This window comes from Micromonospora sp. CPCC 205539 (genome assembly GCF_036906815.1).
GTDB lineage: Bacteria > Actinomycetota > Actinomycetes > Mycobacteriales > Micromonosporaceae > Micromonospora.
In genome coordinates this window covers 56295-268302 of record NZ_JBAKHW010000008.1, presented here as the reverse complement: position 1 = coordinate 268302, position 212008 = coordinate 56295, and the positions used below count along the sequence as shown (strand labels likewise).

Genomic DNA, 212008 nt, shown 5'->3' with positions numbered 1-212008 from the left:
CCCTCGCCCGCGCCCGCGCCCGCGCCCGCGCCCTCGCCCGCGCCCGCGCCCGCGCCCTCGCCCTCGCCCGCGCCCCCGCCCTCGCCCTCGCTTCCGCCCTCGCCCTCGCCCTCGCCGATCTAGGGAATATCGTCGCGGATCGAGATCCACTAGTCGCGATATCCCCTAGATCAACGGGGCGGGCGGGCGGGAGCGGCGCGCGGGCGGGCGGGAGCGGCGTGCGGGGCGGGGCGGGGCGGTAGCGGGGAGGGGAGGGGAGGGAGGGGGGTGGGGTTAGGCGATGATGGTGTCGAGGGCGATCTCGACCATCTGGCTGAAGGTCTGCTCACGCTCCTCCGACGTGGTCTTCTCGCCGGTCTTGATGTGGTCGCTGACGGTCAGCACGGTCAGCGCCCGAGCCTTGAACCGGGCGGCGATCGTGTAGAGCGCCGCCGACTCCATCTCCACCGCGAGCACGCCGTAGTCGGCCAGGGTGTCGTAGAGGTCCGGACGGTCGGTGTAGAAGGCGTCCGCCGCCAGGATCGGCCCGACGTGCATCGCGATGCCGCGCCGCTCGGCCACCTCGACCGAGGTACGCAGCAGCCCGAAATCGGCCACCGGCGCGTAGTCGATCAAGCCGTCGAAGCGCATCCGGTTCATGTTCGAGTCGGTGGACGACCCGATCGCGGCCACCACGTCGCGCAGTTGGAGGTCCGTGCTCAGGGCACCACACGATCCGACCCGAATCAGCGTCTTCACGCCGTACTCGTTGATCAGCTCGTGGGCGTAGATGGAGGCCGACGGCATGCCCATGCCGGAGCCCTGGACAGAGACGTCGACCCCGTTCCAGCGGCCGGTGAAGCCCAGCATGCCCCGGACCGTCGAGTAGCAGGTGGCGCCCTCGAGGTAGGTCTCCGCGATCCACTTGGCCCGCAGCGGGTCGCCCGGCATCAGGACCCGCTCGGCGATCTCGCCCGGCTTCGCGCCGATGTGCGTACTCATGGCAAAGATCCTGCCAGGCCGCTCCCGGCGATACCGGTTCGGCGTCGGAACCCGGGGTCCTGTAGCCTCTTCGGCGGTGGCGTGTCCGAGTGGCCTAAGGAGCACGCCTCGAAAGCGTGTGAGGGTTTACGCCCTCCGCGGGTTCAAATCCCGCCGCCACCGCCAGTGCGATGCGAGAACGCCCGGTCGATCCGCGAGGATCGGCCGGGCGTTCCGTCTTGTGGTCTCGGCCGACGCGCTCAGTCACAGGTACGCGTGGCGGTGGTCGCGGCCACAGCCCTTTACTTCCGTAGTCCGCTGCTAGGCGAGAGGCGTCGAGCACTTGACGGCGTCTACGGCGTGGCGGTGAGATCGGTGTCCGTCGTACCGACCGTGTGCACCGTGCTCGCGTTGGCGCCCAAAGTTGAGCATGGTGCCCGGGGTTTCAAGTGCTGCCGCCGCCCGAGCAGTGCCTTGTGTGCCCCTGCCGCGGAATCACGAAGAAGCCGGATTCGGCTTCAATGACTCACCTGGCGGGCAGTCGTTGAAGAACGGAGCCCAAACTCCGCTGGATCCCAATGAATTGCCCTGTACGGTGGTTCGAAGTTCCACAACGAGGCCGTACTGCTCGCTCGGCGTAACCGTTGCAGGTCAGTCGACGCTTCATTTCGTCGGTCAACTGGAATTCCATCTGGATCTTGTCGCCGGGTTGCATCGGCTGAGGTCTCAGGCATTCCGCTTCGGGGCACCTTGGGTTGGGGCTGGATTGAAAATCCTCCAAGGTGGTGCCTGTCGAAACTCCGACCATCTCGACCTGCCCTGGCGCCCTGCCCGTGTTTACGACATCAACCCGGACGAAGACGCTCGATGAGGATAGTGAGTCCACTGAGATCCGCGTGTTGCTGTCAACCAGGCTTGACCTGCCGCTGTCGTTCGCACGGAGGAATACCTGCGTCTTCTTGATTTCGATGACGTTGCCGCTCTTCTCGAACTGCTTACGGCTTTCGTCTAACTGTTCGCGCTGGGTTGTGATCTCTGTCTTCTGTGTCTGCAGGCTGCTCCAGCCGATCAGGGAGGTTGTGACAAGGCCGATAATGCTGAGAATGGCGGCAATAGCGCTCGAATAGAGCGTCCACCGCTCGAACCTGGTCAATCCTCTCCCCCTCAAGTCGGGCGTGAACTGTCTAATCCGCCTGCCCGGCGCCTGGAGCAGGGGAAGAGCTTAACGGAATATCACGATCTCCCACTTGTCCGGTATCCGTCCGAAGCCCCGGGCGCTTGGGCCCGCAGGCCATCCGCCCTCCGGACAGCGCTGAGCGTTCATTGTTCGAGCAGGTCGGCGATGCCATCGAGGAGCCGTTGCAGGCCGAACTCGAACAGACTCTCGACGTTGAGGTCGACCGGTGACCGGGTGAGCCGGGCCAGGTGGGGGAACTCACCGGCCGTGAGCAGCGCGGCCAGCACGTCGGCCTGGGCCTGCATCCACTCGTCGTCGGTGAGGCCGGTGTCCTGTTCCGCTTCGGCCTCCCGCTCCAGGCTGATCGCGGTGCCCCGGACATGGTTCGCCAGGGTCGCCACCAGGTGGAGCTGGGCGTGTTGGTCGAGGCCGTGCCCGGCGAGCGCGCGCAGGGCCCATTCGGTGTGCGCGACCGCATGCGGTGCCATCAGTGGGCGGGTCAGCGAGATCACCTGGGCCAGCCAGGGATGTCGGCGGTAGATCGACCACTGGATCCGGCAGAGCAGCTCAAGCTGGGCCCGCCATCCGGGCGGGAACGCGTGCGGCAGCCGATGGGCGGCGAAGGCAGCGTCCGCCATCAGCAGCAGGACCTGCTCCTTGCCGCGAACCTGCCGGTAGAGCGACATGGTCGGCACGTCCAGCTCGGTCGCGATGCGCCGCATGCTCAACGCCGCCAGCCCCTCGGTGTCGGCGATCTCGGTGGCGGTGCGCACCACCTGGTCGCGGGTGACTCCCCGACCGGAGCCCCGCCTCGCCGCGACCCGCGCGCCCCGGTCGGCCGGCGTCGGCTCGGGGCCGCTGACCACCATGCCGACGCCGGGCACCGCCCGCACCACGTTCTCCTGCCGGAGCGCGGTGAGGGCCCGGCTCGCGGTGGCCATGGCGACCCCCCACTCCCGGACGATCTGCCGGGTCGACGGCACCCGGTCGCCGGGGCCCAACTCGCCGGTCGCGATGCGCCGCCGCAGCTCCTCGACGATGCGCAGGTACGGCGGCGTTGATTCCACCCGCCGACCGTAGCGCACTAGAGCACCCTGGCCGGTTGGTTGCCGTGTCGACATGCTCACCACAGTGCGGTGCGTACGCCGTACCGACTTCGACAAAGGGGGAGATCATGCCTGGCATCCGGTGGTTGGCCGTGGTGGGTGTTGTCGCGTTGCTCGCGCCGACGGTGGCGAGTGGCCCGGCGGTCGCGACGGCCGGAGGGCGGAGCGTGGCCGTGGTCCGGACCGATCAGGGCGCGGTGCGCGGCACCGTCGCGGCGGATCACCGGTCGTTCCAGGGCATCCCGTACGCGCGTCCGCCGCTGGGCGCGCTGCGCTGGGCGCCCCCGCAGCCGGGCCCGCTCTGGAGCGGCGTACGAGGTGCGACCCGCCCGGGCGATGCCTGTGCCCAGCTCAAAGGGCTACCGATGGACGAGCCCTCGGCCTCCGAGGACTGCCTCTACCTCAACGTCACCACGCCACGTACCTCGGCGCGGACCCCTCGCCCGGTGCTGGTGTGGCTGCACGGCGGCGACTTCCGGTTCGGCAGTGGGGACACCTACGGCGGGCAGCGGCTGGCGGCCGGCGGTGACGTCATCGTCGTCACGGTGAACTACCGGCTCGGGGCGCTCGGCTTCCTGGCGCATCCGGCGTTGGCCAGCGAGGGTCGGACCGTCGGCAACTATGGTCTCCAGGACCAGCAGGCGGCGCTGCGCTGGGTACGGCGCAACGCGACGGCCTTCGGCGGGGACCCGGGCAACGTCACCCTGTTCGGTCAGTCGGCCGGGGCCACCAGCGTCTGTGCGCACCTGGCGGCGCCGGCCTCTGCCGGCCTGTTCCACCGGGCGATCATGCAGAGCAACTCCTGTGCCAACCCCGTCCAGACGCGGGACGGCGCGACCGAGGCGGCCGAGGAGTTCGCGCGACGGGTCGGCTGCACCGATCCGGACACGGTGGCCGCCTGCCTGCGGGGGCGTGACCCCGTCCGGCTCGTCACGACGGCCGGTTATCCAGGGGCGGGTGTCGACCTCGGCCCGGTCGTCGACGGGCGCACGCTGCCGGTGGACCCGGCCGCCGCGCTGGCCACCGGGCGGCTGCACCCGGTGCCGGTGTTGACCGGGATGAACCGCAACGAGTCCGCGGCCCTGGTGTGGGGCATCGAACGCAGCGGATTGAACTGCCCGAAGCCACCGGAGCCGGAGCAGCGGCCCGAGTCGTGCCCGCTCACCGACGAGCAGTACCGCGACCAGGTCCGGGCGATCTTCGGCGACCGGTCGGAGGAGGTGCTGGCCCGCTACCCGCGCGACGACGCGCACGTCGCCAGCGAGACGTTGGCCGCCGTGCTGACCGACCACGACTACGCCGAACCGTTCTACTCCGCCGCGCTGCAACTCGCCCGTCGCGTGCCGACCTACGCCTACGAGTTCGCCGACGAGGACGCGCCGTTCTTCACCGAGGGGCCCGAGGCGAGCTTCCCGACCGGCGCGTACCACTGCGCGGAACTGCCCTACCTGTTCACCGTCGACTATGCCGAGGCGCTCACGCCGACCCAGCGGCGGCTCTCCGACGAGATGGTCCGGATCTGGAGCGATTTCGCCCGGGCGGGCCGGGTGGACTGGCCGCGGCTGCGCGGCGGCAACCCGTACGTGCGGGTGCTGGCGGGTGGCGGTGCGTCCGGCACGACGAATTTCGCGGCGGCGCACTCGTACGACTTCTGGCGCTCGTCGCGCGGCTGACGCGGTCGCTGGCTTGGCGGTCGAGCGGACCGGTCCACCCGGACCGGTCCGCTCAGCCGGGCGTCCGCGTGCCCGGGTCGCGCTCGGTGGTCGCTCGTGGCCCGGGGAGCTGCGCCCGGTCGGCGAAGTGGTCGAGCAGTTCCCGGTGCACGAAGATGTAGCCGTCGCCGACCTGGCGCAGGAGCAGGCACTGCACGGCGTACGCGAGGAACGGCAGCAGCGGGTAGGGGAGCACCTGCTGCCGGGCCAGTCGGCGGCGGACCAGCCATTGGTCGAGCATCGGCGCGAGTGCCGTCAGGGTCAGCATCAGCAGCGCCGAGCCGAGACCGACCAGTGCCCCGAAGCGGATGCCCTCGGCCTCGCCTGTCCGCCACACGACGGCTGGCCCGCCGAAAATGGCGGTGACCGCGCCGAGCGGCACCGCCCAGCGCAGGGCGTGGGTCAGTTGTTGGCGCAGCATCGGGCTGGGCAGCTCGCGCCGGCCGGCACCGAGTGCGCGTGGCCGCAGGTACGGGTGCAGATGGGCGTTGTCCACGAACGCGAACGCCACGAGGGAGGCCAGGAAGAAGCCGGCTCCATAGCCGACACCGTCGCCCCAGGCCATGCCCGGAACGGCCAGACCGACGGCGGTGCCGACGACCGTGGAGATCGCCCCGATGCCGAACACGACGCGAGGTTCATCGGCGAGAACGGCCACCAGATTCAGGACCCAACCTCCCGCCCAGCCGTAGCGACTCTGCCGCTGCTGACTCTCCGCGGCGGCGGCGAGAAACCAGAGGCGGCTGTCCTGGCCGGCATAGAGGAGTTGGGTCACTACCACCAGACCGCCGGCGGTGACCAGGCCCGCCGGGCCAGCGAGCCACCAGCCGGCCACGCCGAGGACCAGGCCCAGGCCCAGGCCGAGCAGTACGGTCAACTGAGCGACTCGTGCCGCCGTGGGGCGCACGGCGTTCCGGGGCGACCAGCCCTCGGTTATCAGGTCGAGCACGAACACCGACTGCTGCCGCCCGCGCAGCTGACTGGCGAGGGTCCGCAGCCACGCGGAGGTCTGCGCAGGTGAGTAGCGCGGGTGTGGCCGTCGCCGCAGCATCACATCGACGTACCGGGCGAAAAGCCGGGTGCGGCCCGAACCCGTATCGGCCGCGTCCGGTGGTGCATCGGAGCCGTCCGCGTACGCGAGGGCCATGATGCTGAGCAGCAGCGGCGAGTCCGCCAGCTCCCACAGGCCCGGATCGGCGGCGAGCGCGGCGCGCAGCCCGGCCAGCTCGGTCCGCTCGACGTACCGCTCGATCCGGGCCCGGTCCAGCGGCTGGATGGTCACCGTGCCGTAGACGGGCAGTTCGGTGCCGAGTTGCTCATACTCGGCGAGGCGGCAGCAGACGGCCAGCGGGGTGAGGGGCTGGCTGGCGTGGAAGTCGGCGATCGCCTGGACGCAGGCGTCCCGGGTCTCCTCGGCGACCTCGTCCAGACCGTCGAGCAGCGGGAGGAGATCGCCGGCGGCCACCCACGCCGCGCCCTGCTCGGGCGGGATGCCGTACCGCTCGCCGAGCTGTTCGGCCAGCCAGCGGGCCAGCGGCAGCCGGCGGGTCGGCCACGAGGACAGGTTCAGCACCACCGGGATCGGGGCGTCCGGGTCGGATTCGGCCCGGTCGATCAGGTCGCGAGCGAGTTCCAGCAGGGTGGTGGTCTTGCCGGCACCGGGTGCGCCGAGGATCACCACCGCCCGGTCGAGGCGGTCGAAGAGCGCGCTCATCGTCGTCCGCTCGTCGAGGGTGGCGGCGAACCCGTCCCGGTGGGTGGCCTGCAACGCCCACGGGTGGCGACGGTCGTCGGCGGTGGCCGCGATGCCCAGCTCGATCCGTGCCTCCTCGTGCAGGGACCGGTCCAGCACGCTGGTGACCCAGTAGCGGCGGACCCGTTCCAGCAGCACCCGCCGGGCCCGCGCCGCAGCGGCGGCGCCGATCTGCGGTCGCTCGCGGGTCCGGGTGACCTCCACCGCGACCAGCGCCAGGATGAGCAGGACGAGCAAGGGCCAGGCCAGCCAGAGGTACGGTGACCAGCGCTCGGGCAGCGCCCCGGTGGCGACGTTCGTGGCGACGCCGAGCAGCGCCACACAGATCACCGACAGGACGACGGTGCTCACCCGATGCATGCGTCGTCTCTACCGTCCGAACGGGACACACACAAGCAGGCGTACGGCCCGCGTACCCGTTCAGCAGGGGCCGGCGCCCTCGTCGAAGAGGCGGCGGGCCCAGTCGGCGTACCCCGCGATGGTCTTTCGGACGGTGTGCCCGTCGTGCAGGAAGAGATATCCGCGGTCGCCGTTGCGGGCAAGTAACCCGTCCAGCCGATAGGTCCCCTGCGGAGCCCGTAATCGGGTCACCGACGAGTAGTGCGACCAGACCTCGTCGACGGGTGAGCCCGCCGTGATGCCCTCCGGTGTCCGCATCGGGTCGGCGACCCAGAGCAGCACCAACTTGTCCTCGACGAAGACCGGGCTGACCGTGTCCAGGCCGGCGAGCACCGGCCCGCAGGCATCCAGGTCGGTCCGCAGGATGCCCCGGCGGGTCAGCTCGTCCTCGGTGTCGCCGAACTCGATGTTGCGCAGGCCGTTCAGGTCAATGATCTCCACGCTGCCGGCGGGCCGACTGCCCGGGAGTGGCCCGGTTGGCGGCGCACCGCTGCCGGCAATCGAGGCAGCCGTCAGCAGCGTGGCAATAAACGCGAATTGTCGCAATTTCATGGAATCCCCCAGTCCCCAACGCGACCAGGGCAATCAGGTTGCTGCCATCCGGCGAACTATCTGTTCTCCCATTCCTCGACGAGCTCGTCCCAGTAGTCCGCGCTGAGTCGCCGCCGCCCGTGTGCCAGCCAGCCGTCGGTGTTCCGCTCCAGGTGCAACCCCAACTCGGCGAACGGGTCGATCCACGTCCCCGGCTCCACGCCGAGCCGGACCAGCGCCGTGTTGATCGGCCACTGCTCGCGCGGCGGGTCCAAAACGTCGTCGAACCGGGGACCCCAGGACAGCGCGCCACCCAGCCACACCGCCGCCGACTGGCAGCCGGCGCCGCCGAGGAACTCGGCCTCCAGGTACGCCACCGGCCCCGACTGCGACCAGCGGGCGAGCACCTCGACCAGTGCCGGCGACAACACCAGGGCGAACGGGTGCTCGGGACTCCGGTCGTCGACCGCGAAATCCGGCAGCGACCCGGTCAGCTCCACCACCAACTGCGGGGTCAGCGGCAGCAGCGCGAAGTCCTGGCGCAGCTCGCCCAGGACCGCGTGATCCAGCTCCGCGGTCTGCTCGCGGAGCAACTCCGCGTCCGCGACCACCGCACTGAGCTGGTAACCCATCAACCCCTCCGCCGTCCACAGCCTGTGGATAGAACATGTGTACGACGGGGGTCCGGGCAGGTCCGGCCGTCGATCCCCGGACCGTACCCGCCGCGCCCACTTCGCCTCAGATCGGCCAGTCCGAGGATGATCGACACGAGATCGCCGCTCCCGCGATCTTGCACTTGCGGTCGCTGATTCAGGTGATATGCCCGACTTGTCGGGGCAGGAAATGCAAGATCGCGGGAGATCAGGGGCTGTGGTGGCCTGCCGGGTCAGCGGCGTGCGGGGATTTTGGTGACGGACGGCCTGCCAGGCTTCCGGCGCGAAGATGAGGGCCGGCCCGGTCGGGTCCTTGGAGTCCCGTACGCCGACCACGCCGGGCGGGTTGTCGGCCACCTCGACACAGGCGCCGCCGTTGCCGTCCGCGCGGTTGACCGACGCCTACCAGCAGTGTTCCCGCCCGTTGTACGGTCCTGAGCCATGGCCGATCAACTGCGCGTTCCCGGTGTGCCGTTTCCGCTCGTGCCCTCGACCGCAGCGCTCTGGCGGGTCGACGAGGCGTCAGTGACGGTGTCGGCGGGGCCGCGCACTGACATCTTCATCGACCCGGCCAACGGCCCAGCCGAGGTGGACGAGACGAAGGCAACCCTCGACGCCCCGACGCTGCTCGGCGATCTGCCGGAGGGCGACTTCCAGTTCAGCGCCCGGGTATCGGTGGACTTCGCCGCGACCTTCGACGCCGGGGTGCTCCTGGTCTGGCTCGACGAGCGGCGCTGGGCGAAGCTGTGCTTCGAGTTCTCGCCCGAGGGCGAGCCCATGATCGTGTCCGTCGTCTGCCGGGGTGTCGCCGACGACGCGAACGCCTTCGTCGTCGCCGCCCGGACGGTGTGGCTGCGAGTCTCGCGGATCGACCGGGCCTACGCGTACCACGCCTCGCTCGACGGCACGACCTGGCAGTTGATCCGCGTGTTCAACCTCGACGCCGACACGTCGCGCGACCGGATCGGCTTCTCGGGGCAGTCTCCGACGGGCGACGGGTGCAGCGCGACCTTCGACGAGTTCAGCTTCCGGCCCGACCGCCTCGCAGATCTTCGTGACGGCTCCTGACGGCGCACCGAATACGAATCAGGGCCGGTCCCCAGTGGGGCCGGCCCTGTCGTTTGTGCTGCTCAGGAGAGCGGAGGATACGAGATTCGAACTCGTGAGGGTGTAAACCCAACACGCTTTCCAAGCGTGCGCCCTAGGCCTCTAGGCGAATCCTCCGCGAGCCAGGATACAGGCCCCCGTCGGCCGGGCTACCCCACCACCCCCTGAAGATCGACGGGCGGTCGGGTAGGCTGGGCGGCACCTCCCGTGCGGCGGTATCTCGTGAACCTCCCCAGGGCCGGAAGGCAGCAAGGATAAGCGAGCTCTGCCGGGTGCACGGGAGGCCTTTTCGTCTGTGGGCGCGGCCAGGCCGGTTGATCCACTCGGCATCGGTGATGTCGGGGCATCCCGGGCACAGGGGCACCGCGACTTCCGGGAAATCGAGTCGATCAAGCAGGGCATGCCGGTCCGGCCGGCGGGGTGGGTGGTCACCCGAGGCGGACCGGCGCAGAATGGCTCGGTCGAGAGGAGGCGGGACGAGTGACGCTGGCGCTCTACCGCAAGTACCGGCCGCGTACCTTCGCCGAGGTCATCGGGCAGGAGCACGTCACCGAACCGCTGTCGCAGGCGCTGCGCAGCGGGCGGCTCAACCACGCGTACCTCTTCTCCGGCCCTCGCGGCTGCGGCAAGACCACCAGCGCCCGGATCATGGCCCGCTCGCTCAACTGTGAGCAGGGCCCCACCCCCGAGCCGTGCGGCAAGTGTGACTCCTGCCGCTCGCTGGCCACCGACGGTGCTGGCTCGATCGACGTGATCGAGATCGACGCGGCCAGCCACGGCGGTGTCGACGACGCCCGCGAGCTGCGCGAGCGTGCCTTCTTCGCGCCGGCGAGCAGCCGCTTCAAGATCTACATCATCGACGAGGCGCACATGGTCTCGACCCAGGGCTTCAACGCCCTGCTCAAGCTGGTCGAGGAGCCCCCGGAGTACGTCAAGTTCATCTTCGCCACCACCGAACCGGAGAAGGTCCTCGGCACGATCCGGTCGCGGACCCACCACTACCCGTTCCGGCTGTTTCCGCCGAAGGTCGTCCGCCCGTACCTGGAGCAGCTCACCCAGGCCGAGGGCGTCGTCGTCGAGCCGGCGGTCTTTCCGCTGGTGGTCCGCGCCGGCGGCGGCAGCATGCGGGACAGCCTCTCCGTGCTCGACCAGCTCATCGCCGGCGCCGGCGCGGAGGGGGTCAGCTACGCCCGGGCCGTCGCGCTGCTCGGGGTCACCGACTCCGCGCTGATCGACGAGATGTGCGACGCGCTGGCCGCCGGTGACGGCGCGGCCGCGTACGCCACCGTCGACCGGGTCGCCGAGGCCGGGCACGACATGCGCCGGTTCGCCTCCGACCTGCTGGAGCGGCTCCGCGACCTGATCGTCATGCAGCAGGTGCCGGACGCCGCCACGAAGGGCCTCATCGACGCCCCGGCCGACCAGATCGAGCGGATGGAAGCCCAGGCTTCGCAGCTCGGCTCGGCCACGCTGTCCCGCTGCGCCGACATCGTGCACAACGGGCTTGTCGAGATGCGCGGCACCACCGCGCCCCGCCTGCTGCTGGAGCTGATCTGCGCCCGCATGCTGCTGCCCGGCGCGGACGACTCCACCGGCGGCCTCCTCCAGCGCCTGGAGCGGATGGAACGTCGGCTCACCCTGGCCGGCACCGACGCGCCGCCGGCCGCCGCCGGCTCCGCGCCCGCCAACCACCCAGGGGTACGCCCACAGCCCGGCACTCCGGGTCCGGCTGCCGGCACAAACCCGACCCCCGCCGGTGCCCCGACTTCCGCGCCTCCGTGGACGGACGCCTCGACGGCTACCCCGAGCGCACCGGCCCAGGTCGCCGCAGCGCCGAACGCCTCGAATGCTGCCGCCTCGAACGGCTCCGCCTCGGCCGCCGACACGCCGATCCCGGCGTCACCCGGTGCGTCGACGGCCGCTGGGACAACGTCCACCGATCGGGCCGTAGCCTCGCCGGCCGGCACCGATGCGGCCGCGGGGTCACCGGCACCGCGCCGTGTGGTGCCGCCATCGGCGGTACTCCCCGACCCGGCGACCCCGGAGCCGCCCCGTCCCGGTGCCGCGCCGGCCGCGCTGGACGCGGTCGCGGTCCGTCGGGTCTGGCCCGACGTGGTCGGCAAGGTCAACCGGACCAACAAGCGGATCGCCGCCCTCATGCGCGACGCGGTCGTGCGCGAACTGGACGGCGACATGCTGGTGCTGACGGTGAAGTCCACCGTGCTGGCCAAGATGATGTCCGACCACGCTGCGGTACTCACCGACGCGCTCTACGAGGAGTTGGGCGGGCGTTGGCAGATCCGCTGCGAGGTGGCCGGCGAGCGGGGCGGCGCAGCGCTGTCCGGCCCGCCGCGTTCGCAGCTTCCCGCGCCAGCCCGATCGGCCACGCCGACGGACGCCCCGCCCACCCCGCCGAACACCACCGCCCCAAGCGGCGGGCCAGGTGCCCGCGAGGGTCTGTCCGGTGGGTCGGGTGCCTTCGAGGACTCGCACGGCGGGCCGGGCGGCCGCGAGGGTCTGTCCGGCGGCGGGCCGGGTGCCCGCGAGGGCGCGGCGGGCGGTCCGGGTGCTCGCGAGGGCTTGGCCGGCGGGCCGTCCGGTGCGCATGGCGGTTCCGGTGCTGCCGCTGACGCGCAGGTCGGCGGGGACGGGTCCGGCGGTCGGGGTGCCCGTCAACCCGGCGGCGGGCAGCCGGCCAGGTCGGCAGCGGCCGACGACGAGGACGACTGGCCGGAGGCGGCCCGCCCCGGCGGCAGCGCCCCGGCCACCGAGGCGACCGATGACGAGGACTGGCCGGTGGCCGCCCGCCCGGGTGGCGCCTCGGCCGCACACGACGATCGGGCCCTCGACAGCACGCCGGGCGGCCCCGGACCCGCCCCGAGCGGCACGAACGGCTCCGGCGCGAACGGCTCCAGCGCGAGCAGCACCGGCGCGAACGGCTCCGGCACACACGGCTCCGGCGCGAGCAGCACCGGCGCGAACGGCTCCGGCACGAGCAGCACCGGCGCGAACGGCGGCGGCTCGGGTGCTTCAGCCGGCGGCGGCAAGCCGAATGCGCGGGCGGCCAACCCGGCACCTGCGGCCCGGCAGCCGGCCTCGGCCGGTGGCGCACCGGTGAGCAGCGCCATCGCCGCAGCCCGAGCGGCGGCGGCGGGGCGCGGTGCGCGTACCGGATCGGCGGCCCGGCCCACCGCGGACGCCGAATGGGCCGGCGAGCCGCCCTACGACCCGGACTTCGACGGACCGCTGCGCGGCGGCCGGCCGGGTGGTGCGGCGGCGCCGGCGGCCGCGCCGAACTTCGAGGGGTTCGATCCTGGTGACGAGCCGCTGGACGAGGTCATCGACGAGAAGACCGCGCGGGAGTCGAGCGAGGAGCAGGCGGTACGGCTGCTCCGTGAGACGTTCGGAGCCGAGAAGATCAACGAGGTCGACGCCCGCTAGCTCGGTCCTGTCGATCATGGACTAGTGGTGGGTGACAAAGCGCCCGCTCACCGCCCAGGCGGGCACCACAACTCCATGATCGACGAGGGCTGCGGGGTCAGCCTGCCGAGGTTTCGGCCGGGGCGCGGCGATGGCGGGTCTCGGCGAGCAGGACGCCGAGGCAGCAGGCCCAGATCGGGAAGGGCAGCATGGCGACCCGTTCCATCCCGCCCACCCCGATCCCCATGCCCTGCTGCGCGAAGAAGAGCGCCGTCCCGGCCAGCGCGGTCAGGCCGGCGGCGAGGGTGAGTCGTCGCCACCGGCCGAGCAGGGTGGCGTCCGGCGCGAAGCCGGCGATGAGCAGGCCGAGGTTGCCCAGCCCCATGATCAGGAACGCCCCGAGGACGTGCAGGTTCTCGTCGACGTCGGCGGGGTAGACGGCTGCCAGGGCGTACCCGCACGTGGCCAGCAGCAGTAACGTCTGGGCCGACCGCACCACCCCGCCGCGACCCAGGAGCCGCCAGGTCAGCAGCAGTCCCACGGCGAGCAGCACGGCGGTGGCGAGCATCGCACTGTTCATCAGCGAGTGCCAGGGCGAGCAGACGTAGCGGGGCCTGGTGGTGTCCCAGATTCCGCAGTGGACGTTGCCCAGGTCGCTGATGTTGTGCGCGGCCCAGCTGTAGGACGGGTGGCGCCAGCCGAGGCCGGTGACCAGGCTGGCGACCAGAAAGAGCGGTACGGCCGTGACCCAGCAGAGCGCGCCGATCCGGCCGGTGCGGTTCAGGTTCATACCGACGAGCAGACCAATTCGGCGACCCTCGGCGCACTACCCGCAGGTGGCCTGTTCGGGGTGGTGGTAGCCGTACCAACGGGGTGGACGGTGTTTTCCGGCGCTGTCAGGATGTGCGCCGTGAAGATCACCTCAACTGTGGAGGGAACCGCCGACGCCAAGCGGTTCGGCCGTGACCACGCTAAGGCGGCGGTGCTGGCGATCGCCGGCCTGTCCCTGCTGATCACGGCGCGGTCGATGCCGTGGGTGGCGGTGCAGCGCGGTGAGTTTGCCGTGGATCGGATGTTCGGCCGGGCTCCCTCGACCGAGGTGCGGACGTACGTGCTCACCGACCTGGCGGGTTACTGGCAACCGCTGTACGTCGGGTGGGCGTTGCTGGTGGGTTTGGTGGTAGCGGTCTGGGTGCGCCCGTCGTGGCGGTTCGGGCTGGGGCTGGCCGCGATGCTGCTCGGCGTGGTGCTGGGAGTCGGCACGCTCCTCCCGGCCACGGCCGCCATCGACGTCAGCGGCTTCCCGTTGAAGGACGGTCCCAGCACGGACCTCCTCGGCGGCGTGTGGTCTGCCCTCTTCGGTGTGGTGCTGCTCGTGCGCGCCGTCACGGCCCTACCGGAGCCGTCGACTCCCGCCGCGCCGGAGGCCACACCCGTCGTACCCGTCGATGAACCCGTCGCGACGGACCTGCCGGCCGCGGCGGACTCGACCCCGTTCGTCTGGCAGGGCTCGCGCCGGAACGACCGACCGGCGGCCCCCTGGTGGCGGCGGCCTGGGCCGATCGTCGGCCTGGTGGCGGGTCTCGCCACGGCAGCCGTCCTCGTCACGGTGATCTGGCACGCGACCCGCCCGGCCCCGGTCGACCAGCACGCCGGCCTCGGCGCGCTGGTGGTGGTGGCCCCGGCCGGCTCGACGCCCGTCGCGCCGGCCGCGGTCGACGATCAGGTCGACCTGGGCCGGATTCTGCCGCTCACCCGTGAGCGGACCTTCCTGCTCGCCGAGCAGACGAGCGGCGGCGTGCTGCACGTTGCCGGATCGGCCTGGACCCGTCCGGACGGTGCCTCGGTGTCGATCACCCTGCTCAGGTTCAGCTCGGTGGAGTCGGCCGACCAGTTCCGGCGGACCTACGCCGATCTTGAGCGGGCAACGCCGGGCGAGGCGACTCAGTTCGCCGACGTGCCGGGGGCGACGATCTTCGTCGCTGCCGAGCAGACCGGCGTCTGGGCTCTCGCGGGCCGGGACGCGGTCGTCATGGTCGTCAGCGCGGTCGGCGGCTCGTCGAACACCGTGCCCGTCGTCGAGTCGCTGGTACGCGAGCAGTACGGCCGGCTGTGAGCCGCTCCGTCCCCGGTTCCCCACGAGGAGCACGGAAGGTCCGGTGTGGGCGCAGCACCGGGCGGGGCAGGGTCGGTCCCAGCGGTTAGGCTGGTCGGCGGCCGAGCTGACGAGAGTGCGAGAAGGAGCCATCCGTGCGCCCAGGTGGACAGCCGAACATGCAGCAGATGCTGAAGCAGGCGCAGAAGATGCAGCAGCAGATCGCCGCCGCCCAGGCCGAGCTGGCCGAGGCCGAGCTGACCGGCACCGCCGGTGGTGGCCTGGTCACCGCGACCGTCTCCGGCTCGGGTGAGCTCAAGGCGATCAAGATCGACCCGAAGGCCGTCGACCCGGAGGACGTGGAGACGCTGGAGGACCTGGTCGTCGCGGCTGTGCACAACGCCGCCGAGGCGGCGCGGGAGTTGACCGAGCGCAAGATGGGCCCGGTCGCCGGCGGCATGGGCGGCCTCGGCCTGCCCGGTTTCTGAGCGACAGATGTATGAAGGTGCCATCCAGGATCTGATCGACGAGCTGGGTCGGCTGCCGGGCGTGGGCCCGAAGAGTGCCCAGCGGATCGCCTTCCACGTCCTGTCGGCGGATCCGGCCGACGTCAACCGGCTGGCCGGCGCGCTACGCAAGGTCAAGGAGCTGGTCCGGTTCTGCACCACCTGCTACAACGTGGCCGAATCCGAGCAGTGCCGGATCTGCCGCGATCCGCGTCGTACCGACGAGGTGCTGTGTGTGGTGGAGGAACCCAAGGACGTGGTGGCCGTCGAGCGGACCGGTGAGTTCCGCGGCCGGTACCACGTGCTCGGCGGAGCGATCAATCCGCTGGAGGGGATCGGTCCGGACAATCTGCGCATTCGGGAGCTGATGACCCGACTGAGCAGCGGCGCGGTGCGAGAGCTGATCCTGGCCACCGACCCGAACACCGAGGGTGAGGCGACGGCGACCTACCTGGCGCTGATGGTGAAGCCGATGGGCATCGCGGTCACCCGACTGGCCAGTGGGCTGCCGGTCGGCGGCGACCTCGAGTACGCCGATGAGATCACCCTCGGCCGAGCCTTCGAAGGGCGTCGAGCCGTCTGAGTCGTACCTCCGGGGGTGGTGCCGTCGACGACGGGGCCACCCCCGGCTTGGTGCCCGGCCTCGCGCGGGCCGTGGGCCCTACCGAGCCGACGTGCCGCAGCATCGCAGCAGCCCGGCGGGCGGCTCGGCGGCCACTGGATCGATGTGTCGCCTCGTGCATCCGGCGTGCGGTCGACTGTCAGACCCCCGCGCTAGGTGTCGGCTTGATAGCGATTGGCTGACGCCCGTTCCGCTTCTGTGTGACGTGCCATAGCCTCCGGCACACGGACCGAGCCACAACTCGGCGTGGTCATGCGCATGACAGAGGTGAGAGATGCAGGTGAGAAGGCTCAAAACGGCTGTGGCCCTCGCGGCCGTTGCCGCTCTGGCGGTCGGCGCGGCCGGCTGCGCGGAGAGCGAGCGCGACGGCGACAGTGGCGAGGCCAAGACTGGCGGCACCTTCATCTTCGCGGGTGCCGGTGACCCGAAGAACTTCGATCCGATCTTCAATGATGACGGAGAGTCGTTCCGGCCGGTCCGGCAGATGTTCGACACCCTGGTGAGTCACAAGCCAGGCACCGCGGAGTTGCAGGGCGGCCTGGCCGAAACCTGGGAGCACGACCCCGAGGGCAAGGTCTGGACCTTCAAGCTCCGGCAGGGCGTGAAGTTCCACGACGGTACGCCCTTCAACGCCGCTGCGGTCTGCTTCAACTTCGACCGCTGGTACAACATGAAGGGCGCTGCCGCCCAGTCCCAGATGATCTACTACATGGACGTCTTCGGGGGCTTCGCCAAGAACGAGAACCCGGACGCCGGCAAGCCGATCTACAACAAGTGCGAGGCGAAGGACGACGGCACCGCCATCGTCACGCTCAACCAGTACAAGGGCGCCTTCCCGGGTGCCTTCGCGCTGACCTCGCTCTCGATCGCGAGCCCGGAGGCGCTGAAGAAGTTCGACGCCGACACGGTGAAGCAGAACGGCGACTCGTTCGAGTACAGCGCCTTCGCCACCACCAACCCGGTGGGTACCGGCCCGTTCACCTTCGGTGGCTGGGACAAGGCCAAGAACGAGATCACCCTGAACCGGAACGCGGACTACTTTGGCGAGAAGGCCAAGGTGGACAAGATGATCATCAAGATCATCAAGGACGAGAGCACCCGCAAGCAGGAGCTCAAGGCCGGCACCGTCCAGGGCATCGACTTCCCGGCTCCGGCCGACCGCAAGGCGCTCGAGGGTGAGGGCTTCCAGGTCATCAACCGGCCGGCGTTCAACATCCTCTACCTGGGTCTCAACCAGAAGAACCCGAAGCTGAAGGACCTGCGGGTGCGGCAGGCGATCGCCTACGCGCTCAACCGTCAGCAGCTGGTGCAGACCAAGGGCCCGGGTGGCGCCAAGGTCGCGGACCAGTTCATGCCGGACACCGTGCTCGGCTACGCCCCGGACGTGCAGAAGTACGAGTACAACCCGGAGAAGGCCAAGCAGCTGCTGAAGGACGCCGGCGCCGAGGGTCTGACGCTGAACTTCTACTACCCGCCGGACGTCTCCCGGCCGTACATGCCGAACCCGCAGGAGATCTTCACCGTCCTCGCCAACGACCTGCAGGCCGTCGGCATCAAGGTCAACGGTGTGCCTCGCCCGTGGAACGGTGGCTTCAAGGACGACGTGCAGCAGTTCGGCAAGCACGACCTGCACATCCTCGGCTGGACGGGTGACTACAACGACCCGGGCAACTTCGTCGGCACGTTCTTCGGTCGCGGCAAGGTCGAGTTCGGCGACCAGTCGATGACGGAGATGTTCGACGCCATCGCGAAGGCCGACGGCACCGTCGACGACGCCGGCAAGAAGGCGGCCTGGGAGCAGGTCAACCGGGACATCGCCGCCAAGTGGCTGCCGGCCGTGCCGGTCTGGCACGCCCCGCCGGCCATCGTCGTCACCAAGGATGTCAAGGGTCTGGTGGCCAGCCCGTTGACCGACGAGCGGTTCAACACGGTCAGCGTCACCAAGTGACGTCAATCGGCTGATGCCGTAGGCGGAAATCGGTCCGGGTCCGGGGCTCCTCCCGGCCCGGGCCGATTCCGCGATTATCGAGAGTTTGGTGTGTGAGAGATGTTGCGAGTCATAGTCCGCCGCCTACTGCAGTTGGTGGTGACCCTGATAGCGCTGTCGGCGCTGATCTTCATCTGGCTGCGGAACCTGCCCGGCGGCCCGGTCGAGGCGCTGCTCGGTGAGCGGGCCACGCCCGAGCGCCGCGCTCTGCTGATCAAGGCGCTCGGCTACGACCAACCAATCCTGGTGCAGTACGGCAAGTTCATGCAGCGGGTGGTGACCGGAGACTTCGGCAACTCGATCCGGTCCGGTGACCCGGTCACCGAGGTCCTCAGCCGCGCCTTCCCGGCCACCATCGAGCTGGCTGTCGCCGCGATGATCATCGCGGTCGGCCTCGGGGTGCCGCTGGGCTACCTCGCCGCCCGCTGGCGTGGGCGATCCCTGGACAACCTCACCATCGCCGGCACCCTGCTTGGCATCTCGATCCCGATCTTCTTCCTGGGCTACCTGCTCAAGGATTTCTTCACCCAGAACATCCACTGGTTCCCGCCGTCGGGACGGCTCACCACCGGTCTGGACAACACCGACGTCACCGGGTTCTTCGTGCTCGACGGCCTGCTCACCCGAGAGTTCGACGCCAGCGCCGACGCGTTGTGGCACCTGATCCTGCCGGCGATCACGCTGGCCACGATCCCGCTGGCGGTGATCGTGCGGATCACCCGGGCCAGTGTGCTCGACGTGCTCAACGAGGACTACGTGCGGACCGCCGAGGCGAAGGGCCTGCGGAACCGCACCATCCGGGGCCGGCACATCCTGCGTAACGCGCTGCTGCCGGTGGTCACCACCATCGGCCTGCAGACCGGCGCGCTGCTCTCCGGCGCGGTGCTGACCGAGAAGGTCTACAACTGGGGCGGCATCGGCACGCTGATCACCGACTCGATCAGCGGCGGCCGGGACTATCCGGTGCTCCAGGCGATCATCCTGCTCGCCGCCCTGGTCTTCGTGGTGGTCAACCTGCTGGTCGACCTCTCCTACGCCTTCATCGACCCGAGGGTGCGTGTGCGATGAGTGACCCGATCACCCAGGCCGGCACGCCGGCTCCCCGCAGTGGGGACGACAAGCCACGCCCCGGCATGAGCGAGCGCAGCATCGGCCTGCTCGGCGACCGTAAGAAGGCTCGCCTGGACGAGCTGTCCCGGGCCAGCGCCTCGGACCGGGGCGGCGTCAGCCTCGTCCGGGACGCCGTACGCCGCCTTCGGCGCAACCCGGTCGCCATCGTCGGGGCCAGCATCGTGGGGCTGTTCATCCTGGTGGCGATCTTCGCCCCGCTGATCGCCCCGCACGACCCGGTGCAGCGGTTCGACGAGCTGACGAAGAATCTCACCGTCGACACCATCCCGGGTGCCAGTGGCGAGTTTCCGTTCGGCTCCGACCCGCTCGGCCGGGACTTCCTGTCCCGGATGATCTACGGCGCCCGGCAGACGCTCTTCGTCGGCGTCCTCGCGACCCTCATCGGCCTCGCCCTCGGCGTGCTGATCGGCGCGATCGCCGGTGCCTTCGGCGGCTGGGTCGACGTGGTCCTGATGCGACTCACCGACGTCATGTTGGCCCTGCCCAGCCTGCTGCTCGCGATCACCCTGGTCGCGATGGCCAGCCGGTCGAGCCAGTGGACGGTCATCTTCGCGGTGGCCATCGTGAACGTGCCGATCTTCGCCCGCCTGCTGCGCGGCTCGATGCTGGCCCAGCGGGAGAGCGACCACGTGCTCGCCGCCCGCGCGCTCGGCGTCAAGCAGCGCAACATCGTGCTGCGGCACATGCTGCCCAACTCGCTGACCGCGGTGATCGTCCAGGCCACCCTGACCTTCGCGGTCGCCATCCTGGACGCCGCGGCGCTCTCCTTCCTGGGCCTCGGCGACCCGGACATCAACCGGGCCGAGTGGGGCCTGATGCTCGGCGTGGACGGTCAGCGCTACTTCGAGGTCCGCCCGGAGCTGGCCTACTACCCGGCGCTCGCGATCATCGTGGTCGCGCTCGGCTTCACCCTGCTGGGTGAGGCCATGCGCGAGGCGATCGACCCGAAGAACCGGCGGTGACGGCGGTGCTCGCGACCAGCACGGCCGGCTCCTGCCGGCGAGAGGATGTGACCCGATGAGCCTGCTCGACGTCCGAGACCTGAGCGTCGTGTTCCAACGACGCGGCGAGCGGCCCTTCACGGCCGTGGACAAGGTCAGCTTCACGGTGGAGCCGGGGCAGACCGTCGGCCTGGTCGGTGAGTCCGGCTGCGGCAAGAGCGTGACGAGCCTGGCCATCATGGGCCTGCTGCCCAAGCGGGGCAACAAGGTCGGCGGGGAGGTGCTCTTCGAGGGCACCGACCTGCTCAAGCTGCGGCCGGACGACATGCGGGACCGGCGTGGCCGGGAGATCGGCATGATCTTCCAGGACCCGCTCTCCTCGCTGAACCCGGTCATCCCGATCGGCATCCAGGTCGCCGAGGTGCTGGAGCGGCACCAGGGCCGCGACCGCAGGCAGGCGCTGCGGGAGGCCCGCGAGCTGCTCGACGCGGTCGGCATCCCCGACCCGGAGCGGCGGCTCAAGGAATACCCGCACCAGATCTCCGGCGGTATGCGTCAGCGCGCCCTGATCGCCATCGCGTTGGCCTGCAAGCCCCGGCTGCTGATCGCCGACGAGCCGACCACCGCGCTCGACGTGACCATCCAGGCGCAGATCCTCACGCTGCTCAAGCAACTGGTCGACGAGACCGGCACCGCGCTGATCATGATCACGCACGACCTGGGTGTGGTGGCCGGCCTCTGCGACACGGTCAACGTGCTCTACGGCGGCAAGGTCGTGGAGCGGGCCCGGCGGCACGATCTGTTCGCGCACGCCCGGCACCCGTACACGCACGGGCTGCTCAGCTCGGTGCCTCGGCTCGACTCGCCGCGCGGCGAGCGGCTGCACGCGATCCGTGGGTCGGTCTCGGACAACATCCCGTGGACCGAGGGATGCGCGTTCGCGCCGCGCTGCGACCACGTCGTGGACGCCTGCCTCGAGGGCGCTCCGCCGCTCGAGCACACCGCCACCGGCGGCGACCTCCGCTGCAACAACCCCGTCTCCGAGGAGGTGGCGGTCCCGTGACCGAAGAGACCAAGCCCCTGATCGAACTGCGCGACGTCAAGGTCCACTTCCCGATCAAGAGCGGCCTGCTCTTCGACCGCACCGTCGGGTACGTCTACGCGGTGGACGGCGTCTCGCTGAGCATCCAGGCGGGCGAGACGTACGGCCTGGTCGGCGAGTCGGGCTGCGGCAAGTCGACGCTGGGCCGGGGCCTGCTGCGGCTGGTCGAGCCGACCGACGGCGAGATCATCTTCGACGGCACCGACGTCCGCGCGCTCAAGGGCGAGTCGATGCGGCACGCCCGGCGCCGGATGCAGATGATCTTCCAGGACCCGCTGTCCAGCCTCGACCCCCGCCAGTCGGTGGAGTCGTTGCTGGTGGAGGGGCTCAAGGCGCACGGGCTGGCCGGCGACAAGGTCGAGACCAACCGAAAGCTTCGCGAGACGCTCGAAGCGGTCGGCCTGCCCGCCTCGGCGCTGAGCAAGTACCCGCACGAGTTCTCCGGCGGGCAGCGCCAGCGGATCGGCATCGCTCGGGCCCTGGTGCTCAACCCGGATCTGATCGTCGCCGACGAGCCGGTCTCCGCGCTGGACGTGTCGATTCAGGCCCAGGTGCTGAATCTGCTCGAGGACCTCCAGAACGAGCGCGGTCTGACGTACCTGATCATCGCGCACGACCTGGCGGTGGTCCGGCACATCGCCGACACGGTGGGCGTGATGTACCTGGGTGGGCTGGTGGAGGAGGCGTCGAGCGACGACCTGTACCGCGAGCCGATGCACCCGTACACCCGGGCGTTGATGTCCGCGGTGCCGGTGCCCGACCCGCTGGTGGAGGACCGCCGCGAGCGGATCCTGCTCGCCGGTGACCTGCCGTCGCCGACCAACCCGCCGTCGGGCTGCCGGTTCCACACCCGGTGCCCGTGGGCGCAGCCGACCCGCTGCGCCGACGAGCGGCCGGCGCTGCGCGACGTGGTCGGCGGGCACCGGGTGGCCTGCCACTTCGCCGAGGACATCACCGCTGGCAAGATCCGGCCCCACGAGGTCGAGGCGGAGTTGGTGCGCCCGGCCGACAGCACCGGCCCGGTCGACCCGCCGGGTGAGCTGATTCCGACGCCGTAACGCAGCGAGGGGCCGCCCGGCATCGGGCGGCCCCTCGGCGGTGCTTCGTCAGACTCAGCCCTCGGGGCGGTGCAGCAGCCCCACCGCGATGCCGTGCACCGCGGCCAGGCCGGCCGCGTCGGCCAGCGGCGCGGAGCCACCGGTCACCGCATACCACTCGTCGGCGTCCTTGTACTGCACGCTCAGGGTGACCCGGCCGTCGGCGTAGCTGGTGCGCAGCGTCAGCTCACCGGTCACCACGCCCACCTCGTCGGTCATCACGCCGCCCGGCCCCGGAACGATGTCGGCCGTCCGGCTCTGTGCGCCACCGGCGCCGTTCGAATCCGCGACCATGCCGGCCCCGGGTACGGCGGCCGGGCTCTCGGCCTTACCGTCGGCGGTCATGCCGGCGGTGGCGGCGCCGGTGCCTGTGGCGGGTTCCTCGCTCATCAGCAGCCCTCCAACATGTCGGTGAGGGCGGCCTTCTCGGCAGGCGTGATCGTCAGCCGCCAGTGGTGCTTGACCGTCACCCAGTGCTGAGCGTACTGGCACCAGTACGACCGGTTCGCTGGCTTCCACTGGGACGGGTCCTGATCACCCTTTGCCCGGTTGGAGGTCGCCGAAACCGCGAAGAGCTGCGGCCGGGTGGTGTCGTTGGCGAAGTCGCCACGCTTTGCGTCGTCCCACTCGTCGGCACCGGAGCGCCACGCGTTGGCCAACGGCACCATGTGATCGATGTCCACCTCGGAGGGATCGTTGGCTACGCGCCCGTCGTACACGCTCTCCCAGCGACCACCGACCACGTTGCAGCCGGAGAGCTTCACGTCCTTACCGTCGCGCTGCAGGATGCTGTCCCGCACGTCGCAGTTCTTGCCGGTGTTCCGCCAGTGCGGAAAATGCTCCCGGCTGTAGCCCTTCATCGAGCCGGCGGTGGCGACGGTGAGCTGGCCGAGCTGCTGCACGGCGTTGCCGCTGCCGTTGCCACCGCCGCTCGGTGGTGCCGCGCCCGGCTCGTCCGGAGGGACACAACCAGCTACGCCGAGCGTCAGCGCCGCGGCGAGCGCGGCCACTGCCGCGCGCGATCCTGATCTGGTACGCACAGACGACACCTCTTCAGCTTGCGGGCTCCCGGGCGATTGCGCACGGTACCCGGGCATGGTTTCGGCGTTTCGTGGCGTCTCCCACATGATGCAAGGCAGATTGGTGGAATGACAGCACCCGCACCGGCGCCCGCGCTGCGGATGGGCACCGCCGCCGGCCGTGGGACGCTACTCGCCGCGGTGCTCGCCTCCGGCATGGTCTTTCTGGACAGCACGGTCGTCAACGTGGCCCTGCCGAAGCTCGGCGAGGATCTCGGCGCGAACGTGGCCGATCTGCAATGGACCGTCAACGGTTACCTGCTGATGCTCGCGGCGTTCGTGTTGCTGGGCGGCGCGCTCGGGGACCGCTTCGGGCGGCGAAAGATCTTCCTGATCGGGGTGGTCTGGTTCACCGTCGCCTCGGTGCTGTGCGGGGTTTCCCAGGGCACCGGCTGGCTGATCGCGGCCCGGTTCCTCCAGGGTGCCGGCGGCGCGCTGCTCACTCCGGGGTCGCTGTCGGTGCTCCAGGCCAGTTTCCATCCGGACGACCGCGGCCGGGCGATCGGCGCCTGGGCCGGGCTGTCCGGGGTGTCCACCGCGTTGGGTCCGTTCATCGGTGGCTGGCTGATCGACGCGTTGTCCTGGCGGTGGATCTTCTTCCTCAACCTGCCGCTGGCCGTGCTGGTGCTGCTGGCCGCCCTGCGGTGGGTGCCGGAGAGCCGTGACGAGAACGCCTCCCGCACCGAACGGCCGAGCCGCACCCGCCGCCGGTTCGACGTGGCCGGTGCGCTGCTCGGCGCGCTCGCGCTGGCCGGCGTCACGTACGCCCTGATCGACGCACCGGTTCGGGGCTTCGGCTCGGTGCCGGTGCTGGTCGCGGCACTGCTCGGGGTGCTGGCCGCGGTGGCCTTCGTGCTGCTGGAGCGGCGGCGCGGCGACGCGGCGATGCTGCCCACCGGCCTGTTCGGCAGCCGGCTCTTCTCGGTGCTGAACATCTTCACCGTGGTGGTGTACGCGGCGCTCGGCGGCTTCACGTTCTTCTTCGCCGTCTACCTGCAAAACGTGGTCGAATGGTCGGCCTTCCGCACCGGGATCGCGCTGCTGCCGATGACGGTGCTGCTGCTGATCGGTTCGGCGCGGGCCGGTGCGTTGTCGGCACGGATCGGCCCGCGCCTGCCGCTGACCATCGGGCCGGTGGTGGCCGCTGCCGGCCTTCTCCTGCTGCGCGGCGTCGGACCGGGCGCGTCCTACTGGACCGACGTGCTGCCCGGCGTGCTGCTCTTCGGTCTGGGGCTGACCCTGGTGGTGGCGCCGCTGACCGCGTCGGTGCTGGCCGCGGTGGAGGACCGGTTCTCCGGGGTGGCCAGCGGTTTCAACAACGCCGCGTCCCGGGCCGGCGGCCTGCTCGCGGTGGCCGCACTGCCGCTGCTCGTCGGCCTGTCCGGCGAAGGGTACGCGCAGAAGGACGAGCTGACGGACGCGTTCCGCGGCTCGATGGTCTGGTGCGCCGGGTTGCTGTTGGCCGGCGCGGTGCTGGCCCTCGTCCTGGTTCACCGGCCACCCCGGTCGGCTCCGCCGTCGCAGCCCTGCCACTCGATGCCCGCCGCCACACCTCCGGCGCAGCCCAGGTGAGGGGGCGGGTCATCGCCCGAGCCCTCGGGGGCGCATTGCGCCGCGAGCGGTATACCTCAGAGTCATCTTCATGCCTCTGAGGTATACCGCTCACCATGGTGCGCGGGGCGCCAGGCGACGGTCCTAGCCGGCGCTGCGAGCCCGGTTGACGGCGCTGGTGACCGCCTTGATCGAGGCGGTGACGATGTTGGCGTCGGTGCCGACGCCCCAGACCGTCCGGCCGTCCACCTCGCACTCCACGTACGCGGCCGCCTGCGCGTCCCCACCGGAGGAGAGCGCGTGCTCGTGGTAGTCGAGCACCCGCACGCCCACCCCGACCGACTGCAGCGCGTTGACGTACGCGTCGATCGGGCCGTTGCCGACCGCGGTCAGCGACCGCCGCTCGCCGGCCACACCGACCTGGGCCTCGATCTCGACCTTGCCCTCGGCGGTGCCGATCGTGTAGCCCGCCAGCCGGACCGCCGGGTCGGGCTGGTGGTCGAGCAGGTAGTGCGTCGCGAAGATCTCCCACATGGCGGCCGGGTCGACCTCGCCACCATCGTGGTCGGTGACCTGCTGGACCACCCCGGAGAACTCGATCTGGAGCCGGCGGGGCAGGTCCAGTTGGTGCTCGCTCTTCATGATGTACGCGATGCCGCCCTTGCCGGACTGCGAGTTGACCCGGATGACCGCCTCGTAGGTGCGGCCCAGGTCCTTCGGGTCGATCGGCAGGTAGGGGACCGCCCAGGTGTGCTCGGCCAGCGGTACGCCGGCCGCCGCCGCGTCGACGGCGAGGGCGTCGAAGCCCTTCTTGATGGCGTCCTGGTGCGAGCCGGAGAAGGCCGTGTAGACGAGGTCGCCGGCGTACGGGTGGCGTTCGTGCACGGGGAGCTGGTTGCAGTACTCGACGGCCCGCCGGACCTCGTCGATGTTCGAGAAGTCGATCATCGGGTCGATGCCCTGGGAGAAGAGGTTGAGCCCCAGCGTCACCAGGTCCACGTTGCCGGTGCGCTCGCCGTTGCCGAAGAGGCAGCCCTCGATCCGGTCGGCGCCGGCGAGCAGGCCCAGCTCGGCGGCGGCCACGCCGGTGCCCCGGTCGTTGTGCGGGTGCAGGCTCAGCACCAGGCTGTCCCGGCGCGGCAGGTGCCGGTGCATCCACTCGATGGAGTCGGCGTAGACGTTGGGCGTCGCCATCTCGACGGTGGCCGGCAGGTTGATGATCAGCTTCCGGTCCGGCGTCGGGTTGATCACCTCGATCACCGCGGCGCAGACCTCCACGGCGTACTCCAGCTCGGTGCCGGTGTACGACTCCGGCGAGTACTCGTAGTGGATCTCGGTGTCCGGGGTGTGGATCTCGGCGTACTTCTGGCAGAGCCGCGCGCCGGACGTGGCGATGTCGGTGATGCCGTCCCGATCCAGGCCGAAGACCACCCGACGCTGGAGGGTGGAGGTCGAGTTGTAGAAGTGCACGATCGCCCGCTTGGCCCCGCGCAGCGACTCGAACGTCCGGTCGATCAGGTGCTCGCGGCACTGGGTGAGCACCTGGATGGTCACGTCGTCCGGGATCATGTCCTGTTCGATGAGCTGCCGGACGAAGTCGAAGTCGGTCTGGCTGGCCGCCGGGAAGCCGACCTCGATCTCCTTGTAGCCCATCTGGACCAGCAGCAGGAACATCCGTCGCTTGCGCTCGGGCGACATCGGGTCGATCAGCGCCTGGTTGCCGTCGCGGAGATCCACCGCGCACCAGCGCGGGGCGGCGTCGACGTGCCGGGTGGGCCAGGCGCGGTCGGGCAGGTCGACTCGGAACTGCTCCCGATACGGCTGGTAGCGGTGGTACGGCATCCGGCTGGGGCGTTGCCGGGCGATCGGATCAGTCTCAGCGTCGGTGACAGGTTGAGCCATCTCGGAGTGCTCCCTGGAACATGTGGCGTCAGCAGATCGGAAGGTGTCGGCGAGAGGCCGGGCGACGATGCGCGGCGATGCCGATGGAAAGCTCAGATGTGCTGGACGGCGCGATGCAACTCCGCGACGAGGTGCCGGCCGGTCAGGCCTCGTCGCGGCGGCTAAGGAGAAGAAGCGCCCGCCACATGACCACGTCACCCTACGTGATGGAAGGGGAGGTGGGAAGGCAGGTCCGGACTATGGGACCGGTGTCATGGCCTGCTCCGGGTCGTCGGCAGCCAGCCGCGGAGTCCGTCCGGCCCAGGCCACCGCGGGTACGATCGCCAGCCCGACCAGCGTGAAGATCGCTGCTGCCGGTAACCAACCCCAGCCGCCGGTGGTCACCCCCAGTGCGGTCAACCCCGCCGGGGCGATCAGGTACTGCACCTGCGTGCCGAGCCGGAACGCCCCGACGTACGCGCCGCGCTGGGCCGCCGGCGGCAGGGCCGCGGTGAGCCCCCAGGTGCCCGCCGACTCGATCAGCTCGGCCACGATCAGCAGCGTCGCGGCGGCCACCAGCACCACCACGGTGAGCAGGCCCCGGGTGACCCCGGAGATCGGCAGGACCAGGCAGAACAGGGCGATCAGCAGGGCGCCCCGGCGGGAGGCCCGGGCCGCGCCCGGCGCGGTGTCGGCGCCCCGGCTGGCGCGCACCTGAAGCAGCACGATCAGGACCGTGTTGAGCAGGACCAGCCCGGCGATCACCGCCTTCGGGGCGTCGGTGTGGGTGAGGATCCAGAGCGGCATCACCGTCAGGTAGAGCGTCTGGTGGGCAGTGAGCAGCCCGGAGAGCATGGACACCACCATGAACGGGCGGTCCCGTAGCACGGCGAGCCGGCTCATCGGCTCCGCCGACCGGGCCGCCTGGGCCAGCCGGGGCAGTCGCCGCACGAAGAGGGCCGTCACCAGGAAGACCGCCGCGATGAACCAGACCATCCCCCGGTACGCCGCGATCGTGTCCACCGCCAGCACCAAGCCGCTGATCACCGCACCCAGCCCGAACCCGACGTTCAGCAACGAACGTTGGTACGCCATCGCCGTGACCCGTTCGGCCGGGGGCAGCGCGTTGATCGAGTAGACCTGGCGGGCCACGCCGGTCGATGCGTCGACGGCGGCCAACGCCACCACCACGGCGAGGAACCCGGCGAAGCCGCCCACGAGCGGGTAGCTCGCGAAGAGCGCCGCGTCCAGCACCAGCCCGACCACCCAGACCCGCTGTGGTCCGTACCGGTCGGTGAGCCCGCCCAGCGGCACCGTACCCAGCAGTGACACCCCTGCCGCGATGGACAGCCCCAGCCCCACCTGGGCCGGGCTGAGCCCCAGCGCCCGGGTGAAGAAAACGGCGCTGCCGGCGTGGAACAGGCCGCTGCCGATGGCGTAGACCATGGCCTGCACGGCCAACGCGCGGGTCAGCCCGGCCGGCGGTACGACGTTTCGGACGACGGTGCGGATGGTTTCTCTGGCCCCCATGGCCGGGAAGTGAACCGTGCCCCCATGGCCTCGGTCGAGTCTTTTAGGCTGGATCGAATCCTGGGCCGGGGGTGGACGTGTCCGAGTTGCGGTTCAGTCTGGCCGACGTGGCGGGAGTGCGGCTCGCCGTGTCGCCGGCCAACGAGACGGTCATGAGCATGTGGGCACTGGCCAGCCCGGTCCGCTACCCGGTGCACCTGCCCTGGATCGACCGGGCCCGGGTGACTCTGCGTCGCCCCGAGGTAGCCGACCGGATCCGACCGCTGGTGGAGCTGACCCGGCCGCGTGGCTGGCTGCCCGACTTCCTCACCCCGGCGGCCCGCCCGAACGTGGAGATGGCCGAGCAACTCGACCAGATCGCGTCGACGCCGCCGGCCATGGTGGTCCAGGATCTGTTGGCGACCACCCCGAGCCGACCATTGAGCCCGTTCGGGCGGGCCCTGCTCACCGATCCCCGCGGGCTGCTGCCGCAGCTCGTCGACGCGGTGCGGGTCTGGTACGACGAGGCGATCGCCCCGGACTGGCCGCGGATGCGCGCGCTGCTCGACGCGGACGTCGCGTACCGTGCCGCTCAGCTCGCCGAGGGCGGTGCCGCCCGGCTGTTCGAGCAGCTCCACCCGAGCCTGCGCTGGCTCGGCGATCGGGTGGTCAGCGACGACCCGTTCGAGCGGGACTTCGACCTTCGCGGGCGCGGGCTGGCGCTGAATCCGGGCGTGTTCACCGACCGGCGGGTGCTGTGGAACCTGCTGGAGGATTCGCTGCCGGCCGGGGCGTACCCGGTCCGGGCCGTCGGAACGCTCTGGGAGGCGACCGCGCCGCCGCCCGGTGATCCGCTGGCGCGGGTGGTCGGTCCCGGGCGGGCCATGCTGCTCCACCTGCTCGACACGGCGACAACCACCACCGACCTCGCCCGACTCGCCGGGATGTCCGCCGGGAACGTCTCCCAGCACCTCTCCGCGCTGCATCACGCCGGGCTGGTCTCCCGTGTGCGGCAGGGCCGGCACGTCCTCTATCGCAACACCGATGCCGGGTCGGTCCTGCTCCGCGCCAGCCGTGGCGGGTGACCCGACGGGGCGGTCAGCGGAGCAGCAGGTCGGCGACCGGACGCCGGTGACGCAGCCCGGTCTCCCGTGCACACAGGTCGGCCGGGAGAGCGAACGGGTCCCCGAGCCGTCCGACGGCGGCGACCACCAGCGGGCGGACGCCGCAGGGCAGGTCGAGTTCGGCGGCGAGGCAGGCCCGGTCGAAGCCGGTGAGCTGGTGCACGTGCAGGCCCAGCGCGGTGGCCTGCACGGTCAGGTGCGCGATCGCCTGACCCAGGTCGTACGCGGCCCGCTCGGCATCGGCACCGGTGTGCGCGCCCACCACCAGGGTCGCGGCGTGCCGGATCCAGCCCTGGTCACCGACGGGGAGGCTGATGAGGATCCGCTTCCAGGTCTCGTCGTCCCGGTGACCGAGCGCGAACCGCCAGGGTTGCCCGTTCTCCGCCGACGGTGCCCAGCGCGCGGCCTCGAGTAGCGAAGCTGCCTCGTCCGGGGTCAGGCCGGCGCTCGGATCGAAGGCCCGGGGGCTCCAGCGGTAGGCGAGGAGCGGGGTGAGATCGGCCATACGCTGATCGTCCGGTATGGGCGATTCGGCCCCCGATTCGGGGATGCCAAATGTGGGCAAGAGCACCCGTAACGGGATGAAGATCAGGGCGTTCCGGTCGGGCTGTCGGTTGGCTCGGGTGTCGGCGGAGCCGCCGTGTCGAGGGGCTCCTGATCCACGACCACGGGACCGGCAAGCTGCACGGTTGCCGGCGCAGGGCCGGGCGGGGCGACCAGCTTCAGCGTCCCGGTCTGGGTCCGGACCCCGGTCGGAGTGCCGTCCCGGTCGTAGCAGTAGATCCCTACGTCCAGCGGGGCGTTGAGCGAGGCCGAGGTGGAGTCCACCGAGTAGCACGTGCCGGTGAGGCCCTGGGGCGGGTCGGCCGGCGAGACCGCGAGCGGCGCCCGGCGGTCGGTGAGCACGTCCAGCCAGTCGGTGAGCGGGTGCTGGACTCGGGGATCCACCCGGCGCGGCAGGGCGTCGTCGCGTTCGCCGAGGCGTACGCAGCGCGCCGGATCCGGGCGGTCGGCCGAGGGCAGGGCGCACTGGAACAGGCCATCAGCGTTGGCGGCCAGCGACACGTCGGCGGTGCCGCCCAGCGCGCCACCCGGCACGTCGACCCGCCAGCTGCCGTCGTTCGCGCTGGTGAACGAGATCGTGCGGTCCGGTTCGCCGCGCCGGCTGAACGCGTACTGCGCCACCAGATGGCGGTCCTGGGCGGCTGCGGCCAGCGCGGCCAGCTCGTCCCGGGCAGCGTCGACCTCGACCGGCCCCGGGTCCGCCGGTGGCGGGGGCGAGGGCCGCTCGCTGGTGCAGGCGGCCAGGAGCACCGGCAGGGCGAGGACGAGTGGCCCGAGCACGCGGCCGGCCGAGCGGATGAGGACGGGCACCGGCCCATTCTGGTGGGTACGGGCGGCGTGTGGCGACCGGTGCGTTCCCCGCTCGTCCGGCGTGTCGGGCCCGCGTACCCCGGGGGTGGCGGCACCGACGGCGGCCCGGCGGCGCCGGATGGTGGGATCACCCGACCCGGCCTCCCGTGCCGCCGGATACCCTCAAGGGGTCTGACACGCGCCGCCGGCCCCGGTTCCGGCGGCGTCGGCACGCTCAGGGTCGCTGGGAGGGAGTGCACCGTCGTGGCACTCGTGGTGCAGAAGTACGGCGGGTCCTCCGTCGCCAATGCCGAGCGGATCAAGCGGGTGGCCGAGCGCATCGTCGCCGCCCGCAAGGCCGGCGACGACGTGGTGGTGGTGGTCTCCGCGATGGGGGACACCACCGACGAGCTGCTCGACCTGGCCAACCAGGTCAGCCCGCTGCCGCCGGGCCGCGAGCTGGACATGCTGCTCACCGCCGGGGAGCGGATCTCCATGGCGCTGCTGGCCATGGCCATCCACAACCTGGGGTACGAAGCCCGCTCGTTCACCGGCTCGCAGGCCGGCGTGATAACCACTTCGGTGCACGGCCGCGCGCGGATCATCGATGTCACCCCGGGGCGCCTCAAGGGCGCGCTCGATGAGGGTTCGGTGGTCATCGTGGCCGGCTTCCAGGGCGTCTCGCAGGACACCAAGGACGTCACCACGCTGGGCCGCGGCGGCTCGGACACGACGGCCGTGGCGCTCGCCGCCGCGCTGCACGCCGATGTCTGCGAGATCTACACCGACGTCGACGGCATCTTCACGGCCGACCCGCGGATCGTGCCCAACGCCCGGCACATCCGGCACATCACCTACGAGGAGATGCTGGAGCTGGCCGCCTGCGGTGCGAAGGTGCTGCACCTGCGTAGCGTGGAATACGCCCGTCGGGCGGGGTTGCCGATCCACGTCCGTTCGTCATACTCGACCAACACCGGCACGATGGTCACCGGATCGATGGAGGACCTTCCCGTGGAGCAGGCACTGATCACCGGGGTCGCGCACGACCGCAGCGAAGCCAAGATCACGATCGTCGGGGTGCCCGACGAGCCGGGCGCCGCCGCGCGGATCTTCGACACCGTCGCCGGCGCCGAGATCAACATTGACATGATCGTGCAGAACGTCTCCACCGAGGGCACCGGCCGGACGGACATCTCGTTCACCCTGCCCAAGGCCGACGGCCCGACCGCCATGGCCGCGCTCAGCAAGATCCAGGAGCCGGTCAAGTTCAAGGGCCTGCTGTACGACGACCACGTCGGCAAGGTCTCGCTGATCGGCGCCGGCATGCGTTCACACCCCGGCGTGGCCGCCGGCTTCTTCGCCGCGCTCGGTGCGGCCGGGGTCAACATCGAGATGATCTCCACCTCCGAGATCCGGGTCTCCGTGGTCTGCCGCGACACCGACCTCGACGCGGCGGTCCGCGCCATCCACGACGCGTTCGAGTTGGGCGGCGACATCGAAGCCGTGGTCTACGCGGGGACGGGTAGGTAGCGCCGATGTCGGCGTTGCCCACCCTCGCCGTGGTCGGAGCGACCGGTGCCGTCGGCACCGTGATGTGTGAGCTGCTCACCGGGCGACGCAACGTCTGGGGCGAAATCCGGCTGCTCGCCTCCGAGCGTTCCGTCGGGCGGCGGGTGCGCTGCCGGGGCGAGGAACTCACCGTCCAGGGGCTGACCGCCGAGGCGTTCGACGGGGTCGACGTCGCGATGTTCGACGTGCCCGACGAGGTCGCCGCGGAGTGGGCACCCGTCGCCGTCGCCCGGGGCGCGATCGCCGTGGACAACTCCGGCGCTTTCCGGATGGACCGGGACGTCCCACTGGTGGTTCCGGAGATCAACCCGGAGCAGGTCCGCAACCGGCCGCGGGGCATCATCGCGAACGCCAACTGCACCACCCTCGCGATGATCGTCGCAGTCGCACCGCTGCACCGCGAGTACGGCCTGCGAGAGCTGGTGCTCGCCTCCTACCAGGCGGTCTCCGGCTCCGGCCGGGCCGGCGTCGACATCCTGCACGACCAGCTCACCAAGGTCGCCGGAGATCGAGGGCTGGGCTCCCGCACCGGCGACGTACGGCAGGCCGTCGGCGACGATCTGGGCCCGTTCCCGGCGCCGCTCGCGCTCAACGTGGTGCCGTGGGCCGGCTCGTCGGCCGACGGTGGCTGGTCGTCCGAGGAGATGAAGGTCCGCAACGAGTCGCGGAAGATCCTCGGCCTGCCCGACCTCAAGGTCTCCGCCACCTGTGTCCGGGTGCCGGTGGTGACCGGCCACTCGGTGGCCGTGCACGCGGTCTTCGCCACCGAGGTCGACGCCGAGGGCGCTCGTGAGGCGCTCCGCAACGCCCCCGGGGTGATCCTGGTCGACGATCCGGCGGCCGGGGAGTTCCCCATGCCGATCGACGCGGTCGGCACCGACCCGTCCTGGGTCGGCCGCATCCGCCGCGCCCTGGACGACCCGCGCGCCCTGGACTTCTTCGTGACCGGCGACAACCTCCGCAAGGGCGCAGCCCTCAACACCGCGCAGATCGCCGAGCTCCTGGCCAAAGACCTGACCAACTGACCCCGGCCCTCCCTCCCTCCCTCCCTCCCTCCCTCCCTCCCTCCCTCCCGCCTCTCTGAGCGCGTCGATCTAGGGAACTTTGTCGTGAGCTGATCTCCCAGCACAGCGATATGCCCTAGATCGACGCCGGGCGGTGGGGCGGGGCGACGCCGGGCGGCGGGGCGGGGCGACGCCGGGGGGCGGGGTGAGGCGGGGTGAGGGTGAGGCGGGGTGGGGTGGGGTGGATTTAGGCGGCGGCTAGGTGGACGCCGTCGCGGCCGTGGCGTTTCACCGCGTAGAGGGCCTGGTCGGCTCGGCGGAGGGTGCGATCGGGAGACTCGCCGGGTCGGGGCAGCGCCACGCCCACGCTGATCGTGCGACCCGTACGCCGGGCCGCCTCGGCCAGCCGCTCGGCGATCCGGACCGCCTCCTCCGGGCGGCTCACCTCGATCACCGCGACGAACTCGTCGCCACCGATCCGGTAGAGCTCGTCGCCGTGCCGCAACGCGCCCTCCAGCGCCCGGGCCAGCCCGACCAGCACCCGGTCACCGGCCTGGTGGCCGTACGTGTCGTTGACGGTCTTGAAGCCGTCGACGTCGATCGCCAGCAGGGCCGTACGCCCGGGGGTCGCCGCCGCGATCCGCTGCCCGAACGGCCCGGTGTGCCGCAACCCGGTCAGCGGGTCGGAGCTGGCCTGCTCCCTTAGCTGGTCCAGCGTGCGTAGCCGATCCAAGCTGGTCCAGGCCTGCCCGGCGAGCAACTCCATCAGGCTGACCATGGTCGGGTCCGGGCGCAGCAGCCGCTCGTCCGCGACCAGCAGCACCCCTCCGGCGTCCTGCGGCCCGACCGGAACGGCGACCAGCGTGCGCACGCCGGCCCGGGTCAGCGGCCGATAGTCCTCGGTCGGCGGGTGCCCCGTCTCGCCCAGCGTGTAACCGGCGCCGTACCGGTGCGCCCGGCGGACCATCCGCCCGAGCGCGGCCGCACCGGCCTCGGACAACTCGGCGCGGACCCGGGTCTCCAACTCGCCGAGGACCGGCGGCGGCGGTGCGAGCCGGGCGCCCTCCGGATCGGTGATCAGCAGGACGGCGGTGGAGAGGGTGGACACCTCACGGGCGGCGTGGACCGCCACGCCCAGCAACTCCCACTCGGTCGGCGCGGAGGTGAGCGAGGCGACGTGCCGCAGCAACTTCTCGCTGCGAGTCTCCGCTGGCGGGCCACCGAGCGCGACGATTCGCGCGCCGAGTCGAGCGGCCAGCCGCTGCGCGGTCTCCCGCCACGGGTCCAGGTCGACCGGCGCGCTCCACTGCAGGTCGAGCACACCGATCGCCCGGCCCGCCGGGTCCAGCACCGGCACGCACAGCTCCGCGGTCACATCGGGGCGGACCGGCAGGTAGTCGGGGTCGACGGTGACATCCGGGACGACGGCGGCGGTGCCGGTGGCGTACACCCGGCCGACGATCCCGGTCTTCGACGGCACGGTGGCGAAGACCTGCCAGGCGCCGGTCGCCGCGACGCAGCGCAGCCGGTCGTGGTCCTGAAGCAACACCGAGATGGTCGCCGGGGTGTAGCGGGACAGCGCGGTGACCGTCCACCGACAGGCCTCCGGCGCGGTCGACGCCATCGGCAGGCGGACGGTGACGTCACGGATGACTCGCTGATGATCCACTCGCACGTCGTTCCAGGTAGGGGAGGGGCCGGCCGGCGCCGCGCCGCGAGATCAAGCGTACTCACGGCAGCGGAGATCAGCTTGGTTCGTACACATGTGCCATCCACAGGCTGTGGACGCAGCCTGTGGGTAGAGGTTTCTCCGGCGCTAGCGTGGAGGTCCCGGCCCGGAGGAGTCGAGCCCATGCGGAGGTCCGCCGTGGTCGGCACCGAGAGAGAACTCGTCTGGTACGTCGCGTACGGCTCGAACATGCACGCCGCCCGTTTGGCGTGGTACATCGTTGGCGGCTGTCCGCCCGGCGGACGGCGGACGTACCCAGGCTGCCGGGACCGCCGTCCACCGAGCCGGTCGGTGCCGGTGTCGATGCCCGGCGGGATCTACTTCGCTGGCGAGTCCCGTGCCTGGACCGGTGGCATGGCGTTCTACGACCCTCACCTGCCGGGCCTCGCCGCAGCCCGGGCCTATCTGATCACCCTCGAGCAGTTCACCGACATCGCGGCGCAGGAGATGTACCGGCCACCGGGCGACACCGCCGACCTGATTCCGGCCACCGGGGAGGCGATCGCCACAGCCGTCGCCCACGGGCGGGCCACGCTCGGCCCGGGACGCTACGAGACGCTGGTCTGCCCGGGTCACCGCGCGGGCGTCCCGATGCTCACCTTCACCGCCCCGGAGCCGGCGTCCGCCGTGCGGTGTCGGCCACCGGCGCCGGTCTATCTCGGCATGATCGCCACGGGGCTGCGGGAGTCGCACGGTTGGCCAGCCGAGCGGATCGCCAGCTACCTGGCGCAGCGGCCCGGTGTCGTGGCCGGCTGGTCGCCCGCCTCGGTCGCGACCCTGGTCACCGAGGCGCTCGCCGCCGGCGGACCGGCGTAACCGGACTCCCGCCCGTGGGTCAGCCGAGGCAGGTACACGTTCCGCTGACGGGCCGACGCGTGCCGCCGGCCCGTGCGCGGGCCGGCGGCCGGACGCCGCCGCAGTCGTCAGCCGAGCAGGAACTCGCGCAGCGCGGGGGCGAGCGTCGCCGGCGGTACGTCGTGGTAGCCGCCCTCCAGGCTGACGTGCCGCCCGCCGGGAACCGCCTCGGCGGTGGCCCGACTGCCGTCACGCAGCCACTGCGGACTGCTGGTGCTGTCCACCGCGAGCGTCGGCGCGGTGATCGCCGCAAGCCGCTCGACCGGTAGCCGCCCACCTGCACTCACCAGTGCGTCGTACGGCAGGGTGTGCGCGATCGCGGTCAGCGAGCCCCACATCGGTTGTGCCCGCATCCCGGCGACCGCCTCGGCCGGCAGCCCCACCGAATCGGTCAGGAAGGTCTCCACCGCGCCGTCCCGGTCGTCAGCGGCGATCCGCTCGGTCAGCCGGGCCGTGATGTCCTCGCGGATGCCGACGTGCGAGCCAACCTGGAACGGCGGCTCGAACAGGACGAGCCCGGTCACCGGCAGGCCGTCGGCCGCGGCGAGAGCAGCGAGGATGGCACCGGAGGAGACCCCGTAGAGCGCTGCCGTGCCGCCGGCCGCCGCGATCAGGGCAGCCAGGTCCTCGATCTCCCGGCGGACCTCGTACGGCGTGGTGTCACCGCTGTCGCCCCGGCCCCGTCGGTCGTAGCCGAACACGCCGAAGTCCGACGCCAGCTCGGCACCGAGCGCCCGGGTCGTGTTGCGATCGTTGAACGCCCCGCCGACCAGGATGATCGGTGGCCCATCGCCGGACCGCTCGTACGCGATGGGTGTGCCATCCGCCGATCGCACCTGCTCCACCTTGGGAGTCGTTCCGCTCACCGTGTCGCCTCCGTCCGCGCTGCCGGTCCCGTCCTTGCTGGCTGTCCCGTCCTTTCTAGACCAGGGGACCGACCATTTCCGGCAGACCGCCGGCACCCGCAGCCTCCGTTCGCGCCGCCGCCCACATCGAGTGCGGCGCTGCGTGGCGTGGGCGCGTGGGTGGTCAGGCGTGGGTGGGTGCAGGCTCAGTAGAGGTCGTGTCGGGCGTGGTCCGGCCGTCCTGCTCGACGGTGAGTAGCCGGCGCAGTGAGAGCGCCACCAGCGAGGCGACCAGGCAGCCGCCGACCACCACCGCGACCCAGACCATGCCGTTCGCGGCACCGATCAGGGGGCCGGCGGTCACCGGGCCGATCACGCCACTGATGCCGAAGATCATCGAGCTCATGGCGTTGTAGCGACCGCGCAGTTCGTCGGTGGCCAGCGCGTTGGTCAGCGCCGGCATGACCGGCGACAGCATCGTCTCGCCGAAGCCGAAGATCGCCGAACAGGTCACCACGCAGAGGGCAGCCAGTACGGCGTTGTCGGTGCTGACGACGCCGGCAACGCCGAGGACCAGCCAGGCGGCGGCGAAGACCGCCCCGACCACGACGAGCGCGCCGGTACGGCTGCGCCCCTCGATCCGGCGGATCACCACAAGTTGGGCCAGCACGATCATCACGGTGTTGGCCGCGAGCGCCCAGGCCACCACCCGGGGGCCCACCTCGGCGACCCGCACGGCGTACGCGGCGAAGCCCACCTCGATCTGGGCGTACCCGCAGGTGGTGAGGATCAGACCGAAGATGACCAGCCGGCGGAACGGCCGGTCGCGGAGCACGGTCAGGTAGCCGCCGGTCGACCCCTTTTCGCCTCTCGCCAAGCTGCCGAGCCGGTGGCCGACGCCCGGCAGGGTGAGCAGAATCAGGGCCGGGATCACGTAGCTGACCGCGTCCAGCAGATAGATCGTCTGGAAGGTGCCAGGTCGGGCGGTGTCGACGATCGCGCCGGAGGTCATGCCGCCGATGCCGATACCGAGGTTGAGCAGGGCGAAGTTCAGCCCGAAGACGCGTTGCCGCTCACCGTCGTCGGTGAGCGAGGCGAGGATGGTGTTCTGCCCGGACCAGATCGCCGAACTGCCGATGGCAACCACGGTCATCACCAGCAGCGCCGAGCCGGTCGAGTGGACCAGCGACAGCGAGCCGGTGCCCACCGCCTCGATCAGCAGACAGGGCACCACCACCCGGCGGGCGCCGAACCGGTCGATCAGCGTCCCGCCCAGCGGCGACAGCGCCAGGGTGACCGCCCCGTACCAGCCGATCACCAGTCCTGCGTGGGTGTCGGTGAGTCCGCGTACGTCGGTCAGGTAGATGAACAGGAAAGGCAGGGTCAGACCCCGCCCGATCGCCGACAGCAGGGTGCCGACGAGGATCCGGCGGGCTTCTGGACGGCGGGGCAGGGCACGACGCAACATGTCCGCGATTCTGTTGTGTGGGGGTGACGTTTTGCGAACCGTTTACGGCGGCTCGCAGGCATCGCCGACCGGTCCGTGACCGAGGACACGTCATGGGCCGTCGAGGTCGGCTGGTGCGCGTAGGAGCTGTCGGTGTGCTCTGCCATGCTGGCTCGGTGAGCGTGACCTGGCGACACCTGCCCGCTTCGGCCCGCGAGATCGCCGGCGCCACCACCGACGCGGTCGAGGCCGCGAAGGCCCAGGACAGCGAGGCGTACGCGGTGGCGACCGCACGGCTCGCCACCGCCGACCGCTCGGGCCTTGTCCTCGGCGCGGTGGTGCGGCTGCTGCTCGAGGAGACCCACCCGGACGGGCTGGACGGCGACGACGTCCGGCAGGTGCTGGAGCAGTGCGTTCGCGCGGCGGCACCGTGGCGACCGGAGGTCGACCCGCACGTCGTGCTGGTCCTGCTGGCCGGCGCGCTCGGCGTGTACGACCCGGGCGAGGACGACTCGCCCCCCGACCCGGTCGCGATCGCCGCGCACGGGCCACTACTGGTGGCCGATCTGTTGGCGGCGTCGGCTCGGCCGGTCGAGGGCTACCTGAGCGCGGCGTTCGCCGAGATCGAGCGCACCGAACGGCAGGACTGACGGCTGCCCGAACGGCCGCTGCGCCATGGGGCTCTGTTCTTTAGCCGTTCGGTCTGGGGCCCGACCCAGTCGCCGCTGCCCACATTGGTGGCGGTCACGGTAACCTCCGCGAGTTTGTCTGATCGTTCGTCACGGGGGTAAATCGATGGTTATCCGAAGTTGGGCGCGGATCGCGCTCGTACCACTGATCGGGGGCGCGGCCCTGGTGGGCCCCGCTGCGCCCGCATCCGCGCAGGCCGTGCCTGCCCTAGCGCCGGCGGCGGCTGTCGTCGGTCCCGAGGTGTACGTCCGTTCGTCCCCGTGTGCATACCTCGGTGACGGCAGCGCCTCCAGCCCGTTCTGCACCATCTCCGAGGCTGTCGAAGTGGTCCGGCCTGGTCAGACCGTGCTGGTCGAGGCCGGTGACTACCGCGAGTCGGTGGTGATCAACCGCTCGGGGACGGAGAGCGCGCCGATCACTTTCCGGGCGACGAGTGGGCCGGCTTCCGGCGTCACCGAGGTCAAGGTGGGCAAGCAGCGCGGCGGCAACGGCACCGAGAGCGCATTCACCCTGACCGGCGTCCACGACGTAGTTCTCGAGGGCTTCCTGAGCTACGGCGAGGGCACGGCCGAGGCTGTCCTCGTCGAGGATTCCTCTCGGATCACTCTCGACCGGTTGGTCGCGGCGGAGTACGCCGCGCCCGCCGCCGTGCGGATCACCGGTGCCTCGCGGGATGTGACGGTCAGCCGAAGTGCCTTCCGGCCGAGTAGCGGCCTCGTGGTGGATCCGGGGGTGACCGGGGCGCTGGTGACCGCCAGTACGTTCACGCAGAGCGGGATCACGGTGCGCGACGCGCCGGGCACGAAGATCGTCGGAAACACGCTCCAGACCGACTGCACGCTGGCGATCGACGTCGTCGGCGACTCGCCCGGCGTGTCGATCCGGAACAACATCCTGGAGACCGCGACCGGTGCGCTCAGCGATGCCGAGGCGTGCGAGGTGCCGTCGGAGGCGACCGCGATCGCCGTGTCGGCGGGCAGCGTCGCGCAGACCGCAGCGGACTACAACCTGATCGAGCCGGCCAGCGGTGGTCCGCTCTACCGCTGGGGTGCCACCGAATACACCAGCCTGCCGGAGTTCGTCGCCGCGACCGGTCAGGGCGGTCACGACATCGCGGCGACGCCGTGGCTGCGGGCGGCGGCCAGCGCGCAGCGGCCGTACTACGAGATCGGCTGGAACTCGCCGGCCATCGACTCGGCCGACGCCACCGCCGAGGGTGTCTCCCGCACCGACCTGCTGGACAACCCGCACGCCGACCATCCAATGAGGACCAACACCGGCACGGGCACGGGCTACCACGATCGGGGCGCGGTCGAGGCGCAGGGTCCGGTGACGGTCAAGGAGGATCCGGTCCGGCGCAAGGTCGGCGGCACTCCGCTGGACGTGACCGTCGGTCTGTCGGTCACCACCGTCTGGACCACGGATGGCCCGGTGGGCAAGGTGTCGCGGATGTGGAGCGACGAGCGCCGCCGCCGGCTGGTGCCGATCGGGCCGGAGGATCACCGATTCCGTCGGGCCGGCACGGCCTGCGAGAGCCACTACGTCAGCTTCGACGACTTCCGGACGACCCACGGGTACTCCTCCGACACCTGCGCCGTGCTGGGTGCCGCCTACACGCCGCTGGCGCCGCTGCGGGTGCTGGACACCCGTAACGGAACCGGCATTACCGGCACCGCGCCGATCCGGGCCAACGGATCCGTCGGGGTGTCGATCCCGCAGCTCAACGGGGTGCCGGCCGCGGACATCAGCGCGGTCGTGGTGAACGTGACCGTCACTCAGCCGACCTCTGGCGGGTTCCTGCGGGTCTATCCGTCGGGCTCGCCGACCAACGTGTCGAGCGTCAACTTCGTCGCGGGCGAGACGGTGCCGAACCTGGTCACCGTGCCGATGTCCGACGCCGGCCTGAGCATCACCAACAATTCCAGCGGCACGGTGCACGTCGTCGTCGACCTGCAGGGTTACTACTCCGCCGACGGCTCCGGGTTCCGGTCCATCGCCCCACTGCGGGTGTTGGACAGTCGAGCCGCCGGCAGCACGGCGTTCGCCCCGAACACCGGACGGACGCTCGACCTGACCGGCAAGATCCCATCGGGTACGACGGCCGTCGTGCTCAACGTCACCGTGACCGCTCCGACGACCGGCGGGGTGCTCACCGTGCATCCGTACGGCACGGCGGTTCCGGTGGCGTCGAACCTGAACTTCGTCGCCGGGCAGACCATCCCCAACCTGGTGATGGTTCCGGTGGTGAACGGCAAGGTCTCCATTCAGAACGTCAGTTCCGGGCGTACCCACGTGGTGGCCGACCTTGGCGGATGGTTCGGCGGCGGGGCCACGGACGTCTTCGTGCCGCTCGACTCACGACGGATCCTCGACACCCGAGAGGGTGAAGGACGGCCGTTGGGGCCGCAGGAGTGGCACGAGGCCGTCGTTCAGTACATCGATCCCCGCCGTGGCGCGACCGGCCTGCAGCCGACGGCGCTGGTGGCGAACCTGACCGTCACCGCACCGACCACGGCCGGTGTTCTCACCGCCTACCCGAAGGATGCGGCCCTGCCGAGCGCCTCGAACGTCAACTACGTCGCCGGTGAGACCGCCTCCAACCACGCGATCGTGGGGGTCGGCACGGACAACAAGGTGTCGCTCTTCAACAACAGCTCGGGCCAGGCGCACGTGATCGTCGACGAAGCGGGGTACTTCATCGCCGGGTCCTGACCCGCGTGCCCCCGGAGCCGGCACCGTCAGACGGTGCCGGCTCCGGCCGTTCCCCCCGATGGTGTCCGGATCAGGCCGGCTCCGGTGCCCGCTCGGCCACCACCTCCAGGTACTCCGCCGGGATCCGTACCGTGCCGTCCGTGGCGCGGTTGTGGGTCCGCGCCAGCTCCACCAGGTCGGCGTGCAGCTCCGGCCGCCGCTCCTCGGGCAGCGCCTCGAACGCCTTCAGCGTCGGCCCGTAGTTGGCCCGGAAGAAGCCGGCGAACTCCTCGGGCGTGCTGAAGCGGAAGACGAACTCGCGTCGTACCGCCCGCAGTTCGCCCACGGACCCGCCGAGCAGCTCGCGGACCCGATCCTCGTCGCCCCACTGGACCGGCGGGCGCAGCCCCGCCGGCGGCGGCACGTGCCGCCCCACCGTGCGGAACAGCTCGCCGATGAACCCCTGCGGCGTCCACGACGCCAACGCCACCGTGCCACCGGGCCGGCAGACCCGCACCAACTCCGCCGCCGCCCGCTCCTGGTCCGGCGCGAACATCACGCCGACGACGGAGAGCACCGCGTCGAACGAGCCGTCCGCGTACGTGAGTCGCTCCGCGTCACCGGTCACGAAGTTGACCGGCAACCGCTCGGCCTCCGCTCGGGCGTTGCCGCGCTCGAGCAGTTCGGGTACATAGTCGACACCGGTCACCAGACAGCCGCAGCGGGCGGCGGCGATCGCGGCGTTGCCGGTGCCGGTCGCCACGTCGAGCACTCGGGCACCGGCCGACAGGTCGGCTGCCGCCACCAGCCATTCGGAGATCGGGTGGATGAGCGCGGCGACCGCGCCGTAGTCCCCGCTGGCCCAGGTCACCTGTTGGCGTGCCTTGACGGCGGTGAGATCGAGTGCGGTGGTCATGGTGGTCCCCTCTCGGACGGTTGCAACGCCATCGACGCTAGGTGACGTGCCAGCCGAGGGGATCGGCAGAAACACCTATATTGGCCGCACCAGGCGCGGGTTCACTCCTGGTACCAGGCGTCCGTCTCGTGGGGTGCCCGCTGCGCACCGACGGCGGCCACCGGCCCGGTGGCAACCACTCCACCGCTCGCGTCGAGCGCTTCCACGACGAGGCCCGTCGTGGGGCCGGGCACGGTCAGCGCCGCCCCGGAGCCGCTGACCGGGGCGTTGGCCACCGCCAGCCCGTCGCGCAGGACCCGTACCGAGGTGGCGGCGGCGGGCGTGACCACCAGCAGCGAGCGTCGGCTCGTGCTGCCGGTCGGATCGTCGTCGATGGGTACGGCGAGGAGGGCACCCGTATCCGTCGGGTCAGTCGCCACGTCGAAGGGCAGACCCGTGCTGACCAGAGTGTCGGGCCTCGGCTGGCCGTGATCGATCACCACCTGGCCCACCCAGCCCCCGCCCACCGCGGGGGCGGTCAGAACGGTGACCCGCGGGTTCCCCACGTTCGGCGGCGGCGACGTGGTCGTGACTCCGGTCGGAACGCCGGTGACGGGCCCGCCCCAGATCACGGAGGGCAGGGCCGTCAGTCGGTAGCCCCCCATCTGGGCCATCTCCCGCATCAGCTCCCGGGAACGCTGTTGCTCGGCGTGGCCGCGCATTCGAGCCGTCGCGGTGGCGAACTGGGCGTCGGTGATCGGCCCGGACGCCCGCGAGCCTGGCCCGGGAACGAGCTGGCGGGTCGCCGAACCACAGTCGACCCGCCACCACTCGGGCCGCTGGGTCAACGGGGTGCGTACGAGGTAGGAACCGGTCGGCTCCGGCGTCCACGTCTCGGGCGCCGGTGAGCTGAGGAAGACGCATTCGGCCGGTGCGATGGCCACGTGCACCTCCCTACCGGGACGGGTCGGGTCGTCGACGGCAATGGTCTCGTAGGGCTCCAGAGCGTCGCTCGTGCCCCGAACGGCGGCGGTGCTCGCCAGGTCCTTGGCAGTGGCACCCTCGTCGGCGACCAGCCACACGGCGGCGTTCGGCCAGCCGGTGCCCGGGTCGGGCTGTTCGCGGACGAACGCGGCGAGCGCGATCCGCTGGCCATCGATGTCGTCGGCGAAGAGCACCTTCACCTCACTCACCGGCACCGTCAGCCGGGGAAAATCCCCCCGCCGCTGGGCGGTCAGCAGATTGTGGGCGACGTCGCGGATATAACCGGTGTCCCGGGCGACGGCGCCGCGCGGTGGCGACTGGAGCAGCTTCTCCGACCAGGCGAGCACGTGGCTGAAGGACTCGGTCGAGTCGGCCGGCGGTGATGGCTCCGCGATTCCGCCCGGCCCGGCGATGGCGAAGGACGCGCCGGCCACGGAGACCACGGCGGCCAGGGCCAGCCCGCCGACCCGTCGCTGCTGGTTCCGCCGGTACCGGGCTCGGACCCTACCGTAGGGGTCCGGCTCTGGGGCCAGAGTCCTGGTCAGGTCGGCCAGGGCGCGGCTCAACTCCTCGTCGACCGTCATCGCGCTACCCCCGTTATCTCCGTCGTCCGCTTCATTGCTGCTGATGTCGGCGCCGGTGCTGACGGTGGTGCGTCTGGTGCCAGCGTCAGACGCAGGCGGGCCAGCCCTCTCGACGCGCGGCTCTTGACCGACCCGACGGAACAGCCCAGCGTGGCCGCCACCTCCGCCTCAGGCAGGTCGGCCACGTACCGCAGCACGATCACCGCCCGGGTACGGGGACTGAGCGTTCGCATCGCCGCGTACAGGGTGTGGCGCTCCGTCACCGCGTCCGCGCTGTCCCGAGTGGAGCGGTCCGGCAGGATCGCCGTCACCACCTCGCGGGCCCGGTGGCGACGCCAGACGCTGATGTTGTGGTTGACCATGACGCGCCGCAGGTAGGCCATCGGGTCGTCGACCCGCCTCCAGCGCCGCATCACCTTCACCAGCGCCGACTGCACCAGGTCCTCCGCATCCTGCGCGGACCCGGTCAGGTGGTAAGCCACGCGGAGGAGATCCATGTAGCGGGTGTCGACGAATTCTCGGAACTGCTCGTCGTCTGCTGCCATGTGCTCCCGCCTCGGTTGGTTACCCATCACGACTCTGGCGGGGGCGTAAAGGTTGAAGGCCTGCGGGAACTCCTGCGCGGCTGCCGGTCGGGGGCGGTCTGGGCGGAGCTGGAAAGCACGAGAGGGCACATCCATCGAGTGGATGTGCCCTCTGCCTCTGGTCGGGGTGGCCGGATTCGAACCGACGACCTCTTCGTCCCGAACGAAGCGCGCTACCAAGCTGCGCCACACCCCGAGGCGTGCCGACAAATAGTAGCCCACCCGTCCCGATGGTCAAACTCGGTATCCCCGGGGGCTGCGTACCCGGCCGGAGCAGCCAAGATCCGCGCAACTTCCGGTTGTGGTGGCCTCGGGGTCGACGTGAGGCCACTACATCCGCGAAGTTGCGCGGATCTTGATGGGCCGCGCGGTGATCATGCCGCTCAGCGGGGGATGAGCGTCAGGATGGTCGCCTCCGGAGGGCAGGCGAAGCGGACCGGGGCGGTCGGGTGGGTGCCGAGGCCGGCGGAGACGTGCAGCCAGGACTCCGAGCCCGGCCAGCGGTGCAGCCCGCGCGCCATCGAGCGGGGCAGCCCGCAGTTGGTCACCAGCGCGCCGACGCCCGGTACGCAGACCTGCCCGCCGTGCGTGTGCCCGGCCAGCAGCAGGCCGAAGCCGTCCGCGGCCATCTGGTCGAGCAGCCGCGGCTCGGGTGAGTGCGTCAGCGCGATGGACAGATCGGCCGAGGACGAGACCGGTCCGGCCACCGAACCGTAGTCGTCCCGTTCGATGTGGGGGTCGTCCACGCCGACCAGGTCGAGCTGCCGGCCGCCGGCCTTCAGCGTGGCTCGGGCGTTGTTGAGGTCCACCCAGCCGGCGCCGGTGAACACCTGGCGCAGCTCCTCGTAGGGCAGCGCGGCGCCCTCGGTGTACTCCCGGTCGGGCAGGAAGTAGGTGAACGGGTTCTTGAACACCGGCCCGGTGTAGTCGTTCGAGCCGAACACGAACGCGCCCGGAAAGTCCAGCAGCGGTTGCAGCGCCCGTAGCACGCCCGGCACTGCCCCGGGGTGCGCCATGTTGTCGCCGGTCACCACCACCAGGTCCGGGTCGAGGGCGGCCAGCGAGGCCACCCAGCGCTGCTTGCGCGCCTGGTCGGGCATCATGTGCAGGTCCGACAGGTGCAGTACGCGGAGCGGTTCAGCGTCCGCCGGGAGCATCGGCACGTCGTACCGTCGCAGGGTGAACATGTTGCGCTCGATGAGCGACGCGTACGCGAGGGTGGCGGCGCCGACAGCGGCGGTTCCAGCGGCAAGCCGGAATAGTGTGCGCTTTCGCATGGCGTTCAGGGTAGTTTGACCGACCATGAGCACGCTGAAGGACCGCCTCACCGCCGACATGCGTTCCGCGCTCAAGGCGCGCGACGAGCTGACCACCTCGACGCTGCGGATGGCTCTTGCCGCCGTCGGCACCGCCGAGGTCGCCGGCAAGGCCAAGCGTGACCTCTCCGACGACGAGGTGCTCGCGGTGCTGACCAAGGAGGCCAAGAAGCGTCGGGAGGCGGCGACCGCCTTCGCCGACGCCGGCCGCGCCGAGCAGGCCGCGAAGGAGACCGCCGAGGGTGAGGTGCTGGACCGCTACCTGCCCAAGCAGCTCTCCGACGCCGAGTTGACCGAGCTGGTTTCGGGGGCGCTCGCCGCGGGCGGCTTCACCGGCAAGGCCCAGATGGGCCCGGCGATGAAGGCGGCCCAGGCCGCGGTGGCCGGCCAGGCCGAGGGCGGCCGGGTCGCCGGTGAGGTACGCCGCCAGCTCGGCCTCTGACCAGCCGGATCACCGATCAGCGGCGCCAGCCGCCCGCAGTCCTGGCACACGCAACGGGCGGGCACCCGGAGAGGGTGCCCGCCCGTTCGTGCGTCCTACGGTCTCGGTTCAGCCGCCCTGGCGTCGGGCGGGCGGGGTGCCGCCGGGCGGGGCTGCCGCGCCGCCGCTGCTGATCTGGATGCTGACCACGCCGTTCTTGATGGTGCGGTCGTCCGGGCTGGTGCCCGCCACGTCGCCCGCCTTGCAGGACGAGGGGACCTTCGTCTCGGACACGATTACTTCGAAGCCGGCGTCCTTGAGTCGGGACTTCGCGCTGTCCACCGATTGGCACTTCACGTTGGGGATGCTGCGCTGGTCGCCCTTGGAGATCTTCTCGCCGGGCTCCTCGAACTGGATCCGGGGCTTGTTCTTCATGGCGTCCCGCAGTGTCTCCCACACCGGCGGGTTGATGCCGTCCTTCTCCTTGTGCTTCATCTTGACGTTGGTCTGCGGCCAGTCCGGGTCGGCCATGATGCCGGCCACCGCGTACTGCTTGGTCATCGCGACCAGGGCGGCGGTCTTCTCCGAGTCGGTGGTGCCGGACTTGCCGGCCACCGGCGCGTTGACGTCGCCCTTCACGTTGCCGGCCGTGCGGCTGCCGCCGCACTTGCTGGTGCTGGAGTTGTCACCGACCGGGCAGCGGGCGGCGTCCACGGCGGCCCGGGCCACGTCGGTGCTGAACCGCTTCTCACAGCGCGGGTTGGCGATGTCCAGCTTCTTGCCGTCGGGGTCGCGGATCTCCTGCACCGGGATCGGCTCGCAGTACTTGCCGTCCGCGGCGAGGGTGGCGTAGGCGTTGGCCAACTCCAGCGGGGTGGTCTGCGAGACGCCCAGCGTGAACGCGCCCCACTGGTGGGCCGATTCCTTGTTGGCGGCCAACTTGGCGTCGCCACTCGACCGGAACTGGATGCCGAGCCGCTTGGCGGCCTCGACCACGTTCTCCGCGCCGACCTGCTGCTCAAGCGGCACGAAGTAGGTGTTGACCGACTGCGCGAAGGCGGTCCACATGTTCTGCGGGCCGCCGGGCTTCTGGTTGGAGTTGGTCGGGCAGTAGAAGTGCGTCCCCTTGCAGGCCGCCGGGCTGCTGCTGTCGATGATGTATTCCGACTTGAACTGCGCCGGCGCGTTGATGGTGTAGCTGAGCGGGATGCCCTTCTCCAGGGCCGCCACGATGGTGAAGATCTTGAAGGTCGAGCCAGCCTGGTAGCCGGAGATGCCGTCGCCGCCGGTGAGTAGCGGGTTGACCGTCGCCGGGTAGTTACCCAGGATCTTCTTCTTGCTCTTCGCCGGATCGCTGTTCAGCTTGTTCGTCTTCTTGTCGTCGATCTTGAACTGCCGATTGACCGCGAGCGCCCGGACCCGGCCGCTGCCGGGCTCCACCACGGCGACCATGGCGGCTTCCTTGCTGTTCACGCTCTTGGCCTTGCGGACGGCCTTGTCCGCGCCCTGCTGGGCCTGGACGTCGAGCGAGGTGACCACGGTGTAGCCGCCGCTCTTTAGCCGCCGCTCCCGGTCGTAGGTGGTCGAGCCGAAGGTCTCCTGCTGCATCCACCAGCGGTAGAAGTAGTCGCAGAAGAAGCCCCAGCTGTTGGTGTTGGCGGCGACGCAGCCGTTGGGGGTGCGCTTGTCCTTGACGACCAGGTCGGTCGCCCTGGCCGCGTCGGCCTCCTGCTGGGTGATGGCCTTGATGTCGAGCATGTTCTGAATGACGTAGTTGCGTCGGTTCAGTGCGGGCAGGCGACCGGACGGGGTGGTCGGGTCGTTGGTGGTGGGCGCCTTCGGCATGCCGGCCAGCAGGGCTGCTTCCGCGATCGTGAGTTTGCTCGGCGGCTTGCCGAAGTAGACCTGGCTGGCGGCGTAGATGCCGTACGCGCCGTTGCCGAACGAGGCGAGGTTGAGGTACCGGACGAGGATCTCGTCCTTGGAGAACTCCTTGTCGACCTGGAGGGCCAGCCGCATCTCGCGGAGCTTGCGGGCGCTGGTGTCCTCGGTCGCCGCGACCACGTCGGCCGGGTGGGTGGCCGAGTAGGCGATGGCCAGCCGGACGTACTGCATGGTGAGCGTGGAGGCGCCCTGCCGGCCGGCTGCGTCGTTCTGGTTGTTGACGAACGCACGGGCGACACCGTTGATGTCGACGCCGTTGTGCTTGTAGAAGTCATGGTCTTCGGCCGCAATGATGGCCTTCACCATGTACGGCGAGATGTCGGCGAGCTTCACGTCGCGCCGGTTCTCGTCGTACATCGTCGCGAGCGGTGTCTTGCCGTCAGAGGCCAGCAGGTAACTGATCTGTGGCGCGCGCGCCACTGTCAGCTCCGTGGGCAGGTTGCCGAAGGTCTCGGCGCCGGCCTTGGCCGCCAAGCCCGACATCGCCACCGCGGGGAAGGCCGCCGCAGCGACCACCACGCCAGCCAACAGGCCACATACGAGTAGCGATGCGGCATTGGTCAGCACATTGTGGTCACGTTTCCGCATCCAGGTCACCTCGGCATGGTACGCGAGTAGGGAACGAGGGGCGCTGGGGCGTTGTTTCCCCATTTCCTGCGCGCGCTGCCCTCGTTGTGCTAAACGCACGACCCCCGGTGCGTGGTTGCGTGTGACCTGCCGTGAGTTTCCTCCGAGTGGTGGAGGTGGCGCAGCGTTTTCACGTACCTCGGCGGGGTAACCGGCGGTCGAGCGCCCGGGAAGCCGGGAGTGTCCGGAATGATGGATTTAGCCGACAACGTTGCGTAATCAGTCGACTACAGAGCATGATGGAGGCGGCGAAAGCGCCACACATGTCGTCCGTGCCGTCTTGGGGAAGGCGCGCCGGGCGATCGGGGGGAATTGCCGGCTGACGTGGAACGAGGTCGGTAGGTACTGCAAGGGGGGACGTGTACTCATGGGCATGATCACTGACTGGCCGTCGCTGGCGGCGTGTCAGAACGGGGACCCGGACGCGTTGTTCGTACAGGGCGCCGAACAGAACGTGGCGAAGCGGATCTGCCGGAGCTGCCCAGTTCGGTACGAGTGCCTGGCCGACGCGCTGGACAACCGGATCGAGTTCGGTGTGTGGGGTGGCATGACCGAACGCGAACGGCGGGCCCTGCTGCGTCGACACCCGCAGGTGACGAGCTGGCGCAAGATGTTCGAGGCCGCCATGAAGAAGAACAGCAAGGACAAGGCCGGCAAGGACAAGATCCTGGTCAACGCCGGCTGACGCCGGTCACGGCCGGCTGATCGCCGTGCCGATCGTTCGCAGCCCGTCGACGTCGTGCACGTCGGCGGGCTGCGCCGGCACCGACACCGCCGGCACCGCCGGAAACGCCTCGGTGAACCGCGCGGCCACCTGCTGCTCGCGTACCGCCTGACGAGCCAGCGCGGCGTGGGCCCGCAGCACATCGGCGGTGGCCTCATGCCCACCCAGCTCGGTCAGCCGCTCCGCGGCGGCCCGGCTCTGCTCGGCATCCAGCTCCGGCGCCGCCGGCTGGTGCACCCGGTTGAGGACCAGACCGGCCAGCGGCATCTTCTCGTCCCGCAGGCGGCCGGCGAAGTAGGCGGCCTCCCGGACCGCGTCCGGCTCCGGTGCCGCGACCAGCAGGAAGGCCGTCTCCCCTGCCTGGAGGATGCGGTACGTCTGCTCGGCCCGCTGCCGGAAGCCGCCGAACATCGAATCCAGTGCGGCCACGAAGCCGGACAGGTCGGTCAGCAGTTGAGCGCCGAGCACCTTCTGCACGACCTTCGAGAACATGCCGAACGAGGCCGTGACCAGGCTGAACATGCTCCGCCCGCCGCTGCGTGCGGGGGCCAGCAGCAGTCGCAGCATGCGGCCGTCGAGGAAGCGGGAGAGCCGCGCCGGGGCGTCCAGGAAATCCAGCGCCGAACGCGACGGCGGGGTGTCGACCACGATCAGGTCCCATTCGCCCCGGGCGTGCAGCTGGCCCAGCTTCTCCATCGCCATGTATTCCTGCGTGCCGGCGAAGGTCGAACTCATCGCCTGGTAGAAGGGGTTCGCGAAGATCTCCGCGGCCTTCGCCGGATCGGTGTGCTGGAGCACCACGTCGTCGAAGGTGCGCTTCATGTCGAGCATCATGGCGTGCAGCTCGCCGCCGCTGGACTCGACGTCGATCCCCTTGACCTGGCGAGGGGTGTTGTCCAGCTCGGTCAGGCCCAGCGACTGGGCCAGCCGGCGGGCCGGGTCGATGGTGAGCACCACCGTGCGTCGGCCGTGGTGCTCGGCGGCCCGCAGCGCCAGGGCCGCGGCCGTGGTCGTCTTGCCCACCCCGCCGGCACCGCAGCATACGACGATCCGCACGCCGGGGTCGGCGAGGATCTGGTCGACGTCCAGGTGCGGCGCCGCGTCTTCGGAAGGCACCAATCGAGCGTATCGGGCCGGGTGGGTCCGCGCCCCGTGCTGAGCTCAGGTGTGAGTCAATCCGCCCGGACGAGGGCCTGAGCCAGTGTCGCGAGCCCCACGCGGTCCACCCCGTCGGGCAGCAACGGCAGCTCGATCATCGGCAACCCCAACTCCACCAGGTCAGCTCGGAGCGAATCTTCCAACTCGCGCCGGACGAGCTGGTCACGCGCCTCGTCGTGCAGGCCGGCGACGGTCTCCCGGTCGGCCGGCAGCCCGGCGGCGACCAGGCCGCGCTTCAGCTCGGCCGCGGTGACCGCCCGGCCGGCGGGCAGCGGTGGCCGCGCGCCGTTGACGATCACCTTGCCCACCCCGAAGCCGAGCGTGGTCAGGTCGGCGATCGCGTCCACCGTCTCCTGTACCGGCATCTCCTCCAGGAGCGTGACCACGTGCACCGTGGTCATCGGGGAGCGCAGCAGCGCGGAGACCCCGTCGCTCTGGGTCTTGATCGGCCCGACCTTCGCCAGTCGGGCCGTCTCGGCCGTGACGTTGAGGAACCGGCCGATGCGCCCGGTCGGCGGGGCGTCGAGCACCACCGCGTCGTACGCGCGCCGCTGCCCCGAGGTGCGGGTGGTGGCTTCCTTCACCTTGCCGGTGAGCAGCACGTCGCGCAGGCCGGGCGCGATGGTGGTGGCGAAGTCGATGGCCCCGAGCTTGCGCAGCGCCCGGCCGGCCGCACCCAGCTTGTAGAACATGTCGAGGTACTCGAGCAGTGCCTCCTCGGCGTCCACCGCGAGCGCGCGCACCTCGCCACCGTCCGGCGCGCTGGTGAGGTGTCGCTCCTCGTACGGCAGCGGGTCGAGGCCGAAGAGCTGGGCGATGCCCTGCCGCCCCTCGACCTCCACCAGCAGGGTGCGCCGGCCGCCGGCGGCAAGCGCCAGGGCCAGCGCCGCCGCGACGCTCGTCTTGCCGGTGCCACCCTTGCCGGTCACCACGTGGAGACGGGCCGACCATCCGGTACCGGCCGGGTCGGGCGGCCGCTCAGCTGCTCGCACCCGTCGAGCCTATCCATGCCTGCGGGTCACGCGACCTCGCAGACCCACCAACCCGTCTTCTGCACCACCGTGAAGCGCAGGTCCTGGTCGGCCACCTTCTCGTCGGCGGTGGTCATGGTGACCCGGGTGGAGACGGTTGCCCGCTCGCCGGTCTGGTTGTCCACCTTCGGGGTGGTCCACTTGAAGCGCGGGTTCTGGTACGTGGCGGCGTACTTCTGCACCTCGGCCACCTTCGCGGCGATCTTCTTGTCGTCGCGGGAGGCAGCGCAGACGTGGTCGGCCGCCTTGCCGGCGTCGCGGTCCTTGTAGACCGCCGTGAGGAACTCGTCGACGGCGACTCCCGGCTCCTTGGCGCCCTGACCGGTCTCGGCGTCGCGCAGGGTCAGGAACGCCACCGCGCCGCCGCCCACGCAGAGCACCATGATCACGGCCAGCGCGATCGCCGCGATGAGCAGGCCGCGCTTCTTCTTCTTCGGCTCCTCGGCACCCTGGTAGGGCGGGTAGCCCGGCGGGGGCGGCGGGATCAGCGAGGGGTCCTGGTTGCCCGGCTCCGCCGGCGCTCCGGCGGCGCCCTCGGGCTGGCCGGCGACCTGAACGCCGCCTGGCTGGCCGGCGACCTGAGCGCCGCCCGGCTGGCCCGGAGAGGCCGGCTGGGCCGACTGTGGGGGAGAGACCGGCTGCGCGGGGCTGTTCGGCTGGGCCGGCTGCACGGGAACGGCCGGCTGACCTGGCTGCCCGGGGCTGTTCGGGGGAGCCGACCCCGCAGGGGAGGTTGGCTGGGTGAGCTCCGTGGCGACGGCCGGCTTGGTCGACTGCGCGGGGGCGGTCGGCGTGGCCGGAGGCGCTGGCCTGGCAGGTTCAGCGGGGAGGGCGAGCAGGCCGGGCCGCGCGGCGGGGGCCGACGAGCCGGGCTGGTCGGCGACGTCCGGAGCGCCGGGCTGGCCGGCGGGATCCGGGTGGGCTGCCGGAAGCGCGGGCGCGCCGGTCTTGTCGCCGTTGGGCGGTTGGGTCATCTCGTTCCCCCGGGGGTGCGGCGCTCGCCGCCACCCCTGGCGCCGAGCGTGATCGAGCGGGCGGCCGGGCGCTGCGCGACCGTCCGACCGGAAGGGTAGCGGTCCACCAACGCATCGGTGTCGCCCCTGGCGGCCCGGCGGAACCTTCCGTGAAACGCCGTCAGGTTTCATACCGTCGATCTGTCGCATATGTGACTTTAAGTGCCCAGACGTGCGCGTCCTGCTGGCGGGACTGCGTCCACGGACCTACCTTCGTCCCCGGTGCGGGGGGCGGAACGGATGAATGGGTCCGGGCCGGAAGCGTGATCCGACAGGTACGACCGGAGGAAGTGCATGCGCGACGCGGACAACATCCCTCGCACCCAGTTCCCGGCGAACGACCGGGCGCGCTGGCCCGGCCATCTCGGGACGGCCGACGGGCCACTCGGCAGCCTGCCGATCAACGAGCGGTCGTACCGTCGCGTGCCGGAGCCGACGGAGGTGGCCCGCGCGTTGAGTCGGCCCGCCGAGCGGATCCGGGACGACGAGGAGCCGGGCTTCGTCATCCACCTGCCGATCCGGGTGTCCGACCTGGCGGCGGCGACCGCGCTGGCCGGTCGGGTCGCGGTGTCCCTGGGCTTCCTGTCGGAGCTGGACGCCGGGGAGACCACGGTGTCCAACGCCGACGACCAGAACAACCGGCACCGGGTCTTCTGTGACCTGCTCCTGCCCGACCGGTCCCGCTGTCCCCAGCGGTACGAGCACGAGGGGTCCTGCGGTGAGCTGCCGGCCGCGCCGGAGCAGCGTCCCGCGCCTCGCCCGGCAAGCGGACCGTAGGCTGTGCGTCGAAGAAGTCCGCACCGAGAGGGAGCCTTCCAGCGATGCAGAAGTGGGAATACTCCACGGTCCCGCTGCTGGTCCACGCGACCAAGCAGATCCTCGACAACTGGGGCGAGGACGGGTGGGAGCTCGTCGCCGTGATCCCCGGCCCGAACCCGGACCAGTTGGTCGCGTACTTGAAGCGGCCCAAGGCGTGAGCAACGGACCGCACGCGAAACTCGCCGAGCTGGGGCTCGAACTCCCCGAGGTGGTGCCGCCGGTGGCCAGCTACGTGCCGGCCGTGCAGTCCGGGCAGCACGTGTACGTCTCCGGTCAGCTGCCGATCGCCGCAGGAAAGCTGCTGGCCACCGGCAAGGTCGGGGCTGGCGTCTCCGCCGAGCAGGCGAAGGACCTGGCCGAGCGGTGCGCGCTCAACGCGCTGGCCGCCGTCGACTCGCTGGTCGGCCTGGAGAACGTGATCAAGGTGGTCAAGGTGGTCGGTTTCGTGGCGTCCGCGCCCGGCTTCACCGGCCAGCCTGCCGTGATCAACGGTGCCTCCGACCTCTTCGGCACCGTCTTCGGCGAGGCCGGCCGCCACGCTCGCAGCGCTGTGGGCGTGGCCGAACTCCCGCTGGACGCCCCCGTCGAGATCGAGCTGATCGTCGAGGTCGCCTGACCCTCTCCACCCCCGCGATCTTGCACTTTCGGCCCGGACGAAAGCCTTGAACGGGCACGAACCAGGGGCGGCAACTGCAAGATCGCGGGGTGTGGTGAGCGGGGTCGTACGATCGCAGCCATGGGCGGGCATGTGACGGGCGCAGTGGCTGCGCTTGCCGACGAGCTGCCGGGTTGGGTTTCGCTGCTGCGCGCGCCGAACCCGGGTCCGATGACCCTCGACGGCACCAACACCTGGGTGCTCCGCGCCCCGGGGACGGAGCACGCCGTCGTGATCGACCCGGGGCCGGCGGACGAGGGGCACCTGAACCGGATAGCCGAGCACGGCCCGATCGGGCTGATCCTGATCACGCACGGCCACGCCGACCACACCGAGGGCTCCGCCCGACTGAGCGAGCTGCTCGGCGGGGTTCCGGTGCGCGCCGTCGACCCGGCCCACAGCATCAACGCCGCGCCGCTGGGCGCCCAGCCGGAGCCGCTGGACCTGCCCGGCCTCGTGGTGCGACCGGTCCCCACACCCGGGCACACCGCCGACTCGATCTGCCTGCACGTCTCCTACGGCGACGACCAGGTCGTGTTCACCGGTGACACCATCCTCGGCCGGGGCACCACCGTCGTGGCCCACCCCGACGGGCACCTCGGCGACTACCTGACCAGCCTGGGGTTGCTCTCCTCGTACCGTGGAATCCCGGCGCTGCCGGGGCACGGCCCGGCGCTGGCCGACTGCGCCGCCGCCGCCGACTTCTATCTCGCCCACCGCCGGGCCCGGCTCGACCAGGTCCGGGCGGCGGTCGCCGCCGGTGCCCACAGCCCCGCCGACGTGGTCGCGGTGGTCTACGCGGACGTGGACCGTTCGCTCTGGTGGGCAGCCGTTTGGTCGGTCCGTGCCCAACTGGAATACCTGGGTGTCGGATCCGGGGAATCCGAGCCGGGGGTCAGTGGGTTGGAGCACATGTGACCTGCCCGGTGTGTGGAACCGTCGCCGTTCCCGGCGCGCGGTTCTGCCACAACTGTGGCGCCGCGCTGCCGGCTGCCGCGTCGTTGCCGGCGGCCGAACGTCGGGTGGTCACCGTGCTCTTCGGCGACCTCTCCGACTTCACCTCCTGGTCTGAGGATCTCGACCCGGAACGGGTCGGTGCCGTCACCGATCGGGTGCTCGCCGCCCTCGCCGGCGCGGTGAAGACCTTCGGCGGGCACGTCGACAAGCTGACCGGCGACGGGATCATGGCGGTCTTCGGCGCACCGGTGGCACACGAGGACGACGCCGAGCGCGCCGTCCGGGCCGCCCTGTCGATGCAGCGGGCCGTCCGTCGGGTGCTCGACGACGAGCGGGGCGGCGGCGCGCCGCTCGGGCTACGAGTTGGGCTGAACACCGGCGACGTGATCGCGGGCATCCAGGCGGCCATCGAGTACACGGTCATCGGGGACACGGTCAACACCGCCGCGCGGTTCTCCGACGCCGCCGCGGTGGGCGCCGTCTACGCCGGCGCGCGCACCGCCGCCGCCACCCGGCACGTGGCCTCCTGGCGGGCGCTGCGTCCGCTGCGACTCAAGGGCAAACGCGAGCCGGTCGAGGCGTACGAGCTGCTGGGTCTGCTGGACGCGCCGGGCACCCGGTCGGGCCTCGGCGACGAGGCGCCCTACGTGGGCCGGGAGACCGAGATCGGCCGGGTCGCCGGCCGCCTCGCCGAGGTGATCGACCAGGGTGACCCGCGGGTGCTGCTGATGACCGCCGAGGCGGGCATCGGCAAGTCCCGGTTCGCCGCCGAGGTGGAACGCCTCGCCGCCGGGTACGACGTGGGCGCCGGCCGGTACGCCGCGCACACCGGCGCCCGGGTGCTCTCGGTGCGCTGCGCCGCGTTCGGCGAGCGGCGTCGGCTCGCGCCGCTGGCCGACCTGGTCCGTGCCGCGGTCGGCCTGCCCAGCGACGCGGCCACCGCGTTGACCCGGCCAGCGGTCGAGGAACGGCTGCGCCGGCTCGGCCAGCGGCTCGCCCGGGCCGGCGGTGCGGCGCCGCCGATCGCCACGGACCAGCTGCTCGCCCTGCTCGGCTACGCCGAACTTCCCGCACACGGTGGCGGCGACAACGGCGAGTGGGGCGGCGCGGGTGCACCGCCGGCGGATACCGACGTGGTGCCGAACGCGGTCGCCGACCTGCTCAGCGGGCTCGCCGCGGAGGCGCCGCTGGTGATCGTGGTGGACGACCTGCACGACGCCACGGCCGAGACGATCAGCGCCCTCGGCCTGGCCCTGTCCCGGCTCGCCGGTCCGGTGCTGGTGCTGCTGCTCGGCCGTCCCGAGCTGGTCCGTACCGCTGGCGCGCTGACCCGGGTCGCGGACGCCGAGGTGCACTCCCTGCCGCCGCTGCGCGGTGCCGATGCTGCCCGGCTGCTTACCAGCTACCTCGGCGGCGGCAAGTTGCCGTCGGCCGACGCCGACCGGCTGCTCGCCACCGCCCAGGGCAACCCGTTCTACCTGGCCGAGCTGGTCACCCTGCTGATCGAGCGCGGCGCTCTCACCGCAGTGGAGATCGGCTCGACCGCCGGCTGGCGGCTGGTGCCCGGCTCGCTGGGCAGCCGGCTGCTCTCCCGGGACCTCGCCGCCGTGCTCGCCGCCCGCATCGACGCGCTGCCGCCGGACGCCCGCTCGGTGCTGCGCGACGCCGCGGTGGTCGGTGACACGGTGCCGACCGGTGCGTTGGAGGCGTTGTGCGACCAGCGCGCCGGCCGGGATGGCCGGCCCGCGGCGGTGATCGCCGTCGAGCTCGACCGGGCCGTCGAGGAGTTGCTGCAACGCCGGATGCTGCACCGCACCCGTACTGGCTTCGCGTTCGCCACCCCGCTGATGCGGGAGGCCGCCTACGCCGGGGTGAGTAAGGCGGAGCTGGCCGAGCGGCACGCGGCGCTGGCCCGTTGGGCAGCGCCGGCGGGCGAGGCCGCGGCCGGCACGCCCGGCGGGTTCACCGACGAGGCCCGGGACGACTTCGTGGCGACACACGTCGAGCGGGCCGCCACGCTCGCCGACGCGGTGAAGCTGCGCCCGGACGCGTCGGCCCGGACGGTGGTCCCGCTCGGGATCGCCGCGCTCGGCCGGGCCGCACGCCGGTCGCTGTCGGCCGGTGAGCCGGCGCTGGCCGTGGAGTACGCCGAGCGCGCCGCCGAGCTGGCCCGCGACGGCGTGCCGGCGGCCGACCGGGTGGTGCACGCCCGAGCGTTGCTGCAGATCGGCCGGGTCGCCGACGCGCTCGCCTCGGCCGAGAAGATCGCTGCGAACGCCGGCGACGAGGTCACCCGGGTCAGCGCCCTGCTGCTCGCCGGTCAGGCCCAGCAGACCCTGGGCGACCAGGGCCGCGCGGTGGCTGCCTGGCAGGAGGCGTTGCAGGTGGCCACCGCCGGAGGGCTGCCCACGCAGCGCGCCTCGGCGATGCGTCGGCTCGGCATGGCCGACTTCGTTGGTGGGCGGCTGAGTCAGGCGAGCAGCCGGCTGGCCGCCGCGTACCAGGTCAGCCTCGGTGCGCAGGATCGACACGGGCAGGCCTGGTCGTTGCAGAACCTGGCTTGGGTGACCACCACCCGGGGCGACTTCGCCGGCACCGACGCGGTGCTCGGCCGGGCGGCCCGACTCTTCGCCGAGCTGAAGGACCCGTACGGGCGCGCCTGGTTGCGCGGCACGACCGCGTTCGCCCGGCTGCTCGCCGGCCGGCTGGGCGAGGCATGTCGGCTGGCGCAGGTCTTCCTGCCCTTCGGCGAGCGGGTCGGCGAGGCGTGGGCGGTGGGCACACTGCGCGCGGTGGCGGCGTACGCCACCGCCGAGTTGGGCGAGCTGGCCGAGGCGGACCGGGAGGCCCGCCGGGCGTACCGCGAGTTCGCCGCCGCCTCCGACGACTGGGGGCGCGGGTTCGCGCTGGTGGTCCGGGCCGTGGTGGCCCGCGGGCTGGGCGAGCCGGAGCACGCGGCCGACCTGCTCACCGACGCCCTGGGGTACGCCGAGCGGACCTCGCACCCGCTGCTCACCGGGATGGCCGGCACGCTGCGCGGCTTCGTGGCGCTGGACCTGGGCGACCGTGACACCGCCGAGCAGGTCGCCCGCGCGGTGCTGACCGCCGTCGAGCCGCACAACCCGCAGGCTCCGGCCCAGGTCGCGCCCCGGGTGCTGCTGGCCACCGCCCGACTGGCCGCTGGTGATCCGGCGACCGCGGTCGGGCTGCTCGCCCCGGTGGCCACCGCCGCCGCGAACGCGCCCTCGTTGCTCTTCTCCCGTCGTCAGACGATGGCCCAGTACGCGTCGGCGCTGCTCGCGCACGGTCAGCGGGAGCAGGCGCTGGACTGGGCCCGGCGGGCGGTCACCGCGCCGGCGGAGGACGTGCGCAGCCAGGTGATCGCGGCCAGCGTGCTGGCTGAGGCGCTGGCCGCCTGCGGTCGCCCGGAGGAGGCGTTGGCCAGCGCGGAGGAGGCGGTCCGCTTGGCGTACGCCACCGAGCAGCGCAGCGAACGCGCCGCCGCCGACGCCCTGCGCGCCCGGCTCGCCGTCGCTTAGGGACGGTCGCCGTCACCCAGCGAGGTCCCGGCGGAAGTGGATAAGGCTTTCTGGCGGTTCCGGGGATGTGAGGGTCGGGGCGAGCGGCTAGCGTGTCAACACCGTGCGAGTTGGTCCGCAGTGGTGACCGTCGCCGTGCCTGGGGAGGCTCGTCATGAAGCTGCCGCGTTCCGCCGCGGGTTGGACCATCGCGGTCTTTGGAGTGCTGGCGCTGGTGATGGGCGCGCTCGGGCTGCTCTGGCCGGAGGCGCAGCTGCGCATGCTGGGCATGGAGGTGCCGGCCACCCGTGCCGCCGGTGACCACACCGGCACATTCCTGCTGGCCTCCTCGATGGCGTCGTTCAACATGGGCGTCTACTACCTGCTCGCCACGGTCACCGAGTGGCGGTCGTTCTACCGGTTCACGGTGGTGTTCCGGCTGGTGACCTTCACCGTCTTCAGCATCGCCGTGCTGGCTGACATCGCCCCCGGCCAGTTCTTCGGGGTGGCCGCCTGGGAGGGCCTGGGCGCGTTGGCCACCGCCGTCGGTCTCCGTCTGGACGCGCGCAGGAGCGCACCGGCCGGCCCCGACGGCTCCGCCGCCGATGCCGACGCGACGTCGGCCGGCACCGACACGACGCCCGCTGTCACCGATGCGACGCCCGACGGTGCCGCTTCGGCGGACGCGGTGCGCTGAGCGACTGGCCGGGTTGGGTAGTTTCGAGCAGTGACCGACACTCCGACCGGCGGACTGCCGGTGCCGATCGTGCCCGGTCTGACCGATTTGCGGGTTTTTGCCCGAGGTGGTTACGCGACCGTCTACCAGGCCACCCAGATCTCGGTGGGGCGCGAGGTTGCGGTCAAGGTGGAAAATCGCACGCTGGACAGCGACCGCGATCAGGCCCGCTTCCTCCGCGAGGCCCGAGCGGCCGGCCGGATGTCCTCGCACCCGCATGTGGTGGATCTCTTCGACGTCGGGGTCACCGTCGACCAGCACCCCTACCTGATCATGGAACTCTGCGACGGGTCGTACGCCGAGCGGATGCGTACCTCGCCGCTGGGCCCGGTGGAGGCGCGCGACCTCGGCGTCAAGATCGCCGACGCGCTGGCCCACTCGCACGCGGCCGGGGTGCTGCACCGGGACGTGAAGCCCGCCAACATCCTCTACTCACACTTCAACACTGCGGTGCTGGCCGACTTCGGGCTGGCCGTGCTGGCCGAGGTCCGGGACGCCTCGGTCACCCTGGAGGTGCTCACCCCGGCGTACGCGCCGCCGGAGATGTTCAGTCACAGCCCGCCGTCGCCGGCCGTGGACGTGTACGCGCTGTGCGCCACCCTCTATGCGGTGATGCACGGCCGACCGCCACGTTGGCAGTCCGAGCGCAATCCCAGCCTGGTCACCGTGCTGGAGATGTTCAACCAGCCGCTTCCCAGCCTGCCCGGCGTCCCGGACGAGCTGATCGACGTGCTGCGCGCCGGCATGGCCAACGACCCGGCCGACCGACCCTCCGCCGTCGAACTGCACGATCTGCTCGCCAGCCTGCCGCTCGGCCCGACGTCGGCACCGGTCAGCGGCGCGCCGGTCAGCGGCGGCGCGAGCCACTTCGGCCCGTACGCCGCCACCCAGCCAGTGCCGCGTCCCTCAGCGGAGGACACTCACCCGACCGGCGCCGGTGGCCGGCGCTGGCGGCGGCGCTGGTTCCTCGGTGGCGCCGGGGTGCTCGCGCTCGCCGCCTCGGCCAGCGCCGGGGCCTGGATGGCCGACGGCGCACCGACGCCCCGCCCGACTCCCTCCGCCACCCACGTCGCCGCGCCGGCCACCGGGCTGCTGCCCGGCTGCACGACCGGCACCGGCACGCCGACCGCCCTGCCCGAGGGTGCCCGGTGCCTGCCCGAGCTGGAGTGCTTCGGCCCGGTGCGGATCCGCGGCATCCGCGCCGAGGCCGCCCGGGTCCCCTGCGCGGGGCCGCACACCTGGGAGACGTACGCCGAGGGGATCCTGCCGGTGCCGCTGGTCGGCGCCGGTTACGAGGACGTGGCCGCGGCCGTGCCGGTGCGACAGGTGTGCAGCCCCACCACGTTCCGATTGACCACCGGGATCATCGAGTCGACCGGGTGGCACCTGGAGGTGCTGCCGCCGGTGGACGGCAGCGTCGACCGGACCTACCGCTGCCTGGCCGGGAAGGGCGTGGACGCGCTCACCACGCCCACCCTCACCGGTCGCTGAACCCGTTCGACCCGCGCTTTCGGTCACGCACCGCACGCAACGCGTCCCGACTGTCCAGGGCGTCGAGGGTGTCCGCGTCGACCCCGTACGGCATCAGCGTCGGGGGTGCGGCGGAGCCCGGCCGGTCCGCCGGTTCTGGGTCGTCGCCCTGCCTGGCGGCGGACACGGCGACCCCGGCGACCGTTGCCAGCAGGACGCAGCACAGCGCCAGCGCCACGCCGAGGATGTCCTGACGACGCCAGACGACCAGCGCGACCAGCAGCGAAAGGGCTCCCAACGCCGCGACGACCGCTACCGTCCGCGCATCGGGCCTGGACAATGTACGCACCCCCCCAGCATGTCGTGACCGGGCCCGCTGTCAACCGCAGAGCCGCCCGACGCGCCGACCGGCGTCGATCGACGGGCCGGGCGGCCACGTCCACACGATGTGGACCGAAGCCGCTACTCTCGGTTTTCCCGCAGGCTGCTCCGTCAGCGAGGTCGCCCATGAACACACTCCGCACCCGGTCCCGCCTCCGCTCGGTCGGAACGACGCTCGCGGTCGCACTGACCCTGACCCTGGCCGCCGCCGCCGGCTGCGACAGTCGGAAGGAACCGGAACTGCCGTCCGTGCAGGAGAAGATGCGCGAGTCGCACATCTACGGCCAGTCGAAGCTACGCATCGGTGTCGCCACCAACGAGCCGCTGATGGGCGAGCTGCGCAACGGCCAACACGTCGGCTTCGACGTCGAGATCGGCCGGTACGTGGCCGCCTCGCTCGGCTACGAGGGAAGCCAGCGGCTGGAGTTCGTCTCGGTGTCCACCGAGGACCGCATCCCGGCTCTGCAGGGCGGCGTGGTCGACCTGGTGGTATCCAGCTTCTCGATCACCGAGGAGCGAAAGGCGCTGGTCAGCTTCGCCGGGCCGTACTTCGTCACCACCCAGGAGGTGATGGTGCCGACCCGACTCAAGGACAAGATCCGCACCATCGAGGACCTGCGCGATCCCAGCTACAAGGTCTGCACCAGCGGCGGCTCCACCACCGAGGCCGAGCTGGAGAAGCACCAGGTCAAGACGTTCGTGGTGAAGGACGTCGGGGACTGTGTCGACGGCATCCGGAAAGGCCGCTACGACGCGGTCAGCTCCGACGAGACGATCCTCGCTGGCTTCCTGGCCAGCTTCCCCAAGGAGTTCGAGATCGTGGACATGCCGTTCGGCACCAGCGAGCTGCTGGGCATCGGCGTGCCGATCGGCGATCCCGCGCTGCGCGACCTTGTCGCCTTCTTCCTCGAGAAGAGCTATCTGCAGGGCCGGAACGGGGAGGCCAGTCCCTGGCAGACCGCCTACAACCGGACCTTGGGACCGTGGCTGCCCGCGGAGAAGCGCCAACCGCAGCCGCTGGAGGTGCCGAATCTGGTCGACTTCGACGACAAGGCGCCGCGGCGGTGAGCACGGCGCCGACGGCCACCGGCGGCGCGAGCGCCGACGGCCCGGTCCCGCCGCCCCGGAAGTCCGTGCCCGACGGTCCGGTCGTCGTCGAGTGGCCGGCGGGCGTGCCGAAGGCGGAACCTGCCGAGCCGGTGGTCGTCCCCGTCGAGCCGGGGCGGGTGCGCTGGGACCCGGCGGAGCGGCGCGCCCGGGCCAGTCAGTCGTTCTGGACCGCGGTGGTGGGCGTGCCGGCGATCTTCTCCGTGCTCCGGCTCGGCGTCGAGGCTGGCGGCGAGTTGCAGACCACGCTGCTGCTGGTGGCCAACGTCGGGCCGGTCAACCTGCTCGCCGGCTTCCTGACCACCGCGGCGCGGCTGCTCTCCACCGGCCTGGTCGCCGTCTTCGCGCTCGGCGCGGTGCTGGCCGTCAGCGTGGACCGGATGCCGCCCGGCACCCGCCGACCGCTCTTCGCCCGCTGGGCCGACCTCACCCCGGCCTGGATCGTGGTGGCCAGCTACCTGCTCGCCCTGGTCACCTGGCCGCTGCTCTACCTGCCGCTGCTGTTGCCGGCGTTCGTGGCCGCGTTCCAGCTCCGCCCTCAGCGGCTGCACGAGTGGGTGGTGCCACGGATGCTGCTGATCGTCGCGCTGCTGGCCGGGTACGGCTGGCTGATGCTGCCCACGCTGCGGGACGCCGGCGAGCAGGGCGAGCTGCTGGTGCTGGCGCTCATCGTCGTACCGCCGGTGTTGGCTCTCTTCATCGCCGGCCCGCTGCCCGGCATGGTGATCCGGCCACTCGCGTCGATCACCGAGGTGGCGGTGCTGGCCACGTTGGTCTGGGCCGCGCTGCCGGTGATCAGCACCCCGGTGCTGCCCTTGACCGTCACCACCGTGGGCGTGCAGGACGGGCCCACCGAGGACGTACGGGGGCACGTGGTCGTCACCGACGACGTCAACATGGTGATCCTGCAGGAGCGGGGCGGGGTGCGGTACGTGCCCGTCGACCTGGTGCGCGCCCAGGTGCTCTGCCCCACCGAGGAAGAGCTGCCCCGGCACCGGCTGCGCATCCACGACTTCCACATCGAGGACTCGCTGCTGGAGGGGTTGGGCCGCCGGGTCCGACCCGTACACCGGATCGACGCCGCCTGCCGAGCCGTCGGCTGAGCGAGGGCCGGCGGGTTGATCGACGCGACTTCCTGGAAGACGGGGCATTGTGGTGGCCCGGATGCCCCGACTTCAAGGAAATCGGGTCGAAGCAGCGGTTTAGTACGACTTGTCCTGGCCCAGGACGTGTTGGGCGACGAAGTTGAGGATCATCTCCCGGCTGACCGGGGCGATCCGGCCGGCCCGGACGGCGCCGAGCAGGGTGGCCACGCCGTACTCCGTGGTCATGCCGGCACCGCCCAGCGCCTGGACCGCGGTGTCCACGGCGAGCGCGGCGGCCTCACCGGCGGCGTACTTGGCCATGTTGCCGGCCACCCCGGCCTCCAGGTCGCGGCCGGCGTCGTAGAGCGTGGCAGCCTTCTGGATCATCAGGCGGGCCAGCTCCACCTGCACCGCCGCGTGTGCCAGGGGATGCGACACCCCCTGGTGTGAGCCGATGGTGCGGCCACCCCAGACCTTGCGGGTGGCGGTGTACTCGCTGGCCCGCTCGATGGCGTACCGGCCGGTGCCGGCGCCCATCGCGGCGACCGTGATCCGCTCCGGGTTGAGCCCCGCGAAGAGCGCCGGCAGCCCGGCGTCCAGCGACTCGCCGACCAGGGCGTCGGCGGGCAGCCGGACGTCGTCCAGGTAGAGCAGGAACTGGTTCTCCGGGGAGACGATCTCCATGTCCAGCTTGGACCGGGTCAGGCCCGCCGCGTCGGTCGGCACGAGGAACAGCGCGGGCTTGAGCCTGCCGGTCGCCGCGTCCTCGGTGCGGGCCACCACCAGCACGTGATCCGCCTCGTCGACCCCGGAGATGTAGCACTTTCGGCCGGAGAGCAGCCAACCGTCACCGTCGCGGCGGGCCACCGTGCCGAGGCGGTGGAAGTTCGAGCCGGCCTCCGGCTCGGTGATCGCAAAAACGATCTTCTGCGAGCCGTCGGCGAGGCCGGGCAGGTGCTTCTTGCGCTGCTCCTCGGTGCCGTGCCGGGTCAGCACGGTGGCCACGATGGCGGGGGAGACCACCAGCAGCAGCAGCGGGCAGCCGGCCGCCGCCAACTCCTCGCAGACGATGGCCAGGTCGGTGATACCGCCGCCCCCGCCCCCGTACTCGGTGGGGATGTTGACCCCCAGATAGCCCAGCTGGCCGGCCTCGGCCCACAGCTCGGTGGTGTGTTCGCCGGCCTTCGCCTTCTCGACGAAGTAGCCGTGGCCGTACCGTCGGCCCAACGCCCGGACGGCATCGCGCAGCTGGTCCTGCTCGGGGGTGAGGTCGAAGGTCATCGGGGGTCCTCCTCGGATGTGACCACGGCCAGCACGGCACCGGTGCGCACCTGACCACCGGCCGGCACCGGCAGTTCCGCGACGACGCCGTCGGTCGGGGCGAGCACGGGATGTTCCAGCTTCATCGCTTCCAGGGTGAGCAGCGGGTCGCCGGCCGCGACCCGCTGACCGACCTGCACGTGCACCCGGGTCACCGCGCCGGGCAGCGGCGCGAGCAGCGACCCGGCGGCCAGCTCCGCCGTGGGCAACGGGAAACGGGGCAACTCGGCCAGGCTCGCGGCCCCGTCCGGGCCGTCCACGAAGACCGCCGACCCCACCCGGTGTACGCGGTACGCGCGCCGCACGCCGTCGACGTCGAGCACCACCCGGTCCGGGGTCGCCTCGACCAGCGCCACGGCCGGCGGCTCGGCTTCCGGCGCGGTGGCGCCGCCGGCCGCTGATGCCACCGCGTTCTCGGGCGTCGACACCGACCACTCGGCGAGCCCGCCCGTGCGGTCCAGTCGGTAGCGGACCTCGACCTCGCCGTCCGGCCCGGTGAAGCGGGTGACCTGCGGAAAGGCGGGCACGTTGCGCCAGCCCGACGGTAGGCCGGCGAGCACTCGGGATTCGGCGCGGCGTGCGGCGGCCGAGGCGAGCGCCGCCGCGAGCCCGACCAGCGGAAGCTGGTCGGCGGGGAGTAGCGGGGCGAAGACCTCCTCGTGCCGGTCCAGGAACCCGGTGTCGATCTCCACGGCGGCGAACGCGGGGCTGCGCAGCACCCGGACCAGCAGATCGCGGTTGGTCGCCACCCCGTGCAACTCGGCCCGGGCCAGCGCACCAGCGAGGGCGCGGGCCGCCTCGCCGCGGGTGGGTGCCACGGCGATCAGTTTGGCCAGCATGGAGTCGTAGTGGACGCCGACCACTGATCCGTCCACGACACCGGAGTCCAGCCGCAGGCCGACCCGCTGGAGGTTGCCGAACTCGCGGTCGACCCCGGGGACGGCGAACCGGTGCAGGACGCCGGTCGCCGGACGGAAGCCGTGGGCCGGCTCCTCGGCGCAGATCCGCACCTCGATCGCGTAGCCGCGGGTCGTCGGATACAGCGCTTGCTCCGGCAGCGCCTCGCCCTCGGCGACGAGCAGCTGCAGCCGCACCAGGTCCAGGCCGATGGTGGTCAGTTCGGTGACCGGGTGCTCGACCTGGAGCCGGGTGTTCATCTCCAGGAAGTAGATCGCCCCGTCGGGCGCCAGCAGAAACTCGACCGTCCCCGCGCCCACGTAGTCGACCGCCCGGCCGGCCGCCACCGCCGCCTCGTGCAGCCGCTCCCGCAGCCCCGGCGGAAGGTCCCCCGGCGCCTCTTCGACGATCTTCTGGTGTCGGCGCTGAATCGAGCACTCCCGCACACCGAGAGCGGCCACCGTGCCGTGGGTGTCGCCGAAGATCTGCACCTCGACGTGTCGGCCGCGCTCGACGTACCGCTCGATGAAGACCGTGCCGTCGCCGAACGCGGCGGCCGCCTCGCGGCGCGCCGAGGCGACGGCCTCGGTCAGTTCGGCGGCGTCTTGGACGATCCGCATCCCCCGGCCACCGCCGCCGGCCGACGCCTTGACCAGCACCGGGAAGTCGGTGATGCCCTCGGTGTCGGTCCAACTGGGCAGCATCGGCACGCCCGCCTCGACGAGCAGCGCCTTCGCCGCCAGCTTGTCGCCCATCGCGGCGATCACCTTGGCCGGCGGCCCGACCCAGGTCAGGCCCGCGTCGGTCACCGCCGCCGCAAACTCGGCGTTCTCGGCGAGGAAGCCGTAGCCCGGGTGGACGGCGTCCGCGCCGCTGCGGCGGGCCGCATCCAGGATCAGATCGACCCGCAGGTACGTCTCGGCCGGCGTGTCCCCGGGCAGCCGGACCGCCTGGTCGGCCTCGCCGACGAACGGCGCGTCGGCGTCCGCGTCCGAGTGCACGGCGACCGTCTCCACGCCCAGCGCCCGGCAGGTCGCGAAGATCCGGCGGGCGATCTCCCCCCGGTTGGCAACCAGCAGTCGGGTGATCACAGGTTTCAACCCCCTACATCCGGAAGACGCCGAACCCGTCGGCGCCCTTCACCGGTCCGTTGTGGATCGCCGACAGGCAGAGCCCGAGGACGGTTCGGGTGTCCCGGGGGTCGATCACCCCGTCGTCGTAGAGCCGGCCGGAGAGGAAGAGCGCGCCGGACTGCGACTCGATCTGCTGCTCGACCATCATCCGCATCGCCGCGTCGGACTCTTCGTCGTAGTCGCGACCCCGGGCGGCGGCGGCCTGTCGGGCCACGATGGAGAGCACCCCGGCGAGCTGCGCCGGACCCATCACCGCCGACTTGGCGTTCGGCCAGGTGAACAGGAACCTCGGCTCGTACGCGCGGCCGCACATGCCGTAGTTGCCGGCCCCGTAGGAGGCGCCCAGGTTCACCGTCAGGTGCGGCACCCTCGAGTTGGACACCGCGTTGATCATCAGTGCGCCGTGCTTGATGATGCCGCGCTGCTCGTACTCCGTGCCGACCATGTAACCGGTCGTGTTCTGCAGGAAGATCAGTGGTGTGTCGGCGGCGTTCGCGAGCTGGATGAACTGGGCCGCCTTCTGCGCCTCCTCGCTGAACAGCACCCCCCGGGCGTTGGCCAGTACGCCCACCGGGTAGCCGTGCAGCTCGCCCCAGCCGGTGACCAGCGCGCCGCCGTACGCCGGCTTGAACTCGTCGAAGTCGCTGCCGTCCAGGATGCGGGCCAGCACCTCACGCGGGTCGAACGGCACCTTGAGGTCCGCGCTGGCGATGCCGAGCAGCTCCTCCGGGTCGTGCTTCGGCGGCTGCGGGACGGGCGTCCGCGCCGCCGGGCCCTGCTTGCGCCAGTTCAGCCGGCGGACGCACTGCCGGGCCAGCCGGATGCCGTCGCGCTCGTCCTCGGCCAGGTGGTCGGCGAGCCCGGAAGTGCTCGCGTGCATCGCCGCGCCGCCCAGCGACTCGTCGTCGGTGACCTCGCCGGTGGCCATCTTCACCAGCGGCGGCCCGGCCAGGTAGACCTGTGACCGGTCCCTGATCATGATCACGTGGTCGGACATGCCGGGCACGTACGCGCCACCGGCCGTGGCATTACCGAAGACCACGCTGACCGTCGGGATGCCCGCCGCCGAGAGCCGGGTGAGGTCGCGGAACACCCGACCGCCCGGGATGAAGATCTCCGCCTGGGTGGGCAGGTCCGCCCCCGCCGACTCGACCAGGTTGACCATCGGCAGTCGGTTGGCCAGGGCGATCTCACCGGCCCGCCGGGTCTTCGCGAGCGACCACGGGTTGACGGCGCCGCCGCGTACCGTCGGGTCGTTCGCGATGATCAGGCACTCCACGCCCTCGACGACCCCGATGCCGGTGACCACGCTGGCCCCCACCGGGAAGTCCGTGCCGAACGCGGCCACCGACGAGAGCTCCAGGAACGGGCTGTCCGCGTCCAACAGCAGCTCGATCCGCTCCCGGGGGAGCAGTTTGCCGCGCGCGTGGTGCCGGCTCACGTACTTCTCGCCGCCGCCCGCGCGGGCCTGACCCAACGCGGCGTCCAACTCGGCGAGCCGGTCCAGCAGCGCCGCGCGGTTGGCCGCGTAGGCGGGTGCGGACGGGTCGACCGCGCTGCTCAACGTACTCACAGGCCCATGCCCTTCGCGATGATCTCGTTCATGATCTCGGTGGTGCCGCCGCCGATGCCGAGGATGCGGGCATCGCGGTAGTGCCGTTCCACCTCGGCGTCGCGCAGATAGCCGAAACCGCCGTGCAGCTGCAACGCCTGGTCCACGACGTGGTCGCAGGCGGCCACCGCGACGTTCTTGGCCATCGCCACCTCGGTCACCACCGGCTCCCCGGCCACCACCCGGCCGGCCACCTCGTGCACGTACGCCCGGGCCGCCTCGGCCCTGGTGTGCATCTCGGCCAGCCGGTGCCGGATCAGCTGCCGGCTGGCCAGCGGACGGCCGAAGGTCTCCCGGTCCCGGCACCAGCGCACGGCCAGCTCGACGCAGCGTTGCGCGGTGGCGTACGCCTGGGTGGCCAGCGAGAGCCGCTCAGCCGCGAAATGCTCCATGATCGCCAGGAAGCCGGTGTCCTCCGCGCCGATCCGGTTCGACACCGGCACCCGTACGTCCGCGAAGGAGAGCTCGGCGGTGTCCGAGCAGTGCCAGCCGAGCTTCTCCAGCCGGCGTCCGACGGTGAACCCGGGGAGCCCCTTGTCGATGACCAGCAGGGTGAGCGCGCCACTGCCCGGGAAGTCGGTGCAGACCGCCGTGGTGACGAAATCCGCTCGGTGCCCGCTGGTGATGTAGGTCTTCGACCCGTTCACCACGTAGTGGTCGCCGTCGCGGCGGGCGGAGGTGCGGATGCCGGCGACGTCCGAGCCGCCGTCCGGCTCGGTGATCGCCAGCGCGCCGATCATCGTGCCGGCCAGGGTGGGCCGGACGTACCGTTCGACCAGGTCACTCGCGGCCGTCGGCCCGCCACCGAGCCGGCCGCCCAGCGAGCCTCCGGTACGGGCACCGGCCGCGGCCACCATGTGCGGCAACGCGATGCCGTGTGTGAACAGCGCCGCGACCAAGCCGGACGAGCCACCGGACCGGATCAGCTCCTCGGTCACGATGATCGAGTCGAGCAGGTCACCGCCGCTGCCCCCGACCGACTCGGGGAAGCCGATGCCGAGGAGGCCGAGCTTCGCCGCGGTGGCGTGCAGTGCCCGGGGCACCTCACCGGCCCGTTCCCAGTCGTCCAGGTGCGGCAACACCTCGCGGGTCGCGAAGGCCCGGATCAGTTCGCGGAGCTGCCGCCGTTCGGGGGTGTCCACGATGCTCATGCCGCGTCCCCGGCTGGCCCGGTCGGCACGTCGACCGGTAGGTCGACGATCCGGGAGCGCAGCAGCTCACCGAGCGCCTTGGCCTGCGGGTCGAACCGGGTGGAGGCGGCCACCCCCGCCCCGAGCAGCCCCTCGATCACGAAGTTGACCGCGCGCAGGTTCGGCAGCTCGTGCCGTTGCACGGACAGCGGAGTGGTCTCCGGCAGCAGCTCGGCGAGCCGCCCGACGGTCAACCAGTCGCGCAGCCAGGCGTACCCGACATCGGAGCGTGCCCAGACGCCGAGGTTGGCGTCGCCGCCCTTGTCCCCGGAGCGCGCGCCGACCAGCTCACCGAGCGCCCCGCGCCGGGTCTGCTCGCTGACTGCCGGCGCGGCGGCCGCAGGCAGCGGCTCGGCCTCAGCCGTCGAAACGGCGCAGTCCGGTGCGGCGATCGGCACCCGCTCGCCAGAGGGCAGCACCGCGACGTGCGCCACCTCGTCCTGCGGCACCGCGTCGGCGGTGAAGACGCCGTACGGTGTGGCGTCGCCCGGCAGGGTGGTGAGCGTGCAGCCCGGGTACGAGGCCAACGCCAGCTCCACGGCGGCGGCCGAGAAGGCCCGCCCGGCCCGCGTCTTGTCGCTGTCGCGCAGGTGTACGTGCAGCAGGGCGCTGGCCGCCTCGGTGTCGACGGCGTCCCGGTGATCGGTGCGGGCCAGGACGAACTCCAGCCCGTCCTTGCCCACCGCCTCCTCGATCTGCCCACGGACCAGGGCAGCCTTCGCCTCGATGTCCAGGCCACAGAGGACGAAGGTCATCGAGTTGCGGAAGCCCCCGAGGTTGTTGACGCCCACCTTGAGCGTCGACGGGGGCGGGGTGCCCCGGACGCCGGAGACCCGGACCCGGTCCGGTCCGTCGGGACGCAGCGTCACGGTGTCCAGCCGGGTCACCACGTCCGGCCCCAGGTACGCGGGCCCGCCGACCTCGTAGAGCAGCTGAGCGGTGACCGTCTCGACGGTGACCGCGCCGCCGGTGCCGGGGTGCTTGGTAAGCACCGTCGAGCCGTCGGGATGCACCTCGGCGATCGGGAAGCCGGGCCGGTGCCCGCCGTCGGGAAGCTCGGTGAAGAAGCTGAAGTTGCCGCCGGTGACCTGCGCACCGCACTCGATCAGGTGTCCGGCGACCGTCGCCCCGGCCAGCGCGTCCAGGTCGTCGCGGCCCCATCCGTAACGGGCGATGGCCGGGCCGACCACCAGCGAGGCGTCGGTGACCCGCCCGGTGACCACCACGTCGGCCCCGCCGTCGAGGCAGGCGGCGATCCCGAAGGCGCCAAGGTAGGCGTTCGCGGTCAGTGCGTCGGGCCGCTGGAGCGCGTCGCCCTCGACGTACCCGACCCGGGCGGGGACGCCCAGCCGGCCGGCGAGCCGGTCGATGGCGGCGGCCAGGCCGGCCGGATTCAGACCGCCGGCGTTGGTCACGATCCGGACCCCCCGGTCGAGGGCCGTGCCGAGGCAGGTCTCCAACTGGCGCAGGAAGGTCTTCGCGTAGCCGAGGTCGGGGTCACGCAGCCGGTCCCGGCCGAGGATCAACATGGTCAGCTCGGCCAGGTAGTCGCCGGTCAGCACGTCCAGCTCGCCGCCGTCGAGCATCTCCCGCCAGGCGCTGAACCGGTCGCCGTAGAAGCCGGAGGCGTTACCGATCCGGATCATGCCCCCGCCCCGTCCTCGCCGACCGGCCCGCGGCCGATGCCCGGCGGGCCGGCGAACGCCTGCGCCACGTCGAGCCACTCGTCGGCGACCGGCCCGGTCGGCACGAGGGACAGGTCGGCCCGGTGCCGACGCTGGGTGACCAGCAGGCAGAAGTCCCGGGCCGGGCCGGTGAGCCGGTTCGCGGCGTCGGCCGGGCCCCAGGCCCAGGTGTCGCCGGCGGGCCCGGCCAGCTCGACCCGCACCGGCGCCGCCGGCACCGCACGGCCGTGGGCGGCGAAGCCGTGCCCGAGAGTACGGAAACCGAGGTGCGCGATGTGCCGGAGCCGGTCGGTGGCCGGCCGGGTGACGCCGAGCGTGTCGGCCACGTCCTCGCCGTGCGCCCAGGTCTCCATGATCCGAGCGGTCGCCATCGAGGTGGTCGACATCTGCGTGCCGTACCAGGGCAGCTTCTCACCTGCCGGCACGGTGGCCAGTGCGTCGACGAGCCCTGCCCGGCCGGCTCTCCAGCGGGCGAGCAGCTCGGGCGGCGGAGCAAGGAACTGGTCCGCGCCGACGTCGACCAGTCGGGTCACGTCCGGCGCGGCGGTCACCGTCGCGAAGAACGCCTCGGAATCGGTCGCGGCCAGCAGCGCCACGTGGTCGGTCCAGGCGAGGTGCGCGATCTGGTGCGCGATGCTCCAGCCCGGGGCAGGGGTCGCGCGCGCCCACTCCGTCGGCGGCAGGGGGCTCACCAGGGCGTCCAGCTGCGCGGACTCGTCGGCCAGATCCGCGAGCAGGTCCTTGAGGTCGACCATGGTGCCTCCGGTCAGGGCGTGAGGAGGGTGGCGAGCTGGCGTTTCCAGGTGGCGAGCAGTGCGGTACGGCGGGCTGAGTCGTCGCTGAGCAGGTTGGCCACCCCGAGGCCCCGGAGCAGGTCGAGGGTGGCCTGCACCGCTTCGCGGACGCCGGGGCGGCGCTCGTCGACACCGAGCAGGGCGACGGTGAGCCGGTGCATCTCCCGGCCGACGGTCGCCTCCAGCGGCACCAACGCGTCCCGTAGCTCCCGGTCGGTGCGGGCGGCGACCCAGAGCTCGAGTGCGGCGACGAAGAGCGGCCCGGTGAAGGCCGCACCCAGCAGGTCGACCACCCGGTCCAGCCGTTGCGGGCCGGCCGGCAGCGCCTCGGCCTCCGTACGTAACTCGCCGGCCCGGCGCTCGGCCAGGTGGGCCACGGCGGCCGTCACCAGCGCGGCCTTGGTGGGGTAGTGGTGCAGTTGAGCGCCGCGCGAGACGCCGGCCCGGGCCGCGACGACGGTCGTGGTGGTGCCGGACCAGCCGTGCTCGACCAGACAGTCGACGGTCGCCTCCAGCAGCCGGGCCTGGGTGGCACGGCTGCGCTCCTGTTGAGGGACGCGGGTCGATGCGGCGGACACGGGGACAGCCTGCGGTCTACGAAACAAACAGTCAAGCCTGACTTTTTTTTCTCGCGCGTCGCGACGGGCGGCGAGGGCGACGTCCCCGAGTCAGCGGCCGTCGCGGGGGGCGAAGACGGCGAGCGCCTCGGCGTCGCTGTACTGGGAGCGCACGTACTCGTCGGCCCAGGCCGCGGCGTCGGGGTAGGTGGACTCGGCTGCCACCCGGGCGCAGGCCGCGTCCACGTCGAAGTGCGTCCGGCGCAGCTGCACGCCGGGCCCGAGCAGTGCCCACCATGCGCCCGCGCCCCCGTACGGCATGCCGATGCTGCCGGGGTTCACCACCAGGCGGCGGTCGACCAGCCGGGCGAACGGCATGTGGGTGTGTCCGCAGACCACGGTCCCGATCTCGGCCGGGAGGCCGGCGAAGACCTCGGCCCAGCGCTCCATCCGGGAGTCGACGAGCACGACCTCCTCGTCGTCGCGGGGGGTGGCGTGGCAGAACAGCGTCGGGCCGAGGCCGTCGATCTCCAGGGTCACCGTCGGCGGCAGTGCGGCCAGCCGGGCGAGGTGGTCATCGCGGAGCTGCCCGGCGGCCCAGTTCGACACCTCGATCGACGCGGGGCGGCCGCTGCGGGCCTCGACCAACTCGCGATCCGCGTTGCCACCGACCCAGCAGACCCGGTCACCCAGGCCGGCGAGCACGTCCAGCACCTCGACCGGCTGCGGGCCGGCCGCGATGTCGCCGGTCAGCATGATCAGGTCGGCGGCGGCGACGTCCGGCTCGGCCAGCACGGCCTCCAGCGCGGGCAGGACCCCGTGGATGTCGGAGAGCACGGCAACTCGGTTCGGCATGGTCTCACCATGACGGCGGGCGCTGCGCCGAGTCCAGAAATTCTGCGCCGGGCAGACGCCAGCGCCGCTGGAAACAGCACCGGCCCGGACCGCCAACAGCGATCCGGGCCGGGAGGCTACGACAGCGGTGGTCAGACCCGCGCGCGGCGGGCCAGGCGCTCCGGGTCGAGGATGATGATGCTCTTGCCGTCCAGCCGCAGCCAGCCCCGCGAGGCGAAGTCGGCCAGCGCCTTGTTGACCGTCTCGCGGGAGGCGCCGACGAGCTGGGCGATCTCCTCCTGGGTGAGGTCATGGGTCACCCGCAGCACGCCGCCATCGCGGGTGCCGAAACGACCGGCCATCTGGAGCAGATTCTTGGCGACCCGACCCGGCACGTCCGTGAAGATCAGGTCGGCGAGCGAGTCGTTGGTCCGGCGCAGCCGCCGGGCGAGCACCCGGAGGAGCTGCTCGGCGATCTCCGGGCGGTTGTTCAGCCAGGGCCGGAGCGCCTGCTTGCGCAGTCGCACCAGTCGCGTGTCGGTCACCGCGGTGGCGGTTGCCGTACGCGGACCCGGGTCGAAGAGCGACAGCTCACCGACCATGTCCGATGGGCCCATCACCGCGATCAGGTTCTGCCGGCCGTCCGCTGCGCGGCGACCAACCTTGATCTTTCCGGACAGCAGGATATAGAGACTGTCGCCGGGCTCGCCTTCATTGAAGACGATCTCGCCCTTGCGGACCTCGATCGTCTCCATCTCCTTGGCGAGCGCCTCGGCAGCTTCCGGGTCGACACCCTGGAAGATCCCGCTGCGGGCCAGTACCTCGTCCATCGCGCACCTCCGGTTGCGCGTGCCGTCCGTCGGCCGGGGCCGCCGTCCGCTGATCCCCTCGCGCGTCGCCAAGTCTAGGCGCACATGAGCATGAATCAGAGGTCGCCCCTGGAATCTTGATCCGTGGGCGTAACCTGCCCGACGTGCTGAGCGAGCCGACCCTGACCAGCCGCGCCGAGTATGGGCGGGCCGCCCCGCTGCTCGTCTGGCGTTCCGAAGGGCCGCTACGAGCGATCAGCAGCGGTCCGCTCGGTGGTGGCATCGGGGTCCGGCGCTGGGTGCTGAACGCAACCGTGTCGATGTCGTACGACCGGGACGACCCGGCGGCGCACCTGGCTGCGCTCGCCGCCGACCTGGCCCTCGACGGGCCCGGCGTGGGCCTGCTGACCGGCGTCGACGTGGCCGAGGTCGTCGCCCGGACCGACACCGGCGTGCGAGCTTGGGCGACCGTCGGGCTCGGCACACCGGTGCCGGCCGCCGCCCCGGCCCCGGCCGTGCTCGCCCAGCCGGTCGGCACGGTCAACATCGTGGTGTACGTCCCCGCCCGGCTCGCCGACGCGGCGCTGGTCAACGCGGTGGCCACCGCGACCGAGGCGAAGACCCAGGCGATCATGGAGCTGGGGTTGGCAGCCACCGGCACCCCGACCGACGCGGTCACCGTCCTCTGCCCGGTGGACGGGTCGGAGGCCGCGTACGGCGGACCGCGCTCCACCTGGGGCGCTCCGCTGGCCCGGGCGGTGCACGCGGCGGTGCTCGCCGGCGGCGATCGGCCGGTCGTGCCCTGGTCGGACCAGGTGACCAGCTGAACATCGGACCGATCGGCCCTCGTCGGCGCGTTTTGGGCCCGGTAAGGTCGCGAACGATGCACGCTCCCGTCCCCTCCGCGCCCCGCCCGCCCCGCCGCGCCGCTCTCGGTGTCGGCGCGCTGCTGGCCGTCCTGCTCCTCGCCGCCTGTGGCCAGTCCGGGAGCGACCCGCTCTGGCGGCCCGGCGCGGGCGGCGGTGGCACCGGCGCGCCCGCGGCCACGGCCGGGCCGAAGGCCAGCGGCAGTCCCTCGGCCCCCGGCTCGGGTGGCGCCATCTCGCTCTCGGCCACCGGCGACATCATCATGGCCAACGCCCCGAGCCGGCTGCCCCCCGCAGGTGGCAAGGGCTTCTTCAACTCGGTCATCCCGGCGCTCAAGGCCGACCTGGTGATGGGCAACCTGGAAGAGCCGTTGACGGTGGACACCGGCACCGGCAAGTGCGGGGCCAACTCCACCCGCTGCTACCAGTTCCGGGCGCCACCGGAGTACGCCGCACACCTGCGCGACGCCGGCTTCGACGTGCTCAACCAGGCCAACAACCACGGCTACGACTACGGGCCGAAGGGCTACGCGAACACCCAGAAGGCGCTGGAGAAGTACGACCTGGAGCACACCGGTGCCCCGGACGAGATCACCGTGGTCGAGATCAAGGGCGTCAAGGTCGCGATCGCCGGGTTCTCGTCGTACGTCTGGTCCAACAGTCTGGTCGACATCGCCAAGGCGAAGACCGTGGTCGCCAAGGCGGCCACGATGGCCGACCTGGTCGTGGTGCAGGTGCACATGGGCGGCGAGGGTGTCACCCAGACCCGGGTCAAGCCGGGCACGGAGATCTTCCTCGGTGAGAACCGGGGCGATCCGATCAAGTTCTCGCACGCCATGATCGACGCGGGGGCCGACCTGATCGTCGGGCACGGGCCGCACGTGCTGCGCGGCATGGAGTTCTACAAGGGCCGGCTGATCGCGTACAGCCTGGGCAACTTCGCAGGCGGTGGCAACTCCCTGCAGAACGACGGCCGACTCGGCTGGGGTGGGGTGCTGAAGGTGTCGCTCCAGCCCGACGGCACCTGGGCCGGCGGCTCGTTCACCTCGACCTACATGAACGACGCTGGCAAGCCGACCCTGGACGCGAACGACCGGGGCCTGGGCCTGATCGGCGACCTGACCCGCAGCGACTTTCCCAAGGGCGGCGCCCGGTTCGACGGGCAGGGCAAGATCTCCCCGCCGGCCGGCGGCTGACCCGGGAAGGAACGTCCGGGGCGCGACGTAGGCTGACCGTCGTGACCAGTAGCCCTCCCGGTGCCAGCGAGACCGACCTCGGGCGCAAACGCCGTGCCCGCAAGATCGATCGGGTGCTCGCCGAGACACACCCCGACGCGCACTGTGAGCTGGATCATGGCTCTCCGCTGGAGCTGGCCGTCGCCACCATCCTCTCCGCGCAGTGCACCGACAAGAAGGTCAACGAGGTCACCCCGAAGCTCTTCGCCCGCTACCCGACCGCCGCCGCCTACGCGAGCGCGGACAGGGGCGAGATGGAGGAGCTGATCCGGCCCACCGGCTTCTTCCGCAACAAGACCGACTCGTTGCTCAAGCTGGGGCAGGCACTCCTCGACCGGTACGACGGCCAGGTCCCCGGCCGCCTCGTCGACCTGGTGACGTTGCCCGGGATCGGCCGCAAGACCGCCAACGTCATCCTCGGCAACGCCTTCGACGTCCCCGGCATCACCGTCGACACGCACTTCCAACGGCTGGTCCACCGGTGGCAGCTCACGACCGAGACCGACCCGGTCAAGATCGAGCACGCGATCGGCGCGCTGTACCCCAAGCGCGACTGGACCATGCTGTCGCACCGGATCATCTTCCACGGGCGCCGGGTCTGCCATGCCCGTAAGCCCGCCTGCGGCGCGTGCACGCTGGCCAGGCTCTGCCCCTCGTACGGCACCGGCCCGACCGACCCGACCGTCGCCGTGAAGCTGCTCAAGGGCCCCCGGGCGCGCGACCTCGCGGTGGCCGCCGGGGTCGACCCGGCGCTGGTGCCCGCCCAGGCGGTCGCCGCGGAGGTCCCGTGAACCGCCGCCTCGCCCTGCTGGTCCTGCCCCTGTTGCTGACCGTCGCCGGGTGCACCGGCTCCGGCAGCGCGAGTGACGGCTCCGCACCTCGTCCGACCGCCGCCGAGCGCCCCTCGCCGTTCCAGGACTGCGCCGCGCTGGGCACGGCCCCCACGGCCAGCCCGGTTGCCGCCCCACCCGCCACGGGCGGCGCGGCGCTGCCCGACCTGACCCTGGCCTGCTTCACCGGCGGTGCACCGATCGCGCTGCGGAGCGTGGCCGGGCCGGCGGTGATCAACGTTTGGGCATCCTGGTGCCCGCCGTGCCGCAAGGAGCTGCCCGCCTTCCAGCGGCTCAGTGAGCGGGCGGCCGGTCGACTCCAGGTCGTCGGTGTGAACAGCCGGGACAGCCGCGGCGGCGCCCAGTCCATCGGCGAGGACTTCGGGGTCCGGTTCCCGGTCCTGGTGGACCAGGGTGAGGCGCTGCAACGGGAGCTCAAGCGCAACGCCATCCCGATGACCATCTTCGTCGACGCGCAGGGTCGGGTCCGGCACGTCGACGCCACCGGTGCGCTGGACGATGCCCGGCTCGCCGAGCTGGTCCGCGTACACCTCGGTCTGGGGGTGCCGGTATGACCCGCCGCCCACCCGACTGGATCGAGCCGTTGCTGACGCGGCTGGGCACGGCCCGCGCCGAGGACTTCACCCGGCTCACCACCCCGGCCGAGGGTGGCCGGGAGAGCGCCGTGCTGGTGCTGCTCGGCGAGCAGCCCGGCGCCGGCCCCGACGTGCTCGTCCTGCAACGGGCCGCGACCCTGCGCAACCACGCCGGCCAGCCCGCCTTTCCGGGCGGCGCGGCCGACCCGGAGGACGCCGACGCCCGGGCGACCGCGCTGCGCGAGGCGAACGAGGAGGTCGACCTCGACCCGGCCAGCGTGACGGTGCTGGCCGAGCTGCCGAAGCTCTGGATCCCGGTCAGCGACTTCGTGGTCACGCCGGTGCTGGCCTGGTGGCACGATCCGCACCCGGTGCATCCCAGGGAGCCCGCCGAGGTGGCGCACGTGGCCCGGCTGCCGGTCAGCGAGCTGGTCGACCCGGCCAACCGGCTGCGGGTCCGCCATCCCAGTGGCTGGATCGGGCCGGCGTTCTCGGCGCGCGGCATGCTGGTCTGGGGCTTCACGGCGGGGGTGTTGGCCACCCTGCTCGAGATGGGCGGCTGGGCCCGCCCGTGGTCGCGCAGCCGGGTGGTCGAGCTGCCGCCGACCGGGTCCGCCCCGGCGCCCTCGGCCGGCACCGACGAGGCCGACGAGACCGCCCTGCGCTGACCGCCCGGTCACCTTCCGCAAGCGATGGTCATCTCGGGGGCGCGCTGCCCGTACGCTTGACCCGTGTCCGTCGTGGATCTCGTCCTGCTGCTGCTCATGCTCGTGTTCGCGATCAGCGGATACCGCCAGGGCTTCGTCATCGGAATCCTGTCGCTCTCGGGCTTCTTCCTGGGTCTGCTGCTGGGCCTCCAGCTCGGGCCGCTGTTCGCCCGGCAGTTCGCGGACGCCGGCGCGCGGGTGCTGATCTCACTGGTGGCGATCTTCGGGCTGGCCGTGGTCGGTCAGGCGTTGGCTGGCTGGCTCGGCTCGCACCTGCGCAAGACGATCACCAGTGACGTGGGCAAGCGGGTCGACGACGTCGGCGGGGCGTTCGTCTCGCTGTTCGCGGTGCTCCTGCTCGCCTGGCTGGTCGCCGTGCCGCTCGGCTCGTCCTCGGTGCCCTGGATCGCCGCCTCGGTACGCAACAGCGCGCTGATCACGGTGGTGAACCGGGTCCTGCCGGAGCAGGCCCACCAGCTCTCCACCGCGCTGGAGGACACCGTCAACACCAACGGTTTCCCGGACGTCTTCGGGAACCTCGCACCGACCCGGGCCCGGCAGGTCGACCCGCCCGATCCGGCGCTGGCCGGCTCTCAGGTGGTCGTCAACGGCAAGCGGTCGGTGGTCAAGGTGCTCGGCTCCGCGCCCAGCTGCTCGCGTCGGATCGAGGGGTCCGGCTTCGTCTACGCCGACGACCGGGTGATGACCAACGCGCACGTGGTGGCCGGTACCCGCTCGGTGTCGGTGGAGCTGGACGGAAAGCGGTACGACGGCGAGGTGGTGGTCTACGACCCGAACCGGGACCTGGCCGTGCTGCTCGTCCCCGGGCTGCCCGGGCCGTCGCTGCGGTTCGCGGCCGGCAACGCGGGCAGCGGCTCCGACGCCATCGTGCTCGGCTTCCCGCTGGACGGACCGTACAACGCGCAGTCGGCGCGTCTCCGCGACGTCGACCGGATCACCGGACCGGACATCTACTCCTCCGGCGACGTCACGCGGGAGATCTACACGATCCGGGCGCTGGTCCGCAGCGGCAACTCCGGCGGCCCGCTGGTCTCCGCCAACGGTCTGGTGCTCGGCGTCATCTTCGCGGCGGCGGCCGACGATCCGAACACCGGGTTCGCGGTGACCGCCGCCGAGGCCCGCCCGGTGGCACTGGCCGGCGCCGAACGCAACCGGGGCGTCGACACCGGCGAGTGCACCTGAGCGCGGTCAGCTCCTAGCCGTCGCGACGGGTCGGTCCACGGCGGGCAGCTTCGTCCGTCCCCACCGCAGACCTCGGTCGAGCACCGCTCGCGCCATGACCGCGACGCAGGTGCCACCGTTGATGAAGGACGCCACCACGTCGCTCGGGTGGTGCATCCCCCGGTACATGCGAGTCAGCGCCACGCCGAGCGGCACCATCAGCAGCAGCGTCCACCAGGCGACCTTTGCCCCGGTGCTGGACGCCCGCAGCGCCAGCAGCACGGCGATACCGACGTAGAGCGCGACAGCCGCCGAGGTGTGCCCGGACGGGAAGCTCGACGTGGGCGGCGAGACATCCATGTGCTCCACGGCCGGCCGCCGCCGGTCGATCGCCATCGTGGTCAGCAGGAACACCAGCGCCTGGGCGGTCACCGCCGCGCACAGGAACAGAGGCTCCCGCCAGCGCTTCAGCCAGAGCCGTAGCGCCAACGCCACCAGCACGGTGACCACGACGATCATCTGGGTGCTGGCCAGTGTGCTGAAGACCAACGAGACGTCGTTCCACCCGCTGGTGCGGTCGGCCGCGAGCTCCCTGTTCACCGCGTCCTCCACGGTGAACGGCCACGTCCGGGTGAGCACCCGGGTGACCAGCACCCCGAGCAGCACCATCACGCCGAGGAGGAGGGACACCGGCAGCAGCACCCGCCGGAGGATCTGGACCAGGGTGTCTGACATGCGCCGGCCAGTACCCCGTCGGCGCCGTCGTCACGCCTCAGGCCGCGTCCGGATGCCGCTCCACCTCGGGCGCGACACCGTCGCGGACCGGGCTCACCGGCCGGAGGCCGGTGTGCGCCCGCCAACTGGTGAACGCAGCCGTGGTCGCCGCGACCACCGCCACACCGAGCAGCCAGCCACCGAACACATCGCTGGTGAAATGCACGCCGAGCGCCACCCGGCTCAGTCCGGTCACCACGGCGACCAGCAGCGCGGCGACCCAGAGCGCGACCCGCCACACCCCGCGCCCGGCGTACGGCAGGAACACCAGCAGCAGCACCCCCGCGGCCAGGGTGGCGTTCAGGGCATGCCCGGAGGGGAACGAGAAGCCGGCGGCCCGGGCCACCGGGTCGAGCAGCTCCGGTCGGTCCCGGCCGACGAGCAGCTTGAGCAGCGGACCGGACAACCCACCCGCCGCCATGGTCGTGGCCACCCAGAGGGCCAGCCGGCGGGCGCCCCGGCGCAGCAGCCAGATCACCACGAGCAGGATGACCGCCCGCAGCGGCATCGGCGAGAAGACGTTGGTCCAGACCCGCATCAGCGCAACCCACGCCGGGTGGTCGAGCGCGTGACCGTGCAGCGCGTGGGTGACCCCCATGTCCAGCCGATGCAGCGGTGCCCAGGCCCCCAGCACCAGCAGCGCGAGCAGCGTGAACGGCACCAGCACCAGGAACACCGCCGTCGCGCCCAGGGTCAACCGGAGGCCCAGCGCGTGATCCGGGTCGAGGCGGCGTCGCCGCCAGGACGGGTGGTGGGTCGAGGTCACGGGCGTACTCATGCGATCGGTCGTACCCCGTCGGTGGTGTGGGCAGGCCTGCCGCGGCGGGTCGCGTTCAGCGGAGCCGCTGGCGGAACCGGCGCACCATCAGCGCCGCGCCGGTCACCAGGGCGACGAAGAGCGTCGCCCCGGTCCAGAGCCGCTCCGGCGCCGAGTCGTCCTGGACGCCCGCCGCCCGGGCCTTCCAATGGGTCTGCTGGCGCGGTGCGGTGAGACCGAGCGGGTCGCTGCCGGCGCCGGCCGCCGAATCGTCGTCGGCGGAACCGGGGGCCGACCCGAAGCCGGCCACCCCCGGCGAGGTCAGGTCGTCCAGCGGGTTGGCGGTCACCGGCGACACCTGCGCAGTCAGGGCGGCCACCGGGTCCACCGCTCCGTACCCGAAACGGTCGTCCCGCCCGGTCGGGCCGATGTCGCGGGCGGTGGTCAGCAGCCGGTTCACCACCTCGCCGGCGGACATCGACGGATAGCGGGACCGGACCAGCGCGGCGGTGGCCGCCACCAGCGGCGCGGCGAAGCTCGTGCCCTGCACCCGCCAGTACCCCGCCGGGGGGCGGGCACCGACCAGGCCGGTGGCGGGGGCACTGAGCACCGTCGCCCGGCCGGTGATCGACCCGGACCACAGATTGTCGCTGGTGCCCTCCAGGCCCGTGACCGCGACCACGCCCGGTTCGCGGGCCGGGTACCAGGGTTTGGAGTTGGTGGAGGTGGCCAGGTTGCCGGTGCACGCGACCACCACCACGTCCCGGGCGAACGCGTAGTCCAACGCCGCGGCCAGGGCCGGGCTGTCACCGCTGCCGCCCAGCGACAGGTTGATCACGCGGGCGCCGTGGTCGACCGCCCAGCGCACGCCCTGGGCCACGATCAGCGCGTCGTCGTAGCGGTTCTGGTCGTCGAGCACGCGTACCGGGAGGATCCGCGCGTCCGGTGCCAGGCCGACCACGCCCCGTTTGTCGTCGGCCCGCCCGGCGATGAGGCCGGCGACGGTGGTGCCGTGCCCCACCGGATCCGGGTTGCCGCTGCCGTCCGGGTCGACCAGGTCGACGCCCCGCAGCACCTGGCCGGCCAGATCGGGATGGGTGGCGTCCACTCCGGAGTCGACCACCGCGACGGTCACGCCCCGCCCGGTCGAGGTCTGCCAGGCGGTCTCGGCCCGCAACTCGTCGAGCTGCCACTGCTCGTCGCGGACCTGGTCGGTACGGGCCACGCTGTCGCCGGGGGCGAACGCCATCGGTGCGCCGGCGAGCTGCCCACCGGTGTCCGGCGTCGTCGTCGGGGCGGCGGGCGCGGTCGGGGCCACGACGGCGAGCACTGCCGCCACACCGAGCAGCGCCCGGCGGGGCACCCGTCGGGGTGCTGCCGGACAGCTGTGCCGAACCCCAGTCACATCCCCAGCCATTCATCCCAACGGAACCATGACGATCGGAGATTACCGGTTTCCCCGGCTGTCACGGGCAGAACCGAGCAGACGGGTCACGGTGGCGGCAGATGAGCGAGCTGCACGAGGCGTACGCCTTCACGACGAGTGACCAGTCGACCACGGCCTGGTGGTAGTGGGCTCGGTCGGACCTGCCCGACCAGTGCGCCCTCGTCCGGGCTGCCCGCCATCACGAGACCGGCGGTGGAGAGTTCCCGCAGGCGCTGGACGATCGGCTCGTACTGGGCCCGGCCCGCGCCGCCGGAGCGGCGGGCGAGCACCAGGTGCAGCCCGACGTCCCGGGCGTGCGGCAGATGGTCCTCCAGGGCCCGCAACGGGTTGGCCGGCCCGGCCGCCACCAGGTCGTAGTCGTCGACCAGCACGAACAGCTCCGGCCCCGTCCACCAGGACCGGTCGCGCAGTTGCTGTGGGGTGACCTCCGGGCCGGGTGCCCGCCGCTCCAGGTAACCCGCGGCCGACTCGACCAGGTCGGCGGTGTGCGCCGCGGCCGTGCCGTAACCGATCAGGTGCGGGGTCTCGATGGCGCCGAGCAGGCTGCGCCGGTAGTCGACCAGGATCAGCCGCGCCTGCTCGGGAGTGAACCGAGTGATGATCGACGTGGCCAGCGCCCGCAGGAAGGACGACTTGCCGCACTCCGCGTCCCCGAAGACCACGAAGTGGGGCTCGGTGGCGAAGTCGAGCAGCACCGGGCGCAGGTCCGCCTCGGCGATGCCGATCGGCAGGCACAGGGCGGTCGTCGAGGCGAGGTCCAGGTCGGCGTACGGCAGCACCGGCGGGAGCAGTCGGACCCGGGGCGCCCGGGGACCCGCCCAGCTGCCAGAGACCCGCTTGATCAGGTCGGCGGTGTCTCCGCCGGCGGCGGCGAGCTGCGGCAGCGCGGTGAGGAAGTGCAGGCTCTCCGCGGTCACGCCCCGCCCCGAGCGCTCCGGCACGTTGGCGGCTGCCCGCCGGGCCACCAGCGAGTCGGCCGGGTCACCGAGGCGCAGCTCCAGCCGGGAGCCGAACAGGTCTCGGATGGCCGGGCGGAAATCCAGCCAGCGCAGCGCCGTGGCGACCACGTGCAGCCCGTACGACAGGCCCCGGGTGGCCAGGTCGGTGACCAGCGGCTCCAGGTCGTCGTACTCGCCGCGCAGGGTGGTCCAGCCGTCGATCACCAGGAACACGTCGCCGAACGGGTCGGCGCCCGCCTGGCCCACCGCCCCCGCCACCCCCCGGCGCTGCCGGTACGCCGCCATCGACTCGACACCCAGCTCGGCGAAGCGGCGCTCCCGCTCGGCCAACAGGGTCGTCATCTCGCCGACGGTGCGTCGCACGGCGGTCGGGTCGGCGCGACCCGTCACCCCGCCCACGTGCGGCAGGTCGCGGAGCGCGGCCAGCCCACCGCCGCCGAAGTCGAGGCAGTAGACCTGCACCTCGGCCGGGGTGTGGGTGAGCGCCAGCGCGCAGATCAGCGTGCGCAGAGCGGTCGACTTGCCACTCTGTGGCGCGCCGACCACCGCGACGTGCCCGGCCGCACCGTCCAGCGCCAGCCAGAGCAGGTCCCGCCGCTGCTCCAGCGGCTTGTCCACCACGGCCACCGGCACCCCGAGCGCACCGTGCAACTCCGGGTTGCCGACGGTGAGCCCACGCGCCGGGTCCACCTCGACCGGGCCGAGCAACTCGTCCAGGGCCGGCGGCTGACCGAGCGGCGGCAGCCAGACCTGGTGCGCGGGCGGTCCCTGCCCGGCGAGCCGGTCCACCAACAGGTCGAGCAGGCTCTCCCGGCCGGCATCCTCCTCGGCCACGACGGGCACGGCCGGCGTGACCGGCTCGGGCACCGGCACGACGTGGGTGGTGAAGGTGAGCAGGCGGGCGCCATCACCGCCGGCGGCGCCCACCGTCCCGGCCCGGCGGCGGACCGCGCCGGAGACGTACGCGGCCTTGAACCGGGCCAGCGGGTCGGTGCCAGCGCGCAGATAACCGTGGCCCGGCGAGCGGGGCAGCTCGTGCGCGTCCGCCACCCCGAGCACGGTGCGGGACTCCAGTGCGGAGAAGGTACGCAGCCCGATCCGGTACGACAGGTGCGTGTCGAGCCCCCGCAGCCGCCCCTCTTCCAGGCGCTGGCTGGCGAGCAGCAGGTGCACGCCGAGCGACCGGCCCAGTCGGCCGATCTGCACGAACAGGTCGATGAAGTCGGGCTTGGCGGAGAGCAACTCGGAGAACTCGTCGCAGACCAGCAGCAGTGACGGCAACGGCGCCAGCGGGCTGCCGGCCGCCCGGGCCCGTTCGTAGTCGCGCACGCTCGCGAAGTTCCCAGCCCGTCGCAGCAGCTCCTGTCGGCGGACCAGTTCCCCGTTGATCGCGTCCACCATCCGGTCGACCAGCGGCAGCGCGTCGGCCAGGTTGGTGATCACGGCGGCGGTGTGCGGCAGCCGGTCGAACGACGCGAAGGTGGCGCCGCCCTTGAAGTCGACCAGCACGAAGTTGAGCTGCTCGGAGCTGTGCGTGGCGGCCAGCCCCAGCACCAGGGTGCGCAGCAGCTCGGATTTGCCGGAGCCGGTGGCGCCGATGAGCAGGCCGTGCGGGCCCATCCCATCCTGCGCGGACTCCTTGAGATCCAGCTCGATGGCCCCGCCGTCGGCACCCACCCCGATCGGCACCCGCAGCCGGTCCCGCGCCGAGCGGGGCGTCCAGCCCTGCTCGGCGGTGAAGCTCTCCGGGTCGCCGAGCCCGAGCAGCTCGGGCAGGCCCAGCTCGGCCTGGAGCGGAGCGTCCGCGCCGCGCGCCGCGCTGGCCAGCCGCAGCGGCGCCAGCCGCCGGGCCACCGCCTCGGCGTCGGCGACGTCGAGCTGGTCGGCGGTGCCCACCTCGGCGTGCCCCTCGATGGACCAGGAGTACAGCCGCCGGCCCCGCAGCTCCAGCAGCAGCGCGTACCGGTCGAGTAGGCGCGGCGGCGGAGTGTCCAGATCCAGGACGGTCACCGCGTCGATGCCGCCGTCGCCGGTCAGATCGGTGGCACCGGTCAGGTCACCGCCGTCCAGGATCACCACCACGTGTGGGCCGTCGGTGGCCGGACCGGTCGGGCTGAACCGGGACCTGCTGGCCAGCACGTCGGCCAAAAGCCGTTCCAGTTCGGCCGCGGAGCTCGTGACCAGCCGTACCGGGCCGAGTGCGTCCAACTGGCCGGGGTGGTGGGCGTGCGGAAGCCACTTCACCCACTCCCAGAAGGCCCGTCGTTCCGGCCCGGCGCAGACCGCGACGAGCAGTTCGTCGGGTGCGTGGAACACGGCCAGTTGGGTGAGCACGGCCCGGACCAGCGCCTGCGCCGCCGGGTCGCCCGTGGGCGGCCCGCCGCCGGCCGCAGCGGTGCCGCCGCCGGTCCGCCCGGCCGTCCGCACGTGCACCCGGGCGAAGCTGCGGAGCGACAGGGCCACCGGCAGGTCCGGCACGACGGAGTACGCGTCCAAGAAGCGGCGCAGCGCGCCGGCGGTCATCGGCTCCAACTCCTCCAGCGGCCGGGTGACCGGCGGAACGAGCGGAGTGGCCAGCGTCTGTGGCCCGACGGCGACCCGCACCACCGCGAAGTCCGGGTCGGCGGGACGCCGCTCCCAGACCCGGTGGCTGTCCACCGTCGACCACAGCCGGCCCGGGTCGGGGTGGCGGTAGTAGAGCCCGGCCCGCTGCTGCCCGGCGGTCTGCCGGACCCGGCGGCGCAGCGTGGCCAGGTGGCGCAGGTACTCCCGGCGCGCGGCCATCATCTCGGACTTCTTCGGGGTGCCCGAGGCGCTGCCCCAGGAGGTCACCAGCATCGCCAACGAGGACAGCCCGAACATCCCGCCCACCACGTACGAGTACGCGCCGCCGCCCCGGCCGAACATCATCGCCATCGCCACCGTGCCGCCGAGCATGGGCAGCAGCATGAGCATCTGCTGCCAGCGCCCACCGGTCACCGCGGGGATCTCCGGCGGTGCCTCGACCGGCAGCTCACCGGCCGGGATCTCCGGCGCCGGCCGGCGGGGCGGACGCTTGATGACGACGGTGGACACTCGGCCTCCTGACAGCGCTGGGTAACCCGAGCCTGGCTCATGGTAGGTAAAGTCCTGTCGTCCGCGCAGCCTCCGATCCTCCTCGATATGGAGATCAGTCGATGACAACCGGGCTGGCCCGCGTCACCATCAGCGCACCGCAACGACGGGTGGACGTCGCCCTGCCGGAGCAGGTGCCCCTCGCCGAGCTGCTGCCCGACGTCCTCCGGCACGCTGGTGTCGGGCTGGCCGACGACGGCGAACGGCACGGCGGTTGGGTGCTGCGGCGTACCGACGGCTCGCTGTTGGCGACCGCCCAGGCGCTGTTGCCGCAGGGGGTCCGCGACGGCGAGGTGCTGCACCTGGTGCCGGCCCGCGCGCACTGGCCCGAGCTGGAGTACGACGACGTGGTGGAGGCGATTGCGGACGGCGCCCGCCGTCGCGGCGGTGCCTGGTCACTGGCCGCCACTCGGGCGGCCGCCCTGACCGGTGCGGCGGTGCCGCTGGCCGTCGGGCTGGCCGCGCTGCTCGCCGCCGGTCCGGCCAACCGGGCCGGCTGGCCGGCGTCGGCCGTGGTGGCGCTGCTGCTCACCGTGGCCGGCACGGTCGCCTCCCGCGCCAACGGCGACGGCGTCGCGGGGGCGACGCTCGGCGGCTACGCCCTGCCGTACGCGTTCGCGGCCGGTGCCCTCGCGGTCGGCTCCGGGGACCCGGTCGGGCCGTTCGGGCCGGCCCGCTGGGTCGGTGCGGCCGAGCTGCTGGCCGGTTCGGTGGCGCTGCTGCTGGTCGCGCTGCTCGGGTTCCTCGGGGTGGCCAGCCGGCTGCGGGTTTTCGTGGCCGGCGTCACGGTCGGCCTGGTCGGTGCCGGGGCAGCGCTCGGCGGGCTGCTGCTGGCCCCGGCCGGCACGGCGGCGGTGCTGCTCAGCGCGTTGATCTTCGCCATCGGGGTCATCCCGCTGCTGGCGATCCGATTGGGAAAGCTGCCGTTGCCGCCGATCACCCTGCCGGCCGCCGCACCCGACGCCGAGCCGGCGCGGGTCCGGGACCTGCCAGACCGGGGCCGGGTGCATGCGGCGGTGACCCGCACCGAGGAGATGCTCACCGGGATGCTGCTCGGGCACGCCCTGCTGGCGGTGGCCGCGGCGGTGGTGCTCGGGGTGGCCGGTGGGACGGCCGGGCGGGTGCTGGTGGCGGTGGCCTCGGCCGTGCTGCTGCTGCGCTCGCGGCTGTTCGTGGCTCTGCGGCACCGGGTGCCGCCGGTGCTCGCCGGGCTGGCCGGCTTCGCGGTGCTCGGCGCGGTCCTGGTTGGCCGGGTCGACGACGTCGGGCGGCTGGCGCTGGTCCTCGGTGGGGCGGCGCTCGCCCTGCTGACCGTCGCGGCCGGCACCGGGTACGCCCGCCGGCCGGTCTCGCCCTACCTGGGCCGGATCGCGGACCTCACCGACACGGCCCTGGTGGTCGCCGTCGTGCCGGTCGCCTGCGCGGTGCTCGACCTGTACGACCGGGCCCGGGGGCTGCTCGGTTGAGCGGCTCCCGGGCCCGGTGCGTCAGTGTTCGTCAGTGGATGACGTCGCCGCGCGCCTCGGCGTCCCTGGCCCGCTGGTAGGAGGCGTGGATCTCGGCCTCCGCCTCGGTACGGCCGACCCAGGTCGCGCCCTCGACCGACTTGCCCGGCTCCAGATCCTTGTACACCTCGAAGAAGTGCTGGATCTCCAGCCGGTCGAACTCGCCGAGGTGGTGGATGTCGCGGAGGTGCTCCTGGCGGGGGTCCTCGTAGGGCACGCAGAGGACCTTGTCGTCGCCGCCCTTCTCGTCGGTCATCCGGAACATGCCGATGGTGCGGCAGCGGATCAGGCAGCCCGGGAAGGTCGGCTCGGGGACCAGCACCAGCGCGTCCAGCGGGTCGCCGTCCTCGCCCAGCGTGCCCTCGATGAACCCATAGTCGGCCGGGTACTGGGTGGACGTGAAGAGGGTGCGGTCCAACCGGATCCGGCCGGTCTTGTGGTCCACCTCGTACTTGTTCCGGTGACCCTTGGGGATCTCAACCGTCACGTCGAAATCCATCTGCACGCTCCCTCGTCTGCCCACGCTGGCTAACGGAACCACTGGCGCCCCTCCGGACAGGTGAATGCCCACCCGCCGACTCCGGCCGCCGCATAGTCTTCGGACCGAAGTAGTGTCACCCAAGCCGATTTTCGCTGGGGGAGGAGGGGGTCGTGGGGAGGGAAGATTCACACTACCGCCCGGACGGGGGCGACGGACGCGGTACCGGACGATCTGGCTCCGGCAGCGCCACTGGGCGGGTCCCGGTGCCCGAAGCCCAGTTCCCCCGGGCTCCCGAGCCGCCCACCCCGGCGGTCGCAGCGCCGGGGACGGTGCCCGAGCGTCCCCCGCCGCCGCCCTGGCGGCCGCCGGCCGCGTCAGCTTCCGGCAACCCGACCACCGGCCGTGACCCGGTCGGCGACGGCAACCGGCCGACGAGCGCAGCGCCGGGTGGGAACCCTGCTGCCCCGACCAGCCCCGCGTCGGGCGGCCCGGCCCCGACCGGCCCGGCCTCTGGTGGCCCGGCCTCTGGTGGCCCGGCCCCGACCCGCCCTGCCCCGGGCAGTTCGGCCCCCGGTGGCCCTGCCTCGACCAGCGCTGGACCCGGTAGCCCCGCCCCGACGAGTCCTGCCCCCGGTCGCCCGGCCTCGAGCAGCCCCGCTCCGACCGGCCGGGCTGCCGTCGGCCCTGCTTCGGCCGGCCGGGCCTCGGTGAGCCCTGCCTCGTCCGGCGTGGCCCCGGTGAGCCCGGCCTCGACTGGTCGGGCCCCGGCTGGTCCTGCCTCGTCCGGCGTGGCCCCGGTGAGCCCGGCCTCGGCCGGTCGGGCCCCGGCTGGTCCGGCCCCGAACGGCTCGGCCCCGAATGCCTCGGCTGGTCCGGGCCCGAGCGCCCCGGCCCCGAACGCCCCGGCTAGGCCAGCCCCGAACGGCTCGGCCCCGGTCAGCCCGGCCCCGAGTGGCCGGGCCTCGGTCGGCTCCGCTTCGACTGGTCGGGCCCCGGTCAGCCCGGCCTCGAACGCCACCGCCCCGGTTGGCCCTGCCCCGGGCGGCCGGCCCTCGGTCAGCCCTGCTCCGACGGGCCGGGCCCCGACGGCCCCGACTGGTCCCGCTCCGACTGGTTCCATCCCGGCCGGTCCCGCGCCGGGTGGCTCGGCTTCGGCTGGCCCGATTTCGACCCCGACCGCCCCGTCCGGACCGGCAGGGACCAGCTCGCTGCCGACCAGCCCGGCGTCCGGTGACGGGCCGACCGTCCGGATGCCGGTTGGCGTACCGCCGTTGGGGCCGCCGATCTCCGCACTGCCCGCGCCGTCCGGTGACGTGCCGGACCCGGCGTCCGCCGGCGACGGGCCGGCCCCCGCACCCGCAGCGTCACGCCGCCGCCGGTTGCCGCTGGTGCTGGCCGTGGTGCTATTCCTGGTGCTCGCCGGGGTCGGAGTGGTCGTGACCCGGCCAGGCCCGGTCGCCGGCTGGCTGGGCGAAGACGCCGAGCCCTCGCCGGCCGCCGCCGGCGTGACCCCGGAGCCCAACCCGTCCGAGGTGCTCGCCGGACCGGACTCGAACGCACCGCTGCCCACCCCCGAGGCGGTCCGCGCCGCGCTGGAGCCGCTGGTCGGGGTGCCCGCCCTGGGTAGTCGGGTGAACGTCTCGGTGGCCGACGTGACCACCGGGCAGACGCTGTACGCAAAGGGTGCGGACGACGGGACGGTGCCCGCCTCGGTGACCAAGCTGGCCACTGCGGTGACCGTGCTGGCCGCCCGAGGGCCCGGCTACCGGATCCCCACCCGGGCGGTGGCGGGGGCGCAGCCCGGCGAGGTGGTGATCATCGGTGGCGGCGACCCGACCCTCTCGGCCGGCAAGAAGGGCTACTACCCCGGCGCGGCGCGCCTCGACGACCTGGCCAACCAGGTGCGTACCGCGCTCGGCGGCACCGCCCCGACCAGCATCGTCGTCGACGGCTCGGTCTACTCGGGCCCGGTCTACGGCCCGGGCTGGGACGACGACATCCCCACCGGCGGGTACGGCGGTGCCGTTACCGCGCTGATGATCGACGGCGCACGCAAGGACCCGGGTGCGGCACACGGTGGCGCCCAGCGGGTCGCCGACCCGGACCTGACCGCCGGTCGGTCGTTCGCCCGTCTGCTGGGCGTGCCGACCAGCGCGGTCAAGCGCGGCACCGCCCCGACCCAGACCACCGGCGCCGGCGCCCCCGCGCCCGGCACCGAACTGGGCGTGGTGCAGTCCCCGCCGCTGATCCGGTTGGTCGACATCATGATCGGCGAGAGCGACAACCTGTTGGCCGAGGCGCTGGCCCGTCAGGTCGCGCTGGCCCGCAACCAGCCGGCCTCGTTCGATGGTGCCGCCGCCGCGATGGACGCGGAGGTCGCCACGCTGGGCCTGCCCGCCGACGAGATCACCCTCTCGGACGGCAGTGGGCTGTCCCGTCGGAACCGGATCAGCCCGTCACTGTTGACCGATCTGATCCGGTTGGCCGCAAGCCCCGACCATCCCGAGCTTGCCGGCACCTTCGGCGGTCTGCCGGTGGCAGGCTGGTCCGGCACCCTGGACGACCGCTACCGGGGTGCCGCCGGCACTGCCGCCGGGGCGGGCGCCGTGCGGGCCAAGACCGGCACGCTGACCAAGGTGCATTCCATCGCCGGCCTGGTCACCACGGCGGACGGGCGGCTGCTCACCTTCGCGGTCCTCACCGACAATGCACCACCCGACGGCATCGACGCCGCCCAGCCGGCATTGGATCGGATCGCCGCCGCGCTGGCCGCCTGCGGCTGCCACTGACCCCCGCCGGAGCTGGACGTTCCGGCCCGAGACGCAGCCACGGTCGGCGTCGATCGCTCGCGCGAGCCCGGGTCGGGGTGTCGCGGCGCGGGTACGGTGGGTCCATGGCGCAGTTCGTGGACTGGGATCTGGCCGCCGCCACCGCGGGGGCGTTGAGCAAGTCTGGCCCTCGGGTGTCGTACGCCGAGGCCACCGACGTGGTTGGCGACCTGCGCCGGCTGACCGAGGAGGCGGCCGGGCACGTGGCCGACTACACGGGGCTGCGGGCGCAGGTGGCGCACCCGCCGGTGCGGGTGGTCGACCGGCGGGACTGGGCCGCCGCCAACATCGCCGGGCTGCGCGAGGTGATCACTCCGTTGGTCAGCCGGCTCTCCGGCGACAAGCAGCCGGGGGCGTTGACCGAGGCCATCGGGTCCCGGCTGACCGGTGTGCAGGCCGGCACCGTCCTGGCGTACCTCTCCGGTCGGGTGCTCGGTCAGTACGAGGTTTTCTCCGGTGACCCGGGCCAACTGCTGCTGGTGGCGCCGAACATCGTCGAGGTGGAACGCAAGCTGGGCGCCGACCCGCGCGACTTCCGGCTCTGGGTCTGCCTGCACGAGGTCACCCACCGGACCCAGTTCACCGCCGTGCCGTGGATGCGGGCCTACTTCCTGGGCGAGGTGCAGGCGTTCGTGGACGCCTCGTCCAGCGGCGGCGAGCACCTGGTCGAGCGGCTGCGTCGCGGGGTGGCCACCCTGTCCGAGGCGGTCCGTGAGCCGGACAGCCGGGCCAGCGTGCTGGACATCGTGCAGACCCCGGCGCAGCGGGCTGTGCTGGACCGACTCACCGCGCTGATGACCCTGCTCGAGGGGCACGCCGAGTTCGTGATGGACGGCGTCGGCCCGCGGGTGATCCCGAGCGTGGAGAAGATCCGCGCGTCTTTCAACCGGCGCCGTGAGGCGGGGAACCCGCTGGAGAAGGCGATCCGCCGGCTGCTCGGGGTCGACGTCAAGATGCGTCAGTACGCCGAGGGGCGCAAGTTCGTGCACGGCGTGGTCGAGCGGGTCGGCATGGACGGGTTCAACTCGATCTTCAACTCGCCACTGACCCTGCCTCGGCTGTCGGAGTTGGGCGACCCGGACGCCTGGGTGGCCCGCGTGCACGGCCCCGCCGGCACCGTCCCGGCTGCCGGCTGACCGTCCGCCGGTGGCCGCGCTCGCCCCGCCGGTGGCCGCGATCCGGGTGGCGGTCCGCAGCGCGCTGACCGGGCTGCCGGCTGCCGGGCCGGTGCTGGTCGCCTGCTCCGGCGGCGCCGACTCGCTCGCACTGGCGGTGGCCACCGTGTTCGTGGCTCCCCGGCTCGGCCTGGCCACCGGCCTGGTGACTGTCGACCACGGCTTGCAGACCGGCTCTGCGGAGCGGGCCGAGGCGGTGGCGACCTGGGCCCGTGGTGCCGGGTTCCCGCTCGTGGAGGCCGTCCGGGTCGAGGTGGCCGGTCGCCCGGGCGGGCCGGAGGCGGCCGCTCGGGAGGCTCGCTACCAGGCGTTGAGCGAGGCGGCCCGGCAATACGGCGCGGTCGCGGTGCTCACCGGGCACACCCGCGACGACCAGGCGGAGACGGTGCTGCTCGCGCTCGCCCGAGGGGCCGGGCCGCGCGGACTGGCCGGCATGCCGGCCCGGCGGGGGTTGGGCGGGGTGCCTCTGCTGCGCCCACTGCTGGCGGTCGGTCGGGACCAGACCCGTGCCGCCTGCGCGGTGCTCGGGCTCACCCCGTGGGAGGACCCACACAACAGCGATCCGGCGTACGCCCGGTCCCGGGTGCGGGCCGACGCGCTGCCCGCGCTGGTGCGCGCTCTGGGCCCGGGGGTGCTGGACAACCTGGCTCGTACCGCCCGGTTGGTGGCGGCCGACAACGACGCCCTGGACGACCTGGCGGAGGCGGCGCTGGCGGCGGCCCGGCATCCCGAGGGCGGGCTCCGGGTGCCGGAACTGGCCGACCTGGCCCCTGCGGTACGCGGCCGGGTACTACACGCCTGGGCGCGTGAGTTGGGCGCTTCGCCGGGTGCGCTGTCGTACCGGCACGTCGCCGCGCTGGACGCCCTGGTCACCGCGTGGCACGGGCAGGGCCCCACCGACCTGCCCGGGGGGCCCAGGGTGCTCCGCCGCGCCGACCGGCTGGCACTCGCCCCCGGCTGCTGAAACGATCCCCGGTCGGCCTCAGCCGCTGTGCGCGCGGTCCCGGAACGTGGTCCGGTAGCCGTGCGGGGTGGCGCCGACCCGGCGGCTGAAGTGGTGCCGGAGCGCCGCCGCGTCGCTGAAGCCGGCCTGGTCGGCGACCGCCTCCACGCTCAGCGGCGTCTCCTCGAGCAGTCGCCGGGCGAGCAGCACCCGCTGGTTGGTGAGCCAGTCGTGCGGGGTGGTGCCGGTCTCGGCACGGAAACGGCGGGCGAAGGTGCGCGGCGCCATGTCGGCCCGGGCCGCCAACTCCTCCACGGTGATCGACCGGTCCAGGTGACCCATCAGCCATTCCAGCACCGGTTCCAGGGTGGGCGCCTCGGGGGCCTTCGGGATCGGCGCCTCGATGTACTGCGACTGGCCGCCGTCGCGGTGCGGCGGGACCACCATCCGTCGGGCCAGCCGGGTCGCGGTGGCCGAGCCGTGCTCCTGCCGGATCAGGTGCAGGCAGGCGTCGATGCCGGCGGCGGTGCCGGCGCTGGTGAGCAACCGGTCGTCCTGGACGTAGAGCGAGTTGCAGCGCACCCGGGCCCGCGGATGCCGGCGTTGCAGTTCGTCGACGTACCGCCAGTGGGTGGTGCACTCCCGGTCGTCGAGCAGCCCGGCCGCGCCGAGCAGGAATGCGCCGGAGCAGACGCTGAACAGGTACGCGCCCCGCTCGTCGGCTCGGCGCAGCGCGTCGAGCACCGGGCCGGGGACGGTGGTGCCCTGGTGGTGCGCGGGTACGGCCACCAGGTCGGCGTCCTCCACCGGCCCGAGGTCGGCGTGCGGGGTGAGGTGGAAGCCGGAGGAGGTGCGCACGGGGGCACCGTCCGGGCTGCACACCTGGAAGCGGTAGGCCGGGAAGCCGTCGGCCGTCCGGTCGGTGCCGAACACCTCGGCGAGTACGCCGAGCTCGAAGGGAGCTACCTGGTCGAGGGCGAGGACGGCGACGGAGCGAAGCATGTGACGAGGGTAACCCGATAGATGGCAGAAAATCGATGCCCAATGGCATCTCTGCCACTGTCCGGTCGGCGCGCGGGGTCGCAGACTGGTGTCAGTCCGGTGCGCACCGGCGGCGAAACCAACAGCAATCATGCGAAAGTGAGCGCCGCCATGGAGTTCCTGCTCTTCCTCTTCTTCCTCGTCCTGCTCGTCGCCGCTTCGGCGGCCGGCCTCACCAAGGACAGTCACGATTCGGCCGACTGGAAGCCGACCGACGACGGCCGCCGCTGGCGGTCGCGTACCAGCTGATGTGTTTTGGGTTTTTTGCGGTGAAAATCCCGGGCGGGACCGCGCCAAAAGGTGCGGCCCCGCCGACGGAAGCCATCTGACGTACGGCAGGCTAGGAGTCATGGCTGACGGCTCCTGGTACGACGCCGACATCGACCACGTGATCATCTCCGAGGCGCAGATCCGCGAGAAGACGGCGGAGCTGGCCAAGCAGGTCTCCGCCGACTACGCCCACGTGGACAACGGTCTCCTGCTGGTCTGCGTGCTCAAGGGCGCGGTGATGTTCATGGCGGACTTCGCCCGGGCGTTGGGCCGCAACGGCCCCCCGGCCGAACTCGACTTCATGGCCATCTCGTCCTACGGCCAGGGCACCACTTCCTCCGGGGTGGTGCGCATCCTCAAGGACCTGGACCGGGACATCGCCGGCCGGCACGTCGTGGTCGTCGAGGACATCGTCGACTCCGGGCTGACGCTCTCCTGGCTGCTGCGCTACCTGGAGTCCCGCTCGGCGGCGAGCGTCGAGGTGGTCGCGCTGTTCCGTAAGCCGGACGCGGTCAAGGTGCCGGTTCCGGTCAAGTATGTCGGCTTCGACATCCCGACCGAGTTCGTGGTCGGGTACGGCCTGGACTTCGGCGAGCGCTACCGGGAGCTCCCGTACGTCGGCGTGCTCAAGCCCGAGGTCTACGCCCGGTCCTGACGCCGGCCCGGGCCGGAGCGTCCACCGCCTCCGGTGGCGGTGAAGCCGACTCGCATCAACATCCATCAAGCCGACGTTCAGCGCGCTCTCAGCTGTTCCGGTTACCGTGTAGCCCGGTGGCGCGGAGGTAACTCCGCCCCGACCTCCTCGAGCGCTCGACCGGGCGTTCGAGTGGCCGGGCCGGACTCCCCGCCACGCCGGTCCCTACCCGGACCCGCCGTACGTTTCGGTGCGGGGCTGGCGGGCCTGCTCACGGTGCACGCCGTCGATGGCGGCGGTGTGCCGAGTGCGGGGCTCGCAAGCTCACTCCTCGCGTACACGGTGTACCGTCGAATGACCGCGGCGCGGCAGTTTCGCGCCTCGGGGTCGAGGCCGGCCCGCATGGCGGCTGCGACCGCCGCTCACCGCGGCCACACCATCAGACGGTCAGGACGTCGATCAGGAGGATGCGGGCGCTCCGGCGCTCGACAACAGTATGGAACGTACGCGTTTCTTCCGCCGACCGGTGGTCTGGATCATCCTGGTCATCCTCGGCGCCGTTGTGCTCAGTCAACTGTTCACCGGTGGTCCCAGCTACCACCGCGTGGACACTTCCGTTGCGCTCGACCAGCTCCACACGGTTGACATCAAGAAGGTCGTTTTCCAGGACAAGGAGCAGACGCTCCAACTGGACCTGGCAAACAAGACCAAGTTCGGCAAGACCACCACCGACAAGATCGAGGCCCAGTTCCCGTACGAGGTGGGCAGCCAGGTCTGGAACGAGGTGCTGGACGCCAAGGCGGCCAACCGGGTCAAGGGCCCGGCGGACGCCAAGGTCTCGTCGGACAGCATCTGGGTGAGCCTGCTGGTCAACCTGCTGCCGATCGCGCTGCTCGTGCTCCTGCTGCTGTTCTTCATGTCGCAGATGCAGGGTGGCGGCTCCCGGGTGCTCAACTTCGGCAAGTCCAAGGCGAAGATGATCACCAAGGACACCCCCAAGACGACCTTCGCGGACGTCGCGGGTGCCGAGGAGGCCGTCGAGGAGCTGTACGAGATCAAGGACTTCCTACAGAACCCGGCGAAGTACCAGGCTCTGGGCGCCAAGATCCCGAAGGGCGTGCTGCTGTTCGGCCCGCCCGGCACCGGCAAGACGCTGCTGGCCCGCGCGGTCGCCGGCGAGGCCGGGGTGCCGTTCTACTCGATCTCCGGCTCCGACTTCGTCGAGATGTTCGTCGGTGTCGGCGCCAGCCGGGTCCGTGACCTGTTCGAGCAGGCCAAGACGAACGCCCCGGCGATCGTCTTCGTCGACGAGATCGACGCCGTCGGCCGGCACCGTGGTGCGGGCATGGGCGGCGGTCACGACGAGCGGGAGCAGACGCTCAACCAGCTGCTCGTCGAGATGGACGGCTTCGACACCAAGGGCGGGGTCATCCTGATCGCGGCCACCAACCGGCCGGACATCCTCGACCCGGCGCTGCTGCGCCCGGGCCGGTTCGACCGGCAGATCCCGGTGGACGCCCCCGACATGGAGGGCCGCAAGGCCATCCTGCGGGTGCACGCCAAGGGCAAGCCGTTCACGCCCGACGTCGACCTCGACGCGGTGGCCCGGCGTACCCCGGGCTTCAGCGGCGCCGACCTGGCCAACGTCATCAACGAGTCGGCCCTGCTCACCGCCCGCAAGGAGCAGCGGGCGATCACCAACGACTCGCTGGAAGAGTCGATCGACCGGGTGATCGCCGGTCCGCAGCGACGGACCCGGGTGATGAGCGACCAGGAAAAGAAGATCACCGCGTACCACGAGGGTGGTCACGCGCTGGTCGCCTGGGCGCTGCCGCACGCCGCTCCGGTGCACAAGGTGACGATCCTGTCCCGTGGCCGCTCGCTGGGCCACACCCTGGTGCTGCCCACCGAGGACAAGTACACCCAGACCCGCGCCGAGATGATCGACACCCTGGCGTACGCGCTGGGTGGCCGGGCCGCCGAGGAGTTGGTCTTCCACGAGCCGACCACCGGCGCCGGCAACGACATCGAGAAGGCCACCCAGTTGGCCCGCGCGATGATCACGCAGTACGGCATGAGCTCCAAGCTCGGCGCGATCAAGTACGGCACCAGTGGGGATGAGCCGTTCCTCGGCCGCAACATGGGCCACGAGCGGGACTACTCGGACTCGGTGGCCGCCGAGATCGACGGCGAGATGCGGGCGCTGGTCGAGCTGGCGCACGACGAGGCCTGGGAGATCCTGGTGGAATACCGGGACGTCCTGGACAGCATCGTGCTCGAGCTGATGGAGAAGGAGACCCTCTCCACGGCCGACATGGCCCGGATCTGCGCCCGGGTGGTCAAGCGCCCGCCGCTGGCCCCGTACAACGGCTTCGGCAAGCGCCAGCCCTCCACCGAGCCGCCCGTGCTCACCCCTGCGGAGAAGGACAAGCTCAAGGCGCAGGCCCAGGCCGACGGCGCGCAGGCGTCGGTCGGCGGCGGCACGCCGTCCAACAACTCGGACGGCACGCACTGAGCAACGACCCGACGGCGACGACGAGCTGGACTACGTGGCCGCGCGGCTGATCAGCGGCAAGCTGACCGGCCGCCCCGTCGAGGACGCGGTCGACCTCGGCCGGATCGAGAAGGCCGTCCGCGAGATCCTGATCGCGGTCGGCGAGGACCCGGACCGCGACGGACTCCAGCAGACCCCGGCCCGGGTCGCCCGGGCGTACGCCGAACTCTTCGCCGGCCTGCGGGTCGACCCGGCCCAGGTGCTCAGCACCACCTTCGAGGCCAACCACGAAGAGCTGGTCATCGTCCGGGACATCGACGTGATGAGCCTGTGCGAGCATCACCTGCTGCCGTTCCGCGGCAGCGCCCACATCGGCTACATCCCCGGCCCGGACGGACGGATCACCGGCCTGTCCAAGCTGGCTCGGCTGGTCGAAGTCTTCGCCCGGCGACCGCAGGTGCAGGAGCGCCTCACCTCACAGGTCGCCGACCTGCTGATGAGCAAGCTCGCGCCACGCGGCGTCGTCGTCGTGCTCGAGTGCGAGCACATGTGCATGGCGATGCGCGGCATCCAGAAATCCGGTGCCAAGACGATCACGTCGGCGGTGCGCGGGACCCTCCAGCAGGACGCCAAGTCGCGGGCCGAGGCGATGGCGCTGATCATTCCTCGCTGACACCACCGGAACGTTCGAACAGCCGGCCGACCCCATCCCGGGACGGCCGGCTGATCCGTTTCCGGACCGGCCGGGTGCTCAGTCGCCGGGACCGCCGACGTCGGAAGGTCAGCCCGCCAGCAGGGCCAGCAACAGGCCCGCCGTGACCAGCACCGCCGGCACCAGGCAGACCAGCGCACCGAAGCGCACCGTGCGGTCCAGCCGTTCGCCGGGGTTGGCGCGGAACACCCGCCCGAGGCCGATCCAGCCGGCCACGAAGGCGACCGCCGGCATTGGCAGACCACAGATCAACGCCGCCACGCTGGCCGCGCCGACCCCGGTCGCCGCGTAGACGATGATTTGGATCAGTGGCACCAGCAGCGCCAACGGCCCGTACACCAGGAGATTGCGCAGCCGCGGCGGCCAGGTCGCCGGGCGGAGTCGGCCGCGCGCGGCCAGCGTCGCGTCCGCCGCCTCGGCCCGACTCCGGGCGTCCCGTAGCGCCGCCAGTACGGCCGCCGGCCCACCGGCCATCGATCGCGCCGCCTCGGTCAGCTCCGGCGGAGACGGCACCAGCGAGATCGCCGGTACGCCCAGCGCCCGCAGTCGCTCCTGCTGGCTCGCCAGCCCGGTGCGGACAACGGTCAGCTCCTCCCGGGCAGCCTCCGCCGACCGGGCCTGCTCGCCCGCGGCGGCCGCCGCGCCGCGGCGTACCCCATCGAGCTGGCGGGCTGCCGCGAGATACTCCGACCAGGCCGTGGTGGGCTCCACACCGGCCGGCGCGACGTCGTCGCCCGGCTCGGCGGCCCGCTGTCGGCCCGGCCCGGTCACCGTCGCGTTCGAATCCATCCCCACCCCCGCGCGCACCGTCGGATCACCCGGCCTCGTCGGCGAACGGCACCAGCACCGTGCCCCGCTCGTCCGGACCGTCCCAGAGCACCGCCCGGTCGGGGCGCGGCCGCCACTCCACCGGCCGGCCGAAGACCGCGGCGAGCTGAGCCGTCGGTACGTCCAGCACGACCACTGCGGCGAGCTTGTCCACCGAACCCTCCGGCTCGAGCAACGCGGCGAAGGACGGCACGGCACGCCACCAGCCCAGCAGATGCCGACCCGCCGGCGGCCCGTCCCGCAGCAGCGCGCGCAGCCGGTCCACCGGCAGCTCCCGTGGCCCCGGGCGGTCCAGCCCGAACACCACAAGGTATGTCGGCAGGTCGCTGTCCCCGTCCGCGAGCAGCGTCGGCAGGTCGACCATCGTGGCCGGGTGCCGAGCGGCCAGCTCGGCCGTCAGCGCCTCCGCCAGCGGCCGGGAACCCGGGTCGGGTGCGGCCACCAGGAACCGGGCGGTGCCCGGCGGGTGGTGGTTCGCGGTGCTCCGGGCCGCCGTCGCCAGCAGCCCGCCGGCCGCCGCGCCGGATCCGAGCACGGCGAGGTTGCGCCCCGCCGCCGGCCCCAGCGGCACGGCCACCGTCGAGCGGGTCACCCCCACCGCCCGGCCGAGCAGCGCGGCCGGCGCGTGCGCCTGCCCAGCCAGGGCCGCCCGGTGCCGTGGGTCATTGCCCAGCAGTGGCCGCGCGTACCCCGCGAACACCACCGGCGGCACCGAGCCGGCCGGCCGGGCCCCCCACAGCTCGTGTCGCAGCCGCTCCACCACCTCCGGGTGGTCCTGCGGGTCCGGATGGCGGATCAGCCGCTCATGACCGCGGGTCGCGCCACGGGGGCCGCCGAGCCCACCGGCGGTGTTCACCACCGCGCTGCCCACGGGCAGCCCGGCTGCCGAGTCGTTGGTCGGTTCCAAGACCGGGCCGCCGCCCGGCAACGCCACCCGCACCGGAAACTGCCCGAGAACCGAATCCCGGTGCCCGGCATCCGCCCGGCCGCTCAGCCCCAGCTCACCCGCGCCCGCAAGCACAAGGTGTACGCCGTACGCCCGGCCGGTGCGGGCCAACCCGTCCAACTGGGCCGCCATCTCACTGGCCAGCCGGTCCCGCTCCGCGAAGATCAACGGCAGATTGTCCAGTACGCAGACGATCCGAGGCAGCGGCCGATGCTGACGCAGCTCCGCGAAGCGTTGCCCACCGGCCCGCTCGCTCGCCTCCGCCCGGCTCCGCACCTCGGCCGTCAACTGGTCGAGCAGGTCCCGGACGTACTCCCGGTCGGCGGCCATCGCGGCAGCCCGTACCTGCGGTATCCAGGACCGGTCGCGCTCGGTCTGGAGGAACTCCACGAAGGACTCGCCGTCACCGAGGTCCACCAGGTAGAGCGTCAGGTCGTCCGGGCCGTACCGAGCGGCCAACCCGAGCAACGCAGTGGTCAGGAACGCCGCGCGGCCAGCGTCGGACCGGCCGCTGACCAGCCAGTGCGGGGTCAGCTCGGTGAAGCCCAGCGCCACCGCCCGCCCTCCGGCGTCACCGACCGTCGTGGTCAGCCCGTCCGCCGAATCCGACGCCCACAGCTGCTCGTCGGTCGTCGGCAGCAACTCCGCCAAGCCCAACCGCGAACCCGCCTCCACCTGCGCGGCGAGCCGCCGGCACACCGCGTCGACGAGATTCGCCGGCGGGTCCGCCTCGACGAAGACCGGCGAGTTCAGCCCACCCGGTGGATCCGAGCCCGGGCCGGCGAACGACGCACCCGGAGGAGCGCCGAGCAGCCCGTACGCGTTGCGCAGGACCAGTGGCGTGGCGTGTGGCAGTGGCGCGCGGGTCGCGTACGGGCCGGCGGGCGGCCACCCGGCCACCAGCAGGTGCAGCCCAGCGGTCGGCCCCTGCTCGGCCAACGCCTCGATCCGCGCCAGGTCGGTAGGCCCGGTCAGCTCCGGCAGCGCCGCGACCACCAGCAGCAGCGTCCGGTCGTGTCGGCGCCGGCCGCTCGCCCCGGGGGTGACCCACTGCTCCGCCTCGGTCAGCACCGCGCGCAGGCCCGCCACGTCCACGGCCGGAGGCGGCAGCAGGCCAGCGTCGGCCAGCGCTCCGAACGAGGTGAGCGCGGTGCCCGTGGCGTCCACCGCCCGAACCAGCAGGGCACCCGCCGGCGCCGCACCCAGCGCCCGCAGCAGCACAGCCCGGAGCAGACCCGCCACCCGCGGCTCCCGGGCATCGGTGTCCACACTCAGATGCCCGGCGCCGACCAGCGGCACCAACGCGGGGAAGCGGGCGTCGTCCAGTGGCGCTGCCGTACCAACCCGGATGAAGGGCGGCGGGCCGTCACCCGCAGGAGAATCCACGGCCAGCGAATCCAGGGCCGCACCGGCCCAACCCGGAGCCAGCCGCGCGGCGACCGCCCGCAGCCGATCAGCCAAGTCGTACTGGCGGCGCTGGTCAGCCGGAGCCGGGCGGGTCTCGTCGAGGATGCCGGCGGCAGCGGTCGCGACAGCTGCCGCCCGGCGGTGCAGGGCTGCGGCGCGGTTCGTGCGTCCCTTCGGACCGGCCACCGCGTCCACCCCCTCTGTCCGAGGTTGGTAACCCCTTCCGAGCAGAGACGGTACCCCCGCCGGGCGCACTCCTCCGGGAGGTGTTGCGGCGGTGCGCCGGTGTTGTCGGGGATCTCACCGGTGGGGAGGGGTCCGTCACGATCCGCTGGATCTGAGGCATTGGCTCCGGAGCGTCCAGCCGTTAACGTCAGGAGGTGGAATCAGTGCAGCCCCCCGCCGGTTCCCAGGTCTCTCGCGTACCGGCCCAGCGGGCACCATCCGAGCAGCTGCCGCACGCCCCGGCAGCTCCAGCGCCGCAGCAGCCGCGCCGCCGCCTGCGGACCGTGCTCACCGTGGTCGCCGGGGTGCTCGCACTGCTCTGCCTGGGCGGGGTCGCCGCCGCCTACGTGTGGTACGACCGCGCGTCCGCGCCGGACCGCAGCGCGCCAGACGTGGTGGTGGACAACTATCTGCGCGCGTTCCTGGTGGATCGCAACGACACGCGCGCCGACCTCTACACCTGCGCGGGCAGCGCTGACCTCCAAGCCGTGCGAGAGCTCCGTCGTGAAATGCAACAGCGTGAGTCGAACTTCGACGTGACCGTGCGGGTCAGTTGGGGCCCGTTGACCAGAACTTCGTTCCCTGACGGCGAAACTGTCGGCACGACACTGACGATTGCCGGATCTTCCGCTGGCGTTCCTAGGAGCAGTCGACGAGAGGACTGGACGTTTGACGTGGTCGAGGATGACGATGGTTGGCGGGTCTGCGGCGGCGCGCGAGCGAGCTGAGGTTTACTCAATCCATAGGAGATGAACGGGGACTTCCAAGGTGGTCGGCGACTGGCCCCGCCAGGCCCAGCGGTACCAATCCACCTCCGGCGTGATGCGGACGCAGATGTCCCCCTCGGCACCCGAATAGGTCTCGGTGACGGCCCGGAGGTCCCGGTGCTCCTGACCGCCCTCGACGTGCACGACTCGGCGTCCGGTGACCGAGTCCGCTTCGAACACCGGCGTGGGAGACGGATGAGCCGGACCGTCCAATGACACGAGCCGGATGCCAGCACCCCGGCTGGTCTCGGGTTCAATCCGGTCGCCGACCTTCTCCACCCAGACCCGCTCGACGGGCATCAGCGGCGCGAACACCTCTACTTGCTCGGCTTCGGCCCGGTACCACTCGTGCTCGGGGATCACCGGCACGTAGGTTCGAGCACCCTGCACCACCCGGTCATCAGCGCGCAGGTCGCTGCGCCAGCCCAGCCCCGGCAACCCGATCAGCACCCGTCGCCCCCGCAGCTCCACTCGCTCGGTGGCGGACACAATCGTCAGTGGCCGAGGCGGTCGGGGCGCCCAATCGGGTTGATCGGCGAACGGGTCCGGCAGGGGTTCGCTCATGCTCGCGGTGACCTCACGCCGGGCGGCGCAGCGGGGCACCCTGCCCACGCATGAACTGGTTCGGGTCGATTGCACCGCGACTGGAGCGGTCATTGCGCACGTGTACCTCGAAGTGCAGGTGTGGGCCCGAGGAATTGCCGCTGCTGCCGACCTGGCCAATCACTTGGCCGGCCGACACCATCTGGTCGGGCTTCACGCGAGGCTGAACCACCATGTGGCAGTACCGCGTGATGTAGCCGCCTGCATGCAACACATCGACGAACCAGCCACAGCCGCCCTTGCCGGGGTATCCATCCACGTTGCAGTCGAGCCGACCCCGGTTGTCCGGGTCGCAACGGGCAACCAGTACCCGGCCGGTTGCCGCCACCCGAATCTCGGTGCCTTTGGCGGCCCCGATGTCGACCCCGTTGTGGCTGGGGCGTTGAGCGGTCCGGAAGCCCGAGCCGACGCCGCCTGAGATCGGGGCGGTCCAGCCGGAGGCGGCGATCTGGCCGCGTTCGGCCGCGTCGCACACCGCAGTGCCGTTGATCTCGATGGTGCGAGCCGCACCGCCGGACAGCGCATTCACGATCCTGCTGGCTAACTCTTCGTGCTTGGCGTAAGCGTCCGGATAGGCGCTGATCTGGACCCGCTGCGCGACTGCGGTCAGCGGTCGACCTTGCCAACCCTGAACCTTAACGAGCTTCTCGTAGAACTTGCGGGCCGTGTACGCAGGGGTCATCCGCTCGGCGACGGTGCCCCACCCCGGCCGTTGCTGGAAGAGGCCGAGCGAGTCGTGGTCCGCGCCGACGCCCTCGTGTGGCAGGGCCAAGGAGGCCGATACGCCGCTGTTTGCCAGGTTGCGCAGGCCAGACTCCTGCATCGCCGTCGCCAGTGCGATCACCCAACCCCGTGAGGGCACACGCATGTCCTGGCCAACCTTGATGATGATCGCCGCGTTGCGGACCTGCGCGTCGCCGTACTCGGGGAACCGCGGCAGCTTTCCGGTTATGTTGACCGGACGCATTGGGCCGCAGTCCTCATTGGCCAAGGTCGCCCCGTCTTCCGCCTCGCCGCCGAGGCCGCTGAGGAAGAAGGCCGCCGTGCCGCCGGTACAGCAGAGCAGGAGCAGCATCCCGGTCACGATCGATGCGATCACGCCGACCCGTACCGGCCGGCGGCGTGCGGCCGCGCCGCTACCGTCGCTCATGGGCGCTCCCAGTCCAACACGTCGACGAGCCAACCACCGTCTGCGGCGATCAGCTCCAATCGGAGCCGGCCGCTGTCGAGAGGCAGCAGCACCTCCACGAACGTCTCGGTGCGTGACTGCACCTCAGGTGGCCCGGTCGCCTCCTTGGCGGGGACCCCGCCGGGATCGACGCCGGCGAGCTTCTCGGTCAGCGCCGGTGTGGAGAGCGGCCGTAGGCCGGCCTGCCACTGCGCAGCTGTCATTTCGGCGCTACCGAGCCAGGCGGTGGTGAACCGTTCGGCGGTCTGCTCGGGTGTGCGGTCGCCCGGCCGGGTCACCGGTGAGGGCGGGGCGTCGGTGGAGATCGCGCCGTCGTCACCGGCTGCGGGGTCGACGGTCGTGATCGGCTGGTTTGGCCGGTTACTCAACCCGTCAGCGGGGTTACCAGGGCCTGCGACGAGCCGAGCCGCGCCCAGCACCCCGAAGATGAGCACCGCGATCACCAACGCCACCCCCAGCCGGGACCGCAGCGCTCGGGTGACCAGGAACTCCAATGCTCGTCGCATCCGTCACCTCGCCTCTGAGCGCACCCGAGGTCCGGTGCGGTCCGGCGCCGGTTCGCGGGAGCCCGGACGGTAGACCACGAACGACGGCTTCTCGGCCGGCACGTCGGGCTCGGTCCAGGTGGCTGGCTGTTGGCGGCGAGGGCGGGGCGGGCTTGGACGGCCACGGCCGCCTGTCTCCTCGGCGGGTGCCTCGTCCGCGCGTTCCTTACCGTCCGGGCGTCCGGCACCGCTGCGCCGGCCGTCGACCGGAGCGGTCGGCGTCGGGGCCGGGTCCTCCAGCCGAGCCTCCGGGCGTAGCGTCGTTCGCTCGGCGACCGGTGACTGGCGGCGCCCACCCACCGGCTCCGCCGTGCCGCCGGGCTCGGCCACGTCCAGCCGTGCGGCAGTCCGCATGTCGCGAAAGAATCGGCGGTGCCAGGAACCAGCCGAGCTGACCGCCTCGCTGCTGTCCTTGCCGCCGAGTTGAGTGATCCGTCGGTACGGCCGGAGCAGCAGCCAGCCAACCACACCACAGAGCCAGACGAGCACCACTTGAAGCCAGCCCGGCAGGGTGGGTGTACTCATGATCAGATCTACCGCGAAGAGGTAGATCGCTGCGCCAGTGCCGAAAATAGCGATGTTGAACACCGCAGCGACGACCGCGTTGGCCAGTCGGCGCAGTCCGGCGCTGGCCGGTCGGAGCAGACCGATCGTGCCGAGGATTGGGGCTGCGATCACCGCCCATCGGAAGATCAAAAAGCCGAGCAGCACCAGCACTGAGGCAGTCAGATCGAACATCGCGAAGAGCACTGCCGCGAGCACCGCGATAAACCCTGAGCCGATTCGGTCCATGTCGCGGGTGCCCGTCAAAAACTCGTACGCCTCCGGGTCCTCTGTCTTGATCTGCTCTGCGACCGTCATCCACTGCTGCTGCTTGGCCTTGATCGTGGCATCCCGAGTAGCTGGGTTGGCACGCAGCTTCCCCGACTCCTCCCAGGAGAGCGCCTTCGCGTCGTAGAGGGCAGCACCGTACTTGTGGGCGGTCTCGCTGTCGGCTGAGCCAAGCACTCCACGTAGCCAATTGCGGTAGAGCATCGACTCGGTCGCAGTGTCGCTGGCCCGGACAGCTGGTGGTCGGTTGTCCTTGCAGGCCGCAGGATCCGGATCGTCGCACTGATCTGGCGGGGTGTCCCTGGAAGCCGGGCCTATGGCGTCGTGTACGACTCCAAGGGAGGTGATTAAGGTGCCGTCGGCGATGTTCGCCGATTTGACCGGCCAAGCGGCCAGCGCGGTGACCGCGACCATCACCAGCAAAGCCCAACCTGCGGTGGTCATGGCGTTGCTCATGTCCGACTGGCGGGACCGCCAGAGTAGGTAGAGCCCCACCACGCAGAGGGTGATGATGCCGAAGACGCTGAACACCTTTTGGTAGACGGCCTTGGTGGCCTTGTCGACCAACGGGTCGGCCCAGTCCCACATCGCGCGAGGGTCCCAGGCTCGCTCTCGTAGTGCGTTTGAAGCGCCCACGACGGCCGTCGCCATCATGAACTCTCCGTTGGCCACGGTTGTGGTGAACTTATAGTCCGGATGGAGGATGGTAGAGGCACAACCACCCTCCACGTTGTAGGTGTTAAAGCTGTAGCCGCCGTATCCGTAGTCGCTGTAGAGGCCCTTTGGCCCGGGTAACTTGGACGAGTCCGGGCGGGAGGCGAACCAGCCCGCCAGACCCGAATCTGGGGCTGACGGCACGGGCGGCTTCCGGCATTCGATTTCTGCCTGGCCGACCTGCTTCAGCTTTCCTACGCAGGCTCGGAAGTCGGCCTGCCACTCCTGGGTCGTGCAGAGGTCGGCGCGGGCCTGGGCGGCCGGCGGGGCGGTGGTCGCCGCTTCCGCGCCGATCAGCGGCCAGGTGATGGTGGCCCCGGCCAGTACGCCGAGGGCGAGCAGGAACGTTGTGATCCGTGCCCGGGCCCTCGCCATGTCACGCCTCCAGATCCGACAGGGGGATGCTCGGTAGCACTCCGGCCGCGGCGGCGATCGCGGCAGGCGTGGTGTCGAGGTGGTCCAGCAGGCCGTCGACGTACGAGACGTCGACCCGGACCTTCTGCACCCGGCCGTCGACGTCCCGCATCACGAACTCACGGAAGCCGAGCCGGGACGCCGAGCTGGTGTCGGCGGCGGAGAGCGAGGCCAGGGTGGCCTCGTACCCGTCGTTGACCGGCACCCGCAGCAGCCGTAGCGCCTCGGAGGCGATCTCGGCATCCTCGGCGATCCGGCCGACGAAGACGGTGGAGACGAGGTTCTGGACGTCCAGGCCGAGGATGTCGCGTGGATTCTGCGAGGCGACGAGCGCAGCCAGGTTCCACTTGCGGGAGTCGCGGGCGAGTCGGACCAGGAACGAGCGTCCGGATCGCCAGCCCTCCATGAAGTGCGCCTCGTCCAGGCCGACAAGTTTGCGGGAGGACATCGAACCGCCGTAGCAGCGGCGGACGGCGAGCCGGTGCGCGGTGTGCAGCATCGGCAGGGCGAGGGCCTCCTCGGCGGACCAGTACTCCCGTTCGATCTTGAGGTCGGGGAGTCGCAGCCCGGCCATGGTGATCACGGTGAGTGCCGCGTCCGCGCCGAGCAGCCCCTCCGGAGGTCGGCCGAAGAAGAGCATGGCCAGCGGCATCTCGGCGGTGTCCAGCAGGAGGTTGGCCAGTTCCTTGCCGGCGTCGTCGTCGAGCCGCCCGAGGCAGCTCACCACGTCGTCCAGGGTGGAGGTCTCCTCGGCGGGGACCTGGCGTACGGCGTGTCGGAACAGGGTGGCGGTGGACGCCTCCCTGGCCACCTGCGGCGGCACCAGCATCATGCAGATGTCCTGGACCAGCATCCGCCGCTCGGCGCGAGCGTTGGAGACCGCGATCTCGAACTCCCGGTCACCGGCGGCCCCGGCCCCGAACTCCGTGCGCAGCGGTGTGGGGATGAGCGAGTAGGGCGCCAGAGTGCCGTGCTCCGAACCGGTCAGGTTCAACACCCGGGAGTACGGTCGCAGCTCGGGCATGGCGCAGAGGCGGGCCAGTGGCCCGGACGGGTCGAGCAGGGTCACCTGGACGCCTCGGCGGGCAGCCAGGTAGCCCAGCGCGCCGAGCAGGGTCGACTTGCCACCACCTGGCTCGGCCACGAAGACCGCGAGCCCGGAGCGTTCCCGGACCTCCATGGGGAAGTGCAGGTCCAGGAAGACCGGACGACGGCAGGTGCCCGCGGTCCGGCCGATCAGGTCGCCCCGCCGGTCACCTACGTTGGATGCCGCCTGGGGGAGTGCCGCGGCGAGCAGCGGGACCGGCATCCGGCGTACGTAGCCGGTGTTGGCGATCGGCTCACCGGGGATGAACTCGCGTGCCAGCCAGTCCTGGTTCTTTGGGTGCTGCAGCGATATGCGCAGCTCCCGCGAGTAGAGCTGGATGAGCCGGCGGGCCCGCTCCAGGCACTCCTCCCGGGTCCGGCCGCCGACCGCGATCCGGTGCCAGCCGTGCGCGCGGGCCGAGTCGACCGGTAGCCCGGTGGTCATCTCGTCGCCGATCACGAGCGCCCGTTTGGCCAGTCGCTCCAGCTCAGGGGGCGCGTCGATGCCGTGTTCGGCGTAGTCGAGCTGCTGCGAGCGGATCATTCGCAGCCGGTGCTCAAGATTGCGGAACGAATCGCCGGAGCCCAGGATGTCGACCCGGGTGGAGATCTCCATCGGCCAGGGCAGTCGTTCGTGGAAGTGCAGCCACGGCTCGTGCCGCTCCGGGATCTCCAGCGGCTCCATCCGGCCGACGGCGAGCACGGCCACGTGCCGTTCCTCGCCGGTCATCCGGTTGACCAGCTTGACCGTCGACCCGTACGGGGTGCGGTAGCGCTCGACCTGCTCGGTCATGGCGAGCAGGTCACCGCGCTCCCAGCGCCCGTCGGTCACCGGGGAGAGCGTGCCCGGCGGCGACATGCACAGCGCCACCGAGCGGTAGAGCAGCCACTCCAGCTCCTGGGCGGTGACCCGTCGGCCGCGCATGCCGAACGCGCCGAGCACCTCGTCGAACTGCTCCACGGTGCGGCCGAGCTTGCGACGTTCGCCGTCGGCGGTGCCGCGACCGAAGGTACGCAGCAGCCGCTCGGTGAGCGAGTCGCCGAGTGACCGACGGGCGAAGGTGACGCCCAGGTAGGTCTGCCCCTCAGCGTGGTTGACCGCCATGAGGTGCCGCTGTGCGGCGACCAGGTGGTCTGCCCAGCCGGTGGTGCCGGGGACGTCGGGCAGCGGTGCCGCCGTGTGCGTGTCGATGGTGCGCGCCCACTCGTCGGCCGGGAACGGCCGGGTGGTGCGGCGCAGGTGCAGCCGGAAACCGGCCAGGCCCGCGTACTGCTCCGAGATCGCCGACAGCAACGCCTCGCGTTCGGCGTCCGGCCGGAACGCCCAGCGCACCTCGGGCAGCCAATACCAGGCCGTGACGGTGTTCGGGGTGAAGGTCAGGTGGCCGGCGATTTCGGTGATCGCCAACTCGACGGACGGATCGCGGTCACCGAACTTGATCTTCGGTGCGCGGACCCGGGTCGGCCGGACCGGCCGCTCCTCCTGCCGGCTCGCGGCACGCCGCCGGGGTGCGACGACCTCCCGTCCGGGCGGCTGGGTGTGGACCGGCGCGGGCCGATCCGGGTCGGGCCCGGTCGGGCGTCGAGGTGGACGGTCAGCGGGGGCTGTCGTCGGCGCGGTGCTGACTGGTCGGGGTGCCGGACCGGTCGTCGGCGACATCGCGGCGCCTCCGGCAGCGCGCTCCGGCTCGGTCGATGGGCGGTGCATCGGCAGCCGGTCGCCAGCCTGATGCGGGACCCGGGACTCGCCGGCGAGGTTGCCGCCACCGTGCCGCGAGTCGACGGGCCGGGGCTCGACGGGCCGGGGCTCCACGGGCCGCGCGTCAACGGGGCGTGGCGCAACGGAACGTGGCTCATCGGACCGCGGATCGGCGTGCCGACGGCCAACGGCGGGCTCGTCGTCGGGGGTCCACGGTGGTTCCAGCTCGGGCACCCGGTGTGTCGGCCGGGCCGGTGCCGGCCCAACCGCTGCCGGCTGTGGTGCGATGGCCGGCTGCTCGCGGGTCGCCGGGCCGGTCGGGAGGGCCCGCGCCGAGCCAGGGCGGGACGCGCCGAAGAGGTCCAGGAAGGGAGAGTCGATGTCGGCGTTCTCGCCCGCCGACACCGCGCTGGGCTCGGCGGCCGGCGCCCGGCGGGGCACCGGCCGGGGGGCCTGGAAGACGCCGACGGTGCCGTGCCCGGGCGAGGTCACCAGTGCCGGGTCGAGCTCCACCTCGTCCTCAGCGTCGGTGTAGTCGAATGACTGCGCACGGTGACCTGCCGGCCCGGCCGGACGGCCGGCCGGGGAACCCGGCGTGGAAGAGCGACTCATGCGACCGCCTCAAAGACCGGAGAATCCCGCAGCGGCTGCGGCTCCGCCTCGCTCGCCCCGGGGGGTCCCGACACGCTCTTACCCGCGTCACGCGACGGACCGATCGGCGTACGCCCGGTCATGCCAGCTCCTCCCGGATCCTGATCCGGCTGCCGACCAGGCGCGGGTCGCGCTGCTCGATCGCCGGCTCCCGAGTGCGTCGCCAGTCGGTCAGCGCGGTGCGGATGACCATCCGCGCGGGCCGATCCGGGTCGACGTATCGGAAGATGAACGACGTGGTCACGATGGCGAGTGCGATCTCCCAGGCCGGGAAGAGCTCGACTTTCAGCGTGAACAGCCAGTGGATGAAGATGTAGAGGGGGACGAGCAGCATGAAGAGCCCGTACTGGGCGTACGGCAGGTGGACCGGCAGGGTGTAGCCGGGCGGCCCGAGGTAGACCAGGCGGGCCCGGTAGATGTCGTCGTCGGTGCGCAGCCGCATCTGATGACCGCGCCTATTCGAAGATCAGGTCGATCAGGTAATCGCCGACGAAGAAGAGTGTGGCCGCGCCGGCGATGAAGGCCAGCCCGACGATGGCGATCGCGGAGCTGGTCAGCACCTTGGAGATCTCGCCCCGGCTGGCCCGCCCGATGAAGATGACGCCCAGGACGGCGAGCAGGATCGGCGCGATCTTGCTGGCGAAGAAGGTGACCACACTGTTGGTGTCGATCCCCTTCGGTGCCGGCTCGGCGAGTGGAGCCGACGCCAGGGTGGAGAGCGCGTGGGCGACGCCGGACGACGCCGTCTCCATGAGCTCGATGGCGATCACTGGAACCTCCCCATATCGCGGCCGGCGGTGCCGCGGCGGTGCAGTAGGCAAGCCTGGCGGGAAATGTGCGCACAGGGCAGAGCGATCTTGACCCTGTGTTCGTTACTCACCACAGAGAGTGGCGAGCTTTGGGCGGTTTTTCCCCGCTTCGGCCCTCCTCCAGGCGTCGCCATCTCGATGCTGGCCAATTCCAAAGCGTACGGGCCGCCCCGGATTGCGACAAGCCGCGAAGGGACTGCCCGTTACCGCCCGGATGACCGATCGTACACCTGTTCCAATTCGCACGTCAGGGCTAGTGGCTCGGGGCGGACCCGGGCTGGTCGGTGCCGCCGCGGCGACCGGTACCGTCTAGTCGTGACCGATCTGGTACGGGCCCCGGGCCCCGTGGTGATGGGCGTCCTCAACGTCACGCCGGACTCCTTCTCCGACGGCGGACGGTACGCCGACCTCGACGCGGCCGTCGGACACGGCGTCCGTCTGCGCGACGATGGCGCGCACCTCGTCGACGTCGGCGGCGAGTCGACCCGCCCGGGTGCCGAGCGGATCGACGCGGCGACCGAGGCCGAACGCGTGCTGCCGGTCATCCGCGAGCTGACCGCCGCCGGTGTGCCGGTCAGTATCGACACGAGCCGCGCCAAGGTGGCCGAGGCCGCACTGAGCGCGGGTGCGACGGTGGTCAACGACGTCTCCGGCGGGCTGGCCGATCCCGACATGGCCCGGGTGGTCCGCGACGCCGGCTGCCCCTGGGTCCTGATGCACTGGCGCGGCCATTCCCGCCAGATGCGCGACCTGGCCAGCTACACCGATGTGGTGGCCGACGTCCGCGCCGAGCTGACCCAGCGGATCGACATGGCACTCGCCGCCGGCGTGGCGGCCGACCGCATCGTCATCGATCCCGGCCTCGGCTTCGCCAAGACGGCCGCACACAACTGGGAGCTCAGCGCCCGCCTGCCGGAGCTGCTGGACCTCGGGTACCCGCTGCTGTTCGGTGCGAGCCGTAAGTCCTACCTCGGCCGCCTGCTCGCCGCCCCGGACGGCACGCCGCGCCCCACCACGCAGCGGGAGGCGGCCACCGTCGCCAGCAGCGTGCTGGCGGTCGCGGCGGGCGCCTGGGGGGTACGCGTGCACGACGTACGCGCCACCACCGACGCGCTCGCCGTCTGGGCCGCCACCGGCAGCCCGAGACTGACCCCCGCCTGGGCCACTCGAGAGGGGACCCGATGACCGACCGGATCCAGCTGACCGGCCTGCGGGCCCGGGGCCGACACGGTGTGTACGACTTCGAACGGGCCCAGGGGCAGGACTTCGTGGTGGACGCCGTCCTGGAGCTGGACCTCTCCCCGGCTGCCGCCAGCGACGACGTCACCGCGACGGTGCACTACGGCGAGTTGGCCGAACGGCTGGTCGCGGTGATCACCGGCGAGCCGGTCAACCTCATCGAGACTCTCGCCGACCGGCTGCTCGCGGTCTGTCTGGCAGACGTTCGGGTCGACTCCGCCACGGTCACCGTGCACAAGCCGGAGGCGCCGGTGCCGCACACCTTCACCGATGTGGCCGTCACCATGACCCGGGCGCGTGCCCGGTGACCCGAGCTGTGCTCTCGCTCGGCAGCAACCTGGGTGACCGACTCGACCACCTGCGCACGGCCGTCGCCACGCTCGGCGACGCCGTGCTGGTGCTCTCCGGGGTGTACGAGACTCCACCGTGGGGGGACACCGACCAGCCCGCGTACCTGAACGCGGTGCTCCTGGCCCAGGACGACGCCGCAACCCCGCGCGACTGGCTGGAGCGGGCCCGAGCCGCGGAGCGCGCGGCCGGCCGGGTCCGTGACCCGCAGCGCCGGTTCGGTCCGCGCACCCTCGACGTGGACGTGATCGCGGTCTGGGGTGACGACGACGAGCCGGTGCTCAGCGACGATCCCGAGCTGACGCTGCCGCACCCCCGGGCGCACCTGCGCGCCTTCGTGCTGCGACCGTGGATCGACATCCAACCGTACGGGCGGCTGCCCGGGCACGGGTGGTTGACCGACCTGCTCACCGCCGGTCCGGCCGCAGTCGACGCGCTGGAACTGCGTCCCCGGCCGGATCTGGCGTTAGAGTCGACAGCATGACCGAGCGGAGCCGGCCGGCATGACGCAGGCGAAGTTTCCCCCACCCGGCGGGTCGGGCCCGGACCGCTCGAGGATGGGCCCTACCCGGATCTCCACGCTGGTCGTGGCGGCCCTGGCCGCCGCGGCGGTGGCCTGGCTGCTGATCAGCACCCTCTACTACAGCGGCATCCCCCGCCTGCCCTGGCTCCCGGTGGTGACGCTGGCCGGGCTCGCCGCGCTGGAGGCGTACGCCGCGGTCAACACCCGCGGGCGAATCGAGCGCAAGCCCGGCCGGGACCCGGTCAACCCGCTGCTGGTCGCCCGGTTCGTGGCGTTGGCGAAGGCGTCGGCGCTCGCCGCGGCCATCTTCACCGGCCTGTACGCCGGGCTCACCGGCTGGCTCTTCGTCGAGACCACCCGGGCCGCCGCCCAGGATCGGCCGGCGGCGGGTGGCGGTTTGCTCGCGTCGCTCGCGTTGGTCGGCGCGGCGCTCTGGTTGGAGCGGTCCTGCCGGGTGCCCGAGCGGCCGGACGACGAGCACGAGTTCGACCAGCGGGAGAGCCGCCCCGGCCAGCGCTGAGCAGGGGGGTTACGCCCGGCTCCGGGCGCGGGTACGGTGCCTGCGACCGGAGAGCAACGGCCGCCCCGGTCCGTCCGCATGCCGGACCGGAGACGGCCGGCCAGCGGGAGGCGTCGACATGGGGTACGAGGAAACGGGCCGGGACCGGTTGATCGAGCAGCCCTCGTCCGGGGTGCCCGCCGCCGTTCTGGAGAACGTCTTCGACGACCCCATTCACGGTGAGCCCGGCCGAGACCGGATCGGCGTGCACGTGGGCTGGGAGATCGTGCTGCTGATCGGTCTCGCCGCCCTGGGCTGGCTGCTCTGGCGGGCCGACTCGGACGTGCTGCGCGCGGCCAACCTGCGGACGCTGCTGGTCGACCTTGTCGGGCTCGGGCTGCTCGCCCTCGCTGCTGGGCTGAGCCTGCGTACCGCCGCCCCGAACCTGGCCATCGGGCCGGTCGCGGTCGCCGCCGCGCTGCACTACGCGGAGCAGGGCGACCGGGGCCTGCCGTCGTCGATCGGCCCGGCCGTCGCGGTCGCCGCGGTGGGTGGGCTGGCGCTGGCCCTGGTCGTGGTGGTGCTGCACGTGCCGGGCTGGGCGGCGAGTCTGGCCGGGGCGGCGGGTGTGGTGGTGTACATCGAACGCCGGTCGGAGCCCGTGCTGGTGCAGGGCAACTACGACCCGGGGCGTAACGCCGGCTACCTTCTCGCCGGTTTCGCCGCGGTGGCGGTCCTCGGCGGGCTGTTCGCCTCGATCCGGGCGGTCCGCCGGCTGGTCGGCCGGTACCGGCCGATCGCCGACCCGGCCCGCCGCCGGGGAGTGGTGGCAGCCGTGGTCACCGCGGCAGCGCTGGTCGGATCGACCGTGCTCGCCGCGCTCGCGGGCGTGCTGCTCGCCGCCAACGGTGACGGACCGGTGACGCCCACCCCCGGGCTGGAGTGGACCGTCGTGGCGATCGGGGTGGCGTTGCTCGGGGGCACCAGCGCGTACGGCCGCCGAGGTGGGGTCTTCGGCACCCTGCTGGCGGTGGGTCTGGTCACCGTCTTCTCGGCGTACGCGCGCACCCGCGGCTGGACGGTGAGCCCTTGGGCGCTCGGCGGCGTGGCGCTCGGTGGCGGACTGCTGGTCACCCGGTTGGTCGAGACGTGCGGGCGGCCTCGGACGGGCAGCACCGACAGGCCCGAGCCGGTCAGCGATGGCGCGATCAGCGCCGGCTGGTCCATGCAGCGGCCGCAGCCGGCCGACAACTGGCCCCCCTCGTTGCCGACCCCGGCAGCGCCGCAGCCGGTCGACCCGTGGCGTGATCCGCGCTGGGAGGACGGCCCGCGGCGCTGGGACGACGGTGACCGGTGAGCCGTGCCGCGTCCGCCGAGCCGGAGCTGATCTCGACGGTTAGGCTCGGCGGCATGACCGACACACCTGCCGCCACCCCCGGCGGAACCTCGTTCGAGGAGCTCGACGCGCTGCCCACCGAGGAGCTACGGGAGCGGGCGTTCGCCCTGGCCCGGGAACGCCGGGACGTGGGGTTCTACTGGTCGGTGCTGCGGCACCTGCCGAACGCGGACGAGGCCACGGTGCTGGACGGCGCACCGAACTCGATCGGCCCGACCATCGACGAGGCCAACGCGCTGTGGCGTGAGCTGACCGGTCACGGCTACGAGGAGTCGGCGCCGTTGTTGCGGGCCGCCTTCATCGACTACCTGCTGAAGCACTGAACCGGCCGGGGCGGCCCAGGTCGGCCCAGCCGCAGGGCTCGGCACCTGGGCGGATCAGGACATTCATCAACCGCTCCGGCCCGGTCAGTCGTTACGGGACAGCCGCCGGCACCGGCGCGCTGGCCGTGCTGCTGCTGGTCGGCATCGGCGGCAGCCCGATGTTCACCGGTTGGGCCGGCACGCAGACCGACCCGACGTCCGCGGGCGCCTACTACGTACGCCTGCTCGCCTGGCCGGCCTGGCGGTTGGACGCGGACGGGCAGGCCGGCGGCCTGCTGGCCGCGGACCTGCGGGCCGTCCTGCTGGTGATCCTCGCGGTGGCACTGCTCTACCTTCTGCCGGCCGCCCAGGTGGCGAGGGTGCCCGGCCCGGTCAGTCAGTTCTTCTCCGGTTGGGCCGCGTACGTGCTGGCCGGTGGGCTGGCCGCCGTGCTGGCGGTGCTGTTCGGCCCGGACCCGTCGATGCTGGGCGCGCTGCAGAGTGCCAGCACCGGCGCCGGCTACGGCTTCCTCACGGGCTGGATCATCGGCACCGCCAGCCTCGGCGGCCGGGCCTGACCCGACGGTCAGGGACCGGCCGCCGGTGGCTCAGCCGTTCGCGCGGCCCAGGTCGAGCAGACGTTGCCGGCTGAGCGCGCCCACCGGCCGGCCATCGTCGGTGACCAGGAGCCGGTCCCGACCCGAGGTGAGCAGCACCGCCAGCGCGTCGTACGCGGAGCCGTCCAGCGGCACGGTGGGCAGGTCCGAGGGGGCGTCGCCGGGCACCGGGTCCAGCGCCTCGCGGTTCAATCGGGTGACCGCAAGGCGGCGGATGCCCCGGTCGGCCCCGACGAACTCGCGGACGAACGGAGTGGCGGGCGTGCCCAGCAACTCGGCCGGCGTGTCGTACTGCTCGAGGTGCCCGCCCTCGGAGAGCACCGCGATCCGGTCGCCGAGCCGGACCGCCTCGTCGAGGTCGTGGGTGACCAGCACGATCGTCTTGCGGACCTCGGCCTGGAGGCGGAGGAACTCCTCCTGGAGCCGGGCCCGCACGATCGGGTCGACGGCCGAGAACGGCTCGTCCATGAGCAGCACCACCGGGTCGGCGGCGAGTGCCCGGGCCACCCCGACCCGCTGCCGCTGCCCACCCGACAGCTCGTGCGGGTAGCGGCGGCCGAACTGGGCCGGGTCCAGTCCGACCAGGTCGAGCAGCTCGTCGACCCGCCGCCGGGTCTGGTCCCGGGACCAGCCGAGCAAGCCGGGCACGGTGGCCACGTTCGTCCGGACGGTCTGGTGTGGAAAGAGCCCGACGTTCTGGATGACGTAGCCGATCCGGCGGCGCAGTCGCACCGGGTCGACCTCGGTGACGTCCTCGTCACCGAGCATGATTCGCCCGGCGGTCGGCTCGATCAGCCGGTTGACCATGCGGAGCACGGTCGACTTGCCGCAACCGGACGGGCCGATCAGCACCACCAGCTCGCCGGCCTTGACCTCCAGGCTGAGGTCCCGAACGGCCTCGGTGCCGTCCGGATAGCGCTTCTTGATGCCCTGTAGGGAGATCGATGCCGCGCGAGGGGATTCGGCCACGCCGCCGGCCTCCGGGGTAACGTCCACGTATGTCCTTCCGCCTGAGCTACCGGGCCGACCCGGGTAACCCCTGGTTCTCCTGGCAGTACGTGCGGGACAACTCTGACACGATCCTCGCCGCTCTGCGCGAACACGCCTCCCTCACCGGGCGTGCGGTGCTGATCGCGGCGCTGATCGCCCTGCCGTTGTCCGTGGCCGCGTACTGGTTCCGCCCGCTGGCCGGCCCGATTCTCGGCGTCACCGGCGTGATCTACACCATCCCGTCGCTGGCGCTGTTCGCGTTCATCGCCCCCTACCTGGGCACCGGCACCACCACCGTGCTGGTCGGGCTGGTGCTGTACGCGCTGCTGCTGATCGTCCGCAACGTGGTGGCCGGGCTCAACCAGGTGCCGCCCGAGGTTCGGGAGGCCGCCGAGGGCATGGGCTACGGCCGGTGGGGCCGGCTCTTCCGGATCGACCTGCCGCTGGCGGTCCCGGGCATCCTGACCGGGCTGCGGCTGGCCACCGTGTCGACGGTCGCGCTGGTCACCGTGGGGGTCCTGGTCGGGCATGGCGGGCTCGGGCAGTTGATCTTCGCGGGCTTCCAGAACAACCTCTACAAGGCCGAGATCATGACCGGCACGGTGCTCTGCGTGGCGCTCGCGATCCTGCTGGACCTGCTGCTCGTCGTGGTCGTCCGGCTGTTTACGCCCTGGTCCGCTCGGGGCGTCCGGTGAGCGCCGCGGAGAGCCCGGTGCACCAGGCGGTGCTCTGGCTCAACGACCCGCTGAACTGGACCAACCCCGGCGGCATCCTGGACCGGCTGGGCGAGCACCTGTCGATCTCCGCCGCGGCGGTGGCGCTCGGTTGCCTGGTGGCCTGGCCGCTCGGGCTCTGGCTGGGCCACACCAGGCGGGGCGGCGGCCTGGTCGTGCTGGTGTCCAACGCCACCCTGGCCATCCCCACCCTGGCGCTGCTGACCATCCTGCCGCTCACGTTCCTCGGCTTCGGCCGTACACCGGTGGTGGTGGCGCTGGCTGTCTTCGCCGTCCCGCCGCTGCTGGCCAACGCCTACACCGGCGTACGCCAGGCGGACCCGGAGGCCCTCGACGCGGCCCGCGGGATGGGTCTGTCCGGCGGGCAGGTGCTGCGCCGGGTGGAGCTGCCGCTCGCGGTGCCCTATCTGGCGGCCGGGTTCCGGACGGCGGCCGTGCAGGTGATTGCGACCGCCGCGCTCGCCTCCTTCGTCAACGGCGGTGGCCTCGGCGAGATCATCCGGACCGGGTTCGGGCTGAGCATCGCGGCCGGCGGGGGCCAGATCGTCGCCGGCGGGGTGCTGGTGGCCGGGCTCGCGCTGATCGCCGAGGTGCTCCTGGCCGGCGTCGAACGGCTGGTCACTCCCCGTCCGCTGCGGCGGGGCCGGCAGCGTCTGGGGCGCACCCGCCCCGCCGACGCGACCGGCCGGGCCTGACCGCTGCTGGACCCGTCGCGCCGCACCCGTCTGGGTGAACGGTCGGCGACCCGGCCGCCACCAGCGGAGCCGGTCGATGACGATGCGGTGACGAAGTCCACCTCAGGTTGTCGGTCGCTTCCGGAAGATGTTGGGTGGATATTCGCGGGCGGCCGAAAGCCAGGATCGCCCGTCGGACACGCGGCCGGCCCGACCCGGGCCGCGCCGGGACACGGAAGGCGGGCACATGCGCGCACGTACACGTTTGGCTATCGGTGCGATCGGCGCCGTCGCAGCGGCAGGGCTCCTGACCGGGTGCGGTGACGCCGGCTCGTCCGGCACCGACGCGCCCCAGCAGAGCGCCTCGGGCGCCGGGTGCGCCCCGGTCTCCGGCCAGCAGCTCGTCGCACTCGACGACGACAAGAAGCTCCAGAACTCCGACAACGTGCTTCCCGCGGTCAACAGCAAGGCCGCCAACCCCCAGCTGATCGCCGCGCTGGACAAGGTCTCCGCCGCGCTGGACACGCCGAAGCTGGTCCAGCTCAACAAGGCTGTCGACGCGGACCGTAAGACCCCCAAGGTGGCGGCCGAGGAGTTCGCCGCCGCCAACAACATCACCGCGGGCATCGCCAAGGGCCCGGGCGGCGAGATCGTGGTCGGCGCCGGCAACTTCAGCGAGAGCCAGACGCTGGGCGAGCTGTACCGGATCGCTCTCACCGCGGCCGGCTACCAGGTCAAGGTGCAGCAGATCGGCAACCGTGAGCTCTACGAGCCGGCGCTGGAGAAGGGCGAGATCCAGGTCGTCCCGGAGTACGCGGCGACCATGGCCGAGTTCCTCAACACCAAGGCCAACGGCAAGGACGCCCAGCCGGTCTCCTCGCCGGACCTGAACAAGACGGTGACCGTGTTGAAGGCCGAGGGCGACAAGGTCGGCATCACCTTCGGCGCCCCCGCCGCAGCGCAGGACCAGAACGCCTTCGCGGTCACCCAGGCGTTCGCCGACAAGTACGGCGTGAAGACCCTCTCCGAGTTCGCGGCGAAGTGCTCCGGCAACGCGACCGTGCTGGGTGGCCCGCCGGAGTGCCAGCAGCGTCCGTTCTGCAAGCCGGGCCTGGAGAAGACGTACGGGCTCAAGTTTGGCTCGTTCTCCTCGCTCGACCAGGGCGGGCCGTTGACCAAGAACGGCCTGCGGACCGGTGCCATCAGCGTGGGCCTGATCTTCTCCTCGGACGGGGCCTTCGCCACCAGCTGAGCCAGCTCGTAACGCGTCGACGACGCCCCCGTCCCGCACCCGGGACGGGGGCGTCCGTGCGTCGCAGGGTCCGTTCCCTCTTGCCCGGATGGTCGGTAGGCTGCACACCCATGCCAGCCCCGGTCACTCCCGACGCCCGGCGTCAACCGCCGCTGCTGACCGTGCTCTTCTGGGTGGGCGTGGCCATCGCCCCGCTGGCCGCGCTGATCCTGCTGGTCGCCGACGGTAACGGCCCCCTGCGGGTCGGCGCGGTGCTCGCCATCACGGCGGTGGTGCTGATCGGCCTCTCCATCGCGCTGCGTTCCGACGGCGATGACGCCTCGGCGCAGATGGCGGAGTTGGCGGACGAGGTCGAGGAGCTTCGCCAGGAGTTGCGCGCCGAGATCGTGGCGGCCGCGCAGCGCGGCAACCAGGCCCTTGACCAGGCGCAGCGGGCGCAGGAGGCGATCGGTGCGGTCCGCCGCCGCCTCGACGCCAGCGGCGCCGCCCTCGCCGGCGCCACCCCCGCAGCGGAGCCGGCCGGCGCCGCCCGGGCGCGGGTGTCCGCCCCCGAGCCGGTGCACGACGCCCCTGCCGGGCGCAGCCCGGTGCACGGCGACGCCCCGGTCGGTCGAGGTCGGGTTCCGGCCCGCGACGACCTGCCGGCGGGTCGGATGTCGGGCACGCCGGACGCCGCGGGTCAACGGGGCCGTGCGGAGCGCGAGGAGCCGGCGTACCCAGGGGCGGCTGCCGAGCGTGGTGCCGAGCCGCCCCGTCCGGTCGGCAGGGTCCGGCACACCGAGACGGTGCACGTCACCACCCGGCACACCGTGGTGGACGGCGGTCCGGCCGAGCCGGGTGGACGGTACGGCGGCCAGTGGACCCCGCCGGCTCAGGAATGGACCCGGGGCGGCGGCGCGGAGGAGCGTTCCCGGCCGGCGGACCGCTCGTGGGGCGACCCGGAGGAGCGCCCCTGGTCCGGCTACCCCGACGACCGTGCCCGCCCCGCTGATGACCGCCGCGCCGCTGATGACCGCCGTGCCGCCGCCGACCGTCGCCCGGTCGACGACCGCTCCTGGAACGGCCAGCCCGCGCACCGAGGGGAACCTGGCCGGCCCGGCGCACGGGAGGCTTCGGGCTGGGCGGCCGACGGGCCTGGCCGCGGTGGCGACGATCCCGGCTGGACGGGCCGCCGCGACGAGCCCGAGTGGACCGACCCGCGCGACGCGTACGCGCAGCCCGACGAGCCCGGCTGGGCGGCGAACTCGGCGCCCCAATCCGGGCCGGCCCTGCGGGCGGACGACACCGGCGAGTACTGGTCGCAGTTGCGTGCCGGTGACCGGTGGGCGGCCGCTCGCGAGGACGACGACGGCCGTGAGCTGCGGGTCGGTGAGCGCCGGGCCGAGGTGCGCGCCGACGCCACCGGCACCGAGTACCGGATGGCCGACCGCTGGGCCTCCGTCCGACACGAGGAGCCGCGCCGTCACGAGGAGCCGCGCCGTCACGAGGAGCCGCGCCGTCACGAGGAGCCGCGCCGTCACGAGGAGCCGCGGGAGCCGCGCCGGCACGGGGCACCTGAGCCGTACCAGAGGGACGAGCCGTACCGTCGGCACGACCGGGACCGCGACGGCGGCTGGCGGGCCGAGCCGGCGGATCGGCCGGCGCTCCCGGCGGGTGGTGTGCCGGTCCCGGACGAGTGGCGCCCGCCCCGCCAGCGCGACCAGCAGCGCGAGCAGCAACGCGACCACCAGCCGGAGCCCGCACCGGAGCGGGGCGGCCGGCGCCGGGTCGAGGAGCGGTACGGCTACCCGCCGCAGGACGACGAACCGCGCGCCGGTGGTGCCCCGGTCAACGACCGCTGGCGCTGACCCCGGCTCGAGCCGGCCGGGTCACTTGTCGATGTCCCCGACCACGAAGAACATCGAGCCGAGGATCGCGATCAGGTCCGGCACCAGGCAGCCGGGGAGCAGGGTGGCCAGCGCCTGCACGTTGGCGTACGAGGCGGTGCGCAGCTTCAACCGCCACGGTGTCTTCTCGCCGCGGGAGACCAGGTAGTAGCCGTTGATGCCGAGCGGGTTCTCGGTCCAGGCGTACGTGTGCCCCTCCGGGGCCTTCAGCACCTTGGGCAGCCGGGTGTTGATCGGCCCGGTCAGCTGGTCCACCCGGTCCAGGCACTGCTCGGCGAGGTCCAGCGAGACGTACACCTGGTCGAGCAGCACCTCGAAGCGGGCGTGGCAGTCTCCGGCGGTCTTCGTCACCACCGGCACGTCCAGCTCGTCGTAGGCCAGGTAGGGATCGTCGCGGCGCAGGTCCAGGTCGAGCCCGGAGGCCCGGGCCACCGGCCCGGACGCGCCGAACGCGGCGGCGTCGGCGGCGGAGAGCACCCCCACGCCCACCGTCCGGGCGAGGAAGATCTCGTTGCGCCGGATCAGGTGGTCCAGGTCGGGCAGCCGCCGGCGGACCTCGCCGATCGCCGCGCGGGCCCGGCCGGTCCAGCCGTAGGGCACCTCCTCCTTGAGGCCGCCCACCCGGTTGAACATGTAGTGGATCCGGCCGCCGGAGACCTCCTCCATCACCGCCTGGATGGTCTCCCGTTCCCGGAAGGCGTAGAAGACCGGCGTGATCGCCCCGATCTCCAGCGGGTAGGAGCCGAGGAACATCAGGTGGTTGAGCACCCGGTTCAGCTCGGCGAGGGCCATCCGCAGCCAGGTGGCCCGCTCCGGCACCTCCATGCCCATCAGCCGCTCCACCGCGAGCACCACACCCAGCTCGTTGGAGAACGCCGAGAGCCAGTCGTGCCGGTTGGCCAGCACGATGATCTGCCGGTAGTCGCGTACCTCGAAGAGCTTCTCCGCCCCCCGGTGCATGTAGCCGACGATCGGTTCGCAGGCGATCACCCGCTCGCCGTCGAGCACCAGCTTCAACCGCAGCACGCCGTGGGTGGAGGGGTGTTGCGGGCCGATGTTCAGCACCATGTCGGTGCCGAGCTGCTCACCGCCCGTGCCGGCGACCAGGCCGGCACCGGTGCCGACGGTCAGTTCACGGAGGTCCCCGGCGTCGGTGGTCATGCCCGTCATCGTGCCACGGCCGGCCCGAGCGGAATGCCGACCGGTTGGCGCAGCCACCAGTGGCCGCCGAGCCCGGTCGGATCGGTCAGCTCGGCCACCGCCGACGCGGCGGCCAGCGCCCGCACGTAGCCGACCGGGTCGGTGCCGGCCAGGCTGAGCGGCGGTCGCCCGCCGTCGGCCCCGGGCGCCCGCAGCGCCTCCCGCTGCGAGACCAGGGAGTACGCACACCGAGCGACCGCCGCACCGGCGGAGGCGACCGAATCCATGGCGACGTGCGCGGTCACGTCAGCCGATCCGTCCGGTACCGGCGGCACCTGTCGCCCACCCCGGTAACCGGTCAACGTCCCGTCCACGGGTCGACTCTCGCCCAGGTGCCCGTAGTCGACGGCCACGGCCATCCCGCGTTGCACCTTCTTGACCGCCTCCGCCCAGGCGTCGTCCCTGGTCCGGCCGATCTCGGCCCGCTGCTGGTCGCTGTGGGGGGTTTCCGCGCTGTCCGGGCTCGCCGGCCACCAGGTCGTCAGCCAGTCGAGATCAGGAGGGCTGACCGGCCCACCAACGGTCTCCGCGCCGCTGTCGGGATCGACCAGCAGATAGCGCCAGCCGTCTTCGGTGTGCACCGCCACGTCCAGTGGCACGTTGTCCAACCACTCGGTTGCCAGCAGAACGCCGGTGATCCCGTCAGGAATCTCGGACACCCAGTTGATCTGCTCAGTCAGGTGTTCGGGGCGGGGGGCCAGCTCAACCGCCGTGAACCGCACCCGTTCCGCAAGCGACGGACGAGCGGTGACCAGCGACGGATCGTCGCCAGACGGGCGGGCGGAACCCCCCACCCCAAGCCCGACGGCGCCCTCGGATGCGACGAGGGCAAGCAGGCCATGGAGCAGCTCTCCCCGCCCAGCCCCCACGTCGACGACATCAAACCGGGCGGGGTGGGAGAGCGCTACGTCCACCTGCGTGATCAGGCGCAGCAGCGCGGCGGTGAACGCGGGGGAGGCGTGCACGCTGGTCCGGAAGTGGGCGGCCGGCCCGGTGCCGGTGACGAAGAAGCCGTCCGGCCCGTAGAGGGCCCGGCTCATCGCGTCCCGCCACGGGATCGACATCAGTTCACTCCGAGCTCAGCGTGCGTCACCGTGCCGACCCTACGGCCACCGGTTGCGGGACGACCGTGATCCCCGCTCGCGGTCGTCCTTCATGCCTGGAAATAGTGCCCTTCGTGCAGGTCGGCGATCAGGCCGGGACGGGTAGGGGCCCAGCCCAGCAGTTCGCGCGTGATCGCCGACGACGTCGGATTGTCCATCTGCGCGAACGACCCGAGGAAGCCGAAGTAGTCGTTCGCCTCGTCGGGCTCGATGCTCCGGACCGGGATGTCGAGATTGCGGCCGATGGCAGCGGCGATCTGGTGGAAGGGGACCCCCTCGTCGGCGGCCGCGTGCAGGCGCGCACCGGCCGGGGCCTTTTCGAGGGCGAGCCGGTAGAGCTCGGCCGCGTCGAGCGTGTGCACGGCCGGCCACCGGTTGTCGCCCTCGCCGACGTACGCGGCGTACCCGTTCTGCCGGGCGGCAGCGACGATGGCGACGATGAAGCCGTAGTGGTCGAGCGTGCTGTGCACCGTGGGTGCGAGCCGGACGACAGAGGAGCGCACCCCGCGAGAGGCAAGACCGGCCACGAAGTTCTCCGCGTCGATCCGGTAGCCGCTCGGGAAGGTGTCGTGTTCGGTACCGGAGCGGCCGACGACGCCGCCCATCGCCAGCATCGCCGTCCCGCTCGTGCCAACCAGGGGTTTGCCGGAGCCGTCCAGACCGTCGGCGAGTGCCTTGAGGGCGTCCAGATCGGCCTCGGCTGCGCCGCCCATGTCGCCGTTGAGCATGAGGTCGTGGCGGAAGGCCAGGTGGATTACTCCGTCGGCGGCGGCCGCTTCCGCACGAAGCACGTCAAGGTCGGACAGGTCGCCGCGGCGTGCCTCAGCGCCGAGCCTCTCGATCGCGGCGGCAGACGTGTCGGAGCGGGCCAGGCCGACGACCTTGTGTCCGGCGGAGAGCAATTCCGGCACGACTGCGGACCCGAGATGACCGGAGGCGCCTGTGACGAATACACGCATGGTAATTCCTTCGTAGGAGGGTCATGTCACCTTGCGACATGACCGTACCTCGTGATGTCGCAAGGTGACATGGTTCAGGAAAAAGAATGTCGCAACGTGACATCGGATACCATCGCCAGATGGCTCGCTGGCAACCAGACGCGCGCGGTCGCTTGGAGGCGGCCGCCTTCGAGCTGTTCCGCGAGCGCAGCTTCGAGCAGACCACCGTCGCCGACATCGCCGCCCGTGCCGGCGTCGACAAACGCACCTTCTACCGGCTCTTTGGTGACAAGCGCGAGGCTCTCTTCAGCGGCAGTGGGCACCTGGAGGAGGTCCTGGTCAAGGCGGTGGCCGAGACGGACGCCGCCCCTTTCGAGGCGGTGGTGGCCGCCTTCCGGCGGGTGGCGGCGGAAATCTTCGCCGACCGCCGTGAGCTGGTCCGGATGCGCCAGTCCATCATTGAGAGCAGTCCCGAGCTGCAGGAGCGTGAACTACGCAAAACGGGCGCAATGATGGCTGCGATCACTGCCGCCCTGCGCGCCAAGGGCCTCGGCGAGACCACGGCCACGCTGGCCGCCGAGTCGGGTGGCACGGTCTTCCGCGTCGCGTACGCCCGCTGGGTCGCGCCCAACAGCGATGCCTCGCTCGCCGACCTGATCGCCGAGGTGGCCAGCGAACTGCGCGCGATCACTTCGCCCCCGGGCCATGCCGTCGGCGGTGTCCCCCGTACGACCGGAGACGTCGACTAACCACCCTTCCTTCGGTGGTGAACGTTTTCACACATGCTTGTTCCGGTTCTGTGCTGCGGGCGCATACTTGCGATCGACCGGTACCCCTTCTCGAGGACTGGATCGTCGTCATGAGCGCACCGTTGCGCCCGCGTCCGGCCGCCCCGCATGGGCCTGCCGCACTGCGGGATCGCGCCGTTCCCGGCGCCCCGGCTGCTGCCACCCCACGTCTGCTCACGGTCGGTGTCATCGGCGCCGGCCGGGTCGGTGCCGTGTTGGGCGCCGCCCTCGCCGCCGCCGGGCACCGGGTGGTCGCCGTCACCGGCGATTCCGGCGCCAGCAGGGCCCGGCTGGCCCTGCTGCTGCCCGAGGTGCCCCCCCGCCCGGTCGTCGCCGTCGCCCACGCCGCCGCCGACCTGCTGCTGATCGCGGTGCCGGACGACGCGCTGGCCGGGGTGGTCGCCGACCTCGCCGACCGGGGCGCGTTGCGTCCGGGCCAGGTGGTCGCGCACACCTCCGGCGCGCACGGGCTGGCCGTGCTGGCACCGGCCGCCGAGGTCGGCGCCCGGCCGCTCGCCCTGCACCCCGCCATGACCTTCACCGGTACGCCGGACGACCTGGGCCGGTTGGCCGGCATCTCGTACGGGGTGACCGCCCCGACGGAGCTGCGCCCACTGGCTGCCCGGCTGGTCACCGACCTCGGTGGGGTGCCCGAGTGGGTGGGCGAGGCGGACCGGCCGCTCTACCACGCCGCGCTGGCGCACGGCGCGAACCACCTGGTGACGCTGGTGAATGAGGCGACCGACCGGCTGCGCGACGCCGGGGTGGCCCGTCCGGAGAAGGTGCTCGCCCCGCTGCTGCGGGCCGCCCTGGAGAATGCGCTGCGGCTCGGCGACGACGCGCTGACCGGCCCGGTCTCCCGGGGCGACGCGGGTACGGTCCAGCGGCACCTGGCCCGGTTGGCCGCCACCGCCCCGGAGTCGGTCCCCGCCTACCTGGCCTTGGCCCGGCGCACCGCTGACCGGGCGATCGCCGCCGGCCGGCTCCAGCCGGTGGACGCGGAGTCGCTGCTCGGCGTGCTCGCCAACACCGACCGGGAGGTGGCGGCGTGAGCGCGGGGACCGAGCCGATCCTGCGAGGTGATGGGGTGACCCAACTCGTGCACACCCGGACCGACCTGGCCAAGGCCCGCGCCGGGCTGAAAGGCACGGTCGGCGTGGTGATGACCATGGGTGCGCTGCACTCCGGCCACGAGACGCTGCTGCGCGCGGCCCGGAAGCAGGCCGACCACGTGCTGGTGACGATCTTCGTGAACCCGCTGCAGTTCGGGCCGAACGAGGACTTCGACCGCTATCCACGGACCCTCGACGCGGACCTGGAGGTGTGCCGGCGGGCCGGTGCCGACCTGGTCTTCGCCCCATCGGTGGTCGACATGTACCCGGACGGCCAGCCCCGGGTACGGCTCGATCCGGGCCCACTCGGCGCGGAGTTGGAGGGCGCGAGTCGCCCCGGCTTCTTCCACGGTGTCCTCACGGTGGTGCTGAAGCTGCTCCAGCTCACCCAGCCTGAGCTGGCGTTCTTCGGCGAGAAGGACTACCAGCAGCTCACCCTGGTCCGGCGGATGGCACGGGACCTGGATGTGCCGGTCGAGGTGGTCGGCGTGCCGACCGTCCGGGAGCCGGACGGGTTGGCGCTGTCCAGCCGCAACCGCTACCTGAGCGAGCCGGAGCGGGCGGCCGCGCTGAGCCTGTCCGCCGCGCTGCGGGCTGGCGCTGAGGCCGCCGACGCTGGCCTCGACGCGGGGGCCGTGCTGACCGCCGCGCAGGCCGCGTTCGACGCTGGTACGCCCGGCGCCCGCCTCGACTACCTGGTGCTGACCGATTCCGAGTTGCAGCCGGCGCCGGTGTCCGGGCCGGCGCGGCTGGTGATCGCCGCGTGGGTGGGCGCCACCCGGTTGATCGACAATGCGGCGATCCGGCTCGCTCCCCGTCCCTGACCCCTCCCGCCGCACCCTCCACCACTCGTCCGAAAGGCCACCCTGATGTTGCGGACCATGTTCAAGTCGAAGATCCACCGGGCGACCGTGACCCAGGCCGACCTGCACTACGTCGGCTCGGTGACGGTGGATCAGGATCTGCTCGACGCCGCCGACCTGCTCCCCGGCGAGCAGGTGGCGATCGTGGACATCACCAACGGGGCCCGGCTGGAGACGTACGTCATCGCGGGCGAACGGGGCAGTGGGGTGATCGGCATCAACGGTGCCGCCGCGCACCTCGTGCACCCCGGTGACCTGGTCATCCTGATCTCGTACGGGCAGTTCGACGACGCCGAGGCACGGACGTACCGGCCGCGGGTGGTGCATGTGGACGCCGACAACCGGGTGATCGAGTTGGGCAGCGACCCGGCCGCGGTGGCCCCCGGTACGGCTGGTGCCCCGGTGCCCAACCCCCTGGCCGTGTTGGGCGCCTGATCTCGCGCGACGCGATCCCGGTCTGTTACCGGCTGGTCATTTCCGGTTACCCTTGTTCCGCTGGCGGAAGCTGGTCGGTGCCTGGGGGAGGCCGCGATGCGTCGTGCGATGACGACCCTGCTCGCCACTGCCGTCGCGGCAGTTCTGCTGGTCGGCTGCGCCTCCTCCGGTGGCCTGGACGGTGACCTGACCGACGACTGGGCAGCGATGCCAGCCGCGGCGGCGTTCGCGCCGGCCGCCGGCGTGTGTCAGGCCGCCGACTTCACCGATGTGGTCACCCTGGCGAGCTACCAGCCGGTGGACTGCGCCGGCCCGCACCGGGTGGAGACCGTGCACGTGGGGGTGTTCCCGATCGAGCGGGCCACCGCTCCGGCCGGCGGCTCGGCGGAGCTGCGTGGCGCGTTCGCCGAGTGCGACACCCGGGCCACCGGGTACGTGGGCGACGACTGGCGGGCCGGCCGGCTGCGGCTGTCGGTGGCGCTACCCTCCGGGCCGGGCTGGGCTGCGGGTTCCCGCTTCTACCGGTGCGATCTCAGTGAGCTGACCACGGTCGAGGCGGCGGCCACCGTGGTGGTCCGGTCGGGCAGCCTGCGCGACGCGCTGAAGGGCCCCTCCGCGCTGCGGTTGGGCTGCCAGCAGACCCGCGGCGGCACGGTCCGGGGCACGCAGACGCTGACTCCGCTGGAGTGTGGTGGTCGGCACGACGCCGAGTTCGTCGGGGTGTGGCGCGCACCGGACAAGCCGTACCCGACGCGGGACGCCGACTGGGCGCCGCTGTACGACGGCTGCCGCAGCGTCCTCAGTCGGTACGCCGGCGTGCCAGACGACGCGGAGCTGCGGTTCCGGGTCGCCGTGGTGGTCCGTCCGCCGGGTGCGGGGCGTTGGCGGGTGGGCGATCGAGGGGTCCGCTGCTACCTGTGGCTCAGCGACCGTACGGTGACCGGCTCGTTGCGGGGCGCGGGCCCGGCCGGCCTGCCGGTCCGGACGAAGTGACCACGGCCTCCGGGTCGGCGCGGCGCGGTACGGGGTAGCCCATAACACTCGTCGCGCCCCCGCCGCCCCGAGCGAGGATGGTTCGGGTTGACTGGGGGGATGGACCTCCCGCGCGTCGACCTGCCGGCCCTGCCCTCGTTGCTGGCCGCGCCCGCGCCCGGCTGGGTGGAGACCACCGACGTGATCGTGGTGGGCTCCGGGGTGGCCGGGTTGACCGCGGCGCTGCACCTGCGCGAGGCGGGCCTGCACGTCACGGTCGTCACCAAGGTCAACATCGACGACGGCTCGACCCGATGGGCGCAGGGTGGCATCGCCGCCGTGCTCGACCCGCAGGACACCCCGGCGGCGCACGCCTTCGACACCGAGGTCGCCGGGGTGGGGCTGTGCGACCCGGCGGCGGTCCGGGTGCTCGTCGAGGAGGGCCCGACCCGGTTGCGGGAGCTGATGCGGATCGGCGCCGAGTTCGACCGGCACCCGGACGGCTCGCTGATGTTGACCCGCGAGGGCGGGCACCGGGCGGACCGGATCGTGCACGCCGGCGGGGATGCCACCGGCGCCGAGGTGCAGCGGGCGCTGCACGCGGCGGTGCAGCGCGACCCGTGGATCCGGCTGGTCGAGCACGCTCTGGTGCTGGACCTGCTCCGGGCGCCCGGCGACGGCCCGGACGGGCTGGGCCCGGCCTGCGGGATCACCCTGCACGTGCTCGGTGAGGGCAGCGAGGACGGCGTCGGCGCACTGCTGGCCCGGGCGGTGGTGCTGGCCACCGGCGGGATGGGCCAGATCTTCGCGGCCACCACCAACCCCGCGGTCTCCACCGGGGACGGGGTGGCGTTGGCGATGCGGGCCGGTGCGGCGGTGACCGACGTGGAGTTCGTCCAGTTCCATCCGACCGCCCTGATCACCCCGTCCGGCTCGGGGGCATCCGGCGTCGGGCACGCGCAGCAGCCGTTGGTCTCGGAGGCGCTGCGCGGTGAGGGCGCGTACCTGGTGGACGCGGACGGCAAGCGGTTCATGGTGGGCCAGCACGAGCTGGCCGAGCTGGCGCCCCGGGACGTGGTGGCCAAGGGCATCCACCGGGTGCTGGTGGCCAGCGGCGCGGACCACGTCTTCCTCGACGCCCGGCACCTCGGTGGGGATTTCCTGGCCGGGCGGTTCCCGACCATCGTCGCGTCCTGCCTGGCGATCGGCGTCGACCCGGCCACCGACCTGATTCCGGTCGCGCCGGCCGCGCACTACGCCTCCGGCGGCGTCCGTACCGACCTGCGCGGCCGTACGTCGATCCCCGGCCTGTACGCGTGCGGTGAGGTTGCCTGCACCGGTGTGCACGGCGCGAACCGACTGGCCAGCAACTCGCTGCTGGAGGGCCTGGTGTTCTCCCGGCGAATCGCCGACGACATCGCGGCGGGTCTGCCCGAGCAGGCTCGTCCGGCGGACACCGGCGCCTGGCGCGGGGGCGCGGGCTGGGTCCTGCCGAGCGAGTCGACGCCGGCCCTGCAGCGGGCGATGACCCGGGGCGCGGGGGTGCTCCGCTCGGCCGGGACGTTGGCCGAGACGGCCGGGACGCTGACCGGGCTGGGCACCACCCGTGGGCGGCCGCGGACCGCCGACTGGGAGGCGACCAACCTGCTCACCGTGGCGTCGACGTTGGTGGCTGCCGCGTACGCGCGCGGCGAGACCCGGGGTTGCCACTGGCGGGAGGATTTCCCGACGGCCGACGAGCGGTGGCTGGGCCACCTGGTCGGGTCGATCGGGGCGCAGGGCGGGTTGTCGCAGCACTGGGAGGGAGCGAGATGACGGAGTCGACGCAGCGGGCGTTGCGGGAGGCCGGACTGGACCCGGCGCAGGTGCGACGGGTGATCGAGACCGCGCTGGTCGAGGATCTGGGGCCGGACTTTCTCGATGTCACCAGCGTGGCCACCATCCCGGCGCAGCAGACCGACACCGCCGATCTGGTGGCCCGCGCGGACGGCGTGCTGGCCGGCCTGGCCGTCGCCACGGCGGTGTTCGAGCTGGTCGGCGAGCTGACCGGCTTCGGCCGTACCGTCGAGGTGTCGGTGCTGGCCCGCGACGGCGAGCGGGTGGCCCGCGGTGACGTGCTGCTGACGGTGGCCGGGCCGACCCGGCTGCTGCTCACCGCCGAGCGGACCGCGCTCAACCTCCTCTGCCGGATGTCCGGGGTAGCCACCCACACCCGCGCCTGGGCGGACGCGCTGGCCGGCACGAAGGCGATGGTGCTGGACACCCGCAAGACCACGCCGGGGCTGCGGGCTCTGGAGAAGTACGCGGTGCGGGCCGGTGGCGGCACCAACAAGCGGATGGGCCTCTTCGACGTGGCCATGATCAAGGACAACCACAAGCTCGCCGCCGGGGGCATCACCCCGGCCTACCGACGGGTCCGGGAGGCGTTCCCGGAGGTGCCGGTGCAGGTCGAGGTGACCACTGTCGGCGAGGCGGTGGAGGCTGTCGAGGCCGGCGCGGACTTCCTGCTGTGCGACAACATGACCCCGGAGGTGCTGGCCGAGGCGGTGGCCGCGGTGGGCGACCGGGCGGAGCTGGAGGCGACCGGCGGGCTGACCCTGGAGGTCGCCGGCCGGTACGCGGCCACGGGCGTCGACTTCCTCTCGGTGGGCGCGCTGACCCACTCGTCGCCGATCCTGGACATCGCGATGGACCTGCGCACCGACTAGTTGTCTAGGCTGCGTGCGTGCTGCTCTGCATCGACATCGGAAACACCAACACCGTGCTGGCGACCTTCGACGGCGACAAGCTGGTGCACTCCTGGCGGATCAAGACCGACGCCCGCTCCACGGCGGACGAGCTGGGTCTGATGTTCCGGGGTCTGCTCGCGGGTGACAACGTCGAGATCACCGGGGTGGCCGCCTGCTCCACGGTGCCGGCGGCGTTGCGGTCGCTGCGCACCATGCTCAGCCGTTACTACGCCGACCTGCCGAGCGTGATCGTCGAGCCCGGAGTGCGGACCGGTGTGCAGTTGGCGATCGACAACCCGAAGGAGGTGGGCGCCGACCGGGTGGTGAACACGCTGGCCGCGTACACCCTCTATGGCGGGCCGTCGATCGTGGTGGATTTCGGCACGACGACCAACTTCGACGTGATCAGCGGTCGGGGTGACTTCCTCGGTGGGGCGTTCGCCCCGGGTATCGAGATCTCCTTCGACGCGCTGGCCGCCCGCGCCGCCCAGCTGCGCAAGGTCGAGGCGACCAAGCCGCGCTCGGTGATCGGCAAGAACACCGTGGAGTGCCTCCAGGCCGGCCTGTACTTCGGTTTCGCCGGGCAGGTGGACCGGATCGTCGAGCGGATGACCGAGGAGCTGGGTGAGGTGAAGGCGGTGATCGCGACCGGCGGCCTCGCGTCCCTGGTGATCAACGAGTGCCGCACGATCACCCACCACGAGCCGATGATCACGCTGATCGGCCTGCGGATGGTCTACGAGCGCAACCTCTGACGTCTCAGCGCCGTCGAGCGCGGAAGACCAGAGTCCGGTACGGCAGGTCGACGGTCTCGCGTCCGGCCAGGTCCGGATGGGTGGCGAAGAGTTCCCGCAGCTCCCGGTCGACCGCCTCCTGGCGCCGATCGTCGGCCGTCAGGTAGTACGACCGGGTGTGGATCATGGCGACCACCTCGTCCGCGGTGAGGGCGGTGTGGTGGGCGAACTCGCCGAACTCCACCTCGGCGAAGGCCGGGCCGAAGGTGGTCACCGACTCGACCAGGCTATTGGCGTTCTCGCCCATGTGGGCGATTCGACCCAGCTCGGTCACCCATCCGAGTCGGTCGTCCCTGATGTTCCAGATCGGGGCGAACGTGCCGCCCGCCCGAAGGACCCGGGCGATCTCCGGATGCGCCTGTTCGCGGTCGAACCAGTGGTAGGCCTGCCCGACGACCACCGCGTCGGCAGCCGCGTCCGGCAGCGGTATGGACTCGGCTCCCCCGCTCAGCACGTCGACCTCCGGGGTGGTCACCGTGAGCTGGGCGCGCATCCCCGGGTCGGGTTCGACCGCGGTCACCTCGTGCCCGAGCCCGAGGACCGCACGGGTGAGGATTCCGGTGCCCGCGCCAAGGTCGACGACTCGAGCGTTGGAGCCCGCCCCTTCCAGTGCCCAGCGGACCGCCGCCTCCGGATAACGGGGTCGGAACCGGTCGTACTCCGCTGCCGCCGCGCCGAACGAGAGGGCCTCAGTGTGATTCACCATGGCGGGCAGGTTATCCGGTAACTACCGCTCGGCGGCTTGAGTACGCTCGGGGGCTGACCCCGCCGAAATCTCCCTGAGGAAGCGTGCCGTGAGCGAGCAGAACGCCGTGCCAGTGGACCCCGCCGATGACCTTCCCGAGCAGATGAAGGTCCGCCGGGAGAAGCGGGACCGGATGCTCGCCGAGGGCATCGAGCCGTACCCGGTCGGCTTTCCCCGTACGGCCACCCTGGCGGAGATCCGGACGCGCTACGCCGACCTGCCCACCGACACGGCCACCGGTGACGGGGTCGCGGTCACCGGCCGGGTGATCTTCGTACGCAACACCGGCAAGCTCTGCTTCGCGACCCTGCGCGACGGCGACGGCACCGAGCTGCAGGCGATGCTCTCCCTGGACCGGGTGGGGGCGGAGCGGCTGGAGGACTGGAAGCGCCTGGTCGACCTGGGCGACCTCGTCGGTGTCACCGGCGAGGTGATCACCAGCCGGCGGGGTGAGCTGTCGGTGCTGGCCGAGCGGTGGGACATGACCGCCAAGGCGCTGCGGCCGCTGCCGGTGGCGCACAAGCCGCTCTCCGAGGAGGCCCGGGTCCGGCAGCGCTACGTCGACCTGATCGTCCGGCCGCAGGCCCGGCAGATGGTTCGTACCCGGGCCGCAGCGGTGCGGAGTCTGCGCGATTCGTTGCACGGGCAGGGTTACATCGAGGTGGAAACCCCGATGCTGCAACTGCTGCATGGTGGCGCGGCGGCCCGACCGTTCGTGACGCACAGCAATGCGTTGAACACCGATCTGTATCTGCGAATCGCTCCGGAACTGTTTCTCAAGCGCGCCGTGGTCGGCGGGGTTGAGCGCGTCTTCGAGATCAACCGCAACTTCCGTAATGAGGGTGTCGACTCTTCGCACTCACCGGAGTTCGCGATGCTGGAGACGTACGAGGCGTACGGCGACTACGGCACGATGGCCGAGTTGACCCGCAATCTCGTGCAACAGTCGGCGATCGCGGTCAGCGGCTCGACCGTGGTGACCCACGCCGACGGGCGGGAGTTCGACCTGGGCGGCGAGTGGCGGTCGGTGACCCTGTTCGGGGTGCTTTCCGAGGCGCTCGGCGAGGAAGTCACGGTCCGCACCGAACGGTCCCGCCTCGTGGAGTACGCGGACAAGGTGGGATTGGCCGTGGACCCGAAGTGGGGCCCGGGCAAGCTGGCCGAGGAACTGTTCGAGGAACTGGTCGTTCCCAGCCTTCAGGCCCCCACCTTCGTCATGGACTACCCGGAGGAGACCAGCCCGCTGACCCGGGCGCACCGCACCGAGCCGGGGCTGGCCGAGAAGTGGGACCTGTACGTGCTCGGGTTCGAGCTGGGCACCGCGTACTCCGAGCTGGTCGACCCCGTGGTGCAGCGGGACCGCCTGGTGGCCCAGGCGCAGCTCGCCGCCCGGGGGGACGACGAGGCGATGCGTCTCGACGAGGACTTCCTGCGGGCGATCGAGTACGGAATGCCGCCGGCCGGCGGTATGGGAATGGGAATCGACCGACTTCTGATGGCGCTGACCGGGCTGGGAATTCGGGAAACGATCCTCTTCCCGTTGGTTCGCTCGGAGTAGTCCGGCGAGCTCTTTACCGCATCCTATTGACTGGACGAGCGGCGCAGGGGTTATTGTGCTCTCGTTAGCAGGAGGACCCTGCTCGAAAGGAATGTGGGACGTGGCCAAGCAGATCATTCACAAGCTGGTCGATGACCTGGACGGCGGGGACGCTGACGAGACTGTCAAGTTCGCCCTCGACGGCGTTCAGTACGAGATCGACCTGTCGAGTTCCAACGCCGCGAAATTGCGCGACGTATTTTCGCCGTACGTGGGCGCCGGCACCAAGGTGGGTCGGGGTGGCGTCGTGATCGGCGGCCGGGCTGCCCGCGGTCGGGGCGGCGCGACCGCCGACCGTGAGCAGAACAAGGCGATCCGGGTGTGGGCCAAGAAGGCCGGTAAGGACATCTCGGACCGGGGTCGCATCCCGCAGGAGATCGTCGACGAGTACCACGCCAAGCGCTGAGCGGCTGATCCGTCAGCAACTGGTGGCCAGAAGCCACCGCAGGGCGACACCGACGCCGGGCCGGAGGACTCTCCGGGCCGGCGTCGCCGTGTTCGGAGGGCCGTTCGACGGGGCCGGTTCGACGGGGGTCCCGGGGCCTCGGACGGGGCGGGGAAGCTTTCCGGCCCGACGGGCGTTATCCACAACCAGTGGAGGAGTTTTCCACAGCCTGTGGAATACCTCCCGTGGATCGGGCGGCGACCCCTGCGTCAGCGCCGGCCCGCCCCTGGAGAGCCTCCTGGAGCCCTCAGGAGCCCGGATAGGGCCTCTGTGGCGCTCGTCGGATTTCGCTCTGCGCGTAGCGACAGGGGTACCGGAACACCTCCTGAGCGCGGACGGTTGTGCAAAACGACGTGGAACCGACCCGCACCCGAGACACACGACCTCAGCTGAGTCGGTCAGCGACGATAGAGTAAGGAGGCACGGACGCCCGTCCCGGACGTTCGTGCACCGGCCCCGCCAAGATCTTGACCATCAAGGCGCACGGCACGTGAGGAGCACGAGGGCATGTTCGAGCGGTTCACCGACCGAGCGCGACGGGTTGTCGTCCTGGCCCAAGAAGAGGCCCGGATGCTCAACCACAACTACATCGGTACGGAACACATCCTGCTGGGCCTGATCCACGAAGGTGAAGGCGTCGCGGCAAAGGCCCTGGAGAGCCTCGGCATCTCCCTGGAGGGCGTCCGCCAGCAGGTCGAGGAGATCATCGGCCAGGGCCAGCAGGCGCCGAGCGGGCATATCCCGTTCACGCCGCGGGCCAAGAAGGTGCTTGAGCTGTCCCTGCGCGAGGCGCTGCAGCTCGGCCACAACTACATCGGCACGGAGCACATCCTGCTCGGTCTGATCCGCGAGGGCGAGGGCGTCGCCGCCCAGGTGCTGGTCAAGCTCGGCGCCGACCTCAACCGGGTCCGCCAGCAGGTGATCCAGCTGCTCTCCGGCTACCAGGGCAAGGAGCCGGCCGCGGCTGGCGCCGCGCCGGGTGAGGCCGCGCCGTCGACCAGCCTCGTGCTGGACCAGTTCGGCCGCAACCTGACCCAGGCCGCCCGCGAGGGCAAGCTCGACCCGGTCATCGGGCGCGAGAAGGAAATCGAGCGGGTCATGCAGGTGCTCTCCCGCCGTACCAAGAACAACCCGGTCCTGATCGGTGAGCCCGGCGTCGGTAAGACCGCCGTGGTGGAGGGGCTTTCCCAGAAGATCATCAAGGGCGAGGTGCCCGAGACGCTCAAGGACAAGCAGCTCTACACGCTCGACCTCGGTGCGCTGGTTGCCGGTTCCCGCTACCGCGGTGACTTCGAGGAGCGCCTCAAGAAGGTGCTCAAGGAGATCCGCACCCGGGGCGACATCATCCTGTTCATCGACGAGATCCACACCCTGGTGGGTGCGGGTGCCGCCGAGGGCGCGATCGACGCGGCGAGCATCCTCAAGCCGATGCTGGCCCGTGGTGAGCTGCAGACCATCGGTGCCACCACGCTCGACGAGTACCGCAAGCACCTCGAGAAGGACGCCGCGCTCGAGCGCCGCTTCCAGCCGATCCAGGTGGGTGAGCCGTCGCTGGCGCACACCATCGAGATCCTCAAGGGCCTGCGTGACCGTTACGAGGCGCACCACCGCGTGAGCATCACGGACGCCGCCCTGGTGGCTGCCGCGACTCTGGCCGATCGATACATCTCGGACCGCTTCCTCCCGGACAAGGCGATCGACCTGATCGACGAGGCCGGTGCCCGCATGCGCATCCGTCGGATGACCGCGCCGCCAGACCTCCGCGACTTCGACGAGCGCATCGCCCAGGTGCGTCGCGACAAGGAGTCCGCGATCGACGCGCAGGACTTCGAGCGCGCCGCCCAGCTGCGGGACAAGGAGAAGCAGCTCCTTGGCCAGAAGGCGCAGCGGGAGAAGGAGTGGAAGGCCGGTGACCTGGACGTCGTCAGCGAGGTTGACGACGAGCAGATCGCCGAGGTCCTCGGCAACTGGACCGGCATCCCGGTCTACAAGCTGACCGAGGAGGAGACCTCACGCCTGCTGCGCATGGAGGACGAGCTGCACAAGCGCGTCATCGGCCAGGAGGACGCGGTCAAGGCGGTCTCGAAGGCGATCCGGCGTACCCGGGCCGGCCTGAAGGACCCCAAGCGCCCGTCGGGCTCGTTCATCTTCGCCGGCCCGTCCGGCGTCGGTAAGACCGAGCTGTCCAAGGCGCTCGCCGAGTTCCTCTTCGGCAGCGAGGATGCCCTCATCCAGCTCGACATGTCCGAGTTCCACGACCGCTACACGGTCTCCCGGCTGGTGGGTGCCCCTCCCGGCTACGTCGGCTACGACGAGGGCGGGCAGCTGACCGAGAAGGTGCGGCGTCGGCCGTTCTCGGTGGTCCTCTTCGACGAGATCGAGAAGGCCCACCCGGACGTGTTCAACACGCTGCTCCAGATCCTGGAGGACGGTCGGCTCACCGACGGTCAGGGCCGGATCGTGGACTTCAAGAACACGGTCATCATCCTGACGACCAACCTGGGCACCCGGGACGTCGCCAAGGCGGTGTCGCTCGGCTTCCAGGCGTCGGAGGACTCCGAGTCCAACTACGACCGGATGAAGCAGAAGGTCAACGACGAGCTCAAGCAGCACTTCCGGCCTGAGTTCCTCAACCGGATCGACGACACCATCGTCTTCCACCAGCTGCGCCAGAACGAGATCCTCTCGATCGTGGACATCATGATCCAGCGGATCGAGACGCAGCTGCGCAACAAGGACATGGGTCTGGAGCTGACCGACAACGCCAAGAAGTACCTGGCGGTCAAGGGCTTCGACCCGGTGCTCGGTGCCCGTCCCCTGCGTCGCACGATCCAGCGCGACATCGAGGACAACCTCTCCGAGCGGATCCTGTTCAACGAGCTGACCCCGGGTCAGATCGTGGTGGTGGACTGCGAGGGCGACCCGAACGACATCGACAAGTCCAAGCTCGTCTTCCACGGAGCGGACAAGCCGGTCGAGGTTCCGGACGCCGTGCCGGCAGACCTCGGCGGCACTGCCGCCGCAGGCGCGGACGAGTAAGGCCGACAGAGCACGAAGGCGGGGCCCCGATGGCGCAAGCCATCGGGGCCCCGCCCTCTTGTCCCTCCGTCATCGGACGCGTCGGCTGGCACCCTCGGCGGCGATCACCCCGCCCCCCGCTCGGCCGGCCTGCGTCGGTCGGATGATCGACTCGATATCGGCGATGTCGCGGTGTCTCCGCGCCGGGATGCCCCGATATCGGGGAGGCCGAGTCGATCAGCGCCGGCCGCCGTCAGTGCCGGCCGGTGATCAGCGCCGGCCGCCGGGAGGGTCAGGTGAGGTTGGGCGTGGACAGGGGTGGACCGTCGCCGACGAGGCGGAAGGAGTCGGCTCCGATCGGCTCGACCAGCCCGTCCTGCACCAGACCCGCCAGGGCCCGGGCACGCTGCACGTCGTCGCTCCAGACCTGGTCCAGCCGCTGGTGCGGGACCGGCCCGGTGCTCTCCCGGAGCACCCCGAGCAACAGCCCACGCACCTGTCGGTCGGTCCCCGCGTACCGCTGTGGGCGACGGGTGGGTCCGGTCGGCGGCTCCTGCCCGGAGGCCCGCCACGCGCAGACCGACTCGACCGGGCAGGCCGGGCACCGGGGCGACCGGGCCGTGCAGATCACCGCGCCCAACTCCATGAACGCGGCGCTGGCCAGGGCCGCGGCGGCCGGCTCCTCCGGCAGCAGCTCCTCGGTGGCGACCAGGTCGGCTGGCCGGGTGACCGGTCCGGCGTCCGGCTCGCCGGCGACGGCCCGGCAGACCACCCGACGTACGTTGGTGTCGACCACGGGGTGCCGCTGCCCATACGCGAACGCGGCCACCGCCCGGGCCGTGTAGGTGCCGACTCCCGGCAGGGCCAGCAGCTGCTCCAGGCGGTCCGGCACGTGGCCGCCGTGCCGGTCCACGATCGCGACTGCGCACTCCCGCAGTCGTACCGCCCGGCGGGGGTAGCCGAGGCGCCCCCACATCCGGATCGCCTCAGCGGGGCTGTCCGCCGCCAGTGTGGCCGGGTCCGGCCAGCGGGCGAGCCACGCCTGCCAGGCCGGCACCACGCGGACCACCGGCGTCTGCTGGAGCATGACCTCGCTGACCAGGATGGCCCACGGGGTGACTCCGGGCTCGCGCCACGGCAGGTCACGGGCGTGCTGCTGGTACCAGCGGCTGATCAGTGTGGCGAAATCAGGTTGAGTCATCGCGTCGTCGATGATGTCACGCGGACCGATCCCGCTGGCTGGGCGCCTCGGGCGGGGTGGCAGAGCGGCACCGGGCAGATCGGGCAGAATGCCGGAATGAACGAGCTCGCGATCACCGTCATCGGTCGGGACCGGCCGGGCATCGTGGCCGACGTCGCCGAGGTGCTGGCCCGGCTGGGCGCGAACCTGACCGACAGCACGATGACGCGGTTGCGGGGGCACTTCGCCATGACGCTCATCTGCACCGGTCCGGCCGCCGCCGAGGTCGAGGCCGCGCTGACGCCGCTGGCCGCCGAGGGTCAGCTGCTGGCGACGGTACGCGAGGTCACCCCGGACGGCGCGGTCACGCCGGTCGGTGAGCCGTACGTGATGGCGGTCCACGGGTCGGATCGGATGGGCATCGTCGCGGCGATGACCCGGGTGCTGGTGGACGCTGGCGGGAACGTCACCGACCTGAGCACCCGGCTCGCCGGCTCGCTCTACGTGGTGCTGGCCGAGGTCGAGTTGCCGGCCGGTGTCGCCGACACGCTGACCGACCGACTGCACCGGACGGCCGCCGAGTTGGGCGTCGAGGTCACCCTCCGGTCGGCAGATCCGGACCTGTTGTGACCGGTGAGCGGAGTGGCCCGGACGCCGCCGGGGGCGACGGGACGTACGCCGCCGAGCAGGGCGCGGCGTACGCCGGACTGGGTGACTGGACGCCGGAGGCGCTGGCCGTGCCGGGTGCGGTGCGGTCGGTGGTGTCGGCGCCGAATCCGGTGCTGAGCCGGGCCGGCGGCGAGGTCGATCCCACCGCCACGGAGACGGTCCGGCTGGCCGCCGATCTGGTCGCCACCATGCGGGTCTCGCCGGGCTGTGTCGGTCTGGCCGCGCCGCAGATCGGGGTGGGTGCCCGGGTGTTCGCCGTCGACGTCACCGGCCATCCGAAGGCGGTCACCGTGCATGGGACGTTCGTGCTCTGCAATGCCCGGGTGGTCGAGGCCACCCGGTGGAAACCGGGCCGGGAGGGGTGCATGTCGGTGCCGGACCTGACCGGGGACGTGAAGCGTGCCAGCCGGCTGGTGGTGGAGGCTGACCTGCCGGGCACGGGAGCGTCGGTTCGGTTGGTGACCGACGGCTTCGAGGCGCGGGCGTTGCAGCACGAGATCGACCACTGTGCGGGGCTGCTCTTCCTGGACCGGGTCGCCGGTGCGCACGCCGTCTATCAACGCAAGGTCTACCTCTGAGTGGGCGTCCCGCGATCGACGGCACGGTCCTTAGTGGAGGGTCGGTTGTTCCGGCGAGTCGTGCCCGGTTGGCGGGTGCAGCGCCGCTACGGTGGAGGGCATCATGCGTCTGACGGTCGGCCCCCTGCCACCCGCCGTGTACTGGCGGCGTCGTGTCGTCGTACTCGGAGTGGGTTTTCTGTTCCTGATGGTCCTGCTCTACTCGTGCACGGGGAGTCGCTCCGGCGGCAAACCGCAGGCGAGGTCGACGTCGCCGTCGGCGTCCACCACCACGCCCGGTCCTGCCGGGCCGGTGCTGACCCCGCAGACCGGGGCTCCATCAGCGTCGGCGTCCGCTGACTCCGATGGCGCGAGCCCGAGCGCCGAGACCACCAGCAACATGCTGCCGCCCCCGGGTGCTGCTGCGGGGTCGGTGGATGACGGCACCTGCGCCGACACGGAGATCAGCGTGATCGCGGTGGCGCAGCCCACGGCGGTGCAGCGCGGCGCGATGGTGGACCTTCAGCTCAAGATCAAGAACACCTCGGATCGGACGTGCAGCCGGAACGTCGGCGCCGACCTCCAGGAGATCTTCATCAAGTCCGGCGCGGAGAAGGTGTGGTCGTCGGACACCTGCGGCAAGGTGCAGGGCCAGGACGTGCAGTCCTTCACGCCCGACTTCGAGCGCTCCTACGAGGTGGGCTGGAACGGGCGGGACACCACCCGGTGCGACAAGACGGGGTTGGCTGCCGGGCCCTATCCGCCGGCCGGGACATACCAGGTTTTCGCCCGGGTGGGCACCAAGCTGAGCCCGTCGGTGAAGCTCACCATCACCGGCTGAGCCGGATCAGACGTACCGCTCCAGGATGGACGCCTCGGCGAGCCGGGACAGCCCTTCCCGGACGCCGCGCGCCCGGGCGTCGCCCACACCCTCGACGGCCTGCAGATCCTCCACCGTCGCGCCCAGCAGCCGCTGGAGGCTGCCAAAGTGCACCACCAGGCGGTCGACCACGGCCACCGGCAGCCGGGGCACCTTGGCCAGCAGCCGGAAGCCCCGTGGGCTGACGGCGGCGTCCAGCGCGTCCGAGGCGGCCGGGTAGCCGATCGCCTTGGCCACCGACACCAGATCGATCAGCTCGGTCGCGCCGAGCAGGTCGAGTTCGACGAGCGCCTCGTCCAGGGTGCGGGACTTGCGGCCGACCGGGAGGTAATCCCGGATGACCAGCGTGCGGTCGGCGTCCACGCCGGCCATCAGCTCGTCGAGCTGCAGGGCGAGCAGGCGACCGTCGGTGCCCAGCTCGACCACGTAGCCGGCGATCTCGTCGGCGATCCGCCGGACCATCTCCAGTCGCTGCACCACCGCCACCGCGTCGCGCACGGTGACCAGATCCTCGATCTCCAGGGCGGACAGTGTGCCGGAGACCTCGTCCAGCCGGAGCTTGTAGCGCTCGAGAGTCGCCAGCGCCTGGTTGGCGCGGGACAGGATCGCCGCCGAGTCGTCGAGCACGTGCCGCTGACCGTTGACGTAGAGGCTGATGATCCGCATCGACTGGCTGACCGAGATGACCGGGTAACCGGTCTGCCGGGCCACCCGCTCGGCGGTGCGGTGCCGGGTGCCGGACTCCTCGGTCGGGATGGACGGGTCGGGCATCAGATGCACCGCCGCCCGGACGATCCGGGTGCCGTCGCTGGACAGCACCACGGCGCCGTCCATCTTGCACAACTCGCGGACCCGGGTCGCCGAGAACTCCACATCCAGCGGGAAGCCGCCGGTGCACAGACCCTCGACGACCTTGTCGTAGCCCAGCACGATGAGCGCGCCGGTGCGGCCGCGCAGGATGCGCTCCAGCCCGTCGCGCAGGGCGGTGCCAGGCGCCATCAGCGCGAGGTTGGCCCGCAGCGGATCCCCGGCGCCGCCGGCGCCTGCGGCCACGCTCACGCTGATCGGGCGGGCCGGCGAGCCCACGGTCGCGGTGCGGGCGTGAGGCGGCGCGCCGGCAGGCTTGGTGGTATCGCGGTCGATCGGCACGGGCACAGTCTACGGACTGCCGTGCGGTGGGTGCTGTCGTGGTTACTGTGATGTGTCACGATGCCGCCCTCCAACCGTTTCCCGCTCGGGGCGGGCTGTCCGGTATCGCCCCGGTGGCGCGGTCCCGTCGGCACCGTGGGTCACTCGGCGGACGCACGGGCCGCATGGTGCAGGGCCGAGCGGACGTCGGTGACCTCGGTCACCCGCATCTGCTCGGGGCCGGCACCGGTGCTCGCCGGGCCGCAACCGGGCGGGACCAGGGCCACCTTGAACCCGAGCCGGGCCGCCTCGGCCAGTCGGCGCGGGACCGCACCGACCCGCCGCACCTCGCCGGTCAGCCCCACCTCGCCGATTGCCACCAGGTGCGGTGCGATGGCCAGGTTGAGCCCGCCGGAGGCGACGGCCAGCGCGACGGCCAGGTCGGCGGCCGGCTCCACCACGCGGATGCCGCCCACGGTGGCCGCGAAGACCTCCCGGTCGTGCAGGGTCAGCCGCTCGGTGCGGCGTTGCAGGACCGCGAGCACCATCGCGAGCCGGGCCGAGTCGAGGCCCGAGACGGTACGCCGGGGAGAGCCGGCCACTGTCGCACCGATCAGCGCCTGCACCTCGGTCACCAGCGCCCGCCGCCCCTCCATCGCCACCGTCACGCAGGTGCCCGGCACCGGCTCGGAGTAGCGGGTCAGGAAGAGGCCGGACGGGTCGGCCAGGCTGCTGATGCCACCCTCGTGCATTTCGAAGCAGCCGACCTCGTCGGCCGCGCCGAACCGGTTCTTGACACCGCGGACCAGTCGCAGCGAGGAGTGCTTGTCGCCCTCGAAGTGCAGCACCACGTCGACCAGGTGCTCCAGCACCCGTGGCCCGGCCACCTGGCCATCCTTGGTGACGTGCCCGACCAGCACGGTGGCGATGCCCCGCTCCTTGGCCACCGAGACCAGCGCGGCGGTGACGGCACGGACCTGGGTCACGCCACCGGGCACGCCCTCGGTGCCGGTGGTCGAGATGGTCTGCACCGAGTCGAGCACCAGCAGGCCCGGCTTGACCGCGTCGAGGTGCCCGAGCACGGCGCCCAGGTCGCTCTCGGCGGCCAGGTAGAGCTGGTCGTGCAGAGTGCCCATCCGCTCGGCGCGCAGCCGCACCTGACTGACCGACTCCTCGCCGCTGACCACCAGCGAAGGGCTGCCGGAGCCGGCGGCCCACTGCTGTGCCACGTCAAGCAGGAGGGTGGACTTGCCCACGCCGGGTTCACCGGCCAGCAGCACCACCGCTCCCGGGACCAGGCCACCGCCGAGCACCCGGTCGAGCTCGCTCACCCCGGTGGGCCGGGCGCGGGCCGGGGCGGCGCTGATGGTGGCGATCGGCCGGGCCGGCTCGGCCGGCAGCCGGGAGCTGACCACCCGCCCGGCGACGGTCGGGCCGGTCAGGGTGCTCTCCACCACCGCGCCCCACTCGCCGCACTCGGGGCAGCGCCCCACCCACTTGGGTGGCTGGTGGCCGCAGGCGTCGCACTGGTAGGCCGGGCGTGGTTCGCGGGCGGCGGACCGACCGCGGGCTCCGCCCGCCGCTGCACGCGAAGGGGTCGATCGGGAGGTGGTCACATCAGGACGCTAGTCCTCACGTACGACGAAAACACCCCGGCGTGGTGGTCACCACGCCGGGGCGTCGTCGATGTCGGGGTGCTCGTGGTCAGCCGCCGTGGCCGGTGTTGGAGCCTTCCTCCTCGTAGCCACCCTCGCGCTCGATGATCGGCGAGGCGGGCGCGGCCGGGGTGAGCGGCACCGCGACCGGCACCGCGCTGGTGGCCGTGTTGCCGTTGCCGAAGTCGAAGGTCACGAAGACGTTCTGGCCGGAGCGCAGCGCCTCGTTGAGCCCGATGAGCCGGAGCTGCTGGGTGGCCTTCTCGTTGAGCTGGAGGTAGCTCAGCGGGGCCAGCTCGATCTTGGCCGGCTCGCCCGGAGTGGACGGACTGGCCGATCCGGACGCCCGTGCCGACTCGGGAGCCGACGGGGTGGCCGACGACGACCCGGTCTCGGACGGGGTCACCGACGGGCTGGCCGAGGTGGACCGGCGCCCCGACGGGCTGGCGGAGCCGGTGGCCGACGGGCTGACCGAGTCGGACGGCGAGGGGCTGGTCGAGGTCGACTCCGAGGCGGACGGCGACGGGCTCGCCGAACCTCCGGTGATCACCACCTCGCGAGCGCTCTCGGTGGTGACGGTGACCGTCACCGTCTCCTTCGAGTCGTTGTAGATCACGGCGTCGAGGGTGGCGTCCTGACCGGCCTTGTAGCCCTCGGTGCCCGGGTACTGGACCTGCAGCCCACGCACCGCGAAGACGCCGTTGCCGGCCGAGATGTTGACGCCCTGCACCGACGGCACCTTCTCGGCGGTCTGGGCGATCTGACCGGCGCCGCAGCCGGACGCCAGCAGGCTGGTCGCCGCCGCGATCCCGGACAGCAACAGGGCCGCCCGCCGGGATCCCCTGATCGAGCGCGTCACGTCGGTCCTCCTCGTCACGATCCCCACCCGGCCGCACGCCGGGCACGGTGGCCATACCCGCGCAGACCGCGCTCCAGGGTAGTTGGGGCTGATCGAGGCCCGCACGCGGACCCGGTAATGCCCTCCCCCCGGGTGGCGGTCACACCACCCGACCGCTCGCCACCAGCAGGACCACGTCGATGAGCGCCACCAGCAGCACCGCACGGAAGGCGGCCACCGGCCGTCGACCGGCCCGGACCGCGGAGCGCCCCGCGTACCAACTCACCAGCGGCACCACGGCGGCCGTGCCGACCGCTGCCAGCCCGATGGCCGACGGCGGCCCGGGTGGCCCGAGGACGAGGGCCGCGGTCGCCGCGAGGAGCAGCCCGGCCGCGGCGGCTCGGCTGCCGGTCGCGCCCAGCCGGTGCGGTAGGCCGCGCACGCCGGTCCGGGCGTCGTCGGCCAGGTCGGGCAGCACGTTGGCGAAGTGCGCCCCGGCGCCGAGGCAGGCCGCCGCCGCCAGCAGCCAGGTCGGCGGGGTCGGCTCGCCGGGCAGCGCCAGCACCACGAAGGCGGGCAGCGCGCCGAAGGAGATCGCGTACGGGAGCACCGAGAACGGGGTGGCCTTGAGTGGCCAGTCGTAGAGCAGGGCGGAGACCAGGGCGACGGTGAGCCAGAACGCCGCCGTGGGGTTCGTGGTCAGCGCCAGCAACGGGCAGGCCACCGCGGCCGCCGCCGCAGCCCAGGCCGTGGTGCGCCGGCCGACCGCGCCGGCGGCGACCGGCTTGTCGGTACGTCCCACCGTGGCATCCCGCTCGGCGTCCAGCGCGTCGTTGGTCCAGCCCACGGCGAGTTGGCTGGCCAGCACGGCGAGCACCACCGAGACGATCCCGGCCGGTCGATGCCCCACTCCCCAGGCCAGCAGACCGGCCACGATGGTCACCGCCGCGCCCGGTTCCGGATGGCTCGCTCTGACCAGCCCTAACACCCTCGACGACATAAGGGAAGTCTGGTCGTTACCGAGCAGTCGTGCCACGCTCGGTGCCATGCGAGACGTGGCTGCGGCCCCGGCGTCCACCGGCCCTAGGGTGCTGCCGCGCAACGATCCGCGCCAGTACGACGACCTGGCCGGTGAGTGGTGGCGGCCGGATGGTGCGTTCGCGATGCTGCACTGGCTGGCCGAGGCACGTGCTGCGCTGGTGCCGCCGGCCACCCGTCCCGGCGCGCTCCTGGTCGACCTGGGCTGCGGTGCCGGGCTGCTCGCGCCCCACCTGGCCGGCAAGGGCTACCGGCACGTCGGGGTCGACCTGACGCGCTCGGCGCTCGTCCAGGCCGTCGGGCACGGGGTGCACGTCCTCCAAGCCGACGCGACCGCCGTCCCGCTCCCCGACGGCTGTGCCGACGTGGTCTCCGCCGGTGAGTTGCTGGAGCATGTGCCGGCCTGGCCACGCGTCGTGGCCGAGGCGTGCCGGTTGCTGCGCCCCGGCGGCCGGCTGGTGCTGGACACCCTGAACGACACGGCGCTGGCCCGGCTGGTCGCGGTCCGGATCGCCGAGCGCCTGCCGACGGTGCCTCGCGGCATCCACGATCCACGGTTGTTCGTGGACGCCCGGGCCCTGGTTGCCGAGTGCGCCCGGCACGGCGTCGAGCTGCGGCTGCGGGGCGTCCGACCACAGGTCGGTGGCCTGCTGGCCTGGCTGGTGCGTCGGGCCCGCGCGGCCCGTACGCCCGGCGCGGCGCTCGGCGGCCGCACCCCGCGCATCGTGCCGACCCGCTCCACCGCCGTGTTGTACCAGGGCTGGGGTGTCCGCAACGGATAGTCGGACCGCGACCGGGGTAAGGGACGCCGAGAAGGGGGCAATATGACGGTGCACGCGCTTGAGGCGGCCCGCCGGTTGGCACCGCGGTTCGCCGCGCGGGCCGCGGAGCACGACCGGGACGGCTCCTTCCCGGTCGACGACTTCCGTGACCTGCGCGAGGCCGGCCTGTTCGGGTTGATGGTGCCCCGGGAGCTGGGGGGTCTGGGCGCCAGCTTCGCCGAGTACGCCGCGGTCGCCACCGAGTTGGCCCGGGGCAACGGCGCGACGGCCCTGGTGTTCAACATGCACGCCTCGGTCACCGGCGCGTTGGGGGCGGTCACCCAGGAGCTGGCCGAGGCGCTGGGCGTTCCGGCGGAGGCGCTGGCCGCCCGGGACCGGCTGCTCGCCGCCGCGGCCCAGGGCTCCTGGTACGCGGTCGCGATGAGCGAACGCGGCGCCGGCGCCCGGCTCTCCCAGCTGAGCACGGTCTACGAGGCGACCGACGAGGGCTGGCACCTCAAGGGCAGCAAGACCTTCTGCTCCGGCGCGGGGCACGCCGACGGCTACCTGGTGGCCGCCCGCAGTGCCGCCGACCAGTCGGTGGTCTCCCAGTTCCTGGTGCCGGCCAGCCCGGCCGGCCTGACCGTCGAGCCGACCTGGGACGCGCTCGGCATGCGCGCGACCTCCTCGCACGACCTGCACCTGGACGTCACGGTGCCGACCGACCGGCTGCTCGGCGGGGTGGAGGGGCTGGCCCTGGTGGTCGCCCAGCTGATGCCGCACTGGCTGGTGGCCAGCTACGCGGCCGTCTACGTGGGGGTGGCTCGGGCGGCGATCGGCGCGGCCGCCGAGCACCTCAACGCCCGCAACCTGGCCGGCCTGCCGGCGGTGCGGGCCCGGCTGGGGCGGGCGGACGCGGCGACGGCGGCGGCCCAACTGGTGGTCGCCGAGGCGGCCCGCCGGGTGGACGATGCGCCGGGCGACGCGGAGACCAACCGTTGGGTGTGGCGAGCCAAGCTGCTGGCCGGCACCACGGCGGCCGAGGTGGCGGCATCGGTGCTGGAGGCGGCGGGCACCTCGGCGACCCGACGCGGCCACCCGTTGGAGCGGCTCTACCGGGACGCCCGCTGCGGCTCGTTGCATCCGGCCACCTCGGACGTCTGTGCCGACTGGCTCGGCATCGCCGCCCTGGGCGGGGACCCGGACCGCGACGGATCGGCCCCACGTTGGTGAGCCGGCGCGGGTCGACCGCCGCCAGGAAAGGCCCGGCCGCCGTGGCCGGGAAGACAGACCGGGGGAGGACAGCGTCCGACGAGAGGTGGGGATCGTGTCCGTACCAGTGATCGCGGGGCTCGGGGCGGCGCAGCCGCCGTCCGCTTTGCAGGACGAGTTGTGGGAGGGCTTCTTCTCCCGGCACTTCTCCGGCACCACCAGGGCGTTGGCCCAGCGGATCTTCGCCAACTCGGGGGTGACCCGGCGTCAGGCCGCGGTCAACCCGCTGTTGGAGGACGCGTCCGACTGGCCGACCGAACGCCGGATGCGCCGGTACCAGGTCGAGGCGCTGCCGCTGGGCAAGGAGGCGGTTGGTCGAGCGCTGACCGCGGCCGGTCTGGGCGCCGGTGACGTGGGAATGTTCATCGTCTGCTCCTGCACCGGGTACGCGACTCCGGGCCTGGACATCCTGCTCGCCCGGGACCTCGGCATGGCCCCGGACACCCAGCGGATGTTCGTCGGCCACATGGGCTGCTATGCGGCGCTGCCGGGGCTGGGCGCGGCAAGCGACTTCGTGACCGCCCGGGGCCGTCCGGCGCTGCTGCTCTGCGCGGAGCTGACCAGCCTGCACATCCAGCCGTCCAGCGCCCGGATGGACACCCAGCAGATCGTCTCGCACGCGCTCTTCTCGGACGCCGCGGTCGCCGCCGTGGTGGTGCCGGGTGGCCGGGGGTACGCGATACGCGAGGTCACCTCGGTCACCGACACCTCCACCGCCGATCACATGACCTGGGACGTCACCGACACCGGCTTCCGGATGGGGCTGTCGCCGAAGGTGCCGCAGGTGCTGTCCCGGCACGTCCGAGGGCTGGTCGACGACCTGCTCGCGCGGCACGTCGACACGGGCTCCGGCGTGGACGGTTGGGCGGTGCACCCGGGTGGCCCGCGGATCCTCAACGTGGTCGAGCGGGAGCTGGCCCTGCCGCCGCAGGCGCTGGCGGCGTCCCGGGCGACGCTCGACGAGCACGGCAACTGCTCGTCGCCGACCGTGCTGCTGATCCTGGACCGGCTGAGTCGCGAGACGCCCGCGCCCCGACGGATCCTCATGCTGGCGTTCGGTCCCGGCCTCACCCTGTACGCCGCCCTGCTCGATCGACAGGACTGAACAGCCGCGACCCGGCCGGTACCCTCGCCGAATGGAGATGGCGGCGGATCACCGACTGCGGTCGACGGTGCTGGCCGGCGCGGCCGTGGCCGCCCTCGTGGTCGGCGGCTGGTGGTGGCGGGCCGAGGCACCCGTTTCGACTCGTCCACCGACCGCCGAGCCGAGCGTGGGGCCGCCCGTCAGCACCGAACTGGAGCGCGCCATGGCGCGCTCCCTGGCGGAGGCGTCGCCCGATGCCCGGGTCACCGTGCGGATGGACGCCGGGACGGGTGAGATCACCGAGGTGCAGGGCAGTCCGGGGGTCTCGATCGATCCGGCGACGGGCATGCTCACCTCCGTCGACGGCGCGCCGGGTGAACTGTTCTTCGAGCCGGACCCGACGGGCGGGCTGCCGGTGTTCAACCAGACGGTCTGGCGGGAGCGAGCGAGGCTCACCCCGACCCATGGCGTGACCCGGCAGGCCGCCGCCAACGGTTCCCGTTACCTCCTGCAGTACCGGTGCACCCGGCCGGGCGCCATGTTCGTGGACGTCATCGGCGCCGAGTTCGCCGGGCCGACCCGGATCCGCTGCGACGGCACGATCGCCGCCGCCGAGGTGCGGACCGTCGGCCCGCCGGTCGTGGTGACCCTCTCGACGGGAGACACGGAGACGATCGACGCCGAGGCGCAGCTCGTGGCGCTGCCCTGACCGGGCTCCGTCGGTCAGGCGGCGAGGGCGGCGAGGTCCTTTCGGTACGCCTCGGCGGGCCCCAGCTCGGCTAACACCCGGGTCACCGTGCCGGTTCGGTCGACCAGCAGCGCGGTCGCCGTGTCCGCGCGGCTGGGCTGGCCCAGGAACGCGCGGAGCCCACCGGTGGGGTCGGCCAGGGCGCGGACGGTCCGCCCGGGTGTCGGCGGTGTAGCCGCGACCGTCCGCCCGCCCGCGACGGTGAGCACGGCCACCCCGGGGGGTGCCGCCGCCACGGCCTCGGTGACCCGGTCGGGGCAGGTGCAGCCATCCACCAGAATGATCATCGCGGGGAGCAGACCGCGCAGTGGCACCGGTGTCTGGCCCGCGTCGACCAGGTCCATCGCGGGCAGCGCCTGCCCGGTGAGCGACGCGGGAGGCGCGTAGGGAGCGGGGGTCGGACGGTCGGCGCCGCGCTGGGTGCGCGGCCAGGTGACCGCGAGCAGGCCGGCCAGCGTGGTGAGCACCGCCACCAGCAGGACCAGCAGCGGCAGGGCCAGGGCCCGGTGGCCTGCCGCTCGGCCGGTGGCCCGCCGCAGCTCGCGGCGGATCTGGGCGGCCTCGGCGGCCAGCGCGGAGGCATCATCGGGAACCACCACTCGACCCCACTCGGGCGGCAGGTCGGGCAGCCCGTCGGGCGGACCGTGGCCCTCTGCGTCCGGCTTGCCCATGGGACCCCCTGGCGGCGTCTCGAGAGCGGAGTGTGGCTCGGCCTCCAGCGTCCCCTACCGAGGGCACCTCCCGCTACACCTGGGCGGGGTCCCGCCGGTCGGGCTACCATGGGAAGAGCGCATAGCACTTGATCTCGACGTTCTGGCAACCCACATCGGGCAGTCATCTATGCGTCACGGAGCGTGTTCGGACCACCGGTTTGGCTGCCTGTCAAGCTGAAGAAAGACCTCTCACAGGGCCCCTGAGCTGCGCCAACGGTCAGGGCATCGGTGAGACATCGGTGCCTGAGCGTGTTACCCTAGACACAGCGAAAGGGGTTTCGAACCTATGGTTTTCAGTGTCGGCGAGACCGTTGTTTACCCCCACCACGGGGCCGCACTCATCGAGGCAATCGAGACTCGGGTCATCAAGGGCGAGCCTAAGCAATACCTCGTCCTGAAAGTCGCGCAGGGTGACCTGACGGTCCGGGTGCCGGCCGAGAACGCCGAAATCGTGGGTGTGCGTGAGGTGGTCGGCGAAGAGGGCCTTGGCAAGGTCTTCGACGTTCTCCGTGCTCCGCACACCGAGGAGCCGACCAACTGGTCGCGGCGTTACAAGGCCAATCTCGAGAAGCTGGCCTCCGGCAACCCGCTGAAGGTCGCCGAGGTCGTCCGCGACCTGTGGCGTCGGGAGCGGGAGCGGGGCCTTTCCGCGGGCGAGAAGCGCATGCTGGCCAAGGCCCGCGACATTCTCGTCGGCGAGGTCGCGCTGGCGGAGAAGAGCACCAAGGACGAGGCGGAGTCGCTGCTCGACAAGGTGCTCACCGAGGCCTAGTCCGCACAGCATCGTCGTACCCGATTCGTAGCGAAGAAACCACCGAGGACCGCGACGTGACCGCGCAGCTCAACCCGCGCGGTGACGTCGCGGTCCTCGTGCCTGCGGCGGGTGCCGGCGTACGACTCGGCCCCGGTCTGCCGAAGGCGCTGCGCCTGCTCGCTGGTGAGCCGCTGCTGGTGCACGCCGTGCGCCGGCTGGCGGCCGCGCCCTCGGTGCACACGATCGTGGTGGCCGCGCCGGCTGCCGAGGTGGGGGCCGTCCGCGAGCTGCTCGCCCCGGTGGCACCGGTGATCGTGGTGCCCGGCGGCGCGGAGCGGCAGGCGTCGGTCGCTGCCGCGCTGGCGGCCGTGCCGCCCGGCCCGGCGATCGTGCTGGTGCACGACGCCGCTCGGGCGCTCACCCCACCGGCGCTGGTCGAGTCCGTCGCGGCGGCGGTCCGAGGCGGGCGTGCCGCGGTGATCCCGGTGCTGCCGGTCGTCGACACGATCAAGGAGGTCGGCGCCGGCGAGGTGGTGCTCGGCACCGTCGACCGGTCCGCCCTGCGCGCGGTGCAGACCCCGCAGGGTTTCCGCCGCTCCGTGCTCATCGCCGCGCATGCGGCAGCCGGTGATCCGCTCACCGACGACGCCGGGCTGGTCGAGAAGCAGGGCATCGAGGTGACCTGCGTGCCCGGCTCGGAGTACGCCCTGAAGATCACCCGTCCGTTCGACCTGGCACTGGCCGAGCACCTGCTGACCACGGCCGGCTGACGCGTACCCTCTGATCATGATCGTTCCCCGGGTGGCCGTCGGCACCGACGTGCATGCGTTCGCGCCCGGCCGGCCGTGCTGGGTGGCCGGCCTGCTCTGGCCCGACCAGGATGGCCTGGCCGGCCACTCGGACGCCGACGTGGCCGCACACGCCGCCTGCAACGCGCTGCTCTCGGCCGCCGGTCTCGGCGATCTCGGCTCCGCCTTCGGGGTGGACCAGCCGGAGTGGTCGGGCGCGTCCGGGGTTGCCCTGCTGACCGAGACGGCCCGCCGGGTGCGGGCCGCCGGTCTGGCCATCGGCAACGTGTCCGTGCAGGTCGTCGGCAACCGCCCCAAGATCGGCACACGCCGCGAGGAGGCCCAGCGGGTGCTCTCGGCGGCCGTCGGCGCGCCGGTCACCCTCTCCGCCGCGACCACCGACGGGCTCGGCTTCACCGGCCGGGGCGAAGGGCTGGCCGGCATCGCGGTGGCCCTGGTGTACGACGCCCCGGCCGCCTAGGCTCGCCGCGATGTCCAGCGACGCCGCTCCCGACCGGTCCGCCGCCGACGGCCACCTCCAGCGGGCCCAACTTCTCGCCGAACTCGGCCGCCACGACGAGGCGGCCGGCGAGCTGACCGACGCGCTCGCCCTGACGGCAGGCGACCCGGACACCCTCACGATGCTGGCCCGGGTGCACCTGGCCGGCGGCTCCCCGGCTGACGCGCTCGCCGCCGCCGATGCGGCCGTGGCTGCCGCACCCGAGGCGCTCGCACCGCTGGTCGTCCGGGGCATGGCACTGGCCGACCTGGAGCGCTACCCCGAGTCGGCGGCCACCGCCGACCGGATCCTCCTGCTCGGCCCGGCCGACGCGTACGCCCAGCGCAGCGCGGCGGCGATCCTGGCCGACTCGCGCAACGGCCAGCCGGCGCTGAACGCGGCCTGGCGTGGGGTCGAGCTGGCCCCGGAGGAACCGCAGGCGCACCTGGTGCTCGGCCTGGTCGCCGCCCGGCTGGAGCTGTTCGACCTGGCCGAGCGGGCCTACGGGGAGGCGTTGCGGCTCGATCCGCGCCTCGCCGAGGCCCGGCAGGACGTGGGTGTGATCCGGCTGGAGCAGCGTCGCTGGGCGCTGGCGCTGGAGCACCTCGCCGAGGCGGCCACGATCGGCCCACGCCGTATGGACTCCGGGCGGACCATCGCCGACGGCCTGCACCGCCTGGTGCTGTACGGCGCGGGCTGGTCGCTGGTGGCCGCGGTGCTGGTGGCATTCGCGGCCTCGGCGAACGACGGGCTCTCCCGCATCATCGCGGTGCTCGCCGCACTCACCGGCGGGATCGTGGTGTGGCAGCTCGCAGCCCGGCTGCCGGGGCTGACCCGGACCATCCTGCCCGCCCTGCTGCACTCGGACCGGTCGCTGGCGCTGGCGATCTACGCGGTGGCCGCCGCGCCGGCGCTGCTGCTGGTGTACGCGGTGGTCGGCTCACCATGGCCGCTGGTGCTGACCATCGCCGCCACCGCGGTAGCCGAGTTCGCGGTCTTCACCCGCGCACGAACCTGACCACCAACCAGTCTCGCCCAGCTCGCCCACGTCAGGGCTCCGGCGAAACCTAGGGCGACTAGACGCGACGCGCCCAGGTCCAGGCGTACGCCTCGTCCTCGACGGTGCGGGCCGGCTCGCAGAGGTCGAGCGGCCGGAACGTGTCGACCATGACGGCCAACTCGTCGAAGTAGTCCGCGCCGATCGAGCGCTCGGCGGCACCCGGCTGGGGGCCGTGGGTGAAGCCGGACGGGTGCAGGGAGATCGAGCCCTGCTCGATGCCGGAGCCGCGCCGGGCCTCGTAGTTGCCGCCGGTGTAGAAGAGCATCTCGTCGGAGTCGACGTTGTGGTGGTTGTACGGCACCGGGATCGACTCCGGGTGGTAGTCGACCTTGCGGGGCACGAACGAGCAGATGACGAAGTTGGGGCCCTGGAAGGTCTGGTGCACCGGCGGGGGCTGGTGGATGCGGCCGGTGATCGGCTCGAAGTCGTGGATGGAGAAGGCCCACGGGTAGAGGTGCCCGTCCCAGCCGACGACGTCGAACGGGTGCTGCGCGTAGACGTAGCGGGTCCAACCACGGCGGTGGCGGACCAGCACCTCCACCTCCTCGCCGTCGACGAGCAGCGGGGCGGCCGGGCCGCGGACATCGCGCTCGCAGTACGGCGAGTGCTCCAGGAACTGGCCGCGAACCGAGAGGTAGCGCTTGGGCGGGCCGATGTGCCCGGCCGCCTCGATGGTGAGCAGGCGGACGGGCTGCTCACCGGTGGGCACCAGCCGGTGGATCGTCGACGTGGGGATGATGACGTAGTCGCCGGCGACCGCGTCCAGCACGCCGAACGGGGACTCGACCCGTAGCGTGCCCGCCTCGACGTAGAGGCAGTGGTCGCCGGTGGCGTCGCGGAACAGCGGCGACGGTCGGTCGGCGAGCACGTACCCGATGCGTACGTCGTCGTTGGCGAGCAGGTGCTGCCGGCCGAGGACCGGGTCGGCGCCGCCCGCGTCGAGCTTGTGGGTGCGCAGGTGGCGGGGCTTGAGCGGCAGGTTCGGCGAGCGGGTGAACGCGGGCGGGGTGAACTCGTCGGCGGCCAGGATCGCGGTTGGCGCGTGCCGGTGGTAGAGCAGCGACGAGTCGGAGGAGAAGCCCTCCTGGCCCATCAGCTCTTCGGCGTAGAGGCTGCCGTCGGGCTGGCGGAACTGGGTGTGGCGCTTGCGCGGCACCTCGCCGACGCTGCGGTAGTACGGCATCTCGCCTCCCGATATATCCCGTTCACCGGGCGAAGGCGTCCGATAATCGGACGCTGTTGTCCGTTCCTCGTAGCGTCCCGTAGATTCTCCACCCGTGTCAACGCAGGTGCCCGCACTCCTCGACGGCCTGGTGGATGACGCCGCCGTCTTTCCACCGGGCAGCGCCACGCTGCCGGACGCCCTCGCCGCCCACCGTCAGCACCGCACCGCCTGGTATTACGACCTGGTCGGCCCGCTGCTGATCCCGGCCTCGACCATCACCAGAGGCGAGCTGAGCGGCCTCGTCGACCCCGGCGAGGGCCTGGTGGTCGGGGTCATCGGTGACACCGGGATCGAGAGCCTGCCCTTCGCGCTCTCGTCGCTGGCACCGCACAGCGTGACCGCGCGCCAGGTCGAGGTGGCGGTCGCCAAGCGGGGCGAGGATCCGCTGCCCGGCCTCGCCGACCTGCTGCGGGTCACCGCCACGATGCGCGGCCTCGAGGCCGTCTACGCCGAGCTGCCGTTGACCTTCGGGCTGATGGGCGCGCTGGACGCGCTCGCCGCCGCTCGGGCCGACGGAGTGCCGATCGCAGCCAAGTTCCGGACCGGTGGGCTGGCCGCCGAGCTCTTCCCGACCCCGACCGAGCTGGCCGCGGTGATCTGCGCCTGCCGGGACCGAAACCTGCCGTTCAAGCTCACCGCCGGGCTGCACGAGGCGGTCCGGCACCTCGACCCGGCAACCGGGTTCACCCACCACGGCTACGCCAACGTGCTGGCCGCGACGCTGGCCGCCGCCGAGGGCGACGGCGTGCAGGCCGTCGCCGAGCTGCTGACCGTCGCCGACCCGCGCCCGCTCCTCGAGCGGACCAGCGGACGGCTCGACGCACCCCGCCCGCTCTGGGTCGGCTTCGGCTCGTGCAGCATCCTGGAACCACTGACCGATCTGATCCGGCTGGGGCTGGTGAACGGGGGGCACGACGCATGACCTGGGTGACCGGCGCCGATGGTTCGCCGTACGGAGTGACGAACCTGCCGTACGGGGTCTTTCGGCAGGACGGGGGTTCGCCGCGGATCGGCGTGCGGATCGGGTCATGGGTGTTCGACCTGGCCGGGGCGGAAGCCGCCGATCTGGTGCTGGCCGCCGGCACGCTGTGCCGGCCCACCCTCAACGACTTCATGGCGTTGGGGCGTCCGCAGTGGACGGCCGTCCGGCAGCGGATCACCGAGCTGCTGACCGATCCGGCGCACCGGTCGGCCGTGGAGCCGCTGCTCGTGTCGCTGGACGAGGTGGAGTTGCTGCTCCCCGTCGAGGTGGCCGACTACGTCGACTTCTACTCCTCGGAGCACCACGCGGCGAACGTCGGGCAGATCTTCCGCCCAGGCCAGCCGCCGCTGCTGCCGAACTGGAAGCACCTGCCGATCGGCTACCACGGGCGGGCCGGGACGGTGGTCGTCTCGGGTACGCCGGTGGTCCGCCCCGTCGGGCAGCGCGCCTCCGCCGAGGGCCCGGTCACCGGCCCGTCGGTACGTCTCGACATCGAGGCCGAGGTCGGCTTCGTGGTGGGCGTACCGAGCGCGCTGGGCGACCGGGTCTCCGTCGACGAGTTCGCCGACCACGTCTTCGGCGTGGTGCTGGTCAACGACTGGTCGGCCCGGGACATCCAGGCCTGGGAGTACCAGCCGCTCGGCCCGTTCCTGGGCAAGTCCTTCGCCACCTCGGTCTCGGCCTGGGTGACGCCGCTGGACGCACTCGCCGACGCCTTCGTGCCGGCCCCCGATCAGGACCCGCCGGTGGTCGACTACCTGCGCGACGTGCCGCACCGGGGGCTGGACCTCCGGCTGGCGGTGGAGTGGAACGGCGAGCGGGTCAGCGAGCCGCCGTTCGCCACCATGTACTGGACGCCGGCCCAGCAGTTGGCACACCTCACCGTCAACGGCGCCTCCCTGCGCACCGGTGACCTGTACGCCTCGGGCACCGTCTCCGGCCCGGACCGTGGGCAGGTCGGCTCGTTCCTGGAGCTGAGCTGGGGCGGTGCCGAGCCGGTGCGGCTCGGCGACGAGAGTCGCGCCTTCCTGGCCGACGGCGACACGGTGACGATCACCGCCACCGCGCCCGGCCCGGACGGCACCACCATCGCCCTGGGCGAGGTCACCGGGACGGTGCGGCCGGCCCGCTGAGTCGCGCCAGCCCGCCCACGGATCGTCTCGTCAGCGGGACTCGTGATCGCACGCGCTGTCCGATTTAGATCGGGCGTTACCCCGTTGCTCTACGCGGAGTTCGTCGCCCCGTCGATGGCTGCGAGCTGGGCGAATCCCGCCCGGCTGCCAGCGATAGGGCCTCTCATCGTACACGGAGGTAATGATCATGAACGATCTCGCGGGCGCGGTCTGGCGTACCAGTAGCCGCTCGAACGACCAAGGGCTCTGCGTGGAGGTGGCGGACAACCTGGTCGACGTTCTCGGTCTGGTCGCGGTCCGCGACTCCAAGGACCAGGCCGGCCCCACACTCGCCGTCAGCCCTCCGGGGTGGACAGCGTTCATCGGCGCGATCCGGGCCGGTCGCTTCGAGAACTGACCGGCGCCGCTCCCGGTCGACGATCGGTGCCGGGCGGTTGCCGGAACGGACAGCGTGGCCTCCGGGCGGTGAAAATTCCGTCCCGGGGGCCCCGTCGGCCCTTCACTCCGCGTACCGTCCAGGACACGGGAGGTGGCATGTCGACGGTGGCGGTTACCGGGTTCATCGAGGCGCACGCCGTCGATGTCTGGCGTCTGCTGATCGACCTCCCCGGCCGCGCCGCCCGGCTGACCGCCGCCGGCCCGATCGAGCTGCTCACCCCGGGCCCGTTCGGGCCGGGCACCGCCTGGCGGGAGGAGCGTGCACAGCCCGGTGGCGGCACGCTCACCGAGGAGTTTCTGGTGGTGGAGGCGCTTGCCCCACGCCGCTTGGTGCTCTGCTCCTCCGGTGCCGGCGTGGATTACCGGATCACCTGGAGCCTGCGGCCGGTCCGGCGTCGCCGACGCGGTTGCACGGCGGTCACCGTCACCCAGGAGGCGGTGCCGACCGCCCCGTACGGCCGGGTGGTGGCGCTGCTGCTCGGCGGTCTCGCCGCCCGGGCGGTCGAGGTCGCGCTCCGGCGTGATCTCACCGACCTGGCCGCCGCGGCCGACACCACCGGCTCCGTCGAGGCCGCGTGACCTGACCGAGATCCGGCCGGTTCCGCTGGGTAGGGTGCCGGGCGGAGGTGGGGCATGGGGTTCCCGAAGGGCCGGCGACGGCTCGTGATGGTGGTCGTGGCGCTGTTCGCCGTGGCGGCGGTCGCGGTCATCGTCCACCGGGTGCTCGCTCCGGCCGAAGTGAGCACGGTGGCCCGGGGCGGCTATCCGGCCGCGGCCCAGCCGGCCGCCGGCGTGATCGGGCGGCTGCCGGTCGCCCCGTTGATCGTGGACGCCCGGCTGCGGGTGTACGCGGCGCACCGCCAGGTCTACGCCGATCGACCCATCGACGGGCGGCACCGTACCTCGCCGTACTGGTCGTACCGGCGCTGGCCGGCCGAGCTGACCGGCGTGGTGGCCAGTGGCAGCACGGTGGTGAGCCGCTGGTCCGACGGCCGGCTGGTCGCGCTCGACGCTCCGACCGGCCGGGTGCTGTGGCGAGCGGACGGCCCCGCGCCGGCGGAGACCGGGGTGACGGTGCGGCGTACCGGCGCGGCCACCGTCTGGGACCCGCGAGGGCTCTACCTGACCAACCTCGCGGATGGCCGTACGGCGCTGGTGGTCACTGGCGACACGCAGGCGCGCGGGGTGGAGTTGGCCGGCGGCCGGGAGCTGTGGCGGGTTGACCTGCCCGGTCGCTGCCGCAGTGATGTCGGCACCACCCCGTCCGGGCAGCTGATCGGGCTGGACCGCTGTGCGGGGCCGGCCACGGTCGAGTTGCGGGACGCGGCGACCGGTGCGGTGCGCGAGCGCTGGCGACCACCGGGCGCCACGGACGAGGTGGTGGTGACCCCGCTCGGCTGCCGTGCCGGCCACTCGGGATGTCCGGCGCTGCGGACCGCAGGGCCGGGCGACGCGGGTGGCCGGGGTTGGCTGCTGGGCGGCGGCGAGCCGACCGCTGCGTCCGCACTGGATCCGGCCGGCGCCACCCTGGCCGGTGAGCAGGCGGTCACCGTTTCCGACGGGGTCGCGGTGGGTCGATCGGCCCGGTCGGGCGGCGAACTCTGGCGGGTCGACGGGCTGGGGACCGCCCGGCTGATCGCCGTTCAACCCGGCCGGGTGCACCTGCTGACCGATGCGAACGACCTGGTGACGCTCGACCCGGTGAGCGGCAGGCAGCTCTCCCGTTTCTCGCTCAACGTCGGCTCGGATGGGACGGGCTGGGCACCGGGGGCGGTGGCAGCCGCGGACGGCTACCTGGCGGTGGAGCGGCTCCGCGAGCCGGTCGACCCGGCGGGCGACGACCAGCGCTACTACCTGACCGCCGAGGCGGTGATCCTGGCCGCCACCTGATCGTGGTGCCTTGAGCGCCGGACCGGGAAACACACACGACATCTGACCAGAAAAGGTACGTTTTTCACGGTTCAGGTTTCGCGTTCAGGTTTCGGACCGGAAGGGGTCGGCGCATGGGTAGGACAGCAGTCAACTGGCTCGTTGGTGGCGCGGTCGCCGCCACGGCGGGGCTCGCGTTGGCGGTCCCGTCGGTGCTCACCCCGGCCGCCGGGCCGGCGAGCGCGGTCGCCGGCGTCCGGGCCGCGCCGTCGGGGGACACCGGGGTCACCTTCGAGGTGCTACCGGGCACGCCCACACCCACGCCCACGCCCACGTACGACCCGACCCAGCCGCCGCCCAGCCCCACAGGCGACCCGACCCAGCCCCCACCCCGGCCCACGTACGACCCGACGCAGCCCCCGCCCACCGAATTGCCGGTGACCGGGTCGGGCACGTCGTCGACCGGTCCGCTGGCGCTGTTGGGCTCGGCCCTGTTGCTGGTCGGCTGGATGCTGGTTCGCCGCCAGCGGCCGGAGTGACCCGGCCGACCAGCGGCGACCTCATTGCTGGGCCGGCAGCCGTCTCCGGTATCGCCGCGCCAGCCAGGCCAGCCCGATGACCACCACCAGACCCACCGCGGCCATGGGCACGTTCCAGCCGGCTGTCATCCGGGAGAAGAACGTGCCGGGCTTGCCCACCTTGCCCGGGTCGGGGAACTCGATCTGCCGGGTCACCGCCTTCTTGATCAGGCCGCTCTCCAGGTTGACGTCGATCTTCCAGGGCCCGTTCGTCAGCTCTCTCGGGAAGCGGACGGTGACCTGCCCGGAGGTGCCCGGTGCCAACGTGGTGCCCTGCACGACGTCGAAGGGCCCGGCCCGGGTGCCGCCCGGCCCTTCGGTGAGGGTCGCCTTTCCGGTGAGGTCCAGGGCCCGGCCTCCGGTGTTCGAGACCGTGATGGCGACCGTCGGTTCACCCTCCAGGCTCCGCGCCGGCAGCAGGTCGCCGATGGTGAAATCGGAGACCGGCTCGCCGCCGGGACCGATGTCCAGGTAGACCCGGATGCCGACTCGATGGATCTGGGTGATGCTGCCGTTGGGTCGCGGCGCGGAGATCGCCGACGCCCAGACGACCCCGTACCGCTCGCCGGCGGAAGCCGTCTTCGGCACCGCGATGGTTGCCCGGACCTTCGCCTCCTCGCCCGGCTCCAGGTCGATCGCGTCGCGGTCGAGGCTGGTCCACGACGTCAACTCGTTGGCCGCGTGCCCCTCGCCGAAGACGAACTTCTGCTCCTCCAACGTCGCGGCAGCGGGATAGACGTCGATCCGCTGTCGCTCGTCCGTCCGGTTGACGATCAGGATCTGCCGCTTGATGGTCGTTCCAGGCGGCAGGTGGTCGACGATGTAGCGCAACGCCCGGGGGTCGTCGCGGCGGATGGTCGGCGCCTCCAGCAGCCTGATCCCGAGGCGGTCGTCGGCATCTGGCTCGGCCGCGCCGGCCCGGGTCGACAGACCCGGACCGGCGAGGCAGAGCAGTGCCAGCGCGACCGCGACGGTCGACCGGCCGCGGCGGCTACGCCACCGAATGCGTCACCGTCCCGGTGTAGACGCCCGCGATGCTGTCGAGCGGCACGTTGACGATCAGCGTGGGGTTCCAGGTCGCGGTGTTACCACCGGTGCCCCCGGTGTGGGTGAACGCGGTCAGCGGAGCGGCGGTGTCCAGCGGCGCCGCGGCGGCGGCGGTGGCCTGTCCCGGCGTGAACGTGCCGGTGCCGGTGGTCGCCGTGGCCGGGCCCGACCAGTAGTCGATTTCCGACGCCAGAACCGTTTCGGCCGGGGTGCCGCCGCCGGTCTGGAAGACCGTCGAGGTCACCGTGGCGACCCAGGAGGCGTCGGCCGCGCCGCGGGAGTCGGTGACGGTGACCGGGCCGAGTTGGCCGGTGATGGTGCCGCCGGGCGCGCCGCTGCCCAGGTCGGCGGTGGCGGGCGCGTCGATGTCGAGGGTGCCGACGAGCACCTCGAAGGTGACGGTGGTGGTGTCGGTGGGCGCGGCGGCGGCGGGCGCGGCGAGGAAGCCCACCATCGCCGTGGCAGCCGCCCCGGCAAGACAGATCTTGGCAGTACGCACTGGTTGTTACCCCGTTCTCGAAGTGAGCCGGCGTGGGTCAACGGCACGTCCGGATACTTCGCAACATAGGGCAGTTATCGGGCGTAAGAGGACAAAAACCTGCTTACGCCACGAGTCAGTGACGAACAGGTCAAGCCAGCGCGGCCTCGGCGGCGGCCAGGAAGGCGTCGTTCTCGGCCGGGGTGCCGATGGTGACCCGGACCCCGTCACCGGGGAACGGCCGGACGATCACACCGCGCGCCTCGCACGCCTTGCCGAACGCCACCGCGCGGTCGCCCAGCGGCAGCCAGACGAAGTTGGCCTGACTGGTCGGCACCTCGGGCACGTACTTGCGCAGCGCCTCGGTGACCCGGTCCCGCTCGGCGATGACCAGGCCGCAGCGGCGCTCCATCTCCTCGGCCTGCGCCAGCGCGGCGAGCGCACCGGCCTGAGCCGCCGAGCTGGTGGAGAACGGTGTCACGACCTTGCGGACCGCCGCGGCCACCCCTGGCTGGGCCACCAGCCAGCCGATCCGCAGCCCGGCCAGCCCCCACGCCTTGGACAGCGTGCGCAGCACCGCCACGTTCGGCCGGTCCAGGTAGTCGAGCCCGTCCGGCACCTCCGGGTCGGTGACGAACTCCCGGTACGCCTCGTCGATGACCACCAGCACGTCATCCGGCACCGCGTCGAGGAAGCGGTCCAGCTCGGCCCGGCGTACCGCGGTGCCGGTCGGGTTGTTCGGGTTGCAGACCAGGATCATCCGGGTCTGGTCGGTCACCGCCGCGGCCATCGCTGCGAGGTCGTGCCCGTGCCCGGCGTCGTTGGGCACCCGCACGCTGGTCGCGCCGCTGGTCGCCGCGATGATCGGGTACGCCTCGAACGACCGCCACGCGTAGACCAGCTCGTCGCCGGGCAGGCAGGTGGCCCGGACCAGGTGCTCGGCGAGCGCCACCGACCCGCAGCCGGTGGCGATCCGGTCCGCGTCCACCCCGTACCGCTGGGCCAGCGCGTCGCGCAGCGCGACCACGCCCATGTCCGGGTAGCGGTGCGAGGTGGTGACCGCCTCGGTGATCGCCTCCACCACGCCGGGCAGCGGCCCGTACGGCACCTCGTTGCTGGCCAGCTTGATCGCCTCCGACAGACCCAGCTCCCGGGCCAGGTCGGCGGGGCTGCGGCCCGGCACGTAGCTGGGCAGGGCGTCCAGGTCCGCGCGGGTCAGCCGCAGCGCCGGCTGGTGGCGATCGGAGTCGGTCATGGGGTGTCTCCCGGGGGCTGGGTGGGGTCGTTCGAGGGGATGGAGTCGGTGCTGCGGGGGAGTTGGACGACCACCGTCTGGGCGCGCTTGTCGTGCAGCGCCTGGCGTAGCGGGTGGTCGAAGAGGGGGGAGAAGGCGTCGACCAGTTGCAGCACCAGGCCGAGCCCGCAGCAGTACCAGAGGAGGGTGGGCATGCCGAGAGGGCTCCATCGGCGCAGTGCCCGGGCGAAGCCCAGCGGCTGGTTCTCGGCCAGCGACACCGCCTGGATCCGCATGACCCGCTTGCCGAGGGTCTGCCCGCCAGCCGCCATGGCGGGCACCTCGTACGCCAGCCAGAGGGCGGTGGCGATCACCGGGATCACCAGTTGGAGGAGCCCGGCCTGGTCGCCGAGCTGCGGCAGCCCGTCGGTGGAAGAGTCGCCGGCCAGGGAACGCCGCCACACCTCCCGCCAGTAGGGCATGGTCTCGTCGACGAGCCGCCAGACGAACCAGCCGTTCACCAGCACGTTCAGCGCGAGAAGGAGGGCGAAGTCGATCAGTCGGGCGGTCAACCGCGAGCCCAGGCCGGCCAGCGCCAACCCGTGCGGGCGCGGCTCGGGCGGTCGTCCGGGCCAACCCGCCGGGCCAACCTGTGGTGCCCAGCCGGGCGGTACGCCCTGCGGCGACCAGCCCGGCGGGCCGGCCTGCGGACCCCAACCCGGGCCATGGCCGGGCTGCGGGCCGTACCCCGGTTGCGGGCCGGGACCGGGTTGCGGGCCGGGACCGGGTTGCGGGCCGGGACCGGGTTGCGGGCCGGGACCGGGTTGCGGGCCGGGACCGGCTTGCGGACCTGGTCCGGGGTGCGGCGGCCAGCCGGGCGCGACGGTCGCGGGCGTGGTCGGCGCCTCGGGAGCGGCCGGGGCGGGTGGTGGCTCGACCGGAGGTGGTCCGTCCGGTGGGGTGGCGTCGACGGGGATGGGCGCGCCGAGCCAGCCCTCGCCGTCCCAGTACCGCCGGGTCTCACGATCGGCGGGGTCGACATACCAGCCAGGCTGCACGGTCACTCGAACACCTTAACGACGACCGTGCTGGCGAACTTGTCGTGGAGGCACTGCTGCCAGGGCTTGTCCCAGAGTTGCCACAGCCCGTCGACGTAGCTGAGCCCCGGGATCAGCGAACTCCCCAGGTACTGCACGAGCCACCGCCGGCCGGCCATCCGCCGGTCCAACGTGCCGTTCGGGTCGAGCGGCACCACGCGCAGCTTGAGCACCTTCTTGCCGAGCGTCTGACCGCCGCGCTTGAGGTACTCGACGTGGTAGAGCCAGTAGAACCCGAGGAGCACGACGATCAACCCGAACTCGGCCAGCAGCATCGGCAGGAAGAAGCTCGTGAATATGTAGCTCGGGTCGTACTCCACGAAGGTCCCGTCCGGGTTGGTCCGCGACATCTCGGTCGTCATGCGCATGAAGAGGATCAGGAAGACCGGCATGAACAGCACCATCGCCACAGCGGTGGCCAGCGCCGTGTCGATCAGCCAGGCCAACAGCCGGTCGCCGAAGCTGGCCAGCGGCTGCCCGCCCGGGCTCAGCATCGGCGGTGGGGCCGGGTGGGGCGGCCCCGCGTGCCAGGGCGGCGGGGCGGGGGCGTACTGCGGCGGCACGGCGTACCCCGGGGGGTGGGGTCCGGGCGGCGGCGCGACGCCGCCGGCGGCGGGCGGGGGCCCACCGGCCGGCGGCATCGGGTACGACGGAGGCTGCGTCACGCTCGACAGTGTTACAGGTTGCCGCGAGCGTCCTGCTCCCGCTCGATGGCCTGGAAGAGCGCCTTGAAGTTGCCCTTGCCGAAGCCGAGCGAGCCGTGCCGCTCGATCAACTCGAAGAAGACCGTCGGGCGGTCCTGCACGGGCTTGGTGAAGATCTGCAGCAGGTAGCCGTCCTCGTCCCGGTCGACCAGGATCTTGCGGGCCTTCAGCTCCTCGATCGGCACCCGTACGTTGCCGATCCGAGCCCGCAGCTCCGGGTCCTCGTAGTACGAGTCCGGGGTGTCCAGGAACTCCACGCCGGCGGCCCGCATCGCGTCGACGCTGCTCAGGATGTCGTTGGTGGCGACCGCGATGTGCTGGGGGCCCGGGCCCTGGTAGAACTCCAGGTACTCGTCGATCTGCGACTTCTTGCGGGCGATCGCCGGCTCGTTCAGCGGGAACTTGACCTTGCGGGTGCCGTTCGCCACGACCTTGCTCATCAGCGCCGAGTAATCGGTGGCGATGTCGTCACCGATGAACTCCGCCATGTTCGAGAAGCCCATCACGCGCTTGTAGAACTCGACCCACTCGTCCATCCGGCCCAGCTCCACGTTGCCGACCACGTGGTCGACGGCCTGGAAGAAGCGCTTCGGCTGGATGCCGGCGTCGATCATCGGCTGCCGGTTCACGATCGGGCCGCGGGCCACGAAGCCGGGCAGGAACGGGCCGGTGTAGCGGGACCGGTCGACCAGCGTGTGCCGGGTGTCGCCGTACGTGGCGATGGCCGCCATCCGGACCGTGCCGTGCTCGTCGGTCACCTCGTGCGGCTCGACCAGGCCGGTGGCGCCCTGGGCGACGGCGTGGGCGTACGCGGTGTCGACGTTCGGCACCTCCAGCGCGATGTCGCTCACCCCGTCGCTGTGCCGGGCCACGTGCTCCGCGCCGTCGGCGTCCGGGCGCACCGCGCCGGTCAGCACGAACCGGGCCGAGCCGCTGGTCAGCACGTACTGGGCGTGGTCCCGGTAGCCCTGCTCGGGGCCGCGGTACGCCACGCAGGTCATGCCGAACGCGGTGGAGTAGTAGTGCGCGGCCTGCTTGGCGTTGCCGACCAGGAAGTGCACGTGGTCGAGGCCCTTGACCGGGAACGGGTCGTGGCTGATGTCGTGGTCGACGGCGCCGATGAGCCGGTCGACGTCGACGTCCTCGGTCGACTGGGGTCGGTCGATCGCCTGGGTCATGATGGCCCTCCCTCGCGTACCGGCCGGCCTGGTGGGCCGCCGTGGTGGTCTTGTGGCGAGGATCGCGGCACCGGCCCTGGCTGGGCAACTGGTGGTGAAAATGCTGGTCAGGTTGCGCATTCGGTATGGTCTGGACCCATGAAGGGTGAGCAGGCTGTACAGCTCGACGCGCTCGACGCACGCTTGATCGAACTGCTCGCGGAGGAGCCGCGTATCGGGGTGTTGGAGTGCTCCCGGCGGCTCGGCGTGGCCCGGGGCACCGTTCAGGCCCGACTGGACAAGCTGGTCGACCGGGGCGTCATCGGCGGCTTCGGCCCGGAGATCTCCCCGGCCGCGATCGGTTTCGGGGTGACCAGCTTCGTCACCCTGGAGATCAGTCAGCGACAGGGCCACGATCCGGTCACCGCCCACCTGGCCGCCATCCCCGAGGTGCTGGAGGCGCACACCATCACCGGCTCCAGCGACCTGCTCTGCCGGATCGTGGCCCGCTCCAACACCGACCTGCAACGGGTCATCGACCAGATCGTCTCCTCGGTCGGCATCACCCGCGCGTCGACGATCATCGCGCTCGCCGAGCAGATCCCCTACCGCACGCTCCCGTTGGTGCGGAGCGCCGTCCAGCGGTGAGGCAGGTCCACCGCTAACACCTTCGACGCCAGAAAGCGCGGCGACACGGCGGTCCGGGCGTACAGAAGATCCGTGATCGTGGCTACCGTGTGCGGTGTGGCGAAGGGGAGCGTGCGCGGCGGGCTGCTGCTTGGCCTCGTCGCGGTCGTCGCCCTCGCTGCGACCGGCGTGTGGAACCCCTTCCCGAAGCTGTGGGACTGGGTGGACCGCAGCGACCCCATCTCCGAGCCGGACGTGGTCTGGCAGCAGCGGATCGGCGGCACCCCGCGCAGCGTGACCATCGCCGGTGACACCGTCGTGGTCGAGCAGCGCACCCGGGTCGAGGCCCGCAGCCTGGCCACCGGCGCCCAGCTTTGGGAGCGCAAGGCGGACTGGGCGGCGGTCGCCGGCGGCGACGGGGACCCGGTCGTCGCCGTGGGCAAGCTCCTGGTCAAGGGGTACGAGCTGCTCGACCCCGCCACCGGCGCGACGCGGCGACGCGACGGCGACGCGGTGGCCGTCTGGACGTACCGCAACCTGCTGCTGGACGCCCACTGCACGGAAGCCACCGACTGCACCCTGAGCGCCTGGGACCCACGCGGCACCGCGCCACTGTGGACGGCCTTCCTGCCCGGGGTGAGCAGTGGGCTGCTCGCCGACAACCCCGGTCTGCGCGGCACCCGCCGGCTCACCGCCACCCGGGTCGACGACGGGGTGGCCGGGCCGGAGGCGGTGCCGCCGCTGCTCGGCTTCCCGGTCGACGGCCGCGTGCACGTCGTCGACACCGCCACCGGCCGGGTTCTGCAGAACGTCGAACCGGAGCGGGACGAGCGGCTCTCCGTGGTGGGTGGCCGGATGCTGCGCATCGCCGCCCGATCCCAGGACGGCAGCTGCTACTTCGCCATCTCCGCCCGCGACCCGGCGACCGGCCAGGAGACCTGGCAGCGGGCCGGGATCAACCTGCGGACCGCCGACAGCGCCGGCTGCGTGCAGCGGGAGGACCCGCAGGGCGCGCGGAACGTGCTGATCGGGGTCGCCCCGGACGGCCGTGAGGCGGTCATCGACGGGTACGACGGGCGCCTGCTCTGGGTGGGCGAACGCGACACCAAGCTGATCGCGGTCGACGACCGCTACGCGGTGTTCCGCACCGCCGACAAGCGCTCGGTGGTGTCCCGGGAGCTGGGCACCGACCGGGTCCGGTGGACCCGTCCCGCCAGCGGCAAGGTCACCGCGGCGCTCACCCCGTACGCGGCGGTGGTCGCCGACGAGAAGCCGTCCCGGCTGGTCGCCCTCGACCCGCGGACCGGCCGGGAACTGGCTGTCCTCCGGACCTCGGCGAACGCCCTCGCGGTCGGGTCGCAAGGAATGATCATCGGTGAGGGCCGGGAGATCGGGTACGTCCGCTTCGGCGCCTCGGCGGGCAACCCCGCCCCACCCCCTGGGAACGGCGGCACCCCCCGGCCGGGCGGCACCGGCCCTGGTGGCTCCACGCCCTCCGACGACGACACGTGCGGGCCCAAGCGAGAAAACTGCCCGGACCCGGTCGGCGGCAAGGACGGCTGAACCGGCCGGCGGCCCCTGCCCGCGGTGCTGGTGACGGCGGTGACCGGGACGGTCGCGCGGCGTGGTGGGCCTCCCGGGTGAGAGCGGCGTCCCAGGACGAGCCCGGCGGGTGGGAATGATCGACCGGTCTGCCCTAGGCTTGCCGCTCATGAGCAGTGCCGCCGCATTCTCGTACGCCCCCCTGCTGCCGACCGGCCCCGATCAGACGGACTATCGCCTGGTCACCGACGAGGGCGTGGACGTCGTACACGGCCCCGGGGGCCGCCGGTTCCTCACCGTGGAGCCGGCTGCACTCACCGCGTTGACCGCCGAGGCGATGCACGACATCGCGCACTTCCTGCGCCCGGCGCACCTGGCCCAGCTCCGGGCGATCATCGACGACCCGGCCGCTTCGCCGAACGATCGGTTCGTCGCGTTGGACCTGCTGCGCAACGCCAACATCGCCGCCGGCGGGGTGTTGCCGATGTGCCAGGACACCGGCACCGCGATCGTGATGGGCAAGCGCGGCCGGCACGTGCTGACCGACGGCGCCGACGCCGAGGCCATCTCCCGGGGCGTCTACCAGGCGTACACCAAGCTGAACCTGCGCTACTCGCAGCTCGCCCCACTCACCATGTGGGACGAGCGGAACACCGGCAGTAACCTGCCGGCCCAGGTGGACCTGTACGCCGAGGACCCGGACGGGCACCCCGACGCGTACAAGTTCCTCTTCATGGCCAAGGGTGGCGGCTCGGCCAACAAGTCCTACCTCTACCAGGAGACCAAGGCCCTGCTCAACCCGACGCGGATGATGCAGTTCCTGGAGGAGAAGCTGCGGCTGATCGGCACCGCCGCCTGCCCGCCGTACCACCTGGCCATCGTCATCGGCGGCACCTCCGCCGAGTACGCGCTGAAGACCGCGAAGTACGCCAGCGCCAAGTACCTCGACGCGCTGCCCACCGCCGGCTCGATGAGCGCGCACGGCTTCCGCGACCTGGAGCTGGAGGCGGAGGTGCTGGAGCTGACCCGCAACTTCGGCATCGGCGCACAGTTCGGTGGCCGGTACTTCTGCCACGACGTGCGGGTGGTCCGCCTGCCCCGGCATGGTGCCTCCTGCCCGGTGGCGATCGCCGTCTCCTGCTCGGCCGACCGGCAGGCGGTCGCCAAGATCACCCCGTCGGGTGTGTGGTTGGAGCGACTGGAGACCGACCCGGCGCGCTTCCTGCCCGACGTCACCGACGATTCGCTCGACGCCGAGTTGGTCGTCCGGGTCGACCTGAACCGGCCGATGGACGAGATCCGTGCCGAGCTGTCCAAGTACCCGGTGAAGACCCGGCTGTCGCTGTCCGGCCCGCTGGTGGTGGCCCGGGACATCGCGCACGCCAAGATCGCCGAACGGCTGGATGCCGGCGAGCCGATGCCGCAGTACCTGCGCGACCACGCTGTCTACTACGCCGGCCCCGCGAAGACCCCCGAGGGTTACGCTTCCGGCTCGTTCGGCCCGACCACCGCCGGCCGGATGGACGCCTACGTGGAGAAGTTCCAGGCTGCCGGCGGATCGCAGGTGATGCTCGCCAAGGGCAACCGGTCGGGTCAGGTGACCCGGTCCTGCCACCAGCACGGCGGCTTCTACCTCGGCTCGATCGGCGGCCCCGCGGCCCGCCTCGCCCAGGACTGCATCAAGCACGTAGAGGTGCTCGAGTATCCGGAGCTGGGCATGGAGGCGGTCTGGAAGATCGAGGTGGAGGACTTCCCGGCCTTCATCGTGGTCGACGACAAGGGCAACGACTTCTTCGCCGAGGTCACCAAGCCGGTGCTTACCGTCGGCCGCCGCTGACCGTCAGGTACGCGTGAGAGGGCGCCGAGCGAATCCGCTCGGCGCCCTCTCGTCGTCCGCGCCCCGTCGACATCGGTGCGCCCACCCCTCGTGGAGCAGGCGCACCGCCCCCGTCGGATGCCGTCACCGACAACCCGGAGCGAGTGTCGGGTGCACCGCTGTCGATCCACTCTCAGATCACTATCGACTGATCGGGTCGAACTGTGATCGCCGGGCTACTCTGCTGGATGTTGCACCACAAATGCGGGGGAGTAGATGCTATTCGGGATCCTGGGGCCTCTGCGGGTTGGCGGTGGCGAAGCCACCGTCACCGCCGGGCGCGACCGGATCGTGCTCGCCATGCTGCTGCTGCGGGCCGGCCGGCTGGTGCCGGTCGAGGAGCTGATCGACGCGGTCTGGGAGGAGCGCCCGCCGGCCACCGCCCGGGCACAGCTGCAGACCTGCGTCTCGCGGTTGCGCCGCCGGTTCGCCGAGCTCGGCCTGGCCGCCGACAACATCGTCACCGACCCGGTGGGGTACGGCATCCGTACCGGTCCGGCCGATGTGGACGCCGAGGTCTTCGCTCGCGGCGCGGAGGCGGCCCGGGTCGCGGTCGCGGCCGGCCGGTTGACCGACGCGCGGGAGCGGTTCCGGGCCGCCCTGGCGCTCTGGCGAGGGACCGCGCTCGGTGGCATCTCCAGCCGTAGCGTCCGCCGCCGCGCGCAGGCGCTCGAGGAGCAGCGCCTCACCGTGCTGGAGGAGTGCGTCGGCGTCGAGTTGCGCCTCGGGCAGGCCGCCGAGCTGATCGAGGAGCTGACCGAGAGCGTCGATCAGCACCCGCTGCGGGAACGGCTGCGCGGTCAACTGATGCTCGCCCTCTCGTCGGTCGGTCGGCAGGCCGACGCGCTCGCGGTCTACCGGGAGGGTCGGCGGTTGTACGCCGAGGAGCTGGGCATCGAACCGGGTGCCGAGTTGCAGGAGCTGCACCAGCGGGTGCTCGCCGGCGACCTCGCCCTGACCGGTCGGGAGACCCGGTCGATCGCCCCGGTCCGCTCGTTGCCACGGGCCATCGGTGACTTCACCGGCCGGCAGGAGACGGTGGCCCGCCTCGTCAAGGAGATCGAGGAGGACGGCGCCCGGATCCAGCTCATCGACGGGATGGCCGGCAGCGGCAAGACGACACTCGCAGTGCACCTTGCCACCGCCCTCGGGGAGCGTTACCCGGACGCCCAGCTCTTCCTCGACCTGCACGGGCACAGCACCCACGCCCCGGTGGCCCCGGCCGCGGCGGTCGCCACCCTGCTGCGGCAGCTGGGCGTTCCGGCCGAGCGGGTGCCGGTGAGCCTGGACGACCGGCTGGCGCTCTGGCGGACCGAGTTGGCGGGTCGGCGGGCACTGGTGGTGCTGGACGACGCGGCCAGCGCCGACCAGGTTTCCCCGCTGCTCCCCAACGGCCCGGACTGCCTGCTGCTGATCACGAGTCGCCGCCGGCTGGTCGGCCTGGACGAGGGCCGGCCCTCATCGCTGTCCGTGCTGGACCCGGACGAGGGCGTTGAACTGCTCGGCCGGGTGGCCGGCGAGCAGCGCGTCGCCGCCGAGCCCGAGGCCGCGGCCGAGGTGGCCCGCAGATGCGGGTACCTGCCGCTGGCGATCCGGCTGGCCGGCGCGCGACTGGCGCACCGGCCCCGTTGGCGGGTGGCCGACCTGGCCGAGCGCCTGGTCGCCGGCGCGGGCCCGCTGGCGGAGCTGATCGCTGGAGAGCGCTCGGTGGGGCAGGCGTTCGCCCTGTCGTACGCCCAGGTCTCGCCGGCGGCGCAGCGGTTGTTCCGGATGCTCGGCCTGCACACCAGCACCCGGTTCGACAGCCGGGTGGCCGCCGCGCTCGGCGAGCTGACGATGCCCGAGGCACAGGACGTCCTCGACGAGCTGGTGGACTCGCATCTGGCCGAGGAGGTGGAGCCGGGCCGGTACCGGCTGCACGACCTGCTCCGGGAGTACGCCCGTACGCTGCTCGCCGAGCCGGAGAACGCGGCCGAGCGCGCCGCCGCCGTCGAACGACTGCTCGACTACCACCTGCATGTGGCCGCGGCCATCGCGCGGACGATCGAGTCGTCGGGCAGCCGGAGCAGGTTCCGGCTACCGGACGCACCCCGTCCCGATCTGGTCGCCGCGGCGGCTGCTCAGGGCCGGGGCTGGTTCGAGGAGAACCGGTCGGCGTTGACCGCCCTGGTCCGGCTGGCCTACGGCGAGGGCTTCCTGCGGCACTCCTGGCAGTTGGCCCGCGCCTGCTGGCGCTTTCACTTCGTGGGCGGTCACCTGGACGAGCTGATCGAGACCCACACCGTCGGCCGGCGCGCCGCCGAGCAGCTCGGCGACGACGAGGCCGTGGCGACGACGCTGAACTACCTCTCCTCGGCGTACTACCGGCTGGCCCGGTTCGACGAGGCGATCCGACTGATGGAGGTGGGCCTCGAACTGGTCCGGCGGCGCGGGCTGCGGGAGGAGATGTCCAACGTGCTGGGCAACCTCGGTGTGTCCTACGCCGCGAACGGGGACTACCAGCGAAGCATGGAGTGCTTCGAAGAGTCGTCGGCGTTGATCCAGATCACCACCGATGCGGCGGAGCTGTCGAACCTGCTGAACAATCTGTCCTTCGCCCTGCTGTGCTGGGGCCGTTACGAGGAGGCGCTGCGGATCAGCCGGCACCACCTCCTGCTGTCCCGGGAGGTCGACGACACGATCCAGTTGGCGCACGCGGTCGGCCACGTCGGGATGATCCGGCGTCGGATGGGCGACGCCGCGCCCGCCCGGCGGCTGTTGCGGGCGGCGCTGCGTCTGAAGCGGAACTCCGGCAACCGGTTCGGGGAGGGCGAGGTGCTCAACGAGCTCGCCGTGATGGATCGCGTCGACGGCCGACCCGAGGTGGCCGCCGCGATGCACCGGGAGGCGCTGGTGGCGATGATGGAGATCGGCGACCGGATCGGCCAGTGCGCCTCACGCAACCTCCTGGCCCGGGCGATCCTCGACGCGGGTGACGTGCTGAGCGCGCTCGACCTGTACCGCCGGGTGCTCGCCGACGCCACCCGGTTCGGTGCCCGCTACGAGCAGGCCCGGGCGCTGGAGGGCATCGCACGCTGCGTACGGGACACCGACCCGACGGCGGCCCGCGCGCACCTGATCCGGGCGCTGTCCCTGTTCCAGCAGGTCGATTCGCCGGACCGGCACGAGGTGCAGCGGCTGCTGGCCGAGTTGGACTGAGGGGATCATCTGCGGGTCGGCGACGGGCGCGGCAGGATGGTACGCGTGACGAATCCTGAGGCGACCGGTTACCGGATCGAACGCGACTCGATGGGTGAGGTGGAGGTGCCCGCCGAGGCGTTGTGGCGGGCGCAGACCCAGCGCGCGGTGCAGAACTTCCCGATCTCCGGCCGAGGCCTCGAGCCGGCCCAGATCCGGGCGCTGGCCCAGATCAAGGGTGCCGCCGCCGAGGTCAACGGCGAGCTGGGCGTGATCGACGCGAACGTGGCTGCCGCCATCTCCGCGGCCGCCGCCCACGTGGCCGACGGCGGCTACGACGACCAGTTCCCGGTCGACGTGTTCCAGACCGGCTCCGGGACGTCGTCGAACATGAACACCAACGAGGTGATCGCGACCCTGGCCGGTCGTGAGCTGGGCCGGGGCGTACACCCGAACGACGACGTCAACGCCTCCCAGTCCAGCAACGACGTCTTTCCGTCCTCGATCCACCTGGCCGCCACCGAGGCGGTCGCCCGGGATCTGCTGCCGTCACTCAGCCACCTCGCCGAGGCGTTGGAGAGCAAGGGCGCCGAGTTCGGGACGATCGTCAAGGCCGGGCGTACCCACCTCATGGACGCCACCCCGGTCACCCTGGGGCAGGAGTTCGGCGGGTACGCCGCCCAGGTCCGCTACGGGGTGGAACGGCTGGAGGGCGCGCTGCCCCGGCTGGCCGAGCTGCCACTGGGCGGCACCGCCGTGGGCACCGGGATCAACACCCCGCTCGGTTTCGCCGCCGCCGTCATCGGCAAGCTGCGCGAGTCGACCGGTCTGCCGCTGACCGAGGCCCGCAACCACTTCGAGGCGCAGGGTGCCCGGGACGCGCTGGTCGAGACCTCTGGGCAGCTGCGGACCGTGGCGATCGGCCTGTACAAGCTGGCCAACGACATCCGCTGGATGGGCTCCGGCCCCCGGGCCGGCCTGCGTGAGCTGCGCATCCCTGACCTTCAGCCCGGTTCGTCGATCATGCCGGGCAAGGTCAACCCGGTGGTCGCCGAGGCGATGCGGCAGGTCTGCGCCCAGGTCATCGGCAACGATGCGGCCGTGGGCTTCGCCGGTTCGCAGGGCGACTTCGAGCTGAACGTGATGCTCCCGGTGATGGGCCGTAATCTGCTGGAGTCGATCCGGCTGCTGGCCGCAGCGAGTCGGCTGTTCGCCGACCGCCTGGTGGTCGGCCTGGTCGCGGACGCGGAGGTCTGTCTGGCGTACGCCGAGGGGTCACCGTCGATCGTCACCCCCCTCAACCGCTACCTCGGGTACGACGAGGCCGCCTCGATCGCCAAGGAGGCGCTGGCCAAGCAGACCTCCATCCGTGAGGTGGTGATCGCCCGAGGTCACGTCGACTCCGGCAAGCTCACCGAGACCCAGCTGGACGAGGCCCTCGACCTGCTCCGGATGACCCACCCCTGACCGGTGCCGCCCGCGCAGAGAGACAGCAACTTCGGCGAAGTTGCTGTCTCCGCGCGTACCGAAGCAGCAGTTTCCCCGAAGTTGCACGGATCTTGCGGCCCCGGGCGGCACATCGCTCGACGGCGTCGCGGGGCGGGCGGAGGATCGTCGCGTGAGTGGGGCTGACGCTGAGCTGTTGCCGCTGACCGAGCGGCTGCGGCTGCGCCGGCTGACCGTGGCCGACACGGACGCGCTGGTCGAGCTGGACAGCGACCCCGAGGTGATGCGCTTTCTCACCGGTGGTCGGCCCACCCCGCTCGCCACCGTTCGCGACGAGCAGTTGCCGCGGCTGTTGGCCCAGTACGACCGGCATCCCGGGCTGGGCCGCTGGGCGGCACTGGGCCGGGAGAGCGACGAGTTCCTGGGCTGGTTCGCGCTCGACCCGTCGGCGGACGGCACCGAGGCCGAGCTGGGCTACCGGCTGCGCCGCACGACGTGGGGGCGTGGCCTGGCCACCGAGGGGTCCCGGGCGGGACGACCCGATCCCCGGCACCGAGCACGGCGAGGTGGAGTACGAGCTGCGGCGCGAGGAGTGGGCTGCTGCTCAGGAGCGCCCCGCCGCCCTCCGGGCGCGGTAGGCGGTCACCGCCGCGCGGTTGCCGCAACCGGCTTCGCAGAAGCGCCGCGAGCGGTTGCGGGAGAGGTCGACCACCACGTTGTCGCAGTCCGGGTACTCGCACACGCGCAACCGACTCAACTCCCGGGCGCGGACCAGGTCGGCCATCGCCATCGCGGCCTCCACCGCGATCCGGGTGGCAAGCGGCGCGTCGCGGGGCACGGCGTGCAGGTGGTACGGCTCGTCGTCGTGCTCGATGAGCTGCGGCAGCGCACGATGTTCGCGCAGCAGGCCGTTGACCACGGCGACGATCTCGGCCGGTTCGGCGTACCAGATGCGGCGCAGTTGGGGCCGCAGCTCCCGGACGGCGCGCAACTCGGCGTCGGTCTGCTCGTGTCGGCCGCTGTAGCCGTGCTGGATGAAGAAGGCGTCCAGCGCCGCGACGTCGGGCAGCAGCTCACCGTCCCGGCCCGCAGTGTTGACCAGTGCGGCGGCGGCGATCAGCGAACATTCGGTGTCATGAGCGAAAAGCAACTTGACTCCTGTCACTCGGCGCGCCTAGCGTCATGGGCACAAGGATAGTTTGCTCATGACACCGTTGCTGATCCGAGGAGCCTCGCATGGAATCACGCCCCGCCGCCGGCGCCGGGCTGGCGCTGCTCTCCGCGGTCACGTTCGCCACCTCGGGCACCTTCGCACGGTCGCTCATCGAGGCCGGCTGGTCGGCCGAGGCCGCGGTGATCGCCAGAATCTCCGTGGCCGCCCTGGTGCTGGCGATCCCCGCCGTGCTGTCGCTCCGCGGCAGGTGGGCCGTGCTGCGGCGGAACACCCTCCCGATCGGGATGTTCGGGCTGCTCGGTGTGGCGCTGGCCCAGGTCTGCTTCTTCAACGCCCTGCGCTATCTGCCGGTCGGCGTCGCGCTGCTGCTGGAGTACCTGGGCGTCATCCTCGTCGTGGGCTGGATGTGGCTGTTGCACGGGCAGCGCCCGCGCCGGCTCACCGTGGCCGGTTCGGCTGCCGCCCTGGTCGGCCTGGTGTTCGTGCTGGATCTCACCGGCAGCACCAGCCTCGATCCGGTGGGCGTGCTCTGGGGGCTGGGCGCAGCGATCGGTCTGGCCGGCTACTTCGTGCTCGCCGGTCAGGTCGACCCCCGGCTGCCCTCGGTCGCGATGGCCAGCGGCGGGATGGCCGTCGGTGCGGTCGTGCTGCTCCTCGCCGGGTTCACGTCTCTGCTGCCGCTGCGGGCGACCTTCGGCGAGGTGACCTTCGCGGGGCAACGCACGAGCTGGCTGCTGCCCATCGCCGGGCTCTCCCTGGTCGCCGCCGTGATCGCGTACCTGTCCGGGATCGCCGGCAACCGGATCCTCGGCCCTCGGCTGTCGTCGTTCGTCGGGCTGACCGAGGTGCTCTTCGCGGTGCTGATCGCCTGGCTGCTCCTGGACGAGCTGCCCACCGCGTGGCAGCTGTTCGGCGGCGCGCTGATCGTCGCCGGGGTGGCCCTGGTCCGCCTCGACGAGCTACGAGGGTCGCGGCCCTCGCTGGAGGCACCGGTGGCCGTCCCTGCGCTCGCGGCCAAGGGCCGGTGAGACAGTAGGGCCGTGCTGACCACCGTGGTGTTCGACGCCGACGAGACCCTGCTCGACCTGCGCCCGGCGGTGACCGGTGGGCTGGTGGCCGTCCTCGACGAGATGCGACGTCTCACGCCGGCGGCGGCCGAGGTGTCCCTCGCCGAACTGGAGTCGGACTGGGGCGCGGTCTTCGGTGAGTTGAGCGCCGCGCCCGTGACGGAGATCCGCCGGGCCGCGCTGGCCCGGTCGCTGGCACGCGCCGGGCTGGGCGCCCACCTCGATGAGCTCGCCACCCTCTTCTTCGCCCGCCGCTTCGCGCTCACCCGACCGTTCCCCGACGTGCCGCCGGCGCTGGCCGCGCTGCGCCGCCGGTACACCCTCGGTCTCGCCACCAACGGCAACAGCCGCGCCGAACGCTGCGGGCTCGCCGGCGAATTCACCTTCGAGGTGTACGCGCACGAGAACGGCCTACCCAAGAAACCGGCCCCGGAGTTCTACACGGCGGTCATCGAGGCGGCCGGCGTGCCCGCCGGTCAGATCGTGTACGTCGGCGACTCGTGGGAGCACGACGTGGTGGCGCCACGCCGGGCCGGCCTGCGGTCGGTGTGGTTGAACCGGCACGCGCTGCCCCGCCCCGCCGAAGGCGCACCGGACGCCGAGGCGTCGACCATGACCGATCTGCCCGCTGTGCTGATCGGCCTCGACGGATGAAGGCGAGATTCACCGCCATAACGGACGTTCACCTGGCGTAAACCCTGCGGCTGTTGTCTGATGGCTGCCACGTCCCTCAACGAGAGGATTCGATGTGGTGAGCAAACGCTTCACCGTTGGCACCGTCGCAACCGCAGCGGTGCTGGCACTTACGGCGACAGGTCTGGGTGTGCCGGCAACGGCGGCGCCGACCAGCGTCCGCACCTTCACCGTCGTCGCCGAGGACGGCGTCGCCGCCGACGCGGCGGTTGCCGCCATCCAGGCGGCCGGAGGCACCGTGGTGTCCCGGTCCGACGAGGTCGGCATGTTCCAGGTCAGCAGTGACCGGGCGGATTTCGCGGCCCGGGCGACCGCCGCGCCGGCGCTGATCGGCGCTGCGGAGCAGAAGGCCATCGGTCGCAAGCCGAAGCTGGACCGGGTCGAGCAGGAGCAGGTGCTGGCGACCACCACGGCGAAGGCCGGCGCCACCGCCGAGCGAGGTGCGAAGCTGGACCCACTCGACGAGAAGCTCTGGGGTCTCAAGATGCTCCGGGCCGACCAGGCCCGCAAGATCGAGCCCGGTGACCGCCGGGTGACGGTCGGCGTGCTGGACACCGGCGTCGACGGCAGCCACCCGGACATCGCCCCGAACTTCAACTGGGCGCTGTCGCGCAACTTCGCGCCGGATCTGACCGATGTGGACGGCCCGTGCGAGGTGCCGAGCTGCCTCGACCCGGTCGGCACCGACGATGGCGGGCACGGCACCCACGTCGCCGGCACCATCGGCGCCGCGGCCAACCGGTTCGGCCTCTCCGGCGTCGCACCGAACGTCTCGCTCGTCGAGCTGAAGGGTGGCCAGGACTCCGGCTACTTCTTCCTCAACCCCGTGGTCAACGCCCTGGTCTACGCCGGGCGGTCCGGGATCGACGTGGTCAACATGTCGTTCTACGTCGACCCGTGGCTCTACAACTGCACCGCGAACCCGGCCGACTCCCCCTCGGCGCAGGCCGAGCAGCGGGCCATCATCAAGGCGATGAAGCGGGCGCTGACCTTCGCCCACAACAAGGGCGTCACCCTGGTCGGCGCGCTCGGCAACAACAACGAGGACCTGGGCGCCCCGCGAACGGACGTCAGCAGCCCGGACTACGGCGCCGACCCGTACGACCGGCCGATCGACAACAACAGTTGCTGGGACCTGCCGGCCGAGGGCCCGCACGTGATCGGTGTGTCGTCGGTGGGCCCGTCCGGCAAGAAGGCGGACTTCTCCAACTACGGCACCGAGCAGATCTCGGTGGCCGCGCCGGGTGGCTTCGCCCGGGATGGCTTCGGGACCCCGACGTACAACAGCCCGGGTAACCGGATCCTCTCCACCTACCCCCTGAAGGTGCTCCAGGAGGAGCCGATCTCCGCCACCATCCCGGATCCCCGGGTGGACGCCGACGGCAACATCGACCCCCGGGTGGCCACGCTCGTCTTCAAGGAGTGCAAGACCAACGGTGAGTGCGGCTACTACACCTACCTGCAGGGCACCTCGATGGCGTCCCCGCACGCCGCCGGCGTCGCCGCGCTGATCGTGAGCCGGTACGGCAAGGCTGAGCGCCGGGGCGGCTTCGGCATGTCACCGGACCTGGTCGAGCAGCACCTGTACCGGACGGCCGCCGAGCACGCCTGCCCGGAGCCGCGGCTGCAGCAGTACCGCAACGAGGGCCGGGACGAGACCTACGACGCGTACTGCGCCGGTGGGGTCAACTTCAACGGCTTCTACGGGTACGGGATCGTCGACGCGTACGCGGCGGTGAAGACCCCGCTCAAGCCGAACGCCCAACCGTAGGGCAACGCGAAGGGGCCCGGTCGACGAGGTCGACCGGGTCCCTTCGCCGTCTCCGGATCGCGCTCGTGGGGCGCGCGTGCTCGCTTGATCAACTCGGGTTCCTTGAAAGCGGGGTGTGAACGGCGGGTGGAAGGCGCGGTTTCCAGGAAGTCGAGATGATCAGGGCCGGGAGGATCATCGACGCCAGCCTCGGGCGGCCAGCGCGGTGCGAACTTCGCCGAGCACTGCCGGAAACTCGGTGTGCAGGCGCTTGCTGGTCACGTGCAGCACCAGCCAACCTGCGCCGACAAGCTGATTGAGCCGACGGCGGTCGCGGTGAAGGTGCTCGGCGTCGGCGTGCCACTGCCCGTCGTACTCGACAGCCACCCGGTACTCGGGCCACGCCAGGTCCGGATGGAGGACGAGGCCGTTGGACAGGCGGACGGCGTGCTGTACGACCGGACGGGGTAGCCCGCCGAGCACCAGCCGCACCCGGAGGTGCGACTCCGGCGGAGACTGGGCCCCCGGATCAGCCAACTCGAACACCCAGCGCGCCCGGCGCCCACCGGCTCGGTCCGCGTTGCGGGCGGACACCTCGGCCAGCGTGCCGCGATCGACCAACCCCTGCCCGAGCAGCGAGTCGACGATCGCGACCGCTCGTACCGGCTCCAGCCAGACGGCGGTCTCCCAAGCAGCCTGGCCGGGATCGGTCCGGGGTAGGTGGCCGCCCGCCTGGCTGGCCGGCACTCCGGGTAGAACGGTGTCCATCCCACGCGCCGCCACGACCACCGCACTTCGGCCGGCCGCGCCCATTGGCCTTGGTCCGCCGGGTGTGGTGGCGGAGGTGGTCGAGTCTCGGCCGGCTGTGCCCGGTGACTTCGGACCGCTAGCGGGTGCCCTGGTCGAGGTTGCCGTATCCCAGCATCCGGGTTGTCCCGCTGGTCGGGGCGGCGCCTCTGGGGGTGGGGTGAATAGACCTACGTGCACGCGCAGGCCACGCTGCGCGCCGATCCGCAGTGTGGGTGGCACCAGGACGTGCACGTCGTCGGTGAAGGTGGCGGCATGCTCGACGCCGTGCAGGTAGGCGGCCGACGGGCCGGCGATCTCCACGCCGGGCGGTAGCCGTAGGAGGACGGCACGACAGGCGAGGGCATGGTCCCGGTCCAGCCGCGCATCGGCGTAGACGTCGTGGCGTAGCCGAACCCACGCGGCACTGCGCAGCTGGTGCTCGGTGAGCAGGTTGTCGCGGATCGCGGCGGAACCGCGGAAGACCTGCCAGGTCAGGGCGTCGGGTCGGTGCGGACGTGGCGGCATGCCGAGCAGCGTGCCGTCCGCCGACCGACCGCCGAAACCCCTGTGGACAACCGGCCCCGGCGCCCCGTGACCGCCTGTGGACAACCGCGATTTGCCGCGCCTGCCGTGCTATGGCGGTGATCCACTCGCAGTCCTGGATGTCGGGTGGTCACGGACGCTGAGACACCGCGAGTTCCATGAAGCCGAGTTGATCAAAACCAGATCACGCCGGTGGGTGTCAGCGGAGGGCGGCGGCGATGGCCGTGGCGGCGGCCAGGACCTGGGAGCCGACCGTGTCGGTGTCCAGCGGTGCGAGCGCGACGACACCGACGCTGGCCTCCAATCCGGGTACGCCCAGCACCGGCGCGGCGACCCCGTACGCCCCGGACTGCAACTCCCCGCTGCTGCTCACCGGGTCCGCCACGCCGACGCGGCCGGCCAGGATGGCCCGGCCCGCCGCTCCCCGATCCAGCGGATGCCGAGCCCCGGTCCGGTAAGCGACGTGGAACGACGTCCAGCTCGGCTCGACCACTGCCAAGGCGACGCCCTCGCCGCCCTCGACCACGGTCAGGTGCGCGGTCGCGCCAGCCTGCTCGGCGAGCCGGCGCAGCGCGGGCAGCGCTGCCTCGGCGAGCAGCGGTTGGGCGCGTCGGGCCAGGTGCAGCACGCCCGCGCCGAGCCGCAGCCGGCCGCCGCCGTCGCGGCGCAGCATCCCGTGCCCGATCAAGGGGCTCAGCAGCCGATAGACGGCAGCTCGCCCGATACCGAGCCGGTGCGCCACCTCGGTGACGGTCAGACCGCCCGGCGCGTCGGCGACCAGGTGCAGCAGCCGTAGACCCCGGTCCAGCGTCTGCGCCGTCTCTCCGGCCCGACCGCCACCCGCGTCGACCCGAACCGTGCCGGCCGCGTCAGCTCGATGGCCGCCCGCGTCGACCCGGCCACCGCCCCCGCCGGCCTGGACCGTGTCGGCCCGGTCGGGGTCCGGGTCGGCGCGGTCCGGACGCGCGGCAGGGGAGGCGGTGGCCGCGTCGGGCCGAACGGCGGCGCTCGAGCGGACCACCGGCTCACCGGGGCGTGCGGTCGCATCCACGCCTGGCAGCGTACGACCCGGCACCGGCGGACCCGGACAGGCGCGGACGGCTACCCTTATACGGTGACGCTACGCCTGTATGACACTGCCACCCGATCGGTGCGGGACTTCGTCCCGCGGGAAGCCGGCAAGGTGGGGGTCTACCTGTGTGGTCTCACCCTTCAGGCCCCGCCGCACATCGGTCACCTTCGCTCCGGCGTCAACTATGACGTGCTGCGTCGGTGGCTGCTGGCCGCCGGTTACGAGGTCACCTTCATCCGCAACGTGACGGACATCGACGACAAGATCCTGGTCAAGGCGGGCGAGCAGGGCCGCCCGTTCTGGTCCATCGCGTACGCCAACGAGCTGATCCTCGCCGAGTCGTACCGGGCGCTGAACGTGTTGGCGCCCACCTACGAGCCCCGCGCGACCGGGCACATCCCGGAGATGCACGAGCTGATCACGAAGCTGATCGCCGACGGGCACGCCTACCCGGCCACCGACGGCTCGGGTGACGTCTACTTCGACGTGGCGTCCTGGCCGACGTACGGGTCGCTCTCCGGTCAGTCCCCGGACGCGATGCAGTCGGCGGGCGACGCCCCCGACCGGGGCAAGCGGGATCCGCGTGACTTCGCCCTCTGGAAGGGCGCCAAGCCGGACGAGCCGGCCGACGCCTACTGGCCATCCCCGTGGGGGCTGGGTCGACCGGGTTGGCACATCGAGTGCTCGGCGATGTGCTGGCGGTACCTCGGCCCGGAGTTCGACATCCACGGCGGCGGTCTGGATCTGACCTTCCCGCACCACGAGAACGAGATCGCCCAGTCCCAGGCGGCCGGGCTGCCGTTCGCCCGCTTCTGGGTGCATCACGGCCTGCTCAGCATCGGCGGGGCCAAGATGGGCAAGTCCGCCGGCAATGCGCTGGACCTGACGTACGTGGATTCGCTCGGGGTGCGGCCGGTGGAGCTGCGCTACTACTACGCCGCCGCGCACTACCGCTCCGTGATCGACTACTCGGAGGACTCGCTGCGGGAGGCGGCCACGGCGTACCGCCGGATCGAGGGTTTCGTGCAGCGGGCGACCGAGCGGGTCGACGACGGGCAGCCCGGTGGGCAGCTCGGTGAGCTTCCGGCGGGCTTCGTCGCGGCGATGGACGACGACCTCAACACCTCCGCCGCGCTGGCCGTGCTGCAACAAGAGATCCGGGACGGCAACACCGCGCTGAGTATCGGCGACGATGTGACCGTCCGCACCACGCTGGCCGCGGTGCGGGCGATGCTGGATATCCTCGGGATCGACCCCCTCGACCCGGCCTGGGCCGGTGACGGCAGTTCGGACGATCTGCGTGCCGTGGTGGATTCTCTGGTCGCGTTGGCGCTGGAGCAGCGCGCGCAGGCCAGGGTCCGTAAGGACTGGGCTGCCGCCGATGCGGTACGCGACCAGCTCAAGCTGGCCGGCGTGGCGGTCGAGGACACCCCCCAGGGGCCCCGTTGGACTATTGGAGAGCAGGACTGATGGCCGGCAACTCGCAGCGCCGTGGCCGGCGACTGACGTCGAAGGCGGGCGCCCCCAAGGGCACCGGCGGCAAGAACAAGGACTCGTTGGCCGGGCGCGGGCGCACCCTGCCCGCCGACGAGCGGCCCTGGCACAAGGGCTACTCGGGCACCGAGAAGCTGCCTCAGCGCACCGCCTGGAAGCAGGACAAGGAGCGCCGTGCGGCGGCCGAGGAGGGGCGCTCCCCGAAGATCGGTCAGCCGGGCAGCAAGGACACCACCTGGGGCAAGGGCGGCGGTCGTGGCGTACCGGTCGGCCGGGGTGCCACCGGCGGTCGGGGCGGCAAGCCCACCGGGCGGTCCGGCCCCCGGGTCGCGCCGGGGCGCAAGTCCAACCCGAGCAAGGACACCCCGGAGCTGCTGGTCGGGCGCAACCCGGTGCTGGAGGCGCTGCGCGCCCACGTCCCGGCGACGGCGCTCTACACCGCCCAGGGCATCGACATGGATGACCGGATCAACGAGATCATCCGGACCGCCGCCGACCGGGGCATCGCCAACCTGGAGATCAGCCGGGCCGAGCTGGACCGGATGACCGGCGGGGTGCTGCACCAGGGCGTCGGGCTCCAGGTGCCGCCATTCGCGTACCAGCCCTTCGAGGACATGGTCACCGCGGCGCTGGAGCAGCCGGCCCCGCTGCTGGTCGCGCTGGACGGGGTCACCGACCCCCGTAACCTCGGCGCGGTGATCCGGTCGGCCGCGGCCTTCGGCGCGCAGGGTGTCTTCGTACCCGAGCGGCGTGCCGCCGGAATCACCGCGACCGCCTGGCGGACCAGCGCTGGCGCGGCGGCGCGGGTGCCGGTGGCCCAGGTCACCAACCTGACCCGCTCGCTCAAGGCGTGCCGCGACGCCGGCTTCATGGTGGTCGGGCTGGACGCCGACGGTGACACGGACCTCTACAACCTCGACGCCGCGGTCGGCCCGTTGGTCGTGGTGGTGGGTTCCGAGGGGCGCGGGCTGTCCCGGCTGGTCGGCGAGACCTGCGACCTGACCGTCAGCATCCCGATGATCTCTGAGGTCGAGTCGCTCAACGCCAGCGTGGCCGCCGCGGTCACCCTGGCCGAGGTCGCCCGCCGGCGCGCCGTCGAGCTGTAAACACGTCGACGAGGCCCCTTCCCGGCTCCGGGAGGGGGCCTCGTCGTGTGTCTAGATCTGATGGGTCCAGGCGACGAAGAGCAGCGCACCGGCCAGCGCGATCAGCAGCACGGACGGGATCAGCCAGAGGGCGCGCCGCTCCCCGTCGAGACTCCGGGTCAGCCGCTGGTGGATGGCCGCGAGGCCGACCAGGGCGGCCAGCGCGACGGCGGCGAAGGGCAGGCCGATGAGGAAGTGCGCCACCCACGCGCCGGCTAGGGTCGGACCACCCCAGGAGTGGTCGTACGGACCGGGCTCGACAAACCCGTACAGCACGCCCCGCAGCACCAGCAGCAGTTGGATGCCGAGCGGCAGCAGGGCCGCCGCACCGAGCAGCAGGCTGAGCACCGCGTGGACGAGCACCGCGACCGGACCGGGTCGCCGGCTGGGCGTAGCGGTCGGTGCGGCCCCGAGCAGACCGGTGCGCAGGGCCCGCCAACGGGCGGCGGCCGCACCGGCCCCGCCCACCGGGGCCGTTACCAGCGCGAGCAGGGCGACCGGGATCAGCGTCGCGCAGTAGGCGAGGCTGCGGCCGGCCAGGCGACCCATCCGGTGCGGCAGCGAACGACCCGTCGACTGGGCGGCGGAGTGGGCGGGAGTGGCGATAACGGCTGGCACGGCGTCTCCTCGGTTCGGGTCACCGCGACCATACGAGCGCGGCCTGCCGTGCCGAGTCACCCCGGAGAGCCACCTTCGCGCTGGCTCCGCAGGGTGATACACCCGCCGGGGTACGACGACAGGGGCGGCCCGCCGAAGCGGACCGCCCCTGTCGGTGAGGCGTACGTCAGATCCGGGTGCCGGTGGTGGCGTGGAAGACGTGGCTGCGGCCGGTACGCGGCTTGACGAACACCGTGTCACCCATGTTCGGCATGCTGCGCCGGTCGGTGCGGACGACGAAGCGCTCCGAGTTGCCGCCCAGCGCGGCGTGCCCGTAGACGTTGGCGTCCGAGCCGAGGTCCTCGACCAGCTCGACCACGACCGGCATGCCGCCCTCGGTCGGGCTGACCAGGTCGCAGTCCTCCGGGCGGAAGCCCACGGTCACCTTGCCGTCGCCGCCCTCGGCGCGGGCCGCCTCGACCTGCTCGCGGGTCAGCGGGACCTGCAGCTCGGCGAACTCGGCGCCGCTGTCGTTCAGCGCGACGGTCTTGATGTTCATGGCGGGGGAGCCCATGAAGCCGGCGACGAAGACGTTGGCCGGGGTGTCGTAGAGCGCCCGCGGAGTGTCCACCTGCTGGAGAACGCCGTCGAGCAGCACCGCGACCCGGTGACCCATGGTCATGGCCTCGACCTGGTCGTGCGTGACGTAGACCGTGGTGACGCCCAGCTTGGCCTGGAGCGACGCGATCTGGGTACGGGTCTGCACGCGCAGCTTGGCGTCGAGGTTCGACAGCGGCTCGTCCATGAGGAAGACCTGCGGCTCGCGGACGATCGCCCGGCCCATCGCGACACGCTGGCGCTGACCACCGGAGAGCGCCTTCGGCTTGCGGCCCAGGTACTCCTCGAGCTGAAGCAGACCAGCCGCCTCCTTGACCCGCCGGTCGATCTCCGACTTGGAGGTCTTGCGCAGCTTGAGGGCGAACGCCATGTTCTCGTACACCGTCATGTGCGGGTAGAGAGCGTAGTTCTGGAAGACCATCGCGATGTCGCGGGCCTTCGGAGGGAGGTGGGTGACGTCACGCTGGTCGATGTAGATCGAGCCGGCGTCAACGTCCTCCAGCCCGGCGAGCATCCGCAGGCTGGTGGACTTGCCACAACCGGAGGGGCCGACCAGGACGAGGAACTCGCCGTCGCCGATCTCGAGGTCCAGTTCGTTGACAGCGGGACGCTCCTGGCCCGGGTAGACCCGGGACGCCTTGGAGTAAGTGACCGTAGCCATGGTGAAGCGCTTCCTTTCACCGGCAGGAACGTGCCGGACGATCCGAGTGAAGGAGCGACCGGCACGGAGGCCGTGCCGGTCAGCGGACGGGGGTCGGTCGCGGAGGGGCGGCCGGTCTATCGTCCGTGTCACTGCACCGTAAACGGGTTTTCGCGTACTGCCAAGGCGAGGATGATCTGGATCCGGAACAACTCCTACGCAATACGGGCACCCGGGCACGGTCGGGCATCAATCGACGCGCCGCAGGATGCGCGGGCGTCGGGTTGTTGACGTTTCCCGTGCTCGGGAGCCCTCGCGAGCGGGATATTCGGATGTCAGTCGCTATGCTGACCCCGGCGCACGCGCCCCTGTAGCTCAGCTGGCCAGAGCACTCGCCTTGTAAGCGAGATGTCGCCGGTTCGATCCCGGCCGGGGGCTCCAATTCACCAGGCGGTTCCCGCCCGGCCCTGCCGTGAGCCGGCCGGGGAGCGGCCGGGCTGCCGGCGATGTCGGGTCTCGGGACCTGCGTGACAGATCAGTCTCGGGACGTGGGCGAGACGTCCGGCTAAACGATCTCCCCTTCGTTCCGCAGTAGGTGCGATGATGCTCCTCGCCTGCCAGAGCTGCGGTTGGCGGGATCGGAGGGGGCGCGGCAGTGAGGTATGTCAGCGTTGAGCGGACCAGCCACGGCATGGCTCTGGACCCCGAGACATACCTACGGCAGTTGCCGTCACTTGCTGACTCGTTGCCCGAGGGAGCACGCAGGTTCGCTACGGACCCCGGCCACTACGACTTTTTCGGTCAGCGGTGCGTCAAGAACCTGAGCCCCGCGCGACTGACGTCCGGTGAGACGGACGGAAGCCGCTGGCTTGAGTTGTACCTGCGGCACAACTGTTGGAAGCACGAGGAAGACCTGACGATCCGCTACAGCGGCGTGCAGAGCCTGACGATTGAGCCGGCCGACCAAGGGCTGAACGTGGCCCAACTCCGGGACATGATGCTGGACGAAGTGCTGCCGCACGAACACGGGTGCCAACACGAAATCGTCTGTCTCTCCGGAAGGCTGATCGTGACGAGCCAGGACCTTGCGGCAACCTGGCTGTACACCGACTGCCCGGAGCGTGAGCCGCGTCAGTGAGCCGGCTCCGAGTGCCTGGTCCCACCTGATGCTTCACGTTTCGTCCCAGCAGATACACGACAGCCGGGCCTTGATTGCTCGTTCGGCGTGGTCACGGTCGGTGGCAGCTGGGCTAGGCGCGGGGTGTGCAGGGACCAGTCAGCGATGGCCGTAGGCTTTGAGCATGAGCCGGAGCCTGACTCGGATTGCCGCCGAGCTGGAGGGGCTTACGCTGCTCGACTTCGACCCGATGAACATCGACGCCGACGGCGCCGGGCGGCTACAGGCGATCTGTGCCGAGCTGGTCGAGCGGGACGACCCGGAGCGCTGGGCACCGCTGCTCTACTCGCTCATGGAGCGCCTCGACGACGCTGACCTGGGCAGTCCAGGTCCGATCGTGCACGCCCTGGAGGCGTGGCGCGGCTACCCTCCGCTGCTCGCCGAATCGTTGCTCCGCAAGCCGACCCCGTTGACCGTCTGGATGGCCAACCGGCTACTCAACACCGGCCCTTCCGACACCTCCAATTGGCTTGAGCTGCTGCGACTGGCGACCAGGCATGCGGCGGCGTCGCCCGAGGCCCAAGCAGACGCGCGAGACTTCCTTGAACACCAAGCCAGCCGCCTGTAGCGCTGGAACGCGACGACATCCACGGCCGGGCTCGACTCGAACCTGAGGGCGGGCCGCTTGCGTCTCGCCGATCATGTCAAGCATGTGATGGGACGCCGGTGTGAAGCGAGATGCGCGCCCTGACCCGTTAGCAGTGAGCCAGGACGTGCCGTAGGGCCCCTCGCCTCGGTGAGGCCGGCACAGCGAAGGCCGATGAGCCCAGCGCCCCGAGGTCAACGTGGTCGCGACGGCGCAGAGTGCGTGAGGCTGGTAGCCGGCTATGTCAGCAAGGAGCTTGTGCGTCCGGCCCGACGGATAGCCCTCGCTGCCGCTCGTCGTGCAACACGGCGTGCACGAATTCGATATGCGGTTCAGCGGAGCGCTGTCTGCGTTCGGTCAATGCGTGGCGCACCAGTCTTAGAGTGGCTATGCTGCCGAGACGATCGAGATCGAGGGGTCTGTATGAGGAGATATGCACCTTCTTTCGTCACCAAGGAAGGCCCGATCCTCGTTCGAAGGCCCTGCGGTTCAGGTGTAGACAAATGGCTGTTGAGATGACCTTGGAGAAGGGCTTCCCGAGCCTGCTTGCTGACGCGAGGGGAGCCTCGAGAAGCGGTCAGGACAGCTACGTGCGGCTCACGGGTGCCGGCTTGTTGGTAGCCCTGATCGCGGCTGTGGGCGGTGCCACGAACGTGGACCTGTCAATAGGTGGCCGTGAATTCGATGCAGGCGGGGCTGTTGCCGGCGTTGCGTTCCTGGTCGGTATCGGCGTCACCATCTTCTTCCTGGTGACGAGACCGGAGCGCACCTGGTACGAAGGTCGCGCTGCGGCCGAGTCGATTAAGACGTTGTGCTGGCAGTACAGCGTAGGCGGGGGGATCTTCGGCCTGTCCAATGGTCAGGGGGCCACCCAACTGCTTCTCCTGCGTCTGCGGGAAGTGGTGGAAGCGATGAAGACGACCGAGTTGAGGGCTGTTGTCAGTGGCAGTCAAGTCACGGAGCAGATGACGTTGCTTCGTGACCAGCCTCTTTCGGTGCGTCGCGCCACCTATCTGCACGAGCGTCTGGACGGTCAGATCCAATGGTATTCAGACAGGGCCATCAGTAACCGGGCACGTGTGAAGCGGTGGTTCGCCGCAGCGATTTCCTTCCAGCTCGCCGGAGCTCTGCTGGGGATGATCAAAGCCTTCGGCATCGCCGAGGTGGATCTGCTCGGGGTTGCCGCCGCAATCGCGGCCGGGATAAGCGCTTGGGTGCAGACAAAAGACCATCAGAATCTGTCTGAATCGTACGCACTCGCGGCTAGGGAAATCGCACTGGTTCGTACGATGGGGGATCGGCAGGTCGACGAGGACGAGTTGGCCTGGTCGCGGTTCGTCGATGACGCAGAACAGGCGATCTCTCGGGAACACACCTCCTGGCTCGCCAGAAGGAGAGCGTGAGTCGAGCCTTGCCCATGTGCTCGCCTGGGGCGCGACCAAAGTTGAGGCCTATTTCAGACCGGTCGGTGGCAGCAGGTACGGCTCAGCGGGTGCCGCGTACAGGTCGCGGGTGCCGGTTGCGTTGGCGAGGAGGCTGGCGTATTCGGACAACTGCTCGCGGGTCAGGGCTAGCCTGGCCCGCAACTCGTCGGCGCGGTGCCACCGACGCTCGTGCTCCAACCGTGAGGCGCCGGCGCTGCGTAGGTCCTCCCATGCCTCCAGCTCAGGGTGCCAGTACGACAGGACGGGCCGAATGCCGTAGTTGAGCATCGTGACGACGGAATAGCCAAGGTTGAAATCGCTGTCGTTCGTGGATGCCGCCAGGTCCGGGCCGTACCGCCGGAGGATCTCGCGAAAGCTGCCGAACAATGAGTACATGCTCGATAACGCCTCGCGAAGGAGTCCGTGTTGCAGCGGAACCGCTGTCACTCGAGTGATCAGCTCGACGTGTAGCTCCCAGGCTGCGGCACGCTCAACGTCGTTCGGCACCCACGCAGCCCCGTGCTGGGCGTCCGGCAAGGACCTTGGCGGCTTGTCCTGCGGCTGCTGGACGCGACAGTCGCCACCGCTCCCAGGAAACTGAGGGCGGCTATTCGGTCGGCGCTTGCCCCGGACCACGTTCAGCAGACGTCTGCGGGCCTCGACCTCCGGCACATCGAACAGGTCCTCGCACAACAGCGCGGCGAGGATGCGGGGCGGGGTGACCATCTCCACCCGTAGGGGCAGGATCAGCGGCTGGGAGGCCTGCCTGTCGTGCAACAGGGCAGACCATTCGACCGTGGTGTGCCTCTCGGCGTCGAAATACCCCTCGGAGAACAGAGCGATCATCAGATCGCAGCGCTGCAGCGCATCCCGGATCTTGACAATGATGTTCTCGCCCACCTCCCAGTCCCAGAGACCCAATTCGACCCGATAGCCGGCATTCTGCAGCTCCCAGCCGACCCACTCCGCCCAGTCCCGGTCACAACCGGCGTGGCTGATGAATATCTGCGCCCTCGCGCTGGGTCCCGTGGCTGCCCGCACCGGTCCACTGTGCCGCTTCGGTCGATCATCTGCGAGAGGAGACCGCGGGCACCGGCCGTATGCTGGGCGGCGACCACGAGTACGGGCGGTCGGCCCGTCCGACAGAGCGGGTGTGTACGCGAGCCGATGAGTCGTGCCGTGGAGGAATCGAACCGGGCGATGCTGCGTGCCCGGGACGCGATGGACCGGGCGTACGCCGATCCGCTGGACATTCCGGCGCTGGCCCGGATCGCGCACGTCTCCGAGGCGCACTTCATCCGGACCTTCCGGGCCACCTTCGGCGAGACCCCGCACCGCTACCTGCAGCGGCGGCGGGTGGAGCGGGCGATGTCGTTGCTGGTCGAGACTCAGCGGGAGGTGACCGACATCTGCTTCGCGGTCGGCTTCAGCAGCCTGGGCACGTTCAGCCGGACGTTCCGGCAGATCGTCGGGGAGTCGCCGACGGATTTCCGCCGCCGGGCGGTGCCGACCAACGTGCCGTCCTGCTTCACCAAATCCTGGACGAGACCCAGCAGTTTTGGATAAGCAGCAGGTCAGGGTCGGCGTCTAGCGTGATTCCCATGACGATGAACGCGATCAGCCGCTCTCAGATCTACGTCCTCGACCAGGACGAGGCGCTCGACTTCTACGTGAACAAGCTCGGCATGGAGCTGAACACCGACCAGGATCTCGGCTTCATGCGCTGGCTGACGGTGAACCTGCCCGGCGACCCGGAGCGCGAGATCCTGTTGGAGAAGCCGGGTCCGCCAGCGATGGACCCGGCCACGGCCGAGCAGGTGCGGGAACTGCTCACCAAGGGCGCGCTGGGCGGCTCCCTCTTCATGACGACCGACGACGCCCACAAGACGTACGAGGGCTTGGTGGCCAAGGGTGTCGAGATCACCGACGAGCCGATGGAGCGCCCGTACGGGATCGACTTCGGCATTCGGGACCCGTTCGGCAACAGGATTCGCATCGGCCAGATGTTCCCGCGGGCCTGAGGGGCGCGGCCGATCGACGGGAGGCGTGGGGGTCGACTCTGCGCCTCCCGTCGTGATGGGCTGGGGGCATGACGACCCGGATCTTGTACCTGACCCGGCACGGCGAGCAGGAGAGCGCGGCGATGGAGTCGCCGGAGGCTGGCCTGTCCGAGCGGGGTCGGCGGCAGGCCCGGCTGCTCGGCGAGCGGTTGCGGGGTCGGCCGTTCGCCGCCGTGCACCACAGCCCGTTACGCCGGGCCGCGGAGACCGCCGAGCTGGTCGCGGCGTCGCTGCCCGGAGTCCCGGTGTACGGGACGGAGTTGGCCGGCGACCACCTCCCACACGACACGGATCCGGCCGGCCTGCCGCCGCGGTACGCCGAGTTCCTCGCCGGCTTCTCGGCGGTCGAGCGGGCCGACGGGCCACGGGTGACGGCGGCGGCGGTGGGGGAGTTCACTGGCCCGGTCGACGATGGAGCCGAGGAGGCCGAGCCGGTCCGCGAACTGGTCGTGACGCACAACTACCTGATCGCCTGGCTGGTCCGGCACGCCCTGGACGCGCCGGAGCGGCGGTGGCTGGGCTTGAATCAGCACAACACGGGACTGACCGTCATCCGGTACGGGTCGGCCGGGCCGCCCAACCTGATCGCGTTCAACGACGTGGCGCACCTGCCGGTGGAGCTGCGTGGCACCGGCCTGCCCTCGGACTACCTGGTCTGAGCGCCCGCCGGTCAGACCGTGGCCCGCAGGAGGAGCTCGACCAGCGCCCGGGTGGCCGGGGGCGGCGCCTCGTCGGTCGGGCAGTCGGTGTACCCGGTCTCGAGGGTGCCGACGGTCACCCGATAGGTGAACACGTCCGCGCAGCCGGTCGGGGTGGTCGTGCGGCGCGCCTCGGCGGCCAGCCGTGGGTCGGCGGTCAGCCCACGTAGCCGGCCGAGGTCGGCCGAGCTGAGGCGGCCGGTACGGCGGCTGCCCGCCCGGTCCACCGCGGTCCACTGACCGTCGGGTTCGACGGTCACCCGGTCGCCGCGGCCGGCGAAGCCGCCGGTGCGGGTGAGCGCCACCGGGCCGGCGGTGTTGCTGGTGGCGCCGGGGAGCGGGACGGTCGGAGCGGGGGCGCCCGGGGTGGTGGGGGCGCTGGTCGGCGGTGACGAAGAGCTGGTGGCGGGGGCGGTGCCGGCCGGGTCGGCGCTGGTACAGCCGGCCAGGACGGCGACCAGCAGCGTAGTCAGGACGCCGGTTGTCGAGGCGGGTCTCATGCCGCTCCGACGCGCGGGTCCAGCGGCCGGTTCCCTGGTTGCATCCATCATCCGAACGGCCACTGTCGATGTCTGGGAGCGGTCCAAGGCTTCTCTTTTCCCCAACACATCGCTATATCTACATGCGTGACTACCCCCGTCACAACCTCTTCCCTTCCAGGAGGGCACGTGAAACGAACCATCGCCGCTGTCAGCGCAGCGCTGCTCACCAGCGGCCTGCTGACCTGCGTCGCCACCGCGGCGCACGCGGCTCCGCCCACCGCCCCCGCGCCGGATGCCTCCGCCGCGGCCCAGGCAGCGACCGTCCTACGAACGAACCCCGGCGCCGTCCAGGGTTCGAACGCCGAGTCCTACCAGGTGTACAGCACCAAGGTGGACGCCACGGGTGCCACACACACCCGCTACACCCGGACCTATCACGGGCTGCGGGTGTACGGCGGTGACTTCGTCATCCACGCCGCGCCGAACGGCACCTACGCCGGCAGCTCGGTCGGTCTGGCCGCACCGCTGACCCTCGGCACCACGGCCAAGATCTCGGCCGCGGCGGCGAAGAAGACCGCTCGCGCCGGGTTCACCGGCAAGGCCGAGGCGGTGGGCGCCCCGGAGCTGTTCGTCGACGCCAGCTCCGGTCAGGGCCGGCTGGCCTGGGAGACCGTGGTCAGCGGCTGGCAGCCCGACGGGCAGACCCCGTCCCGGCTGCACGTGATCACCGATGCCACCACCGGCGCGGCCGTCGGATCGTTCGACGAGATCGAGTCGGTGGTCGGCAGCGGCCAGGGCATCTACACCGGCACGGTCAGCATCGACACGACGCTCTCCGGTAGCACCTACCAGATGATCGACCCGTCGCACGGCAACGGCCGTACCTGCGACATGAACAACGGCACGTCCACCTGCACCACCTTCACCGACGCCGACAACGCGTGGGGCAACGGCGCCAACTCCAACCGGCAGTCCGCCGCCGTGGACGCCCACTTCGGTGCCGCCAAGACGTTCGACTACTTCAAGAACGTGCACGGCCGCAACGGCATCTTCGGCAACGGCCAGGGCGTGCCGAGCCGGGTGCACTACGGCAACAACTACGTCAACGCGTTCTGGGACGGTGCCCAGATGACCTACGGCGACGGGTCGAGCAACTCCCGCCCGCTGGTCTCGCTGGACGTGGCCGGGCACGAGATGAGCCACGGCGTCACCGAGGCGCTGTCCGGCCTGGTCTACTCCGGTGAGTCCGGCGGCCTCAACGAGGCCACCAGCGACATCTTCGGCAACATGATGGAGTTCTACGCCGCCGCGCCGAGCGACCCGGGTGACTACCAGGTCGGCGAGAAGATCAACATCAACGGCAACGGTACGCCGCTGCGCTACATGTACAACCCGTCGCTGGACGGCTCGTCCGACAGCTGCTGGTCCACCGGCACCAAGAACAAGGACGTGCACTACTCCTCCGGCGTGGCCAACCACTTCTACTTCAACCTGGCCGAGGGCACCGGCTCCACCGCGTACGGCACCTCGCCGGTCTGCGGCTCCGCCCCCGCGGTGACCGGCATCGGCCGGGCCAAGGCGGAGAAGATCTGGTACCGGGCGCTGGACGTCTACTTCACCTCCAACACCTCGTACGTCAACACCAGCAACCCGGCGAACACCGCGCGGGCCTACAGCCTGCGGGCGGCCACCGACCTGTACGGCAGCTGCTCGACCGAGTACAAGACCGTGCAGGCCGCCTGGACGGCGGTGAACGTGGCCGGCAACGACGCGCCCTGCTCGACCGGCAACGACTTCTCGGTGGCGCTCTCGCCGACCGCCGGCTCGGTCAACCCGGGTTCCTCGGCGTCGACCACCGTGTCGACCGCGACCACCAGCGGCTCGGCGCAGACCGTGACGTTCTCCGCGTCCGGCCTGCCGAGCGGGGCGACCGCCTCGTTCAGCCCCGCCTCGGTGACCTCGGGCGGCTCGTCCACCCTCACCATCAGCACCTCGGCGAGCACTCCGCCGGGCACCTACTCGGTCACCGTGAACGGCGTGGGTTCGGTCACCCGGAGCGCGACCTACACGCTGACCGTGAACGGCAGCGGCGGCGGCTGCACGTCACCGGGCCAGAAGCTGGCCAACCCGGGCTTCGAATCCGGCGCGACCGGCTGGACCGCCAGCTCGGGCGTGATCACCACCGACAGCGGCCAGCCCGCCCGCACCGGGTCGTACAAGGCGTGGCTGGACGGCTACGGCAGCACCCACACCGACACGCTCGCCCAGTCGGTGAGCCTGCCGTCGGGTTGCTCGTCGTACCAGCTCAGCTTCTGGCTGCACATCGACTCGGCCGAGACCACCACCAGCGTCCAGTACGACAAGCTGAACGTGCAGGTGCTGAACTCGGGCGGGACCGTGCTGGCCACGCTGGCGACCTACTCGAACCTGAACAAGGCCGCCGGCTACACCCAGCGGACCTTCTCGCTGGCCGCGTACGCCGGCCAGACCGTCACCCTGAAGTTCACCGGCACCGAGGACTCCTCGCTGCAGACGTCCTTCGTGGTCGACGACACCGCGGTCAACGTCTCCTGACCTGACCGAGCGCCGCACCGGCCCGGCGGCCACCCTCACGGGTGGTCGTCGGGCCCGCGCCGTTATGGTCGCCGCATCGGTGGCATCGCCGGCTTGCAGGGGGAGGGACGGACGTGTCGGACGCGGAGTTGACCGTCGAGGTGACCGGACCGGTGGCGACCGTGGTGATCCACAACCCAGCCCGCCGCAACGCGATGACCGCTGCCATGTGGCGACAGCTTCCCGAGCTGCTGGACCGGCTGGAGCCAGACCCCGACGTGCGGGCGCTGGTGCTCACCGGAGCGGGCGACGCCTTCTGCGCCGGTGCCGACCTGGGCGACCTCGCCGAGCTGTTGGACGCTGGTGACGCGAGCATCGCGGTGGCTGCCGAGGAGCGACTGGCCCGCTTCGCCAAGCCGACCGTGGCGGCGATCCGGGGCGCCTGCGTCGGGGGCGGTTCCCAGCTCGCGGTCGCCTGCGACCTGCGGATCGCCACCGACGACGCCCGGTTCGGCGTACCCCCGGCGCGGCTCGGGCTGGTCTACCCGGCACCGACCACCCGCCGGCTGGCCCGGCTGGTCGGTCCGTCCGCTGCCAAGCATCTGCTCTTCACCGCCGATCTGATCGACGCCGAGCGCGCCCTGCGGATCGGCCTGGTCGACGAGGTCCTGCCAGGTGACCGGCTCGCCGCGCGCGTCGACGACCTCACCGCGACGATCGCGCAGCGTTCGCCGTTGAGCATCGCGGCCGCCAAGGAGATCGTCGACGACCGTGCCGGGCCGGCCCGGCTCGCGTGGTGGCACCAGAAGGTGTCGACCAGCGGCGAAGCCCGGGAAGGGGTGGCGGCGATGACCGAGCGCCGACTGCCCCGCTTCGCCTGGCGGCCACCGTCCGGCGACTGACCGCCATGATCGACACGAGATCGCCGAGATCGGGGTATCGCCGACTGCTGGATGCCGCGAGTTCGGCGATATCGCGTCGATCAAGTGGGCTGACGATTCATGGGGTTTGCGCGCCGGCTGGCGCTCAATCGCCCTCGCAACTCGGGTCACTTTCGCTAGTACGACAACGTGGCAGAGTTGACGGACCGAAAATCGGTGGTGTATCGGAATAGTTCGATGCCCGACTAGTGCCCGGCGGGGTCCGTGCGGCAGGCTGTCCGTCGTGCTGCGTGATCAGTTGCTTGCGGGCCGCTACCGGCTCTTGGAACGCCTCGGCAGTGGCGGCATGTCCGCGGTCCACCGGGCGTACGACGAGGTGCTCGAACGGGACGTCGCGGTCAAGGTGCTCGTCACCTCGGACGTCAACGCTCGACAACGGATCCGGGCCGAGGCCAAGGCGGCGGCGAAGCTGTCGCACCCGCACGTCACCAGCGTCTACGACTATGGCGAATCGCCGCTCGACGGCGCACCGGTGCCGTTCGTGGTGATGGAGCTGCTCGGCGGCCACACCCTCGAACAACGGCTGGCCGCAGGCCCGCTGTCCCCGCGCGCCGGCCTGCGGGTCTGTGCCGAGGTGGCCGCCGCGCTCACGGCCGCGCACGCCCAGGGCCTGGTGCACCGCGACATCAAGCCGGGCAACGTGATGCTCACCCCCACCGGGGCGAAGGTGCTCGACTTCGGCATCGCGGCGGTCGTCGGCGACTCGGAGATCGACTTTGAGGGGCGACTGCTGGGTACGCCGGCCTACCTCGCCCCGGAACGGCTGGCGGCCGGCGAGGTGCTGCCGGCCAGCGACGTGTACGCCCTCGGCCTGCTCATGCACACCGTCCTCACCGGTCGGTTGCCACAGAGTGCCGAGGCGCAGGCCGCGCCGCAAGGCCCGCAACCGCACACCGACGGTCCGCACCCGCACCCGCACCCGCGCACCGATCCGCACTCGCGTACCCATCCGGACACACCCACCGACCCGAACCTGCTGCCGGCCATCGACGGAGTGCCCGCCGAGGTCCACCGGCTCTACCGCTGGTGTCTGGCCCGGGACCCCGCCGACCGCCCACCGGCTGCCGAAGCGGCCCGAATCCTGCTCATCGCGGGCGGCCCGACCACCAGCGACAGATCGACCGCGAAGGCCACCAACGCCGCCAACTCCACCAACGCCGCTGGACACGTGGGCGCGGTGCCGGGTCGTACCCGAAGGCGGTCTTGGCGTCAGCACAGGCGGCGGGCGGTGCTGGCGGTCGGCGGCGCGGTGGTCGCCGTGGTGGCGATGGCCGGCTCGCTCGGCGACTTCAGCAACCGGCGGCAGGAAGCGGGCTTGTCGAGGACCGGCATCGGGTCGGGCGGCACCACCACCGTGGGGCTGCCGCTGGCCGCCGATCCGAGCGAGGTGACCCCTCGGCCCACCGCCGCCCCGGCCAGCGGCAGTCCGCCCAGCGCCCGGACCAGTCCGGCCGGTCCGGTGGGTACGCGTGCTCCGAACCCGTCGGCGAGCAGCACCGGACAGCCCTCCGCCGGGGTTGCGTCCACCCCTCAGCCTGCGCCGAGCCCGGCGTCGGGGATTCCGGTGAGGGCTCGCGGTGGGACGGTCACCGTCCGCTGCGTCGGTGGGTCGGCTGAGGTGCTGGCGGTGGCACCCGCATCCGGGTTCCGGGCCGAGGCGTACGACCCGGGCCCGGCGAAGCGGGTCGAGGTCGTACTGGTCTCGAACGAGCACAGCAGCCAGATTCGGGTGAGCTGTCCCAGCGGCCGCCCAAAGCCGAAGGTCAAGGAGCGCGCCAACTGACCGGGGCCGGCGGGTGCCGCGCCGGGGGGCGTACCCCCAGCGCGGCCCCCCGTTCCCGCCGGCCGGCCCGTCACGACCCGGCGAGCGCCGCCCAGCCCGGGTTCACCGGCTCGCGGCGCAGCGGCATGCCCGCCTCGGCCGGCGTCCGGTCGCCCTTGCGCTGGTTGCAGCCGTAGCAGGCGGCGGTGGTGTTCCGCCAGGTGTTCCGGCCACCGCGCGAGCGGGGCAGGACGTGGTCGATGGTCGACGCCGGGCCGCCGCAGTACGCGCAGCACCGGTCGTCGCGGCGCAGCACTCCCGCGCGGGACCAGGCCGGCCCGGAGCTGAACCGCCACCGGGTGACCACGTAGCGGACCAGCCGTACGACCCGGGGCATCGGGAAGACCCCGATCACCTGGTCCGGCTCGGCCTCGTGGATCTCGGCGACCCGGCGGCAGAGCATCCGGACGGCGTGTTGGACGGTGACCCGGTGCAGCGGGCCGAGGTCGGCGTTGATGACGAGGACGGCGTCCACCGGGATCTCCTTCCAGAGTGGTGCCGGACGGCGAAGAGCCGCCCGGTCCGGCTGTCGGACGGGCGGCTCGGCGCGTACGGGTACGCGTCAGTCGGGCCGGCCCGCCCTGGGACCTTCCGCTCGGCAACCGTCACCGGGCAGCGTCGATGGCACGGTGGTGACGTGCGACATCGTCATGAGCTGCTCCCGCGGCGGTGGTTGACCTTGCGCGATCACGGTAGGTCGGCGCGGGAGAGACGGGCAACGTATTTCGATCGCCCCTCCGGCTCGTCGGGGCGGCGTTGGCGGCGGGTCCGGGTGGTTCCTCCGGCCGTCTGTCGGGCAGCCGCCAGCGGGCGGTCCAGGCGCACGGCCATCCGCGCGGTGAGCTCGCTGTCCAGCAGCGGCCGGTTGACCTCGCCAGCTATCTCCAGCGCCGGCCCGGACACCGATCGCCAGATGGCGGCCAGCCCGGCGCCGAGCCCCACCAGGGCGACGGTGGCCCGGGTGGTCGGCGACCCGGCGGCCGCGGCGGCGCTCACCCCGACCACCGCGAAGAGCACCAACAGCAGCGGCACCAGCACCGGCCAGAAGATCCCCCGGGCCGCCTGCGCCACCAGTCGCCGGTCCCGGATGATCAGATTCCGGGCGACCACCGCGTAGTCCTCCTCGTCGAGCAGGTCGCGCGGATGCAGGCCACCGGTGAGCACGTCGCGCCACAGGTGCCCCTGGTTGCGCAGCTCCCGGCTCAGGTCGGCGGGTTTCGGCTCGGCCGGGTCGCCCCGGCCGGCCCGATCCACCGCCGCCGCCCAGGCGGCCAACGACCGACGTACGACGGCGGCCGAGTACGGCGGCAGCACGCTCGCCAGCTCGTCCAGCCACCGGCTGATCTGGATCTGCCGGCCGCCGAAGCGCTGGAGCAGTTGGGCGGCATCGCCGGCTCGGACGGTGTCGGCCAGCGACCGGCCCAGCCGGTAGGCCAGCCCGACCCGGTGGTTGGTGGCCATCGCCCAGCGCAGCACCTCCACGTTGAGGTCGTCGAGGGCGAGCAGCAGCGGCGCGAGTTCGTCCGGGCCGGGCCGGTCCAGGTCGGGCAGTCGACCACGGGCGGCAGACGAGTCGGGCAGTGGCCCGGCGTGCCGGGTGAGTTCGGCGATCTGCGCCAACGCGACGTCCACGCCGTCGAGGTACATGCGCATCCGCCGAGGGGTGGACATCTCGGTGAGGTTGGAGAGCTTGGCCGGTGGGCCGGCCGGGCGGGCGGGAGCGGTGGCGGTGCCGGGATCGGCGTGCTGCCCGTGGTGGTAGGCGTCCGCCATCCACCAGCCCAGTCGAAGGGCGATCACGACACAGGAGCGCTCATCGTGGATCAGCGGGTACGGGTCGCCCCGGTCGGTCTCCTCGACCAATGGACGGTGCTCGTCGCCGGCGCGGTGCAGTGGTGACATCCCCCGCTGCCCTCCCGCCCGGTCGATCGACGGATGATCAACCGAGCGTACGACAAGGGAACGTCGCTTATGGGTGATTTGTTAGTTTTGTTGACCGCGGCCGGCCAGCAGACCCCGGGGTCGGACCGAGCGCACCGGCTCGGCCGAGCCACCCTCGGCGCGCAGGATGTGGTTCGCGGCGATGATGCCGGTCGCCGCGGAGCGTTCCATCAGCGCGCTCGGGAAGTCCGTGGCGATCCCGTCCCCCGCCAGATAGAGGCCGACGGCGTCGGTGCGTACGCCGGGGCGCCAGGCGTGGCTGCCCGGAGTGAACGCCGGTGCCTGCGCCTCCACCCGGGCGCGTAGCTCGCGGACCCGCAGGCCAGCGGCCTCCGGCCAGAGCGCCACCAGCTCGCGGCGCATCCGCTCGGCCAACTCCTCGGCCGGCACCCCGGGATCGCAGGCGTACGCGTGCAGCTCGACAACCGAGCCGCCGGTCCGTCGCGCCCAGCGCCGCGACTCGTTCTCCAGCCGGTGATAGAGCGTCACCGAGTCCAACGTGGGTTGCCGGGACACTCCGCTGAACACCGCCCGTCCGGGCGCGACGTCGCCGTCGCACCAGTAGCGCGCCACCGCGTACGGCGGGCCGGGCCTGCCGAAGGCGGGCATCCGCGCCACCAGCTCCGGCGCCTGCTCGGCCAGGTCGGGGGAGGCCCTGACGAGCGCGGCGAGGGCCGGAGGGTCGACGGCGAGCACCACGTGGCCCGCGGCGTGGCTGCTGCCGTCGGCGGTCGTCACCCGCCAACCGTCGGCGCCACGATGCACGCCGGTCACGGTGGAGCCGGTCGACACCCGGCCGCCGTGCTTCTCCACGTGTCGGGTCAGCGGCTCCCAGATCGCCGTCGCGTAGTCCTCGTCCGGGCAGTCGAACGCCAGCCCCTCCGGGTTGCCGAGCAGGTAGAAATGGAACTGCGCGACCATCTCGGCGGCCGACATCTCCGCCTCGTGGTTGAAGAACGAGTGCGAGAAGACCTCGAACAGCATGGCCCGGGCCCGGTCCGGCAGCCGCAGCGAGGCCAGCAGATCGTCGGCGGTCGTGTCGTCCAGCTCGGCGTAGGTGCGGACGGGGTCGTAGCTGAGCAGCGGCAGCGCGGCGTCCCGGTCCATCCGCCGCAGGTCGGCCAGGCGCAGGCTGGGGCTGCGCAGCAGCAGCGCGAGCAGGTTCGCCGGCGGCGCGGGCGGCAGCCGGCCGAACTCCTCGGTCGGCCACTGCGCACTGAGGATCGGATAGCCCGGAATCGGCCTGAGAAAGCCCAGGTCGGGGTCGACCCGGCGCAGGATGGACCGCCAGTTGTAGTACTGCCGGAAGAACGCGTGGAAGCCGTGTTCGTTCTGCTGCGTGCCGTCCGGGAGTGCCTCCGGCCAGGCGCCGAGCCGGCCGCCCACGGTCGGTGCCGCCTCCAGCACCGTCACCGTCACACCCCGCTCGGTCAGCACCACCGCCGCCGACATGCCGGCGATGCCGCCACCCACCACCACCGCCGAGACCGGTTGCGGCACGCGGTCGGCCCCACCACCGCCGGGGTCCACCTGGTGTTGGCGTACACCGAGAAACCGACCCACCACTTGCGACAGCGCCATGAGCACCTCCGGGAGTGACGGAGGGTCCAGTCTGCCGCACCGAGCGTCAGTCGGCTGGTAGGCAACGGTGGGCGCGATCGGAGGCGGGCCAGACGTACTCCAGGTCCGCCGGCACGTCCTCGCCGAAGATCGGGGCGTAGTGCGCGGGATCCTTGCGCAGCAGGGACGAGCGGTGGCTCAGGTGCAGGTCGTCGCGGCCCAGCCAGGGTGGCAGGTCACCGGCCTCGGCCAACTCGTCCTGGGTACGCACCGGGCCACCCCCACAGGCGGTGGCGAGGTCGACGGTCAACGTGGTGGCGCAGGTGTCGGCCCGCCCCGGCTCGGACCACACCGCGCACATGTCCAGCCCGTACCGGGTGAGCGCCTCCTCGTACCCGGCCCACATCTTCACGGCCGGGTGGTTGCGCCAGCCGTACCCGGGCCAGGTGAGCCCGCGTAGTACCTGGATGGCCTCCACCCGCTGCTTGCCCAGCCGTTTCTGGTCCAGCGTGCGGGCGCTGGCCAGGAAGCCCGGGTACGGGAGGAAGGTCTGCATGCCGCTGCTCTACCCGCCACCCGGGCTGGCATGCCTGCTCGGGGATGATCCGGACAGGGTCGCCCGCCGTGGTCGTGCTGGTTACGATCCGGGCATGGCGGAGCCGTGGCGGGACCGGGCGCGACGAGCGGTCGACTGGAACTGGCGGCTGCGGTCCGCCGGTGACCCGCGTCCGCACTACGTGATCTGCGGGCGGGACGCGCTCGCCTACTACGTGGCCCGGGCGATGCTCGAATCCGAGCTGCCGGACGGCGGCGCCCGGGTGACCGTGGTGGTGCCCGAGCGCTACCGCAGCAACGGTCCGGACGTGGCCGGGCTGCGCGGGCTCCGGGTGGTCCGCTCGGACCGGCTGGACGTGGCCACCTTCGAGGCCGCCGGCCTGGCCGGGGCGGCCGGGTTGGCGCTGCTGCACCAGGACGACGTCGGCAATCTCTACGCCGCGCTCTGCGCCCAGGCGGTCGACCAGCGGGTCCGCCAGGTGCTGCGGATGTTCAACGGCACCCTCGCCGACGGCGTCCGCAAGCTGCTCAAGGCGCCGGTCGAGGTGCTCTCCGACGCCGAGATGGCCGCGCCGGCGTTCGTGGCCGCCGCGCTCGGTGAGGTCGACCCGAGCTCCTTCCAACATCGGGACAAGACGCTGCGGGTGGCCCGCCGGGCCGACGTCCGGCCGCAGGACGTGGTCTGCGCGCTGGCCCACATCACCGAGCAGCAGGGGGTGGAGTTGCTGCCGGCCGAGCAGGCCGGTGCAGACCTGGTGCTGGCCGAGGCGACCGGGCAGCCGCCCGGCACCGAGGTCGCCGCCCGTCGGCTGGTCCGGGCGCGTCGCCGCCGTCGCCCGATGACGGTGCTCATGGGCGCGGTACGCGGCTTCGCCACCCGCAAGATCGGCGTCGCGGTGATGCTGGTGCTCGCGGTTATCGTGGTGCTCGGGGCGTTGATCTCCCGAGCCGAGGGCGTCTCCCCGGCCGAGGCGCTCTACCTGACGCTGGTCACCACGCTCAGCGGCGCCGACCCGGACACCGGCAAGGCGGCCAGCGCACAGATCATGCAGGTCGTGCTCAACCTCGCCGGGTTGGCGCTGATCCCGCTGATCACCGCCGTGGTGGTGGACGGCATCGTCAACGCGCGGCTGGCCCTGCACACCGGCCGACTGCAACCGCACCGCGCCGGGCATGTCGTGGTGATCGGCCTCGGCAACGTGGGGACCCGGGTGATGGCCCAGCTCCGCGAGTACGACGTCGAGGTGGTCGCGATCGACAAGGACCCGGAGCCGCGCGGCGCCGCCCTGGCCCGCCAACTGGAGGTGCCGCTGATCGTCGGGGACGCCGCGCTACCGGAGATCCTCGTCGCCGCGTCGGTTGCCGACTGCCAGGCGTTGGTGGTGGCGTCGACCGACGACGTGGCCAACCTGGAGGCGGCGCTGGCCGCTCGGGACCTCCATGACGACCTGCGGGTGGTGCTGCGGCTCTTTGACGGTGACTTCGCCGAGCGGGTGGAGGAGGCTTTCGCTCTCGGGGTGTCCCGATCGGTCTCCTACCTGGCCGCCCCGGCCTTCATCGGGGCGCTCACCGAACGCGCGGTGATCACCACCATCCCGGTCGACCGCCACGCGCTGCCGGTGGCCGAGGTGCCGGTCGCTGCCGGCTCCGAGCTGGACGGCCGACCACTGGACGTGGTCAACCGGGACGGGCAGCTCCGGGTGATCGCCCGTACCCCGGCCGGCGGCGGCAAGACCATCTGGTGGAAGGACCTCGACCCCCGACAGGTGATCTTCGCGGGTGACCGACTCACCGTGGTCGCCCGCCGACGTGGGCTGGACTGGCTGACCCGGCAGTCCGCCCCGCCCGCCCGTGGCGGCCCGGCGCATCGGCCGTCCGGTTCCGTGCCGGGCGGGGAGTCGGCCCGACCACCAGCGTCCCTTGAATCGGCGCCGGCGGAGTGGCAGGTCCACGCCTCCGCGCCCGGCGCGGCTCATCCCGTGCCGACTGCGGTGTCGGCCGACATCGGCTCACCACCGCCGGGCAGTCGGCCGAGCGCGACGCCAGCACGGCGTAGCCCGCCCGACCGGTCAGCGCCCCCGTTGGCGCAGGAGGTGCCAGGCAGCACCGAGAGCGAGCACGCCGAAGCCCGCGAGCACGCTGGCCAGCGGCAGGTTGACCGCGAGCAGTAGGCAGCCGACCAACCCCACGCCGGCGAGCACCTGTACCGGCAGCCGCCGCCCAGACTCTCGGCCCAGCGTCAGCGCCGCCGCATTGGTGATCGCGTAGTAGACGAGCACCGTGCAACTGGAGAAGCCGATCGCGTGCCGTACGTCGGCGAGCAGCACCACCAGGATCACCACGGCGGCCACCGCCAGCTCGGCCCGGTGCGGCACCTGACGCACCGGGTGCACTGCGGCCAGCGCGCCGGGCAGGTCGCGGCGGCGGGCCATCGCCAGCGTGGTCCGGCCGACCCCGGCGACCAGGGACAGCAGCACCCCGATAACAGCGATGGTGGCCCCGGCGCGGACCACCCAGACCAGGCCGGGTAGCTCGGCTGCGGTGACCACGTCGACCAGGGGCGCGGCGGAACCGGCCAGCCGGTCGGCGCCGAGCACGCCGAGCGTGACCACGGCCAGCACCAGGTAGATCACGAGCACCACCCCGAGCGCCAGGGGCACCGCGCGGGGGATGGTCCGCTGCGGGTCGCGGACCTCCTCGCCCAGCGTGGCGATCCGGGCGTAACCGGCGAAGGCGAAGAAGAGCAGCCCGGCAGCGGTGAGCACGCCCCGTCCCGAGCCGCCGGGGTCGGTCAGCCGATCCAGGTGCACCGGCCCACCGACCGTGCCGACGACCGCGACCAGCACCAGCACCGCGACCACCAGGCTGACCAGCAGCTTCGTGGCGGTCGCCGTCCTGCTGATGCCGCGCAGGTTCACCGCGGTCACCGCGATCACCGCGCCGACCGCGACCAGCCGGGTCTGGCCGGGCCACAGGTACGCTCCGACGGTCAGCGCCATGGCCGCGCAGCTCGCGGTCTTGCCCACCACGAAGCCCCAGCCAGCCACGAAGCCGGCGAACGGCCCGAGGCGTTGCCGGCCGTAGACGTAGGTGCCGCCGGACTCCGGGTAACGAGCGGCCAACCTCGCCGAGCTGGTCGCGTTGCAGAAGGCGAGGAACCCGGCCAGCACCAGCGCGGGCAGCAGGCCGGCACCGCCGGCCGCCGCCGTGGCCGGGCCGAAGACCACGAAGACGCCCGCGCCGAGCATCGAGCCCAACCCGATGACAACCGCATCGAGTACGCCGAGCCGCCGCGCCAGTCGTGTCACCTGCCGCACCTTAGGGGTACGAGGTGAACCGCCGGTCCCACGCGCGTAGCCATCCGGGGAGCGGCACGTCGTCCCAGGGCACCCGGTGCAGCAGCCGGTCCAGGAACAGCCCGAGCAGTAGCGCGGCCACCCCGTCGGTGAGCCAGTGGAAGTTCAGGTACGTGGTGGTGACCAGCAGGATCGCCGGTGGGGCGAATCGGACCAGCCGGTGCACGGCCGGGTGCAGTCGCCCGGCTGTCAGCGCGGTCAGCAGCACGGCGATCACCCCGTACCAGACGATCGCGTTGGCGACGTGCCCGGACGGATACGAGAGGTCGTACTCGGTGGGCGGCAGGTCGTTGAAGATCCGGACCGACTCGCTCGGCGGTAGATCGGAACTGGGGGCGGCCCGGTCGGTGAGGACCTTGAGCGGCCCGACCGTGAGGTAGAGGAGCACGAACGCCCCCGCCACCAGCAGCAGCGGCCGGACTGTGCGGGCCCGCCAGGCGACCGCCAGGGCGAGCGCCCCGGAGAGCGGCATCAGCAGCCAGCCACCCTGCCCGAGGTAGTTGAGCGCCCGTGCGGTCCAGTAGATCGGTGCCGGATGGTGGGCGTAGGCCCATTCCCGGACGGCGAGGTCGAGCCCGAGCAACGCCCCTCCGGCAAGAGCCAGGGTCAGCGCGCCGGCCCCGACCAGTAGCAGCGCGTCAAACCACCAGCCGGCCGGGCGGACGGGCCGTAGCCGCAGGTCACGTCGTACCGCCGTGGTTTTGCGCACGGGACCACGCTACCGGCCCCGGGCGATGCCGCCGCATTCCGCGCTGTGGGCCCAGCCACGATGAGAGGCGAACGTGGGGTGCGACGCGGCATGCTTGTGCCCGTGCGGATCACTTCTGCCCTCGTGGACCCAGCGCTGCTCGACCTGCCCTGGTCGACCCCGCTGGAGGAGTGGCCTGCCCAACACCTGGTGGCGCTGCCGCAGGGCATCTCCCGACACATCGTCCGGTTCGTCCGGTTGGGTGAGTACGTCTACGCGTTCAAGGAGACTCGGGAGCGGATCGCCGAACGGGAGTACGACCTGCTCCGGGCCCTGGAACGGATCGACTTCCCGTCGGTCGAGGCGGTGGCGGTCGTCGCGGACCGGCAGACCGAGGACGGGGAACCCCTCGAGTCGGTGCTGATCACCCGGCACCTGCAGTTCTCGCTGCCCTACCGGGCGCTCTTCTCGCACACCCTGCGGCCGGAGACGATGAGCCGGCTGCTGGACGCGCTGGCTGCGCTGATCGTGCGGATGCACCTCACCGGCTTCTTCTGGGGCGACTGCTCGCTGTCCAACACGCTCTTCCGGCGGGACGCCGGAGCGTTCGCCGCGTACCTGGTCGATGCGGAGACCGGCGCACTGCACACCACGCTCTCCAACGGCCAGCGCGGCGAGGACCTGGAGATCGCCCGGGTGAACATCTTCGGCGAGGCGCTGGATCTGCAGGCCGCCGGCCTGCTGCACGAGTCCATCGACCCCGAGGTGGTCTGTGAGGAGGTCGTGCAGCGCTACGAGCGGCTGTGGCACGAGATCACCTACGAGCAGGCCATCGAGCGGGAGGCCCGGCACGACATCGAGGGCCGCATCCGTCGCCTCAACGACATGGGCTTCGACGTGGCCGAGGTGGCCATGTCGACCATCGACAACGGGCGCTACCTGGTCCGGCCCAAGGTGGTCGACGCCGGTTACCACACCCGACGGCTGCTGCGCCTGACCGGCCTGGACGCCGAGGAGAACCAGGCCCGCAAGCTGCTCAACGACCTGGACGCCTACCGGGCGGAGAGCGACCTGACCGACGAGCAGCAGGCGGCGCACCGCTGGCTCACCGAGGTCTTCGAGCCGGTGGTCCGGGCCGTGCCCGCACACCTGCGCCGCAAGCTGGAGCCGCAGGAGCTCTTCGTGCAGATCATCGAGCACAAGTGGCTGCGGTCCGAGCGGGCTGGCCGGGACGTCGGGATGCGTAGCGCGGTCCAGTCGTACCTGGCTGAGGTGCTGGTGCACCGCCCCGACGAGCAGGCCGTACTCGGCGTCGAGGTCCCCACCGCCGGCTGACCCGGCACTTCTGGACCGCCGCCCCGGGGTCACTCCACCCAGGAGCCGCCGCGCAGCACGCGGACCACGGTGAAGTCCTCGTTCAGGACGACCAGGTCGGCGCGCAGGCCCACCTGAAGGGCACCGATCTGGTCACCGAGGCCGATGGCGCGGGCCGGGGTGGTGGCCACCATCCGAGCCGCGTCGGCGATCGGGATTCCGGCCCGCACGGCGTGCCGCAGCGCGGCGTCCATGGTCAGGGTGCTGCCGGCGATCGCGCCGTCGCGGGCCAGCCGGGCCACCCCGTCGGCAACCGAGACGGCCTGGCCGCCCAGCTCGTACTCGCCGTCGGGCATCCCGGCGGCGGCCATCGCGTCGGTGATCAGCGCGGCCCGGTCCGGGCCGGCGGTCGACGTGGCGAAGGTCAGCGTGCCGTCGTGCAGGTGCACGCCGTCGGCGACCAGCTCGCAGACGACGGTGGGCGCGTCGAGCAGGGCCACCACCGGGCCCGGCTCGCGGTGGTGCACCGGCCGCATGCCGTTGAACAGGTGAGTGCCGACGCTCGCTCCGGCGGCGACCGCGGCGCGGGTCTGGTCGTACGTCGCGTCGGTGTGCCCGACCGCCGCGACCACCCGGTGGGCGGTGAGCAGCTTGATCGCCTCCAGCGCGCCGTCGCGCTCCGGGGCGAGGGTGACCATCCGGATCGCGCCGCCGCCCAGTTCGATCAGCTCGGTGAGCTCCTCGGTGGACGGGTCGCGGAGGTACTCCGGATTCTGCGCGCCACAACGGGCCGTGGATAGGTAGGGCCCCTCGAAGTGGATGCCGGCCAGCACGCCCTCGTCGACCAGCGGGGTGAACGCCTCGGTGGCCGAACGCATCAGCGGAAACGGCGCGCTGACCAGACTGGCCAGCAGGGTGGTGGTGCCGTGCTTCAGGTGGAAGCCGGCTGCCGCCCGCGCCTGGTCGACATCCCCGGTGGTGAAGGTGTGCCCACCGCCGCCGTGCGTGTGCATGTCGACGAAGCCGGGCAGGATCCAGTGCCCGTCGCGGACCGACGGGTACTCGGCCACCGCGGTGATCCGATCGCCGTCCCACTCGACGCAGCCCTGTCGGATGACACCGTTCGGGGTCACCACTCGGCCGTTCACCCGTACGGTCATCGCTTCTCCTCGTGGTCGTGGACGCGCAGGGCGTCGAGGGCGAGCAGGGCGGCGCCGAGGCAACCGGCCTCGTCGCCGAGGGCCGCCGCGACGAGACGCGGCTCCCGGTGGAAGGTCATCCGCTCGTGCACCGCCGCCCGCAACGGGACGAGCAGCCGATCTCCGGCCTGCGCCAGGCCGCCGCCGAGCACGATCGTCGACACGTCGAACAGCGCCTGCCCGGAGGCCAGGCCATCAGCCAGGGCCTCGATCGCGTCCTGCCAGACGCGAGCGGCGAGCGGCTCGCCGGCCGCCGCCCGCTCGGCGACCTCGGCCGCCGTCACCGCCGTGGCCGTCCCGTCGGGGGCCGCGCCGGCCAGTTCGGCGTAGCGACGGCCGATCGCGGCCGCCGAGGCGATCGTCTCCAGGCAGCCGGGCCGGCCGCAACCGCAGCGCGGACCGTCCGGACGGACCAGGATGTGGCCGATCTCCCCGGCCGCACCGTGCGCGCCGACGGCCGCCGTGCCGTCGATGACGTGCGCGGCGGCGATGCCCGTGCCGATCGCCACGAAGAGCACGTGCCCGGCGCCCCGGCCGGCGCCGAGCCGGGCCTCGGCGAGGCCACCGACGCGCACGTCGTGGCCGAGCGCCGTGGGCAGGCCGAGCCGCTTCGCCGCCAGGTCCCGCAGGGGTACGTCCCGGAAGCCCACGTTCGCCGACCAGACCGCGACTCCGCGTGCCTCGTCCACCACCCCGGGGACGGCGATGCCGAGCGCGATCGGGGTGAGGCCGTCGGCGCGGGCCTTGTCGGCCAGCCCGACGGCGACGTCCAGGATGGTGCCGACCACGGCGGCCGGGCCGCGCGCGGCGTTCGTGGGGTGCCGCTCGGTGCGTACCGCGACGCCGTCCGGCCGGACCAGGGCGCACTTCATGCCGGTGCCGCCGACGTCGAGTGCGACGACCACCCGGTCGGTGTCCATGGCGTCGGCGTCGTTCACGCCAGCACCACGGACCGGGACAGGTGCCGGGGCGCGTCCGGGTCGAGGCCCCGGCTGGTCGCCAGCGCGACCGCGAACCGCTGCGCCAGGATCAGGTCGGCCATCGGATCGACCGGGGTACGACCGGCGGACCAACTGCCCAGCACGGTCCGCCAGCCATGCGTGCGGCTGTGCACGAAGGCCGCGCCGGTGGCGGCCACGTCCTCGGGCAGGCCGTCGGGCAGGTCACCGAACGCCCAGACCAGCCGACCGGGCGCGGCGACCGAGATGGGCCCGTGCCGGTAGTCCATCGCCGGGTACGCCTCGGCCCAGAAGGTGGCCGCCTCCCGGCACTTCAGCGCGGCCTCCTGGGCCAGCCCGACCGTCCACCCGCGACCGAGGAACGTGACCTGCCCGATGGTGGCCGGGTCGATCGGCAGCGGGGCGCGTACGGCCACCTCGGCGTCGGCGGCCAGCGCGGTCACCGGGTCGCCGAGGTGTGCTCGGAGCAGGGCCAGCGCGGTCGTCGCGAAGCGGGTCTGCACCACCGAGCGCTCGTCGGCGAAGGGCATGGTCACCGCGGCGGTGGCCAGGTCGACCGCCGGGGACGTCGGGTCGCCGACGATGACGGTGCTGGGCACCTGCCCGCGCACTGCGGCCAGTAGCTCCAGCACCTCGGTGGTGGTGCCGGACCGGGTGATCGCGATCAGCCGGTCGTAGCGGCGGCCGAGGGGGTATTCGGACGCCTGGAACGCGTCGGTCTCGCCCTGGCCGGTCTGCTCGCGCCGCGCCGCGTACGCCATCGCCATGAACCACGACGTGCCGCAACCGACGACGGCGACCCGCTCGCCGGGTCGGGGTAGGTCGTCGTGTACGAGACGGGCCAGCTCCGCGGCCTCCCGCCAGCAGTCGGGTTGGCTCGCGATTTCCGCGTCCACAAACGCCATGGGAACTCCCTCGCAGGCCGACCGGTGCGCAATACGGCTCGTTACAGCCATATTTCGCGCGTCATTCTGCGCGAACCGAGGTGGCTGTGGCAACCGACCGGCCGATCGCGCAGGGCGGTCTTTTGCGCGACCCTAGTTTCGCGCATTAGTGTGCACGCAATCAATCACCGTCCGTGCAGTCACTGGGAGGGCCCCCGCGGTGGACCGGTACGCCAGATGGAACGCCCTGCTCGAGATGCTGACCGACAACGGCCGGGTCAGCGTCGAGGCGGCCGCCGAACGGCTGGACGTCTCCCAGGCCACCATCCGGCGGGACTTCGACCAGCTCGCCCAGCAGCAGATGATCACCCGGACCCGGGGCGGCGCGGTCGCCAACGGGGTCTCCTACGACCTGCCGCTGCGCTACAAGACGGCCAAGCACTCGGCGGAGAAGCAGCGGATCGGTGCGGCCGCCGCGGCGCTCGTCACGCCCGGCACCGTCGTCGGCCTGAACGGCGGCACGACCAGCACCGAGGTGGCCCGGGCCCTCGCTGTCCGGCCGGATCTGAACACCAACGCCGAGGGCGCGCAGCTCACCGTGGTGACCAACGCTCTGAACATCGCCAACGAGCTGTTGGTCCGCTCCCGCATGAAGGTCGTGGTGGCCGGCGGGGTGGTGCGCCCGAAGTCCTTCGAGCTGGTCGGCCCGCTGGGCGGGGCGCTGCTGCGCGAGGTCACCCTGGATGTCGCGCTGCTCGGCGTGGACGCGATAGACCCGCAGCTCGGCGCCGCCGCCCACCACGAGGGTGAGGCGGCCATGAACAACCTCATGGTGGCGCGCGCCAAGCGGGTGGTGATCATCGCTGACTCGTCCAAGTTGGGCGGTCACGCGTTCGCCCGGATCTGCCCCGTCGACCGGGTGGAGACGCTGGTGACCGACTCCGGTGCCGACCCCGCGATCGTGGACGCCTTCCGTACTGCCGGCGTGCAGGTGGTTTGCGCCTAGGCGGTTACTCTCCGTCGATAGATTGAACTGTTCGGCGCGCCGATGCATACCGAGTATT

The 212008-nt window shown here is 72.0% G+C and carries 187 protein-coding genes, 4 tRNA genes, 1 other RNA gene and 3 pseudogenes; 109 read left to right on the top strand and 86 right to left on the bottom strand.

The genetic code is table 11. The features are described from left to right. Positions 1-273: 273 nt before the first annotated feature. On the bottom strand, positions 274-981 hold the full coding sequence (deoD, locus tag V6V47_RS10745) for a purine-nucleoside phosphorylase (RefSeq protein ID WP_334627940.1): 708 nt from the start codon (positions 979-981) through the stop codon (positions 274-276). Between the two features lie 75 nt (positions 982-1056). On the opposite strand from deoD, the gene V6V47_RS10740 reads away from it, so the two are divergent. Then, positions 1057-1146 (top strand) — tRNA-Ser (locus tag V6V47_RS10740). 340 nt (positions 1147-1486) lie between these two features. Here V6V47_RS10740 and V6V47_RS10735 read toward each other — a convergent pair. After that, on the bottom strand, positions 1487-2113 hold the full coding sequence (locus V6V47_RS10735) for a hypothetical protein (RefSeq protein ID WP_334627939.1): 627 nt from the start codon (positions 2111-2113) through the stop codon (positions 1487-1489). 167 nt (positions 2114-2280) lie between these two features. Then, complete coding sequence (locus tag V6V47_RS10730) at positions 2281-3204, bottom strand: TetR/AcrR family transcriptional regulator C-terminal domain-containing protein (protein ID WP_334627938.1); 924 nt, start codon at positions 3202-3204, stop codon at positions 2281-2283. Positions 3205-3311: 107 nt separating this feature from the next. Between V6V47_RS10730 and V6V47_RS10725 the strand changes: the two genes are divergently transcribed. Continuing rightward, positions 3312-4916, top strand: coding sequence for a carboxylesterase/lipase family protein (locus V6V47_RS10725; RefSeq protein ID WP_334627937.1), 1605 nt, complete (start codon positions 3312-3314; stop codon positions 4914-4916). A 52-nt stretch (positions 4917-4968) separates the two neighbouring features. On the opposite strand, the gene V6V47_RS10720 is transcribed toward V6V47_RS10725, so the two are convergent. The 4 genes and pseudogenes from V6V47_RS10720 to V6V47_RS10705 form a co-directional block, all read right to left on the bottom strand. Further along, on the bottom strand, positions 4969-7059 hold the full coding sequence (locus tag V6V47_RS10720; protein WP_334627936.1) for an NACHT domain-containing protein: 2091 nt from the start codon (positions 7057-7059) through the stop codon (positions 4969-4971). Positions 7060-7128: 69 nt separating this feature from the next. Then, on the bottom strand, positions 7129-7623 hold the full coding sequence (locus tag V6V47_RS10715) for a hypothetical protein (RefSeq protein WP_334627956.1): 495 nt from the start codon (positions 7621-7623) through the stop codon (positions 7129-7131). A gap of 92 nt (positions 7624-7715) precedes the next feature. Further along, positions 7716-8270, bottom strand: a complete 555-nt coding sequence (locus V6V47_RS10710; RefSeq protein WP_334627935.1) for a hypothetical protein — start codon at positions 8268-8270, stop codon at positions 7716-7718. Between the two features lie 267 nt (positions 8271-8537). Then, positions 8538-8681 (bottom strand): annotated as a pseudogene (locus tag V6V47_RS10705) (DUF397 domain-containing protein); the annotation flags it as partial. Positions 8682-8732: 51 nt separating this feature from the next. Here V6V47_RS10705 and V6V47_RS10700 point away from each other — a divergent pair. Further along, a complete protein-coding gene (locus tag V6V47_RS10700) occupies positions 8733-9359 on the top strand; it encodes a DUF1349 domain-containing protein (protein WP_334627934.1) in 627 nt (208 codons plus the stop codon). A gap of 71 nt (positions 9360-9430) precedes the next feature. On the opposite strand, the gene V6V47_RS10695 is transcribed toward V6V47_RS10700, so the two are convergent. After that, positions 9431-9515: transfer RNA gene (locus V6V47_RS10695), tRNA-Ser, on the bottom strand. Between the two features lie 82 nt (positions 9516-9597). Between V6V47_RS10695 and ffs the strand changes: the two genes are divergently transcribed. Both ffs and V6V47_RS10685 read left to right on the top strand, forming a co-directional pair. Beyond that, positions 9598-9687, top strand: an RNA gene (gene ffs, locus V6V47_RS10690) — signal recognition particle sRNA small type. A 191-nt stretch (positions 9688-9878) separates the two neighbouring features. Further along, positions 9879-12839, top strand: a complete 2961-nt coding sequence (locus V6V47_RS10685; RefSeq protein ID WP_334627933.1) for a DNA polymerase III subunit gamma and tau — start codon at positions 9879-9881, stop codon at positions 12837-12839. A gap of 97 nt (positions 12840-12936) precedes the next feature. On the opposite strand, the gene V6V47_RS10680 is transcribed toward V6V47_RS10685, so the two are convergent. Continuing rightward, positions 12937-13608, bottom strand: a complete 672-nt coding sequence (locus V6V47_RS10680; protein WP_334627932.1) for a DUF998 domain-containing protein — start codon at positions 13606-13608, stop codon at positions 12937-12939. Between the two features lie 120 nt (positions 13609-13728). Between V6V47_RS10680 and V6V47_RS10675 the strand changes: the two genes are divergently transcribed. The 8 genes from V6V47_RS10675 (at position 13729) to V6V47_RS10640 (ending at position 22260) form a co-directional block, all read left to right on the top strand. Then, a complete protein-coding gene (locus V6V47_RS10675; protein ID WP_334627931.1) occupies positions 13729-14934 on the top strand; it encodes a hypothetical protein in 1206 nt (401 codons plus the stop codon). 158 nt (positions 14935-15092) lie between these two features. Beyond that, positions 15093-15401: a YbaB/EbfC family nucleoid-associated protein gene (locus V6V47_RS10670; RefSeq protein ID WP_334627955.1), complete on the top strand. Its 309-nt coding sequence runs from the start codon at positions 15093-15095 to the stop codon at positions 15399-15401. Between the two features lie 7 nt (positions 15402-15408). Continuing rightward, positions 15409-16002 carry a recombination mediator RecR gene (gene recR, locus V6V47_RS10665; RefSeq protein ID WP_334627930.1) on the top strand — a complete coding sequence of 198 codons (594 nt, stop codon included), beginning with the start codon at positions 15409-15411 and terminating at the stop codon, positions 16000-16002. A gap of 313 nt (positions 16003-16315) precedes the next feature. Further along, a complete protein-coding gene (locus V6V47_RS10660) occupies positions 16316-17989 on the top strand; it encodes an ABC transporter substrate-binding protein (protein WP_334627929.1) in 1674 nt (557 codons plus the stop codon). A 99-nt stretch (positions 17990-18088) separates the two neighbouring features. Next, positions 18089-19096 (top strand): ABC transporter permease, encoded by a 1008-nt coding sequence (locus tag V6V47_RS10655; protein WP_334627928.1) that lies wholly within the window; start codon positions 18089-18091, stop codon positions 19094-19096. Positions 19097-19161: 65 nt separating this feature from the next. Beyond that, a complete protein-coding gene (locus V6V47_RS10650; protein ID WP_334627954.1) occupies positions 19162-20121 on the top strand; it encodes an ABC transporter permease in 960 nt (319 codons plus the stop codon). 55 nt (positions 20122-20176) lie between these two features. After that, complete coding sequence (locus tag V6V47_RS10645) at positions 20177-21163, top strand: ABC transporter ATP-binding protein (RefSeq protein ID WP_334627927.1); 987 nt, start codon at positions 20177-20179, stop codon at positions 21161-21163. Continuing rightward, entirely contained in the window at positions 21160-22260 is a 1101-nt protein-coding gene (locus V6V47_RS10640) for an ABC transporter ATP-binding protein (RefSeq protein ID WP_334627926.1), read from the top strand. The genes V6V47_RS10645 and V6V47_RS10640 overlap by 4 nt, the downstream gene beginning before the upstream one ends. A 54-nt stretch (positions 22261-22314) precedes the next feature. Here the strand turns inward: V6V47_RS10640 and V6V47_RS10635 are convergent, their stop codons facing one another. Further along, the gene (locus V6V47_RS10635; protein ID WP_334627925.1) at positions 22315-22689 is read right to left on the bottom strand and encodes a hypothetical protein; all 375 of its coding nucleotides are present in this window, start codon (positions 22687-22689) and stop codon (positions 22315-22317) included. Continuing rightward, positions 22689-23339 (bottom strand): HNH endonuclease family protein, encoded by a 651-nt coding sequence (locus tag V6V47_RS10630; protein WP_334627924.1) that lies wholly within the window; start codon positions 23337-23339, stop codon positions 22689-22691. The genes V6V47_RS10635 and V6V47_RS10630 overlap by 1 nt, the downstream gene beginning before the upstream one ends. Positions 23340-23447: 108 nt before the next feature. Between V6V47_RS10630 and V6V47_RS10625 the strand changes: the two genes are divergently transcribed. Next, on the top strand, positions 23448-24950 hold the full coding sequence (locus tag V6V47_RS10625; RefSeq protein WP_334627923.1) for an MFS transporter: 1503 nt from the start codon (positions 23448-23450) through the stop codon (positions 24948-24950). Positions 24951-25073: 123 nt separating this feature from the next. Here V6V47_RS10625 and leuA read toward each other — a convergent pair whose 3' ends face one another. Both leuA and V6V47_RS10615 read right to left on the bottom strand, forming a co-directional pair. Beyond that, positions 25074-26831 carry a 2-isopropylmalate synthase gene (gene leuA, locus V6V47_RS10620; RefSeq protein WP_334627922.1) on the bottom strand — a complete coding sequence of 586 codons (1758 nt, stop codon included), beginning with the start codon at positions 26829-26831 and terminating at the stop codon, positions 25074-25076. Positions 26832-27068: 237 nt separating this feature from the next. After that, positions 27069-28340, bottom strand: a complete 1272-nt coding sequence (locus V6V47_RS10615) for an MFS transporter (RefSeq protein WP_334627921.1) — start codon at positions 28338-28340, stop codon at positions 27069-27071. A 77-nt stretch (positions 28341-28417) separates the two neighbouring features. On the opposite strand from V6V47_RS10615, the gene V6V47_RS10610 reads away from it, so the two are divergent. Continuing rightward, positions 28418-29404, top strand: a complete 987-nt coding sequence (locus tag V6V47_RS10610) for an ArsR/SmtB family transcription factor (RefSeq protein WP_334627920.1) — start codon at positions 28418-28420, stop codon at positions 29402-29404. A 13-nt stretch (positions 29405-29417) separates the two neighbouring features. On the opposite strand, the gene V6V47_RS10605 is transcribed toward V6V47_RS10610, so the two are convergent. Together V6V47_RS10605 and V6V47_RS10600 are read right to left on the bottom strand one after the other, a co-directional pair. Further along, a complete protein-coding gene (locus V6V47_RS10605; RefSeq protein ID WP_334627919.1) occupies positions 29418-29948 on the bottom strand; it encodes a nitroreductase family protein in 531 nt (176 codons plus the stop codon). An 83-nt stretch (positions 29949-30031) separates the two neighbouring features. Continuing rightward, on the bottom strand, positions 30032-30817 hold the full coding sequence (locus V6V47_RS10600; protein ID WP_334627918.1) for a hypothetical protein: 786 nt from the start codon (positions 30815-30817) through the stop codon (positions 30032-30034). A 243-nt stretch (positions 30818-31060) separates the two neighbouring features. On the opposite strand from V6V47_RS10600, the gene V6V47_RS10595 reads away from it, so the two are divergent. Beyond that, positions 31061-32326, top strand: a complete 1266-nt coding sequence (locus V6V47_RS10595) for an aspartate kinase (protein ID WP_334627917.1) — start codon at positions 31061-31063, stop codon at positions 32324-32326. 5 nt (positions 32327-32331) lie between these two features. Further along, positions 32332-33390, top strand: coding sequence for an aspartate-semialdehyde dehydrogenase (locus tag V6V47_RS10590; RefSeq protein WP_334627916.1), 1059 nt, complete (start codon positions 32332-32334; stop codon positions 33388-33390). 226 nt (positions 33391-33616) lie between these two features. Here V6V47_RS10590 and V6V47_RS10585 read toward each other — a convergent pair whose 3' ends face one another. Next, positions 33617-35038: a GGDEF domain-containing protein gene (locus V6V47_RS10585; protein WP_334627915.1), complete on the bottom strand. Its 1422-nt coding sequence runs from the start codon at positions 35036-35038 to the stop codon at positions 33617-33619. Positions 35039-35221: 183 nt separating this feature from the next. On the opposite strand from V6V47_RS10585, the gene V6V47_RS10580 reads away from it, so the two are divergent. Next, positions 35222-35914, top strand: a complete 693-nt coding sequence (locus tag V6V47_RS10580; protein ID WP_334627914.1) for a histone deacetylase — start codon at positions 35222-35224, stop codon at positions 35912-35914. A gap of 107 nt (positions 35915-36021) precedes the next feature. On the opposite strand, the gene V6V47_RS10575 is transcribed toward V6V47_RS10580, so the two are convergent. Both V6V47_RS10575 and V6V47_RS10570 read right to left on the bottom strand, forming a co-directional pair. After that, the gene (locus tag V6V47_RS10575) at positions 36022-36789 is read right to left on the bottom strand and encodes an alpha/beta fold hydrolase (RefSeq protein ID WP_334627913.1); all 768 of its coding nucleotides are present in this window, start codon (positions 36787-36789) and stop codon (positions 36022-36024) included. Between the two features lie 193 nt (positions 36790-36982). Next, positions 36983-38266, bottom strand: coding sequence for an MFS transporter (locus V6V47_RS10570; protein ID WP_334627912.1), 1284 nt, complete (start codon positions 38264-38266; stop codon positions 36983-36985). Positions 38267-38421: 155 nt separating this feature from the next. Here V6V47_RS10570 and V6V47_RS10565 point away from each other — a divergent pair, with 155 nt between their 5' ends. Together V6V47_RS10565 and V6V47_RS10560 are read left to right on the top strand one after the other, a co-directional pair. Continuing rightward, positions 38422-38895: a hypothetical protein gene (locus V6V47_RS10565; protein ID WP_334627911.1), complete on the top strand. Its 474-nt coding sequence runs from the start codon at positions 38422-38424 to the stop codon at positions 38893-38895. A gap of 145 nt (positions 38896-39040) precedes the next feature. Next, on the top strand, positions 39041-41647 hold the full coding sequence (locus tag V6V47_RS10560; RefSeq protein WP_334627910.1) for a hypothetical protein: 2607 nt from the start codon (positions 39041-39043) through the stop codon (positions 41645-41647). A gap of 70 nt (positions 41648-41717) precedes the next feature. Here V6V47_RS10560 and V6V47_RS10555 read toward each other — a convergent pair whose 3' ends face one another. From V6V47_RS10555 to V6V47_RS10535, 5 genes are all read right to left on the bottom strand, one after another. Continuing rightward, a complete protein-coding gene (locus V6V47_RS10555) occupies positions 41718-42542 on the bottom strand; it encodes a class I SAM-dependent methyltransferase (protein WP_334627909.1) in 825 nt (274 codons plus the stop codon). A gap of 101 nt (positions 42543-42643) precedes the next feature. Beyond that, positions 42644-44089 (bottom strand): hypothetical protein, encoded by a 1446-nt coding sequence (locus V6V47_RS10550; RefSeq protein ID WP_334627908.1) that lies wholly within the window; start codon positions 44087-44089, stop codon positions 42644-42646. Next, positions 44086-44634, bottom strand: coding sequence for a SigE family RNA polymerase sigma factor (locus V6V47_RS10545; RefSeq protein ID WP_334627907.1), 549 nt, complete (start codon positions 44632-44634; stop codon positions 44086-44088). The genes V6V47_RS10550 and V6V47_RS10545 overlap by 4 nt, the downstream gene beginning before the upstream one ends. A 158-nt stretch (positions 44635-44792) precedes the next feature. Further along, positions 44793-44869: transfer RNA gene (locus tag V6V47_RS10540), tRNA-Pro, on the bottom strand. Positions 44870-45056: 187 nt separating this feature from the next. Continuing rightward, entirely contained in the window at positions 45057-45950 is an 894-nt protein-coding gene (locus V6V47_RS10535; protein ID WP_334627906.1) for a metallophosphoesterase, read from the bottom strand. Positions 45951-45975: 25 nt separating this feature from the next. Here V6V47_RS10535 and V6V47_RS10530 point away from each other — a divergent pair, with 25 nt between their 5' ends. Next, positions 45976-46431 carry a GatB/YqeY domain-containing protein gene (locus V6V47_RS10530; RefSeq protein ID WP_334627905.1) on the top strand — a complete coding sequence of 152 codons (456 nt, stop codon included), beginning with the start codon at positions 45976-45978 and terminating at the stop codon, positions 46429-46431. Between the two features lie 108 nt (positions 46432-46539). Here V6V47_RS10530 and V6V47_RS10525 read toward each other — a convergent pair whose 3' ends face one another. Then, positions 46540-48942 (bottom strand): penicillin-binding protein, encoded by a 2403-nt coding sequence (locus V6V47_RS10525; protein WP_334627904.1) that lies wholly within the window; start codon positions 48940-48942, stop codon positions 46540-46542. 406 nt (positions 48943-49348) lie between these two features. Here V6V47_RS10525 and V6V47_RS10520 point away from each other — a divergent pair, with 406 nt between their 5' ends. Next, positions 49349-49666: a WhiB family transcriptional regulator gene (locus V6V47_RS10520; protein WP_334627903.1), complete on the top strand. Its 318-nt coding sequence runs from the start codon at positions 49349-49351 to the stop codon at positions 49664-49666. Between the two features lie 6 nt (positions 49667-49672). On the opposite strand, the gene V6V47_RS10515 is transcribed toward V6V47_RS10520, so the two are convergent. From V6V47_RS10515 to V6V47_RS10505, 3 genes are read right to left on the bottom strand one after another with little or no spacing between them, the layout of a single operon-like run. Further along, a complete protein-coding gene (locus V6V47_RS10515; protein ID WP_334627902.1) occupies positions 49673-50821 on the bottom strand; it encodes an ArsA family ATPase in 1149 nt (382 codons plus the stop codon). A gap of 56 nt (positions 50822-50877) precedes the next feature. Beyond that, a complete protein-coding gene (locus tag V6V47_RS10510) occupies positions 50878-51855 on the bottom strand; it encodes an ArsA-related P-loop ATPase (RefSeq protein ID WP_334627901.1) in 978 nt (325 codons plus the stop codon). 26 nt (positions 51856-51881) lie between these two features. Then, positions 51882-52382: an Rv0361 family membrane protein gene (locus V6V47_RS10505; RefSeq protein WP_442934211.1), complete on the bottom strand. Its 501-nt coding sequence runs from the start codon at positions 52380-52382 to the stop codon at positions 51882-51884. 819 nt (positions 52383-53201) lie between these two features. Between V6V47_RS10505 and V6V47_RS10500 the strand changes: the two genes are divergently transcribed. The 7 genes from V6V47_RS10500 (at position 53202) to V6V47_RS10470 (ending at position 61083) form a co-directional block, all read left to right on the top strand. Next, positions 53202-53684, top strand: coding sequence for a hypothetical protein (locus V6V47_RS10500; protein ID WP_334627900.1), 483 nt, complete (start codon positions 53202-53204; stop codon positions 53682-53684). Positions 53685-53728: 44 nt separating this feature from the next. Beyond that, positions 53729-53884 (top strand): DUF4177 domain-containing protein, encoded by a 156-nt coding sequence (locus V6V47_RS10495; RefSeq protein WP_088950574.1) that lies wholly within the window; start codon positions 53729-53731, stop codon positions 53882-53884. Then, positions 53881-54342 carry a RidA family protein gene (locus V6V47_RS10490; protein ID WP_334627899.1) on the top strand — a complete coding sequence of 154 codons (462 nt, stop codon included), beginning with the start codon at positions 53881-53883 and terminating at the stop codon, positions 54340-54342. The genes V6V47_RS10495 and V6V47_RS10490 overlap by 4 nt, the downstream gene beginning before the upstream one ends. 120 nt (positions 54343-54462) lie before the next feature. After that, a complete protein-coding gene (locus tag V6V47_RS10485; protein WP_334627898.1) occupies positions 54463-55299 on the top strand; it encodes an MBL fold metallo-hydrolase in 837 nt (278 codons plus the stop codon). After that, positions 55296-58877, top strand: a complete 3582-nt coding sequence (locus V6V47_RS10480; RefSeq protein ID WP_334627897.1) for an adenylate/guanylate cyclase domain-containing protein — start codon at positions 55296-55298, stop codon at positions 58875-58877. Before V6V47_RS10485 ends, V6V47_RS10480 begins: the two co-directional genes overlap by 4 nt. 154 nt (positions 58878-59031) lie before the next feature. Further along, positions 59032-59553, top strand: coding sequence for a hypothetical protein (locus V6V47_RS10475; RefSeq protein ID WP_334627896.1), 522 nt, complete (start codon positions 59032-59034; stop codon positions 59551-59553). A 30-nt stretch (positions 59554-59583) separates the two neighbouring features. Then, entirely contained in the window at positions 59584-61083 is a 1500-nt protein-coding gene (locus tag V6V47_RS10470; RefSeq protein WP_334627895.1) for a serine/threonine-protein kinase, read from the top strand. Here the strand turns inward: V6V47_RS10470 and V6V47_RS10465 are convergent. Continuing rightward, entirely contained in the window at positions 61070-61402 is a 333-nt protein-coding gene (locus V6V47_RS10465) for a hypothetical protein (RefSeq protein ID WP_334627894.1), read from the bottom strand. The two genes, V6V47_RS10470 and V6V47_RS10465, sit on opposite strands and share 14 nt — an antisense overlap. Positions 61403-61569: 167 nt before the next feature. Here V6V47_RS10465 and V6V47_RS10460 point away from each other — a divergent pair, with 167 nt between their 5' ends. Continuing rightward, positions 61570-62511 carry a transporter substrate-binding domain-containing protein gene (locus V6V47_RS10460; protein ID WP_334627893.1) on the top strand — a complete coding sequence of 314 codons (942 nt, stop codon included), beginning with the start codon at positions 61570-61572 and terminating at the stop codon, positions 62509-62511. Continuing rightward, a complete protein-coding gene (locus tag V6V47_RS10455; protein WP_334627892.1) occupies positions 62508-63653 on the top strand; it encodes a hypothetical protein in 1146 nt (381 codons plus the stop codon). Before V6V47_RS10460 ends, V6V47_RS10455 begins: the two co-directional genes overlap by 4 nt. Positions 63654-63752: 99 nt before the next feature. Here V6V47_RS10455 and V6V47_RS10450 read toward each other — a convergent pair whose 3' ends face one another. The 9 genes from V6V47_RS10450 to V6V47_RS10410 form a co-directional block, all read right to left on the bottom strand. Then, positions 63753-64916: an acyl-CoA dehydrogenase family protein gene (locus V6V47_RS10450; RefSeq protein WP_334627891.1), complete on the bottom strand. Its 1164-nt coding sequence runs from the start codon at positions 64914-64916 to the stop codon at positions 63753-63755. Continuing rightward, positions 64913-66943: an ATP-binding protein gene (locus V6V47_RS10445; protein ID WP_334627890.1), complete on the bottom strand. Its 2031-nt coding sequence runs from the start codon at positions 66941-66943 to the stop codon at positions 64913-64915. The genes V6V47_RS10450 and V6V47_RS10445 overlap by 4 nt, the downstream gene beginning before the upstream one ends. Before the next feature lie 13 nt (positions 66944-66956). Next, positions 66957-68558, bottom strand: coding sequence for an acyl-CoA carboxylase subunit beta (locus tag V6V47_RS10440; RefSeq protein WP_334627889.1), 1602 nt, complete (start codon positions 68556-68558; stop codon positions 66957-66959). Continuing rightward, positions 68555-69748: an acyl-CoA dehydrogenase family protein gene (locus tag V6V47_RS10435; RefSeq protein ID WP_334627888.1), complete on the bottom strand. Its 1194-nt coding sequence runs from the start codon at positions 69746-69748 to the stop codon at positions 68555-68557. Before V6V47_RS10435 ends, V6V47_RS10440 begins: the two co-directional genes overlap by 4 nt. Further along, positions 69745-71433: an acyclic terpene utilization AtuA family protein gene (locus tag V6V47_RS10430; RefSeq protein WP_334627887.1), complete on the bottom strand. Its 1689-nt coding sequence runs from the start codon at positions 71431-71433 to the stop codon at positions 69745-69747. Before V6V47_RS10430 ends, V6V47_RS10435 begins: the two co-directional genes overlap by 4 nt. After that, positions 71430-72227 (bottom strand): TIGR03084 family metal-binding protein, encoded by a 798-nt coding sequence (locus V6V47_RS10425; RefSeq protein WP_334627886.1) that lies wholly within the window; start codon positions 72225-72227, stop codon positions 71430-71432. Before V6V47_RS10425 ends, V6V47_RS10430 begins: the two co-directional genes overlap by 4 nt. A gap of 11 nt (positions 72228-72238) precedes the next feature. Then, complete coding sequence (locus tag V6V47_RS10420; RefSeq protein ID WP_334627885.1) at positions 72239-72844, bottom strand: TetR/AcrR family transcriptional regulator; 606 nt, start codon at positions 72842-72844, stop codon at positions 72239-72241. Positions 72845-72934: 90 nt separating this feature from the next. After that, complete coding sequence (locus V6V47_RS10415; RefSeq protein ID WP_334627884.1) at positions 72935-73678, bottom strand: metallophosphoesterase family protein; 744 nt, start codon at positions 73676-73678, stop codon at positions 72935-72937. Between the two features lie 131 nt (positions 73679-73809). Next, complete coding sequence (locus V6V47_RS10410; protein ID WP_007466162.1) at positions 73810-74487, bottom strand: Crp/Fnr family transcriptional regulator; 678 nt, start codon at positions 74485-74487, stop codon at positions 73810-73812. A 143-nt stretch (positions 74488-74630) separates the two neighbouring features. On the opposite strand from V6V47_RS10410, the gene V6V47_RS10405 reads away from it, so the two are divergent. From V6V47_RS10405 to V6V47_RS10380, 6 genes are all read left to right on the top strand, one after another. Then, positions 74631-75293: an adenosylcobinamide amidohydrolase gene (locus V6V47_RS10405; RefSeq protein ID WP_334627883.1), complete on the top strand. Its 663-nt coding sequence runs from the start codon at positions 74631-74633 to the stop codon at positions 75291-75293. A gap of 56 nt (positions 75294-75349) precedes the next feature. After that, complete coding sequence (locus V6V47_RS10400) at positions 75350-76528, top strand: CapA family protein (RefSeq protein ID WP_334627882.1); 1179 nt, start codon at positions 75350-75352, stop codon at positions 76526-76528. Between the two features lie 41 nt (positions 76529-76569). Then, entirely contained in the window at positions 76570-77358 is a 789-nt protein-coding gene (nth, locus tag V6V47_RS10395; RefSeq protein WP_334627881.1) for an endonuclease III, read from the top strand. Further along, entirely contained in the window at positions 77355-77972 is a 618-nt protein-coding gene (locus tag V6V47_RS10390) for a TlpA family protein disulfide reductase (protein ID WP_334627880.1), read from the top strand. The genes nth and V6V47_RS10390 overlap by 4 nt, the downstream gene beginning before the upstream one ends. Beyond that, on the top strand, positions 77969-78661 hold the full coding sequence (locus tag V6V47_RS10385; protein WP_334627879.1) for an NUDIX hydrolase: 693 nt from the start codon (positions 77969-77971) through the stop codon (positions 78659-78661). The genes V6V47_RS10390 and V6V47_RS10385 overlap by 4 nt, the downstream gene beginning before the upstream one ends. A 63-nt stretch (positions 78662-78724) precedes the next feature. Further along, positions 78725-79903 carry a MarP family serine protease gene (locus V6V47_RS10380; RefSeq protein WP_334627878.1) on the top strand — a complete coding sequence of 393 codons (1179 nt, stop codon included), beginning with the start codon at positions 78725-78727 and terminating at the stop codon, positions 79901-79903. A 6-nt stretch (positions 79904-79909) separates the two neighbouring features. Here the strand turns inward: V6V47_RS10380 and V6V47_RS10375 are convergent, their stop codons facing one another. From V6V47_RS10375 to eccCa, 4 genes are all read right to left on the bottom strand, one after another. Further along, positions 79910-80617: a phosphatase PAP2 family protein gene (locus V6V47_RS10375; RefSeq protein WP_334627877.1), complete on the bottom strand. Its 708-nt coding sequence runs from the start codon at positions 80615-80617 to the stop codon at positions 79910-79912. 37 nt (positions 80618-80654) lie between these two features. After that, positions 80655-81434, bottom strand: coding sequence for a phosphatase PAP2 family protein (locus V6V47_RS10370; protein ID WP_334627876.1), 780 nt, complete (start codon positions 81432-81434; stop codon positions 80655-80657). Between the two features lie 55 nt (positions 81435-81489). Further along, positions 81490-82830 carry a type VII secretion-associated serine protease mycosin gene (gene mycP / locus V6V47_RS10365; RefSeq protein ID WP_334627875.1) on the bottom strand — a complete coding sequence of 447 codons (1341 nt, stop codon included), beginning with the start codon at positions 82828-82830 and terminating at the stop codon, positions 81490-81492. Positions 82831-82904: 74 nt separating this feature from the next. Next, positions 82905-86894, bottom strand: coding sequence for a type VII secretion protein EccCa (eccCa, locus tag V6V47_RS10360; protein ID WP_334627874.1), 3990 nt, complete (start codon positions 86892-86894; stop codon positions 82905-82907). 101 nt (positions 86895-86995) lie between these two features. Here eccCa and eccD point away from each other — a divergent pair, with 101 nt between their 5' ends. Continuing rightward, positions 86996-88399: a type VII secretion integral membrane protein EccD gene (gene eccD, locus V6V47_RS10355; RefSeq protein WP_334627873.1), complete on the top strand. Its 1404-nt coding sequence runs from the start codon at positions 86996-86998 to the stop codon at positions 88397-88399. A gap of 31 nt (positions 88400-88430) precedes the next feature. On the opposite strand, the gene V6V47_RS10350 is transcribed toward eccD, so the two are convergent. Then, positions 88431-88937, bottom strand: a complete 507-nt coding sequence (locus V6V47_RS10350) for an inorganic diphosphatase (protein WP_334627872.1) — start codon at positions 88935-88937, stop codon at positions 88431-88433. 1232 nt (positions 88938-90169) lie between these two features. On the opposite strand from V6V47_RS10350, the gene dacB reads away from it, so the two are divergent. The 3 genes from dacB to tilS all read left to right on the top strand — a co-directional run bounded on the left by dacB (position 90170) and on the right by tilS (position 93886). Beyond that, positions 90170-91708 carry a D-alanyl-D-alanine carboxypeptidase/D-alanyl-D-alanine endopeptidase gene (dacB, locus tag V6V47_RS10345; RefSeq protein WP_334627871.1) on the top strand — a complete coding sequence of 513 codons (1539 nt, stop codon included), beginning with the start codon at positions 90170-90172 and terminating at the stop codon, positions 91706-91708. A 104-nt stretch (positions 91709-91812) separates the two neighbouring features. Further along, a complete protein-coding gene (locus tag V6V47_RS10340) occupies positions 91813-92883 on the top strand; it encodes a zinc-dependent metalloprotease (protein WP_334627870.1) in 1071 nt (356 codons plus the stop codon). Positions 92884-92893: 10 nt separating this feature from the next. Next, positions 92894-93886: a tRNA lysidine(34) synthetase TilS gene (gene tilS, locus V6V47_RS10335; protein WP_334627869.1), complete on the top strand. Its 993-nt coding sequence runs from the start codon at positions 92894-92896 to the stop codon at positions 93884-93886. A gap of 18 nt (positions 93887-93904) precedes the next feature. Here the strand turns inward: tilS and V6V47_RS10330 are convergent, their stop codons facing one another. Further along, positions 93905-94867, bottom strand: coding sequence for a GlxA family transcriptional regulator (locus tag V6V47_RS10330; protein WP_334627868.1), 963 nt, complete (start codon positions 94865-94867; stop codon positions 93905-93907). A 138-nt stretch (positions 94868-95005) separates the two neighbouring features. On the opposite strand from V6V47_RS10330, the gene V6V47_RS10325 reads away from it, so the two are divergent. From V6V47_RS10325 to folE, 4 genes are all read left to right on the top strand, one after another. Then, entirely contained in the window at positions 95006-95155 is a 150-nt protein-coding gene (locus tag V6V47_RS10325) for a hypothetical protein (RefSeq protein WP_334627957.1), read from the top strand. A 100-nt stretch (positions 95156-95255) separates the two neighbouring features. After that, the gene (gene hpt, locus V6V47_RS10320; protein WP_334627867.1) at positions 95256-95831 is read left to right on the top strand and encodes a hypoxanthine phosphoribosyltransferase; all 576 of its coding nucleotides are present in this window, start codon (positions 95256-95258) and stop codon (positions 95829-95831) included. 475 nt (positions 95832-96306) lie between these two features. After that, the gene (gene ftsH, locus V6V47_RS10315) at positions 96307-98325 is read left to right on the top strand and encodes an ATP-dependent zinc metalloprotease FtsH (RefSeq protein ID WP_334627866.1); all 2019 of its coding nucleotides are present in this window, start codon (positions 96307-96309) and stop codon (positions 98323-98325) included. 34 nt (positions 98326-98359) lie between these two features. After that, positions 98360-98977: a GTP cyclohydrolase I FolE gene (gene folE, locus V6V47_RS10310; protein WP_334627865.1), complete on the top strand. Its 618-nt coding sequence runs from the start codon at positions 98360-98362 to the stop codon at positions 98975-98977. A 108-nt stretch (positions 98978-99085) separates the two neighbouring features. On the opposite strand, the gene V6V47_RS10305 is transcribed toward folE, so the two are convergent. Both V6V47_RS10305 and V6V47_RS10300 read right to left on the bottom strand, forming a co-directional pair. Beyond that, positions 99086-99805, bottom strand: a complete 720-nt coding sequence (locus V6V47_RS10305) for a hypothetical protein (protein ID WP_334627864.1) — start codon at positions 99803-99805, stop codon at positions 99086-99088. Positions 99806-99830: 25 nt separating this feature from the next. Further along, positions 99831-102392 (bottom strand): FtsK/SpoIIIE domain-containing protein, encoded by a 2562-nt coding sequence (locus tag V6V47_RS10300; protein ID WP_334627863.1) that lies wholly within the window; start codon positions 102390-102392, stop codon positions 99831-99833. A 194-nt stretch (positions 102393-102586) separates the two neighbouring features. Between V6V47_RS10300 and V6V47_RS10295 the strand changes: the two genes are divergently transcribed. Further along, positions 102587-103150 carry an Rv0361 family membrane protein gene (locus tag V6V47_RS10295; RefSeq protein WP_334627952.1) on the top strand — a complete coding sequence of 188 codons (564 nt, stop codon included), beginning with the start codon at positions 102587-102589 and terminating at the stop codon, positions 103148-103150. Positions 103151-103153: 3 nt separating this feature from the next. On the opposite strand, the gene V6V47_RS10290 is transcribed toward V6V47_RS10295, so the two are convergent. The 7 genes from V6V47_RS10290 to V6V47_RS10260 form a co-directional block, all read right to left on the bottom strand. After that, positions 103154-103753 carry a hypothetical protein gene (locus V6V47_RS10290; RefSeq protein ID WP_334627862.1) on the bottom strand — a complete coding sequence of 200 codons (600 nt, stop codon included), beginning with the start codon at positions 103751-103753 and terminating at the stop codon, positions 103154-103156. A gap of 13 nt (positions 103754-103766) precedes the next feature. Then, entirely contained in the window at positions 103767-104942 is a 1176-nt protein-coding gene (locus tag V6V47_RS10285) for a M23 family metallopeptidase (RefSeq protein WP_334627861.1), read from the bottom strand. After that, positions 104939-105487, bottom strand: coding sequence for a hypothetical protein (locus V6V47_RS10280; RefSeq protein WP_334627860.1), 549 nt, complete (start codon positions 105485-105487; stop codon positions 104939-104941). The genes V6V47_RS10285 and V6V47_RS10280 overlap by 4 nt, the downstream gene beginning before the upstream one ends. A 3-nt stretch (positions 105488-105490) precedes the next feature. Next, positions 105491-107446 (bottom strand): MFS transporter, encoded by a 1956-nt coding sequence (locus V6V47_RS10275; protein WP_334627859.1) that lies wholly within the window; start codon positions 107444-107446, stop codon positions 105491-105493. 1 nt (position 107447) lies between these two features. Continuing rightward, complete coding sequence (locus V6V47_RS10270) at positions 107448-110882, bottom strand: ATP-binding protein (protein ID WP_334627858.1); 3435 nt, start codon at positions 110880-110882, stop codon at positions 107448-107450. Between the two features lie 118 nt (positions 110883-111000). Continuing rightward, positions 111001-111363 (bottom strand): hypothetical protein, encoded by a 363-nt coding sequence (locus V6V47_RS10265; RefSeq protein ID WP_334627857.1) that lies wholly within the window; start codon positions 111361-111363, stop codon positions 111001-111003. Positions 111364-111376: 13 nt separating this feature from the next. Then, a complete protein-coding gene (locus V6V47_RS10260; protein ID WP_334627856.1) occupies positions 111377-111691 on the bottom strand; it encodes a hypothetical protein in 315 nt (104 codons plus the stop codon). A 354-nt stretch (positions 111692-112045) separates the two neighbouring features. Here V6V47_RS10260 and folP point away from each other — a divergent pair, with 354 nt between their 5' ends. The 7 genes from folP (at position 112046) to V6V47_RS10225 (ending at position 116615) form a co-directional block, all read left to right on the top strand. After that, complete coding sequence (gene folP / locus V6V47_RS10255; protein ID WP_334627855.1) at positions 112046-112915, top strand: dihydropteroate synthase; 870 nt, start codon at positions 112046-112048, stop codon at positions 112913-112915. Then, on the top strand, positions 112912-113277 hold the full coding sequence (gene folB, locus V6V47_RS10250) for a dihydroneopterin aldolase (protein WP_334627854.1): 366 nt from the start codon (positions 112912-112914) through the stop codon (positions 113275-113277). Before folP ends, folB begins: the two co-directional genes overlap by 4 nt. Further along, entirely contained in the window at positions 113274-113801 is a 528-nt protein-coding gene (gene folK, locus V6V47_RS10245) for a 2-amino-4-hydroxy-6-hydroxymethyldihydropteridine diphosphokinase (protein ID WP_334627853.1), read from the top strand. Before folB ends, folK begins: the two co-directional genes overlap by 4 nt. Positions 113802-113820: 19 nt before the next feature. Then, positions 113821-114360 carry a DUF3180 domain-containing protein gene (locus V6V47_RS10240; RefSeq protein WP_334627852.1) on the top strand — a complete coding sequence of 180 codons (540 nt, stop codon included), beginning with the start codon at positions 113821-113823 and terminating at the stop codon, positions 114358-114360. Positions 114361-114478: 118 nt separating this feature from the next. Further along, positions 114479-115696 carry an ABC transporter permease gene (locus V6V47_RS10235; protein ID WP_334627851.1) on the top strand — a complete coding sequence of 406 codons (1218 nt, stop codon included), beginning with the start codon at positions 114479-114481 and terminating at the stop codon, positions 115694-115696. A gap of 53 nt (positions 115697-115749) precedes the next feature. Continuing rightward, positions 115750-116058, top strand: a complete 309-nt coding sequence (locus tag V6V47_RS10230; RefSeq protein ID WP_334627850.1) for a hypothetical protein — start codon at positions 115750-115752, stop codon at positions 116056-116058. 125 nt (positions 116059-116183) lie between these two features. After that, on the top strand, positions 116184-116615 hold the full coding sequence (locus V6V47_RS10225) for a hypothetical protein (RefSeq protein WP_334627849.1): 432 nt from the start codon (positions 116184-116186) through the stop codon (positions 116613-116615). Between the two features lie 30 nt (positions 116616-116645). Here V6V47_RS10225 and V6V47_RS10220 read toward each other — a convergent pair whose 3' ends face one another. After that, on the bottom strand, positions 116646-117650 hold the full coding sequence (locus V6V47_RS10220) for an ABC transporter ATP-binding protein (RefSeq protein WP_442934209.1): 1005 nt from the start codon (positions 117648-117650) through the stop codon (positions 116646-116648). Between the two features lie 2 nt (positions 117651-117652). On the opposite strand from V6V47_RS10220, the gene V6V47_RS10215 reads away from it, so the two are divergent. The 4 genes from V6V47_RS10215 to V6V47_RS10200 all read left to right on the top strand — a co-directional run bounded on the left by V6V47_RS10215 (position 117653) and on the right by V6V47_RS10200 (position 122151). Then, positions 117653-118339, top strand: a complete 687-nt coding sequence (locus V6V47_RS10215) for an ABC transporter permease (RefSeq protein ID WP_334627848.1) — start codon at positions 117653-117655, stop codon at positions 118337-118339. Further along, positions 118336-119073, top strand: a complete 738-nt coding sequence (locus V6V47_RS10210; RefSeq protein ID WP_334627847.1) for an ABC transporter permease — start codon at positions 118336-118338, stop codon at positions 119071-119073. Before V6V47_RS10215 ends, V6V47_RS10210 begins: the two co-directional genes overlap by 4 nt. 226 nt (positions 119074-119299) lie before the next feature. Then, positions 119300-120304 carry a glycine betaine ABC transporter substrate-binding protein gene (locus V6V47_RS10205; protein WP_334627846.1) on the top strand — a complete coding sequence of 335 codons (1005 nt, stop codon included), beginning with the start codon at positions 119300-119302 and terminating at the stop codon, positions 120302-120304. A 110-nt stretch (positions 120305-120414) separates the two neighbouring features. Continuing rightward, the gene (locus V6V47_RS10200) at positions 120415-122151 is read left to right on the top strand and encodes a hypothetical protein (RefSeq protein ID WP_334627845.1); all 1737 of its coding nucleotides are present in this window, start codon (positions 120415-120417) and stop codon (positions 122149-122151) included. Positions 122152-122172: 21 nt separating this feature from the next. Here the strand turns inward: V6V47_RS10200 and V6V47_RS10195 are convergent, their stop codons facing one another. The 3 genes from V6V47_RS10195 to V6V47_RS10185 all read right to left on the bottom strand — a co-directional run bounded on the left by V6V47_RS10195 (position 122173) and on the right by V6V47_RS10185 (position 125452). After that, entirely contained in the window at positions 122173-123360 is a 1188-nt protein-coding gene (locus tag V6V47_RS10195) for an NADH-quinone oxidoreductase subunit D (protein WP_334627844.1), read from the bottom strand. Next, complete coding sequence (locus tag V6V47_RS10190) at positions 123357-124454, bottom strand: SAM-dependent methyltransferase (RefSeq protein WP_334627843.1); 1098 nt, start codon at positions 124452-124454, stop codon at positions 123357-123359. Before V6V47_RS10190 ends, V6V47_RS10195 begins: the two co-directional genes overlap by 4 nt. A gap of 89 nt (positions 124455-124543) precedes the next feature. Beyond that, complete coding sequence (locus V6V47_RS10185) at positions 124544-125452, bottom strand: SDR family oxidoreductase (RefSeq protein ID WP_334627842.1); 909 nt, start codon at positions 125450-125452, stop codon at positions 124544-124546. A gap of 86 nt (positions 125453-125538) precedes the next feature. Between V6V47_RS10185 and V6V47_RS10180 the strand changes: the two genes are divergently transcribed. The 8 genes from V6V47_RS10180 to V6V47_RS10145 all read left to right on the top strand — a co-directional run bounded on the left by V6V47_RS10180 (position 125539) and on the right by V6V47_RS10145 (position 133085). Continuing rightward, on the top strand, positions 125539-126180 hold the full coding sequence (locus V6V47_RS10180) for a TetR/AcrR family transcriptional regulator (protein ID WP_334627841.1): 642 nt from the start codon (positions 125539-125541) through the stop codon (positions 126178-126180). 110 nt (positions 126181-126290) lie between these two features. Next, on the top strand, positions 126291-127271 hold the full coding sequence (locus V6V47_RS10175; RefSeq protein ID WP_334627840.1) for a Rossmann-like and DUF2520 domain-containing protein: 981 nt from the start codon (positions 126291-126293) through the stop codon (positions 127269-127271). A 35-nt stretch (positions 127272-127306) separates the two neighbouring features. Continuing rightward, a complete protein-coding gene (panC, locus tag V6V47_RS10170) occupies positions 127307-128155 on the top strand; it encodes a pantoate--beta-alanine ligase (protein ID WP_334627950.1) in 849 nt (282 codons plus the stop codon). A 45-nt stretch (positions 128156-128200) separates the two neighbouring features. After that, a complete protein-coding gene (gene panD / locus V6V47_RS10165; protein WP_334627839.1) occupies positions 128201-128629 on the top strand; it encodes an aspartate 1-decarboxylase in 429 nt (142 codons plus the stop codon). Positions 128630-128725: 96 nt separating this feature from the next. Further along, complete coding sequence (locus V6V47_RS10160; protein WP_334627838.1) at positions 128726-129622, top strand: septum formation family protein; 897 nt, start codon at positions 128726-128728, stop codon at positions 129620-129622. Between the two features lie 99 nt (positions 129623-129721). Continuing rightward, on the top strand, positions 129722-131416 hold the full coding sequence (locus V6V47_RS10155) for an L-aspartate oxidase (protein WP_334627837.1): 1695 nt from the start codon (positions 129722-129724) through the stop codon (positions 131414-131416). Continuing rightward, entirely contained in the window at positions 131413-132309 is an 897-nt protein-coding gene (gene nadC, locus V6V47_RS10150; protein ID WP_334627836.1) for a carboxylating nicotinate-nucleotide diphosphorylase, read from the top strand. Before V6V47_RS10155 ends, nadC begins: the two co-directional genes overlap by 4 nt. Before the next feature lie 17 nt (positions 132310-132326). Next, positions 132327-133085, top strand: coding sequence for a type III pantothenate kinase (locus V6V47_RS10145; protein WP_334627835.1), 759 nt, complete (start codon positions 132327-132329; stop codon positions 133083-133085). 4 nt (positions 133086-133089) lie between these two features. Here V6V47_RS10145 and V6V47_RS10140 read toward each other — a convergent pair whose 3' ends face one another. Next, on the bottom strand, positions 133090-133830 hold the full coding sequence (locus V6V47_RS10140) for a class I SAM-dependent methyltransferase (protein ID WP_334627834.1): 741 nt from the start codon (positions 133828-133830) through the stop codon (positions 133090-133092). 88 nt (positions 133831-133918) lie between these two features. On the opposite strand from V6V47_RS10140, the gene lysS reads away from it, so the two are divergent. The 3 genes from lysS (at position 133919) to V6V47_RS10125 (ending at position 138950) form a co-directional block, all read left to right on the top strand. Then, on the top strand, positions 133919-135427 hold the full coding sequence (gene lysS / locus V6V47_RS10135; RefSeq protein WP_334627833.1) for a lysine--tRNA ligase: 1509 nt from the start codon (positions 133919-133921) through the stop codon (positions 135425-135427). Positions 135428-135527: 100 nt separating this feature from the next. Continuing rightward, positions 135528-135872, top strand: a complete 345-nt coding sequence (locus V6V47_RS10130; protein ID WP_334627832.1) for a histone-like nucleoid-structuring protein Lsr2 — start codon at positions 135528-135530, stop codon at positions 135870-135872. Between the two features lie 546 nt (positions 135873-136418). After that, complete coding sequence (locus V6V47_RS10125; protein WP_121675866.1) at positions 136419-138950, top strand: ATP-dependent Clp protease ATP-binding subunit; 2532 nt, start codon at positions 136419-136421, stop codon at positions 138948-138950. Between the two features lie 271 nt (positions 138951-139221). Here the strand turns inward: V6V47_RS10125 and V6V47_RS10120 are convergent, their stop codons facing one another. Then, positions 139222-140130, bottom strand: a complete 909-nt coding sequence (locus V6V47_RS10120; protein WP_334627831.1) for an A/G-specific adenine glycosylase — start codon at positions 140128-140130, stop codon at positions 139222-139224. Positions 140131-140226: 96 nt separating this feature from the next. Between V6V47_RS10120 and V6V47_RS10115 the strand changes: the two genes are divergently transcribed. The 3 genes from V6V47_RS10115 to V6V47_RS10105 all read left to right on the top strand — a co-directional run bounded on the left by V6V47_RS10115 (position 140227) and on the right by V6V47_RS10105 (position 142176). Continuing rightward, positions 140227-140739 carry a glycine cleavage system protein R gene (locus tag V6V47_RS10115; protein ID WP_334627830.1) on the top strand — a complete coding sequence of 171 codons (513 nt, stop codon included), beginning with the start codon at positions 140227-140229 and terminating at the stop codon, positions 140737-140739. Positions 140740-140816: 77 nt separating this feature from the next. Next, a complete protein-coding gene (locus tag V6V47_RS10110; RefSeq protein ID WP_334627949.1) occupies positions 140817-141356 on the top strand; it encodes a peptide deformylase in 540 nt (179 codons plus the stop codon). Between the two features lie 103 nt (positions 141357-141459). Further along, on the top strand, positions 141460-142176 hold the full coding sequence (locus V6V47_RS10105; RefSeq protein ID WP_334627829.1) for a hypothetical protein: 717 nt from the start codon (positions 141460-141462) through the stop codon (positions 142174-142176). 6 nt (positions 142177-142182) lie between these two features. On the opposite strand, the gene disA is transcribed toward V6V47_RS10105, so the two are convergent. The 4 genes from disA to V6V47_RS10085 form a co-directional block, all read right to left on the bottom strand. Next, positions 142183-143364, bottom strand: coding sequence for a DNA integrity scanning diadenylate cyclase DisA (gene disA / locus V6V47_RS10100; protein WP_334627828.1), 1182 nt, complete (start codon positions 143362-143364; stop codon positions 142183-142185). A gap of 140 nt (positions 143365-143504) precedes the next feature. Further along, entirely contained in the window at positions 143505-144959 is a 1455-nt protein-coding gene (gene radA / locus V6V47_RS10095; RefSeq protein WP_334627827.1) for a DNA repair protein RadA, read from the bottom strand. An 88-nt stretch (positions 144960-145047) separates the two neighbouring features. Then, positions 145048-145857: a hypothetical protein gene (locus tag V6V47_RS10090; protein WP_334627826.1), complete on the bottom strand. Its 810-nt coding sequence runs from the start codon at positions 145855-145857 to the stop codon at positions 145048-145050. 139 nt (positions 145858-145996) lie between these two features. Then, complete coding sequence (locus tag V6V47_RS10085; protein ID WP_442934208.1) at positions 145997-146836, bottom strand: UbiA family prenyltransferase; 840 nt, start codon at positions 146834-146836, stop codon at positions 145997-145999. 46 nt (positions 146837-146882) lie between these two features. Between V6V47_RS10085 and V6V47_RS10080 the strand changes: the two genes are divergently transcribed. From V6V47_RS10080 to V6V47_RS10065, 4 genes are all read left to right on the top strand, one after another. After that, complete coding sequence (locus V6V47_RS10080) at positions 146883-147656, top strand: methyltransferase domain-containing protein (protein WP_334627824.1); 774 nt, start codon at positions 146883-146885, stop codon at positions 147654-147656. A gap of 42 nt (positions 147657-147698) precedes the next feature. Further along, complete coding sequence (locus V6V47_RS10075) at positions 147699-148868, top strand: acyl-CoA dehydrogenase family protein (RefSeq protein WP_334627823.1); 1170 nt, start codon at positions 147699-147701, stop codon at positions 148866-148868. Between the two features lie 94 nt (positions 148869-148962). After that, positions 148963-150012 (top strand): type III polyketide synthase, encoded by a 1050-nt coding sequence (locus tag V6V47_RS10070; protein WP_334627822.1) that lies wholly within the window; start codon positions 148963-148965, stop codon positions 150010-150012. Positions 150013-150043: 31 nt separating this feature from the next. Next, positions 150044-150700 carry a hypothetical protein gene (locus V6V47_RS10065; RefSeq protein ID WP_334627821.1) on the top strand — a complete coding sequence of 219 codons (657 nt, stop codon included), beginning with the start codon at positions 150044-150046 and terminating at the stop codon, positions 150698-150700. Between the two features lie 14 nt (positions 150701-150714). On the opposite strand, the gene V6V47_RS10060 is transcribed toward V6V47_RS10065, so the two are convergent. Then, the gene (locus tag V6V47_RS10060; RefSeq protein WP_334627820.1) at positions 150715-151410 is read right to left on the bottom strand and encodes a hypothetical protein; all 696 of its coding nucleotides are present in this window, start codon (positions 151408-151410) and stop codon (positions 150715-150717) included. 328 nt (positions 151411-151738) lie between these two features. On the opposite strand from V6V47_RS10060, the gene V6V47_RS10055 reads away from it, so the two are divergent. Genes V6V47_RS10055 through V6V47_RS10040 form a run of 4 tightly spaced genes read left to right on the top strand, consistent with a single transcriptional unit; the run spans position 151739 to position 154511 of the window. After that, positions 151739-152224: a CarD family transcriptional regulator gene (locus V6V47_RS10055; RefSeq protein WP_334483991.1), complete on the top strand. Its 486-nt coding sequence runs from the start codon at positions 151739-151741 to the stop codon at positions 152222-152224. A 56-nt stretch (positions 152225-152280) separates the two neighbouring features. Beyond that, entirely contained in the window at positions 152281-152976 is a 696-nt protein-coding gene (ispD, locus tag V6V47_RS10050; protein WP_334627819.1) for a 2-C-methyl-D-erythritol 4-phosphate cytidylyltransferase, read from the top strand. Positions 152977-152989: 13 nt separating this feature from the next. Then, positions 152990-153475, top strand: coding sequence for a 2-C-methyl-D-erythritol 2,4-cyclodiphosphate synthase (gene ispF, locus V6V47_RS10045; RefSeq protein WP_334627948.1), 486 nt, complete (start codon positions 152990-152992; stop codon positions 153473-153475). Between the two features lie 10 nt (positions 153476-153485). Continuing rightward, positions 153486-154511, top strand: a complete 1026-nt coding sequence (locus tag V6V47_RS10040; RefSeq protein WP_334627818.1) for a tetratricopeptide repeat protein — start codon at positions 153486-153488, stop codon at positions 154509-154511. A 58-nt stretch (positions 154512-154569) separates the two neighbouring features. On the opposite strand, the gene V6V47_RS10035 is transcribed toward V6V47_RS10040, so the two are convergent. Further along, complete coding sequence (locus V6V47_RS10035) at positions 154570-155736, bottom strand: homogentisate 1,2-dioxygenase (RefSeq protein ID WP_334627817.1); 1167 nt, start codon at positions 155734-155736, stop codon at positions 154570-154572. Positions 155737-155830: 94 nt separating this feature from the next. Between V6V47_RS10035 and V6V47_RS10030 the strand changes: the two genes are divergently transcribed. The 6 genes from V6V47_RS10030 to V6V47_RS10005 all read left to right on the top strand — a co-directional run bounded on the left by V6V47_RS10030 (position 155831) and on the right by V6V47_RS10005 (position 160739). Continuing rightward, positions 155831-156700: a hypothetical protein gene (locus tag V6V47_RS10030; RefSeq protein WP_334627816.1), complete on the top strand. Its 870-nt coding sequence runs from the start codon at positions 155831-155833 to the stop codon at positions 156698-156700. After that, entirely contained in the window at positions 156697-157893 is a 1197-nt protein-coding gene (gene fahA / locus V6V47_RS10025; RefSeq protein WP_334627815.1) for a fumarylacetoacetase, read from the top strand. The genes V6V47_RS10030 and fahA overlap by 4 nt, the downstream gene beginning before the upstream one ends. Positions 157894-158080: 187 nt before the next feature. Beyond that, on the top strand, positions 158081-158290 hold the full coding sequence (locus V6V47_RS10020; protein WP_334627814.1) for a DUF397 domain-containing protein: 210 nt from the start codon (positions 158081-158083) through the stop codon (positions 158288-158290). Positions 158291-158427: 137 nt separating this feature from the next. Further along, positions 158428-158910 (top strand): SRPBCC family protein, encoded by a 483-nt coding sequence (locus tag V6V47_RS10015; protein WP_334627813.1) that lies wholly within the window; start codon positions 158428-158430, stop codon positions 158908-158910. A 54-nt stretch (positions 158911-158964) separates the two neighbouring features. Further along, entirely contained in the window at positions 158965-160221 is a 1257-nt protein-coding gene (locus V6V47_RS10010) for an outer membrane protein assembly factor BamB family protein (RefSeq protein ID WP_334627812.1), read from the top strand. A gap of 113 nt (positions 160222-160334) precedes the next feature. Beyond that, entirely contained in the window at positions 160335-160739 is a 405-nt protein-coding gene (locus V6V47_RS10005; protein ID WP_334627811.1) for a hypothetical protein, read from the top strand. A gap of 21 nt (positions 160740-160760) precedes the next feature. On the opposite strand, the gene V6V47_RS10000 is transcribed toward V6V47_RS10005, so the two are convergent. The 6 genes from V6V47_RS10000 to hppD form a co-directional block, all read right to left on the bottom strand. Continuing rightward, the gene (locus tag V6V47_RS10000) at positions 160761-161609 is read right to left on the bottom strand and encodes a hypothetical protein (RefSeq protein WP_334627810.1); all 849 of its coding nucleotides are present in this window, start codon (positions 161607-161609) and stop codon (positions 160761-160763) included. Between the two features lie 160 nt (positions 161610-161769). Continuing rightward, positions 161770-162324 carry a hypothetical protein gene (locus V6V47_RS09995; RefSeq protein ID WP_334627809.1) on the bottom strand — a complete coding sequence of 185 codons (555 nt, stop codon included), beginning with the start codon at positions 162322-162324 and terminating at the stop codon, positions 161770-161772. Between the two features lie 130 nt (positions 162325-162454). After that, entirely contained in the window at positions 162455-163558 is a 1104-nt protein-coding gene (gene hisC, locus V6V47_RS09990) for a histidinol-phosphate transaminase (protein WP_334627808.1), read from the bottom strand. After that, entirely contained in the window at positions 163555-164601 is a 1047-nt protein-coding gene (locus tag V6V47_RS09985; protein ID WP_334627807.1) for an RDD family protein, read from the bottom strand. Before V6V47_RS09985 ends, hisC begins: the two co-directional genes overlap by 4 nt. Continuing rightward, positions 164598-165299, bottom strand: a complete 702-nt coding sequence (locus V6V47_RS09980) for an RDD family protein (protein ID WP_334627806.1) — start codon at positions 165297-165299, stop codon at positions 164598-164600. The genes V6V47_RS09985 and V6V47_RS09980 overlap by 4 nt, the downstream gene beginning before the upstream one ends. An 11-nt stretch (positions 165300-165310) precedes the next feature. After that, complete coding sequence (hppD, locus tag V6V47_RS09975) at positions 165311-166516, bottom strand: 4-hydroxyphenylpyruvate dioxygenase (RefSeq protein WP_334627805.1); 1206 nt, start codon at positions 166514-166516, stop codon at positions 165311-165313. Between the two features lie 138 nt (positions 166517-166654). Here hppD and V6V47_RS09970 point away from each other — a divergent pair, with 138 nt between their 5' ends. From V6V47_RS09970 to V6V47_RS09945, 6 genes and pseudogenes are all read left to right on the top strand, one after another. After that, on the top strand, positions 166655-167143 hold the full coding sequence (locus V6V47_RS09970; RefSeq protein WP_334627804.1) for an Lrp/AsnC family transcriptional regulator: 489 nt from the start codon (positions 166655-166657) through the stop codon (positions 167141-167143). A gap of 87 nt (positions 167144-167230) precedes the next feature. After that, complete coding sequence (locus tag V6V47_RS09965; RefSeq protein ID WP_442934210.1) at positions 167231-168685, top strand: outer membrane protein assembly factor BamB family protein; 1455 nt, start codon at positions 167231-167233, stop codon at positions 168683-168685. Between the two features lie 148 nt (positions 168686-168833). Next, positions 168834-170501 carry a fumarate hydratase gene (locus tag V6V47_RS09960; RefSeq protein WP_334627803.1) on the top strand — a complete coding sequence of 556 codons (1668 nt, stop codon included), beginning with the start codon at positions 168834-168836 and terminating at the stop codon, positions 170499-170501. A 255-nt stretch (positions 170502-170756) separates the two neighbouring features. Next, positions 170757-173738, top strand: coding sequence for an AfsR/SARP family transcriptional regulator (locus tag V6V47_RS09955; RefSeq protein ID WP_334627802.1), 2982 nt, complete (start codon positions 170757-170759; stop codon positions 173736-173738). 36 nt (positions 173739-173774) lie between these two features. Further along, entirely contained in the window at positions 173775-175184 is a 1410-nt protein-coding gene (locus V6V47_RS09950) for a class II fumarate hydratase (protein ID WP_334627801.1), read from the top strand. A 151-nt stretch (positions 175185-175335) separates the two neighbouring features. Then, positions 175336-175635 (top strand): annotated as a pseudogene (locus V6V47_RS09945) (GNAT family N-acetyltransferase); the annotation flags it as partial. A gap of 132 nt (positions 175636-175767) precedes the next feature. On the opposite strand, the gene V6V47_RS09940 reads toward V6V47_RS09945, so the two are convergent. Then, entirely contained in the window at positions 175768-176313 is a 546-nt protein-coding gene (locus V6V47_RS09940; RefSeq protein WP_334627800.1) for a CGNR zinc finger domain-containing protein, read from the bottom strand. Between the two features lie 86 nt (positions 176314-176399). Between V6V47_RS09940 and V6V47_RS09935 the strand changes: the two genes are divergently transcribed. The 3 genes and pseudogenes from V6V47_RS09935 (at position 176400) to V6V47_RS09925 (ending at position 179868) form a co-directional block, all read left to right on the top strand. Next, positions 176400-177365, top strand: a complete 966-nt coding sequence (locus V6V47_RS09935; RefSeq protein WP_334627799.1) for an EamA family transporter — start codon at positions 176400-176402, stop codon at positions 177363-177365. 12 nt (positions 177366-177377) lie between these two features. Continuing rightward, positions 177378-178119 (top strand): annotated as a pseudogene (locus V6V47_RS09930) (HAD family hydrolase). A 36-nt stretch (positions 178120-178155) separates the two neighbouring features. Further along, entirely contained in the window at positions 178156-179868 is a 1713-nt protein-coding gene (locus tag V6V47_RS09925; protein WP_334627798.1) for a S8 family serine peptidase, read from the top strand. A 174-nt stretch (positions 179869-180042) separates the two neighbouring features. Here the strand turns inward: V6V47_RS09925 and V6V47_RS09920 are convergent, their stop codons facing one another. After that, positions 180043-181161, bottom strand: a complete 1119-nt coding sequence (locus V6V47_RS09920) for a DUF559 domain-containing protein (RefSeq protein ID WP_334627797.1) — start codon at positions 181159-181161, stop codon at positions 180043-180045. A gap of 217 nt (positions 181162-181378) precedes the next feature. After that, on the bottom strand, positions 181379-181987 hold the full coding sequence (locus tag V6V47_RS09915) for a helix-turn-helix domain-containing protein (RefSeq protein WP_334627946.1): 609 nt from the start codon (positions 181985-181987) through the stop codon (positions 181379-181381). 306 nt (positions 181988-182293) lie between these two features. On the opposite strand from V6V47_RS09915, the gene cysS reads away from it, so the two are divergent. Both cysS and rlmB read left to right on the top strand, forming a co-directional pair. Next, a complete protein-coding gene (cysS, locus tag V6V47_RS09910; protein WP_334627796.1) occupies positions 182294-183721 on the top strand; it encodes a cysteine--tRNA ligase in 1428 nt (475 codons plus the stop codon). Further along, entirely contained in the window at positions 183721-184851 is a 1131-nt protein-coding gene (gene rlmB, locus V6V47_RS09905; RefSeq protein WP_334627795.1) for a 23S rRNA (guanosine(2251)-2'-O)-methyltransferase RlmB, read from the top strand. Before cysS ends, rlmB begins: the two co-directional genes overlap by 1 nt. Before the next feature lie 51 nt (positions 184852-184902). Here the strand turns inward: rlmB and V6V47_RS09900 are convergent, their stop codons facing one another. Continuing rightward, the gene (locus V6V47_RS09900) at positions 184903-185508 is read right to left on the bottom strand and encodes a hypothetical protein (protein WP_334627794.1); all 606 of its coding nucleotides are present in this window, start codon (positions 185506-185508) and stop codon (positions 184903-184905) included. Between the two features lie 166 nt (positions 185509-185674). After that, complete coding sequence (locus tag V6V47_RS09895) at positions 185675-186766, bottom strand: ABC transporter ATP-binding protein (RefSeq protein WP_334627793.1); 1092 nt, start codon at positions 186764-186766, stop codon at positions 185675-185677. A gap of 343 nt (positions 186767-187109) precedes the next feature. Between V6V47_RS09895 and V6V47_RS09890 the strand changes: the two genes are divergently transcribed. The 4 genes from V6V47_RS09890 to V6V47_RS09875 all read left to right on the top strand — a co-directional run bounded on the left by V6V47_RS09890 (position 187110) and on the right by V6V47_RS09875 (position 189911). Then, positions 187110-187186, top strand: a tRNA-Thr gene (locus V6V47_RS09890). Between the two features lie 250 nt (positions 187187-187436). After that, positions 187437-187883 carry a hypothetical protein gene (locus tag V6V47_RS09885; RefSeq protein WP_334627792.1) on the top strand — a complete coding sequence of 149 codons (447 nt, stop codon included), beginning with the start codon at positions 187437-187439 and terminating at the stop codon, positions 187881-187883. Between the two features lie 163 nt (positions 187884-188046). Further along, positions 188047-188490 carry a hypothetical protein gene (locus V6V47_RS09880; RefSeq protein ID WP_334627791.1) on the top strand — a complete coding sequence of 148 codons (444 nt, stop codon included), beginning with the start codon at positions 188047-188049 and terminating at the stop codon, positions 188488-188490. Positions 188491-189011: 521 nt separating this feature from the next. Further along, positions 189012-189911 (top strand): DUF4231 domain-containing protein, encoded by a 900-nt coding sequence (locus V6V47_RS09875; RefSeq protein WP_334627790.1) that lies wholly within the window; start codon positions 189012-189014, stop codon positions 189909-189911. Between the two features lie 48 nt (positions 189912-189959). Here the strand turns inward: V6V47_RS09875 and V6V47_RS09870 are convergent, their stop codons facing one another. Then, positions 189960-190973 (bottom strand): toll/interleukin-1 receptor domain-containing protein, encoded by a 1014-nt coding sequence (locus tag V6V47_RS09870; RefSeq protein WP_334627789.1) that lies wholly within the window; start codon positions 190971-190973, stop codon positions 189960-189962. A 126-nt stretch (positions 190974-191099) separates the two neighbouring features. On the opposite strand from V6V47_RS09870, the gene V6V47_RS09865 reads away from it, so the two are divergent. The 3 genes from V6V47_RS09865 (at position 191100) to V6V47_RS09855 (ending at position 192651) form a co-directional block, all read left to right on the top strand. Then, on the top strand, positions 191100-191498 hold the full coding sequence (locus tag V6V47_RS09865; protein ID WP_334627788.1) for an AraC family transcriptional regulator: 399 nt from the start codon (positions 191100-191102) through the stop codon (positions 191496-191498). 35 nt (positions 191499-191533) lie between these two features. Next, positions 191534-191953, top strand: coding sequence for a VOC family protein (locus V6V47_RS09860; protein ID WP_334627787.1), 420 nt, complete (start codon positions 191534-191536; stop codon positions 191951-191953). Between the two features lie 68 nt (positions 191954-192021). After that, complete coding sequence (locus V6V47_RS09855) at positions 192022-192651, top strand: histidine phosphatase family protein (protein ID WP_334627786.1); 630 nt, start codon at positions 192022-192024, stop codon at positions 192649-192651. An 11-nt stretch (positions 192652-192662) separates the two neighbouring features. On the opposite strand, the gene V6V47_RS09850 is transcribed toward V6V47_RS09855, so the two are convergent. Next, positions 192663-193190 (bottom strand): hypothetical protein, encoded by a 528-nt coding sequence (locus V6V47_RS09850; protein WP_334627785.1) that lies wholly within the window; start codon positions 193188-193190, stop codon positions 192663-192665. A gap of 168 nt (positions 193191-193358) precedes the next feature. Between V6V47_RS09850 and V6V47_RS09845 the strand changes: the two genes are divergently transcribed. The 3 genes from V6V47_RS09845 (at position 193359) to V6V47_RS09835 (ending at position 198449) form a co-directional block, all read left to right on the top strand. Continuing rightward, positions 193359-195746, top strand: a complete 2388-nt coding sequence (locus tag V6V47_RS09845; RefSeq protein ID WP_334627784.1) for a M4 family metallopeptidase — start codon at positions 193359-193361, stop codon at positions 195744-195746. Positions 195747-195859: 113 nt separating this feature from the next. Further along, complete coding sequence (locus tag V6V47_RS09840) at positions 195860-196627, top strand: enoyl-CoA hydratase/isomerase family protein (RefSeq protein WP_334627783.1); 768 nt, start codon at positions 195860-195862, stop codon at positions 196625-196627. Positions 196628-196889: 262 nt separating this feature from the next. After that, the gene (locus V6V47_RS09835) at positions 196890-198449 is read left to right on the top strand and encodes a serine/threonine-protein kinase (protein ID WP_334627782.1); all 1560 of its coding nucleotides are present in this window, start codon (positions 196890-196892) and stop codon (positions 198447-198449) included. A gap of 70 nt (positions 198450-198519) precedes the next feature. Here the strand turns inward: V6V47_RS09835 and V6V47_RS09830 are convergent, their stop codons facing one another. The 4 genes from V6V47_RS09830 to V6V47_RS09815 all read right to left on the bottom strand — a co-directional run bounded on the left by V6V47_RS09830 (position 198520) and on the right by V6V47_RS09815 (position 202545). Beyond that, complete coding sequence (locus V6V47_RS09830) at positions 198520-198963, bottom strand: HNH endonuclease (RefSeq protein ID WP_334627781.1); 444 nt, start codon at positions 198961-198963, stop codon at positions 198520-198522. Positions 198964-199175: 212 nt separating this feature from the next. Then, positions 199176-200390, bottom strand: a complete 1215-nt coding sequence (locus tag V6V47_RS09825; protein WP_334627780.1) for a hypothetical protein — start codon at positions 200388-200390, stop codon at positions 199176-199178. A gap of 81 nt (positions 200391-200471) precedes the next feature. Then, on the bottom strand, positions 200472-202010 hold the full coding sequence (locus tag V6V47_RS09820) for a hydroxysqualene dehydroxylase (RefSeq protein ID WP_334627779.1): 1539 nt from the start codon (positions 202008-202010) through the stop codon (positions 200472-200474). Between the two features lie 46 nt (positions 202011-202056). Beyond that, the gene (locus V6V47_RS09815; protein WP_334627778.1) at positions 202057-202545 is read right to left on the bottom strand and encodes an MSMEG_6728 family protein; all 489 of its coding nucleotides are present in this window, start codon (positions 202543-202545) and stop codon (positions 202057-202059) included. 94 nt (positions 202546-202639) lie between these two features. On the opposite strand from V6V47_RS09815, the gene V6V47_RS09810 reads away from it, so the two are divergent. Continuing rightward, the gene (locus tag V6V47_RS09810) at positions 202640-204715 is read left to right on the top strand and encodes a potassium channel family protein (protein ID WP_334627777.1); all 2076 of its coding nucleotides are present in this window, start codon (positions 202640-202642) and stop codon (positions 204713-204715) included. On the opposite strand, the gene V6V47_RS09805 is transcribed toward V6V47_RS09810, so the two are convergent. After that, positions 204614-205852 (bottom strand): APC family permease, encoded by a 1239-nt coding sequence (locus V6V47_RS09805; protein WP_334627776.1) that lies wholly within the window; start codon positions 205850-205852, stop codon positions 204614-204616. The genes V6V47_RS09810 and V6V47_RS09805 overlap by 102 nt on opposite strands. 10 nt (positions 205853-205862) lie before the next feature. Continuing rightward, positions 205863-206609 carry a phosphatase PAP2 family protein gene (locus tag V6V47_RS09800; RefSeq protein ID WP_334627775.1) on the bottom strand — a complete coding sequence of 249 codons (747 nt, stop codon included), beginning with the start codon at positions 206607-206609 and terminating at the stop codon, positions 205863-205865. 102 nt (positions 206610-206711) lie between these two features. Between V6V47_RS09800 and V6V47_RS09795 the strand changes: the two genes are divergently transcribed. Beyond that, positions 206712-207923 (top strand): DUF4032 domain-containing protein, encoded by a 1212-nt coding sequence (locus tag V6V47_RS09795; RefSeq protein WP_442934207.1) that lies wholly within the window; start codon positions 206712-206714, stop codon positions 207921-207923. Between the two features lie 29 nt (positions 207924-207952). Here V6V47_RS09795 and nagA read toward each other — a convergent pair whose 3' ends face one another. The 3 genes from nagA to V6V47_RS09780 are packed head-to-tail and all read right to left on the bottom strand — an operon-like array spanning position 207953 to position 210965. Then, positions 207953-209062, bottom strand: coding sequence for an N-acetylglucosamine-6-phosphate deacetylase (gene nagA, locus V6V47_RS09790; RefSeq protein WP_334627773.1), 1110 nt, complete (start codon positions 209060-209062; stop codon positions 207953-207955). After that, positions 209059-210021, bottom strand: a complete 963-nt coding sequence (locus V6V47_RS09785) for an ROK family protein (protein WP_334627945.1) — start codon at positions 210019-210021, stop codon at positions 209059-209061. The genes nagA and V6V47_RS09785 overlap by 4 nt, the downstream gene beginning before the upstream one ends. A gap of 14 nt (positions 210022-210035) precedes the next feature. After that, positions 210036-210965 (bottom strand): SIS domain-containing protein, encoded by a 930-nt coding sequence (locus V6V47_RS09780; protein WP_334627772.1) that lies wholly within the window; start codon positions 210963-210965, stop codon positions 210036-210038. Positions 210966-211164: 199 nt separating this feature from the next. Here V6V47_RS09780 and V6V47_RS09775 point away from each other — a divergent pair, with 199 nt between their 5' ends. Beyond that, complete coding sequence (locus V6V47_RS09775; RefSeq protein ID WP_334627771.1) at positions 211165-211950, top strand: DeoR/GlpR family DNA-binding transcription regulator; 786 nt, start codon at positions 211165-211167, stop codon at positions 211948-211950. Positions 211951-212008: the final 58 nt, after the last annotated feature.

Excerpts from the sequence above, each read along its gene's own strand:
- deoD (WP_334627940.1), bottom strand. The coding sequence starts at position 981 with ATGAGTACGCACATCGGCGCGAAGCCGGGCGAGATCGCCGAGCGGGTC.
- V6V47_RS10725 (WP_334627937.1), top strand. The coding sequence starts at position 3,312 with ATGCCTGGCATCCGGTGGTTGGCCGTGGTGGGTGTTGTCGCGTTGCTC.
- V6V47_RS10710 (WP_334627935.1), bottom strand. The coding sequence starts at position 8,270 with ATGGGTTACCAGCTCAGTGCGGTGGTCGCGGACGCGGAGTTGCTCCGC.
- V6V47_RS10700 (WP_334627934.1), top strand. The coding sequence starts at position 8,733 with ATGGCCGATCAACTGCGCGTTCCCGGTGTGCCGTTTCCGCTCGTGCCC.
- V6V47_RS10680 (WP_334627932.1), bottom strand. The coding sequence starts at position 13,608 with ATGAACCTGAACCGCACCGGCCGGATCGGCGCGCTCTGCTGGGTCACG.
- V6V47_RS10670 (WP_334627955.1), top strand. The coding sequence starts at position 15,093 with ATGCAGCAGATGCTGAAGCAGGCGCAGAAGATGCAGCAGCAGATCGCC.
- recR (WP_334627930.1), top strand. The coding sequence starts at position 15,409 with ATGTATGAAGGTGCCATCCAGGATCTGATCGACGAGCTGGGTCGGCTG.
- V6V47_RS10660 (WP_334627929.1), top strand. The coding sequence starts at position 16,316 with ATGCAGGTGAGAAGGCTCAAAACGGCTGTGGCCCTCGCGGCCGTTGCC.
- V6V47_RS10655 (WP_334627928.1), top strand. The coding sequence starts at position 18,089 with ATGTTGCGAGTCATAGTCCGCCGCCTACTGCAGTTGGTGGTGACCCTG.
- V6V47_RS10650 (WP_334627954.1), top strand. The coding sequence starts at position 19,162 with ATGAGCGAGCGCAGCATCGGCCTGCTCGGCGACCGTAAGAAGGCTCGC.
- V6V47_RS10645 (WP_334627927.1), top strand. The coding sequence starts at position 20,177 with ATGAGCCTGCTCGACGTCCGAGACCTGAGCGTCGTGTTCCAACGACGC.
- V6V47_RS10635 (WP_334627925.1), bottom strand. The coding sequence starts at position 22,689 with ATGAGCGAGGAACCCGCCACAGGCACCGGCGCCGCCACCGCCGGCATG.
- V6V47_RS10625 (WP_334627923.1), top strand. The coding sequence starts at position 23,448 with ATGACAGCACCCGCACCGGCGCCCGCGCTGCGGATGGGCACCGCCGCC.
- leuA (WP_334627922.1), bottom strand. The coding sequence starts at position 26,831 with ATGGCTCAACCTGTCACCGACGCTGAGACTGATCCGATCGCCCGGCAA.
- V6V47_RS10615 (WP_334627921.1), bottom strand. The coding sequence starts at position 28,340 with ATGGGGGCCAGAGAAACCATCCGCACCGTCGTCCGAAACGTCGTACCG.
- V6V47_RS10605 (WP_334627919.1), bottom strand. The coding sequence starts at position 29,948 with ATGGCCGATCTCACCCCGCTCCTCGCCTACCGCTGGAGCCCCCGGGCC.
- V6V47_RS10590 (WP_334627916.1), top strand. The coding sequence starts at position 32,332 with ATGTCGGCGTTGCCCACCCTCGCCGTGGTCGGAGCGACCGGTGCCGTC.
- V6V47_RS10580 (WP_334627914.1), top strand. The coding sequence starts at position 35,222 with ATGCGGAGGTCCGCCGTGGTCGGCACCGAGAGAGAACTCGTCTGGTAC.
- V6V47_RS10570 (WP_334627912.1), bottom strand. The coding sequence starts at position 38,266 with ATGTTGCGTCGTGCCCTGCCCCGCCGTCCAGAAGCCCGCCGGATCCTC.
- V6V47_RS10560 (WP_334627910.1), top strand. The coding sequence starts at position 39,041 with ATGGTTATCCGAAGTTGGGCGCGGATCGCGCTCGTACCACTGATCGGG.
- V6V47_RS10555 (WP_334627909.1), bottom strand. The coding sequence starts at position 42,542 with ATGACCACCGCACTCGATCTCACCGCCGTCAAGGCACGCCAACAGGTG.
- V6V47_RS10550 (WP_334627908.1), bottom strand. The coding sequence starts at position 44,089 with ATGACGGTCGACGAGGAGTTGAGCCGCGCCCTGGCCGACCTGACCAGG.
- V6V47_RS10545 (WP_334627907.1), bottom strand. The coding sequence starts at position 44,634 with ATGGCAGCAGACGACGAGCAGTTCCGAGAATTCGTCGACACCCGCTAC.
- V6V47_RS10535 (WP_334627906.1), bottom strand. The coding sequence starts at position 45,950 with ATGCGAAAGCGCACACTATTCCGGCTTGCCGCTGGAACCGCCGCTGTC.
- V6V47_RS10530 (WP_334627905.1), top strand. The coding sequence starts at position 45,976 with ATGAGCACGCTGAAGGACCGCCTCACCGCCGACATGCGTTCCGCGCTC.
- V6V47_RS10525 (WP_334627904.1), bottom strand. The coding sequence starts at position 48,942 with ATGCGGAAACGTGACCACAATGTGCTGACCAATGCCGCATCGCTACTC.
- V6V47_RS10520 (WP_334627903.1), top strand. The coding sequence starts at position 49,349 with ATGGGCATGATCACTGACTGGCCGTCGCTGGCGGCGTGTCAGAACGGG.
- V6V47_RS10500 (WP_334627900.1), top strand. The coding sequence starts at position 53,202 with ATGCGCGACGCGGACAACATCCCTCGCACCCAGTTCCCGGCGAACGAC.
- V6V47_RS10495 (WP_088950574.1), top strand. The coding sequence starts at position 53,729 with ATGCAGAAGTGGGAATACTCCACGGTCCCGCTGCTGGTCCACGCGACC.
- V6V47_RS10485 (WP_334627898.1), top strand. The coding sequence starts at position 54,463 with ATGGGCGGGCATGTGACGGGCGCAGTGGCTGCGCTTGCCGACGAGCTG.
- V6V47_RS10475 (WP_334627896.1), top strand. The coding sequence starts at position 59,032 with ATGAAGCTGCCGCGTTCCGCCGCGGGTTGGACCATCGCGGTCTTTGGA.
- V6V47_RS10460 (WP_334627893.1), top strand. The coding sequence starts at position 61,570 with ATGAACACACTCCGCACCCGGTCCCGCCTCCGCTCGGTCGGAACGACG.
- V6V47_RS10450 (WP_334627891.1), bottom strand. The coding sequence starts at position 64,916 with ATGACCTTCGACCTCACCCCCGAGCAGGACCAGCTGCGCGATGCCGTC.
- V6V47_RS10435 (WP_334627888.1), bottom strand. The coding sequence starts at position 69,748 with ATGAGCATCGTGGACACCCCCGAACGGCGGCAGCTCCGCGAACTGATC.
- V6V47_RS10430 (WP_334627887.1), bottom strand. The coding sequence starts at position 71,433 with ATGATCCGGATCGGTAACGCCTCCGGCTTCTACGGCGACCGGTTCAGC.
- V6V47_RS10425 (WP_334627886.1), bottom strand. The coding sequence starts at position 72,227 with ATGGTCGACCTCAAGGACCTGCTCGCGGATCTGGCCGACGAGTCCGCG.
- V6V47_RS10415 (WP_334627884.1), bottom strand. The coding sequence starts at position 73,678 with ATGCCGAACCGAGTTGCCGTGCTCTCCGACATCCACGGGGTCCTGCCC.
- V6V47_RS10410 (WP_007466162.1), bottom strand. The coding sequence starts at position 74,487 with ATGGACGAGGTACTGGCCCGCAGCGGGATCTTCCAGGGTGTCGACCCG.
- V6V47_RS10400 (WP_334627882.1), top strand. The coding sequence starts at position 75,350 with ATGCACGCTCCCGTCCCCTCCGCGCCCCGCCCGCCCCGCCGCGCCGCT.
- V6V47_RS10385 (WP_334627879.1), top strand. The coding sequence starts at position 77,969 with ATGACCCGCCGCCCACCCGACTGGATCGAGCCGTTGCTGACGCGGCTG.
- V6V47_RS10375 (WP_334627877.1), bottom strand. The coding sequence starts at position 80,617 with ATGTCAGACACCCTGGTCCAGATCCTCCGGCGGGTGCTGCTGCCGGTG.
- V6V47_RS10370 (WP_334627876.1), bottom strand. The coding sequence starts at position 81,434 with ATGAGTACGCCCGTGACCTCGACCCACCACCCGTCCTGGCGGCGACGC.
- mycP (WP_334627875.1), bottom strand. The coding sequence starts at position 82,830 with ATGGCTGGGGATGTGACTGGGGTTCGGCACAGCTGTCCGGCAGCACCC.
- eccD (WP_334627873.1), top strand. The coding sequence starts at position 86,996 with ATGACAACCGGGCTGGCCCGCGTCACCATCAGCGCACCGCAACGACGG.
- V6V47_RS10350 (WP_334627872.1), bottom strand. The coding sequence starts at position 88,937 with ATGGATTTCGACGTGACGGTTGAGATCCCCAAGGGTCACCGGAACAAG.
- dacB (WP_334627871.1), top strand. The coding sequence starts at position 90,170 with ATGCCGGTTGGCGTACCGCCGTTGGGGCCGCCGATCTCCGCACTGCCC.
- V6V47_RS10340 (WP_334627870.1), top strand. The coding sequence starts at position 91,813 with ATGGCGCAGTTCGTGGACTGGGATCTGGCCGCCGCCACCGCGGGGGCG.
- V6V47_RS10330 (WP_334627868.1), bottom strand. The coding sequence starts at position 94,867 with ATGCTTCGCTCCGTCGCCGTCCTCGCCCTCGACCAGGTAGCTCCCTTC.
- hpt (WP_334627867.1), top strand. The coding sequence starts at position 95,256 with ATGGCTGACGGCTCCTGGTACGACGCCGACATCGACCACGTGATCATC.
- ftsH (WP_334627866.1), top strand. The coding sequence starts at position 96,307 with ATGGAACGTACGCGTTTCTTCCGCCGACCGGTGGTCTGGATCATCCTG.
- V6V47_RS10305 (WP_334627864.1), bottom strand. The coding sequence starts at position 99,805 with ATGGATTCGAACGCGACGGTGACCGGGCCGGGCCGACAGCGGGCCGCC.
- V6V47_RS10290 (WP_334627862.1), bottom strand. The coding sequence starts at position 103,753 with ATGAGCGAACCCCTGCCGGACCCGTTCGCCGATCAACCCGATTGGGCG.
- V6V47_RS10285 (WP_334627861.1), bottom strand. The coding sequence starts at position 104,942 with ATGAGCGACGGTAGCGGCGCGGCCGCACGCCGCCGGCCGGTACGGGTC.
- V6V47_RS10280 (WP_334627860.1), bottom strand. The coding sequence starts at position 105,487 with ATGCGACGAGCATTGGAGTTCCTGGTCACCCGAGCGCTGCGGTCCCGG.
- V6V47_RS10275 (WP_334627859.1), bottom strand. The coding sequence starts at position 107,446 with ATGGCGAGGGCCCGGGCACGGATCACAACGTTCCTGCTCGCCCTCGGC.
- V6V47_RS10270 (WP_334627858.1), bottom strand. The coding sequence starts at position 110,882 with ATGAGTCGCTCTTCCACGCCGGGTTCCCCGGCCGGCCGTCCGGCCGGG.
- V6V47_RS10265 (WP_334627857.1), bottom strand. The coding sequence starts at position 111,363 with ATGCGGCTGCGCACCGACGACGACATCTACCGGGCCCGCCTGGTCTAC.
- folB (WP_334627854.1), top strand. The coding sequence starts at position 112,912 with ATGACCGACCGGATCCAGCTGACCGGCCTGCGGGCCCGGGGCCGACAC.
- V6V47_RS10240 (WP_334627852.1), top strand. The coding sequence starts at position 113,821 with ATGACGCAGGCGAAGTTTCCCCCACCCGGCGGGTCGGGCCCGGACCGC.
- V6V47_RS10235 (WP_334627851.1), top strand. The coding sequence starts at position 114,479 with ATGGGGTACGAGGAAACGGGCCGGGACCGGTTGATCGAGCAGCCCTCG.
- V6V47_RS10230 (WP_334627850.1), top strand. The coding sequence starts at position 115,750 with ATGACCGACACACCTGCCGCCACCCCCGGCGGAACCTCGTTCGAGGAG.
- V6V47_RS10215 (WP_334627848.1), top strand. The coding sequence starts at position 117,653 with ATGTCCTTCCGCCTGAGCTACCGGGCCGACCCGGGTAACCCCTGGTTC.
- V6V47_RS10205 (WP_334627846.1), top strand. The coding sequence starts at position 119,300 with ATGCGCGCACGTACACGTTTGGCTATCGGTGCGATCGGCGCCGTCGCA.
- V6V47_RS10200 (WP_334627845.1), top strand. The coding sequence starts at position 120,415 with ATGCCAGCCCCGGTCACTCCCGACGCCCGGCGTCAACCGCCGCTGCTG.
- V6V47_RS10195 (WP_334627844.1), bottom strand. The coding sequence starts at position 123,360 with ATGACGGGCATGACCACCGACGCCGGGGACCTCCGTGAACTGACCGTC.
- V6V47_RS10190 (WP_334627843.1), bottom strand. The coding sequence starts at position 124,454 with ATGTCGATCCCGTGGCGGGACGCGATGAGCCGGGCCCTCTACGGGCCG.
- V6V47_RS10185 (WP_334627842.1), bottom strand. The coding sequence starts at position 125,452 with ATGCGTGTATTCGTCACAGGCGCCTCCGGTCATCTCGGGTCCGCAGTC.
- V6V47_RS10180 (WP_334627841.1), top strand. The coding sequence starts at position 125,539 with ATGTCGCAACGTGACATCGGATACCATCGCCAGATGGCTCGCTGGCAA.
- V6V47_RS10175 (WP_334627840.1), top strand. The coding sequence starts at position 126,291 with ATGAGCGCACCGTTGCGCCCGCGTCCGGCCGCCCCGCATGGGCCTGCC.
- panD (WP_334627839.1), top strand. The coding sequence starts at position 128,201 with ATGTTGCGGACCATGTTCAAGTCGAAGATCCACCGGGCGACCGTGACC.
- V6V47_RS10160 (WP_334627838.1), top strand. The coding sequence starts at position 128,726 with ATGCGTCGTGCGATGACGACCCTGCTCGCCACTGCCGTCGCGGCAGTT.
- V6V47_RS10155 (WP_334627837.1), top strand. The coding sequence starts at position 129,722 with ATGGACCTCCCGCGCGTCGACCTGCCGGCCCTGCCCTCGTTGCTGGCC.
- nadC (WP_334627836.1), top strand. The coding sequence starts at position 131,413 with ATGACGGAGTCGACGCAGCGGGCGTTGCGGGAGGCCGGACTGGACCCG.
- V6V47_RS10140 (WP_334627834.1), bottom strand. The coding sequence starts at position 133,830 with ATGGTGAATCACACTGAGGCCCTCTCGTTCGGCGCGGCGGCAGCGGAG.
- V6V47_RS10125 (WP_121675866.1), top strand. The coding sequence starts at position 136,419 with ATGTTCGAGCGGTTCACCGACCGAGCGCGACGGGTTGTCGTCCTGGCC.
- V6V47_RS10120 (WP_334627831.1), bottom strand. The coding sequence starts at position 140,130 with ATGACTCAACCTGATTTCGCCACACTGATCAGCCGCTGGTACCAGCAG.
- V6V47_RS10115 (WP_334627830.1), top strand. The coding sequence starts at position 140,227 with ATGAACGAGCTCGCGATCACCGTCATCGGTCGGGACCGGCCGGGCATC.
- V6V47_RS10105 (WP_334627829.1), top strand. The coding sequence starts at position 141,460 with ATGCGTCTGACGGTCGGCCCCCTGCCACCCGCCGTGTACTGGCGGCGT.
- V6V47_RS10085 (WP_442934208.1), bottom strand. The coding sequence starts at position 146,836 with ATGTCGTCGAGGGTGTTAGGGCTGGTCAGAGCGAGCCATCCGGAACCG.
- V6V47_RS10080 (WP_334627824.1), top strand. The coding sequence starts at position 146,883 with ATGCGAGACGTGGCTGCGGCCCCGGCGTCCACCGGCCCTAGGGTGCTG.
- V6V47_RS10075 (WP_334627823.1), top strand. The coding sequence starts at position 147,699 with ATGACGGTGCACGCGCTTGAGGCGGCCCGCCGGTTGGCACCGCGGTTC.
- V6V47_RS10065 (WP_334627821.1), top strand. The coding sequence starts at position 150,044 with ATGGAGATGGCGGCGGATCACCGACTGCGGTCGACGGTGCTGGCCGGC.
- V6V47_RS10060 (WP_334627820.1), bottom strand. The coding sequence starts at position 151,410 with ATGGGCAAGCCGGACGCAGAGGGCCACGGTCCGCCCGACGGGCTGCCC.
- V6V47_RS10055 (WP_334483991.1), top strand. The coding sequence starts at position 151,739 with ATGGTTTTCAGTGTCGGCGAGACCGTTGTTTACCCCCACCACGGGGCC.
- V6V47_RS10040 (WP_334627818.1), top strand. The coding sequence starts at position 153,486 with ATGTCCAGCGACGCCGCTCCCGACCGGTCCGCCGCCGACGGCCACCTC.
- V6V47_RS10035 (WP_334627817.1), bottom strand. The coding sequence starts at position 155,736 with ATGCCGTACTACCGCAGCGTCGGCGAGGTGCCGCGCAAGCGCCACACC.
- fahA (WP_334627815.1), top strand. The coding sequence starts at position 156,697 with ATGACCTGGGTGACCGGCGCCGATGGTTCGCCGTACGGAGTGACGAAC.
- V6V47_RS10020 (WP_334627814.1), top strand. The coding sequence starts at position 158,081 with ATGAACGATCTCGCGGGCGCGGTCTGGCGTACCAGTAGCCGCTCGAAC.
- V6V47_RS10015 (WP_334627813.1), top strand. The coding sequence starts at position 158,428 with ATGTCGACGGTGGCGGTTACCGGGTTCATCGAGGCGCACGCCGTCGAT.
- V6V47_RS10010 (WP_334627812.1), top strand. The coding sequence starts at position 158,965 with ATGGGGTTCCCGAAGGGCCGGCGACGGCTCGTGATGGTGGTCGTGGCG.
- V6V47_RS10005 (WP_334627811.1), top strand. The coding sequence starts at position 160,335 with ATGGGTAGGACAGCAGTCAACTGGCTCGTTGGTGGCGCGGTCGCCGCC.
- hisC (WP_334627808.1), bottom strand. The coding sequence starts at position 163,558 with ATGACCGACTCCGATCGCCACCAGCCGGCGCTGCGGCTGACCCGCGCG.
- hppD (WP_334627805.1), bottom strand. The coding sequence starts at position 166,516 with ATGACCCAGGCGATCGACCGACCCCAGTCGACCGAGGACGTCGACGTC.
- V6V47_RS09970 (WP_334627804.1), top strand. The coding sequence starts at position 166,655 with ATGAAGGGTGAGCAGGCTGTACAGCTCGACGCGCTCGACGCACGCTTG.
- V6V47_RS09960 (WP_334627803.1), top strand. The coding sequence starts at position 168,834 with ATGAGCAGTGCCGCCGCATTCTCGTACGCCCCCCTGCTGCCGACCGGC.
- V6V47_RS09955 (WP_334627802.1), top strand. The coding sequence starts at position 170,757 with ATGCTATTCGGGATCCTGGGGCCTCTGCGGGTTGGCGGTGGCGAAGCC.
- V6V47_RS09950 (WP_334627801.1), top strand. The coding sequence starts at position 173,775 with ATGGTACGCGTGACGAATCCTGAGGCGACCGGTTACCGGATCGAACGC.
- V6V47_RS09935 (WP_334627799.1), top strand. The coding sequence starts at position 176,400 with ATGGAATCACGCCCCGCCGCCGGCGCCGGGCTGGCGCTGCTCTCCGCG.
- V6V47_RS09920 (WP_334627797.1), bottom strand. The coding sequence starts at position 181,161 with ATGCCGCCACGTCCGCACCGACCCGACGCCCTGACCTGGCAGGTCTTC.
- rlmB (WP_334627795.1), top strand. The coding sequence starts at position 183,721 with ATGGCCGGCAACTCGCAGCGCCGTGGCCGGCGACTGACGTCGAAGGCG.
- V6V47_RS09895 (WP_334627793.1), bottom strand. The coding sequence starts at position 186,766 with ATGGCTACGGTCACTTACTCCAAGGCGTCCCGGGTCTACCCGGGCCAG.
- V6V47_RS09885 (WP_334627792.1), top strand. The coding sequence starts at position 187,437 with ATGGCTCTGGACCCCGAGACATACCTACGGCAGTTGCCGTCACTTGCT.
- V6V47_RS09880 (WP_334627791.1), top strand. The coding sequence starts at position 188,047 with ATGAGCCGGAGCCTGACTCGGATTGCCGCCGAGCTGGAGGGGCTTACG.
- V6V47_RS09875 (WP_334627790.1), top strand. The coding sequence starts at position 189,012 with ATGGCTGTTGAGATGACCTTGGAGAAGGGCTTCCCGAGCCTGCTTGCT.
- V6V47_RS09865 (WP_334627788.1), top strand. The coding sequence starts at position 191,100 with ATGAGTCGTGCCGTGGAGGAATCGAACCGGGCGATGCTGCGTGCCCGG.
- V6V47_RS09860 (WP_334627787.1), top strand. The coding sequence starts at position 191,534 with ATGACGATGAACGCGATCAGCCGCTCTCAGATCTACGTCCTCGACCAG.
- V6V47_RS09855 (WP_334627786.1), top strand. The coding sequence starts at position 192,022 with ATGACGACCCGGATCTTGTACCTGACCCGGCACGGCGAGCAGGAGAGC.
- V6V47_RS09850 (WP_334627785.1), bottom strand. The coding sequence starts at position 193,190 with ATGAGACCCGCCTCGACAACCGGCGTCCTGACTACGCTGCTGGTCGCC.
- V6V47_RS09825 (WP_334627780.1), bottom strand. The coding sequence starts at position 200,390 with ATGTCACCACTGCACCGCGCCGGCGACGAGCACCGTCCATTGGTCGAG.
- V6V47_RS09820 (WP_334627779.1), bottom strand. The coding sequence starts at position 202,010 with ATGGCGCTGTCGCAAGTGGTGGGTCGGTTTCTCGGTGTACGCCAACAC.
- V6V47_RS09815 (WP_334627778.1), bottom strand. The coding sequence starts at position 202,545 with ATGCAGACCTTCCTCCCGTACCCGGGCTTCCTGGCCAGCGCCCGCACG.
- V6V47_RS09810 (WP_334627777.1), top strand. The coding sequence starts at position 202,640 with ATGGCGGAGCCGTGGCGGGACCGGGCGCGACGAGCGGTCGACTGGAAC.
- nagA (WP_334627773.1), bottom strand. The coding sequence starts at position 209,062 with ATGACCGTACGGGTGAACGGCCGAGTGGTGACCCCGAACGGTGTCATC.
- V6V47_RS09785 (WP_334627945.1), bottom strand. The coding sequence starts at position 210,021 with ATGGACACCGACCGGGTGGTCGTCGCACTCGACGTCGGCGGCACCGGC.
- V6V47_RS09780 (WP_334627772.1), bottom strand. The coding sequence starts at position 210,965 with ATGGCGTTTGTGGACGCGGAAATCGCGAGCCAACCCGACTGCTGGCGG.